Source organism: Spirosoma migulaei, assembly GCF_054776855.1.
This window is the reverse complement of the sequence record NZ_BAAHBG010000022.1, coordinates 302,110-532,795: the sequence shown is the minus strand read 5'-3', so window position 1 is coordinate 532,795 and position 230,686 is coordinate 302,110. Positions and strand designations below refer to the sequence as shown.

Below are 230,686 nucleotides of genomic sequence, written 5' to 3'. Positions count from 1 at the left end.
GAATAGAAATGTTATGACCTAATGAACAAAACCTTCTTTGCGTGCAAAATATTTAGCAGTACGTGGAATTTCCTGAACGGGCTTGGCAGGTACGCCCCCATAAAGTAACCACTCGTCTATATGTACTTTGTTTAGGAGAGATTTCGCTCCAAGTACACAACAGTTAGGTAAACTAGCGCCACCCAGTACTACTACATTTGTTCCGACAAAGGCATATTCTCCGATTGTTATTGGTTTACTATCCTGACGATTTTCTTCAACATTGATAGAGTGCGTCAAAAATTGTGAATGGTAGCCCGCAATAGTCGTAAATCGGCCAATTTTGATGCTATTGGTGCAATCAAAATGATGATATTTAGTAATAGCTGCTGACTCTCCTACTAATAGCTCTGCTCGTCGATTCGTTTGGTGTTGAAAGTGAAGGGATTTTCCTAATGTAGAAAAGCCAGTAATCCAATTGCCACGTCCAATAGAAGACCTGGCTTCCATATTTATCGTATCTAGATGTATAGCTACTGTAAAGTGATCAATTTTTGCTTTTTCTTTCATAATAAGCTTATGAGGGAATACCCAGGCTAAACCGATTCGGGCACTTGAATGAATATCATACCCAAACCAATTATGCAAAGCACGCCGTCTTAAGGGCCAGGGGAGTATAAATGTTATTAGTTTAAGAAGCATATATTAATTAAGCGGTAACATAGTATTCCTGTTCAATACCATGTAAAGACAGGTAATCATTAATCATTCGAGACAGTTTAAATCGATTACAGTTCTCAAAGCCACGTTCAACCAGATCGTTTCTTAATATTTCATTTTGTAATGAAATGAAAGCCGATGCAAAAGTTTGAGGATCATATGGATCAGCATGCAAAGCCGCACCACCACTGACCTCCGGCATAGGATCAGTAAGGCTGGCAATTACCGGGGCTCCACAAGCTTGAGCCTCAATTACTGGCCAGCCAAAACCTTCCGAAAACGACGGAAAAATAAAAGCTTGACAAGCACTGTACAGGGCTATTAAGGTAGTATGATCTGGTTTAACTACAGATACGATACGATTCTCTAAGCCAAGTGTAGATACATAATTGTAAAGAGTTTCATCAATAGCTTTACCGGCAAAACAAATTCGTCCTTTCCATTGATCCCCCATTGCATGTACCATATTGAGTAGCATCTTTCGATTCTTTCGGGGTAAACTTGAACCAACATGCAATATATATGGCTCATTTGGTTTGAGCCCAACTTTTCCTAAAAGTAAAGCCCGTTCAGATGGCGCCATCGGATAAAAGGTGCTATTAAACGCATTATGAATAACTCGCCATTCACTCCTATCTATATTATAATTTTTGGATAAGTGCTGTAATTGAAAAAGGGTTAATTCAGATACAGAGGCTATTTTTTTTGCTTGAATTAGGTTATTGAATATCCATCTTTGGAGGATCTTACCTGTACTACTAGTTGGGCAGTACGCATCATCGAAACCCAGGGCACCTCGAATGGCGAGAACATCATGACAAGTTATTCCAGTTAATTCTTTAGATAAGATGCTTAAATAGGGTGAATTGGAATGATCACAAATGTGAAAATGCGTATTAGAGGACCTATAAGACTTGATAACTAAACGACAGTATAGTATAATTGGAAAAATGATCCATTTATCAATATAGCCTACCCATTTCCCGATTCCTGAATTAGTAGATTTAGCTATACGTCCGAAAAATGGAACTGGGCGCCATAGTTCAACAGAAAGACCTGCTTGAGTAAAACCTGTCTTAAGCATTTGTGCAAATCGCTCCATACTTTCCTGGCGATCTGGAGCGTAATTGCCGATTAATATTATCCGTTTCAACTTATTACCTGCCACTTCAACTAATTATAAAAATTATTTTCTTATCAATATAGTATTACTTACTGGATCATTGCTTTGGACTGATTGCATTTGGAATAGTTTTTGTTTTGGCTTGTCTTGTTAATGAGTCGAGAATTGGCTTATACAATACGTCTGCCATAAACCTTTGTCCACTCTTATTGAAATGTATACTATCGATATAAAACGTTTTATTTAAAGGATATTCTAGCTCTAAAATAACTCTTCGGTTTCTTTCTTTAAAAAAATTTATTATTAATTGCCCATCCTTTGAATAAGAATGTTTTCTGAGTTCTGGTGTTGTTGCATGTAAATAAACCATCAAAGGTGTATGTTTATTTCTAGCAAGCGTGTCTATATCATTAAATCCTGTATCAAATGTTTTTGAATAATGTTTATCTAAAGATAAAGTATTTCTTGGGATAGGACCATGAAAGTGAGATTTAATGGCTGGCCAAATAAATTTATCGATAAGCTTTATAGTAGCAGAATTGTAATTAAAAGAGGGCATACTTGGATTAGCATCAAGTACTTTTAAAAAAGTCATATTGTCATAAGCATCCCCAGAATTATTAATCATAACTATTAAGTCTGCATTGAACAAGCCATGTTTTTTTAAATAAGCATATATATTGTCTGGCCCCCATGAAAAAGATGATACATTTAAAACTCTTATATATTTATTGAAATTTTTTTTTAATTTATTTTCCAAAAGAGTTGAAGCCAAATCTTCATTAGCAACTTGATTTGTGCCATTTAAAATTGAATCTCCAATTAGTAATACAACTAATGTATCAGTTTTGGAAAGAGGATTGCTCCTCATTGAATATTCATTTGTTTTAAAATTATTTCTATAAATTACAGTTTTTTGATTAGGTTTATGAATGTACTCAAAATCAGCATTTTCCTCAAACAAAGGGTACTGATGTAAACCATAGAAACGTGAAACCATCTCAATGGAGATAACAATTACTAAGCAAACAATAAATAACTTTAAGAAAAAAATTTTTTTAAATGATTTCATGGTTGGTTTAATTAGGAATTAGTAGCTGATGAAGGATTTTTTTTGAGTGATGCTATAATTAATCCCCCAATTAACGTACTGAATCCTAAAGTGGTGGGGCGTGCCCATTGCGATTGAATTAACATATAAAAACCAAAACTTACTAATAACCAAGCTAATACATTTCGACTTTCTATTTTCATGTAAGCTAAGTAAGCTAATCTAACTGTTAAATGGACACGAATCAGGATAACTATAATGCCTAAAACTTTACCTAATTCTCCAATTAACCTGCCCCATTCTGCTTCAGCTATTAAGAACTGACGAGCTCCTGTTAATAACTGGCTCCCAACGTTTGTTCCCATCCCTATACCGTAACCCCAAAAGGGAGTGTCAGATTCCGTAATCGCTTCTAACATTCCTCCAAGGAATCGATTAACAATCGACCCTTCCAATCCTCCTTCAGTAAGATTAGCTCTGGTAAATCTATCTAGAAAAACATTTACGGAATTTTGAAAGAAAGGCGTATTGCTAAGTGAAATAAAAACAAATAATAAAACAACTGTAGAAATAAGAAATCGCCCAATATAACGTGGTGTTTTTAAGATAACAATTGTAACAAAAAAAAGAGTTATTCCCACACTTACAAGAAGAGTTCGACTAATTGAAAAAGGGACAGCTACAATTAGGCAGAATGCTGAAACAGCTAAAAGTAGTCGATTGATTTTTTGCGTATTTAAGGCAAAATAACAAACAAAACACGCCACTAAACTATAAAACTCTACTACTCCTGATATAAACGAAAAAGTTCCTGGAGGTCGAAAGTAACCTTGAGCTCCAGCACCAAACCCTCCTCCAGACGTATCACCACCTATGCCTCTATTTATCCAAGCAGATTGCGGACTATAAAACTGTAATGCGATTATTACAGTCATTGGAATCGAAATCCATAAAATTAATTTTCCTATTTGGACGACATCATCATTAGTAAGAACTATTCCAATAATAAAAATTAATGGAAAATGTAAGAGTAAAATTCTAGCTCCATAAATGGCTACAGCTAAATTGCCATGACCTAAAATAACAGCTATGAAAATACTTAAAATACCTACCAATGACATTAATGATATATAAACACTCTGAGGTAATATTTTGTAGCGCCAGGCAATAATTAATATAAATATTGCAACAGGATCACGTACAATTAGTAACGGGCCTGATAAACCTGGTAATATCCATTTTCGTAATGCTCCTTCAAATAATAATAATAATATATATACTAGAGTAGCTCGCTTTAGCAGAGTTGTATGAGAAGCTTTTTTACTGTTACTAATGTTTGATAACATACTTGTATTTTACTTGGCAAGCAACTAACTAAGGAAGATTAATAGACTGTATATGTAAAATTACTTAATTTTTTATTAAACTTGGTCAAATTGTTTTACCAAGTTAGCCTTTTCTACAAACCAACAAAGATATTGTATTTATAGTAATACCAGGATTGTAAATACATAATTTTTGGTGTATTCCGTTGCTTAAATTGCTAATCTAATTGTTTCTGCTAATTCTTTACTGTAGACTGACCACGGTCTTAATCTCGCAGTTTCTAGTGCTGCATGTCCTGTTTCCGCAATTAAATTTTGATTAGTAAGTAATTGATCAATGGTAGATTGTATTGATTCAATAGAGCTTGCTTTTATAAGCCAGCCATTTTCCTCATGTTTAATTAGATCTGGACCCGCTGTACGATCCGTGGTTATGACGGGCGTACCTTGAGCCATTGCTTCTGTTATTACTAAGCCAAATCCTTCAAATAAGGATGGAAATATTAGCACATCATTTTCTTTCATTAATTGCAGAACTTTTTCATGAGGTAAGCTTGGAATCCAATGATGTTTTTTTAAAGCCAAGTTTAAGGGGACACAATCTTCTGTGGCTTTACGACCTACGATTGTTAAGTCAATATGATCTTTAAAGGCTTCAACTGCTTTCAGAAGGTCAGCAATTCCTTTTCTTTGAGAAAGACTACCAACAAAGAGAAGCTTTATACGACGTTTATACGTAGAAGTTGTATAAAGCCGTTCATTATATACAGGTGGGAAGCCATACGGGATAACTTCAATCGGCGCCAATTTGCCGGGAAACTCTTCTAGTGTTTTAGCCGTAAAATTACTAGCAACAAAAATTCGATCTGCTAACCTCAATTCTTCATCTTTACGAGCAAGCTTTACATCTGAATCTTTAAACGTTGGCATAGTGGCTATCCAATCTGGCCAGCGGTCATATTCTATTTGCAAAAGCCTCCTTGCTGATCGCCAATAGCCAATTGGTAAATCATATAAACAAATTATGCCTAACCGTTTAGCTTCTTTAAATGAGAAGGCTGCTCCATCTTCATAAGCATATACTGCTTTTTTTTCTATTCCTTTATTTTTGTAAAGCGAAGAGGCTACATGGCGATCACAACTCTGATAAACAGCATCAATAGAAAAAGGTCCAACTTCATGTTCTATAAGCCTACTGAATTTACCCCTTGAAGCAATCAAACGACCTACTTCTCGCCATGGGTGCATATGTGTGTATGGCTCAAGGAGTGGAGAGAATTGACGGCGTTTAATTTCTTGAAAATACCTTAGATCGCTAATGCGACCCAAAAAATTTTTCGGAAATGAAGCCAGTGTGGTATGAAATTCGGCTAAGATATCTGCTTCTAAAAGTCCTTGGCAGGCAGCCCGTGCGTTACTATTGCCAGTTGGATGAGAAATAATTATGTTCATGATGAATTATCCTATAAGCCAAGCACGATTTGCGGCTAAGAACTCGCACGGATTATAATTAAAATCTATATGTCGGGTTTTGTTAGTTAATTTAGCAGGATTACCTACTACGATACATCCTTCGGATACTGACTTACTTACAACTGCTCTTGCTCCAATAACAGCTCCTCTGGCAATATGGACACCGGGTAAAATCATAGCTCCCGTACCGATCCAAGCGTAGTCCTCAATAATCACTTCTCCTTTAATATGTTTCCATTCAGGATCTAAAACGTCATGTGATGCTGTCAATATTTCGACACCATCATTAATACATACATAATTACCTATTTTTACATTTGTGTGAAGAGATATATACGCCTTACCAAGAAAAGAGAAACCGCCTACTGACAGGAATTTTCTAGATCCATCTATACTCACCTCACCTATTTCTGCCGTATCGCAAATTGTAGCTCCTTTTCTTATTAAGGTATATCGGCGATAATTTCTTGAAAGCAAACCAACAAGTAAAAAAAAGCGTTTGCCCCAAGCTCGATAAAATGCAATGGATGTTACTGGAAATTTTGCCCGAAAATGCCATAAATACTTAACACTTGCCATACTATACCGTTGAAAATAAATCGTTTGTAAACTGCATTGCTACGTTCTTAAGCGAAGTTTGTGGGGTCGTAGAAAAGTCACCTAAAATGATATTTTTCAAATTACCAGGCTTGTATTCTATGAAAAAACTCGGAATTTTTATAGAGGTAAATCCTTTAGGATGCCATGGATATGAAACGCAAATAACCGGTAAGTGATGTTCTATCATAGCAGCAGCTGAGCTACTTTTTTCAACTAAATAATAAGGTGTAGTCGCGATACCAAATGAAGAACGCATAAAATATTCAGAAATGCTTTCTAGTGATTGCTCACCTAAATCTTCAATTTGTATATTTAAAGTAGAGCATACTGATTTCAATCGTTTCTTTTCATCACCATTACGCCCTATAAATCTAATCAGCACTGAAATGTTATTTTCTTGCTGGTAATTGTATAATTCCTCAATAAAACTATTCGATAATGCGCCAGGATGTATATTGCCGAAAATAGCAAAGGATATGTTTTTAGTACTTGAATCTTGATAGATTGAATTATTTGTTGAAATATTTGGTATACTACTAAATAATGGTAGCCGTGATACATTGACTCCAAAATTTAAAAGATGTAAAATATATAACTCAGTATGAGAGTGAATAATTTTGGGCTTTAATTTTAGTATTAAAGATTGAATTAAGTAACGTTGAATTTTTCCCCACAAAATATATTTTAAGGAAGCTTCTACGTCCATACCTAACCACAGTTCATGAAACATTATATGCCATTTATAGCCATCATTTAGTTTATTTAATTGATTAGCTAAGCCAAATGGAAGGCCTTTATCATCATAGGCAAACGGGACATATTGCAAACTTATCCAATCAGGTTTAAATTGGCTTATAAAGGCAGACGCCTTATCAATTTTATCTTTCCAAATTATTTTTTTTGAAATTCGTAAAGTTTTTATAGCATAAGTACTACTGTACTGAACGGTTTCTAATTCTCCATTAAGAATAAATTTATCATGTAAAGCTATTATAGAAATTGAATGTCCTAATCTGATTAACTCGCCTGCTAGTGCACGTGTATAATCCCCAACACCATCTTTGCCATTTTCAAGTGATCCACAAATAAAAACTATCTTCATAAATTATTTTAAATAAGTTTGGTTATATATTGTAATAATAATATAATTATTTTTTTCTTTTTCCTTCATTATTATCATTTGATATATTATAGAAGAACTTATCCAAAAAGCCTAGAGTAATTAAATTCTCTCTTAAAATTATCTTCTCTGGACCCAATTTTTCTGGCTGGTACACCTCCCATTATTGTAAGAGGAGGAACATCTTTTGTAACAACACTACCAGCAGCAATTACACTTCCTCTGCCAATCGTTACTCCACCAAGTATTAAAGCTCTAAACCCAATAAATACATTATCTTCAATTACAGCTTTTCTAAATCTAGCTTTGAAGTACGGATCGTGTACATTGTGATCACCTGTAACAATAGCTACTTCAGCAGATATAGATACATTTCGTCCGATATATATACCTCCTCTTGGATCAATATGACAATTTGGATTTATTATTGAATTGTTTTCCATTTTTAAATTTCCTGCACATGTTATCCAGGCACCCATGAATATAGATGAATTTTCACCTATCTCAAACTTCATTATTCTTTTATAAAAGAACAATCTAACTCTTCGTGATGGTAACTTAGCTATTAGCCAGTTACATAGATACAATTTAAATTCAGCTAATACCCATTTAAGAGTTTTCATACTCTTTTTAATTAATAGTTAAAGCCAACCTGAAAATTTCAAAGTTTTAGGCTTATAGAATTCAGTAATTAAAAATTATATAGTTGTCGCTGAACTTGAAACTAAGTTATTTTGAGTTGAATTGGGCTCAAAATATTTTTTTAATTTTAAAAACCTTACTTCAAAATAATAGTAAGATATTGATGCAACAACAATTGATAAAGTCAATTTAATAGGTACTTTGACAATACCTTTACTTTGAACTAAAGTAAGATCAATAATATAATACAATATGGCATGCCATAAATAAAGACCATAAGAAATTTTTCCAATATAAACTAATATTTTGTGCTCTAAAACTACTTTCAGTATTGAAAATTTACCTATTACTAAATCAGTAATAATTATTGATGAAGCTACTGCTGCTACAAAAAAGCCATACTTACCCATTAATGGGCTAGGCCAATTCAAGAATAAGATTAATAAAAGGAGAGTTAAAATTGAGCTTGGGACTAATAAATATGAAAGTATCTTACCATAAATAGATGGAACTTTCTTCATATTTTGAATTATCTTTATATGATATGATAAAAAAGATCCTAAAATTAAGCCATCCATATGTGTATCTAATGCGAAATATATTCTTGCTGCACTCACATGCCCTACTAGTGAAAATCGGTAAATAGCTATACCAAATGACAGCATTAACAATAAAATTGCTTTTTGTTTTAAACTTTTTATGTAAGTTTCAAGTACAAGTATAACTATTGGCCAAATTAAATAGAATTGCTCTTCACAAGCTAATGACCATACATGGTTAAGTCCGTGCAAATTAATACTATAAATAGCTCGAGCATAGTTTCCCGTATATGTTAGGGCAATAATAATTTCTTTTAAGGGAAAAGTATTTTGTTTTAATAAATGCCAAGCCGAGTACGCTAGACAGACTATTATTAAGCAAGGTGATAGCCTAAGAAATCTTTTTGCATAAAAATTTTTAAAATTAATGCTATTATGTAATAGCATTTCATTGCTAAGTAAGCCTGTTATCAAAAAACCGCTTAATACAAAAAAGATATCTACACCAACACCACCACTTTTGATGTAAATATTAGCATGTGCAAATAAAACTATCATGACGGCTATAGCTCGTAATCCGTCTAAACTTTCATAATATTTCTTTTTCATTTTAGATTTTTCAACAGATTAGTAGTGTATATGAACTAAACATTGTTTACTAATTAGTAAATTCGATATTTATCTATTGCTTACTTATATTTGTTATAATATACTATTTAACAAATTGTATTGATTGCAATCATTTTAATTTAAATAATACAATGTTAATTGTTTATTTGGTGTTTAGATTAATGTATATTTAAAGAATTTATGCAAGAATTTATTGCGCTAACACTTTGATTTTCCCATTTACTTATAATGTCTGATTTACATTGAATTGGATCCGGAAAGTTTAAATTCCCTTTTGCTATATCTTCAGCTGACAAAAAAGAGTTTCTACTAAATCCTAATTCTTGGAGTAATGATTCATTTTTCAACGCATATGCAATAGGAGTAAGATTAGCCCCTAATTTCAATGCAAAAATTGTTGCGTGATACCTAGTTGCAATAATTCGTTCTGCATTTGCCATTTTTTTTATCATTTTTATTGGATTTGAATGATATGCCGCATGCTCGACTTTTAAACCCTCTAGGATTATCTTACTTGCAATCTCATCTGCTGGCGTAAAAGGGATTGTTTCTACTTCATATCCATTTTCAATTGCTTTTATAACTTGAGACCTTAGTGCGCTTTTATAACATTCTTGCATTATGTTAAACGATTGATATAACTCTGGTCTTTCTGTTTTATATTGTGCTAAAGGATGAAATTTGCCATCAATTATTTTTGAATATAAAGGCACGATATTTACCATCATTTTCTTAGCTTTAATTACATTCTCACGTTGCTCAAGGCAATAGTGAGGAATAAGCGAAAAAGCTAAATCAGGGTGAACTGTAATATCCAGCCTATTAGTAATTTCTTTTAAAAACTTAGCTTGAATTTGACTTCGACAACTTAGCCAAGCAGTTTGTTTTAAAAACTCAATAATTTCTACGCTGTAATTTTTTTCGTTAAAATCAACTCCTAATAATCCTATATTTTTATATAAGCTTTTATACCTTTTAGATATTTGTAGCAATGAGTCAGAGTATCCTACTGCTCCACCGCCTACGATGGCATATGGGGATTTAGGCCATTTCCACTTTTCTAAATTATATATAGTTTGTAAACCAGTACTTATTTTTTTACTTTTTAGGATATTTGTAACAGAAGTGCCTAAAGCAATATCTCCTAAATTAACTCCATGATATCCACCAATTACTCCAACCCTTACAGGTTTAAGGACTTGGCTTAAATATCTACTGGCATGCTGTACTTGCGCTAAAGTTATAGCCATTTTATTTTTAAACTTTAAACGATTTATTTAGAATAAAATGTTTCCTTTTTGTTTCGAAACAATTCGATAAAATAAAAACCCAATCAAAAATGAAGAATTGTTTAATTTATATAAAATATTTAAATACTTATCACTCACTATAGGTGTTTTAAACCTAAATAATATTTTACGTATTTTTTTTGCTGCACTTATATTCTTTTGAGAAACTGCTTTATAAGAGAATGATAAAATTTTTTTGTAAAATGCTTCTATAAATTTAGGGTCTATATTTTGAAGTGTTTCTAAATCTTTATACATCTCATTGACTAATACTGCAGTTTGATTTGCATATACTTTTGGATCTTTATTAGATATTCTATATTTTGAATTCGTGGTTCTAATCTTTGCCACAGGAATGTCTTGATAGTAAAATGAATATCCACGGATGTAGCATTGAAAAAGTAAAAAAAACTCTTGCCCAGATTGTAAGTTTTCGTTCCATCTTATATGTGACAAAACTCTTTTACTAATCATAAAGCTAGAAGTAATTGGAAAATATTTAAAAAAAGTTTCAGGCTTCTGTTTGGATATTTCACCACCTCGTGTCTTTATAATATTATTTTCCTCTAGTGTATTTTCAAAATAATACTCTTTGCCATGTACAATGTCAATATTGTCATCTGTAATAAATTTTATTTGATTTTCTAAAATACTATTATCAAATAAAACATCGTCAGAATCGAGAAATTTTATATAATCGCCTTTTGATAGTTGAACACCATAATTTCTCGCAGAACATGCTCCTTTCTTATGGTTTACATATTTTTTTATTTTTTGTGGATATGCTTCTGAATATTCTTGTATTATACTTTGTGAATTGTCTTTAGAGTGGTCATCTATTATTATACACTCCCAGTGTGAATATGTTTGTATAACAATCGATTGTAGTGTTTCTGCTAATGTAGCAGATGAATTATAGCATGGAACGATTATTGAAATTAAAGGATTTTTTTTTGGGTTTTTATCTTTAGTAATCATATTATAATAAAAACAATTTTAGTTGTAATGCTATTATTATTATGCAAATATATATAGTTGCCATTATCAACAAAAGCAACTCCTAATAACTTTGCTCATAGAAGATAATTATTTGCTTTATATAACAGCTCTATTTAATTGTTTTATCTTTATTAAAGAGAATACAATTGTTCTAATAGCTTGTATCGTTGAAATAAAAATATTGAAGAGTAAAATTCCTTTTAAAGTTGAAATGTCAATGAAAGAAACTCCAATTAGGATTGAACCTATACTAATTAAAATGGGGATTAAAGGCATATATAACCAACCTCTAGTAGAATGTAATGAATATGTTACGCCAGCGATCATACTTATAATACTACCAATAGAGCTTAATAACAATTCTTCATTAAGAGTTATGTATCTTTTCCCTAAAACTATTAGTATTTGTGAGGAAAATAAGTAGACAATTCCTATTAATATTATAGAGAGAAAAGTTAATAAAATTAATATTAGCAAAAATCGATTTAAGAGAATTTTATAGCTGTTTGGTAGCCTTGAAAATCTAGGTACTAATGTTAAACTAATGACGCTAGTGAATAGTGTTAAGACAATTGATATTCGGCTAAGTGCTCCTACTTGAGCAATTGAGGATACATTACCAAATATGGACACTAACCATATTGTTATTTGGCTAGATAAACAATAGTATACCGCTCCAGGTAAAACACGCCTTACTACTTTTAATATTTCTTTTTTTGTGGATAAATCGATCTTGCTATTTTCAGTTATAAAATTTCCAGCAATCTTTTTTAATTGAATGTTTCCATAAATTCTCGGGATACCGTTTGCTATAATAGCTACAAAGGTCCATGGGAACAGGTATAGCGTAAAGCCTGAAACTAATCGTAATAGGCTTACTTTTAATTGGTTTTTTTGTAAGGGTATTATTTCTTGATTTAATTTAGAGGGTATACCTAGGATAGAATCAGACAAAGCTGCAAAAAATGCAGGAGTCAATGATACTATGATAGCAACAGTAGTAATCCAGTTAGCACCATTTTTAGTTAATAAATAATATAATATTGGTAGACATACTACTAAACTGCCTAATGCAAATTTTTTTCTCAAGTCAAGCCCAGTTGCTAGTACAGTTCCTAATTTATGTTTATCATTCCATACCTTTCCACCTTGTGCCATTATACTAGTAGATATACCTCCGTCAGCTAGTAAGGTCATTGTGCCTAGCATTGTGTTTGCAATTGTATAGTAAGCATATTCTTTTACAGGTAATAAACGAATGAAGAGAATACCTGAAATTAAACCACTCGCTTGGACTATAGCTTGTGCTCCCCCTGTTACTGATATTAATTTTGTCCAATATTTTATTTTAATATAAATTTGTTTACTTTTAAATTTAGTAATATTTTGAATCAACATCTTTGAAGATTTTAGTCTTTTAAGTTATTTATTACTGATCGTTAATTTATGGCTTCGCCCGGTCAGTCCCATATGGGACCTATTACCCTTTTATTAAATATATTAATAAGAATTTGAGTAAACACTTAGTCGCTTATTACGCCTTTATTTTAATTCACATGTTCTTTATTTAGTTGTTCTGTCAACTCTTTTTAGCTGAGCGAATGGTTTTTAATTAGTTAATTATTTTCTAACATTTTTGCGCTTTTTCTATTTTCAATCATTATTAAGTTGCGAAGCTTGAAAGTACTATGTTCTGGTGTATTGCTAGTGCCAATCTTTATACTGGGATTTTTTATAAAAGTATTTCGCTCATCCATCCTTGAATACTAATCGCTACATAAAATACATACAGTAAACTGTACAAACTGGCGATGCCTTTTATTTAGTCTTATTAGACGAAATTTAACAAGTAGACACTATACTTTTTATTGATTTTTTGCCCTGCTATTATAAATTTATTATAACAAGCACGGTATACAGGAAATTGAAATATATTGAAGATTGCTTCTAACTAAATTTATGCGATTTATAACGAAGTTTTACAACTTCCTGATTTTGTTTATTTTGACATCAGTTAAGGTGTAAATTTACCAATTGGGAAGTTTATTACACATAATAACCTTTACCTTTACCATATCCATAACCGTAACCATACCCATAGCCGTAACCGTATTCATTACTATTCCTGTAATTTACTCCATTAAATATAATATTTAATGATTTAAACTTTTTAGTTTCTTTTAATTCTGCTAACAAACGTAAATAGGTTTTTGGAGTGTACTCATGCCTTACTAAATAAAACGCTGCGTCAACATAAGCGCCTAGTAAGGTTGCATCAGCTACTAATCCTACTGGCGGTGTATCTAAAACAATATAATCAAATTGTTTACGCAGCTCAATTAATAGTAATTCAAGACGGCCATTTGATAATAATTCAGACGGATTGGGTGGTATAGGTCCGCTGGAAATCATGAATAAGTTGGGATTAGGTGCCGTTACTTTTATCAATTCATCGACATCAGACTGACCAATCAAATAATTTGTGATGCCTTTGTCTTTAGTTACACCAAGATAGGTAGCTATTTTAGGCTTCCTCAAATCTAATTCTAAAACAACCACTTTTTTATCTAACAAAGCAAGACTTAGGGCTAAGTTAATACTTACAAAACTTTTGCCTTCTCCGCTAATCGAAGAAGTAATGAGAATAACTTTTCCTGCATTTTGCTCGCGAGTACCAATTGTATATTGTAAGTTGGCTCTAAGTATTTTGAATTGCTCGGATATTACGCTATTACTAATTGGGTCAACTATATTATCCTTCATTTCTTTAGGCTTTTTCATGATTTCCCCAAATATTGCTAAACCAGTTTCAACTTCTATTTCTTTCCGAGATTGAATGGTATCATTTAATATGCCTTTAACAGCGACAAAGCCCACTGGAATAAGTAAGCCTGCAAGGAATGCTACCAAATAAATATTAATTTTATTTGGCTTTATAGGGAAAGTTGCACCATATGGTGCATCTACCATGCGACTATCCGTCACTGTTGATGCATAGGAAATAGCTGTTTCTTCCTTTTTTTGTAATAAGAGCAGGTATAAACTTTCTTTTATCCCCTGTTGACGTTTTATATTGATAAATTCTCTTTCTTTTCTTGGGATTGTCTTTGCAGTAGATTCTAGATTTTTAATTTGACCTCGCAGGCTTGTACGGGCAAGTAATAAATTATTTTTTTGGTTCGAGATGTTTTCTTTTATTGAGCTTTTCGTGCTTGTTATTTGGGCGTTTATCGTTTGAAGAAAAGGGCTATCTGGCTGTGTTGAGCGCTCATATTTTTCCTGTTGTGCTTCCAGGTCATTTAATTTAGTGAGTAGGTTTATCAGAATGGGATCACTTACCATCAGCGTAGCAGGTGCAACGCCGGTTTGACTACTTTTAAGGTAATTTTCAACTCCTTCCAGTACTTTCAGTTGGATATCCAGTTCGTTTAGTTTTGCGTCATTTTCACTAACCTTTCCCAGATACAGCGTTGCCTGCTGACTTAAATCACTAATGCCTTGAGCAGTTTTATAAGATTCTACGTCGCGCTCTACCGTTCCTAGTTCGTTTGTGATTAACCCCAATCGTTCATCAATGAATCGTATTGTATTAGACGCTTCCCGGTTTTTGTCCGTTAGTGTCGTATAATTATAAGCTACAAGTAAGCTATTCAAAATAGCTTTTCCTTTTTTAGGTACAGCATCTTCCAGGGTTAACTTTAGAACTGTACTTTTAGGATTCACTAATTGAATTTGTAAGCCAGATTTGTAGCGTTCAGCTATATCTTCTCTATTATAGATGAGAACTTTGACAAGAGCATTGTCTTTATGGTAAAGCGAGTCATTTAAAAATACCCGGAAGCTACCATAGCCGCTTTGAGCTAATTGCCCAAAATTAAATTTCCCCTTAGAGGCTCCTTCCTCATCTTCCAATTCAAATTGATTATGATTTAAGATTTTTATGAGGAGCCCTTTATTTGCTAGCGAATTTAGTTGAAGAGGTTGTAGACGGATGGGGGAAGAGCTGTAGATTTCCTTGTCGCTTCGTCCTTGGCTCTGTTGAAAATAGGCAACGGTTAAGTTCAAGTCATCAACTACACGCAACATCAAACTGCGAGACTTTAAAACTTCAATTTCATTTTCAACTACCTTATCTGTAGAAGAGGGTTCTAATTCTTTCAATATCTCATTCGAGATTGAATTCTGATTTTTAATCAATAGGGTTGCACTCACCTGGTAAATAGGTGTAGCGTAGCGAAGATAGACATAGGCTATACTTAAACAAATAGCTAATGAAAGAAGAAACCAATACCAATAACGCAGGTACTTTATAAATACTGCACGGAGATTAAATGGGGTTTCTTTCTCTCCAAACAATTCAGAACTCGAATCGGTCATTTGATAGTAGATCGGCTATTAAAAAATATCTTAATAAATCCTGTCAATTTATAGAAGTCTAAATTAACCGACAGTCAATTATAGATTATCTTCTGATGAAATTTAGAATGACTAGCAAAGTAGAAGTGACACCCAGAAAAATTGGTGCAAGCTGAAGGGTACGGTCAGTTGATGTAATTCTCCCTGGTCTTGGTTCTACGTAAATTATATCATCTTGTCTGATATAATAATAGGGTGAATTAAGTATGTCTCGTTTTGTTAGGTCAACTTTTACTATTTCTCGTTTTTCATTAATAGTGCGGATAATCATTACATTATCTCGACGACCATACGTTGTTAAATCCCCTACAGAACTGATTATCTGCGGGAGTGTAGTACGATCATTAAGTAGGTTGTATACACCTGGCCTTCCCACTTCGCCAAATACAGTAAACCGGCGATTCAGATTTCTTATACTAACGGTTACTTCTTTTAAATACTTATCGAGTTTATCTTTAACCAGTTGTTCAGCTTCAGTATTTGTTAGGCCAGCTAGTTTCACTTTTCCCGCAAGAGGTAGATTTGTATACCCAGACGAATCTATTAAATATCCCAATGGCTGTGAATTATTGCCTCCACCTCCTGCAGAGGGAAACCGACTCATTGTAACGGTATTGATATTGGGAAAATTGAAGAGTTCATTTGATTCTGGGCTCAAACTACTTACAACAATTGCCAGGATATCATCAGGCTGAATTCGAGAGACTGGGGGAGTGATAGTAGCTAGTGTAGCATACCGGGCCGTGTCGAGGGTTCCATCACCCTGAAAATAAGTAATAGATTTTGTCGATGCACAGGAATAAAATAAGGAAACTAACAGTAGCAAAGCACCCAGGTGAAAACTATGCTTATTCCGAATTAAGTTTATTAAAGATATCGTCATACAATAGACCCTGTGACACGTACAAATATTCCGCAGAACAAAGTTAGCATTTGTTCTTTTCTGTACAACAGGAAGTATACATGAATTAAGTAGTTGGTTTGATTGCTTAGTATAACTTAACGGATGATGGACTTTAGATAAGTATTCTGCTCTAAATATTCCATTCTGTATTCTACAGGACGGAATATTTATTTACTACTACCAAGCATTCACATCCCCTTTGAACATCAACTTTACTGTTCGGAAACAAATTTTCATATCCAGTAGGAATGTTTGGCGGGGAATATATAAATGATCGTAGCGAACTCGGTGTTCCATTTGGTGTTTTGCGCCCGTTGCTCCACGTGAACCACGGACCTGGGCTAGGCCCGTAATTCCAGGACGAACCCAGTAGCGCTCTCTATAGGCGGGAGATGACCAATGTTGTACATCATGTTGTACCGCATGGGGGCGCGGGCCAACTAGGCTCATATCACCTAATAGGACATTAATGAACTGGGGCATTTCATCGAGATTGGTTCTACGGAGAAAACGGCCCAGGGCAGTTACCCGGTTATCATTCCGGGCGGTTTGGCGAAATGCTCCCTGTTGTGCAGGAACATGTACCATTGTACGAAACTTAAAACATCGAAAGGCTTGTCCCCGACGTCCCGAGCGGGCCTGAATAAAAAAAACAGAGCCAGGCGATTCAAGGACAATCAGGAGCCCAATGAGGGGTACAAGCCAGGATAGTACAAAGACAAGAACGAAGGTGGCAACCACTACATCGAAAATCCGCTTTCCAATACGTGTATAGAGAGAACGTTGGGGTAATGAAACGACTTGCTGATCAGGCGTCCATTGAAGGAAAATATTCGATACTGGTTGTTTATCCCGATGAACCGTTTTTTCGGGTATTGTAAATTCAATAGGAGCGTAACCTACTGTGAAATCTGTTGAAACAAAGTCCGATTCATTACGCTGAAATAAGTTGGAAAGTTGATTCATAGAGGTATGGGGATAATGTTAATGATTGAACAGCTTATAGTATGGAGGTGAAAAAGAATCTGTTTTCTGTTTTTAACCAGTTGCCAATTTAGTGTTAACTCTAACCGGCAACTACTACGTTCATCTTCTGTTAATGCAATAATAGCTATGTTTACCGAAGGGTCGGACATTATACTATTTGTATTTATTAAACGGCGAAGCGGGCAATTAGGGCTATAAATTGCCCGTATTTAGTACATAATCAGGCAAAATGATGACAGCTAGCTTCCATTAGAAAGTTTATATATTCGTATTGATTTAAGATAAATTTAACTGATTATAATTTAGTATTTGTTGCTTCTACCTGCAAGTTGTTATCAATATGCTGTTTGATGGCTAATAGTAAATTCATTAAACTATTATATATGACTATAAATAGTGAACGTTTTTTGCTAATTTTAGGCTGATAAAATCGCTTTTCCTTATCGTACTACTTAAGTAGTTCTAACCAAATAGGCCATCCTGTTTTTATGCAATGTAATGATTCGCTACAGTCAGGCTCAACATGACGTTGATCCCAAGAAGGTTCTTTAGTTAATCGGTGATCGTAATTATTGTTCCAAATACCTACGTACAGGTGAGCATGTCTTGTCAAGCCGAGCCTTAAAGGGATGGAGCAAGGGCCTTACTTTATCCGTATTCATACAGGCAACTTTGTTTAGGGTTAAAACGCAAAGACGCGAGGGATAGGCGCTAAGGTCGCAAAGGCAGTTTACCTACTTTTTGCGATCCTTGCGCCTATGCTTTGCGCCTTTGCGTTTTAACTACGTTGTACCGTTTAAAAGAAAAAGTTGCCTTTCGATTTTCTATTTGTCACTTTTGGACTATTGGGCTCTTTTTTATAATCTTACTGAGATAAGGCTCTCGATTCCACATAAAACACGATACCCTATGAAACGACTCCCCGGAAAGCGCGGTGAGCATCATTACGATCCGCAACAGGTATTGTACCTGATTGGTAATATCAATTATTGTTATCTGTATATGGTGAACGGCGAGGTGATCTTATCCTGTCGCACCTTAAAATGGTTCGCCGATCAGTGGCCCTGTTTTTTACGGGTGCACAAAAAGGCGCTGATTAACCAGGCGTACATTACCTTCTGCAAACCCGCTGGCAACTCCACCGATACAAACTATGTTATCATGGCTGATCAGACCCAGTTTGAGATTGCCCGTCGGCGCGTTCCGGCTGTTCTTCCGGTACTCTCGGAGCTTCGGTTGGTGAGTTGATGAGAGTCACCGCTCTCGTTTCGTCCGGCCTACTTTCTCCACTTTGTTCTTATTCAGATCGACGGATACGTAGACTTGTAGCGATTCAAGTTTGACCACGATGGTTTTACCCTGAGTCGACATGACTTCACCTTCCTGATCCATAAAGGCACCGGAGGTAATTTTAAGTCGGTCGGCGGTTTTAAAATCGAGGAGTTCCAGGGCGTCGTGATCAAAGTCATTCAGCATGTCCTTAATCAGGTCGATCTCTTTTTGCTTCACGATGGCTGGTTTCTGTAGCCAGTACAGATAGCCCACCACCCCCGGCACTCCGTATACGGCCTGACGTTCGTTCTCTTCCAGATTCACGAAGCAATAGGAGCGGAACAACGGTTCTTCCACCATTTTGACCCGGTCAGACCATTGACGTTTTACTTTTAGAAGCGGGCAATAGACGTCAACGCCCCGCTTGCGGAGTTCATTAGCGGCCAGCTTTTCAGATCGGGATTTCGTATAAATAACAAACCACGGCATAGGTACTTGATAATTAATGGTATAGAGGAGGTTGTTCGATAACGTCAATTCTAACGAATACGTTTACCCGAATCGTGTTTTAAAGGACACAGATTTGGTATTGAATTGTGAGATGTAGGTTGATTTAAGGCGCATATCTGCCAATAAAGAGTTATCGAACGGTGGGAGTTTGAAACAGCGTATAGGGGGGAGGGGAGGAGGCCATGTCGTACCCACGGGCTTTAGCCTGTGTTTTAATTCAACCTATATACGGGCTGAAGCCCGTGGGTACAACATGACCTCCTCCCGAAACCGCTTCCGAAAATACACAAACGAACCAATCACCAGCAGTACATACAGCCCAGCCATGATATAGGCTCCATACATAAAGAACTCGCGGTAGCTGATATTGGCGTGTCCGAAATTCTTGTAGAGCAACACCGATACACTCCCAAGGTACCCGTACCAATCGGCCAGGGTGACGATGAATCCTACTGTACTGACGTAGCGGAAGGAGGCAATCAACCGCTCAAAATAGAGGCCATTGCAGGGGACATACGCCATGTACAAGCCTAAGCCCGTTAGCAGAAACCAGTTGCCCGGCGATAGGATACCGGTCGAGTAGGCATAGGTGCTTAGGCCAACGAGGGCTCCACCCGCGAGCATCAGCCCGTTGAGTAACGCAAACGCCCGGAAATTATCGGTTACCCGCTGGAGCAGCGCCATCACGATCAGGATACCGACCGCCACCATCGTTTCGGTTTTAGCGAAAATGCCGGGGTTGTCGACACCCGCGTCTTTCAGGATTTCAGGGCCGAAGTTGTCCCGGAAGTCGCGGAAGGCGGAAAGGAGTACGTAGGAGAGGATCAGTAGGATCAGGCCGGGCCGGAAGTTCCGGACAAAGGCTTGTCGTTCGGTGCTGTCCATCGGTTTGCGTTCGGTACGGAGGGCGCGGTCTTCGGCGGTAGGCGGGGGGAGTAGGGTCATCGCGTAGATCGACACCAGCATGGGCAATACAAATAAGCTTCCTGTGACGAAGGGTAACCAGAATTCGGTGACACCCCAGTCGCTTTTGATCGTGAGGGCCACCGTTTTCACAAATCCCGAGGCAAAAATGAACGAAGCGGTCAGTCCGGCTACGAGGGCATCGGTCTGCCGACGGCCTTCCAGAAAACCTAACATCGTTCCATAGACTAATCCCAATGGCAGGCCGTTCAGAAAGAGAAAGACAATATTATAGGGGGCCGGAACCAGCGCGAAGGCTAATAAGGCCAGCAAGGCAACCCCCACAAAAAAGAGAATATTGATCGCCCTTCGCCCCGGCGACATCTCGGAAACCACTTTCACGCCAATACCTTTCGATACGGCATAACCGAATACCTGCGCCGTAACGAGCCAGATTTTATAACTGATTCCCGCAAAGAACATGCCTTCGAACGTAACGGCCGTAATACCCCGGCGAAAGGCGTACATGCAGGCGTAGGTACAAAAGGCGGCTGTGGCACCGAAAATAACAAAGGTCGTTGGGTTTCGCAGGAAAGCGGGAGAGCGCATAGCGTTTAGATTACAGTTCGCCGATGGCTTCGAGCACTTCTTTCACGATTTTCAGGTGAAGGCTCTTTCCGGCGTGATAAGGCAGAACAACTCGTGTATCGTCTTTCTGATAAATTCAGTGGCTACCTTTCGTGCGTATCCACAAAAAGCCGTGCTTCAGCAAAAGTCGCTCAGCTTCTTTCGCGTCTAAAACGGGTAATTTAGGCAATGGCGATTTCGAGCGATGAGGTGATTACTTCGTGCGACAGGCGTTCGATTATTTCTTCGGGCGTTAGTGTTTCCAGATATAATTCGATTGCTTCCTGAATGTTCGTTCGAGCCTCTTCAAACGTGTCTCCCTGCGATTGACAGCCCGCCAACTGTGGGCAAAAGACGTAATAGCCCTGTTCGTCTTTCTCGTAAATAACGTTGACTGTATACTTCATTTAGGGATTTCTTTTTCTGGCAATATAACAAAATTTTACTTCTCCTGTTGTTGCCGATAATGTTCTGCGCGCTGGTCGGCCCGGTCGTCCATTTCGGGTCCTTTCTCGATTTTCCGCCAGTCGAACGACTTCTTGTAGGGCTTCATGGCTGCCTGCGGATCAAATACACGTGCGTCGGGCAATACGGCATTGTAGGGCCGGAAATCGGGTTTATCGGTGAAGAAATCCTGCAACAGCGAGGCCGTCTGATCGTACTGATTCACATACGGAACACCCAGGATATTGTACATCACCTTCAGAATAGAACCGAAATTGGCGTGCGTATGCGATACATAACCCCGCTTCACATACGGCCCGGCCATCATCAGAATGGAACGGTGCGCATCGATGTGGTCAACGCCCCCCTGCGGATCGTCTTCGGTAATGATGACGAGCATGTTTTTCCAGTATTTCGTGCGTGACAGAAAATGCAGGACCCGGCCCACGGCCAGGTCGTTATCGGCCATATAGGAATGTAAAAACGGATAGCCGAAATCGGGACGAGGTCCGGCACCGTGGTCATTCGGAATCTGCATCGTTACAAACTGCGGCAGTTTCTCCTTCCCCTTAATCCATTTGGCCGTAAACTCCCGCTCAAATTGTTCCATGCGGTATTGATCGGGCACGTTGGTGTTATAGCCTGCAAAATCACGCGATGTGTGTGGGTACACGGCTTTCGGCATTGGAAACACGACGGATTGAGCTGCCCCAAACTGCGTGGTCGTCCACTCTTCTACGTTTCCGGCAAACTCGTTAACCTGACCGAAATTATACAGCGAAATCCTGTTGCGTTCGAAGGCTTCCCAGAGCCCGCCGATTTCATTGTAATCTTCGGGATCTATAGCGCCCGACGCTTTAGGAAACCGCCGACCGGGCGCTTTCGAATCCGGATCGAACCGACCTGCCGAGGCCGCATTGGCTTCAACCCACTCATTCGGGATGGTGCCCAGCATCCAGTGGTGACCGTGAATGCTGGCGTCCGAATCGCAGTAAAAGTTATCGGAGAAGGCGAACTGCCGGGCTACCCGCACATGGTTCGGCATAATATCGGCGGCAGTAATGCGCACGGTATCCCCCGAACGGTCTGTAGTCCGACCGCTCGTTCCCCGGCTGGTCGATACGCGGCTTTTAATCGTAACGCCTACCCCAAAGCGAGCCAGTGTCGAATCGCCTTTGCCGGTGCTTACCTGACCCAACACCTCGTCGTAGGTGCGGTTTTCTTTGGTGATGTACACAACATGTTTTATGGGCGATTGCCGCGTTTTGGGCAATACCGGCAACGGATTTTTTCCATTGTCGGTGAGTGCGACGGTCTGGTAGGTGTTCGCCAGAACCTGTTTCGTATAGGTGGCCAACTGGGCCGCATCGGGAACGGCAACGGACTGAAACGTAGCTAATTGAATATCACCGATGTACGTTCCCTGAGGTGGTTTCACGAAGGAGGCTCCTCCATTTGGTCCGGCTCCATACCCTCGTGCAGACGTTATAAACAACGTTTTCTGATCGGGCGATAAGGCAACGCGCGTTGGGCCCCAGCCCGTTGGAATCAGGCCCCGAACGTTTCGCGTCGCTACGTCGACAACTGCCACGGCGTTGAAGGCCAGCAGGGCAACGTATAGCGTCTTTTCATCGGCAGTCAACGCCAGCCCAAAGGGCATCAGTCCCCGGTAGCGGTCGAGTTTAGGGTCGACTTTCAGCGATATTGTGCCTGCCAGTTTTCGGTTTCGGTAATCGATGAGCGAAATATTGTCGTTCGTCGCATTGGAGACAAAGGCATAGTTACGTCCAGCCACAACCGAGTTTGGCGATGCCCCGCCCACAACTTCCGCTTCTTCGATCATCTCGCCAATCTGAACGCCCGTTTTAAACCGCTTAAGGATTTTGTTCGTTGTCAAGTCGACTATCCAGACACTCATGGCTTCATCGGCCAGGGGGCTACCCAGACCCGGAATCCGTCGTCCTTCCACTTCCACACCTTCTGCCGATTCTTTGGTATGGGCTGCATAAGGTGGAAACTTCAGGGCCATAGTGTCTTTATTGGTTTTGGTCACGCCCGGCACTTTCGGATACGCGTATAAGCCCACATTAGCTACAAAGGCCAGCTTTTTATTGGGGCTAATCGATAAGCCAAACGGTTGCCGACCCGTTGGAATAGAGGCTGTAATGCGTTTGGTAGCGACATCAATGCGAACCATCCGGAAATTAGCCCGATCGAGAACCAACAGTTCGTTTCCATTCAGAAGCAGATCGGAGGTAAAGCTGTCGGTGTAGCCGTTGCCGTCGAGACTGATGCTATCGATGGTTTTGAGTTGGTCGGTGTCGAAAATTAACACCCGCCCTTTGTCGCCATTGCTCAGATAAGCGATCCGGTTATCGGGGGCAAAGGCAACGCCCAAAAAGGAGCCGTCTTTTAAAACAGCAGAGATTTTACCCGCATAATCGGGAACGCGGGTTGCCGTCAACTCCGCCAGATTCAATAGCGTAAGTACACCATCGTGCAACGATACCGCCCGTTGTCCATTGGGCGAGAGTGCCAGCCCGAAGGGATCGTTGGTGATTCGGATGGTTTGGCCCGCTGGCGTTACGTAACGACCACTTGGCAAGACCGATTTTCCGGTAGGATTAATGGTACAATAGTCTGTCCGGCCCGGAACCTGTAAGGTCGTGTACGTTCGCTGGGCGAGCGTTTGCTGGACAAAGAAAAGAAGAGAAAACCAGCACAGATGCTTCATAACTGGACGTAAAAGCCGAAGACAGGGTTGAACCGCAAGTTAGGAGTCGACTCCATCCAGTAGTCTGTTCGCAATTGTCAGATAATAGGCCATATCGGGCGTAGGAAAGCCGGGTATTTTAGCCTGTTCATCCCAACCGCGTACCTGCAGGATTTCACGAAAATAGGGATTCGTTTCAAACGCCAGCGCTTCGCCTGCTTTCATAGGCCCACCCTGAAATTCCAGCGTTTTTAAACTTGCTTCCGATAATCGGGCAAAATACGCCGGGTTCTTGTAGACCAGATACCGTTTGGCATTGACGTGATGCTCAATTAGTTGACCTATTTTTTCTGAAAAACCCATCTCGCGTAGATAGTCGGCCCCAAGTTTCTCGTGATCGACCGTGCCGTAGCCATCCATATAACCACCGGCTAATTCGGGCGGTAGCAAATGGCCGATGTCGTGCAGGAAAGCCGCGACAATGGTCTCGTTATCAGCCCCTGCTTTTTCGGCTAAGTAGGCACATTGGAGGGCGTGTTCAAGCTGGGTTACGGGTTCACCGTAGTAAGCGTCCTGGCCGCTTTCGGCGAAGAGATTAATAATGGTTTGCATTGTCGTTTCTTGGGATCGTCCGGAAGGACATGTTTATTCTTTTTGACAGGATTTACAGGATGAACAGGATTTTTATGTCTAAAATTAATCCTGTTCATCCTGTAAATCCTGTCAAAGAAAAACCTGTCTTACATCCGGACTACGTGTAGTGTAAATAAGTTCGTTCTACGGTTCCGTCGTCGTACAAGTCAATGAGCGCATAGCCCGCTTTGGTTTGCTGATAGACCTCACTTCTCCACCAGTTACCACTAACGGCTCCATTGCAAAAATAAGTAACCCCATTGTAGTCGACCCGGTCGAGCAGGTGCATATGGCCGCTCAGAGCCGTTTTTATGTTCGGATATTGATAAAACAATTTCAGCAATTCTGGCGTGTTCGACAAAACTAAACCCGCCGGAATCGTCCAGGTTCCATCTTTGATATTCGTCTCGCTAAAGAAACCGGTAGGGCTGAAAATGGGGATGTGCGACAGAATCAGGATTGGTGTTTTTGTGCCCGTTTTGGCCAGATCCTGTTTCAGCCAGTCCAACTGTTCAGCATCAATGTTGCCCGTATACCACTTGCCATCGGGCTTGGGTTGCACACTGTCCAGAACAATAAAATGCCAGCCATTTCGATCAAACGACCGATACCGACCACTGATTTTCATTTGATCGATTGCCCATTTTTTGCCGTAGAGCGGCTCCGATTTAGCCGCGTCGACACCCCAGATATCGTGGTTGCCGATGCAGTATTCAATAGGCAAAGAATTGTTCGCTTTCACGACTGTGTTCCAGGCATCCCATTGTTTCTGCACATCGGCCCGATCTTTGGCCAGCGCATCCATGATCACATCGCCCCCGTGCAGGATAAATGCTGGTTTATCCGCATGGTTTTGTGCATGATGAAAGCACCTGGCGATCGATTCCATCGGCATACTATCGGGTGTAATATGCGTATCGCCGAGGTAGGCAAAACGAACAGCGCGTTTGCGGGCCGTGGGTGCCGATGTGATCAGACCATCGGCAGCAGACGCCAACGGCAGCAGCGTTGCTGATTTAAGAAGGGTTCTACGGTTCATCATAGCAGATTAAGTCGGTTCGGGTACAAATCTATCACCGATTTGCGCCCGAAATCGGGTCAATGGGTTTACCAACCGGATGATCTGTTTTAAAATCAAACCCCAGCAACTGAGCCAGGGTAGCGGCTATCTGATTCTGAAAGAGGACAGGGCCGTTTTTCTGCTCACCCGTCGCCGAAATTCCTGGTCCCATAGCCGCCATCCAGATCTGATAGGAGTCGGCTGTTTTGGTGCCGTGATCTTTCCAGCGGGCTTTGGGCGTATGGCCCCGGCCATGATCAGTCGTGATGAGAATCGTCGTTTTTCCGGCATACTGCGGCATGTTCTGAATCAGTTGCCACAAATTGGCCAGGTACCCATCAATCGACTGAAGCATCCGGAGGTGATCCAGATAGCGTCCGGCATGGGCCAGATCATCCGTTTCATCGAACGACAAAAACAGTACCCGTGGCTGGTTTTGCTTAACGTATTGCCGGGCCGCAAAATACGTCAGGAAATCAGCCCGAACGCCATCGCCGTTTTCTCGTGGATATAAGGCCGTAATATCGCTCAACAACGAGTCGGTAGCGGTGCGCGGCTGACTGGGCTCGTTAGCCGAACTGGCGTAGATTCCGGTTTTGGTTTCATTGACGGCCGCTTCAATCACGTCCCAGGATGAAAATACGGCCACTTTTCCGGCGAAACCGGGTTGCTTGTTCAGAAACTCCAGCACCGTGACGTTTGGGTTGTCGATTTTATCGTTCGACTTGATCCGATCATCGGCGTACCCACTCAGGATTTCGTTATAACCGGGATAACTAAACCAGTGCGGGTTGGACACATTCATTCGACTGCCCAGTTGACGGTTGCCGTAGAGTTGCCCCTGTTGCGCAATGGTATTCCAGACAAAGGGCGTGAGCCGCTTCCGCCGTTCGACAGGGCTAGCCGCCCAGAACTGTTTATGGGCACTGGCCGTATCGCGACTGAATACTGGATCAAACAAAAGGGTTGAATCGGCCCCGTTGAAAATCTCCTGCCAGCGCACGCCATCCAGTGTTACCAGAATGATGTTCTGAGCTGGTTGAGCCCGTGCGGAGGAGCCGATCAAAAAAACAATGAGATAAGCGAAAAGGCGCATAGATAGTAGATAAGGTGTTTAAACTTTCATTTTCTAGCTAGAATTAGCGCGTTTTTTGTCATTCCGACGCAGGAGGAATCTCAAGCTTCCATATTAATCAAGCTTGAGATTCCTCCTGCGTCGGAATGACAAAAAACGGTTCAGTTTTAAAGAAATTCAGTAAGTTTAAATAGTGACAGAACAAACTAAGACAACTATTGCAAAATCCACATGGTAGCATTGATATCATCAGTACCGCCATACTGAGTAGTCAGGGCCGATTTCAGATTATCGGCATTAGTTGTCCGCTCGTTGGTCGGATACTGCCAGCGTTTCGGAATCCGGGCGCTGTTGCCCGTACCCACACCCGTCAGGAAGGCAGGGACGCCCGTCCGACGTTGGTTGTAAAACGCTTCCAATCCTGAATTCTGGAAGAAAGCAATATATTTCTGAGTTAAAATCTGGGTTAGACCCGTGGCATTGTTACCGGCATATTTTACGGAAGCCTGCGACAGGTAATCGCTCATACTCACCTTAACGGTATAGGTATCGAAGTTGGCAATACCACCATCACGCGAGAACGTAACCGTGTTATCGCCATCTTTCAAACCATAAAAACCCATCGATGCGGCAATGCCTTTCTGGTAATAATCATCGGCGCTGCCTGTTGCCCAGCCCCGGTTAATTCCTTCAGCAATGGTAAACATCAGTTCGGGATAACCGATGATGAAGACAGGTTCGCCCACATAGGATGTGTAGTAATGCTTCCGGTTCTGGAATGAGTACTGTCCTTTCAATACTTCAGTAGCCATATCCTGCTGGTCTTCGCCCGATGACGCGCCGACAAAAGCGGCATAATCAGTTGGTTTTAAACCCGCAGCAATTTTTGCCGAAGCCGGTTCGGCCACTACGAAAATGCGGGGGTCTTTACGATCTACCAGCAAATCGACGTAGGTTTTGGCCATATTTTCCCGCGTTGCATTCTGACCAAAGTTATCCTGATTGCGGGGATACTTATTCTGCGTGCTGTTATGGATAAATTGCAGATTATCGGCCATACCCGTCAGGATTGGGTACTTCGTTGGGTTGCCAATCATATCGGCAAACTTCTGCTTAATAGCCAGGTCGGCATCACTCTCTTTCTTGCTCAGGCTGATCAGCACCCGTAGCCGGTACGTATTCACGACTTTCTGCCACTGACGCAGGTTGTTATTGAAGTAAAAATCACCTCCCAGGGTATTGTCGCCTTTGGCGATGATGGCCGCCATATCCGTATTGGCGTCATCGAGCCATTTCAGAATCTGGATGTAAACGGCTTTCTGTGAGTCGTATTTAGGCGTCAGGTTGGCCTGGTCTTTCAAGGCATCTGTCAGCGGAACATCGCCTACCCGACGGGTCATGTTTTCGTAGAAATACGCCCGAAAGAATTTTCCCAGTGCTGAATAGGGGTTCACATCGGCAGCGCCCGCCCGTTTGGCTTCGGCCTCCATTTTCAACACGTCTTTCAACGTGTAGAAATTCAGGTTCGTAGTTGTCCAGCTGTATTCGTTGGTTGCGTAGTAGTTGTAATTACTGGCGAAAAACTGGTTGAAGCGTTGCTCTGATCCCCAGGGTGCGTAAGTTACTCCCGAAAAACCAGACGGACTGTTGCCCGAATCGTACATATCGTTCAGGATTCCTTTCAGTACTAACGAAGCGGGTGCATTGACCGCCCGGTTCGGATCTTTTTCGAGTTCGTCGAATGGCTTCTCACAGGCTGACAAGGTCAGGAAGAGAGCCAGTAGTGGTAGAATGTATTTGTTCAGTTTCATAAATTTATGTCATTAAGTTGCCAGTCGTAGTCATTCGCTGTCATTATTTGCTATCTGCCGCTTACACGACAAATGACAATACCTGACAATCAATGACTACGACTGACGATTAATTAGAATGTCAGATTCAAATTAAACCCGTACCGGCGTGTGGTTGGCGTTTGCAGGTCCGAACGGCCATTGCCTGTAAACTGATCGATATCAATGTCTTTCTTCTCGGCAAAGTAGAGCAGGTTACGACCCACGAAGGATACCGATGCCTGCTTGATGCCCAAGCGGCTGACAAACGATTGTGGCAGTGTGTAGCCAATGACCACTTCGCGGAGTTTGGCAAACGAACGGCTGATGATATTGCCGCCGTCGAAGCCATAGCGCTTGGCGATGTAATCCTGCAAATAGGCTTTCGTCGTGTTTGGCGCAAACTTCAGCTCGCTGTAGTTGGTCACGTAGCCATCGGCATCGTAGTTGATGCTAGCATTGTTACTCACCTGAACCCCCTCGCCTAGGTACGACTTAATACCCTTCGTATCATTCAACCGGGCAATACCCATATCACCCTCAACCGTGTTGATGATCCGACCACCCGCGTAGGTTTTCTGCTGTACATAATCGGAGATAACCCCGCCCACGCGTCCATCGAACTGGAAGCTGAACGTGAAATCTTTGTAGCTGAACCGGTTGTTCAAACCCCACACCCAGTCCGGGTTGATGTTGCCTACGTACTGAGCCACCGTCGTTTGAAGCGGACGTCCACCGGCATCATTAATGATCTGACCATCGGGGGTGCGGACAAACGTTTTGGTGTAATACTTATCCGTCCGGTCGCCGATTTTGAAGAATGTATTCAAGGCCGTTACACCCGGATAAAAGTCCTTGTACACCTCTTTGTAAGTCGACCAGTTGGCCAATACATCCCAGTTAAATCCGTTGGCGTTGCGAATTACTTTACCTGTCAGGGACAGTTCAACCCCTTTTTTCTGGGTTTTGATACCGTTCACCAGCGCGGCCGAATAACCCGTTGTTTCTGAAATCGGCAGGCTGAAAATACGCGGACCATCGTCGCTGATGTAATAAGCCGCATCGAAGGCGAGTCGGTTGTTCAGAAAACGCGCGTCTAAGCCCACTTCGGTTTGCGACGTACTGTTCGGCTTGATATTCGGGTTGTTGAGCGTGTTGGTAAAATAGGCCGTTGACGTGTTACTAACTGTATAAGGTGTTCCATAAACAGCTGAGTTCTGGTACGTTGGGCCATCATACGACGACAAATACTGCTGACCATACCCCAGCGGGAACGATGGCACACCAATGGTCGATTGGGTAAGACCGTCTTTCACATTGGCATAGGAGGCCCGTACTTTCAGGAAAGAAATTGCCTGGGGCAGGTGCAGGTAATCCGACAACACCGTGCTCAACGCCACCGATGGATAGAAGAACGTGTTGTTACCCTTTGGCAAGGTGGACAGTTTATCCATCCGGCCCGTTGTGGACAACGTCACAAAATCTTTCAGGGTGAAGTCCGCCGAATAATAGGCCGACAGTACGCGCATATCGGCGTTGAAGTTCGACGCAATGACCGGGTTGAGCGAGTTCGAGAAGTTATACACGCCCGGTACGTTCAGGTAGTTGGTGGTCGTGTAGTTCGAGTTGTAGTTGTAAATACGCATGTTACCCCCGGCAATGGCATTCACATTCAGGAGTGGATTGATTCGCTTGTTGTATTTAAGTAACAGATCGGTGTTGTTATCCAGCAAATTCCGGCGGTCTTCGCGGTAGTCACCTTTGGCTTCTTCCCGACCATAGACCGTTGCCGAGTATGGAAACTTCTCCGTCCGCAGCAGGTTCCAGGTCGATACCTGGGTGCGTAGTTGAAAGTCCAGCCCATCGGCAATGTTGTATTTGAGGGATGTTTGCCCAACGATGTCTGTTTTGTAGTGACCCCGCAACCATTCTTTGGTGATGAACCAGGGGTTGTTATAGCGCTGATATTCAGCATAAATCTGTTGTGTACCTTCTTTACCCGGCTGCCAGTAGTTTTTCATGTCGTCGATATTCCAATCGGCTCCACCCCAGATAGCGATATTGTAAATCATGGAGTTCGGGCCGTAATCAACGTCAGGAATATTCGGCGTATACTGACGGTTTACCTGAATGTCTCCCTCAAATCGTAGTCGGTTCGTGAAGTTGTAGCCCGTCGTTACTTTAAAGGTCGTGCTGTTCAGTTTGGTGTTGGGCACCAGACCCCGCTGGTAGTTGTGCGAGATCGAAAAACGCAGGTCGTATTTCTCGCCCGATGCCGATACCGCAATGTTGTTGGTCGAGAGAATACCCGCCTGCAGGAACCGCTTCAGGTTATCTTTACCCCGAGCCACCCAGGGCGTACCGGAGCGTTTGCCCGTAGCCGGATCGACCGGGCTGTCGTACTGCGGAATCAACTGGCCTTCGAAACGGGGTCCCCAGATATCGTAGTCACCATCGTTTTTACCACCACCTTTACCATCCACAAATTCATACACACCGTGATCACCGGGGCCGTATTCGTCCTGTACTTTCGGAATGGCCAGGAAGCCATTGTCCACCATCTGGCTGGTATTCACGTCCACGGCAAACCCGCGTTTATCTTTCGTACCACGTTTGGTCGTGATCAGGATGGCACCGTTCTTCCCCCGGAAACCATATAGCGCCGAAGCCGATGCCCCTTTCAGAACGGAGTAGGTTTCGATATCGTCGGCACTGATGTTCCAGGTATCGGAGTTAATGGGCACGCCATCGACCACAAACAGGACATCGGTATTACCCCGCAGAATCACGTTGGGCCGACGTAGCAGTTCGGCAGAGGCTCCGATTGTTAAACCAGCTACTTTACCCACCAATGAGTTGATCGGGTTGGGTTCACGGGCCTTGATGAGTTGGGCACCTTCAACGGTCTGGATAGCCACCCCCGTTTGCCGAATGTCCTTTTTAATACCGAGCGCCGTTACAACGACTTCGTTCAGCGTACGGTCGCCCGCCAGCATCGTTATATCTAACGTTGTCCGATTGCCGACAGCAATTTCTTGTGTGGCGTAGCCGATGAAGGAGAAGGTGAGTGTGCTTTTCGATGAAGTGTTAATGGAATAGGTACCATCGGCGCGGGACGTTGTCCCGGCATTGGTGCCTTTTACAACGATAGATACGCCCGGTAGTGGCTGATTATCGTCGCCGGACAGGATTCGACCTGTGACCGTTTGGGCCAGCGCAGATAGGCCTGGCAGTAGACAAAACAAACATGCCACAACTACCTGGCGCAGAGCAAGAATCGAGGTTCTCGATCGGGGCGATTGTTGTGGCACTGAGTTGGGTAAAATAGGTTTCATACGTTAACAGGTTAGTATTACTTAAGTAATTACCCGCAAAAGTACGTTCCTGGTATTACGCCAATATGTATTGAATATCAATCGTTTGTGAATAGCTCTCTACCGATTTTACATAAAATTAACAGACAGTTGATGGGTAGTTTGCCAGGTTCATTGTACCAGGGGACCTACCGCCAGCATTCCACGTTGCTTGTGTGAGCTATTCCGCCAACGTTATTTCCACCGCGCCCATCCTGGCTATATCGCCATATTTTTCCAGGGCTTCTGCCTGGGTTAATTTGATCAGGCTATAGCTCTTATCCGAAAGCTGTATGGTGTCATTTATATGCATGGGATTGCCATTGACAACCAAATAGCTTATTTTATTCAGGAAGGAAAATTGACCGCTTCCCGTAAATTTTTGCGTGTTAAGACTAACTTTTACGTGCTTTCCCCTGACGTAGAGTTCATTGTTTTCTGCCGACCAAAACAGCTCCGACGCATAAAACGTACCGAAAATTTTTTTAGAATTTGGTTTAGTGTCCGACTGAGTTTGGCCAATCGGCCTTACTCTTTCCGTTAACTTGTTGTCAACCACAGGCGGATTGATAAACCGGATAGGTAATTGGGAAGGAGTCAATAGAGCTGTTGAATCAAATGCCAGCGCTGAGCCCGTAAGCAGCAGCGCATTTAGGGTGTTTACCTTTTTCATCATTTCGCTATTTTCTGTTTGTTTTCTAGCTATGATGGTATTTCTGGAAAAGGTGGCAGTTGGATGCGGCATAGAAACCTGCTTAGTATCTGTATTCATTGTTGACTGCACCTTATTCCCCAACAGGTTGGCAGAAGGCGCTGCTATCATTGGCGCTTTCATGGGCTTATATGCGTTCAGCTGGAGGTATGAAACAATGGCTAGCGTAAGCATCAGGGCTAATTCTGCCAGATCTGTCTTTATTAAGATTTGTGGAATAAAGACAGACGGTTTAGTTTTTAGGCCTGAAACATCCCTACCATTGGCAGTGTGAATAGGCAATGCCTGTTGAGGCTGTAGCTCGAACGCGTTCAAGTGGCGTCTGAACAACTGATCCATACCGCCAAGCCGATTCGGAAGCAACAACAGGAGTAGTAACTGCTTTCGTTTCGGGTGCTGGTTTGCTTTCTGAGTAAGGATTCCCCGAATTTTCTTGCGAGCCCTTGCCAAATGGGACTTTGAGGTCCCTTCGCTGATGCCCAACTCGGCTCCGATCTGGGCATGGGTGAACTCATCAAATACGTACAGATTAAACACCAGTCGATGGTGGTGGGGCAGAAGGCTAATGGCCTCTAACAGTTCAGTTTCTGAAAATGAATAGGCTGGATTGGAGTTGCTTTCCTCGTCAGATTCAAGGGAGGGAATCTGAAACGCTGTCCTTATCCTGTCTTGATGGTCCTTCTGTTTTTTCTGCTCCCGAACGTGTTGCAAGGCTACATTGATGACAATACGCCTTAACCAGGCTTCAAAAGGGCCTTTGTTTTCAAAGCTTGACGCTTTATCAATCGCTAGTAAAAACGCATCATGGGCTAAGTCTTCTGCCGTTTGCCGATCATAGGTATACCGATAGCAAAGGCCAATCATTTTGGCAATGCACTGCTTATAAGTAGCTTCCCAAAAGCCTTTCGTTCCCTCATTCATAAGGGCAATGATGCTTTTTTGTCAAAAGGTGGCAGTTTACCAGCGCTAATTTAAGCCATCTCGGGTTTTAGCTCATTACGCAAGGTTAGTAATTGAATGCGGACCAAAGTGCCTTTATTCAATTTACTTTCGATAGACAAACGTCCGCCCTGACGGGCTAGCATTTCGCGACAGATCCGTAAGCCAAGCCCTATGCCGCTTTCTCCCATTGTTCCCTTGCGTACTTCTGGCCATGTCGATAAAGCAGCTATCTGCTCAACTGACATACCAATACCTGTATCTCGGATCTGTAATTCAACAACGTCTTCGTAGCCAATTGATTGAATACGAATATAGCCGCCTGGGTGGGTAAACTTAATGGCGTTCGTAAGAATATTGTGTACGACCACGCCTAACTGCTGTTTATCGACCATTGCCGAATGCGTTTTGTCAACATGATTAATGACTGTCAACTGCTTTTGCTGTAGTTGCTCGCTGGCCAGACTGAGTATTTCGTCAATGAGTGGATAGAGAAGCAGCGATTCTGAAAAGGTATGGAAGCCATTTAACTGAATCATTGACCAATCTAATAAGTTAGTCAGCAACCCCAGCATATTATCTACCTGTCTTTCCAGACGATCCACCAGGAGCCGGGCGGCCTGAAATGAATCGCCGTTTTCCTGGATTTGTCGAATAGTAACCTTCACACTGGCCAGGGGACTCCGCAAATCATGACCAATAAGGGAAAATAGTTTGTTTTTGACCGCATTCGCTTCGGTCAATTCATTGGCTGTTTGTTGGAGAAGCGCTTGCTGATGAGTTAAAGCGGAATAAGCGCGCTGGGATTTGCGCAGAAAGAAATAGACTGTGCCTATGAGTGTGAGTAATAGCCCGATTATAGCGGCTGCGGCCAGTTGTGTTTGCCTGGCTAGGGTAAGCTGTTGTTGTTGACGAAGCGTTTTTAGTAGATTAATCTGCGCGTTTTTTTGTAGTAGTTTAATCGTTTTTTCTTTTGTTTCGATGTCAAATACGGCCTGCATATAGGCTAGTTTCTGCGCATTTCTTTCAGAGTAGGTGTTTTCCTTTAGGTGCTGTTGCTCTTCATAAATCTCTAAGGCCTCCTGATACTGGCCATTCGCTTTCAATACGGCCGTTAAGGTACCCAGCGAGTTGATGATACCATCAGGTTGTTTATTTTGCCTGAATAAGTACAGGGCATACCGAGCCTCCGGCAAGGCGTCTTTGGGTCGTTGAGAGGCCAAATAAGTCATGGCTAATTCCCGTTTGGCACTTGCCATCACGGCTCTGCTCTTTAACGCACGTGCCTTGCGAAATTGCGCATCAAATAGCTGGATGGCCAACTTATAGCGCTGCTGATTGCGTAAATTGATCCCTACAACTTCAAGCGCATCAATCACCCTAAAGGGACTATTTGTCAGCCGTGCATACCGCAAGCTTTCCTGGTACGCCACCTCTGCCTTCTTGAACTGGCCTTTTTGTTCCAGGATTTCCCCCTCTAGTATCGATGCGTACATACGATCAACGGCTGGCCAGTTTCGTTTATCCAGGGCAAAATATTTTTGGGTGTAGGCTTTCTCCAGCGAGGGGTTCTTCAATTCCCGGTACAGGGCAATTATCAGGAGGTAATTTGCTGCGAGTGTCGGTATATCCTCATGGGTGGCCAGATACCTTATATTCCTCCCAATCTGATCGATCGCTCTTGATAGATCACCGGCATCTGAATAGATCACAGCTAACGTATACTGGAACTCAACGATCTTTTTAACCGCGTTGGCTGTTTGGGCATACTCGATTGCCTGTCGGGTAAACGTGATTGCCTGGCTATACAAACCACGTTGACGATAATAGCGGGCCAAAAAATAGTGTAAATCGCCACTATAATCACGGCTCTTGTTCACCAGCCGGAGTCCTTCCTTCGTGTATGTATATAGACTATCGTATTGGTCGACGTCAAAATAATACTGGGCGATTGCTATATACCCTTGTAAACGAGCGTTGTCGCTTTGCTGTACACGCAGTTGAGCTTTGAGCGTAGCAACAGGTGGTTTTGTTGACTGAGCTCCTGCGGTCGACCAGAGAAGAACCAATACCTGAACAAAATGGAGCAAACGCATAGACTGAGTCAATCACAACGTAAAGCGAAGTAAAACCTGGTTTTAACGTTATGACAGAAACAGATAGGCATGTTGTTCGAATACCTTAGCTTTATACTGAGCTAATAAATTTTTAAATTTTAAGTGCTCAAGCTCATTCGATGTAATGAGACTGCCAGGTTGATCATTGCCAGGTGAATAGAAATCAGAGACTGGTTTATCCGTGCATGTCTCAGCTAGTTCTTTATCGTCCATTTTGTGCACTTACAGGTTAATAACACAGTAAATTTATTAACAGTAAAGATACCTGCATGCGTAAACGATATGAACATCTGTTTTTTTGATATGAACGACATAGTTCATGCTTTAAGCCGTTGATTTGCCCCTGAAGTTGATTGACTGGTTTAGCTATAAGGCGCCCGGACAAGGATCGTACCTGTTCAGTAAGCTTGTGCCAGCAATTTGTAGAGTCTGCTCATGAACATCCATTGTTAAGGCTCTTCATTACTATTCGTATCAAATACCGATAATAACCCTTCCAGGCTAGGCCGAAACGAACGGCCAATGGGGATTTTTGTTTGACCTAACCAGATCGTATGCCGATCGTAGCTTGTTATTTTATTGATATTGATAACGTATGATTTATGGACCCGAATAAACAGGCGGGCCGGTAGTTGATCAATTAGTAACGCGAGTCCTTCATTCACCAGATACATCTGATTGTCTGCATACACTTTAGAATAAATTCCAAACGCTTCGATGTGATCAATCGATTGGAAGACAAAGCGTTGCGCTTTGCGGCCCATCTTTAAGAAAATCTCATTTTTTTCAATAACGGTTGGTTGATTTTGCCATTGAAGAGCCCGCGTAAGGGAAATTTGCAGCCGTTCTAACGTAAAAGGTTTCAACAAATAATCAGCTGCCTTCCCAATTTCATAGCTTTCCAGGGCATAATCCGGATAAGCGCTGGTAATAATTACAGGGGGTAAGGTCATGCCTGTTTTAAGGAGGCTTAGCCCCAATTGCCCATCAAGGCTAATATCGAGGAAGATCAGATCAATTGATTGGGAAGACAAAAACTGAACCGCCGACTCAATCGTTGGCGCAATGCCAACCAAATTAAAAAACGTGAACCGGCTTAACAAACCTTTTAAGTAAAACGCATCGGGCTCCGAATCGTCGATTATCAGATATTGTTTTACTACCATGAGTGTTTCAGTTAATTGATTCTAATCGTCAACGATAAGTTGCCAGGTATTTAGGCTTTTAGAGGTACATTCCCTCAGCGCCATACGTCAGTATCGAGTCAACTTCATGTCTACTGAACGAATGGAGTTGCTGGCTAAAGTAAAGAAAGGTAAAACTTCGTCCAAAATTAGTCAAAAAGCCCTGGGTCTTTTAGCAGGTGCTAACGCAGTTGAAAGGTATACGGAGAGGGGCATTGCCGCCACTTATCCACTCCTGGGGAGTTAACGCTGCAGGGCCGTTAAGTTCTGAACTTTCCTTACTTAATCAGCCTCTTTTATTGGCTTATTTTACCCCCACCCCCTAAAGGGGGAGAAAATCCACTTCGGAGTACTCCCCCTTTAGGGGGTGGGGGTAAAGACGATAGCACTTAACAGCCCTGATTAACGCTGGGAGTGGTTTGCCGTACGAAACGGCCGCTGCGGTTGAATCAAGGCGTTAGGGAATCACAATGGCCTGTATACAACAAACGGCATTGCCCTGAAATAGCTTGACACGAGTCGTGTCAAGCTATTTCAGGGCAATGCCGTTCACAAAACCTTAGCTTAGTAAACTCCCGCCGGGGTCATTTTAGCTGACTAGTTGGGTTAGCCGAACCACTGCTTGATGTTTTGTTCGGCATAGCCAGCGCTGGAACTCATGCCTTTGCCGCCAATACCCGTTATTAGCTGGATGGCTGGGTCTATAGCGTGCTCAAAAATTTCAGCCTTAGTTTGGCTGTAAAAACCCGCCCAGGTTTTTCGGATGGTTAACGGAAAGGTAACAATCCGGCGAGCCTCGGCCAGCATCAGGTCGTTAATAAAATCCTGCGTATGATAGCCTAGATCCTCCGCCTGGGTAGCCTGGGCATATTCGTGCGAATCGCCCACAATGATGGAGCCATCGACGGCTTGTTTAAACAGGATATGGATGCCCCACTTTTTCAGCTCGATCAGGTGTTCGGGATACTGGGCTGTCAGGCTGGCATAGGACGGGCATTCCTGAAAAGCTTCGTACCGACGAATACTCAGACCGGTTAGGATGTTACCCGGTAAGCGTAAGCCAGCAACGGGCTCAGCTAGTAACATTTGCAGCTTACTGACTACCAGACCGGCATTGGCCAGTACATCCGGGAACAGCAACCGTACCTCATGTCCTCCGCAAATGAGTACCCGTTTTGCCTGGAAATGCTCCCGATTGCTCAGCGTAACAACCGCACCCGAACTGTTCGGCTGGCAGTCGATCACAACCGAACCCGGGCGATAATCAATTCCGTATTTTCGTTGGCTGTAGGCAATCAGTCGGTGAATCATCTGCTCCGGCTCTACGCTAAGCTCATCCGGGAAGAACAGACCGCCCACAACGTAGTTGGGTTGCAGGCTGGGGTATTTGTCGAGACACTGTGCCTTCGTGAGTAACTCGCTGCCATAGCCAAGTCGTTGGTATCGGTCGTGGAGTTCGTTGGCCAGCGTCCACTCGTCGGGATCGGAGGCTATATAAATCGTACCATTGGCCCGTACCGTAATATCTGTTTCCTGTTGAATGGTGCGGTAGATATCCAGGCTCCGTCGCCCGTAGTCGAACCACCGGCCAGCCAGCCCTGACGGCACCACCTGGCCGAAATTCCGCACCGTGGCACCAATTGGATAGCGATCTTTTTCGAGCAGCAACACGCGTAGCCCGGCCTGAGCAGCCTGAAGTGCGTGGAAGGTGCCGAGTGCACCTGCGCCCACAATAAGTAAATCGTAAGAAGTCATAAGGGAGAATGAAAAATGGATAATAAATAATGAATAATAAATAATGAATAATGCAGGTAATCGATTTTAAGCCGATCATTATGCATTATCCATTGTGCATTACCCATTATGCATTACCCATTATGCATTATGCATTATCCATGAGTGGTCATTACTTCGCGAGCGTCTAGCAAGGCGGGCAATTCCCGGAGCGAATTAATCAGTAAATCGTGTGGGTAGGCTTCCAACTGATCGCGGGAGTGCGTACCGTTGGTGACACCCAGATTGAGGGCTACGCCAGCGGCCCGGCCCGATAGTAAATCGGAAGGGGTATCGCCGATGTTTATGACGGCTTTGGGATTACTAACACCCAGTAGATGCATGGCTCGCTCAATCATGTGCGGGTAGGGGCGACCCCGTTCCACTTCGTCACTGGCAATGGACACCTGAATCAGACTTTCTGCGGTACCAACCCGGCGACCATCGAGCCCTTTGAGCCAGCCGAGCTTTTCCAGAATAATATCGGTTACAACCCGATAAAATCCGGTTGTGAGCGCAATGGCGATTCCCCGTTCGTACAGGTAGGCAAAGGTATCCAGGCAGCCTTCGGTGGGTGTTGCTCCCTGAGTGAGGTAATGGTTTTCGAGAATGCGCTGGAAACTTGCGTACGATACATCAACCTGCCGCTGTATATCACTATTGTGTTCGCCCAGTTGTTCTTTCCAAAGCGTTTCAAATACATACCGTTTGGCAAGGCCCTGCATGGCCAGAATACGCTCGTCGGTAACAAATAGGCCTGTTTCAGCGGCTGCTTCGGCAAAACACCGCTCTACTTCATGGTGGTCGGTCACGGTAGTGCCCGCCATGTCAAATACCACTAATTCAATCGGTTGCATGTCTGGAGATGTCTGAGGAGTCGTAAAGCAACAGAAAAGTTTGATACAAAGTGATTAGACGAGTGTTAAGAAATCAAGAAGTTACCAGCTACTATTAAGCGAACGGCCTACTATCCTTTCGTTCCGTTACGCGGCTCTTCATTGGCCTCCCTAAGTTTAAGGATCAACTCTGTTTTCAACTCGTGCAGGCTCTTTTCCAGCCCGACCGGATAGGTGTGGGGGTTTACGAATCGCTTTACACCCGGATGAAGGCCCGCCAGTTGGGTTTGGACCCGCGCCCGTACGGCATGAATGTCGGGGAGATTGTAGACGCACTTGCCCTCCTGAAAAACAGGCACTAATAAATCTTCGTAGGACTGCGTTGCCTCAAAACGCCGACGCTTGGTAAAGTCCATCGGGTCAATCATGGTCGTTGGTCGATCCGATCCACTCATTTCTTCTGTGTTGTAGATCATATCGGCCAGAAACCCCCGTTCATCCCGAAATCGGCGCACCTGCTGAATCCCCGGTGTCGAAATTTTAATGGCCTGCTCCGATAGCTTCAACTTGTAGGCCCATTTTGCCGCTCCATTTCCCGCTGTTTCATTTTGAAGCGCTGCCAGTTTATAAACGCCACCAAGCGCGGGCTGATCGAAGGCGGTAACGAGTTTCGTACCTACACCCCAGGTATTTATTTTTGCTCCCTGCTGTTTCAAACTGCTGATAATGGTCTCATCGAGATCGTTACTGGCCACAATGGCGGTATGCTGGAAACCGGCTTCGTCCAGTAGTTTGCGGGCTTCAATACTTAAATAAGCCAAATCGCCGGAATCGAGCCGGATGCCCGCCAGTGTATGCCCCTGGGCTTCCAGCTTTCGCCCCGTTTCAATGGCGTGCCGGACGCCCTGTAAGGTATCGTACGTATCGACCAGCAAGGTTACGTTGTTGGGCAATACCTGGGCATAAGTATCAAAAGCCTGCTGTTCATCATCGAACGACATAACCCAACTGTGGGCGTGCGTGCCCCGAACGGGAATGTCGTAGAGTTTGCCTGCCAGCACATTCGAGGTGGCATCGCAGCCGCCAATGTAAGCCGCCCGGCTGGCGGTCATGCCACCATCTACGCCCTGCGCCCGGCGTAAACCAAACTCCAGCAGTTGATCGATATCGGCTACTAAGCGCAAGCGAGCTGCTTTGGTAGCAATCAACGACTCGAAGTTAATGAGGTTCAGCAGGGGCGTTTCGAGGAGCTGACACTGTAAAATTGGGCCGCGAACCCGTACCAATGGCTCGTTTGGGAACACGACCGTGCCTTCTGGAATGGCCTCGATACTACAGCTGAGCTTCAGATTGGCGAGATAATCCAGAAACGCATCGTCAAACAATGGCTTTTTGTCATTGCCTGTCAGTGTGCGGAGGTAGCGCAAATCTTTTTTTGAGAATCCGAAGTGAGTAATGTAGCCGATGATATTGGCCAGCCCGCAGGCTATGGTAAACCCCCCATTGAATGGGTTCTTTCGGAAGTACAGGTTAAAAACTGCTTCTTTCTCAGCCGTTTCTGATTTCCAGTAACCGTAGGCCATTGTTACCTGATACAGGTCGGTCAGTAGGCTCAGCGAAGTGTCGTAAAGCTTATTCGTCATAGCCACGAAGGTACTATGTCTAAACCTCACAGAAAATTTATCTCGATAAAAACAAAAAACTGATTATTTTGGTCTGATAATTGTGAGGGGCAGTTTTACATCCAACTTAACCGCTCAACATTACGGATACATTTTACCGCTCATAGTACCACCATGCAGAAGTTAAGCCTATCCCAATCTCTTCAGCAAAAGTTATCTCCGCAGCAGATTCAGTTTATTAAACTGCTACAGATTCCTACGGCTGAATTAGACACACGAATTGAAGAAGAACTGGAAATTAATCCGGCTCTTGAAGAAGGCATGGATGAAGAGTATGATCAAAAAGATGATGACTCATACGACGAAGCAGATGACTATAAAGAACGGGACGATGATCTGGATATAGACAGTTATATCAAGGACGAAGATTATGCCGGGTATAAAATGCAGGGCGATGGTAATTATGCCGAAGAAGACCGCGATATGCCATTGGCCACTAGTTCGAGCCTGACCGATTCGCTTCTTCAACAGTTTGGCTACCTGAACCTGACCGAGCAGCAGCGTATTGTGGGTCTTCAGCTCATTGGCAGCATTGAAGCGGATGGCTACATTCGGCGTTCGTTGCAGGCCATTGTCAATGATCTCGCCTTTGCCCAGAACGTGTTTACCGATACCGAAGAGATTGAAAGCATCCTGCACAAAATCCAGTCGTTCGATCCGCCAGGTATTGGGGCGCGTACCCTTCAGGAATGCCTGATTTTGCAACTGCAACGCAAAGACGCATCTGACCCCTATAACATTCTGGCGATTCGGATCATCGACGAATTCTTCGATGAATTTTCCAAGAAACACTACGACAAGATTCAGCGACGACTGAATATCAGCGACGACTCCCTCAAGAAAGTCATTGATATTATTATTAAACTGAATCCTAAACCGGGCTCTGTTGAAGGCGAATCCGGCACCGCCCAATACCTGGTTCCTGATTTTATTCTGACTAACAACGGCGGTAAGCTTGAGTTAACCCTGAACTCGAAAAATGCGCCTGAACTACGCATCAGCCGTTCCTTTGCCGACATGCTCGATACTTACGACAAGAGCAAAAAGCAGAACAAGAACCTGAAAGAAACGGTCACGTTTGTAAAACAGAAACTGGATGCGGCCAAGTGGTTCATTGATGCCATCAAGCAACGCCAGCAAACGCTGCTCCGAACCATGAACGCCATCGTACGCTTCCAGTATGATTTCTTTCTGAACGGTGACGAGTCCCGACTCAGGCCGATGATTCTGAAAGACATTGCTACCCTGATTGATATGGATGTGTCGACGGTATCGAGGGTGGCCAATAGTAAAGCGGTGCAGACCGAATTCGGGATTTACCCGCTTAAATATTTCTTCTCGGAGGGTATTTCGACCGATACGGGTGAGGATGTCAGCAGCCGCGAAGTGAAAAACATTCTGAAAGATCTGATCGATGCCGAACCCAAGCTTCACCCGCTATCGGACGATAAGCTCGAGAAGATCCTGAACGATCGGGGCTACAACATCGCCCGCCGAACCGTAGCCAAATACCGCGAGCAGCTTAATATTCCGGTAGCCCGGCTTAGAAAACAGTTATAATAATGAATAATGGATAATGTAAAATGTAAAATGCTAAAAACATAGAGCGTATTTTTACAGCGTTATTCATTCTACATTGTTCATTATCCATTATTCCTGTTCCATTGACCACTAGTCTCGCCCGTTTCCTTTCGGTCGTTCTCCATCCGTTGCTCATGCCGACATTGCTGTTCGGTGTGTTGCTGTTTCAGGTGCCCAGCGTGTTGGGCATGGATGCTTTTTCCAGCTCATTACGGCTTAGTTTACTCGTACTGATTTTTGTTGGTACGTTTGCTGTGCCTTCCCTGCTGATTTATTACCTCTTCCGTAGCGGGTATGTCCAGAGTCTGCAACTGCATACGTTGGCGGACCGTCGGTTGCCGTATTTTCTGACGGCCAGTGTCTATTTGTTTCTGGCCTACCTGTTCACCTTCCGGATGCAGCTTGTATCGACGGTTGCGCCTGAGATTGGCATCCTGATAGGAGGTATTGCGGTTTCCATTTTGTTGGTTGGTCTTATCAGTCTATCCTGGCAAATTAGCGCCCACGGCGTTGGGATTGGGGGCGTGGTTGGGATCATTGCCAGCATCATGCTTAGGTTCAGCATATCCGATTTATTCTTTTCGCTGATTTTGCTGGTACTGCTGGCGGGTCTGGTAGCCAGTGCCCGGTTAAAACTCAATGCCCATACACCCGCTCAGATGGGGGCTGGATTCGTACTGGGCCTGGTCGTTAGTGTGCTGACTGTGTACTGGCTACTCTGATTTTTTTTAAACACGCAGATAACGGAGATTTGCACAGAGGCCACCGAGATATAGGCTTCGTGTTCTCTGCGTAAACCCCCGTTCCCTCTGTGTTTAATTGTCAACCTTATGTACGAAAATCTCCTTTACGACGTCACCGATTCGGTTTGCCGGATTACCCTCAACCGACCACAGGTCTACAATGCCCTTAGTCCGGGGTTGATTGGGGACATTACGGCAGCCATCGAAGCCGCCGGTACTGATGAGCAGGTTCGGGTCGTGGTGATTACAGGTGCGGGCGATAAAGCTTTTTCGTCCGGGGCCGATCTGAAAGAAGGCGTTACCCAGGCTGCGTCTTCGGGTGGGCAACTTACCCTCGGCGATTCATTACGAGAGACATACCACCCCATGATTCGGGCCATCCGCAACCTGCCCAAGCCTGTTATTGGCCGTGTGAATGGCGTTGCCGCTGGCGCAGGTTGTTCATTGGCGCTAGCCTGCGATGTGATCATTTGTGCCGATGAGGCCTACTTCAGTCAGATATTTGTCAACATCGGTCTGATGCCCGATGCGGGCTCTACCTTTTTTCTACCCCGGCTTCTTGGCCCACAACGGGCATTTGAGCTATGCAGCACCGGCCGACGCGTATACGGCCCGGAAGCAGCTCAACTAGGTATGGTAAGTCGGTCGGTACCGATGGCGGATCTGGATACGGCTGTGGATGCTGTAGTGGGGTATTATGCCGGAGCGGCTACTCGGGCAATTGGTGCCATGAAAAAAGTACTCAACCAATCACTCTATTCCGACCTCGATCATCAACTCGATCAGGAGGCTGATAATCAGGATCTATTGGGCCGATCGGCGGATGCGATGGAAGGTATTGGTGCTTTTCTTATGAAGCGAAAAGCAAATTTTTTAGGGAAATAGGTTGACAGGGCCGTTTTTTCTACCTACTTTTGCACTCCCAATCAACGGGAACGCCATCTGGCAATGCATTCGTAGCTCAATTGGATAGAGCACCTGACTACGGATCAGGAGGTTTGGGGTTCGAATCCCTACGAGTGCACCAAGAAATACTCTTATAGTCTTAAAAGCCTGCTCCAGATAGCAGGCTTTTGCTTTTTCCCCCTATCTCTCCTGCAATTTTGTCCCTGATTGCGAAAGCACCCTGATTAACTCGAAACGACCTCATAATGAGTCCGTTTTGAGTTTCTACCCCCCATCTCTGATCTTTTTTGCTCTTTTGACCCCGCCCTTTAGCATTTTGGAACTTTCCAAAATTTTCCAGCACGAATATATGAAAGCAGGTTTGTGGAAAGTTTGAATTAGAAATAGTCCAGGTCGAAATCAATTTCTGATCTTATACGGCCTCCCTTTAGTTTCCAAAAAACATAATAGTCCACTGTATCACTTAAGTGGGTAGCTCGCTCCTGGTCTATGTTGCTGCTCTCACTTGCCTTACTCTTCGTGTAGTCGGTGTTCAATGGTAAGTTGTCTAATGAGATCACCGTGGCCTTACTGTACGTCGTCAACCAAAAGACGAAGTGATCGTTTGGAAACTTGGGTCGACTGGGCAGGTTTTTAAGAAGGTGATGTGTGTAAACTATTGATGAGTAGTACAGTATAAAAATTAAAAGCGCCATTACACCCTAGTAATGGCGCTTTTTGTGTCTTTATAAAACTCAATTGAATCTAGAAACGTACATATGACATTTTCTATTTTTCCACTCCATTCAATAATCCCTTAATGAGACGGGTATATGCTGCTCAGGTTCAGCACAGGTTTGATCCGAATAAAGTGCTTTATTTATCAGGAGACATTAACTATAGCACAGTTTACCTGATTGATGGTAAACATATTTTAACCAGTCGAACACTAAAATGGTATACTAGTCAGTGGCCTCACTTTATGCGCATCCATAAAAACAGTCTGGTAAATCCTGAGCATATCTATAGCTGCATTCTGGCTTCGTCAATCGAAGGCTATCTAATTATGAAAAATGGGGCACGACTGACGATTGGCCGTCGGCGAATTAATGAAGTAGCTATTCAATTAGGCATTGACCGCTCTAAGAATTCAGGCAAAGGTAGCTATTACGTGAATCCTTCAGAGCATGAATAACTCAAGCCAGCTCAATATCACCAAAATAGCCTGGCCATTTTGACCAGGCATCAACGTTGCCAGATCTGAAAGTGCTGGCGTTCGGCCACCATCACCAGGTACACCTTATCGAGCACGTCGTGCTTTTCAGCCACGCGCACCAGCGATTCATTCTTTTTGCGGGGATAACCTCACGTTCTCACTCGGCATAGCCAAGAGAGAACGTGAGACTTTGCAAGTACTTGGAGAAAGTTCCCTTTCAGAGTTTTATAGGCTTATGATCTGTTTGTTTGCTATAATCCTAACACCTCCTTGGGCTTAAAAACTAGCGCTTAACAGCCCTGTCCTGTCCCTTCAGGAAATTTAGATCGGGCGGCTGATACTGGTAAAAAAGCTGCCCAACGCTCCTCTATTGTAGGCAAGGTTGATAGGCACGACCCGCTAATTGCTGAAGCAAAGTCGACTCTGTTTTATAGCCCCATGCGTCAGAATCAGCCCCCGATCCGGACGAAAGAACGGCACTGCGAGTGAGCCGACCCGCTCGTTGAGGGTATAAAGATGGCTTTACATCGGCTGCTCATTTACGGCGGTTACGCACCGCCAAATCGTCCTCTTCACCTAGGAGTACGTTTAGGGTCGTTCTAACTATAAAAGGGGGAGAGTAACTGTAAAATAACCGTCGGCTTCGTCGATATGGATTTCCAATGGAGTTGCGTATTGTTGAGCCATCAGTCGGTAGCGGGCCTGAATGTTACTCAACCCAATCTGATTACTTAGTACCCGACGGATTGGCTTGCGCTGTAGGTTGTTACGGATCATCAGATGACCGCTGGGCGTCGATTTAATTTCAATGATCAGAGGTCTGCTTACGTGAATAACATTGTGCTTCACCGCGTTTTCTACCAGCATTTGCAGCGAGAGGGGAGGCAGCAGCCGGTTTTTGTCGTTCTCGTTAATGGCTACGTCTACCTGAATGCCTGGCCCGTAGCGGGTCTTGAGCAAATGAAAATACGAATGGATAAAGGTCAGTTCAGTGTCCAGAAGCGTCAATTCACCACCTGAAGCCGAAGCGTCGGACCGCGAACTATCAGGGCTGGCGTCGGCTCCCCGGTTGGTCTGGAGTAAGTAGCGATAAACGTTGGCCATTTCGTTGACAAACTCTTCTGCCCGTTCTGGCTCATCGGCAATTAGAGAGGAAAGCGAGTTTAGGGTATTGAACAGAAAGTGCGGGTTGACCTGGTTCTTGAGGCTCTCGTACTGACTTTGCAGATTCACTTTTTTTAACTGCTCTTTTTCGAGGATGTTCTCGCGCCATTTGGTCAGCGAATAAATACTCTCGTAAGCCCCCAGCGAAATCAGATTCACGATTACATTAAACAAGAGAATGCGGCTAACTACTCCTGGTTGGTACACATAACCAAACAGGTGGAACTGCGTGTATAGCCATAAGCCCCCCAGGATGACAAGCAGGGAGATGCTCATGAACGCCAGCAGCAACAGGATGAGTCGAGAGGCTGTTTGCCCCAGACCAGGATACCGGTTGGTGACCCGTCTGGTAACCTGATCGAGCAGCCATTGGCACCCCACACCCAGCGCCAGATTCAGTCCGGTAGCACCCACAAACGTAGACCAGTTACTGAAGTAACGCGGTCCCAGCAACAGGTAGGTTACCAGAGGAATGAACCATGGGAACAGCAATACGATCTGCCACCCAAGTTGTTTCGACGGCCAGTACCAGGGCCTGGTTATGCCAGGTTGCGTTGGGTTATCGGGTAAGATGGGCCTATTAATCGACATCATACAAATCACACAACTTCATACCTAAAGTAAGGAAATTGGGGGCAACTTAGTGGGTATACTCCTTAATTCCCGGTCAATGCTGTTTCAACTGTTAGTTGGATTGTCTGGGATGCCAGAATTCGTGCTGGAATTGGCGTGAGGCCTATCAGGCATTCAGGCACGACTTAGACTTCGGCGAGCAGCGGTAGCGAAACGATAAACTGTGTGGCTGTTTCTTCGGCAACGGGTTTGGGTAAACCCAACAGTCGGTAATTGTCCATCAGTGTCGATAATCCCGTTGAACTGGTCTCTACGCGGATCGTCTTCCGCTGAAGATTATTCCTGATGAGTAACCGATCTCCCTGGGCTTCTACCTGAATAACCAGCGGTCGTGCGGGCGTCATAGCATTATACTTGATGGCATTGTCGATAAGCGTCTGGAGTGTTAACGGGGGGAGTTGGCCCCGCCGACAGTCGGGCGAGATGCAAGGTTCCAGGCGCAGCGAGCTCCCGTAGCGAACACGCAGTAGGTCGGTGTAAATGGCCAGAAAATCCAGCTCCGATTCCAGGGGTACTAAACTGTGGGTATTTGCCTGGAGCATGTACCGATACACCCTGGACAACTGATCGACAAAACGTTCGGCATGGGCAGGGTCTTCGCCAATGAGCGACGAGACGGAGTTTAGGGAGTTAAATAAAAAATGAGGATTGACCCGATCTTTCAACGCATCGTATTGCTGCTGAAGGGCTTCACGCTTCAATTGCTCATTTTCGGTCTGCCGATCATGCCACTGCGAGTACACATAAAACATGCCCAGGGTCAGGCAAAAAATTGGGCTGGCCACGCTGCCGAATAGCCAGAGTGGCACCACGGCTTCCCAGGAAAACCGGACCCCTGTGCCGGGCACCAGGCTAAAGAGCCAGAGGTCGAGGACGGCGGTGGTGGCCATGATGAACCCCACTACTAAGAGCATACTCACAAACCGAACGCCCGCCTGCTGAATGAGGGGAAACTGCCGGATTACCCACCGCACGGCCAGTGTGAACAACGTTACGGTATACCCATACACAAACACGTTCACGATAGTGCCTACCGTGAACGTGATGGGGTCCCGAAAGTACCGTTCGCCCATGATGAAGTAAGCGCCAATGGGAAGCAGTATTGGCATAGATGCCAGATGAAACCACCACTCAATACGGGAAAGCAATACCGGACGATACCGATCAACAAAACGAGTCAATCTATGAAGCGGACTGGACAAAGTCATACCGGATAAAAACCGAAAATAAGCGCTAAATCCGAAAAAACCGCGTGTTTACTACATCGTTCAGAGCATAATTTTCCTGGTGATAAAGGAGCCGTGCATCGGTGTAAACCGCTTTTCTATTCCCGGACTACGACCGTTAATCGGCCACTTACCGGCATGGTTTTGTGTTCGCTGACAACGCAGGTTTCTGCATTGTAGCTATGCTTTGTCACTACCCGCCCGCTTAGCTGGAGCATTACCTTTACGGTGCCATTCGCTCGCTCAACCTTAACTACCTGAATAGCTCCTGATTCGGTTTTGGGGGCGAGACACGTTGAATAAAAAGATGAGCCGTCTATATTATCTCCTTTGCCTGCACCATCCAGAACATTGATAGAGGTTCCTTCTGTGAGATCAATATCATCTGAAAACGGATGTGCACCTATAGAAAGGCTGTTCAGAAATAAGGATATACTGCCGCTCTTTCCTGTCGAATCGAGTCCCACAGCCGTAACCGTAAGATGCCCATTCATCAAACTCCCACTAGGAGTTACGTTATCGAATGAATGGCCGTTTATAACTAAACTACTCTCGCCAACAACCTTTATTGCCGAGGGGCGATGGATTACCGGGATTAATGGCATCCGTTGGCTTTTGGCAGGCTAGTACACTGCCTAACAGCAAAACGGGTAAAAATTTACTGAGTTTCATGGTTAATGTGAGGTATGTTGAAACAGACCTGAGGTCGTTGTGGGCTATGTGGATCAGTGCCGATTGGTATACCCTACGCACATGCTGTTGTAACGTACGGCTGACTCAGTACCTAAGAAGTCCATTGTGACCGACGGCTGGTAAACAATATCACTGTCGAAGTCCCAGGCATTGCGAACCAGCAGTTGCTCACCCGTGGGTTTATACACCGCCGTGACTTTGTAGCGTCCCATTGGCACATCCTTAATCGCGTCGTTGTAACGCTTCTTTGCCTGTACTTTCAGCACCTTACCCGTTGAGCCGTCGATCAGTGGGCCGACTGGCGTTAACGTAAATTCGATGTTCTCGTTATCCCGAAGGTCATCCGCGTTCAGGTCGCGGGACATTTCCATGGTGCCCCCGTAGTAAAGATCCAGGCTCAGATCAGGAATGTGGCCCGTGAGTTTCCACTGAAAATTACGGACGGCTTTTTCGTTGCTCGTAAAGGGGCTGTCGTCTTCAGTATCAAGGTTAATCTTATAGACCCGATCATTATACTGCTTCAGTAGGTAACCTTTGGCAATCCATTCGCCCGCGAAGTCGGTCATTTGAACCTTGTAGGTGCCATCGGCGGCTGTTTTTACTTCCGGACCATCGCCTGTCAATACAGTATGATCAACAAAGACCGTAGCCTTTGGCAGTGGCTTGCCCTGTGGATCGATCACCTTACCCACCAAATAGCCCGCCTGGCCTGGTGTGCCGGGATCGGTCGGCATAGGTCCGTTGGGATCAACCGGTTTTTTGTCGCAGGCGGTCAGGGCAAATAGGCTACCCAGTAGAAGTAGGGCGGTGCCGGTTAATGAGCGGAAGGCTTGTAGATTCTTCATAGCATTTGTTTGTGTTTGTTTACGACACAAAAATGCCTCCTCAGCGTGGCGGATTTCAATGACAATTAGCGCCGATTGGCAGAAACGACGGGTCAATTGTAGAAAAGCGCGATTGGTTTGCGTACCGACTATAGAGGGGTAGCAGGCCTAGCTAACTGCCGTTCAGCCAGTGGGGGTCTTGTATACTACCTGCCATCTTACCACCAGGTACTTCCACGGCTAGTGCTGTTTGAGCAAGGGTAATAAAACGGTGAAATGCCCGTCTTCCTCCTTTATAACAATGTCGGTAGGGGTTAACATACGGTATTTGGCAATGATGTTGGTTAAGCCAACGCCATTACTGATTGCCCGTATATTTTTAGGCTGAAGGTTGTTGCGTACCCGTAACTGGCCAGATGCGGTTGTGCCGATTTCAATCAACAAGGGACGGCTGGCCAGCACAATGTTATGTTTGACGGCATTTTCGACGAGTAGTTGCAAGGTTAACGGGGGGAGCGGACTCGCCAGGTGATCTTCGGGCACCATCATCTGAATGAGAACCCCAGTGCCGTGCCGGGTTTGCAGCAGGTGCGCGTAAGACTCAATGAACGCTAATTCTGTTTCCAGTGAAACTAACTCCTGGTCATTGGCTTGGAGCAGATACCGATACATCTTCGACAACTCGTCGACAAACTGACTGGCCTGCGCTGGCGACTCTTCAATCAGGGCTGAAAGGGCGTTCAATGAGTTAAACAAAAAATGGGAGTTAACCTGACCCTTTAAGGCATTGAAGCGGGTTTGCCACTGAACTTTTATGAGTTCTTCCTTTTCCTGAAAGGTATGTTTCCACTGGCGTAATACGTATCCGCCTTCGTAAATACTGACATACACTACCTGATAAAATAATTGAATGCCTAAAGACATAACGTAGTCGACCAGGCCAAGCCAAAGCGTCTGCCTCGAACCTAGCAGGATATGCAGCCCGAAGCGTGAAAAGACAGCTGCATTTACGAGTAGGGGAGTTAGTACCAACAATAGCCGGAGTCGTTTGGGTGTGCGCTCCAGACCTGGAAACCTGCGTTGTAAATAGCGGGCAATGCCACGGTTCAACTGCCAAAACAAAAATCCCGCGCCCAGGCCGACCGCTGTAGAATGGATGAGTGCAGGCGGACTGGCTTGTAGCCAAAAGGAAAGCCGGAAGAATATATTCCCGAACAAAAACAGGCCAATTGGGCCCAGCCAACGCAGACGGGAGTCGTTGCCAGTTATCATAGCTCAACGCTAGAAAAGACATGCCGATACATCAACAGAATTAGCCCAGCCGCCAGATGTATACTGCGAGATATAAGTAGAAAAAAGACGAACATAACGGGCTCTGTATCAAAGCTTGGATATAAAGCGTAGCAGTCATTATAATCAAGCAATTTCTACTGGTATCGTTACTGATACAGATGAACGATACTAGTAGAAATTAGCAAACGACCTATTTTTACTGATCGTTTTTGGGTCTTTGCCAACAGTTGATGCCCCAGTTTCCTAAACTGTTCACTAAAACTGGGGCATCAACTGTTGGTAAGGACCTATGAAGACTTAGAACGTGATTTTTAATAGGGTTCCGTCTCCCATACTGGTTAAGTAAGCAGTGTGGCTATCAATCAGTTTTAGATCCGTTGGCATGTTCAGCTTGTCGATCAGCAAGTCGCTGCTGGTTCCCTTAGCCCGTAGCAACCGGCCTGTTTTAGGTGTAAAACCTGTTGGACCAAAGATGGCAAATTCAAGCGCCAGGTAGTTACCATTCCCATCGTTCTCAATATCGACCATACTGTTGAAGGTCTGCTGAAACACGTTGAGTTTTCCTGCCAGGTCCATCTGATAAATGATAGCCTTGCCCGCCGGAAACGGGAATCCCAGCAATGTACTGATGGCAAACTGTTTACCATCATACGTAATTCCCGTTGGTACCGACTCAATAAAAGGCGGTCCCGGTGGTGGACCAGCCGGATTTGGGTTGGCAATGCCTGGCACGGCCGTCACCACACTTAACTGGCCGGTTTTGGATCGGCGAATAATCGCGTTGGCGGCTGCATCGGACATGTAGAGCGCACCATCGGGTCCAAGGGTCATATTATACAGATGTGATTCACCCGTGTCTTCGGTAAAAGCATAGTCGATGACGAACTTCTGAATGTTTTCTGGAGTCAGACTGGCGGCCGGAATCGGGGCATCACCGGTTTTGAACGAGGCCAGATTAAGGGTGTAAAGCCCTTTGGCATTCAATACATAAAGCATACCATCGGCCGCCAGCAGGTGATCGGTGGCGTCCAGTTCATTGTCGGGGCGCTTGAAGGAATACAAGCCTGTAATAACCGGATGTACTTTCCCATCGGGTGTGATTTCTGATACGCGGCCATCGTTAATTCCCGTACCCTGTTCGGTAACAAAGACTCGACCACTGGCGTCGGCCTCTACACCGATAGGCGCTACCAGACCCGTAGCCAGGGTACTTATTGTAGGCTGAACGGGTGCGGGAACCCGGTGATCCTGACATCCTGTAAGTAGACTGCCAGCCAGAAAAAAAGAGAGTACAGATCGTTTGTAATGCATAACATGAGTTGTTTAACGGATAATAAGCCACTATTCGTGTCCCCACCAGAGTTGCGAACGGACAGTGGACAATTGCCTTTTGGGCGGATTGTTTTTTTTGAGTTTTAACTTTTTGAACAGGCGTTTCATGGGGTTGACTATGGGTTATACCAGCTCCAGTGCCGCATGCACTTTCGTCAGTCGCTCAGACGGTAATTCCTCTTTGGCCATTTGCAGGAAGGTATCGAATACGGCTACCGGCGCACCTTGTCTAACACCCATTAGCCACTCAACCACTTCTTTGTCATTGATGGAGCGCATCATCCAGCGACTCTCGGCCATCAGGGTCTGGGGCGGAATTGCTTTCAGAATCTCCCCTTCCATTTCCCTGATTTCTGCATCGGTGTAATGCTTCCAGAGCAAATAGATCAGTACATTCTCTTCTTTGTTCATATGGTAAAGATTGAACGCGATGAACTCGCTAAAGGCGAACAAGATCCATTGACCAATGGCTTCTCGCTGATTATCCGAACTAACCGTTTTCCATTCCTGAATATGATCAAAAAGCGTCTGGGTAAGGCGGTGATCGATCTCATGATCTTTTTCCAGCTCATCAATGAGTTGTGCGTCGTGCTTGCGGATGTGGGGTAGAATAAACCGATCCTCATGTTCGGCGTGGTCATCGAAAAAGAGGAGTACCTGCGCTAACTGGTCAACAGCCTCGCTTGCTCCTGATTGTGAAAAATCGGTTTGCTGTAAACGGGTGGCTGTATCATACAGCATGCCCCGCAGGCCTTTATGAATTTGATTGAATACGTTGTAACGTTGGTTTTGCATGGTCTTTTTGGCGTTTAAAAGGTGATATAGTTGGTTGATAATCTGACGTCAGTACGATTGATGATTCAGGTTGCAGAGGTCTCTCGACCTGGTTACTGGTGCACATGTGTTTGCGAAGGCACAGGTTGCAAGGCACAGGAATACGTTTGCTGGCTCGGCACATAAGATGAAGTCGTTTAGTTGGCGGCTGGAAATGGCCACCTGGCTATCGGCAATGAAGGGCTTAAACTAGGAAGCAAAAGCCTTCTGTTGTTCAGGCGCATAGCGTTGGTAACTACCGGGTGCATAGCCAATGGGCAGCTGATTCACTTCGTATGAATACAGCTCGTGTACTGTCGTATCCGTTCCGGTTGTGAATTGAACCCGGCAATAATTCAGGTCGGCCTGTGTGGTTGAAAAGAGCCAATTGCGGCCTTGTTGCGCTAGAATGAAGAGGCCATTGTCGTCCCCCAGCGCATTGAAATCCGGTTTTGGTGTCGTTTTGCTAAACTGATCTATCCGGAAACGGCGTTGAATCTCGTAGGTTGTGTAGGCTACATCCTGGGTCGTCAGGCCAATCTCGCTAACCCCCTGAAACAGATCCGAGAAGGTCAGGTTTGGGTTATCCAGATTAAGGTCCGTCCGGGCAATGAACTCCAGGAGATTCCCGCACGTATCGTAGAAATAACAGGCTTTGGCCCGCCAGTCGGGAAAATAGGCAATCGTTTGGCCAGGTGCCTGTGTCGGCAGGTAATCCAGGTCGTAGTAATACATCAGCACATCGAGCGAGTCGCGTGGTACGTTGATGGCAATATGATAGGGTGCCACCGGTTGAGCAACGAGCCGAAAGGTTAGGCGGGTATAACCAACCAGGATGGTAAGTTGGGAGGCTGTACGTGCCAGCAGAGGCAGTCCAAGCTGGCTGACATAAAAAAGACGTACAGCCTCCAGATTAGTCGTGTACAGATCAAGTTCGAGAATTTTCATAAAAAAGAGGGTAATGGAATGGACGATTGATGGATCAACTGTTGTCCTGATTACGTAGCCAAAACTAGTTGGCCCAATTACCAAAACATAGGCAACTGTGTATGAACCGACATAAGGAGTGGATGAACTGCCTATTCGTCATTTGAAGTGCCAAGCCCATTCGTTCGTGTAAGCCTATGATTCAACCTTTTAGGCCTGCGGACGAACTCTCTGAAGGTTGAGATCACTGTATTTTCAAGCAATCTGGTATTCGTTGTCTCAACGGCGTGAGACAGTGGATGAGCAGGAATTGGATCACTATCAGGAGTTGACTGTTGAGCTATCGTTCGTCGGTTTGTTTTCATCAGGCAAAGTTGACGGCAATACCTGGCTAGCTGAACTGTATTTTATCTAAAGAGCTAATTCGGTGTTTTAAACTGACGAATTAGCGCTACGAGTTAATTGCCGCTAGTTCACAGCCGTACTTCCTGTACTTGAATTGTAAGGCGCTGTTAGCGAGCAACTGTCATTCGAAATTCACCCTGAATCAGGGTATGAGGACTTTGACGAATTATTCGTTTATTAGGTCCTTAAAACGGTAATAGGCCAATCTGATTCATAGATTCGTAACCCCTAACCAGTTCCCATGTGAATCGATTACTCTATCGCGCAGCCCTACCACTCGTTCTGTTTTTGTTAGCGTCTGGCACTATCGGACATGCACTGCCGATGGGGCGAATGACTATTCGGGTAGTGGATGATAAAACCGGCAAACCAACCCCGGCTCGAATTCGAATTACACAGGCAGGAAAGCCCGTTCCGGCCATGCCAGCCGAGTCGATAGCCGTTTCCTATGGCTTGTGGGATCATGCGGATGGGTACGCGCTTCAGCCAGATAGCTCTTTTTATGTGGCGGGTAGTTTCACCATGACCTTACGGCCTGGCACCTATACGGTAACCATCTCAAAGGGGAATGAGTATCTCCGTCAGGTGCACCCAATACGGCTAACGTCTGGACAGGTGTATCGGCAAACCTACCGGATAAAACGCTGGATCAATCAGGCTGCCCGTGGCTGGTATTCAGCAGACGGACATGTTCACATTCGTCGGTCGCCACGAGACAATGAACCTCTGCTTGATTGGATGCAGGCAGAAGACGTCAACGTCGGTGTCCTGTTGAAAATGGGCGATTTCTGGGAAACCTATTATCCACAATATGCTTTCGGAGAGAAAGGCGTTTATCAGCAGGGGAACTATTTGCTGACCCCAGGTCAGGAAGATCCGCGAACACCTGAACTAGGCCATGCGCTGGGTTTTGGCGCTTCAACGTCCGTTCGCGATGGCCGGAATTATTATTACTACGATCAGGTGTTTGATGAGTTGCACAAACGGGGTGGTCTCACCGGCTATGCTCATCAAGCGGAGTCATTTCATGGGTATCGGGGGCTTACTCTGGATGGGTTGCGGGATAAAGTTGATGTACTGGAAGTTATTCAGTACTGTGTTTCAGCGCAACCGCTGCACACGGAGCATTATTATCGTCTGTTGGATCTGGGATTTCCACTTACGGCCACCGCAGGTTCTGATTTTCCCTGGTGTGGCCATGACCACGATCATGGGCCGCCTGAACGGAATGCCCAAATTGGTAATGCCCGGTTTTATACCTATATCAACGCTCCCTTTACCCAAACGGCCTGGTTGGCAAGTGTTGCAGCGGGGCACACGGTTGCGACGAGTGGCCCGATCCTGGACTTTAGCGTCAATAAAGCGATACCCGGCGACCATCTGGCAATAAAAAAAGGGGATAAGCTCACCATAACCGCTGAGGCTTATGGCCATTTACAGCAGCTTCCTCTTGAGGTTCTGGAGCTGGTTGCACACGGTCGGGTTCTGGGGCGTGTTACTAAACATGATCTGGGGCAGTCTTCCAGCCATCTGGCTATCAAACTGGATGTGAACGATGTGACGCAAGGTATGTGGATTGCCGCCCGGTGTTATGGTGATTCGACGCAGGCTGCTCACACCACGCCTGTTTACGTGACCGTTGATGGGGGAGGCTTCCACAATCCCAAATCGGTTAACACCTATTTATCGCAGTGTGAACACTACCTGCAGGAACTGGAACAAGAATTGGAAACACACCACGATACGCCTGAATTTCGGGCCTGGTATTATAAAAAGGGGCTTAAAACCCGCATTGAGGAGACCCGGCAAGTACTTGCCGGATTAAGGCGTAGGTTGGCTACCCCGTGAACTCTTCTTAGGGAGGCCGCGTCTTTTACCATAAAAAGAGGGTGCCTGGCCAAAATCAATGGGTCAATTCTGTGGACACGGACTTCTTTCGTTTTACATGGCGATAAAATTGATACATACCCCCGCACAGGATCAACCCACCCAAGACCAGAATAAGTACCTGTGGGTGATTCGGTAGCTTTTCGGCCATCTGAACAAGACTACCTCCCGCCAGCCCCACCAGTAGCGCCCAGAGTAAAGCACCCATAGCATTAAGTCCAATAAACACCAGGCGTGAGTAATCCGCTAACCCGATAGCGGCTGGAATAATACCCCGTAAGCCATAGATAACCCGGAAACCGAGTACCAGGCCGACGCCAAAACGGTTCATCAATCGCTGTACCCGGCTAAATCGCAGCTGCCAGGTTGGGCGCTTCACTAAAAACGTCGCCCCATAGCGGTGGCCAATAAAGAAACAAAGCTGAGCGGCCACAAAGGAAGAAAAAGCCGCTACGCCAATAACAGTCGGAAGGGAAAAATACCCTTGCTGGGCCAAATAAACGCCGATCAACAATACGGCTTCGCTTTCAATCAAGACGCCTACAAATAGCATCGGGTAGCCGTAGGTTAGTATCAACTCCTGGAATGACATGACTAAGCTAGTTGGTATAGACTAATAACTGATTGAGATCTCAATAGTTAGTGGATCATCAGCCTTCTTATCTGCCGGTTTTGTACCCGAGTTAATCTCCTTCAATTTGAGCAAAGAGCCTTCGTAGTAGACACGTTGATATACCACCGCTTCATTACCGCTCTCCATTCGATAGGCACACCATCCAACCGATGTTGAAGAAACAAGCTTGTTCAAGCCATCAAGACCTACTGGGCTGCATAGGGTTGATTTTAGGGTCCTGCGAGCGAATACTTCCCGTTACGCGGCTATCAATAAAATGGTAGGCTAAATAGCAGTAGGCCAGAATAACGATAGCCTGGCAAACGGCTTCCAGTGGATCGCTGTCATAGTTGCCTGTTTTCATATCCTGTACCCAATCCAGTAGCAGCCAGCCATAGGCTGCGCAGCCCACAAGGCCAGCCAGAATCAGGCTTAAGTTTAAAAGGGGGTGTTTCATACCAATTCGGGAAAAAGGCCTGAGGTGGGAAAAGCGTAGTTGGGCACTTTAGCCAACCGATTAGAGAACTGGTTGAGTTTAGCTACTACCTGTTCCAAACGCCTGCGAGAAACCTTAGCTTTATACTCATTAACCAAACAAACTGTTGTTTGCAGGGAGTCATCGAGCGCCACGGCCCGAATGAACGCCGGGTTGATTATCTCTGATTTATGAACCCGTACAAAGCCCGGTAGCTGATCCTCAAACCATTTAAGTGTTAGCGCGGCCAGGATAGGCTTAGGTTGCGTACTGAGGTGTACCCAGGTATAATTGCCGTACCCTTGCAGGCGCACAATGGATTTTAGGGCTAGGGGTAGGCTCTGGCCGGGCAGCTTGATTGAGCCAGCCGCCCGATTGACAGGATGCTTCATAAAGTTACTAGTTGCTTGACTAATTAGTTAGGTAGTGTTGATGGAACTGGAAAGCCGCTTGTACAGCCGTGACTAACCTCAAACGATTGACCAGTGCATCGTTTGAGTATAAAAATGACTATAGCCTATCTGTAAGGAAAATCGCCTGACAGAGATTGCCCTAGGCAGGAACCACCAACGCGTCGGTTGACGGATGATTTTTCCTGGTAACAGGTTATAAAAGAAGTGAAGTAATCCCTACGACGAGGTGGGGTGATCGTTCAGGCGTTTAAGCCGAAGGGGAGAATAGAGAGTCAGACTAGTAGAAGCCTGAGAAAACGAGCCGCTATGCGCGTGCTGGGGAGAGGAATGCGCCTGGGCGCGTGGCAGGTTGCCAATTGAGTTTAGTGCGGGGGTAGGCTGTCCGGAGAAAGCCAATGGCTGAGAGCTTTTCTGTCGATCCTGGATCGAGGGAGAGGTCTGTCCCAAAGCCAGGGCGGACCTTCTGAAAGCACCACTAAAACGATTCATTCGAGTTGAGTTTATTAATGATAATTATACCTAGTAGTTGTGTGGAAAGAGGTTAACGTCAGAAAAGGTCAAAATCCTTTTCTGGTTGATAAACTGTTAAACGCAACATTCCCTAAAATGTTTATTATGTACTATGTACAGAAAGAAAATGGCACACCTATACGAAATTTATAGTATCGCTGACAGCTGTTAGTACGCGCTTCAACGTGTTCAGTACTACATGCAATTCGGTCTGTTTCAGGGTATTTATCCTTAATTAGGCTTGGCAGATGGTTGTATCTTTCCCTGCTAAACTCAATCCAACGTTTTTTTGAATTAGTTCTAGTAGGAGCGGACTATCCTTACAACACGATGATCCATAGCGTGATCGAACAAATTCCTGGATTCTCGTTTCTTTAAAAAGTAAAAAGTGTTAAAAAACAGTCAGTATTTGTTAAAAAATATAAATACGCTATAATTATATTGTTGTAGAATTGTATTCTGTTTAAGTGGACTAGCCCGTATTCGCTCTAGCCTAGTTCCTGCTTATAGCAAAGGTTTTGCTACAGCTCTCATTTGTCAGACTCTTATCATTAAACGGCAATTAACAAGTATAGTGGCAGAGCCCTAATAAGACCTTAGTTCACAATCAAAAAAGTGTCTATCGGACACTTTTTGCTAAAATTAAGGTTTAGAGATGAGTACAGAACGGGTTGGGTCGGCGAGACGAGTGAGACGTTGACATGTATAGATTAACGAGTTTTTCAAAGGTCAACCTCCGTAACGTATAAGCTGCTCTAGCTTTTAAAGTTGATTCCGGGAAGTAAGATCTTGTAAACGTGGTCGTGGTCTCATCAATGTAGTGTTAAGCAACGTTTATGAACACTAAATAGAACGGTATAATTTTTCACTAAAATATAGTTAAGTGAACGCCAAGCCCTCACAAATTCCAGACCAAGCGTTGTGGCAATCCTATCGGCAGGGAGATAAACAGGCATTAGGTCAATTGGCCGAACGCTATTATCGCGTGTTGAAGCACTATGGGCTAAAATTTATGATCGATGGGGTAGTCGTTGAGGATTGTATCCAGGAACTGTTTTTACAGCTTTGGCAGAATCGCTTGCAGATTAATGAGACCGACTCAATCAAACACTACCTGTTAAAGGCGTTAAGACATCATATACTACACTATATACGAACACAACAACGAATCACTTTTCAGGAACTAGACTGGGACACCTCAGTAGCTGAGGATATAGATTCAGAAACATTGATGATTCGGCAGGAGTCATTAGCTATCTTAACAACGACAATACAGACCCAATTAGCTGTTTTACCGGCTCGCGAACGGGAAGCATTATACCTGCGCTACTACGAAAACTTGTCTGTACCCGAGATTGCCGAGGTCATGAATGTGAACCGGCAATCGGTTTCCAACTTTTTACAGAAGGCACTGCGAAAGTTGCGTGAACGATGGCTTGTACCGTTGGTTTGGGCAATGTGTATGTGTTTCTAATAGCCATACGCTTCGTTGCCAATAGCTTATCCCCTGATTTTAGGCAATTTGTATTTTTTTTCTAAAAAATTACTCTTTTAGGAGGGTATCTGTAGAGCAATACTTCATACTATCAATAAACTAGTAGAAAAGTACCAATGCGCCTTCCTGAAAATCTTATAACCGTTGAGGATTTTTTAGAAAACGACGCCTTTCGGACCTGGGTCATGGAACGGCGTCCGGAAGATCAGCTATACTGGCAGGAATGGTTGGCTCAGAATCCCCATAAAAGAGATATTTATGAACAGGCGGTCGCTACATTCTTAGTTATCCAGGGAAAAAATGTTGACCTGTCAAACCAGCAGATAGTAAATAAGGCCGAAAAAATAATTGAGACTATTTCGGATACACCACCAGTCATGAAGACGCTATTGTACTGGGGGCGTTGGGTTGCTGCGGCAGCAGTAGTTGGTCTGATTCTTTATTGGCAGTTTGATAAACCCATTGCCAGTCAATTTGCCCTATCCGATAAAAGAACAGAGCAACCAGTAGTGGGTGAAAGCTGGAAACTAGTGAAGAATGTAACGGGGCAACCTGTTGTCGTACTATTGCCAGATAACTCCTCAGTTCTGCTGACAACGGGTAGCCAACTGCGTTTTCGCAAACAGGCAAACCAGCGGGTTCGGGAGGTTTTCCTTCAGGGAGAGGGTTTTTTTGAAGTGACCAAAAATCCGGCGAAACCATTTATCGTCTACACCACCAATCTGACCACTAAAGTACTGGGAACCAGTTTTCAGGTACGTTCTTTTGACAATGAAGCCACTGCCTTTGTTAAAGTAAAGACGGGTAAAGTAACCGTTACGCCCGCTAGCTCTCCCGATAAATCGGTATTACTTACGGTAAACCAGGAGCTTAAGCTAGAGGCTGGTTCTGAACCTATAGTTAAGCATAAAAACTTTTTGCTGGATGGGAATGCATCGGCGATTATCACGGAGTCATTTGCGTTCAACTACACGCCCATTCCTGAAGTACTTGACGAGCTTGCCCAAAGCTACCATATGCCAATTCAATATGACCGGGAATTGCTTGCCAATTGCACGTTTACCGGGCAACTCAATGATCAACCATATCTGGAAAAGATCAGACTAATTTGCCTTACCATTGAGTCTACTTTTGAGGTCATTGATAATCAAATAGTTATTCATAGCCGTGGCTGTAAATAAATGTTCAGTTAACCTTTATCAAACCGAATGCCTATGCCATAAATACGCTCCTGTATTTACAAAAAACAGGCGATAGTGCTACCAACACCACCGCCTGCGAAGTACCCAGCTCATGTGCCTCAACAACACAGTACCCCTTTTAGGAGGGGAGAGGGATTTTTTTGCCATTTCCTTTTACAGGAAGAAAAACAAAACACACAAACATATGCATTACCCTTTACTTAACCGCAATGTGTGGGTCAGGATTATGAAAATTTCAAGCCTGCAAATCTTACTTGCACTTACCCTGGCTAATATAAGCTTAGCCTTCGATGGCAGAGCCCAGGAACTCTTGAATCGACGAGTCAGTATCTCCGCTCAAAATGAGGATGTCGAGGTAACGTTCAAGCGAATTGAAAAACTGGCTAATGTGCAATTCTTATTTAGCCGGGAAGTCATTCAGTCGAAACGGAAAATCAACTACCAGGCTAAAAATGAGGAGCTTTCTCAGGTGTTGAGTCATATTCTGACTCCGCTCAATTTGAGTTATGAAGTAGTTGGTCAGCAAATTATCATAAAAAGAGACCTCGCTCCCTTGGCCTCACCGCAGGACAAAACCTCCGCAGAGATCAAAGTTGACCAGGCGTTGGATAAACAACTAACTGGCCGGGTCACGGCTGAAAACGGCGAGGGGTTACCGGGCGTTAATATTCAGATAAAGGGCACGACGCGTGGTACAACTACGGATGGGAACGGTAATTTTAGGCTGGCCATTCCCGACGAAGCTGGCACCGTACTCGTTTTTTCTTTCATTGGCTATACCACGCAGGAGGTAGCCGTTGGGGCTCGCTCGGTCGTTAATACTACGCTGGTTGCCGATGACAAAACCCTTAGCGAAGTTGTGGTTGTGGGCTATGGTACCCAGCGAAAACGGGATGTTACAGGTTCAGTAGTTTCTGTGAATGAAACAACCTTGAAGGAGGTCCCCGCCCCAAACATCGTTAACCAGTTAAAAGGCCGTGCGGCTGGTGTTTCAATTATCAGTAACGGATCTACACCCGGTTCGCAGGGGCAGATCAGAATCCGGGGAAACAGAACCTTAACCACCAGTTCGAGCGGAAGTGATGGGCTGGATGGTCCGTTAGTGGTTGTCGATGGCATACCATATGGCGGGCTCAATGATATAAACCCGGATGATATCGCTAACCTCGAAATCCTGAAAGATGCCTCCGCTACAGCCATTTACGGGTCGAGAGGCTCAGGGGGCGTTATCCTGATTACTACAAAGCGGGGTAAAATCGGGAAGCCGGTATTCAGCTATGACGGTTATCATGGCGTGACCAACATTATGGGCAAATTCAATGTGATGAATGGCCCGGAATATGCTCAGTTTAAAGACGACGCGACCAAATATAACCGCACCAGTCCTGGCACGACCGCCTATCCGCTTACGCAGAAAGAAAAGGATGCTTTAGCCGCTGGTATTTCAACCGACTGGCAGGATTTACTCTATAAAACCGGCTTCAATACCAACCATCAGTTAAGTATGGTGGGCGGAGTGGAAAATACGCAGTATTCGATGGGCCTGGGGTATTTCAATGAGACCGGTATTATTCCCAGTCAGAAGTTTGAACGCTACACCATCCGGGCCACGATCGACCAACGTATTGGCAAACGGATTAAGGTGGGATTGAACACGCTGAATACCCTTACGTATACCAATACGCCGGGTGGTGGGGGTATTCCGGGCGGTTTGGTGCGTACTACACCCCTGGCAGCGCCGTATAATGCCGACGGTACGGTAAACCTGTTCCCGGCAGAAGGCTCCATTGATGCCGCCGGAGTAAGCCCCTTAACGATCATCACCAAAACCGATTCGTATCTGGGTCGTACCCGTTCATTACGGACATTCAATAGTATATATGCTGAGGTGAATATTTTGCCTGGCCTGCGGTATCGGATGAATGCGGGGCTGAACTATAGCCAGTCGAGCTACAATGGCTATAATGGGCCACTGACCTATTTTAACTCGGCCACAGTTCAGTCGTCTTCCAATGCTGAAATTAGCAATACGGAATACTGGGACATCAACCTCCAGCACCTGTTGTATTATGACAAGACGTTTGGAAAACATAGACTGGGCTTTACCGGGCTGTATGAAATCACGAAAAACCATTCATTGGGTAGCCGATTTACAATAACGGGAGTTCCGGCCGATTACATTAAGACGTCTAATTTCTCCCTGGCTTCCGGGACACCCGTTGCCAATTCGGACTTTGGTAACTCCTTTTCAGAACTCGGTCTGCTTTCCTATATGGGTCGGGTGAATTATAGCTACAATGATCGCTACCTGTTAACCCTGACGTTGCGTCGTGATGGCTCGTCTACCTTATCGCCCGGTAATCAGTACTTTAACTATCCGGCAATAGGCGCTGGCTGGAACATTATCGAGGAAGGCTTTATGAAAGCAGCCCCTGTCGTATCGAACCTGAAACTGCGGGGTAGTTGGGGATTGTCTGGGAATAGAAACGTAGGTGCTTATTCCACACTGGGGGCCTTATCGGCTGGCTATTACAATTTTGGAACGGGTACCGCCGGTCAGCAGCTCGCCTACACGGTTACCAGTCTGCCAGCTACGGGTCTGGGGTGGCAGTCGACCTCCCAGATCGATCTTGGGATTGACTTTGGTTTCCTGAACAACCGAATTACGGGTTCGGTCGATTGGTATCACCAGCAAACCAAAGATATTCTGTTGTCGGTGCCGCTGCCGCCCAGTAATGGAGCTGGTTCGACCCTGAAAAACCTGGGGCGAACGGAAGGCAAAGGGCTGGAGACCGCCCTGACAGTCGATATTTTCAGAAATCCAAAAGGCTTCAACTGGAGCGCCGATCTAACGTATTTCTTTAACCGGGAGAAAATCACCCAGCTCACAACCCCGACTGAACTGTCCAATTTAGGGGCAGGCTGGTTTGTGGGACAACCCCTTTCGGTGATTTTCGACTACAAAAAAATTGGTATCTGGCAAACCTCAGATAAAGAGAACGGGACGTTGGCCAAACAAACCTCACCGGTTCAGTTCCCAGGCCAAATTCGGGTGGAAGACGTGAATGGCGATGGAAAGATTGATCCGTCTGACCGGCAGATTCTGGGCAATTTTCAACCCAACTGGGAGGGAGGCATTACGAACCGGTTCAGCTTCAAAAACTTTGATCTGTCTATCGTAACCTTTGCCCGCATGGGAATGAAAGTAATCGTGCCCTACCTAACCGGTAACTCTACGGGTTCGGGCGGGTTTGCATTCTACAATCAGGGCCGGGTAAACCAGGTCAAAACCGATTACTGGACAGAAACAAACCCGACCAATGCCTTCCCAGCGCCCGATGCCGGTAGTGCTGTCGCCTATTTCGGCTCTACCTTAGGCTATTACGACGGTTCGTTCATTAAAGTTAGAAGTATCAATCTGGGCTACACCTTTTCCAGCGCAGCAATCCGGAAAATCGGGATGAGTTCGGCCCGGATTTACTTCAATGCAACCAATCCGCTAATTCTTTACTCGCCATTGGTTAGCCAGAAACTGGCTGTCGATCCGGAAGGAAACAGCTATGCCAGTGGCCAGTCGACCCTGAACCCGCAGGGTGCCAGCGAGCGCGGTACGCCAGAGCGTCAGATTTCTGTGAACCTGAACAACCCACCCGTACGACAATTCACGCTGGGGGTAAATCTTAAATTTTAATCATTGACAGACAATGAAGACAATAAAAGTTTGGTCCATACTTGGCCTGGTAGCCTTATTCAACCTGGGCTGCGAAAAAATATTACAGGAGAATCCGCAATCCCAAATTGTCCCTTCCTATTTCAATAGTCCGTCTGGCGTTTTAGGTGGTATTGCTGGTGTTTACAACGACATCCGGGGCCAGTGGGGTACGGAAGGATTTACGGTAGAAATGCAGGCTGGCACCGATGAGTTTCTACAGGGGGCCAGTAGTGGAGGAGTTCCACCCTATACTTATAATGGGCTGAACGGGAGTAACTTCGGTTCGGCCTGGGGTGTCGCTTTTCAGGACATCAACACGTTGAACGGCGTACTCAAATATGGCCAAACGATCGATCTGCCGGAGGCTACCCGCAAGCAGTACCTGGCACAGGCTAAGTTTTTACGGGCGTTCTGGTACTTTTATCTGGTGCAGACCTGGGGCGATGTGCCGCTCAGTACGGAATTTATAACCACCCCGTCTCAGGCAGCTTCCCGTCAACCAGTGGCTCAGGTGTATGAGTTAATTATCAAGGACCTGACCGAATCAGCCGCTGATTTACCCAACCAGCCCACAGCCCCATTTTTGGGTAAAGCCGCTACCAAACCCGTAGCGCAACTGCTGCTGGCCAAGGCCTATCTGACCCGTGGATGGCTCAACAATACGGCTGCTGATTTTACGCAGGCGGCTTCGATCTGTGCTGATATTATTGCCAATAAATCAGCGTACGGCCTCGATCTATGGCAGGATTATGGCGATGCGTTTGTGCCCGCTAACGACTATGGGAAAGAGACCATGTTTGTCAGCGATCACATGCTCGACCCGAAATATGGCTATTATAAGGTAGGCGCTGCCGAAGGTGGTGGAGCGGCCAATAATCTCACCCCCTGGTTTACGAACTGGAATTACCCCAACAATAGCGGTATCAATTCCTTCAAAAGTGCTGCGGGAGCCTATGTAAATAGTGGCACCTCGTTAATGATCCGGGATTCGCAGTATGGACGGCCTTATACCCGTATGCGCCCGAATAGCTACAAATGGCCTTCCGGTACTAATACCGGGAAGAATTACTTCCTGGATCAGGCATTTACCAGGCGGGATGTGGATTCGCGATTTATAAATTCATTCTATACGGTTTATATTTCCAATACGTCTGTTACCAATACGCCTACGGCTGCCAATAATAAACGGGGCATCGGTTATACGACTGTGGTAGGGGCGGACACGGCCGTTTGGTTGCCCGACTTTGAAGTAGAAGGCGCGCCACAGTTCATTGGTACAAGACCCTTTAAAGGGCTTGTTGTACCGCCCAGCTTATGGGACAATGGAATTTTTCCGGCTCTGAAGAAATTCATGGACCCCAGCCGGGGTGCCAATTTCAATGACCCATCGACCCGCCCTTGTGTGCTGTACCGTTTTTCGGATGTGTACCTGACAGGGGCCGAAGCCTATCTGAAAGCAGGTGATGCCACAAAAGCAGCTACGCTACTCAATGTGGTTCGCCAACGGTCTGCTTACCGCAAAACGAACACGGCGGCTCAAAATGTAGCGGCTGCAACGGCCATGACGATTACCGCCGACGACGTAACGGTAGACTTCATTCTGGATGAACGAACCCGCGAATTGTTTGGCGAATGGCAACGCTGGCACGATCTGGTTCGTACCCGTTCGCTGGTGCGTCGCGTGAAAGCCTGGAATCCGGAAGCGGCTCCGTATATTCAGGATTTTCATATGCTGAGGCCCATTCCGCAAACGCAGATAGACCGGGTTGTTGATGGACCTAAGTTCCCGCAGAATCCGGGCTATTAAGTACGTAACTGATAATCGAGACCACCGAAACGGTCTCGATTATCAGTTTATAGTAAATAGCATCCGATGCCTTCTTACTATACTGGTTAACGTGAATGATCGACCTTAGTCAATGAGATACCTTCTCTTCTTGTTATTACTAACCCTAACAACGGTTAGCTTTTCACAGAACAAATCTGGTTTGAAGCTTTGGTATTCAACGCCCGCCGGGCAAACCTGGGAAAATGCCTTACCCATTGGCAACGGCAGGTTAGGTGCTATGGTCTATGGAAACGTTGGGAAGGAAACCATCCAGCTTAATGAGCATACCCTTTGGTCTGGGGGGCCGAACCGGAACGATAATCCGGCTGCGCTGGCATCGTTGCCCGAAATCAGGCAGTTGATCTTTGCCAATAAGCAGAAGGAAGCTGAGAATCTGGCCAATAAAACGATCATTACCAAAAAGGCGCACGGACAGATGTTCCAGCCCGTGGGTAGTTTCCACCTGACCTTCGAGGGGCACGAAAACTATACCAAGTATTACCGGGAACTGGACATTGAACGCGCCATTGCCAAAACGACCTACACCGTTGCGGGAGTGACCTACACCCGGGAGATACTGGCCTCTTTCCCGGATCAGGTAATAGTGATGCGATTAACCGCCAGTAAACCAGGCCGCCTTACGTTTTCCGCTTCTTTCTCCACACCACAAATTAAAGCTGAAGTTAAGACCACGTCCGCTAATGACTTGACCATTGCCGGTACCGCTTCTGATCACGAAGGGGTCAAAGGCATGGTTAGGTTCAAAGGCATTACCCGGATCAAAACAGAGGGCGGAAGTCTGTCGTCCACTGACACAACCCTTACCGTAAAAGGAGCGAATGCCGCTACGATCTATATCTCCATTGCCACCAACTTTATCAAGTACAACGACATCAGCGGAGACGAAAATGCACGGGCGACCGCGTATCTGACAAAAGCGTACCCCAAATCATACGCAGTCATTTTAACGCCACACGTTGCGGCTTACCAAAAATACTTCAACCGGGTTAAGCTTGATCTGGGAAGCACAGAAGCCGCGAAACTTCCTACCGACGAGCGACTGAAGAATTTCCGTACAGCCAATGACCCGCAGATGGTCACGTTGTACTATCAATATGGCCGCTATCTGCTGATTTCGTCCTCACAACCGAACGGGCAACCCGCCAACTTACAGGGCATCTGGAACAACAAAATGCGGCCCCCCTGGGACAGTAAGTACACCATTAACATCAACGCCCAGATGAACTACTGGCCCGCCGAAAAAACGAACCTGGCCGAACTCCATGAGCCGTTTCTGCGGATGGTGAAAGAGCTGTCGGAGACCGGGCAGGAAACGGCGCGGGTCATGTATGGCGCACGCGGCTGGATGGCCCACCACAACACCGACATCTGGCGGGCAACCGGCGCTATCGACGGGGCTTTCTGGGGCATGTGGATTGCCGGTGGCGGCTGGACCAGTCAACACCTTTGGGACCATTATCTGTACAGTGGCGACAAGACCTATCTGGCAACCATTTACCCAATCCTGAAAGGGGCCGCTACCTTCTACGTCGATTTTTTAGTGGAGCATCCCACCTATCACTGGCTGGTGGTGAACCCCGGCAGCTCGCCCGAAAATGCACCGAAAGCCCACGGAGGCTCGTCACTGGATGCGGGGACGACCATGGACAATCAGATCGCGTTTGACGTGTTTAGCAGCACAATTCGGGCCGCGCAGATCTTGAAAAAAGATGCTGCCTTTGTGGATACATTGACGCAGATGCGCAGCAAACTCCCCCCCATGCACGTGGGGCAATACGGCCAGTTGCAGGAGTGGCTGGATGATGTCGATGACCCGAATGACCATCACCGGCACGTATCGCATCTGTATGGCTTATTCCCGGCGGTACAGATTTCGCCGTACCGGACTCCCGAATTATTCAATGCCGCCCGAACAACCCTGACCCATCGGGGCGATGTATCGACCGGCTGGAGCATGGGCTGGAAAGTAAACTGGTGGGCGCGATTACAGGATGGCAATCATGCCTACACACTCATCCAAAATCAACTCACTCCGCTGGGGGTTACCAAAGAGGGTGGAGGTACGTACAACAACCTGTTCGATGCCCACCCGCCCTTTCAGATCGACGGCAACTTCGGCTGTACGTCGGGCATTACGGAAATGCTGATGCAAAGTGCCGATGGAGCCGTTCATCTTCTGCCCGCCCTGCCCGACGTCTGGCAAGCTGGTAGCATCAGCGGTTTGCGGGCCATTGGCGGATTTGAGGTAGTGAATATGGAGTGGAAAGGCGGGAAATTGGCCAAACTTGACATTAAGTCGAACCTGGGTGGAAATCTGCGGATACGGACACCCAATGCGCTAACAGCCAGCAAAGGGATAGCCCTGAAACCGGCAGCTGGGCAGAACCCGAATCCGTTTTACGTAACCGAAAATACACTGACGCCGATAATATCCACCAAAGCCAACCTGACGGCATCGGCACTGAAAGAGACGATGCTCTATGATATCGAAACCCAGCCGGGCAAGGTGTATACGCTGGTGGGGCAATAGTTTTTTGTCATCCCGAGGTATGACAAAAAAAACGCTGATGAAAACGTGAAAATATAACTACTAATGAAAAAACAAATTGTCTCTTTTGCTCTGATTCTGTGCTGTTTAGCCTGGAGTTTCACCCTGTTCGCCCAAACCACACTCGTCAACCCCATTCTGACCGGGTTTTACCCCGACCCAAGCATTGTTAAAGTGGGGGCTGATTATTATTCAGTACATTCTACATTTTCCTATTTCCCCGGCTTGCCGATCATGCACAGCCGCGACCTGAAAAACTGGAAGCAAATCGGAAATGTAATCAATCGCCCGTCGCAAATGGAGTTCATGGGCGAGCGGATGACTCGTGGGCTGTTTGCCCCGGCCATCAGTTATTACAAGGGGACGTACTATGTGACTTGCACGGATATTGACCATGATGGAAATTTTGTTGTAACGTCCAAAAATCCTGCAGGCCCTTACAGCAATCCAGTGAAAATTCCGGAGGTAAAAGGCATCGATCCATCCATCTATTTTGATGAAAGTACCGACAAAGCCTACATCATCTACAATAGCGATGCTCCCGACCGTAAGCCGCTTTATTCGGGTCACCGCACCATCAGAATGTATGCGTTTGATTACCGGAATCTAAAGGTAGTGGGTGAAGAAAAACAGCTGGTGAATGGCGGGGTCGATTTGTCTAAAAAACCCGTTTGGATTGAAGGCCCGCATATTTTGAAACATAACGATTGGTACATCCTGTATGCTGCCGAAGGGGGAACGTCCGTGAATCACTCGCAGGTGGCACTGCGCAGCAAAGATATTTGGGGACCTTATGTACCGTTTGAGGGAAATCCAGTGCTTACGCAACGAAACTTGCCCGCCGACAGACCCAACCCGATCACGTCGGCCGGACACGCTCAGTTTATTGAAGGTCCCGATGGCAATTGGTATTCGATTTTCCTGGCAGTGCGACCCTATGAAGGCGATTTTTATAATACAGGCCGTGAAATGTTTATTGCCCCGCTAACCTGGGTAAACGATTGGCCGATGATTGAACACGGCGAACAAGCCATTGAATACAACTACAAAACCAACATCAAAGAAGTAAAACAAAAAGGTGCTTTGCCGCAAAACGGTAACTTTGCGTATACCATGACGTTCGATAAAGGGCTTGATCTGTCGATGCTTTTTTTGAGAACAGTGGATAGCAGTTCGTTTAAAACGTCGAAAGCAACTGGACTGACGCTTACACTCAAACCGGAAACGATTTCAGAAATGGGAAATCCGTCGTTTGTTGGCAAGCGTCAACAACATTTAACCAGCACCGCCGAAACGGAAGTAATTTTTACCCCAAAAGCGGACAATGAAAAAGCAGGTTTGGTGATTTTTCAGGACGAACGCCATTTCTACTTCGTGGCCAAATCAAAAAAAGAAGGGAAAGGGGTTATTCAACTCTTTAAGAGTAAAGACAAGACACTCGAATTGGTTACCGAAGTACCTTTAACGTCGACCGCTGCCAGGGTAAATTTCAAAATACAGTCAGAAGGTGCTTTGTATAGCTTCTACTATTCGACCGATGGAAAAAACTGGAATTTGTTAAAAGACCAGGTGGACGGTAAGTTTCTAAGCACCAAAGTGGCCAATAGCTTCATTGGCTGCGTGTATGGCCTGTATGCCACTTCATCAGGGGAAAAAACCGAGAATTCGGCCTCATTTACCTTCCTGAAATACAAAGGCGACGACTTGATGTATAAGAAGTAAACATCCCGAGGCTTTTGTCATCCAAGTCTCTTGTTTTGTCATCCCGAGGAACGAGGGATCTTCGGATGAGGCTGAAAAACTTCCTGCTACCGAAGATCCCTCGTTCCTCGGGATGACAAAAACTCAATAAAAACAGCGTTACCCTTTGAAAACGACTCTACTCCATATCGCCCTTCTCCTTCTGACCAGCCTTTCCTCACTGGCGCAGATGCAGCCGTTTACGTTGCAGGAGGTAAAGCTGACGGGCGGCCCCTTCAAGAATGCCCAGGATGTTGACCTGAAGTATATTCTGGCCCTGAACCTGGATAAGCTGCTGGCCCCGTACATGATCGATGCTGGACTACCAGTTAAAGCCCCGCGCTATGGCAACTGGGAAAGCTCAGGACTGGACGGGCATATCGGTGGACATTACCTGTCGGCACTGGCCATGATGTATGCCTCGACTGGGGATGCCGAACTGAAAAAACGACTCGACTACATGGTCGACCAATTGGCGCAGTGCCAGGCTAAAAATGGCAATGGGTACGTGGGCGGCATTCCGCAAGGGAAGGTGTTCTGGGAGCGGATTCACAAAGGCGATATCGACGGCAGCAGTTTCGGACTCAACAACACCTGGGTGCCACTGTACAACATTCACAAGCTGTTTGCGGGCCTGCGGGATGCCTATGAATACGCCGGAAACCAACAGGCCAGACAGGTGCTGATTGGCTTGGGCGATTGGTTTGTGGAGTTGATAAACCCCCTGTCCGACGAGCAGATTCAGCAGGTCTTGCGTACCGAACATGGTGGTATCAACGAAACCTTTGCCGATCTGTACATCCTCACGAAAGACAACAAATACCTCGAAACGGCGCAACGGATTTCGCACTGGGCCATTCTGGAACCGCTGCTGGCGAAACAGGACAAACTGACGGGATTGCACGCCAACACGCAGATTCCGAAGGTAATTGGGTTCGAGAAAATCGCCACGCTCACGGGTAAGGCCGACTGGTCGGAAGCGGCCCGGTATTTCTGGCAGAACGTGTCGCAGACGCGCAGTGTGGCGTTTGGTGGCAACAGCGTGCGGGAGCATTTCAACCCAACAACCGATTTCAGTCAGGTACTCCGCTCGAATCAGGGGCCGGAGACCTGCAACTCGTTCAATATGCTGCGTCTGAGCAAAGCCCTGTTTCTGGATAAAAACGACGTGAGCTACCTGGATTTCTACGAACGGACGCTCTATAACCATATCCTGTCGAGTCAGCATCCCGAAAAAGGCGGATTTGTGTATTTCACGCCCATTCGGCCTAACCACTACCGGGTGTATTCGCAGCCCGAAACCAGCATGTGGTGCTGCGTGGGGTCGGGGATCGAAAACCATACCAAATACGGCGAATTGATCTTTAGCCACTCGGCCAACGATCTGTTCGTCAACCTGTTCATTCCATCGACGGTGAACTGGACGGACAAAAGTGTAAAACTCACCCAGCGCACGGAATTTCCGTACCAAAACCAGTCTGAACTGGTCATAGAGACAACAAAACCACAGGAATTTTCTGTACAGATCCGTTATCCGAAATGGGCCGAAAACTTCACCGTTCTGGTGAATGGCAAGGTTCAATCGGTCGACGGAAAACCGGCGAGCTACGTGGCCGTTCGCCGGAAATGGAAGTCGGGCGATAAAGTGACGGTACGCTTCAACACCTCGACGCGGCTGGAGTATTTGCCAGACGGCTCGAACTGGGCGGCCTTTGTCAATGGGCCCATTGTGCTGGCCGCCAAAACGTCGACAAACGACCTGACCGGGCTCTTTGCCGACGATAGCCGGATGGGGCACGAAACAAAAGGCAAACTGTACCCACTCACCAACGCTTATGCGCTCGTAGGCAACCCTGCCACGTACCTGACACAGCTCAAGCCCGCAAACAGGCTCCGCTTCAAGCTGGACTCGCTGACACTACAGCCGTTTTACGAGGTACACGATGCACGGTACCAGATGTATTTTCCAATGTTCACCCAAGCGGCCTTCGACGAGCAGAAAGCCCGCTTGAAGCAGCAGGAAGCCGAGTCCCTTGCCCTTGACGCCAGCACGGTTGATAAGGTAAATTGTGGCGAACAGCAACCCGAAGTTGACCACCAGTACAAAGGTGAAAAGAGCGATTCAGGCTACGACGACGAGCAGTTCTGGCGACGTACCCGGTCCTATATCACGTACCAGCTACAGAACAAAAACCAGACGGGTAAGTACGTTGACATCCGTGCTTTAGATACTATCAAGCTGGACAATTTGAACTTCCTAATCAATGACAAACCAGCCGATATTCTTTCGTCAGAGGGGAAAACGATCCGGCTCAAAGCTGATAGTCAGGATGTGATTTCACTGAAAATCACGGCTATAAATGGAACGACTACTCCTCGCTTTAATCAAATTAGACTTATAACGCAGTAACGTATGATTCACTTTAGCCGGAACAGAAGAACAATGATTACCCATAAATGTGTCACAACAACACTATTGGTGTTTTGCTGTGTATTGAGCGCTCTGGCACAGTCTAATTTTACCAGTAAAACCATTGGCGTGGGGGTGGTAGTCGCCGACATCGAACGCTCGCTTGACTTTTACGTAAATGGCATCGGCATGGTCAAAACTGGCAGCTTTACCATCAACGAAGAGTTCGGAAAACGCTCTGGCCTGACCAATGGTGTAGCCACGAACGTAACCATCCTGAAACTCGAAAACAGCCCCGAAGCCACCGACTGGAAACTGATGAGCTTCGGCAAGAAGGCATCACACCCGAAGCCAACCTACATTCAGGATGATACGGGCATGCAGTACATCACCATTCAGGTGAAAGCGCTACAACCCATCATTGACCGGCTGACGCAGATGAAGGTGAAGTTTTTGGGTAGTACGCCCACACCCCTGAACGACAAGGCGCAGTTCGTTTTTGTGCAGGATCCTGATGGAAATTTTATTGAACTGATTGGTCCGCTGGAATAAACCGTTTTGTCTTGTCATCGGGTGTTTTTGTCATCCCGCTTTTGTCATCCCGACGAAGGAGGGATCTTCGGGAATAGCAATACATTCTAGCACCCGAAGATCCCTCCTTCGTCGGGATGACAAAAAAAGGTCACGATAATGCCTTCGTAGAATAGCGTAAAACTTTTATAATAAGGTGATTACATGAAAAACATGCTTTCCCGATATGGTTTGCTTGTGCTTCTGCTGATTCAATTCTCAGCGATAGCACAAACCGCCCATAACCCCATTCTTTTTGCCGACGTACCCGACATGGCCATGATCCGCGTAGGCAATACCTACTATATGAGCAGCACGACCATGCACCTGAGTCCGGGCCTGCCGATCATGAAATCGAACGACCTGGTGAACTGGCAGATGGTCGGCTACGCCTACGATACGCTGGCGAGTGTAGATGCGCTGAACCTGACCAATGGCAAAAGCACCTACGGTCGTGGGTCATGGGCCAGCAGTCTGCGCTACCACAATGGCACTTATTATGTGACCACCTTCGCCCAGACAACGGGGAAAACGTATATCTACACGACGAAGAATATTGAAAAAGGCCCCTGGAAAGCCACTTCGTTTTCGCCGTCGTACCACGACCATAGTCTGTTTTTTGATGACGACGGGCGGGTTTACCTCATTTATGGAGCGGGGAAGCTCAAACTGGTTGAGCTTGCAGCCGATGCGTCGGGCGTAAAACCCGGCACCACCGAGCAGGTTATTATTGAAAACGCCAGCACGCCATCGGGAACGGGCGGTGGCCTGCCTGCTGAGGGATCACAACTGTTCAAGGTGAACGGTAAGTATTATCTCTTCAATATCACCTGGCCCAAAGGCGGTATGCGGACGGTGGTCATTCACCGTGCCGACAAAATCACCGGCCCCTGGGAAGGCAAAATAGGGCTCCAGGATTTAGGGGTCGCACAGGGCGGGCTGATCGATACGCCCGATGGAAAATGGTATTCGTACCTGTTCCGCGACTTCGGCGGGGTGGGCCGGATTCCGTATCTGGTGCCGGTACGCTGGGAGGATGGCTGGCCTGTGCTGGGCGACAACGGCAAAGTGCCCCAAACGCTCAACCTGCCCGCCAGCAAAGGACTGATTCCCGGCATTGTAAACGCCGATGAGTTTGCCCGTAAAAAAGGTGAGCCCGCTCTACCACTCGTATGGCAGTGGAACCACAACCCCGACAACAGCCTCTGGTCGGTGACGGAACGGAAAGGTTACCTGCGCCTGAAAACGGGCCGCACGGACACCTCATTCGTGATGGCCCACAACACCCTTACCCAGCGCACCATCGGTCCCGAATGTTCGGGGTCGACCATGCTTGATGTCTCGAATCTGAAAGACGGTGACTTTGCCGGGCTGAGCCTCCTTCAGAAGAATTATGGGCTGGTGGGCGTGAAGGTCGATAACGGAACGAAATCGATTGTCATGGTGAGTGCCAGTTCGGGGAAACCAGTTGAGATACAGCGCGTTCCGCTGAACCAGAAAACGGTCTACCTGAAAGCGGAATGCGATTTCCGCGACCGCAAAGACACAGCCCATTTCTTCTACAGCCTCGACGGTACAGCCTGGACACCAATTGGTGAACCGCTAAAGATGCCGTACACTATCCCGCATTTTATGGGCTATCGCTTTGGGTTGTTTACCTACGCCACCAAGCAAACGGGCGGTTTCGCCGACTTCGATTACTTCCGAATCATAAATACAATCGTAGCTAAACAATGAAGGCAGTGAATAGGATAGAGAGTTGTCTTTCAGTATAAAATTTTGATTAGTAGTGGATTATTGAAGATGCGCCGTTTTTGTCATGCTGACGAAGGAAGCATCTTCGGTAATTTAAAAAGAGTCTCATCCGAAGATGCTTCCTTCGTCAGCATGACAAAAACGGCGCTTGAATGTATTATACGTTACCAAATGACTATGAATCGAATCTGTTTACTACTACTTTTTGTCTGTATCGGCTTTAGCGGATACGCTCAGGACAAAAACTTCTACATTTTCCTCTGTTTCGGGCAATCCAACATGGAGGGGAACGCCAAAATTGAACCGCAGGACACCGTCAATGTGAACCCTCGGTTTCAGGTTATGGAAGCGGTTGACTGCCCAGCTATCAACCGAACAAAAGGGAATTGGTACACCGCTGTGCCGCCTTTGTGCCGCTGCAAAACCGGGCTTACCCCCGCTGATTATTTTGGCCGGGAACTGGTTGCCAATCTTCCCGATAAAGTCCGGGTAGGCGTCATCAACGTGGCCGTAGGTGGCTGCAAAATCGAGCTGTTCGATAAAGATCAGTACGAAGCATACGTCACGACGGTGCCGGGCTGGATGAAAAACTTTATCAAGGAATACGACGGAAATCCATACGCCCGACTGGTCGAGATGGCGAAGCTGGCGCAGAAAGACGGCGTCATAAAAGGCATTTTGCTTCATCAGGGCGAGTCGAATACGAATGACACACTCTGGACGAAAAAGGTGAAGGTGGTGTACGATAACCTGATGAACGACCTGGACCTGAAACCCAGAAAAGTGCCGTTGCTGGCGGGCGAAACGGTCAACGCGGATCAGGGTGGCATTTGTGCGAGTATGAATAAGATCATTGCCACGTTGCCGCAAACAATCAAAAATGCCCACGTAATTTCATCGGCGGGCTGTACCGATTCGGCCGATAACCTGCACTTTAATGCCGCCGGTTATCGGGAGTTAGGCAAACGATACGCCACGCAAATGCTGTCGTTGCTGGGCTATAAACCAACCGCAACTAATTGATGAAGAACCCTCTGGTGAAAGTTGTCGCCACCGGTAAAACCACGCTAACTTTTTGACCTGGTAATTCTTACGTATTACTACCTATGCTTAAATCTTTTTTCATTCCACTAGCACTTTGTTTGCTAACAGGTCTTGCCGGATTTACCCAGCCAACATCTCCTCAACCCGTTGGACCGCTGCCCAGCGAAAACCAGTTGCGTTGGCAGAAAATGGAATATTATGCCTTCATCCATTTTTCGATCAACACCTATACCGATATGGCCTGGGGCCTGGGTAACGAAGACCCGAAGCTGTTTAACCCCACTAAACTGGATTGCCGGCAATGGGCGCGGATCTGTAAAGAGGCTGGTATGAAAGGCATCATTTTTACAGCCAAGCACCACAGTGGATTCTGCCTCTGGCCGTCGAAATACACCGACTACTCCGTGAAAAATATTCCTTGGCGCAATGGAAAAGCCGATATTGTGCGGGAGCTGGCCGATGCCTGCAAAGAATATGGGTTGAAGTTCGGTGTGTATCTCTCGCCCTGGGATCGGAACCATGCCGACTACGGAAAACCCGAATACATTACCTATTTCCGCAATCAGTTGACAGAACTGCTGACCAACTACGGCGACATTTTTGAAGTCTGGTTCGATGGTGCCAACGGCGGGTCAGGTTATTATGGCGGGGCTAACGAAACCCGTAAAATTGATTCGAAAACGTATTACGACTGGCCGAACACGTACAAACTCGTGCGGAAGCTCCAGCCCAAGATCGTCATCTGGAACGACGGTGGGGATCGGGCTGACCTGCGCTGGGTGGGTACCGAAGCCGGGTATGTGGGCGAAACCAACTGGAGTCTGTTGAATGCGACCGGCGATGTGCCCGAAGAACAATTGCGCCACGGCGTAGAAAACGGCAATGCCTGGGTACCAGGCGAAGTAAACACCTCCATTCGACCTGAGTGGTTTTACCACGAGCGCGAAGATAGAAAGGTAAAGACGTTGACACAACTAATGGATACGTACTACAATTCCATCGGTCGAAACGCGACGCTACTGCTCAATTTTCCGATCATGCCCAACGGCCTGATTCATGAAAAAGACGAAAAAGCCGTGCAGGCATTTGCCAAAGCGACCAAAGAAGCGTTCGCCTTGAATCTGGCTAAGAATGCTAGTGTTACGGCCTCGCAGACAAGGGGGAAAAGCTCGGCCTACGACGCCAGCAAAGCCATTGATGCCGACAAAGAAAGCTATTGGGCTACAGATGATAACGTTCGTAATGCATCGTTGACGCTGAAATTTGCCAAACCCACCGCTTTTAATCGATTTCTGGTGCAGGAGCCCATCCGCCTGGGGCAACGGGTCAAATCGTTTACTGTAGAAGCTTTGGTCGATGGTAGCTGGAAAGAAATTGCCAAAGAAACGACCATCGGCTATAAACGCATTCTTCGATTTCCGACCGTTGACGCCACGCAACTGCGCCTGACGATTCTGGACGCCAAAGGCTGCCCCTTAATTTCAAACCTCGAAGTTTATAAAGCCCCACTGATTCTAACACCCCCCGTCATCACCCGCGACCAGGCCGGGGCTATTCACCTCAAACCCGGTGATACCGAATCGGAATTGTATTATACCCTCGACGGAAGCTCGCCCACCGCAACCGCTACCAAATACACGGCTCCCGTAAAAACCGGCAACGGCAAAGTTGACCTAAAGGCGATTGCCTATAATCCGTTCACGAAACAAAGCAGCATCGTCAGCGAAGAAAAGTTTGACATAGCCCGCACGAACTGGAAAATCTTAAGTACAGACGCCAAATCGGCGTACCAGATTTTAGATGGAAATCCGGCGACCTCATGGCACCAAAGCAAGGGCCAACCGATGCCTGCCGACTTACTCATTGATCTGGGTAAAGAAGAAAATCTGACGGGTTTCCGGTATTTGCCTGCTCAAAACTGGTGGGAAGAGGCCAGCATCATCACCCACTACCAATTTGAGGTATCCGCCGATAACACCAACTGGAAACGGGTCAGTGAAGGTGAGTTTTCGAACATCAAGAACAGCCCAGTTTGGCAAATCAAAACCTTTGAACCCACCAAAGCCCGATACATCAAATTACGTGCGTTGAAAAACACGCAGGAAGGGTCTGGATCGGGCTATGCCGAAATTGATGTCATTACCCAGTGAGTATGTTTTACCCCCAACCCCCTAAAGGGGGCTTAAGTTGAGAATAGTCAAGTAAAGCCCCCTTTAGGCCAGGGCTGTTAAGTTCTGAATTTTCTTTACTTAACCAGCCTCTTTTGTTGGCTTATTTATACCCCCCAACCCCCTGAAGGGGGAGAAAATCCACTTCGGAGTACTCCCCCTTCAGGGGGTTGGGGGTAATATCCAAAATACAGAAAAACCTGCTTTACGTAGAATTTACCCTAAACCTTGATAAACGATGAACCAACAACAAATCCGTCGATTTTGGCTTATCTGGGCCATAATCTGCCTGTACAACATGGCGCTGGCCCAGCCGCCCCGTGGCCCACTGGTGGTGTCGCCCCAGGTGAACGCCGACAAAACCGTTACATTCCGCTATCAGGCTCCGCAGGCCAAATCGGTAGAACTAAGTGCGCAGTTTGAGAAAGGCCCCGTGCCCATGACCAAAGATGCGCAGGGCATCTGGAGCGTGACGGTTGGCCCCGTCAAGCCCGACATTTACCCCTACAACTTTCGGGTGGATGGCATATCGGTGATGGACCCTGCCAACGTAGCGTTCTTCCCCAACGAGCGGTTCAAGGCCAGCCTCGTCGACGTGCCCGCCGATCAGCCCCTGATCCATGCCATGCGCGATGTGCCCCACGGTTCGATCAACTACGAATATTACCCGTCGATGGAAGGGACAACGGGCTCGCTGGTCGTGTATACGCCACCGGGTTATGACCAGAAGTCAAAACAGAAATACCCGGTCTACTACCTCATCAGTGGTACCACCGATACCGAAGAAACGTTCTTCAAAGTCGGCAAAACCAACCTGATCCTGGATAATCTGCTGGCCGAAGGCAAAGTGAAACCCATGATCATTGTGATGCCCTATGGCAACATTGCCGCCCGGGTGGCCGAGCAAAAAGGCGGCTCAAAACCCGCCGACCCAACCGTTCGCGACGGAGCCGATGCGGTGAAACGCGCCAACGATTTCGCGACGGATCTGGTGAGCAACATCATTCCGTACGTCGAGGCAACCTACCGGGTGATTCCCAACCGCGAGAATCGGGCCATTGGTGGATTTTCGCGTGGGGGTGGGCAAACGCTACGGACAGCCTTTAGCAATATGGACAAGTTTGCCTGGGTGTGTGCCTACAGTTCGTACTTATCGCCCCAGGAAATGGATGGTAACTTCAGCCAGATCGTGGCCAAACCCGACCAGACCAATAAGCAACTCAAACTGCTATGGGTGAGCGTCGGTAGCGACGACTTTCTGTACAAAGGCACCGTGGAGTTTATGGACTACCTGAAGGCGAAAAAGGTAAACTACAAAAGCCTGATCACCGACGGCGGCCATACCTGGATGAATGTGAAAACGTACGTTGCTGCCACCACGCCACTACTCTTCCGCTAAACCTCCACCGACCATGAAGACCTTAAAACCGACCGGGGCTGATTCCACGCTTTGCCGAGCGCGGCCCGACCAAACGTGGCCCGCACTCTTTCACTCTTTCACTCTTTATGTTAGCCTGTTGCTTTCGTCCCTGACGATGCTGGCCCAGCAACGACCACCAGCCATCAGTTCGCCCGATGTGCATCCCGACCACAGCATTACGTTCCGGTATTTCTCCCGAAACGCGAAAAAGGTGATGGTTTCCGGCGAGTTTTTGAAAGCGCCCGTTGCCATGACCAAAGATACCTCAGGCATCTGGAGCGTGACGGTGCCGCCAGTGAAGCCGGACATTTACCCGTATAGCTTTACCGTGGATAGCGTTCAACTGGCCGATCCCAGCAACACCTACATATTCGCCAACGAGCGGTTTAAGCGTAGCATCGTGGACATACCCGGCGATCAGCCCCTGGTGCATTCCTTGCAGAACGTACCCCACGGCAAGATCAGCTACCGCTATTATAAGTCCGGTACGTTGGGCACCACCCGTCAGTTGCTGGTGTACACCCCGCCTGGTTTCAACGCAAACAGCAAAACCAATTACCCGGTGCTGTATCTGATTCACGGCGGCTCCGACACCGAAGAAACCTGGACGAAAGTAGGTCGCGCTAACCTGATTGCGGATAACCTGATTGCGCAGGGCAAAGCTAAACCCATGCTCATCGTGATGCCTTACGGCAACGTTCGTCCGGCCCCCATGCCCGACTTTACCAAAGACATGATTAACGACATTGTTCCGTTTGTAGAAGCTAACTACCCCGTCATCAAGGAGAGTACAGGCCGGGCGGTGGCGGGCTTTTCGGTGGGGGGTGGCCAGACGCTCAACATCGGCCTGACCAACCCCTCTACGTTTGCTTACGTGTGCTCGTATGCGCCCTATACAGCCACCGACGAATTCAAAGCGAATTTTTCGAACTGGTCGCCCAATGCCGAACAGATGAACAAACAGCTGAAACTGTTTACGATCAGCGTCGGTACGGAAGACTTTTTGTATGAGCCGGTGAAGCAGAATATAGCGATGTTCAACGAGAAGAAAATCAACGTCAAACCACTCATCGTACCGGGTGGACATACCTGGATGAACTGCAAGCTGTACCTCGCCAACACGTTGCCGCAGCTTTTTAGGTGATGATTTTTTTTGTCGTTCATCGGAATGACAAAAACGCGCTGACAAGAACAAGATCAAAACCAATCACAATCAACCCCCTAAACCCAATGACTTTCAAAACACTAGCTGCATTCGTGGGAGCCACGTTAATCAGCGCAAGTAGTTATTCGCAAATGGCGTCGGCCATCGCGGAAGATTTTAAACCGTCCTCGCTCAACCAGCCGGGGCAGGAATACCCGCAGGTAAATTCGCAGGGTTACGCCCGGTTCCGGATACTGGCCCCCAAAGCCGATAGTGTCCGGGTGAGCCTGGGGCTGGGCGGACGGGGCGGAACCATCCTAACCAAAGGGGCCGACGGCTTCTGGACTGGCACGACGGAAGGCCCGATGGACGAAGGCTTTCATTACTATAACGTTAAGATCGACGGCGGGAAGTTCAACGATCCGGGTGCCCTGAATTACTACGGGTCCGTGCGTTGGGAAAGCGGCATTGAAATACCGGCCCATGATCAGGATTTTTATGCCCTGAAAGACGTACCTCATGGGAATGTGCAGCAGATTCTGTTCCCTTCTAAAAGCACCGGTACATCCCGCCGGGCGTTTGTGTACACGCCACCGGGCTACGAAAAAGATAAATCGAAAAAATACCCGGTGCTGTATCTGCAACACGGTTGGGGCGAAGACGAAACGGCCTGGAGCAATCAGGGGCACGCGAACCTGATTATGGATAACCTGATCGCCGACGGTAAAATCAAGCCGTTCATAATCGTGATGACTTATGGTATGACCAATGAAGTGAAATTTGGGAAGATCAGAGAATTCAAGATTGACCCCTTCCAGACGGTTCTCGTCGATGAACTGATTCCGTACGTGGATGCTAATTTCCGCAGCCTTGCCAACCGGGATAATCGGGCTATGGCGGGTCTGTCGATGGGGGGCATGGAAACCAAAATGATTACCCTCAATAAGCCGGATGTGTTTGGGTACTACGGCCTGCTCAGCGGTGGTCTATACACGCCAGACGACATCAACGGCAAGCCAAAGGCGAAGCTGATTTTCATTAGCTGCGGGAGCAAAGAAAAACCCGATGGGGTAACCAAAGCGGTGACTGACCTGAAAGGTGCCGGGTACAATGCCGTCTCGTACGTTTCAGAGAAAACGGGGCACGAATTTCAAACCTGGCGTCGGAGTCTGCACGAGCTTGCCCCGCTGCTGTTTAAGTAGGCAATTTGTCTACCCTTAAATAGGAAGGTTTTTTGTCATCCCGAGGAACGAGGGATCTTCGGGTGAGGCTGATAACACCTCCTGCTACCGAAGATCCCTCGTTCCTCGGGATGACAAAAAACCTCAAAAATTAATTGGTATTAACGAAAAACGATAGACACGAATGAAACGATTCGTATTTGTAGTGGCCGCCATCAGCCTGTTGAGCTTCGGCAGTTACGCCCAAAAAATCGAGAAAGAAGCGCCCAAAGGCTTCGATCAGGTACGCTCGGGCATTGCCACGGGTAAACTGGATTCGGTTCAGTATGCCTCAAAAACCGTTGGTACTACCCGGAAAGCACTGGTGTACACACCGCCGGGCTTCAATAAAAAGAAAAAATACCCGGTGCTGTATCTCCTGCACGGCATTGGGGGCGATGAAAAAGAATGGCTCAAGGGCGGGAATCCGCAGGTTATTCTGGACAATCTGTATGCCGAGGGCAAGCTGGAACCCATGATCGTAGTAATGCCCAACGGCCGCGCCATGAAAGACGACCGGGCGGTAGGTAATATCTTCGACAAAGACAAGGTCGAAGCCTTTGCCACTTTTGAAAAAGACCTGTTAACGGACCTCATACCGTTCATCGAGAAAAAATACCCCACCCTGACCGACCGCGAGCACCGCGCTATTGCCGGGCTGTCGATGGGAGGAGGGCAATCGTTGAATTTCGGGTTGGGCAATCTGGACAAGTTCGCCTGGGTGGGTGGGTTCTCGTCGGCTCCCAACACCAAGCGGCCTGAGGAACTGGTACCCAACCCCGAAGCCTCTAAAAAACAGTTGAAACTGCTCTGGATTTCCTGCGGAGATCAGGATGGGCTCATCAGCTTCAGCAAACGGACCCATGACTACCTCTACCAGCACGACGTGCCGCATATTTATTACATCGAGCCGGGCGTCCACGATTTCAAGGTTTGGAAAAATGGCCTGTACATGTTCTCACAGTTTTTGTTCAAGCCGGTCGATGGGGCCTCGTTGACTAAGTACAGCATTCTGGGAACGCCCGCAGCCACCAACGCCCGCAACGCCAAATACCCGCAAATTCTGCCCAACAACCGCGTGGTTTTCCGCGTCAAAGCGCCCGACGCCCAAAAAGTACAGGTCGATTTGGGTAAGAAATACGATATGGTGAAAGACACGAGTGGTTTCTGGACGGCCACCACCGATTCCATCAGCCGGGGTTTTCATTATTACTCGCTGCTGATCGACGGGGTAACCATTGCAGATCCGGCCAGTGAAGCCTTCTATGGCATGGGACGTATGGCCAGTGGCATCGAAATCCCAGACAAAGACGGCGGCTTTTACGCCATGAAGGACGTACCCCACGGCGACATTCGCATCAAACGCTACCTCTCCAAAGCCACCAACAGCTGGCGCGAAATGTACGTGTACACGCCACCGGGCTATGACAAATCGACCGAAAAATACCCGGTATTGTATCTGCTGCACGGCGGTGGCGAAGATCAGCGTGGCTGGGCGACGCAGGGTAAAACGGATATGATTCTGGATAACCTGATTGCCGACAACAAGGCCAAACCGATGATCATTGCCATGCTCGACGGCAACGTGGGCAATGCGGGTGGTCTGGCTGGTTTCAACGAAAACGTGTTGAAAGCCTTTGAAAACGAACTGAAACTAGGTGCGATTCCCTTTGTGGAAAGCAACTTCCGGGTCGAAGCCGACGCCAAGAGCCGGGCATTGGCGGGCCTGTCGATGGGTGGATTACAGACGTTGTATGCCGGTATCAAAAACAACGACCTGTTTTCGTCATTGGGCGTGTTCAGCTCGGGCTGGTTTGCCAACAACGCAAAACTATCTGATCCGCAGTATGACTTTATGAAAGCCAATGCCGCTACCATCAACTCAAATCTAAAACCGTTGTGGATTTCGATGGGAGGGAAGGAAGATATCGCCTACCAGAATTGCCAGGTGATGATGAAGAAGTTTGATGAACTAGGTGTCAAGTACCAATATAGCGAGTACGCCGGAGGCCATACGTGGCCGGTGTGGCGACACGATTTGTTCCAGTATGCGCAGGTGCTGTTCAGGTAAAAGAAAGACTCAACTAAAAATCGTTACTGCATATGCTACTGAAAAAACAGGCCATCGCCATCAGCACGATTGCACTTTTACATACGCTCAACCTGCCCAATGCCGCGTTCGCCCAATCGATTCCTTCGCTGAAAGACACGTTCAAAAAGGACTTTGGCATTGGCACGGCGCTGAATAACGCACAGATCGATGAGCGGGACCCTCAGATGACAGCCTTCATTGTGCGTCAGTTCAATAGGGCTACGCCGGAGAACATCATGAAGTCGGCACTGATTCATCCCGGCTGGGACACCTACAATTTCGAGATGGCGGACAAACTGGTTGCCTTCGGCCAGAAGCACAACATCAAAATCAACGGGCATACATTGGTCTGGCACAGTCAGTTGCCGTCGTTCATCCGGGGTATTCATAGTGCCGACTCCATCCGAACGTTTTTTACCAATCACATCAAAACCGTCGCTGGTCGCTACGAAGGGAAAGTGCTTTCATGGGATGTTGTCAATGAAGCGCTGAACGAAGATGGGACCATGCGAAAATCGGTGTTCCTGCAATACCTCGGCGATGATTTTGTCACGGAAGCGTTCCGGCTGGCCCAGCAGGCTGCCCCTAAAACGGAGCTGTACTATAACGATTATAACAACGAACAACCGGCCAAGCGGGCGGGCTGCATCGACCTTGTGAAAAAGATCAAGGCCGCCGGGGTACGTATCGACGGCGTAGGCATTCAGGGGCACTGGCACGTTGGCAAAATACCTCTGAAAGACATTGAAGAGAGCATCCTTCAGTATTCGGCTCTGGGGGTGAAGGTCATGTTTACCGAACTGGACATCGAAGTACTGCCCCGCAATTTTCAGGGCGCCGACGTCGGCCAGCGCATGACCGCTAACGCCCAGTCGAACCCGTACCCTGATGCCTTACCCGACAGTGTTCAAACCCAGCTGGCTGCTGATTACGAAGCTCTGTTTAAGTTGTTCCTCAAGCATAAAGACAAAGTCACCCGTGTAACGTTCTGGGGTGTAAACGATGGCAATAGCTGGTTGAACAACTGGCCCATACGCGGCCGAACCAGTTACCCGCTTCTCTTCGACCGGAACAGCCAACCTAAACCTGCTTTTGAAAAGGTGATTGCCCTGAAGAAATAAGGGTTCTGGGAGATCTGTTTGTAAATGTTGACGATCTTTCCAACTGCATTAATACAAAACCAGGAAGACATAGTTAATCCTGCAATAAATATACACAGCCCTATATGGGGTGGTCAAGTGCAACGCTGGAACGGCAATTATTACAATCCGGAAGGCGCATTGAATCAAAAAGAGGAGGTCGCGTATCTGCCCCATGTTGCCCGGTTAAGTGCCGATAGGAAAAGCGTCGCTGAGCTGGTTCGGGGGCAGATACTAGATGAGAATGGGAAACCCTTTCTGGTGAATCCGTTCTAGGTTAATTTTCTCATCTACAGTAGATTAGAAAGGAAAGCACGTCAGCAGAACGCCTGACAACATGAGTAAGCCATCGAAATAAATATAATAGATATAATCTGATGGCTGAGTTGCCATACGCTGTGCCGTTAGGCCCAACAGAATCATTGGGACACTCAGGCAAATAATAGTCCAGGTATGAAGACCTTGTTCGTATAAACTGACAACCGTTAGCCCAAAGCAGACGATGATACTGTAGAAAAACCAACGAATCTGATTTTCAGGCAGCATCGACGCCATTGTTAACCATCTGGATTGCCGATCAATGGCCCGGTCTCGATAATCGAACCAGAGGGCAATGCTATAAATAAACAAAAACCGATTCAGGAGCCAGATTCCAATAAATACCCAACCTGGTAATTCAAAAGGTTTTGCTACTATCAATGGGATGGCCGCTGTAACATAGGTCCACACCAGGGCAAGATAAACAGATTTTAAGACGGCAATGCGACGCAGGATGTTAAAGATTCTCCAGTCAATTTTGGGCGCGGTGTACAAAAACGTCAGGAAGACAACAGGTAATAAATCAAGTAAAAAAGGTCGTAAATAATTTAATAGCCAAAGACCTAATCCTGAAGTACAGATAAACAGGAGCAGTAACGTTGTCTTGTGATGTTGATTCCAGCGACCCCGGTTGGAATAATCTCCTGACGAATCAGTTAAATACCAATGTAGTGAGTAACTACCCAGCGTTCCCATAAATATGAACGAAAGGAAATACACAGGTAACGTAAATCGGAACAGATAAGCCGTGGTCTGGCACATGATGACCGCACAAACCGCAATGTACATATTGCTGAAGAGTACGAATTGAAGAAGATCGTCAGAAAATTTAGCGATTCGGTTAAGCATACCTAAAACAACTCAGAAGATCGGCGATGAAAATTTTGATGATCTTTTCGCGGTGCCGCACAAAAATCCGGTCACCTCATAGCCAAGTTCGCTGAGTTGCAGGGCGATGTTAGCCGCAATAATCAGGTTGTCCTCTACGACGAGCAACTTCACGGGGGTGTCCATGGCAGTAAGTGGGCTTTCGTCAAAAAAATAGGCCAAAGTAGCGAATCCGAAACGAAGTAAACTTAATTTTTAATAGTTGTGAAGATCAATGGTCTAATCAAGTGAAGCCATTCGGGAATGGGATGGTTAGTTACAGGCAGTAAACCTTTTTAAGTAGGAAAAGGGCTGGATTAATTTTACTAACAGGTTACCCCAAGTTTCTCTGGAACTACTAGTTTGCTGCCAATGAACCGTAGAGATTTTCTTGCCCTGACCACCAGTGCTTCCGCTGGGCTCCCCTTGTTGCAGTGGGGAGAAGATACCCCAATCCCAATTATTGACACACACATTCACCTGTTCGACACGACTCGCCCACAAGGTGTGCCCTGGCCGACCCCCAAAGACCGTCTTCTATACCAGCCCGCCCTTCCAGACCGCTATCGAAAGATAGCAGCGCCCCTCGGAATTGTGGGTGCAATTGCCGTGGAAGCCAGCCCCTGGCTTGAAGACAATCAGTGGGTACTTGATGTAGCTGCCAGGGATAAGATCATCGTTGGAACCGTGGGTAATCTGGAGCCGGGTAAGCCGGATTTCCGCCAACAGCTCGGACGCTTCCAACGTAATCCTTTGTTTCGCGGCATCCGGTACGGAAATCTTTGGGATCGGGATCTGCCTGGCCAACTGTCGAATCCTAAGGTTGTAGCGGATCTTGGATTTTTAGCCCAGGCAGGCCTTGTGTTGGATACGGCGAATCCGAATCCTGCTCTACTGGCGGCCATCGTGCGGGTCACGGATCAAGTACCAGCGCTGCGGGTAGTTATTGATCATCTTCCCCAAATGGCAACGCCGGCAGAGGCTGTGGCCCGGAAGGCTTACGAAGCCCATTTACAGGAATTGGGTAAGCGGCCTCAGGTTTATGTGAAGGTCTCGGAAGTGCTGCGTCGAGTGGACGGAAAAATTCCGCAGACACTCAGCTTCTACCGGGCACGATTGGATGAGATCTTTGGCATCTTCGGTGAAGATCGGGTGCTGTACGGGAGCGACTGGCCGAACAGCGATCAGTGGTTACCTGTTGACGTAGGGCTGAGCTTAGTGCGTGAATACGTCACGGCAAAAGGTAGACCCGTGGCCGAAAAGTACTTCTGGAAGAATTCAGTTGCTGCGTATCACTGGCGGAAGCGCGTTCCGTCACAGCCTGGGTAGCGCCAGTGATCAGCTAACCAAATCAGCTTCTTAAGTACTGAGACTTATTTAAATGAATAATGAATAATGAATAATGAATAATGAATAATGGGTGGTTAGTTGATTGATAATCAATGGCATGTTAGTATTAATTATTCATTTTACATTGTTCATTATCCATTGTTCATTTACTTACTTGTTGAAATGAACGGTGGCAAACTTTATGAAATTGTTCCAATCGTAGGCCGTTAAGTTATGCTCCCCTTCCCGAATATGATAGCCTAACGACGCGTTACTAATGGGTTGGTTTATACCTGGCGGATTAGCGGGGAGATTGGCGTCAATTCCGTATAACGTATACACACGGCTGGCAGTTTTCAACGATAAATAGGTTCCTCTGGGGTCAGCCCACAGATCCTTCGATGCATTGGTCACATACAGCGGTCTTGGGGCAATTGCGGCAAGCAGCATATGCTGATCTACGGGTAATGAATCTTCGTTGTTATTGAATTTTTTGTAATTTTTGGCAAACCAGTGCGGAAAAACGGTATTGATACGGCTGATCGTTTCGCCAAATCGCCTGCGGGATAAGGCCGCCCCGGTATTCCCCGAACAATTAGAAAAACACATGGCAAACCGTTGGTCCTCGGCAGCTGCCCACAGGGATGCTTTCCCACCACGGGAATGGCCAACAATAGCCACCTTTCTGGCGTCAATAGCTGGATCTTTTTCAAAATAATCCAGTACCCGGCTAGCTCCCCAGGCCCAGGCGCCAATGGCCCGCATGCCGTTAGCAGCGGTTACTTGCTCGGGGTAAAGCTGAAGCACGCCATTTACATACCTGGCCGTATCATCAGGAGCCAGATCGCTAACATGAAAAGCTGCAATGGCATACCCACTGTCGATTGCCATTTCGGCTGGCCAGAAATCGCTTTTATGGGCTCGGGTGGGGTCCGTATTTTCTTTCCCCCGGTTGTTAATCAGCAGGAAAACCGGCGCTGGTACCTTTAACTTAGTCGGCACAAAAAGAACAAGGTTTATTTTTACCAGCTTCTGGTTATGAACCACCTCAATCAATACTTCTTTCAGCGTTGCTTTGCCAGCCATGGCGCTGGCAGTTTCACGGGTTACCGAGTAGGTAAGGCGGTCAACGGCTTTGGGCATCTGGCCGTATACATTTTCTTCAAACAGTTTAATGATTTCGGGCCGTCTTACCTGTTCCCATGTTGTCTTCGTACGAACGTCCAGATTAGCGGTTGTTTTTAAAACGTCCGGTAAGGTATAAGCCGGTACTTTTGATTCATCATAATTTGCCTCCCCCGTATGTTGGGCCTGTAGCTTGAGTAGAGCACCCAAAAAGAGGAAGAACAGGACAAAACGTCGTACGTATAGCATGAGAAGGGTTTACTGAAAAAATGACTTACGCTTAGTTATATCCTGCGAGGGAGTATTGACAGGTACTCAAATGTACGATCTCAACGCCAATTTGAATCAGGTCTGATTCAGATGAACGCCTTGATTGCAGGAGAGGTAACGATTTAATCCCTGGCCATCCCAATCAGTCGTATCGGTAATGTGACTTGACCTCAGGGCTCGTTCACATACTCCAGCAAATCACCTGGCTGGCAGTCCAATGCTTTACAAATGACCTCGAGGGTCGTAAATCGTATGGCTTTGGCTTTCCCGGTTTTGAGTACCGAAAGATTGGCCAGGGTGATGTCTACTTTTTCTGATAATTCATTCAATGACATTTTACGCTTGGCCATCATCACGTCCAGGTTTACAGTAATCGGCATGAGTTATACAGTTAATTCATTTTCTGATTGAATTTCCACACCACGTTTAAAGACTTGCGAGATAATGAACACCAGGCCAGCCATAAATAAGAAGTTGTCAGTGGCCCCGCTGTCAAAAATCTCGCCGGTTCGTTTTAGTAACCAGGAGGTGTAGGCATTGCTCAACAGGCCGACAATCCAGGTTCCGAATAAGACATAGCTGACCTTTTCGAGGATATTCGCTACTTCTATTTTGAAGGGGTTCGCCAGGGTTATCTTTGATAAGATCCTGGTTACCAGATAAAAGACGTGTGCTTTCATCATCAAAATCACAACCATGAAGGAGACAAGGCAGACATAGTAGCCGAAGTTTAATTGTCGGAGGCTGTCCAGATCTAGGCCCTTGTAAAGGTTTTTGGCGGCCTCGGGATTTACAAAGCTTACACCAAAGGAAATCAGAATGGCACCCGTTTTTATACAAAGCCCAATATAGGCTATCCAGGTAATGATTTGCATCACACTCAGGATCTGACTTGTGTTTGTTGGTTTGAGTTTCATTTTATTGATTTTGGCTAATTTTTGATCAAATATAGATAATTATTTATTGATAAACGATAAAAATAAAAAAATAATGAGTTGCCCTTACTTAGAGCAGCTGCTGCTAGGATTGAAATATATGACAGCGTGGGTTGCCTCATCTCGGATGGCAGACGCGAACGAGTAGGATGATTGGTTGCAAGGGACCTGCTGAAAAAACAGAAATAAGGCCGGTGCAAGCCTGCGATAATTCACAAAAGCTTAATGTACGTTTGGCTGTTTAGTGCGCCACCCATGCCAATTTTGTGGCTATGTCTGAGCAAGCGCTGAGTGACGACGAACTAGTAGCCCTGCTTCGTTATGACAACGAGGAGGCATTCCAAACGCTGTACAAACGCCATTGGTACGACTTTTTTGCAATGGCCAACCGCAAACTCCGCGATGAAGACCTGGCCGCCGATGTTGCCCAGGAATTGTTTCTCCGGCTCTGGCAAAAGCGCAAAACACTGCTGGTCAGTAACCTGAAGGCCTATCTCACCACGTCTCTCAAACACCTGATTATTGACCACGTTCGCACCCAATTACACGGCGAACAGTATGCCAGCCACTTCCTCTATACCGCGCCCATTGGTACCCTCGATACGGCCAATACGGTTCAGTTTACTGAACTCACCGAATCGCTCAATCAGGCGTTGTTGCAGTTACCCGACAAAACGCGCGAAGTGTTTATCCTGAATCGCTTCGAACAACTACCCATTCGCGAAATTGCCCTCCGGCTTGGTCTCTCCGAAAAAGCCATTGAATACCACCTGGCCCGCTCCCTTACCTTCCTGCGGGCTCACCTGCACGATTACGCTACGGCCGTTGTGCTGACCCTTGTGCTGGGTCGTTAACAAAAGCATAACATTGGGAGCTTAGGGAATTTTTCGACTTGATCGTCTCTCTTACTGAAGGCGGTTCAACAACAGGGCTGCTGCCAACTGATTCCATGGACCCATTACAACTCCGGGCCTTATTGACCAAATACCAAAACGGCGACGCATCCGCCAGCGAACGGGCGCAGGTTGACGCCTGGTACGACGCGCTGGATGCTGAAACTGAATTGACCCGAGCGGCTTCCGATAAGCAGACGTTTATCGAACGCCACTGGCAACAGGTAGCCGGACAAATCAGTCCGTCGAATACCATTAGGCCGATGCCCACCGTCGTTTATCGCCTGGCTGCTGCGGCTGTTGTTGTATTGGGGATTGGATTGGGGTGGTACTTTCTGATGAATCCGGCGCGCGAAGCGGATTCCGCTCGCCTGACTGCGCAGACAGGCAAGCGGGAGTTGGTGAGCAAAACAAATGAGTCCAGCCAACCACTTCGGGTAGCGCTATCCGATGGTAGTATCATTACACTAAAGCCAGGCAGTCATGTACAGTACCCTCCGAGGTTTACTGGCAATCGGCGGGAGGTTCAGTTGGTGGGGGAGGCATTTTTTGAGGTCACTAAAAATCCGGAGCGTCCGTTTATTGTCTATGCCAATGGGCTGGTTACGAAGGTGCTGGGAACGAGTTTTACCATTGTGGCCGATGCCGGTAAGCCCACCGCCGAGGTAGTGGTTCGAACGGGTCGGGTGGCCGTTTACCGACAAACGGATAAACAGGAAAACGAGTCCGATCTGGTGCTGAAACCCAATGAGAAGGCGACCTTTTTTCGGACTGACAGCCGCCTTGTGAAATCGCTGGCCGACCATCCCATCGTACTACGGCCAGCGGCTATTAAAACGCATTTTGTATTCGACGATACGCCCGTTGCCAGGGTGTTTCGGGAGTTGGACGATGTGTATGGCATACATATCTCCTTCGACGAGCAGGCACTCGTCAATTGCACGCTAACGGCCAATCTGGCTAATCAACCCCTATCGGCCCAACTGGATATGATTTGCTTATCCATTGGGGCTACCTACCAAATTAACGGTACCCGTATCCAAGTCAGCAGTCGGGGCTGTCCTTAAAAACCGAGAACTACTCAATCAATTAAGTAAATGAACAATGTAAAATGAATAATGATCAATGGGTTGTCTATTGATTACCAGCGACCTAATTATTCATTTCACATTGTTCATTATTCATTTAAATAAGTCCAATTACTTACATTGTATGAAACGTTTACTTTCGCTAGTGTTCAGCATCCTGCTGAGCGGTAGTCTAGTCCAGGCTGTGCCCATTTCGGCGCAGGACCTGATGAACCGGTCCGTTTCCATTACCATAGAAGGGGAGACGGTACGGACTGTGTTACAGCAACTCGAGAAGGCTGTCGATGTGCGATTTGTGTACAGTCCCCGCGTAATTGGGGCCGATAAACGCATCTCCATCAGCGCACGCAACGAACGCCTGGCCAGTGTGCTCCAGCGGTTATTTACCTCGCTGGATGTGGCCTGGGAGGTTGTAAACGGGCAGATTATCCTGAAAAAGGTCAATGCCCAAACGAGCCTGTTGTCTGTGCCCGTTTTCCGAATCAACGTACCCGTAGTGTTTGAACAACCCCGGCGACTGTTGTCGGGCGTGGTCAACGATTTCGCGAGTAACCAGCCGTTGCCGGGGGTGAGCATTATTGTGAAAGGCACCACAAGAGGCACCACTACCGATGCCGACGGTCGTTTTTCGCTCAACATCCCCGACACGGGCGACAATCTGACCCTTTCGTTTTCCTTCATTGGGTACGAAACGCTGGAGGTGCCGGTGAAGACGAACCAGACAGCCCTCAACGTAGCCCTAAAAGAAACCCATAACTCACTGAGTGAAGTCGTGGTGGTGGGCTACGGAACGCAAAAGAAGGTAAACCTGACCGGGGCGGTTACGCAGGTGCTGGCCAAAGAGCTGGAAAACCGACCCCTGAACAATATGTCCCAGATTCTTCAGGGCATGGTGCCCAACCTGAACATTACGTTCAGTACGGGCCAGCCAGGGCAGGGCGGAAACCTGAACGTTCGTGGCGAAACGTCCATCAACGGGGGCGGGCCGCTGGTGCTGATCGATGGGATTCCAGGCGATATCAACCGGATCAATCCCGCCGATGTGGAATCGGTATCGGTCCTGAAAGATGCGGCTGCTTCGGCCATTTATGGCGCGCGGGGTGCCTTCGGCGTTATTCTGGTAACGACCAAAACAGCCAAGAATGGTAAAACAACCATCTCGTACAGCAACAACTTCGGCTGGTCGGCTCCCACCGTCAGTACTAAATTTCTGACCAATGGGTACGAGTATGTCCGGATGAATGACGAAGCGTTTACCCGGGCTACCGGCAATAGCTACACGCGGTATTCGGAAGAAGATTACAAAGAACTGGAAGCCCGTCGGTACGATAAAGTTGAGAATCCGGCCCGCCCCTGGACCGTGGTTAAGAATGTAAATGGCAAAGACATTTACAATTATTACGGCAATTACGATTGGTGGAACACGCTCTTCAACACCACCGAGCCGTCCAAACAGCACAACATCAACTTGTCGGGTGGAACGGATAAGGTGAATTACTTCCTGTCGGGGTCGATTTTTGAGAAGGACGGGATCATGAAAATCAATACGGATAAATTCACGTCCTACACGCTGCGCAGCAAGATCAATGCGCAACTGACGCCCTGGCTCAAAGTGGGGAGTAATATCCAGTACTTCGATTCCAGATACACCTATCCGGGTCTGGAAGGCGGTGCCAACGCCAATTTCGTTGGTATCACGGTGCACGCGTTGCCCGCCTACGCCCCCACGAATCCAGATGGCACGGCCACCTATAATACGCTGAAAAACAATTACTCCATTGGCGATGGCTTATACGCGAACCTGTTGAAAGGTGTAGCCGGTGGGGAGAAAAAAGTACACGAGTTGACGGCCATTAATTCGGTTACTATTGATTTTACCAAGAACTGGAATCTGGTCGCCAATTACTCTTATTCCTTTTATATCGCTGATGACTGGTACCGTTCTGCCGTGGCGCAGTACTCCATTCAGCCGGGCATCCTGGCCACGGTGCCTAACTACAATACCGATCAGTACCGAAAAACCATGTGGTTTGATCCCACGAACGTAACCAACCTGTACTCATCGTATAACCAGACATTTGGCAAGCACTATGTTGGGGCCACGGCTGGGATCAACTACGAGTCCCGGAAGCACCAGCGCCTATTTGGCGCCCGGAAAAATCTGCTCTCCGAAAGTCTCAACGATCTGAACCTGGGTACCGGCGAACAGCTCTCTTCCGGGGATTCGTATCAGTACTCGTTGTTTGGCGCGTTCTATCGCCTGAATTATGACTACGTCGGCAAGTATCTGCTGGAGGTGAATGGCCGCTACGACGGAACGTCCCGCTTTGGTGAAGGTCGGCGTTACGGTTTCTTTCCGTCAGTTTCGGCCGGCTGGCGGCTTAGTGAAGAAAGTTTCTTCGAGCCCCTCAAACACGTTGTGGACAACCTGAAAATCAGGGCTTCGTATGGTACGCTGGGGAACCAGTTACCGTCCAATACCAACTCGGCCAGCTTTTACCCTTATATCCCCATCATGCCAACGGCTCAATCGAGCTGGATAACCAACGGGCAAAAGCTGACGTATGTCAATAACCCCAACCCGATTTCGCCCGATCTTACCTGGGAAAAAGCCACCACGTCCAACCTGGGTCTGGATGCGGGTTTGTTGAAAAATCGGCTGAATTTATCCCTGGATGCCTATATCCGGAATACAACGGGCATGCTGGTGCCGGGTCAAGTGCTGCCATCGGTGTATGGCGCAACCGTGCCCACCAAAAACGCCGGTGATTTGCAAACCAAAGGGTTCGAACTCTCCATCGGCTGGCGCGATCAGGTTAAAGTGGCAGGTAAAGCCCTGGCGTACAATGCCTCCTTTATTCTCTCCGATTCTAAATCGACCATCACTAAATACGATAACCCGAATAAAATCCTGTCGAGCCGCTATGAGGGCCAGACGATTGGCGACATCTGGGGCTATTCGATTGCGGGCTTCTTTAAAACCAACGAGGAAGCACAGGCTTATACCGTCGATCAAACCATTGTCAATAAGCAACGCCTGAGCGCTCCCGGCGACTGGAGCAAATTGCAGGCCGGTGATCTTAAGTTTATCGATGTCGATGGCAATGGTAAAATAGATCAGGGTGCCAATACGCTGGCGAATCATGGCGACCTGAAAGTGATTGGGAATGACCGTGCCCGCTATCGGTATGGCATCAATCTTGGCGCTACCTGGAATGGAATAGATGTATCGGTGCTGGCGCAGGGTATTTTACGGAAGAACTGGTACCCGGGCAACAATGCCGATAAATTCTGGGGGCCGTATTCACGGCCGTATTATTCGTTCATTCCCGAGAATTTTGAAGCCGATGTCTGGACGCCCACCAATACCGATGCGTATTTTCCGGTCCTGAGAGGCTATACTGCCCTGAATGGCGGTGGGGATTTGAACGCCCCCAATGACCGGTACATCCAGAATGTAGGGTATCTGCGTCTGAAAAATGTGGTGATCGGCTACACCTTTCCCGAAAGTCTCACCAAGAAAATCTGGATACCCAGAGCCCGTATTTACGTCAGTGGCGAAAATCTGCTGACCTACACGCCCCTTCGCTCCAAATACATTGACCCTGAGCAACTGGATGGCGATGCCACCAACGGCAGAACGTACCCCTTATCGAAAACAATTTCTGCTGGCCTGAACATCACGTTCTAAACTGATTTACTCCGTAAGTAGATGAAAAAAATACTAAGTCTCCTGGCCGTAGCCATTGGTCTGGCCGCCTGCGATCTGAACCTGGTACCTCAGGATGCCATTTCGCCGGAAACGTTTTTCAAGACTGAAAATGACCTCCTGCTCTATACAAATTCGTTTTACAACGCCCTGCCTTCTGCCGAGGATGTGTATAATGAGGACGTAGACAATGTGGTGAAGAATAGCCTTCGCGACGAATTACAGGGAACGCGCGTTGTACCCACCAGTGGGGGAGGCTGGAGCTGGACTCCGTTACGAAATATCAACTATTTTCTGGCCAACTCAGCGAAATGTCCCGATGCTAAAGCGGTCGCCAAATACAATGGATTGGCCCGTTTCTTTCGCGCCTACTTTTACTTTGGGATGGTAAAACGGTTTGGCGATGTGCCCTGGTATTCGAAAACGATTGAGGTATCGGATCAGGACATGCTGACCAAAGCGCGCGATCCCCGTACGATAGTTATGGACTCGGTTATGGCGGATATCGATTACGCTATTGCCAACCTCGATGGCTCCCGACAGGTGAACACCATTACCAAATGGACCGCCCTTGCCCTGAAGTCCAGAATGGCTTTATACGAAGGAACCTTTCGGAAGTACCATCCCGAATTCAATCTGCCGGGAGCCGATAAATTTCTGGATGAATGCATTGCCGCATCGGAGAATCTAATGACGAACAGTGGGTATACGATCTACAAAGCCACGCCAGCTACGGCCTACGGCAAACTGTTCTCGTCCGACAATGCCATTCCCGATGAAGTTATTCTGGCGCGGGATTTCAGCGATGAATTGCAGGTTTATCATAACCTGAACTACTACACCATGACGGCATCGTACGGAAAGCCCGGTCTGGAGAAGAAGTTGGTAAACAGCTACTTAATGGCCGATGGGTCGCGGTTCACGGATATCAAGGGGTACGAAACCATGCAGTTTTATGAGGAAGTACAAAACCGCGATCCCCGGTTGTCGCAAACCATCCGAACACCAGGCTATACCCGGATTGGTGAAACTGCCCAGTTGACTCCGGAGTTTGGTGCGACGGTGACGGGCTATCAACTGATCAAGTTCGTATCGGCTCCAAAGTGGGATACCTTCAGCAAGGACATTACCGACATGCCCATTTTTCGGTATGCCGAAGTGCTCCTGAATTTCGCGGAGGCCAAAGCCGAACGCGGCACCTTAACCCAGGCCGATCTGGACCGATCCACCAAACTTACCCGCGACCGGGTGGGCATGCCCAATATCAATCTGACTACTGCCAACGCAAACCCCGATCCGTATCAGGCGCAACAGTACACCCAGTTAAGCGGGAGTAATACAGGCGTAATTCTGGAAATTCGGCGGGAACGGCGCGTTGAACTGGTCATGGAAAATTTCTTCCGCTGGGATGATATCATTCGCTGGAAGGAAGGCCAACTGCTAACCAAAACCTTCAAGGGTATGTATTTTCCGGGTCCCGGAAATTACGATCTGGACAAAAATGGGAAAGTCGATCTGGTTATCTACGAGGGAACGAAGCCAGCCGTAGCGGGTGCGCAGTTTCTCAAATTGGGTAGCGAAATACTGCTGGAAAATGGCAACAGAGGGGGCAATATCGTCGTGAACGGACACATCAACAAGAAATTCAACGAAGCCCGTGATTACCTGTATCCCATTCCCACCCAGGAGCGTTTACTGAACCCCAAACTGACGCAGAATCCAAACTGGGAGTAATCAGCTCAGTAAAACCACTTTCGTATAGAATTATAAGTATCCAGTTTGTGGGTTTACCTGCAAACTGGATATAGTTAACCAGGTTCCCGTTCACGCTTATGTTCCCTGTTCTCGCTCGGCTTTGCCGAGTGAGGGGTATTTTTTTTACGGCCTCTGGCCGGCGAATTATATCCAAAACGGGCCAGAGGCCCTTGAACTAATACCCCTCACTCGGCATAGCCAAGCGAGAACGGGGAACATAAGCCTCTGATACGACAACCGATTTTTGATTTCACCCCATCCCATATCTACCTTAGTTATTAACTGCCAACTCCCTTAACCTCTTCATATACCATGCTTTCGGATAGACGATTGTTTCTTGAAAAAATGGCGCAGCTTGGCACGCTTAGCCTGATGCCTATTGCGCCAAGTTTAGCGAATGACGCAGTTGCCGCACCAGTGGAAGAGAAAAATCAGTTCGTGGCGGGGCCTTATCTTCAGAACATGGGTACGCATGAGGTGACAATCATGTGGATTACGCACAAAAACTGCTTCAGTTGGGTTGAATATGGGGTCGGAACCTATACCAGTAAGCGGGAATTTGGCTATAATAATGGGTTGATCGAAGCCAATAACCGCATTAATAAAATTACGCTGTCGGGCCTGAATCCGGGTACCGATCACAAATACAAGATCGTTTCGACCGAGATCCTGGGCTACAAAGGCTCGAAGGTTGAGTTTGGGGAGACCATTAGCAGCCCGCTGTACGGCTTTAAAACACCGGCCGAAAGTGAAGAGGAATTCAGGATGGTGGTGTTCAACGATATTCACGATCGGCCGCAGATCATCCCTCAACTGCTTTACCGACACGGCTATACGGGCAACAAACGGGACTATGATTTCGTCGTGTTCAACGGCGACTGCTTCGATTGGGTTACCGACGAAAGTCAGGTCATCGATCACCTGATTAAACCGTCGGTCGATATTTTTGCGGCCGAACTTCCCTTCATTCTGACGCAGGGGAATCATGAATGCCGGGGCAGTTTTTCCCGACATCTGCCCGCCTACTTTGCTTATCCTGACGAGAAGTACTATTATGCATTTACCCGTGGACCAGTCCGGTTCGTTATCCTGGACTCGGGCGAGGATAAAGGCGATGATAGCGTTGAATATGGTGGCTTGTCGGCCTTTGATCGGTACCGGGAAACGCAGAAAAAGTGGCTGGAAAAGGAAATTGACAGCGCCGAGTTTAAAAAAGCGCCCTTCCGAATTGTTCTGATTCATATCTCGCCCTACCATTCCGGCGACTGGCATGGACCGATGCACGGTCGTGAAGTGTTCGGGCCGTTGTTGAACAAAGCCAAAATCGATCTTCAGATTTCGGGGCATACGCATCGCTATGGCACGCACGATCCTGATGCAATGCATAATTACCCCATCGTTATTGGGGGTGGGCCGCTGGAAGGCAACCGGACGTTGATCAAGCTACACGCTACGGCCAAAGAACTGAATCTGAAAATGATTCGCGACGATGGGGAAGTGGTCGGCAAGTATGTAATTCCCAAAAAGGCGAGGGCATAAATAAAAATGCAAAACTTAGTAAACACAGAGCCACGGAGAACACAGAGAAATCCCCAAAATCAATACCTTAAATCTCTGCGTTCTCCGTGGCTCTGTGTTTAATACCCTTTGCTCAATTACTTAACGAGAAGAACGAAATCAACTTACTCACAACACGATCTGTATGAAAACCCTTATTGGTTTGCTCTTTATCCTCATTGCAAATGGTACCTACGCCAGCGAAGGGCCTTCTGCACAGAAGCTCAAAAAGCTCAGGGTGATGACCTACAACATTCATCATTGTAATCCACCATCGGCCGGAGCTAAAATTGATGTGGAGGCCGTTGCCCGCGTGATCACGAAGGAAAAACCAGATTTCGTGGCCCTACAGGAAGTTGATGTAAATACCGAGCGATCGGGGAAAGGACTCCATCAGGCAAAAGAACTCGCTCGATTAACGGGAATGCATTACTTTTTTTCGAAGGCCATCGACCACCAGGGGGGCGATTATGGCGTGGCGGTCCTGTCCAGATTCCCCATTCTCGACTCAACACGATTGATCCTGCCGATCGACCCGGCCATTGGTGGGGAAACCAGAACGATAGCCGCCATAACCGTAGAGGTATCGAACGGAAAAAAAATCATCTTTGCCAGCACCCATCTCGATTTGAAAGAACCCAACCGACTCACGCAGTCGGAGTTGATCATAAAGCTGTTTAAGGAGTCCGGTCTGCCCGTGATTCTGGGGGGTGATTTTAATGCCCAGCCTGATAGCAAAGTTATTGGCCTGCTGGATCAGAATTTTACCCGAAGTTGTCAGGAGTGCAAGCCCACCATTCCGGTTAAAGAGCCAAATCGTGTGATTGATTTTATCATGTTCAAACCCGATGGTACGTTTAAAAGCCTGTCAACTCACGTGATTGACGAGCAATACGCATCAGACCACCTGCCGGTTGTGGCAGAGTTGCAGGTAAACGAATAGTGAGGCCGTTCCAGGAAGGACCACCCACTGAGAAAAATGACCTAATCAGACCATTGAAATGGAAATTGAACAACTATCAAAAGCCAATCTAACTGACTTGGTTAGACTGGTTCTAGAGCTTTGGACTGACTGTGTGTTTGAGGAGGAATATGATAACTACGAACGAATGTTGATATCGGATACTGAAATTTGTTATCTCATTAAAGAGCAGGAAACATACATCGCCTTTATCCATCTAACCAGTCGCACAGACTATGTTGAAGGCGCAACCGACTATCCAGTTGCGTACATTGAAGCCCTATATGTAAAACCTACGTATCAACAGCTTGGCATTGGTAAAAAATTAGTAAGCGCAGGCGAAAATTGGAGTAGACAAAAAGGGTGTAAGCAACTTGCCTCGGATACTGAATTAACTAATTCAAGTGCTATCGACTTTCATAAGCGTATCGGATTTGATGAGGTAAATCGTATCGTTTGCTTTGTTAAAGAGCTATGATAAAAACGGCTTAGTCAATACTAGCCTGGTTAGAAGCACCTAATGTAGGTGAGTAAAAGGCAGATGCCTCTGTGGTAGTTATCTCTTCTGATAATCAGCAATAAATCTCTCGGTCAGGAATAGTAAAAATGCCCCATTATGTCCCTTTTACGGTAAGCTCATCAGTGAGATTTTCCTTACCTTCTAACAGATAGTCGAAGATGAAACCGTCAAGACGAAATTTTCTACAATCACTCGGAGTTGGCGTGGCCAGTTTGGGTGTAGCTCAGCCAACTACCGCTGCTGGTTTGAAACCGCCTAAAACGGCAAAGCCAGCAGGAGACGACCAGGTTTTATTAGTGGGAGACAAGATCGCCATTGCCAATACGGAATATGGGAAAGTCAGAGGGTTTATTCTTCGGGGTATTCACCAGTTCCTGGGCATACCTTACGGTGCAGATACGTCAGGGAAAAACCGGTTCATGCCTCCCCAAAAACCAACCGCCTGGACCGATATTCGCCCGGCCCTTTGGTGGGGGAACTCCGCGCCCCAGATCATGGAAAAGCGGTACGCTAATGTCTATGCCTCATTTGTTGACCACTGGAACTATGACGACGTATCGGAAGACTGCCTGAAACTGAATGTCTGGACGCCAGCCCCGGATACCCAGAAACGGCCCGTCATCGTCTGGCTGCACGGGGGCGGATTTGTAAATGGGAATGCTATTGAACAGGATGGTTATCACGGCGAGAATATCTCCCGACTGGGTAATGTCGTTTTCTGTTCGATCAACCACCGTCTCGGCTCCCTGGGCTACAGTGATCTGAAAGCGGCTGGTGGCCACGCAGCATCCGGTAATGTAGGCAATCTGGATATGGTGGCAGCCCTCGAATGGGTCAAAAACAATATTGCCAATTTCGGTGGCGATCCAAACAATGTAACGATCATTGGTCAGTCGGGGGGAGGAGCCAAAGTGACTACTCTGATGAATATGCCCTCTGCTAAAGGGCTGTTTCATAAGGCTGTTGCGTTGAGCGGTAGTTCGCTGGCTGGCACCAATAAGGAATACGCCGAAAAATTAGGGCTGAAAGTTATGGAAGAGGCTGGCCTCAAGCCCGGCGAAATCGACAAGCTTCAGCAGATTCCCTGGCGGGAGTACATCGACATCGCCAATAGAGCGGTCGAGAAAATGGCCGACGACGCCAAAAAGATGGGTATCCAGCGGGGAGGCTATTCGCCCGTGGCCGACGGAACGTACCTGAGCCAGGGCACGTTTTTCACGGACCCGAATCACTTCTCGGCCAACATTCCGCTGATGATCTGCTCCACCTTTCATGAGCAAAATCCCGACCGGACAGATGCCTCTCTGGAAAGCATTTCGCTGGAGGGCGTGAAGGAGAAAATCAAGCCGCGTTTTGGCGACAAGACCAGCGACATCGTGGATGCCTACGCAAAGAACTTCCCGAAGGCGCGTCCCATCGAGATTTGGGCCTTAATTGTGTCTAACCGAAAGAATGCCATTGCCACCGCCGATGCGAAAGCGTCGGGGCAAAAGGCACCTGTTTATGTGGCCTGGTTTGGCTGGCAACCCCCGCTGTTCGATGGTCGGATGCGGGCGTTCCACTGCGACGATATCTGCTTCTGGTTCTACAATACCGATCTGATGCTGACCCACACAGGTGGCGGCAAACGACCCCGAGCCTTATCGGAAAAGATGGCAGGTTCCTTCCTGAATTTTGTGAAAACCGGCAACCCAAACGGGGGCGGTTTACCCAACTGGAAACCCTATACCGTTCAAAACGGCGAAACCATGATTCTGGATGATACCTCCGCGCTGGTCAATGATCCCGACCGGGAAGCCCGCAAAGCGTTGACGTAGCCGCTAGAATAGTTGTGTGCTAAACGCAGCGCAGACTACTAGTTAAGAAACCAGCCAGTCTGTTGACCACCGCATTGCAAGAGCGGCAACAGACTGGCTGGCTTAGTATACCACCAAATAACCGGGGCCTGTGAAGCGGATACCTGGAGTCCCAGCCTCAAGTCGCCATTTGTTTTATAGATTCATTCGTGTTCAGCGTTTCACCCAAAATGGCATTCCTTTCTGTAGGCTCGATTCGGTTGCTACGCCATCTCCAGACACGATAAATACGTTCCCGTCTGCTGCTTCAGGCCATTGCCTGGACAAGGCCACAACGGCCTGCGCAACCTCTTCTTTGGTCTGGGCCAACGTCATGCTGGCAACAAATTCGACTTCAGAAATGCCCAGAAAGTCCGCGTATTTGGGTATTACAAGTTCCCCGGTGCCGGTTCCTTTCATTAGGCGCCAGGGGACGAGGGTCAGGAAGCGAAGACCAAGCGCAAGCCGATTTGAGGCTAGCTGGGCGTAGTTTGCCAAAAACATCTGCATTCGTTTGGCTCCCGCATAACCGCCCGAAATGGGGGAGCCCCCAATGCCTGCTCCACTGGAAATGAACAGGATCATAGTCTCTGGCTTGACCGGAGTCGTTAGTGCGTATTGCGTAATCAGAAACGACGCTTTTACATCGGTAGTCCAATTCGTGCTGAAGGTGTCCCAGTCCAGTTCATACACAGGCTGGGTCGGTGGTACTGCGCCTGCTGCCAATACCACCACATCGGGTGACTCTTGAAATACCAGCTCAATTGTAGCCTTATCCGTTGTGTCGGCGTTAAGCGTGCGCACGGTCGGAAAGGTACTCACAAGGTCGGTGAGCGATTGCGGGTTTCTTCCTACTACGAGCACATCGGCGGACTCCTGAACAAGAGCCGCAACGATGGCATGGCCCGTGCCACGGCTACCGCCAATGACCACCACTTTTTTTCCTGTTAAATTTTCCATAAACAATAGGGGGTTATAAACCAGGGGTTCCTTTTCCTTCTGTTAGTAAGCTGAACAGACTTCCTTTGACGTAGTAATCCCAACCTTTGGTGCAGCCAGTATAACATTGCACACTGGGAACCAGTCCGAAATGGGTAAACTGGAGATGGGTTTTGTTGTCGAGGGTAGACAGTTCGAAAGAAATTGTCGTGTTCGTCCATTCGTGTTGTTGTTCCACGAACGTAAGCTTGCTGTCCGTGACGAGCCATGTCACTTTCTGATCCGGAATAAGCTCCACTACTTTTTGAGTAGATACATGGATATCGTCAAAACGCACGGTGAATTCATCATTCAGTTGATGCGAATGGCCTTCCAGATCGTCCGTCCACCAGGCGGTAACGTTGTTAATGTGTTCGAATACGTCGTGTGGTGTTGCATTCAGGGTTAAGGATGCTGTGTAATCCTGTTCGTTCATGGTCGTGTTGTGTTTACAAGGTTGTTTTCGTCGTCAGGTGTCTACTCTCACTAGCTGGTCATCCGGGTTGACGGGCCAAAATTACTGTCTGGTTTTGGTATCGACAGGGTGTTAAATAGACATTCTGGCGGGTTGATTTGGTCAGAATTGCCCTGTACATTTACCCTAAAAAAACAGCCATGAAGCAGGTAGTAATAGTTGTTCCCAAAGAGAGTGTTAACCTGAGTAGCATAACCGGTTCGTTGGAAATACTGACTCAGGCAAATGCGTATTGGCAACTGATCGGCAACAAACCCATGCTTTCTATTCAGATAGCCGGTTTAGAGGAAGAGTTAAAATTGGAGGGCGGTCTCTTTTCGATTCATCCGGTGCCTATTCGGGACATCAGGAAAGCAGATCTGTTGATTATTCCTTCGCTTTCCAGCGATTATGATCGGATACTTAGCGAAAATGCCGAGCTTATTGCCTGGATTAACGAGCAGTATAAACGGGGTGCTGAACTGGCGAGTATTTGCACCGGCGCTTTTTTGGTAGCGGCTACCGGCTTGCTGGAAGGCAAAACCTGTTCTACACATTGGAATGCGGCCGCTGATTTCAGACGGCTTTTTCCCGGTATTCACCTTCAAATCAATAAACTGATTACCGTTGGACCTGGGATCTATACCAATGGAGGTGCTTACTCATTCCTGCATCTGATGCTGTTCCTGATTGAAAAATACTTTGACCGCCAGACGGCTATTTTCTGCTCAAAGGTCTTTCAGATTGATATGGACCGAACATCGCAGTCTCCCTTTTTCATTTTTCAGGCTCAGAAGACCCATGGGGATGAACTGGTGTGCAAGGCACAAAGCTATATTGAGGAAAATTTGAGCGAGCGGATTTCGTTTGAAGAACTGGCCTCGCAACTGGCCATCAGCCGACGAAATTTCGACAGACGGTTTATCAAAGCCACCGGCAATACACCAGTAGAGTATTTGCAGCGTGTAAAAGTGGAAGTAGCCAAAAGCACCCTGGAAAAAGGCCGAAAAACCATTTTCGAAGTTATGAATGACGTGGGCTATTCGGATGACAAAGCGTTCCGGGAGGTTTTTAAGCGGATAACGGGCGTATCGCCATTGGATTACAGAGCCAAGTATACTAAAGAAGCGCTTTGGGCCTAGAGAGACTGATTCATCGGTTTCCAACAGACGTACTTTGGAGATGCTTCTGGATGATAACTCCGCACGGGTTGGGAACAAATCCTTGTTTTGACTACAACAACGATAGATACGATTACATCTGGCTGGTCGTAGCTATGGACCTTTGTAGGAAAAAACAGAACTATGAAAATTGTAGTAACAGGTTCATTAGGACATATCAGCCAGCCACTGGCAATCGAGTTAGTGCAGAAGGGACATGCTGTTACGGTAGTTAGCAGCAAACCCGAAAAGCAAAAGAATATTGAAGCCCTCGGCGCTACGGCCGCTATCGGCTCATTGGATGACGTTGACTTTCTGACGTCTACCTTTACCGGAGCTGATGCCGTGTATGCCATGGTGCCACCCAACTATGCCGAGTCTGATGTGCGGGCTTATTACGGGCGAATAGGTCGCAACTATGCACAAGCCATTGAGCAGGCACGCGTACGGCGTGTGGTTTACCTAAGCAGTTACGGCGCGGATCTGGCTACTGGTACTGGACTTATCCTCGGTGCGCACGACGTAGAAGGGATACTGGGTGAGCTGTCGGAGGTGGTTATTACGTATCTGCGCCCTACGTACTTTTATTACAATCTGTACGCCTTTGTTAACATGATAAAAGGAGCCGGTCATATTGCGGCCAACTATGGTGGCAAGGATAAGCTGATCATGGTTGCCCCAACTGATATTGCGGCTGTTGCTGCGGAAGAGATCGAAACAATGGCGAGCAATCACAGCATACGCTACATAGCCAGTGATGAACGTACGGGTACCGATGTTGCCCGTATTCTGGGAACTGCCATTGGTAAGCCGGATTTGACATGGACTATTATTACGGACGAACAGATGCAAAGCGGGCTGGAAACGAATGGTGTACCCCCGCAATTGGCCGCTGATTTCGTGGATATGTTTGCCAGTGTTCGCAGCGGGGCCTTGTCAAAGGATTATTACCTGCATCCGCCAACAACGCTGGGTAGTGTAAAACTGGTAGATTTTGCCCGTGAGTTTGCGGCTGTTTATAAAAGCTGATTGCCTCTGGCCAAACGCAGGCTACGTCAGATGAATAGCCGTTATTCACACTCTTTCATTCCCAAACGAACAAACATGATTCTTGTAACCGGTGCAACCGGCCATCTCGGCCTGGCCACACTAAATTCCCTTTTGAAAAATAGACCCTCTTCCCAGGTTGCGGCTTTTGTCCGTGATGAGAGCAAAGCCACTGCCTTAATCGAAAGCGGAGTTGCTCTCCGGGTCGGTACATACGATGATACAGCTTCCCTCGATAAGGCTATGCAGGGCGTAGAAAAGGTTTTGCTGATTGCGGGGACGGATGAAAAGAAACGCCTTCAGCAACATAAAAATGTCATAGATGCGGCCCAAAAAGCGGGTGTTTCGTTTATTGCCTATACCAGTCGCACGTTGAAGGATAGACGTACAATGGCCAACCAGTTGATGGAAGGCCATTTCCAGACGGAAGACTACATTATAGCGAGTGGATTGACCTATGCTCTGTTTCGTAATGTGCTGTATATGGATGCCATTCCGCAGTTTGTAGGGCCTACCGTTTTCGATACCGGAATTTATCTGCCAGCTGGTCAGGGAAGAGTCCCCTTTGCCCTTAGAAACGAAATGGGGGAAGCTATGGCGAATGTATTAGCAGCCAACAGCAGCGACAGTAGCGTTTACAAACTCACCGGAAGTGAGGCTTATTCCTTTGCCGATGTTGCGGCTGCATTAACCGATTTATCCGGCAAAAACGTAACCTACACACCGGCTGAGCAATCAGCCTTTGAAACACAGCTGAAAGGACGCGGTGTACCTGATCAAATTATTCAGCGTGTAATCGGGTTTATTACTGATATTAAAAATGGGCAGGAAGATGAGGTGAGCCCTGACCTGGAAAATCTGCTCGGGCGAAAGCCTGCGTCGCTCAAAGAAGGGTTAAAAATGCTCTATCCTCTTTCGTGAAATTGCCAGGTAACACCCCAACAAACGGTCTTTATTCGTAAGCCAATGAAAAATTTACAGCCACTTCGTATTAAAACGATCACTGATTACCATCAACTCAGGAGTTTACCAAAACCAGAGCATCCGTTAATCAGTGTCGTGAATTTTGAAGCGATCAAGCGGCTATCCTGCGATCAGTCGACCAGTATCATTCAGGATTTCTATACCATCGCACTCAAACGAAACTTCAATGGCAAGATGAAGTATGGGCAGCAGGAATACGACTTTGACGAAGGCCTGCTGATCTTTATTGCACCTGGTCAGGTTTTTACCATTGAGGCAGATAATGACTTAACACATACGGGATGGCTGCTACTTATCCATCCCGATTTTTTATGGAATACGCCCTTAGCCAAAAGGATAAAGCAATATGAATACTTCAGCTATTCGGTCCACGAGGCACTGCATCTTTCAGAGAAAGAGGAAACGATTGTTACGGGTATTATACAGAATCTGAACCAGGAATACTGCTCGAACATCGATACATTCAGTCAGGACGTCCTGATTGCTCAGCTTGAGTTATTGCTGACGTACGCTGACCGGTTTTACCATCGTCAGTTCATCACCCGAAAAATTACCAACCACAAACTCCTCAATCGGTTGGAAGATATCCTTACGGACTATTTCAACAGCGATACAGTAGCCCAAAAAGGCTTGCCCACGGTTCAGTACATTGCCGATGCCTTAAACGTATCCCCTAATTATTTGAGCGCTTTGTTAAAGATGCTGACGGGCCAAAGTACCCAGCAGCATATACACGCCAAATTGATTGACAAAGCAAAAGAACGATTGTCCACTACCAATCTTACCGTCAATGAAATTGCCTATGCCCTGGGCTTTGAACATTCGCAGTCGTTCAGCAAATTATTCAAAACAAAAACCAACGTTTCTCCCCTGGAATTCAGGCAGTCGTTTAATTGAGAAGAACGCTGCCCACACTAAATCCCTGCCCGTCTGGACTCTGCAATATAAGCCTGTTTATCCGTTCAGATGGCTATACGAAGCAATTGGTTGATGGAATGCCGTCGGTTACGCGCCTTCATAAGCGAGGGAAGTCGATAGCTCACGGTAGGCGTTGATTTGCTGCTGAAGTACGGTAATCACCTGCTCGGCGGTTCCAATGGCATCGGCACCGGCAATGAAACGTCGTGGTGGCTTTTCCTGATCCGATATCATCAGCAGTGCTTTAGCGAGCTTGGCCGGGTCGCCAGACTGCTGACCATTCGCCCCTTTCCAGAAGTGCATTTGCTGTGTTCTACGCTCGTTGTAGTCTTCTATGGAAGGCTCGGCATAATTCGTTGACTCTTCGGTGAGAAGCTCAGTCCGAAAAAAGCCCGGATTAACAAGGATAGTATCGATACCAAAGAGTTCGACCTCCGCCTGTAATGACTCCATCCATCCCTCAAGGCCGAATTTCGACGCGGCATAGGCGGTACAGAATTCAAACCCTGCAAGACCCGCACTCGATGAGATCGAAATAATCTGCCCCGAATGTTGTTTGCGCATGATTGGCAGAACGGCGCGCGTGACATTCATGGGACCAAATAGACTCGTTGCTAATTGCCGTTCGATTTGCTCTGGCGTCAGTTCCTCGAAGTAACCGGCATAAAAGCTGGCTGCATTATTGACCAGCACATCTATTTTTCCAAACCGCCCGACCGCAGCTTTCACGGCGGCCTCAGCGTCGGCAGGGTTGGTAACGTCCAGCTTCACGATTAGTAGGTCCAACGATTCTTCTCCGATGGCCTGGGCCACTTTATCGGTATTACGGCCTGTAGCGACCACTTGATGGCCACTAGCCAGAGCCGCCTTAGCGATATCAAGACCCATACCACGACCCGCCCCGGTGATGAACCAAACTTTAGTGTTACTCATATCTCTTTTCTTCTTCGTTGTTAAATGACGCTACAAAGTTCTGATGTACGCATTTCTGGTTTTAATGAAAAACAAAGAGAAACGTAAGAATTTCAAAGGGGGATATTCCTTATCGATTTGGGATTCTGTCCTGTCTTCTTTTTGAAAAAGTTATTGAAGTAGGTAGGATAGTCAAAGCCAAGGGCATACGCGATGTCAGCAATGTTCCAATTTGTGTGCTGTAGGAGTGCTTTAGCCTCATTGATAATTCGTTCGGCAATGTGAGCAGTAGTTGGTTTGCCGGTAACTTCCTTTACCGAACTATTCAAATGATTGACGTGTACAGATAAGTGTTTTGCAAAGTCCTGTGCTGTTTTCAACTCTAGTGGCTGGTCGATATTTTCGATCGGAAACTGTCGCTCTAAAAGCTCAAGAAATACGGAGGTGATTCGCACAGCCGCATTTTTATGTTCAGGCTGATTTTCTGACGGTTGCAATTTCAGTGCTTCGTGAATAATCAGGTTGATGTAGTTGCGAATCAGCTCATCTTTAAACACATAGTCGGAATCCTGCTCGGCTACCATCTTGTTGAAAATAATAGCGATGGTATCTTTCTGCTCCTTATGTAACGTTAAAATGGGTGTACCCCCTAATTTAAATAGGGGCGATTGCAGGAGGCTTTCAGAGCGGTCGCTCAGCTTTAAAAAGTCCTCGGTAAACAGACAGGCGTAGCCATCAATGGTTGGGGTAATAATCTCACAGGAGTATGGGATGCGAGGATTGCCAAAAAACAAGATGGGCTCATTTGTCTCAAAGCTCCGGTCAGCATAATGAAATACGTACTTTCCAGACGTCAGGCTGATTTTGTAAAAGTCTTTACGGCTGTAGTTATGCCCACTCGCCTTGTTGTCTACTTCATAGACTTTAAATCCCTTTAGCTTTAGTTCAGTATTAAAATCTGGCGCTTGAATATGTCCCTGATTAATCATAACACAAAATTAAGAAAATCAAAGCTCGTTACTGCATGCTTGGCTATACGCGTTGCCAGAAGTACAATAAGTACCCATCAATAAGTCTGTGGTCGCTTTCGCAACTTTGCCCGGAAATAATAGGCGAAAGGCATGCACAACTGATACGAGAATGGATATGGCAATGAGTACCCTGCAACAAAACTGGGTTTGAAAGTGGGTGCTTTACCTGCTGCTAAACAGAAGCTAGTGCTCAATGCCATCAAGTTATATGTCAACGATCTGGACCCCGCTACAGCCGCTCCAGTTCTGACTAAATATACCGCCGAGTTAGCCGATACTTACATCGCTTACGCAGGTAGTGGCACTATGAGCCAGTCAAATGACTATGTACGAATTGATGGACCAGGTGTCTGGATTGAGTATTCAGGACAACCCAGCCGTGATTTTCCCGGTACCATCCATTAGCACTCTGTCTGGTGCGATCATCGGACGGATTACGGAAGTAAGTAGAGCTAGTTTTCCAGTAGGTGATGGAAGATAGCTGGCAAAAGCGATGGGTGATGACCAAGCATTCGTCACGGAAAAATCCACATTCGTCTACCAGATTTAAACGCTCATCGCCTTTGATTTTCAGAGCCGTATTCTTCATGGCAACTTTGTTTCATCAAAAAAGGAACAAACCACTACTTACTAAAAAAGCCATGAAAAAAGTACTTATTCTGATGTTGGGTCTGGTAGCCAGTACCGCATCGTTCGCTACCGTATCGACTCCTCAAACGGCAGCTGCTCAGACCCGCGTCGTAATGACTCCCGAGCGTAAAATCAAGCTCTACGTTCAACCGCTTCAAGCCAAAGGCCAGGTGGCTATTCTGGATGCCAGTGGCCAGGCCGTTTACACCCAGCATGTAGCCTTAGCAAAAGGACTCAGTGAGCAATTCGATGTATCAAGCCTGGGCACTGGTACCTTTCGGCTGACACTAACAACAGACAACGAAACGGTCGTTAAAACATTTGTGGTGCAGGCCAATCCCAATGAGAGTTTTGTGGTGCAGGACTAAGTTTATTGTTATTATTGGTCATTGCTTGTCATTCGTAGTCATTGGTTGTACTAGTTCATCAATGAATGACAAGCGACTAGTAAATGACAACAAACTTAATACGTATGCACGATTCCCTGCTTCAACGCATCCTCATAGGCTTCCTTCTCAAACTGATATAGATAAGGAGACCTATGGGGGCCAATTGACCGCTGTTCGTTTAGTTTTTTGATCATGCCAAGCGCTACGAGTTTTTTAGAAAAATTACGCTGATCGAGCTCTTTGCCTAAAATCGTTTCGTATAGCGAGTGGATTTCCGGTAACGTGAATTTTTCGGGTAACAGATTATACCCGATCGGCTGATGATAGATCTGAAGCCGGAGGGTTACCAGGGCTTTTTCTACGGCCTCGTTATGATCGAATAGTAGCCTGGGAATGGCGTTCACATCCCACCATTCGTAATCTTCGGTGAAAAAGTCCGTTCTGACATTCACCTTCGAATAATCCACCAGAGCAAAATAGCCAATGGATAAGGTCCGTTCAAACAGCCAGTTATCATCATCAACGTCGAGGCCGTATTTTTCTTTAAACTCCCCGACACTTCGCTCCTGAAGCCGATAGGGTGAATCGCCAAAAATGTGAAACTGCTGAAGAAATAGGTCTTCCAAACCCGTTCGCTCTTGTAAGATACGATGGGCGGCCTCGCTTAGGGGTTCTCTTCGCTTAATAAAACCACCCGGCAATCCCCAACCATTCTGCCCTTTCCACTTGAGGAGTAAAATCTTTAGCTGCTGATCGTGGTAGCCAAAAATGACCGGGTCGATGCTGAGGTGAGGCAGGTACTGCTGATGGCCGTTCTTTATAAAGTCGAGTACGTCTTCTTCTGAGTTCATAGATCAAATATAAAAAAAACTATTCCGTACGTCTTACGAATTAGATAAAAGTGCCTTATCTTTATTCCGTAAAATTTACGTTATTGATTTTAATTCAATTTTTTCGCTAAATAGTCTAGCCTATTTTGATGGTACAGTTTATCCCTAATTCCCTGCGCTGGTTGGTCGGAACGGCCTTAGTTGGCTTGGCGTCCATTGGACTTTGGTCCTACGTGGGTGCCAATGAGCCACCCCGCATACTGGTGTTTAGCAAAACAGCCGCCTTTCGGCATGCCTCTATCGGGGCTGGTCAAAAGGCCCTCTTTCAACTGGGTAGAGAGAAGGGGTTCTCCGTTGATACCACGGAGAATGCCGCTCGCTTTACCGAGGAAAACCTGAAACGTTACCGGGCGGTCGTGTTTTTGAGTACCACCGGCGACGTACTCAATGCCGCACAGCAAAATGCCTTTGAACGCTACATTCAGGCTGGCGGAGGCTATGTAGGCATTCATGCCGCTACGGATACCGAATACGACTGGCCCTGGTATAATAAACTGGCGGGTGCCTGGTTTTCCAACCATCCCATGCCCAACAATGTACAGAAAGGAACCTTTGTGGTGGCTGATAAAAACAACCCGGCAACGAGTTTTTTGCCGGAACGCTGGGAGCGTGAAGATGAATTCTATTCCTTCAAAAACATCAGCCCTGCCTTGCATGTTCTCCTGACCATCGACGAAAAAACCTATCAGGGCGGCACCAACGGCGACAATCACCCCATGGCCTGGTACCAGGAGTTTGAGGGAGGTCGTTCATTCTACACCGCAGGCGGGCACACGGATGCAACCTTCTCGGAACCGCTGTTTTTGCGGCACCTGGGAGCCGGGTTACACTACGTAATGGGGGGCGATTCACCTAAGCCACTAGATTACACAAAGGCAAAAACGAAACGACTACCCGAAGAAAACCGGTTCTCAAAAGTTGTGCTGGCCGAAAAACTCGACGAGCCCATGGAACTGGCCGTACTGCCGGATAGCCGCGTGCTGGTGGTTGAACGGAAGGGCAATGTTAAACTCTTCAACCCATCAACCGGTAAGCTGAAAGTTATTAACCACATTCCGGTGAATACCAAAGTTACCAACAAGAAAGGGGAAGTAGGAGAGGACGAAGGTGGTCTGCTGGGAATAGCCAAAGACCCGCATTTTACCCAAAATCACTGGATTTATCTGTATTACTCGCCCGAAGGTAAAGAGGCAAAGAATAGTGTGGTTCGTTACGAATTTATCGGCGATGAACTGGTAATGAGTTCCAAAAAAGCCATCCTGGATGTAGCTACCCAACGCGAAATCAGTGGCCATGCCGGGGGCTCGATGACCTTCGATAATCACGGAAATTTATACATCTCGACCGGTGATAATATAAACCCGCAGGAATCCAATGGGTTCAGCCCGTCCGATGAGCGCCCGGGCCGGGAACCCTTCGATGCCCAGATGACCTCGGCCAACACCAATGACCTGCGTGGTAAAGTCCTGCGTATTCACCCTGAAGCTGATGGTTCTTATACAATCCCAGAAGGGAATCTGTTTCCTAAAGGAACTGCCAAAACCCGTCCTGAAATTTACACGATGGGCCACCGGAATCCGTTCCGGATTTCGGTAGATCCAAAAACTGGTTATATGTACTGGGGAGACATTGGTCCCGACGCGGCCTCTGCGAAGGATGAACGCGGACCCGCCGGACAGGATGAAGTAGGACAGGCCAGGAAAGCGGGTAATTATGGCTGGCCTTATTTCGTGGGCGATAACAAAGCGTATCATCAGTATGACTTTGCCACCGGTCAGTCGGGGCCGTTATACGATCCGGCACAACCGGTCAACAAATCAGTCAATAACACAGGACTAAACCAGTTGCCGCCCGCTCAGAAAGCCTTTATCTGGTATCCATACGCCGAATCGAAGGAGTTTCCGCTGGTGGGTTCGGGTGGTCGCTCGGCTATGGCTGGGCCCGTGTATTATAAGGATCAGTTTGCGCAGGCCAAGCGCCCTTTCCCGGATTATTACGATGGTAAACTTCTCATCTATGAATGGATGCGGGGCTGGCTGATGGCTGTTACAATGGACGCGAATGGCAATTATGCCTCCATGGAGCGGGTGATGCCCAGCTATAAATTCTCGAACCCCATGGACATGGAGTTTGGCCCGGAAGGTGATTTGTATATGCTGGAATATGGCAGTGGCTGGTTCACCCAAAATGACGATGCCCGACTGGTACGTATTGAGTACAACGGTGGCAACCGCAAGCCTCAGGTTCAGGTAGCCACCTCCAAAAAAGGCGGATCAATTCCTTTTAAAGCTCAACTTTCGTCGGCTGGTACGAAGGATTTTGACAATGATGCCCTGACGTATGTTTGGACGATTAACCCTAAAGCCGGAGGTGCTACCCGAACCTTCAAAGAAGCGAACCCGACCGTTTCCTTCGATAAGCCTGGAATTTACAAAGCCACGCTGACCGTAACCGATGGTAAAGGAGGCAGCAGCAATCGGACGATCGAGATTATGGCTGGGAATGAGGAGCCCGTATTGACGTTCGAAACCAAAAACAGTAACCAGACCTTTTTCTTTCCCGGTCAGCCGTTTGCCTATGACGTGAAGGTTCAGGATAAGGAAGATGGTAGCCTGACCAATGGAAAGATTAAACCGAACGAAGTGGCTGTCAATATCGATTATCTGGCTGAAGGCTACGATCTGGCGGCTATTGCTCAGGGGCACCGTAGCGCCGATGCGACCGCTCAGGTAGGCAAAGGACTTACGCTGATTGAGGCCAATGACTGCAAAGCCTGCCATAGCATCGAGAAAAAATCGGTAGGGCCTGCTTATCAGCAGGTGGCTCTTAAATACAAAGGCGATGCCGGTGCAGCCGAACGCTTAGCGAAAAAGGTTATTTCGGGCGGAAGCGGTGCCTGGGGTGAAGTGGCCATGAGCGCCCACCCTCAGTTATCATCGACCGATGCGCAGGAAATGGTTGGCTATATTCTGAGTCTGGCCGAAAAGAAACAGGCAGCGCCATCGCTACCGGTTAAGGGCAGCTATACTATGAACCTGCCCAAGGGCGACAAAGGTGAAGGCCGATATCTGGTTCGGGCCGCGTATACCGATAAGGGTAACCAGGGTATTCCGCCAATTACAGCCGAAAAAACACTGTTACTACGGAGTGCCAAGATGCCAGCCGCAAAAGCGGAGAAGACGGATGGTGTGATGAAGTACGGTACCATTATTATTGCCTCGGTGAAAGGGGGTAATATTGGGTTCAGCAACATAGACCTGACAGGCATTGAGCAGCTTAAGTTTACCGCTTCGGCCCCAAAATCCCAGTTAAATGCAGCCGGTGGAATAATCGAAGTCCGACTGGATGAACCAACGGGCAAACTAATTGGCCAAACCGACTTTATTGGGCCTGCCGATGGTGCCAGTTTAACCAATATGCCACCGCCAGTAGTGGCTAAACTATCGGGCGCAACGGGTGTGCATGACGTGTATCTGGTCTTTAAAAATGATAAAGCTCCCGCTGGTCAGGCCTTGTTCGTCCTGATGGATCTGGAATTTCAGACGAGTCAGTCAGCGAGTGCAAGTCTTAATCCAGCCCCGGCTCAGGCTACTTCAGGAAGCCCATCGGCGCAGGATCTGAATGACTATGCGGGCAAGTATAAGATGACTGGTCTTCCGTTTGAGTACATTGACATTATGGCTAAAGACGGTAAACTATTTATAAAGGCAGGTACTAACGAAGGAGAACTCACACCCGGCACGGAAGCCGATGAGTTTAAAGGAGGCAGTAATACTGTGCTCACCTTCGGCCGGGATACCGACAAAAAGGTCACGTCAATCACGCTCAACGCGCAGGGGATGACCTTTAAAGGGAGTAAGTAATCCGCGTTACAACTAAAAATTTCACGTTTAAACCAATTCTAACAATGAAAAAAGTAAGTCTGTTTCTGTTCATTTTTCTTCTGGGTGTTTGTGTCAAAGGGTTTTCTCAGGCAACGCCACCAACTGACTTTTTTGCTGGCAAATGGGAAATCACCATTATGGGTACACCCGAAGGTGACGCCAAAATGGTGACTGAACTGATCCGGAAAGACGGTAAACTGACGGGTGAACTGAAAGATCCATCGGGGACAAGACCCGTTACGCCAATCACTAAAATTGTGGAAGAGGGCACTAAACTGACCATCTATTTCGACACGGCGCAGGCTGGAGAAATTCCGGTTGAACTGACCAAAGTGGATGATGACCATTTGAAAGGCTCGCTGATGAATATGTTTGAGTCTACCGCTCTGCGGGTCAAGTAATTTATTGACAGACGGCTGTGTAGTTTGTCAGACACGTAGGGGGCGGTTGTTTTGACCGCCCCTACGTTAGTTCCGGATTTTACTGTAGGGGTTAGTCACTCATCACGGAAAAATCCACATTCAGCGATCTAATTCGCGTACTCATCACCTTTGATTTTCAGAGAAGTAGCATTCATGGCAACTTTGTTTCATCAAAAAAGGAACAAACCACTACTTACTAAAAAAGCCATGAAAAAAGTACTTATTCTGATGTTGGGTCTGGTAGCCAGTACCGCGTCGTTCGCCAATGTATCAACTCCACAAACCTCTGCTTCCGGCACACGGGTAGTGATGACGGCCGATCATAAAATCAGGCTCTACGTACCAGCTAATCCAACCAAAGGCCAACTGGCTATTCTGGATGCCAATGGCCAGGCCGTCTATACTACAACGGTAGCGCTTCAAAAAGGGTTGAGCCAGCAATTCGATGTGTCGGGCTTAGGCACGGGCACTTACCGACTGACGCTGACAACAGACCAGGAAACGGTCATAAAGACATTTGTGGTGCAGGCTAATCCCAATGAAAGCTTTGTGGTTCAGGAATCGTAATCGTATTGCTAACGAACGGGAAGCACATTGAGAATCCGCCATCAATCACGAATCCGACGAGCCAATTCAGAATGGTTTGTCGGATTTTTAGGTATGAGTCAATTCATTAAACGAGGAATGGTACGGGGTTCAAATTCGGCTGGCATACTGATACAAAGGCCACACCAATAACGCTTAGCGTTTAGGTAATTTCTGCGGTAAAGAGAACAAGTAATAATGAGCTAGTATGGGCTTCTTTGGGAGCTAAACGAGTCAATCCTAAACACCTACGACTACTTTCATCATGAAGAAGATCACCTTTCTGGCCTGGCTGCTACCGGCGTTAGCGTTTGCGCAGCCTTCGCCCCTTCAAAAGGGCTTTCAGGTCCCCCCTAATTCGGCCAAGCCCCGCGTGTGGTGGCACTGGATGAACGGCAACATCACTAAAGAGGGTATTACCAAAGACCTTGAATGGATGAACCGCGTTGGCATTGGCGGGTTTCAAAACTTCGACGCCAGCCTGTTTACGCCAGCCGTGACGCCCAAAAAGCTGGTGTTCATGACCCCCGACTGGAAAGATGCCTTTAAACACACCACTGATCTGGCTGAAAAGCTTGGCCTTGAAATGGCCATTGCCGGTTCGCCGGGCTGGAGCGTAACGGGTGGTCCCTGGGTGCCCGCCAGCGATGCCATGAAAAAGTACGTCTGGTCTGAAACACGGATAACAGGTGGTCAGGCCTTCTCGGGTAAACTGCCCCAGCCGCCAACCACAACAGGCAAATTCCAGAATGTGGCGCTAGCTCCCGATATGCTCAGCCAATCAGCAGGTAAGTTGTCAGAATACTATGCTGATGCCGCCGTAATTGCTTATCGCTTGCCAGCCTCTGAGAAACCTGTGGCGTCACTGAATCCGAAAATTACATCGAGTGGCGGTGCGTTCAGCCTGGCCGAATTGACCGACGGTGACCTGGCTACGGCTAAATTACTTCCACCCATGGAAGTTGGGCAGGATATGTGGCTGCAATACGAATTTGAGAGCCCACAAACGATTAAGGCGTTTACTATTGTAGGCTCTGCTGCAGCCGGTGAACTGGCTGAATTCAGAGGCATGCCCGACAACCGGATGCTGAAGGTGAGCGATGATGGAGTCAACTTTCGGGATGTTGTCATTATCCGGGGCAGTACAATTCCTCAAAGCACCATGGGAATCCTGCCTACCACGGCCAAATACTTCCGGTTTACATTTAAAACCGAGAAGCCCGAAGGGAATGGGTTTGCGGCCATGATGGGCGGTAGTGCTGAACCCGGCAAACCGCAGGGCGTACCCGTAGCTGAACTAGTATTGCACAATACCGACCGCATAGATTTATTCGAGCAAAAAGCGGGCTTCAGCCCCTGGAAAGAAAGTACTCACTCACTGGTAAAACCCGGAGCGGATGCCATTCCTACGCAGGATGTAGTGGATTTGACGTCGAAAATGGGCGCTGACGGTACGTTGAACTGGACCGCCCCCGCCGGTAACTGGATTGTGATGCGACTAGGCTATTCGATTACGGGTCGGAAAAACCACCCTGCTTCGCCCGAAGCTACAGGGCTGGAAGTTGATAAGCTCGATAAAGTGGCTGTCAGAAAATACATCGACACCTATCTGGACATGTACAAAGATGCCACCGGAGGCCAAATGGGTGCCAAGGGGCTTCAATATATGGTTCTGGATAGCTACGAAGCGGGTCATATGACCTGGACCAAGGCCATGCCCGACGAGTTCCAGAAACGACGCGGTTATGACATCAAGCCCTGGCTTCCAGTGCTGACGGGCCGTGTTGTGAAGAGCGCTGAAGACAGTGAGAAATTTCTATGGGATTTTCGCAAGACCATTGGCGAACTGATCGTCGAAAATCATTATGAAGTAATCGGCGATGCACTGTACGCACGGGGTATGAAACGCTACACCGAGTCGCATGAAAACGGCCGAATTTATTTAGCCGACGGCATGGACGTGAAGCGCAAGGCCGATATTCCCATGTCGGCCATGTGGACGCCGGGTAGCCTGGCTGGTGGTGCCAACGAGGAAGTTCGCAGCGAAGCCGACATTCGGGAAGCCGCTTCGGTGGCGCACATCTATGGGCAGAACCTGGTAGCGGCTGAGTCGATGACATCCATTCAAAATGCGTTTAGCTGGCATCCCGAGAAACTAAAACGCACCGCCGATCTGGAAATGGCGTCGGGTCTGAATCGTTTTGTGGTACATACGTCGGTACACCAGCCGCTGGACGATAAGAAGCCCGGCTTTTCGCTCGGGCCCTTTGGTCAGTACTTTACCCGGCAGGAAACCTGGGCTGAACAGGCCAGCGCCTGGACGGGCTACCTGGGCCGAAGCTGCTTTTTACTACAACAGGGCAAACCCGTTGTCGATGTACTGTATTACTATGGCGAGAACAACAACATTACACAGGCGTTTGCCCAAAAATTACCTGCCATCCCGGCTGGTTATGAGTTTGACTTTGCCAATTCCACCGTTGTAAAGAGTGCCCTGCGCATAGAAGGAGGAAAGATTATAACGCCAAGTGGGCAGCAATACCGTTTGTTCGTGCTGGATTCATCGGCGAGAACAATGACCCTGCCTGTTCTGAAAAAACTGGCCGAGCTGGTTAAGTCTGGTATGAAAGTGGCTGGTGTTAAACCCGAACGCTCGCCCAGCCTGACCGACAATGCATCGGAGTTTACGTCGCTGGTGAACCAGATCTGGAGCAACCCGAACGTATCGACCAAGCCCGTGGAGACTGTATTACAGGGCATGAGTATCCCGAAAGATGTAGACATATCCGGCGCGAAAGCAAAGATACTGTACGTACACCGCCAAACCACCGACCGCGACGGCGGACCGTCGGATCTTTACTGGCTTGACAACCGCAGCGAAAACCCAAATGAAGCTACGATTAGCTTCCGGGTAACAGGTAAAGTGCCGGAGTTATGGAACCCTGAAACGGGCAAAACGGAAACGGTATCGTATCAGATCAAAGACAGACGAACGACTATACCGCTCAAGTTTGAGTCGTGGGGGGCTTACTTTATCGTCTTCCGTAACAAGGCAACGGTCGCTTCGTACACCAAACTTGTCGTTACAGAATCACCTGTAGCCAGTGTAGCTGGTGCCTGGAAGGTTAATTTTCAGGAGGGACGAGGTGCCCCTCAACAGACCACGTTGAACACACTTGGGTCATTGACCGACAATGCCGACCCAGGTATTAAATACTTCTCCGGTACAGCCGCTTACGACAACACGTTTGAGGTCCCTAAGGTGACTAAAAATGCGTCCTACATTCTTGATCTGGGCGAGGTGAAGAATATCGCTGAGGTGATCATCAATGGTAAAAAAGTGGGTACTGTCTGGAAGAAGCCCTTCCGTATCGACATCACGGAGGCTTTGAAAGCAGGCAACAACACGGTTCAGGTGAAGGTCACGAACCTGTGGGTCAATCGCCTGATTGGGGATGCCCAGCCCGGTGTAATCAATAAAATTACGTTCACCACTATGCCGTTCTATAGGGCAGACTCGTCTTTACTGCCATCGGGTCTGCTAGGACCCGTTCGCGTGCTGGAAGCGACGCCAGCTACCGTAACGGCGCAGGTAAAACGATAAGTGGATGCTTACGTAGTCAACTAAAATTAATAACCACAGAGGCACAGAGAGCACAACGTTTTAATAAGACGATAAAAACTCTGTGCTCTCTGTGCCTCTGTGGTTAAAAAATTGTTTGCATCATACCAATTGAACAGAAGGCTGTTGAGTCGAATATATTCAACAGTCTTCTGTGTTAAAGAATAAGAAGCAGGCTAACCGGAAAAAGTACAAATTGCATCATCTACTCTGAGAACGGTATGGTAACCCGTTTTTCAGGGTAGATGATGCTTGTTTATAGGCGAGTCTCAGTTTATGAATACGTTTGTAAATGGCTGAAAAGGAATAACACATGAAAAAAGTTCTCATCTTGGTTGGTCTGAGTGGAAGCGGCAAAACAACCTTTGCCCGCCAATTCTGCACCGAAAACCCGAACTGGTTACGCGTAAACAGGGATGACCTTCGCCGAAGTCTATTGTCTGTTGCACTCGACGAATACTGGCAAACCTGGCCTGAGCGCGAAAAAGACCGGATTGAAAACCTCGTTAATGAGCTACAGAAAACGGCGATCCTGGACGGTTTGGCACGGGGCTGGCATATATTGATCGACAATACAAACCTGAAACTGAGTTACATCAATCAATTCCGAAAATTGCTCGCCAGCCATTTCGATGAAGTTGAAATCCAGTACCGACTAATGGAAACGTCTATAGACGAATGCATCCAGCGCGACCAGAACCGATTTGGCGTAGTAGGAGAGGCTGTCATTCGCAAACAGGCAGAACGACTTGTAGCCCTGAAACGAAATTTCAAATTCCAGACCGAAGTTCTGACGCGAGATCCTGTTTTTCAACGGCTTCAGGACGAGTCTTTACCCCGTTGCGTATTGGTGGATATTGATGGCACAGTAGCTACCATGAGAGACCGAATCCACAGCGGTCGCTATCCCTTTGACTGGCATCGCGTAGGGGAGGATCTACCCAAATGGCCGATTATAAACTTAGTGAAAGCCTTGCGGGCATCGGGGTATACGATTGTATTCTTTTCGGGCCGGGATGCTGTTTGTCGCACTGAAACAATGGCGTGGATTAATCAATATTTTGGCTGGCAGTTTCCTGACTACGAGTTATTTATGCGCCCCCAGGGCAACAATAGCAAAGACTCCGTCGTCAAATATGAACTGTTTGAACAGCACATCTTGAGCCGTTACTACGTCGAACTTGTGGTAGATGACCGCCAGCAAGTAGTGGATATGTGGCGACGTCAGTTGGGTTTAACTTGTGTGCAGGTGAATTATGGGGATTTTTAGGAGACTAAGTAATTTGTAATCAACTAGTTATCTTGCCTAGCTCGAACTTTTGACATAACCTGCGTTGCTTTCTCGATTTTTTCTGAGAATAAGGATGGAGATCTGGATGCTCTTTCAGACTGTCATCGATCTGTAAAATGGGTCGAGCGGTATAAAGAAAGGACATTACTGTTAAAATAACTCCACTAGACCATATTCGTCGGACTCGTTCAATTTTTGAAGATCATCAACATGCTTTTGCAGGGTGTCCAGGACACTGGCTGACGACTGATTGCCCATTCGTAATAAAATAACTTTCGGAGGAAAGCCATACGTATTGGCCAGATTGTAGTAGTTGTCATCATTCGTGACGATGGTTCGGTTGTTGATCCGTGCCCATTGCCAGATTGCTATATCTTCAGCAGGGATTGGCAGACCTATTCGGGTAACGTGTAAACAATCGGGGAATATACCCGCTAATTTCTTTACTAATCGATAAGACAGGTTAGCGTCAAGCAGGATTTGTATTAGGCAGCTATCAAACGGGTACGGCGCTCGCTATCAGCGGCAAAGGCTAGTGCTGCCCGAATGTGATCGAGTGTTAATTCTGGGAAGTCGTCCAGAATCTCGTCATTCGTCATGCCCGACGCTAGCCAGCCTAGGATATCCTGCACAGTGATACGAGTACCTTTGATACAGGGTTTGCCGAAACGAATTTCGGGATTCAAACTAATATACTCCTGATAATTAAGCATACCCAAAGATAGAAAATTCTACCGTTATCAATCTGGTATTAAGCGGCTTGTTCGGTAAAGTGTAACTCCGCCCGGATTTTGCCTTTGGCTTCAAGAAGGTGGGATAAAGTCGCCAAATTAGCTTCACGCAAATCAATATATTGTTGCACATAAGACCCAGAATCGCCAATTGAGCGGTGACGATTAATAATGTCGCTGTCTCGTTCAATCAATGTCAACAGTCGTGCTATAGCTCCAGCCCTTAGTTCAGTATCCTCCAGAATTTGCTCTAATTCATTCATGAGTTTAAAAATTAAGTTGAACTATTCCTTTTTTTCGTCCTGCCAAACTAGTGCCAAAATCCTGTAGCCAACGCAGTCGATCAGATTCGTACCAATTACGCTGTCGATGATCTTCTGGATAAACCTGCACAAAATAACCATTTATAAGTTTATTGGGCAGAAAGCGCTGCTGCCGAAAAAAAGCAGCTTGTTCTTCATGACGTGTGTAACAATCAGCATCAAGAAAAATAATGAAATCAATATCGGATGGGTTTGTTTTTCGAGTTATAAACTACCGTCAACCCAGACAAAAAACTCTTCATTTGTGGTTATTCTGAGATTGGTTACATGCATTAGAAATGAGTTAAACAACAGACTTCTTCTCTCCGAATCAGGAAACGCTGTCACAAACGCTTGTTTAAACTCTACCATAGTGAGCGTAATGACGGTAAGGTTGCAGATTTCCATGAACATCAAATTCGATAGAGGGCATAAAAATAGTTTGAAACACAACAGTCAAGTATCTATTTAAAGATAGCAAAACTTATGGCCGATGTACCAATAAGCCATCTTTAGTTTCATTAACCCAGTTTCTGGCAAACTAAATCTATTTTCGCCCCATCTTTGTTATCTGAATAGAATCATAATTCATGCTAAACTGAGCGTTGAGAAAACCACTGTCATTAGGGCAATTCGCTCAGTCGCTCCGGTCCGGCGTTCCGGTTCGCTCTTTCACTCATTGTCATACATGAAACTCCTTAAAGTAGCCGCTGGTGTCCTGAATCAAATCCCACTTGCCTGGGATCATAACAAGCAAAATATTATCAATGCCATCGAGGAAGCCCAGAAACAGAACGTCAGCTTGCTGTGTCTGACCGAGTTATGTATTTCGGGTTACGGTTGCGAGGATGCGTTTTTTGCTCAGAACACCATCGATCAATCCATTGCCTCCCTGCTGGATATTGTTCAGTATACCAATGACATCGCCGTAGCCGTGGGCTTGCCGCTACGCCATAACAACCGCACCTACGACACCGCCTGCCTGATCGCCAACAAGCGAATTCTGGGCTTTGCGGTGAAGCAGAACCTGGCCAATAACGGTGTTCATTACGAAACGCGCTGGTTTCAGCCCTGGAACCCCTACGTGCGGGATGAGATCAAAATCGGCGATTTCTCCTATCCATTCGGCGATCTGGTCTTCGACCTGTCGGGTATCCGGGTTGGGTTTGAGATTTGCGAAGATGCCTGGGTGGCTAACCGGCCGGGCCGAATGTTGTATGAGCGGGGGATCGATATTATCCTGAATCCGACCGCCAGCCACTTTGCGTTCCTGAAATCGCAGGTGCGCGAACGGTTCGTGGTCGATGCCTCGCGGGCCTTTGGCGTTAGCTACGTGTACAGCAACATGCTGGGTAATGAAGCCGGTCGGATGATTTACGATGGCGATGCCATGGTAGCGTCCAATGGCGAATTACTGGTGTCAGGGCCGCGCTTGAGTTACGAGGATTTTCTGATTGTTCCGGCCGTTGTTGATGTTGAACTCACGCGCCTGAATCAGACACAAAGTCGTGGGAATATCGCCCTTGCTTACCCGAATCTACGCGTATCAGACCGGTTCGATTGGCCCGACATTTCGCCCGTTATCCAGAAAGCGGAACTCGAAGCCTGGGAGCGGGGTGGTTACCTCAAAGAAGAAGAGTTTGCCCGAGCGGTTGCCTTGGGTCTGTTCGATTACCTACGGAAGAGTCGCTCGCAGGGCTACGTACTGTCGCTGAGTGGAGGAGCTGACTCGTCGGCCATTGCTGCGCTGGTTTTCCTGATGATTCGGATGGCAGAACAGAACCTTGGGCTGGAAGGCGTTAAGAAAAAACTCAGCTACATCAAAGCCATTCAAAAGTGCGAATCGCCGGAAGCGATGGTGGGTAAACTGCTGACGGTTATGTATCAGGGCACCGAAAACTCGTCGGACGATACGTTCAACTCGGCCAAAGAACTGGCTGATGACATCGGGGCAACCTTCATGAATATCAACATCAACGGCCTGGTTGAAACCTACCGGGAGCTGATTGAGGCTCAGCTAGGGCGAAAACTGTCGTGGGATACCGATGATCTGGCGCTGCAAAATATACAGGCGCGGGTGCGGGCTCCGGGTATCTGGATGATGGCGAACCTCAACAATGCGTTGTTACTGAGTACGTCGAATCGCTCCGAAGCCGCTGTTGGCTATGCTACCATGGACGGCGACACTGCGGGGAGTATTTCGCCCATTACGGGAATCGACAAGCATTTTCTGCGGGGCTGGCTGCGCTGGCTCGAAACGGTTGGCCTGAACGTGAAAAACGAATCGACCCCCGCCGACCGCACTGGTTCGGTGATGGAGCCAACCGCATCCGATCACTTAATCAAAGTGAAGGGCCTGCACGCCGTTAATAACCTGCAACCCACCGCCGAACTCCGTCCGTTAGACAAAAAGCAAACCGACGAAGACGACCTGATGGCCTACGATGTGTTGAACTCCATCGAAGAAGCCGCCATTCGGGATAAACAGCCGCCGGTAGAGGTATTGAAACTGGTCGAAGTTCGGTACGCAGGCCGTTATGATCGGGAGAAGTTGTTGGTCTGGGTTGAGCGCTTTTTCAAACTGTGGAGCCGCAACCAGTGGAAGCGCGAACGCTACGCCCCCTCGTTCCACCTCGACGATCACAACCTCGATCCCCGTTCGTGGTGCCGTTTCCCGATTCTATCGGGCGGTTTCGAGAAAGAACTCGCCGACATGCGCGACTGGGCAAATGAGCAGAAGCCAAGTGGACGAAAGGGGAAGATTGGGTTTTAGCCGTATCTTTGCCCTGTTGTAAATCCCCGTTTTCGCTACATGGCTCAATCGCTTTTCGATCAGTTTCGACGGCATCCGACAACCTCCCAATTCGCGCCAGCCGCCAAAGTTGAAGCCCTGCGTGTGCAGCTTTGTTTCGATGCCGATGGGAGCTACATCTGGATTGTCAATGAGAAGGGAGAGGCTGTCGAACCCGATTATCAGGGGTACAGCGGGGCGTTGCGAAACTTGCTCCGCGCCATGCAGCAACTCCGCGAACGAAACGGATTTGTGATCGACTGGGAGAACCCGTCGGCCGAGTTGTACCTGCATCAGTACGACTACCTGCTCGATTATGTGCGCCACTGCCCCATAGTGGTCGATGAACGAAATCGACCCATTACGTTTGTTAACTCCTCAGATGAATCTAGTTTAGGGGAGTTGCGACTCCAGATCAAATCAAACGCAGAGGACGGAGCCACCGATAAGCCAACTGCTGAAACGCTGGAGGCCAGCGTTCGGCTGTTTGTCGATGGGCAGTATGAAGATGATTTTCTGCTGATTAACGAGCGAAATGTCCTGTCGGCGGGCCGCGTAATTGAGATTAGCGAAGTAGGCCCTGCCTTCAACCGGGTGACGCTGTTCGATACGTCGCTGGCGGTTTCTGACCTGACCAAATACCTCTCGCTGGCCCTGTCGAACCTCGATAATGTGCAGGTTGAGTACGAGGACTATCGGTTGCTCACAACGGGTACGGAGCCGATTATGGCCCAACCTTGTCTGATTTTTGAGAAAATCGACGCCGACCAGTCGCTTTATGTTCGCGTAATACAGCAACTGCCGCAGACCGATGCCGGATTCCTGGATGAGTTTGACTTGTATCGGTACGCCGATATTAACCCGTTGGAGCGAACCATTTCTGTTCGGATTGTGGAGCGCCAGCCACTCAATCGACTTATCGATACAGTTAGTCAACTGATTGAGAAGCATACGGTTAAGGAGAAGGGTCGGAGGAAATCGCAGGGGCAGTACATTGTAGAGGGTAACTTGTTTGTGTTGCCGCAGGATGTAGCCGGTGCGTTTATCTACCAGGAATTGCCCCAACTACTGGAAACCTTTCAGCTGTTTGGGGCCGAGAAACTGAAACAATATCGGATTAGTACCTATCCGCCCAGGTTGAATCTGAACCTGAGTCACGGCATCGACTTTCTGGAAGGCGACGCTACCGTTAGCTTTGGCGAACAGCAACTCGGCTTGCTCGATGTGATTCGGCAATACAACCAGCAGCGGTACGTACAACTGTCCGACGGAAGCCACGCGCTTGTCAACGAAACCTATATTCGTAAGCTCGAACGGCTATTTCAGAAAAGTAAAAAAGATAAAGTTAAACTCTCGTTTTTCGATTTGCCACTGGCCGAAGGGCTTCTGGATGAAGCCGTTGCCGACGCAACATTCAGAAAATCCCGCGCCTTTTTTGCGGGTTTCAACGAACTGGCCGACAAGAAACCCCGGCTGGCTTCGGTAAATGCTACCTTGCGACCCTACCAGAAACGGGGCGTTCAGTGGCTCGAACATCTGCATGAGTATCAGCTCAATGGCTGTCTGGCCGATGATATGGGACTGGGTAAAACCCTGCAAACCATCACCTTACTTTCGCGATTTTATCCGAAAGAATCGCTACCCACGCTGGTCATAATGCCCAAAAGTTTGCTCTTCAACTGGCAGAAGGAAGTGGAGCGGTTCAATCCTCAACTGACCACCTACACCTACTACGCCGACCACCGCGATCTGGACGTAGCCTGCGAACATCAGCTTATTTTTACGACCTACGCCCTGCTGCGGAACGACATCGAAAAGTTTCGGGAGCGGGCTTTCTTTTACGTGATTCTGGATGAGTCGCAGAATATCAAAAACCTACAGTCGCAGGCGAGCCGGGCGGTGGTGTTGCTCCAGGCCAAACACCGGCTGGCCCTCAGCGGTACGCCCATCGAAAATAACCTGTCGGAACTCTATTCGCTGTTTCGGTTTCTGAATCCGGCCATGTTCGGGTCGGCGGAACAGTTTGGACATAATTACCTGACACCCATTCAGAAACACAACGACCCCGACGTCATCGACGAACTCCGCAAGAAGATTTACCCCTTTGTTCTTCGGCGATTAAAGAAGAACGTACTGACCGAATTGCCCGACAAAATCGAACAGGTATTGTACATCGAAATGTCGGATGCGCAGCGGAGATTCTACGAGCAGCGACGGCAGTTTTACAAAGAAAATATTGAGAAGCAGATTGCCGAAAAAGGACTGGAGCAAAGTCAGTTTTTTGTGTTTCAGGCTTTTAATGAACTCCGCCAGATTGCCAGCATCCCCGAAGCCAAATCGGGCGGGAACATTGAATCGCCCAAAATAGAAATGCTGGTGGAGCAACTGACCGATGCCGCTGCCAACGGCCATAAAATGCTGGTCTTTGTGAATTACCTGGCCGCCCTCGAACGCATCGGCGAACAGTTGGATGCGCAGGGAATCGACTACGTAAGCATGAGCGGCTCCACCCGCGACCGGCAGCGACTGGTAGAGCGGTTCCAGACCGATTCGACCTGTAAAGTGTTTTTGATGACCCTCAAAACGGGCGGCACCGGTCTCAACCTCACGGCGGCCGATATGGTGTTTATTTTTGACCCGTGGTGGAATAAAGCCGCCGAAAATCAGGCGATTGACCGGAGTCACCGGATTGGGCAGAACCGAAAAGTGATGGCCTACAAGATGATTACGCAGGGCACCATCGAGGAGAAAATCATGGAATTGCAGCAGAAGAAAGCCGAACTGTTCAACGCTGTTATCAGTGCGGATGCGTCGGCATTGAAATCGTTTAGCGAATCCGACATCACATTCATGTTGGGGTAATTAAGTAAATGGGCAATGGATAATGTACAATGGATAATGGATAATGGATATGATTATTAGCGTGTTGATTATTATTCATTATCCATTAACTTACTATGGAGCAAACACAACTGATTACTAAGTTAGATGCGCTCATCAAAGGGAATACCAGTAATGAGCGTAACCGGAATAATATTGCCAGCGAGATTACAAAAGCCTATATCAAGCAAACGGGTGCTCGTATTGCTCCGGCCATCATTGCCGATCTTGATCAGAACTATAACAAAGAGGGGTTGCAGGCTCTGGCCAGCTATGCGCGTAGGGTGGTCTTGAATCACCTGGATTTTCTCGATGGCTTGTCGCTCAATCTGCCCTACACACTTCTCACAACGTCGGAGACGAGTACGCCCAACAAAGCCCGGTTGGTCTGGAGCGTCGCGTTTATCTTTAGCAATGCCGATGTGTACCGGCTGTTTCGGGATACGTTACCACCCGAACTTCAAAAAGCGGCCGAGCAACTGACCTGGCTACCCAGAGTATCTGCCGAGGTGCTGGGGCAGGCGATTGGCTCGGACATGATCGTTCGGGAAGGGAGACATCAGTTTTTTGGGGGCGACGTTAAGCTCAACAAGAAGTTTAAACTGTTACCGCACAAGGGCGAAGGCTGGAACGGTTCGATCGTGCTGGAGTGGCCGTCGACCATCCGGGCTTTTCTGCAAAACACCTATCCGCAGCCCGAAAACTACCAGCTCAGAACATCCCCGGAACCGTTGGCGGGTTTACTACGCTGGGAAGATGGCGAACTGATCATTTTTGAAGAAATTCAGAAACTGCTGGCGTATCGAATGCAGGATAGTATTGCCGTCAATAACTCAGGCAAAGTGGCTGCCAATGGGTTGAAGAAGATGCGGAAGCTGCTGGGCATACGGGAGTTCTTTCCCGATAATGACGCGTTCTCGCTGATTCGTACAACCTGCCTGGCGCAGATGCTGGTCTCCTATCAGCCCAAAAAAAGCCAGATCAACCCCGATTCGCTGGATTCGCTTCGTCAGTTCAGAAAAACGCTGGATAAAACCTTCGCGGTATTATTCCTGCTCAACGACCTGAAAAACCACGGGTACGTTAGCTTTTATTACTATAAACAGGAAGCCGAACTGGCGCTGGTGGAATGGATGAACCGGCTGCCTATAGGCGAGTGGGTGTCTACCGAAAATTTACTGGCCTACGGGCAGATCCACGACTTACAGGTGCGCCCCTGTCGGCCGGGTGAATATTCGTCGTTAACGTACGAAGCCGAGTCGCCCTGGCGGGCTGGGTTCATGAATAAGGAAAGCGTGACGAGTGCCAATGCGTACCTCTTTGTGGAGCGTCCCGCCTTGCTGGCTGGATTCTTCCTGTTTGCCGCTTTAGGCTGGCTCGATATTGCTTACGAAGCACCGACGGGGAAATTCGCCAAGGACTACTATTCCGCCTACGACGGATTGCGCTATGTAAAGCTCAATAACCTCGGTGCATCAATCTTCGGGCGGACTACCGACACCTATGTACCTAAAGTAAACACAGCCACGCAGGAGCTTCGGTTCGATGACCAGTCGCTGCTCATCTTCTGCGATCCCGAACATGTGGTGGCCGAAACCATTCTGGCCAACTATGCCGAACGAGTCAGCCCGACGCGGTTCCGGGTTACGCCCGACACGTTTTTGAAAGACTGTAAAACCAAACAGCAATTGCTCTCAAAAATCAATTTATTCTGCAAGTCGGTTGCCCCGAACCTGCCCCCCAACTGGAAGGCGTTCTTCGATGAGTTGACCAGCAAAGCCGACCCACTGACGGCCGTTACGGACATGGTGACCTATCGTATATCGCCCGATAATCAGCCGCTGATTCGGGTGCTGGCGCAGGATGCTGTTCTGAAAACAATGGTTGTAAAAGCCGAAGGGTTTCGTATACTGGTGGCCAATGATCAACTCCCCCGTTTTCGAAGCCGACTACGTGAATTGGGCTATCTGGTGGGGTAATTTAAGCTATATTTGTCAAAAATAGTAAGTTATGATAGATGTGAAATGGCAGGATTATATCACCGCTGACCCCGCTATTATGGTTGGTAAGCCTATTGTTAAAGGTACCCGAATTACGGTAGAGCTGGTTGTTGAAAAGTTGGGCTATGGAGAAAGTGTTGAAGAGATACTCGAAGATTATCCACACCTCACTCGTGAAGCTATCTATGCTTGCCTGCGGTTTGCAGCGCACACGGTCCATACGAAACGAAGTCGTAAATCAGTCGCATGATCGAGTTGCTGGCTGACGAAAATGTAGAAGGCAGAGTTATCCGCCTATTGCGTTCTGAAGGGTATACGGTAACATCGATTCAGGAAACACAAGGTGGGGTTGCTGATGAAACTGTACTTAAAACAGCTGTTTCGTCGGCAACTGTTTTATTGACCGGCGATAGTGATTTTGGTAAACTACATTTTCAAAAAGGGCATATTCATAGTGGTATTCTGTTTTATCGCTTGCCCAAAACAACATCCGAAGAAAAAGGGCAAATTATTTTGAGAACATTGCGAGACTACAGTGATAAATTAATCAACGCATTCACTGTTGTAACAGCTAAAAAAGTACGTATTCGGAAATTATAGCTGTGAAACAACTTATTCCTGCCGGCGCGCTGGCCGGCCTCCTCTTTGCTGCTTTATGGGCTTCGGCCTCGGTTGCTACCAAGTTTGGCGTGCAGTCGGTACATCCGCTTATTCTGGCTAACGTTCGATTTTTTATCGCTGGGGGCGGTATGCTTCTGTTTGCGTATGGCATTCAGCGTACGCAAAATGCCTGGCCTACGCGTGTGGAGTGGCGTCAATTAGCCATTTTCTCGCTGCTTAATACGACTATTTATCTTGGGGCATTTGTACTGGCACTGAAGCAGGTATCGGCCGGAATTGGTAGTTTATCAACGGCTACCAACCCGTTATTTATCGCCCTGTTATCGGCCCTGTGGTTGCGCCGGATGCCCCGCTGGAATGAACTGGGTGGGTTATTGCTCGGACTTCTGGGAGTAGGTATAGCCACTTATCCACTCCTTCAGAACAGTTACGCCACGGTAGAGGGATTACTGATTTTGTTAATCGGTGTGGTTTCCATATCGCTGGCCACGGTCTATTACGCCAACATCAACTGGCGGTTACCGAATCTGGTTATCAATGGGTGGCAGGTGTTGCTGGGCGGATTTCAACTGCTTCCGTTTACTATACTTGTAGCTGTACTTGATCCAACGGCCTTTAGTACATCGCACTATGATCTGCGGTTTTGGATGTCGGTATTGTGGCTGATTTTGCCGGTATCGGTGGGAGCCCTGCAACTTTGGTTCTATCTGGTCAAGCAGGATGCCATCCGGGCTTCGTTATGGCTGTTTCTTTGCCCAATCTTCGGTTTTGCGTATTCCTACCTGCTCATGGGCGAACCCATTTCGCTCTATACCGCTACTGGCACCGGATTGGTGATTGGTGGGCTGTGGTTGGGGAGGAAATAATAGTCGGTTTACGGTATTCGGTTTACGGTTGGCTGACGCACAACTAGCTGACGCGTCAGCCAACCGTAAACCAAATACCGTAACCTATAAACCTTCATTTACTCCTTCAACACCGTCATTTCAACCCGTCGGTTGAGTTTTCGGGTGGTTTCCGAGTTATTGCTCGCAATAGGGCGCGTAGGACCGTAGCCACGAGTGGTTACCCGGTTGGCCGCGATGCCATTCTTCACTAAATAGTCTTTCACCAGCTCTACCCGTTGCTTCGAGAGCTTGAGGTTCTCGTCAAAATCACCCTGATTGTCGGTATGGCCTGCCAGTTCTATTTCGGCGGTGGCATGGTCACGCATAAAGGCCAGGAGTTGTTCTAAAGCGGGTTGGGCGTCGGGTAGTAGTTCTGCTTTGCTCTGTACAAACTGAAGAGCCTGTAACTGGGTCGTTTTGCCTGCCGCTGCTGCAATAGGAGGAGGTGTATAAGTCACCTTGGCATCGAGCGTTTTTGGGGGCGTTACGCGAGATGTATGAACGGCAGACGTGTTACTAACAGCGGGTTGCTCAGATACAGGGGGTGTGGTTGCCGGGCGTGCGGCTGGGGGCGCAATTGTTGTTGATGTTACCGTATGAGTTGGAGAGGCTACAGGCGATTTAGGCGGCTTTGTGTTTATCCGATACAACAGAATGGTTTTTCCAAATAATCGATTTGTACTCCCCGATGTAAAGGCTAATTGTTCATCAACCGTACCATACCCTTCCGCTTTAGTTGAAATAATATACGGTAGCTTCGGATCAAGCTTAAGTTGAAAGCTTCCATCAGCATTTGTCAGCTGTTGTGTGTAGATCACACCTGCCTGGTTTTTTGCCATAACAATAGCTCCCGCAATGCTTTTTTGCGTTTGGCCATCCTGCACAGTCCCTTCCAGAGAGGCTGTGCCATCGGTCGGAGCTACCTGATGTTGAGGTTGTCCCCAAACTAAAACCGGGGCTAAGTTGCTTAGGCACAGGCCGCCGGAAATCACTATATATTTTGTCCACTTCATGCTCTAAGGGCAACGTAAAAGAGTGCCTCAAAAGTACGTTTAAATACCCAAAAGTTACCTATTGGTCCTGCCTGCTAGTGCTAAATTTTAAGGCATTTTTTAGAGGTAAAAATTAATGTATAATATATTGATTTACAGTAGTTTGTGTAGTGATAATTGTGCATGAAAAATGAACTCGAAAATGCCCTTTTTCGTTACTATTGTATGACACAGAAAACCAACGCAACGATGCATTCCCCGAACGCTCAGGCACCCCTTGCACAGGCTTCAGCGGGCAATTTGCCGCTCGACGATAACTGGCGGAAATCTATTCCGGCGCAGGTGTTTCTGAACCACTTCTTTGCGATGGATTACCACATCCATCATCAGAACGACTTCTTCGATCTGGCCAAGTTTCCCATCTTTCAGCAGTTCTATGGACGTGTGACAGATGGAAGTCAGAAAGCGTTGGAGAAGTTATTGCTAAATAGCTGGAGTGCCGAATATGCCCTGAGAATTACGCCGGTTGTCAACGATGAGCAATATTTACAAAGTTCGTTGCATTGGACCTTCCCTCAGGCGTATTACAGTGCCCTGTTCAGTGCACGGGCATTTCTGGCTGTGCAGGGCATTAACGTGAGTAATGAAGAGCTGATTCGGAAGCGAATCGGCAATATGGTTGTACGAGGCTATTATCCGGCTTCGATTGGCTACTATGCCCTCGGACCGATCAATAGCTACCGTATCCAGCGCCTGCCGATGGCGAAACGGTTTAGCGTAGCGGCTAAAACCGATCTGTTATTGCCTTCGCGCGAAGGTTCGGTGCAGGTTGAACTGGCTCAGTTTCTGAAAACCACGCGCGATCAACGTGTGCGGGCGTTACGCAATGCGATTCAGACAAATCCGAAAACGGCATTACGTAGCCCCAAAACGGGCGAAATTCTACAGAAGTTTAGCGTCGAACAGTACAAGCAACTGGCCAAGCAAATCGGCTATACGACCTACTTCGATATGTTGAGCCGCCTGCGGATTTCGTCGACAAACCGGGAAATAGAACGGTTTGTTGATTCTGAAATTGATGTGAAGCTGTTTCACCAGAGTTTGGTGAATATCGTATCGCACGTAAACTCCGTGCATGAAGCGTATATCGCGAAGGCGTTGGGTATGCAGGCATATCGTCAGTTGGTGGCTAAGTTGCCGTCTTACCTGCAGGAGAGCTTTGTTCGGGAGCGGATGAATACCGTTATCGCGCCCATGCTGGAAGAACCACAATCGGGGCAGGAACCGTATTTAAGCATGGCGGCCTAGCCGTCAAAACATAGTTTTACCTAAAAAGCCCGATGAGAAAATACTCATCGGGCTTTTTCATGCGTATTGGTAAAATTATAATTTGTATGTTTTCAATTAATTGCATTATTCTTTAAAGAATATAAACTGGCAATAGAGATGTTCTACTAGCATAGCTGCCTGAATATCACTATGATTCCCTAAAAGAGATAGATTTTATCTATGCGGTGATTGATAAAAATCATGTATCAAGTGCATAATGCTTCCTTACTTTGCACTTGATCAAGATAATGGTCGCACTACAATCTCAATATATTCCATGAAAAATCATATTTTATCGGTAGGATCGCAATTTCCGGATTTCAAGAAACTGGCTGTTGTATCGCTTGAAAAAGACAAAGAGTTCTACGAAATCTCGTCGGATGATCACAAGAATGCGGGTCAATGGCTGGTTATGTTCTGGTGGCCAAAAGATTTCACCTTCGTTTGTCCAACGGAAATTGCTGAGTTCAACAAGAAATTCGAGGATTTTCAGGATCGCGATACGATGATGATTGGTGCTTCGACAGATAGCGAATTTGTGCACCTGGCTTGGCGTAAAAACCACGACGATCTGCGTGGATTGAAATTCCCGATGCTGGCCGATACATCGAAGTCACTAGCCGAAGAGTTAGGCATTCTGGAAGCCAATGAGAAAGTGGCCTATCGGGTAACCTATATCATTGATCCACAAGGTATCGTACGTTGGGTAGCGGTGAACGACCTATCAGTTGGCCGGAACGTGAATGAAGTAATTCGTGTGTTAGACGCGCTGCAAACCGACGAACTTTGCCCCTGCAACTGGGTAAAAGGCGAAGCAACACTAACGGCTTAATTTAATGGCGAAAGAGCGAAAGAGCGGTGCTATCCGGCAGTTTTTCACTCATTAACTCTTTCGCTCTTTCACTCTTTAAAAAGATGACAACCACACAAAACGAAACCGTTGTATCGCTGCTGAATCTGGTGGGGATGAATGTAGAAGCTGACTATCCAGCATTGGAGGCTCTGGCGAAAGCTGATCACCGCTATTTGCGCGATCTGAAAATTAACGTTGGCAATGTGTTGAACAGCAGCCAGACGCTGACGAAGAAAGAAGCTTTACTGCTGGCTTTGTCGGTAGCGGTCAATGAAAAACTACAGCCGCTGGTTGATTCACTGACCAATGCTGCCCAGCAGGAAGGGGCAACCGATGCCGAGGTGGCGGAGACCATTGCCTGTACATCGCTGCTGAGCACCAATAACGTGTTTTATCGGTTCCGGCACTTTGTTAGCAAAGAGTATTACCAGCAAACGCAGCCCGGTATTCGCATGAGTATCATGATGAATCCGATCTTGGGGAAAGAGTTTTTTGAACTGATGAGTCTAGTCGTTTCGGCTGTGAATGGGTGCGAACTCTGCGTTCGGTCGCACGAAGAAAGCGTGTTGAAACACGGAGCCAGCGAAGCCCGTATTTTTGATGCTATCCGTTTAGGTTCAGTTATTAAAGGTCTGATTACGTTGCTATAACTCGATAGTTCTATCTGGTTACCCTGATGGATTAAAATAACTTCAGGAAAACATTAGTACATGAAGATGCGTTTAGAAAATAGAACGCATATATAGGCTGGCGCCAGCTATAAGAAATTAGCGTATGTTGCTGCTGTACTACCTGTTGCAATAGATTGCCTCTTATACTCTCAGTGCTGTATCTGCCGTAATGTAAAGCCCGCTTTCTCTAAACAAGAAGCGGGCTATTTTTATGAAAGAGTTTTAACCACAGAGGCACAGAGAACACAGAGTTTTGCTAATTAATTAAAACTCTGTGTTCTCTGTGCCTCTGTGGTTAAAATAAACAAAATAGTCTAAACATCGTCCCTATGCTGTTTTGACAAGATCGATCAGTGTTTCGATCCAGATGGGACTGTCGTTCAGACTCTCTACTAGTTGCCAGTGTCCACCGCCAGCCTGCTCAAATAATTCCTTGTATTCCACGCCTACTTCAATCGTTGTTTCCAGGCAGTCGGCCACAAAAGCAGGGGAAAAGGCGAGTACGCTTTTGATGCCTTTTCCAGGTAATTCCTTAATAATATCGTCAGTATAGGGTTTAATCCAGGGGTCGCTGCCCAGTCGTGACTGAAAGCAGGTTGTATATTTCCCTTCAGGAATGCCTAATGCCTTTACCAGCAGTCGGGTTGTTTCGAAGCATTGTGCCCGATAGCAATGCTGATTCAGGGCGTGGAAGGTACTACAGCATTCACCAAATTGACAAACCGTTTTCGTGATATCGCCTTTCCGAATCTGGCTTTGGGGTAGACCATGATAGCTGAACAGGAAATGGTCGTAATCATAAGCCGCCATGTATTTGCGGGCTATTTGAGCAAAGCCCTCAATAAATTTAGGGTGCTCCAGAAAACGATTAACGAACCGAATGGCCGGAATGACCTCCCAACTCCTGACAATGTCCATTACCTTTTCATAGACCGAACCCGTTGAGGCCGATGCATATTGCGGGAAAAATGGAACGACAACAATATCGGTTAGGCCAAGCTTCTGAAATTCGCTCAAGCCAGCGTCGATGCTGGGGCTTTGATAGCGCATCGCCAGTTTTACTACATATTCATCACCCAATTGCTTTTGAAGTTCCTGCTCCACTACATGACCATAATACTTCAATGGGGAACCCGTTTCTGTCCAGAGCTGCTTATAAATCTTTGCCGATTTAGGCGCCCGAAATGGGGCAATAATGCCATTGACAAGCAGAAAACGCGACACATATGAGATGTCAATGACCCGGCCATCCATTAAAAATTCGCGCAGGTATTTACGGACATCCGGAACAGCAGGGCTATCGGGTGTACCAAGATTAACAATTAAAACGCCCGTTTTACCCACCGATTTTGGGGTAGTAACGTGTGGCTGTAAAACAGAAACTTCCATGTAGAGGAAAACAGAGATTTAACTAGGTTGTTTTGATACTGGGTTACGGTAATTGGTATTCATTTGGCTGCGGGGTATCGGCTGAGATCAGTACGGGTGAAATCACTGAATACTTCACCGGGTAAGCCCGAAAAAATCATAATATCGGTTAGCTCATGGTCACCACGGTCTCCCGAAAGTAAAATGTTGCCGTGTTGCTGATAATCATCCCAGGGAAGTATGAAGGCGGGTTGTTGATCAACCGGTTTCTGAAAATGGGCCCACTGCGTTACCAGCCGGGATTTCTTATCGACCCAGATTTTATAGCGTGCACCGGGCATTGGGCTACCATTTTTAAATGTAACCTGTAGTACATCCGCCGGTTTGCCAATCTGGGTAGGTTCTGGGCCAAGATACTTGAGTGTTACGCCAGGATCTTTAAGCTTGAACGGCATGAATAGCCAGTAGGAGTCATTAATCCAGTTCCGTTTCCCCTGTCTGACGTATTTGACTACCGAATCAGCTGTTGTTAGTTCTTCCCCTTTTCGAAAAACACGCCCCATATCATTATTAATGTTCAGTAGGACGGTCTGATCGTCGTGCAGATTATCGACTCGAACATCGCCCGACCACTTGTCCCAGACGAGTTTCCGAACCCCGTCGAAATTCCAGGCAATGAGCTGGGTTTCATCCCAGGCCGCCCGGCCTCCCATAGCCGCCATAACCTCATCGGCAATTTGTACCGCTCGGGCGTCCGAACCCGCCAGATCGAAGCCAGGAGCGGGTGGATTCGTTGTTTTCTTTGACTGCGCTATGCTAAATGGTCCACTTACTAAGAGCAGCAATACGAAAAGTCGAACTTCTTTCATCGATGTGGGGGGTTAGATTGACAAAAATAGAACAACAACGGTTTGGTTTGGTTCTTCGGACTTTAGATTTGTTAACGAGAGAGGGTAGGATGTAATCCTTTCCCTGCATCGAATCATACACCATACATCCTATATCCTACATCTTACCTCATCCCCCTATATTTGTTGATGACCTTATCACAACTCGATTATATTGTTGCCGTAGATACGTATCGGCATTTTGCGACCGCAGCAGAAGCCTGTCATGTAACGCAGCCAACATTGAGCATGCAGATTCAAAAGCTGGAAGATGAACTGGGTATTCTGGTTTTTGACCGATCAAAGCAGCCTGTAGTACCAACCGAAACAGGGCAGGCTATTCTGGCTCAGGCACGGGATGTATTACGGGCTGCCCAGCGAATTCCTGAACTGGTCAGTGAATCGAAAGACGATTTTCGGGGTGATTTCAGAATTGGGATCATCCCAACGCTGGCTCCGTATCTGCTGCCCTATTTTATCGGCGAATTTATAGCCAAATACCCGGCCGTATCGGTACAAATTCAGGAGTTAGTGACAGAACAGGTTGTTGAACGACTTCGGAATGGATTAATTGATGTAGGCCTGGTTGTTACGCCCCTGGCAGAAAATGGCATTACTGAAATCCCGTTATTTCAGGAGCCTTTTGTCGTCTACGCTGCCGAATCAAACCCATTACTTGTCAACTCAACCATTGCTCCCGCTGATCTGGATACGGATGGACTTTGGCTGCTCACCGAAGGTCACTGCTTTCGTAACCAGGTTATGAACCTGTGCGGGGCAGATCGGCAAGCCAACGGGACAACGGCCCTGCGCTATGAAACAGGATCACTCGAAACATTGATCAAGCTAATTGACAAACAGGGAGGATTTACATTATTGCCCTATCTGGCTACACTGGATATGGATACCATCCGCCAGGCACGACTTCGCCCATTCGATCAGCCCCAACCGGTCCGGGAAGTAAGTCTTGTGATGCATCGAAGCTTCCTTAAGCGTAAACTTATTAACACATTCAGGGACGAAATTCTGGCTCATTTGCCAGATGAATTGGCTACAAAAGTAAAAAAAGGGAAACTGGTTGCCTTGACGTAACCATGATAAACAAGTAATAATAAACCCATACGCGTTTAAATTGGGTTATAAGAAAACATTTCCTTTTTCGAATAGGGTAATTGAGCGCTGAGTTACCGTTTACTATAAATCCGTCAATAGAGGTCTATATTTGCTCTGTTCATTGATTAATACCTAACCCATAGCCCGATCACTACATATGCCCTACCAGCTACCCTTTAAACACATCAGGCAACGTCTGCTGACAAGTCTATTCCTCCTTATTCAACTTGCCTGTGCCAGCCGTTTATCAGCACAAACGCTCGATACAGAGCCACTAAGCGTGACCGCAATTTGTCCAGGCGCGCAACTGGATGTCACTGGTTTTAGAACCACAGCTGCTGATGGCTACGCGATACAGCTATCTGACGGCGGAGCGACCTATACCGAAATTCCTTCAGTCTTTGTATCGGCATCGGGTCGTTATGAAATTGTATACAGGGCTACAATTCCAGTCGGCACACCCGCCGGAACAAATTACCGGATTCGGGTAGTATCAAAAAATCCAGATATCAATGGAAGCCCAAGCCCGACCATTCTGACCGTAAAGGCCGCACCAGCGGCACCAACGGCAATCAACTCCTATAGTTACTGCCAGCAAACAGCGGCTTTATCGCTTTCTGCTACGGGTACGGGGTTAAAATGGTACGATGCATCCGGAAAAACCTTCGCTACAGCGCCTACGCCGTCAACCGATATACCAGGGACGGTAAGCTATTTTGTGACTCAAACGACGGATAATTGTGAAAGCGCGCGGGCCGAAATTAAGGTAACCACCAAATCCACACCAGGTGCACCGGGCACTGTGGCACTGTCAGTCTGTCAGAACTCCCCAACTCAGTCACTTTCGGCCACTGGCCAGAACTTACGATGGTACACCACCGAAACAGGCGGTACTGGTATAACAACGTCGCCAATCTACAGTACCAGCCAGACGGGCCAGACAAGCTATTACGTTAGCCAAAGTCTGGAAGGTTGTGAAGGCCCTCGCGCCCTACTGGCGGTTGTGGTAAAGCCCATCCCATCTGCACCGGCTGTAACGCCAAAGACGATTTGTCAGTTTGCATCGGCTGAAGCCGTAACGGCCATAGGTGAGGGGCTAACCTGGTACAACACCGATGGAAACAAGTTTGGTGCCGCTCCGACAATCACCACCGACAAAGGGGGGTCGTTTTCGCTGCTGGTGACGCAAACCGTAAATGGCTGCGAAAGCCCAAAGTCTACGTTGGTTGTTACAATTTCAACAACACCTGTTCCAACTGTTAGTAAGGCAACGGTTGAACTTTGTCAGGGAACTACTGCGCAGCCGCTGGAGGCTACGGGTACAAATCTGAAATGGACCGACCCGAGTGGTAACGTGACAACAACAGCCCCAACACCACCCACGCTGACTGTTTCCTCCAATCCGAATGGGGATGTGTATTATGTGACGCAAACGGCCAATGGGTGCGAAAGTGCGAAAGTGGCCATCACCGTATTTGTTCAGGCGCTACCCGCTATGTCTATAACGGGCAGTACTACCGCCAATCTGGGATTAGAGGTGCCCCTGAAACTAACCTTTACGGGCATAGGGCCATACCGCTATAAATTGTCGACTGGGTTAACCGGAACCGCCATAAAAGACACAACCATTCTGGTTCTGCCAGAGAAAACGACTGTTTACCAAGTTACTGAAGTAAGCAATAAATGCGGAACCGGATTGCCCAACAATGGATCGTCAGCTACGGTCACTGTCCTTGTGCCTACTATTCAGACCTTAGCTCTTACCTCAACAACCCTCTGTGCGGGTGCTAGTTTGACAACGCGTTTCTCAACATCAGGGGTATTCAATTCGGGGAGCGTTTTTAAGCTTCAACTGGCTCGGATTGAAACAGATACGACAAAAGTATCTTATGTGGATGTACCGAATAGCCTGGCTACGGATGGGCAAGTGACCGGTACGATTCCCACCAATACAACGGGCGGTACCTACCGGGTGCGTGTTGTAGCAACGAATCCCAAAATCCCGGTTAATGGAAGCGTTAGTTCAACCTTACTGACCGTTCGACCGCTGGCCGCAGCCACACTTACCGGGAACCAGACCATTTACGAGGGACAACCTGCCAGTTTATCCGTCGTGTTTTCAGGCGATGCGCCCTGGAACTTCGCCTATCGTGACAGCACTGGAACTGGACTGGGTACGGTTCAGTCATTGACCGCCACCACAAACCCCTATGCCTTTGCCGTAAACCCCAGAAAAACCACGTCCTATTTTCTGACATCCGTTAGCAATGTATGTGGCGCAGGTACATTAACAGCTCGCGTGGTAACGGTGACGGTGAATCCACTATTGGGAATTGAGGACCAATTGCTGGCCGAAGCAGTGGAGGTCTATCCTGTTCCAGCCATCACAAGTCTGACGGTCCGAATCAACGGCTTATCGACGACACAAACGGCGTTTCTGGAAATTACGGATATGACTGGCTACACAACTACCCGGCAGGAAACCCGACAGGCTACATCGTCGGTTTCGCTCGATCAGCACCCAGCCGGTATGTATATTCTGACCATACGAGTTGGGGACCGGAAGACCTCCAGGCGAATTGTGAAGCAATAAAAAGAGCTAGTTGTCTCGAATTCGGGAACTCACCTTTTATCGGTAAAACTTATTAATAGTAGTTGGTTGGTTGTCAGAATTTAATCCCCAACTTACTTGTACGATGGCTCACTATTCGCGTTGGTCTAGTTTATTTGAATGCAATAGAAACGACTTACTAACAAGATTTATCACTCTTCTTGCCTGTCTATTGGCGATTCAGGCTGTAGCTCAATCTATTGACACAAATCCCTTGCCCTTCACATTCGTATGTGCGGGTTCACAAATGGATGTGACGGCTCGTCGTGTAGGTGTCACCGGCGATTTTGCTGTAGAAATATCGCCAGATGGTACTATCTATTCCCTCGTTCCATCGGTACCTTTATCGACATCGAGCAGTACCGAAGTAACGTATCGGGCTACTATTCCAGCTAATACGATCGCAGGAAGCAGTTATCGGGTTCGACTGGTATCAAATAATTCTACGGTTGTCAGTACACCCAGTTCAACCCTATTGAAAATAAAGGCTCGGCCTGATCCACCGATAGCGCCTGCTGAACTTATCGAATGCGAAAAACCGATTGGCTCACGTAATCCGTTTATGTCTGTTTCGTTAACGGCGACCTCACCCATGGCGGAGACCAAACTGTACAATCAGGATGGCAGCATACCCTACAACGATAGTTCAACTAAGAACTATTTTATAATCGTTAAAAGTGGGCCTGGCACAACATTCTATTATGCGACTCAGCAAATTGACGGTTGTGAAAGTGATAAGAGAGAAATTAAGGTAGTGGTTAAGCCAAAAGCGCCACTGGTAATTCCCATAAACATCTACAGTACCGGTGGAGACATTTGGGGAGCCATCAACTATAATCAGGGAGATAAAGCTGTTTCAATAAGAGAATATGGTCTTAGGCCGCTACCAGATAACGTAATTGTCTATTATCTCAGGGAGTCGGGCGATTTGCCTTTTACGGGACTTACGGATGCTATCGATGCTTACTCATCTAGTGGAACATCGTATCCAGTTATTCCCAAGACCGATAAACCGGGTAAAGCCATATTAACATTCCGGACGAGTTTAGATGGCTGCGCTGGGTCAATCTATAATCAGAACCATCTTGTTGTTACGGTAAATCCAGCGTTAGGCATTGAGGATCAAGTACTGGCAGATGCCATAGATGTCTATCCAATTCCTGCTACAACAAACCTAACCGTACATATCCCGGGATTGGCACCTACGCAGACAGCCTTCCTGGAGGTGGCTGATCTGAAAGGTCATATAACTACCCGGCAGGAGACCCGACAGCCTACGTCGTCGGTTTCGCTCGATCAATATCCAGCCGGTACGTATATTTTAAACATACGGGTCGGGGATAAGAAGGCATCTAAGCGAATTGTGAAGTTGTAAAAAGTAGTTCAAGTCTGGTATGGGGTGCCCGTGCGGTATACCCGCGCCAGCTTATAACTGGCTCTTTTTACCTCGCTCTAACCGGTGATATGCATCCGCGAAATCGTCGCCGTTTGCAATGGCATTGGATAAGGCTGGTACACCTGCCCGGCCCACTTTAGATAGCCAGCGGGCCACTTCATCGGCGGCTGTTTGATAGGCCAGCATGGTATGGGTAGGATTGTTTCCAAAAAAATCGTGGGTAGTTTCAAGGTCCGAGAGTTTTAACATCGGGCGTGGGCGAATGTGCATGGATCTTGTTTCAGGCCATTCTGATCTGTTGCGTGATGAACTATCTGGATGCTCCCATATCGTTGGGTTGCTGAATCGGTAATCCACCATTAAGGCAAGGCCTTCGTTGAACCATTGGGGAATCTGTCGTTTAACCCGCCACCAGCCCAGCCGGGTAAATAATTCATCGTGGCACAGTTCGTGGGCAATTACATCGGCATTGTTGCCATCTGGGCCCATCACTAAATACGAGTCTCCCCAGGGCATTCCCAAACTACAGCCAGCCCCTTCTCCACCAGCACAATATTGCTCGTAATCAGCTTGTTCAGGGCAATAAATCAGGATGGCTCGCCCACGTTGGGCTCCCCAGAAGCGTTTAATACGAAGCTGAGCTGTTCGAACATGTTGGCGGAGTTGTTTATGTTGCTGGCTTGTAGCGGCCTGATGCACATAAACCGTTGGCATACCCGTGAGTGGTCGAAAGTTTGCCGACTGGCTAACCCGAATACACTGAATCAGTTGTGGGTAAAGGAATAAAAAGCCAATTGGTAGAACAATCAGCAGGGGTAAACTATAACGGAGCAGTACGTTTCCACGCATGAAAAGGTCAACGGATCAGACCAGTTGTTTATTGGCTTCGCGATTTTTTGAGCAATATAACTGGTTTATTTAGCTGAACTAAATCGATACAGGAATGGAGCTTTATGAGCGCCCCCGCTGTATTGTTTATCCAGACGCTCCAGAATACCCAGACTTAGCATCTTGCGCTGAAAACCGGATCGATGTAGTTTCTGATCCAGAATGGTTTCGTACAGGCGTTGTAAATCAGCCATTGTAAAGATTTCGGAGAGTAGATTGAAGCCAATTAGTTTCCGATCAAGGTCGGTGCGCAACGTGTCTAATGCCTTCTGAACAATGGTTTGATGATCCTGCATAAGTGGAGGAAGATTGGCTAAATCGTACCAGCCACAACTATCCGACAGGGAGTCCGGAATGGGCACTGCTTTTGTAAAATCAACTAAGGCGTAATAGCCTACTGAAACGAACCGGCCGAGCAACCAATGATTCTCCCTGGGCGTTAATCCTTTAGCTGTCATGATAGCCCGCATCGGGCTTGGGTCGTGGCGATTGAGATCGCCAAAGACATAAAATTGCTCCAGGTAAATATCATGCAAACCTGTTCGCTCTGATAAAACCCGTCGGGCCGCATCGTTCAAATTTTCAGTTGTTAGAATAAATCCGCCCGGCAACGCCATCAACCCGGTGTTACGATACTCCAACAGAAGAATCTTCAACTGATTTTGGTGAAACCCAAAAATGACCGTGTCGATGGCCAGACCTGGTAAAAAACCTGAACCGTCTGTTTTGCTCTCTTCCGGGTGTAACTGATCATTCATGCCATTAAAATTTAGCCGCAAGTAACAAAAATTTTGGCCGTCTCACTCGAAGCGTCTATTATTGTATCAATTTGTTACAATAATAGAAATACTTCCTTATCTAATTGACTGATTAGGGAGTAAATAGATGTAAGCCAACCTTTTTTCACGATTACACAAAACTGATTGACATGAAAACCCTTTTTATGCTTTCATTGCTGACTGTGCCATTCGCCCATCTGGCCGTGGCTCAGTCGACTAATGCGCCCCAGGCTAAAACTGCCAATGGGATGGTGGAAGGCGTTACCGAAGCCAGCGGCATTCGCGCTTTCAAAGGAATTCCCTTTGCTCAACCGCCAGTTGGCGACTTGCGCTGGAAAGAGCCACAACCCACCAAAAACTGGACGGGGGTACGTAAAGCCGACCATTTTGGTCCACGTGCCATGCAGGGCAATATTTTTGGGGACATGGGTTTCCGCTCCGATGGGATGAGCGAAGATTGTCTCTATCTGAACGTGTGGACTCCTGCCAAATCATCCAATGAGAAACTCCCCGTATTAGTGTATTTCTATGGGGGGGGATTCGTAGCGGGCGATGGCTCTGAGTCACGTTATGACGGCGAAAGTATGGCCCGTAAAGGCATTGTGGCCCTCACGGTCAACTACCGGCTAGGCGTATTTGGCTTTATGGCCCATCCTGAGTTAACCAAAGAATCTCCCCACCACGCATCAAGCAACTATGGCTATCTGGACCAGGCGGCTGCTCTCAAATGGGTACAGCAAAACATTGCTGCCTTTGGTGGCGACCCCAAGCGGGTTACTATTGCTGGTGAATCGGCAGGCTCGGTTTCGGTCAGTGCGCAAATGGTCTCGCCTTTATCGAAGAACCTGATTGCAGGTGCTATTGGCGAAAGTGGTTCATTACTAGGAACACTGCCACCTGCGCCACTGGCTACTGCCGAGGCAATGGGCGTTAAGTTTGCAACCGGTGCCGGTGCTAATTCGCTGGCCGAGCTACGGGCAATGTCGGCAGAAAAGCTACTCGAAGCCACTACCAAGCCAGGTGTACCTTGGTTTACATCGGCTTTAGACGGCTATTTCTTCCCTAAATCGCCGGTTGAGCTATTCGCAGCTGGTGAACAGGCGCATGTGCCCTTGCTGGTTGGCTGGAATTCGGAGGAAATGAATTATCGGTCTGTACTGGGTAAAGAACAACCTACGGTAGATAATTATACGGCCGCCGTGAAGAAACTCTATCCTGAACGCGCTGAGGAAGTATTGAAATTATACCCAGCCAGTTCGGATGAGCAGGTGCTCCAGGCCGCTACGGATTTAGCCAGCGATCGTTTTATTGGCTACAGCACCTGGCGTTGGTCTGATCTACAGGCGAAAACGGGTGGTAAGCCTGTATACCGCTATCTATACGCACGGCCCCGCCCAGCTATGACGGCTGCTATGGGCGATGCTGCTCCTGGTTTAGCCGGTGGTGTTGTTAGAGGGGGTGATGCATCGGCTATGAAAATAGCTCCGGCACGTGGTGCCGTGCATTCTGCCGAAATCGAATACGCCATGGGTAATCTGGCCAGTAATAAAACCTATGCCTGGACGCCCGACGATTATAAGGTGTCGGAAGTGATGCAGAATTACTTCGCCAACTTTATAAAAACCGGGAATCCCAACGGAACCGGTTTGCCGAAATGGTCGGCAGTAAGCGGTGACAAAGAGGCTCCCTTCATGCTGATCGATGTAAACACCCACCCTGAAACGGAGAAAAATCGGGCGCGGTACCTGTTTCTGGATCAACTGAGTGCCAAACAGTAATTGGTTAATAGTGGGAGTCGTGTAGTGGTGCAGTAGTGTAGTAGTTCCTAAAACCTACTACACTACTGCACCACTACACGACTCCCACTATTATTTACTGATCATCTCCGCTACTTCCCGACCCGTTTGCATGGCTGCGTTGAGCGATGGATAGGCCGTTTGATCACCACACTGGTAGAGATTAGGACCTGGCTGGAGGGATTTACGAAGTGCGTCTTCGCCTGCCTGTTCTGGAGCATAGGCGGGTAACGCACGCGGAATCGAATAGGTGCGCAAATGGTGCCATGCCTGAACTCCCTGGCCGAACCAGCCAACAAGTTCCTGCTTAATCAGTTCGGCTAAGGCTGTTTCGCTGATGGGTTGTGGTCCTTGTGTACTTACTGAAATCAGGACCTTATAGGCAGGTGCATAGTCGGGGGCAACATCGCTCATAATGGCAATATTATGCACCACTGAATTCCGGTTCGTATTGAGAATCAACAACTTTTTCTGCTCAGGGCTGATCGTAAGTTGAGCGGGATCGGCTGAAAAGTAGGTGCAGGTAGTCTGGTTAAATGCCTGTTCAGTAGGAGCAGGGTTCCCTAACAACGTAGCCGCCTGAGCTGCATCGACGGCCAGCACAACGGCACGGGCTTTGATTGTCTCGCCAGTACGCAGGCGAACGGTATTGCCTGAAATTCCCTCCACCGGGCTGTTTAGCCGAATCTGTTCAGGGTTCAGGTGGCTCGCTACTTGATCGGCAATGGCTATGATGCCTTTTGCGGGTACGGCCCCATCGCCTGAGAAAAACATCCGGAAACAGAATTCGAAGAAATTGCTCGACGTCGTCAGGTTGTCTTCCAGAAACACACCGCCAAAAAACGGACGGAAAAACCGGTCAATGATTTGCTCTGAAAACCCAAATTCCTGTAAAAAAGCGAGGGTTGTTATGGGCGTTTGGCGGAATAATTCATCAAAGGTCAGGCTTTGGGTTCGGCGCATTAATTCCGCAATACGTAGTTTATCGCCTACGGTTCCCACCGAGGATGCCAGCGTTTGAAAAATTGATAGCGGCTCCTGAAGTGGATTCTGCAACGTTATCCAGTTCCCCTGATCACGAATGAGCGCACCTGATCGAAAAGGTTTCAAATCCAGCGCGCTGTAGTTGAGCAATCGCTGTGCTTCCGGATAGGCGGTTAATAAAATCTGAAATCCCCGATCAAGCTGGAACCCATCCACATAATCCGTACGAACGCGCCCACCCACACCGTCGCTGGCTTCGAGTACTAGTGCATCAATACCGGCTTGCTTCAGGTAAACGGCACAGGTAAGACCGGCTATGCCAGCGCCAATAATAACAACGGGTGAATCCACCGCAACGGCGGGCGGGCCGGGCAAATCAGCAGACATAATTAAATGAGTTGGAAACGTGAATAAAATTCAAAGTTAAATGACATGCTAACTGTAGCATAACAGAGATGGCAAAGTTGTAGTACTTTTTTTATAAAATTTGAATTATTTGAAGTTTAAAAAAGTTTAAAGCATTGACTATCAGTAGGTAATAATTGTGTATTGTTGTTTTTTTTTAGAAAATATTAATTTTGTGTCAACAAGTTGCGTTATAGCCGCATGAAACTGTTGGTTGTTGATAACTTTGACTCGTTTACGTACATGCTCGTAGATTATCTACAGCAGGCGGGTGCCGTTTGTCGGGTTGTTCGTACTAACGAATCATGGAGCCAACTGACCGACGAACCTGTCGATGCGGTTGTATTGTCGCCGGGTCCGGGCGTTCCGGGTCAGGCGGGGCGGCTTATGGATGTGATCGAGTATTATCATCAGCAGGTACCCATGTTGGGCGTTTGTTTGGGACATCAGGCTCTGGGTGAATTTTTCGGTGCAAAACTGATACCCGCCCATCGCCCAATGCATGGTAAAGTATCATTGACCCGCGTGATCGAAAAAGATGTGTTATGGCAAGGGTTACCGACTGAGTTTGATGTAACACGCTATCATTCGTTGGTGCTTACAGACATGCCTGATTCATTGGCCTGTACTGCTGTTACGCAACAGGATGAAGTAATGGCACTGCGCCATCAGACTTTGCCGATCTGGGGCATTCAGTTTCACCCTGAAGCTGCCTTAACACAATATGGATTACGAATTATTGAAAACTGGATTGAGTTTGTATTGTTTAGGAATAAAAAAACAGATTCTGCCACATCCTTAACCATTGAATACGCATGAACTATCGGATTCGGGAAGAAGCGGGCTTCCGCTATGTTGATGAAGGCCAGGGGGATGTATTACTCTTGCTGCATGGACTATTTGGAGCGCTCAGTAACTGGGATAGTGTAATCAGCACGTTTTCGGATCGCTACCGGGTTGTGATTCCACTGTTGCCCATTTATGAAATGCCACTTCGGCAGGCTAGCCTGGAAGGACTGGTGGCCTATATTGAAAAGTTTGTTGCTCAGAAAGAGCTGCACGGCATGACGTTGCTGGGCAACTCATTGGGAGGCCACTTAGCCATTCTGTATACGTTCAAAAATCCTGATCAGGTTCGGGGCTTAGTGCTCACGGGTAGTTCGGGCTTATTCGAGAATGGTATGGGTGGATCGTTTCCCAAGCGAGGAAGTTATGACTACATTGCCGAACGCGTTGCCTATACATTCTACGATCCGAAAGTAGCTTCCAAAGAGCTGATTGACGAAGTGTTTGAAATTACCAGCAGTATTCCTAAATGCATGAGCATTGTGGGTATTGCCAAGTCGGCTCAACGGAACAATGTGGCAAAAGATTTGCACAAGATTAATGTACCCACGCTGCTGGTTTGGGGTCTAAACGATACAATCACACCGGCAGAAGTAGGCCACGAGTTTAATCGACTCATTGCCAATTCGGAGCTTTACTTTATTGATAAATGCTGCCATGCACCCATGATGGAGTGCCCCGACCGGTTTAATGAATTACTGGATAGCTGGCTCGCCCGACATCTGGTTGGTGAGTTGGTGGAGTAAGTTAGTAAGTGGAGTTAGTGAAATGAGTTCGTTGTGGAGTTAGTGAAGTTGAGAATAGGTGAATTACGAGTTAAAACCCACTTCACTCACTGCACTAACTGCACTTATTTCACCTACTCCACCAACTAACCCAATAAGATTTGGAAACTATGGAGGAATTTCCGTAGTTTTCTGGTGAACAGATTTCTGTTTTATTTACTACACGTTATTACCTATGCTGGCTGCCGAACTAATAGACCCAATGCTTCCGGCTCTGAAGCCAACCGACTCGGTCGGGCAGGCACTGGACTGGATGCAGGAACACCGCGTCGGGCAACTCGTGCTGACTGATCAGGGCGATTACCGGGGTATAGTGAGCGAAGAACTGCTCCTGGATGTTGCCGACGATGAGCGCACAATCGGTAATGTGATGCGTCTGTTTGAGCAAACCTATGTTCAGGAAGACCAGCACTTATTTGAGGTACTCGGACTGGTGGTTCGGCATCAGATGGAAGTGGTTGCCGTGCTGAATGAAGGACAGGAATTTATTGGTACTATTGCTGTTAGTGAATTGCTCAAGCAATTTGCCCAGGAATTGGGTGTACAGGATGTGGGTGCCATTTTGATTCTGAATATGAACGAGCGTGATTATTCATTGACGGAGATCAGCCGACTTATCGAATCCAACAATGTTAAAGTCATCAGCAGTTATTTTTCCAGTGCTGCCTATGGCATGCCCGATCGCTCCCGGCTAACACTTAAACTCAATCGACGGGATATCTCGCCCGTTATTTCAACCCTTGAACGCTTCGGTTACCAAATTGAAGCTGCTTTTGCCAATGCTCCTGTCGAAAGTATCGATCAGGAACGGCTCGATTCGCTACTTCGTTACCTTAACACCTAGTTTTGAGGTTTACAGTTTACGGTTTACGGTTGGCTGTCGCACCGTTGTTCATGCGACAGCCAACTATAAACTGTAAACTGTAAACCGTAAACTTCTTCTTATGAAAATCGCCATTCACGGGCGCAACTTTCCCGAATCGGCCCGGCCTTACATCCAGTCCATGTTCGAGGAACTGGCCAGACGGCAAGCCGAACTGATTATCTCGCAAGGCTATCGAGAGTTCCTGGATAATGCGGGTGTTGCCCATTATAGTCAGGCTACCTATACGGTCGAGGAAGGAGTTACAGATGCTGATTTTATATTCAGTCTGGGGGGCGATGGCACACTGCTCGATGCCGTGACACATGTGGGTCCCCGGGAAATTCCAATTATTGGTATCAACATTGGCCGACTGGGTTTTCTGGCAACGGTTGCGCCTGCCTCCGTTCGGCTCATGATTGATGCGCTGTTCAATGATCAGTATAGTATTGATGAACGAACATTGGTAAGCGTTCGGTCGAGCCAGGACATTTTTGGAAGCCTGCCCTTTGGACTGAACGACTTTACGATTACCCGTACACAAACCTCGTCAATGATTACGGTGCATGCCTACCTTGACGGCGAATTCCTGAACTCATACTGGGCCGATGGGCTGATCGTGTCCACGCCATCGGGTTCTACGGGCTATTCGCTGAGTTGTGGGGGACCGGTTTTATTACCGCATACGGGTAGCCTGATTATTACACCAATTAGCCCGCATAACCTGAACGTTCGGCCAATGATAGTGATGGACACTTGCCAGTTTACGTTTGAGGTTGAAAGCCGGAGTGGTAACTTCCTTGCCGCACTGGATTCCCGCTCGTTTACCGTTGATACCTCCGTTCGGATCAGCCTTCAGAAAGAAACATTTAAGGCGCGGTTAGTTAAACTTAGCGACGATAACTTCCTGAACACGTTGCGTAGTAAACTTAATTGGGGTTGGGATATCCGTAATTAACGAACCAATACCGGAGATTGTATACAGTCTGCTTTAGTTTTCTCAAATTCTCTCCATTTCCCATTTGTGGCATAATTTTTACGGTATACTGCCAATAAAAGCGTCAATCCGGCCGTTTCGGAATTGGTTGGCTTATGAGCTCAATCAGGGTTGATTCACCTATTTAAAGAGTATGAATAACTACAAGCAGTTGGTAATAAGCGCTGCGGCAGTTTGGTTGCTGACAGGTTTACTTACAGAAAGCTGGGCACAGCGACGACCAAACACGCATTTCGTTCCGTATTCGTCGGTTACTTTTGGTGGAGGAACATCTACCTATTTTGGTGATCTGGCAGGCTATAGTCATCCGTTTAAATCATTATTTACGCTACCTCGCTGGAATCTGGGCATTGGGTATACGCGCCAGTTTACGCCCAATTTTGCGGCCCGGGCTACGTTTACCTGGGCTCGGATTACGGGTGATGACTATACATTCGGCAAAAGTGATCCGAATAAATTTGCTGCTCAGTATGCTCGAAACCTGCACTTCCGAAATGATTTAAAAGAGTTCGCGGTTACGGGGATTTATAATTTTATTGAGGATGGACGTAACTCAAGTGTTCGGGCAAAATTTACCCCCTACGTGTTTGGCGGTTTGGCCTTAGTGGCGCACAGCCCAGAAGCCCGAACACCTACCGCCAGTGATACCAGTAACCAATATGGCGCACGTACGTGGGTAAAACTCCAGCCATTGCATACAGAAGGGCAGGGGCAACCTGGCTATCAAAAGCCGTATTCGCTTGTAACCCTGGCCATTCCAGTTGGCATTGGCGCCCGATACAGACTTAATGAGAACTTTAATCTTGGTGTTGAAATAGGGTATCGGTATACATTTACCGACTACCTTGACGATGTGGGCGGACCTTATGCCTCTCCCGACGCCTTACAAGGCCTGGCAAAAACAATGTCAGATCGACGACTTGAGCCTGATGCCTCCCGTGTTAATGTTACGCGTAACCCGAGTGTGCAGGATTTCCGGCAGACGAACCCCGACCAATTTACCACGACTGCCATGCGTGGAGCCGATGGAATTTTTAATGATGGTTATTTACTGACTACTTTTTCAATTCAGTATATTATCCCCATAAAAATCAAGTGCCCACCTACCAAGTAAACTGTAGACAGAAAACATATAGGTTACTGTCATCGAATTTATGCATCGATACCGAATGAATATAGCCCGGCTGATTGTAGCTGGGCTTTTTATCAGTCTTAGCACGCAAGCGCAAAAAATTGAACTTGGAGCCACGTTAGGCGGAATGCTTTGCAAAGGCGATGTGAATCCGGCCTTGAACCCCCGGTTGATTAGTCCGGCTATTGGTGGTTTTTTTCGGTATAACGCAACCCGATCCTTTTCCATGCGGGCAGGCGGCTCTATTGGCTCTTTCCGGGGTGAAGACCGTTTCAGTAGCGATCCTCTTCAACTGGCTCGTGACTACTCTTATAAGACCAGTATTCAGGAATTATACATTGATTTTGAATACAATTTCCTGAATTACAAACCTCTGCCTAAAGCTAAAAACTGGACTCCGTACATATTTGGTGGAATAGGCTTATGTAGATTCAATAATGATGTTATTCGGGCAGGGGGCGTTGTTACGTACCCACTCGGTATAGGTGTTAAGTATGAAATAAAGCGCCCCTGGAGTGTTGGTCTGGAGTTCGGTACACGGTTTACGCGGAACGATTACCTGGACGGTCTGGGCGATTTGACATTTGGTAAGGCAGTTACCAAAACGTCGCAGGGAAATCCGGCTCTATCAGATAGTTATACCTATGCTGCTCTAACAGTGAGCTACACCTTTTACAAAATCGTTTGTCCGTAGCGAACGGATTGCTTTGTACATCGCTTAGCCTGCCTGCCCCCATAGATACATAAGTATAAGTAACCCAAGAATGAGCGCGACCCAGCTCATAATGGCTCGACTACCTGGCGTTGGGCCATCGCGTAACACCTTAACCCCAAGCGGTACCAGCGCTATGCAGAGACCAGTGGTAGCGATTACCGAGGCTACAGAACTGCCTTTGAGTACACCAAGCATTAGGGACGACATCATGCCTAAGGCCAACGAGCGTAGTAGGCCGAGCGTGCCTGAGCGGTAAGCGCCGATGGCTAATATGATCCAGCCAAAGAGAATTGCTGCTGATAGGGTCGCAATGATATGGAAGGCCCCGTATGAGTTGGCAATGGCCTTTGTTGCCTGTTGCAGGCCCTGAATGTTCACTAATTGAAAAGCTAAATGATTAATACCGTAGTGAAAGGTGCGGGCAAATAGGCCTAGTATAACCAAGGTTCCGCCCCAGATTCCCCAGGCAGGTTCTTTATCGCCAATCAGTTTGGCGAGGGTAGCAATAGCGGGCCATAGTACTATGTTACCTGCCAGAAACAGGCTATAAGATGTAGTGAGTAGCACTGGATGTTCCTGGTAAGCTTTGAGCTGTTGAGGAAAGAAAAAGTCGAACTGTAGGCGGAGGAGTGTTCCAGCCAAAAGCAAAATCGGGCCAAGTAGTAACGAGGCTCCACCAACCCAGCGGCCCGGAAACCAGAAAGCTTCAATCTCAGTTGAATCCGTTTTTGTCGATGCCATCTCTTTTTAAAAACAAGATACTTGCAATAGATAGTACTGTGTAATGCATACTATATAAGCGGGCCTATTTTTAAATAAATGGTAATCGATAGCCTGATCTGAGGAGTGAATAATGTTCTTTTACATACTTGGCTTAGACTAAAAAAGCACCGCTGTTATCGGCGATGCTTTCTTCAATTATCGAGTGTGCGACTTTATGCTATTTCAATATAGCTTTTTCGTATTACCCCCAACCCCCTGAAGGGGGCTTTGCTCGACTATTCTCAACTTAAGCCCCCTTCAGGGGGTTGGGGGTAATACGAAAAAGCTCATTGAAAGTGGTATTAAATGACTTGTACTTGTTTCTTTTCTGAAGTCGACCGGGTCCCTTTGTTAGTCGGGCGACGTACGATGATGACGGCAATAGCCAGGGCAATCACGATAATTGCCCCTAAAACTGCACCCATCAATCGTTTCATTTCATGAAAAGGCAAGGTTATGTCCTGAGAAGCAAAGACCCGGTATTTAAGCAGGTCGATCTGCAGGCCGTTCATGCCCGATACGTCAAACGCTTGCTTGTAATGAATATCCTGCCCGTGTTTATTTACATCGATTTGGATTGAAAGGGTTTGATTATCGTCAGAAATTCGCGTTTTCACTCTGGAATTGGATGACTGAGCCTGTACAGCCGTACTCAGACTGAGCATCAGGATGATTAATAGATGTTTCATGTGTATTGTTGTTTATGTTATTCACTTCGTAAACTCTTTACCGGATTCACGAGGGCGGCTTTTACCGTTTGGAAACTGACCGTTGCCAATGCAATCAGAACAGCCGCCAAGCCAACACCCGCGAAAACCCATACGCTGATTGTGATGTGTTCCAGGTAATTATCCAGCCACGTTTTCATTAAAAACCAGGCTAATGGCAAAGCAATCACCAGGGCAATGAGTACCAGTTTTACAAAGTCCTGCGATAACGTGACAATGATGTTGGCCAGACTGGCACCCATTACTTTCCGTATGCCAATCTCTTTTGTTCGTTGTTCGATGATCATCATGGCCACGGCGAACAGACCTAAGCAGGAGAGTAAAATGGCAATGCTAGAGGCCAGACTACAGATGCGCGACAATTGCTCTTCATTCTGATACCAGGCATCGACGTTCTCATCCAGAAACGTGCCGATAAATTCTGACTGCGGAGCTACTTCTTTCCACACATCTTTAAGCTTGTCCATTGTGCCCGCCAGGCTCTGCGGAGTAACGCGGACAAAAATGTACCGGATAGGCTCATCATGCGAAAGGTACATCGTAATGGGTTTGGCTTCGTCGGCCAGCGAATACAGGTGGAAATCGGGGACGACGCCAATAATCTGAGATTTTGTGTTCGACGAGTCGGCATCATCGCCCATCAATACGCCTACCGGGTTAGACTCGCCCATCATTTTGGCCATGCTCGCCGTAATAATCACACGCTTCACAGAGTCTGTTGCATAGGTACGGTCAAAATCGCGGCCAGCTATTGGCTTAATGCTCAGGGTTTTCAGGTAATCGAAGTCGATTAATAATAAATCGCTTGACACTTTTCTGCCTTTGTAGGAGAATCCCATAGTCGAACGGGAGCTGACGTGATCTTTGCCACGCCCCAAATTGACTCCGGTACCACTTATGGCCAATATCGAAGGATCGTTAGCCAGTGTATTACGCAGGCGACCGAGCACCTGCCGACCATTCACCTGATTGCCAACCGGAATGCTGATAACCTGTTCTTTTTGGAAACCAAGGGGTCTTGTACGCAGAAAATCCAATTGCTGCGACGCAATGATTGTACAACAGGCCAGCAGGCTCGACATAACAAATTGCGTAACAATCAGTGAGTTGCGTATGGCACCGGGTCGTTTGATAGACAGTTTGCCTTTCAGCACTTCTACCGCATTGAACTTTGCCATTTGCCAGGCTGGATAGCCCCCTGCCACGAACGTAACCGCCACAAATACGCCCAGAATGACGCCAATAAAACCTGGCTCAAGCATGTGCGCAAACTGGAGTTTGCCGTCAAAAGTGGCGTTGAACAGAGGTAGAAGCAGGTAGGTAAGGAGCACACCGACTGAAAACCCAACCAGGCAAATCAGGGTTGATTCACCCCAGATCTGGACAAAAAGCTGGTTTTTGAGCGCGCCCAACGCTTTTCGCACCCCCACCTCACGGGCACGGGTAAACGAACGGGCAATGCTTAAATTAATGAAGTTGATGCAGGCAATCAGCAGGATGAAAAAGGCGATACCCATTAGTGTATACACGATGGCAATTGGTGTACCACCGCCCCCCGCTATATCCCGATCAAAATGTACTCGGGAAAGATTCTGTAATCGCACCGCAAATAAATCGCCACGCTGGTCGGGTTGGGCTCCTTTCTTTTTGAGTTCATCCAGCGCAGAGCGGTAATACTTCTGTGCGAAGGGCTTCAGGCGATTTTCGAACGTAGCCTGATCGACATGGGGTGGTAATTTTATATAAACAGTGTGCGAATTAGCAGTCCAATTATCTTTGTCGTGCTGATAAGCGTATGAATTCTCGATCCGAATTAATGCGTCGTATTGAATTGTGGAATTGTACGGTGCATCGCTAATGATACCAGTTACGATGTATTGCTTTTTATTACTATCGTTGCCAATCAGCAGGGTTTTGCCTACAGGATCTTCGGTACCAAAGGCGGTTTTGGCCATGTTCTCGCTGATAACGACACTGCTTAAATTGTGAAGTGCGACTGCCCGATTTCCTTTAACGAGAGGAAACGAAAAGATTTTCAGGAAATCCTCATCGGTTTGCAGGACCAGTTTATCGAAATATTTGCCCTTTACTTCTACCAGACTTTTTCGCCCAGTTAAAATGCGGGCTGCGGCTTCCAGTTCCGGAAAATCAGCTTTTAAGGCTGGCGTGAGGGGCAAAGGCATGTTACCACTTCGGAGCGCTTTTTCTGGGTCATTTGAGAAGAAGTAGGTCTGAAAAATACGGTCGTCGTCCTGATGGAAGTTATCGAATGTCAGGTGCAAATACGATCTGAGAAACAGGAAAATACAGACAACGAAGGCCACTGAGAGGCCAACGACATTGATGGTCGCATAGCCTTTGCTTTTCCAGAGGGTACGGAGGGCTATTTTAATATAATTATGGAGCATGTCGGGTTGTAGAATAAAGGTGGTTCGCGGGTTCGGCTCGAATCGTCGGGTTGTTGATTTGTAATGATGGGTGTTTGCCGAAATAAGTTGAGCACTACCCGAAGCGCGTCGCTTCAGGAAATAAGGCCGACAGAATTTAATGACCTCCAGAGCGTAAAGCTGGCGGGCTTTCTTCTCGCCAACTTCCTCTACCTGTAATTCAAACTGTTCATGCAGATCGCCCAGCAGCTCTTCCAGCAGGTAGGGCGGACACAACCACGTGAGCAGGCGATCGGCCCAGGCCGGTGGGTGGGGATATACGTTCGGCTTATCCATGACTGATGATCGGGTAGGTGTTCGGAATCGAATCCCAGAGTTGATTGCGAACATCCCGCATCTCGCCCAAGGTTCGCTTCCCCAGGGCTGTAATACCGAACAGGCGTTTTCGCCGACCTCCCCGAGAGGCTGTGGCACCTCCCAGTTCAGAACTGACGAAGCCTTTTTCTTCTAAGCGATACAGGGCAATGTGTACCCCACTCAGGCTGATTGTTCGGTCAGTACGCTGCTTAAGTTCGGCGGCTATAGTGACGCCATAAGCCCCACCCTCCAGCACGGCTACGGTGAGTAAAACCAGCTCTTCGAATTCCCCTAAATACGATCTTCCCATTGGCATTACTGATTTGCTTATTATTTGCTAAACAAATGCCTTGCCAACTTGAGAAATGGTCTTTTATGGCCAAATAATGTCTATTTTTGACTTGAAGAGTTTTTTGAGATGTCCAGAAACGGACAGAAATTGTACAATTGCGGACATGTAGTGCCGACCGTCCCGGTCGGGCGGGAAATTCAAGCGTTGCCTCCTATTTTTTTCTTATTTCATACCACAGCTCTACCATTCCGGTTTTATAGGCGGTCACCTCCTTCAGGTGCAGCGCTTGTTCCTGGCCAAGTTGATCAAGAAACAATAGCCCATCTCCCAAAATAATAGGCAAAACGGATAGCCGGATTTCGTCTGCCAACTTCAACCGAATGAACTCGCTGGCAAGCATGGCTCCGCCTACAAGCCAGACATTGGTATAGTTTGGTGTTAGGTGTTCATTCACAAGTTTGTTGAGGTCGCCCGAATAAAGTTCAACGTTCTTTCTGTCAATTGGCAGGTTTCGGTGCGTGACGACAATTGTTGGCGTGTCCCCATACGCCCATCCATATGATTTCGACAGTTCTAAGGCGTGTTCATAGGTCCGGGCACCCATCACATAGCAATCTATTGTCTTAAGAAATTCCTCCGGGTCTTGCCCGGCAACTCCTTTCTCATAGCTGTCAGCCGTTTCAAACCAGGAAACGCTATTGTCTTTTTTAGCAATCATGCCGTCAAGACTGGAAACCATATGGATTGTGAGCGTAAAGGAGTCGGTTGGCATTGGGGAGATGGGATGTTGAACGGTTGACTTTAGTTCACTTGGCCTCCACCTAGTAAATAGATGAAGATTTGGCCTATACAGTAATCCGGCAGATTTAAACAAAAATATGTTTGTGTGACCCCGATGGGGTCACACAAAGCCTTACTAAGTTTTGCCTGATTAGATACATTACAAACATAGCGAATTGTTCCTTTTTCAATAACCATCAGCTACTGCTGTATAACCTCTATACAAAGTCCAATCTTGCCCTCGAATGCTACGGCATTCTCTTCGCCTGTGCCTCCAGAATCAATTGCAGGTTTGCGTTCTCTTTGGTGATGTGTGTGTAGCTGCCTTTGCCGGTTTGAGCTAATTTTTTGAGATTCTGACCGTTCACTTCCTTCTGGCCAAAGGTGAAAATTGTCAGATAAACATCCTGCGTACTGGCTTCGCTGACTAATTGAAACACCTCGTCACTCACTGGGAATTCGCCGTCGGTGGCCAGGATGATTCGGTTGTTGCCTGCCCGGATGTAATTCTTGTTGGCTACTTTGTAGGCTAAGCGAATACCGCCATTGCCATCCGTGTCGCCGTCGGACTGGAGCTGGTCGATTATACGGGCAATCTCGCTGGCGTTGCTACCCGAGGTGGGCTTGAGGGCCACTTTCGCCTTGCCGGAATAGACGATAACCGAAAGCTGATCTTCGGGCCGGAGGATACGCAGCAGCGATTTGATGGCTGTTTTTAATAGCGGCAGTTTATAAGGCGAATCCATGGAGCCTGATACATCCAAGAGCAACACCATGTTGTTAGCGGCAAACCCGGCCAGTGAGTTAACCACGTTTGGTTGACCGGGCCGGTCGATGTATACCGTATCGACTTTCGTTTGATTGACATACACCGTATCGTGCCGGATGGCCGTCTTTCCCATCGTGGTGGTTGGGCTACTTATGGGAGTTACATTGGTTGTATTTTGCGCAATTGGCTTCGTTTCGGCAATCGGCTCTTTTATTGGCGGGGTAACTTTTTCGGTTACCAGTAGGGGAGTTGTTGAGGAAACAGACCGTTGGAAGGCCAGAAAGTTTGGTTCATTGATGGTCTTCAGAACGCCCATAGTAGCCAACTCGCTGAACTTATTGTACGGGTAGGCGACCTCGTTGTTGAAGAAATAGTAAAAGGTTTCGTACGCCTGGCTCGCTGATTTTCCGGCAACTTTCTGGGCCATTTCGGCGAGCCGAAGTGAGTTCTCGGCAAGATCTTCATAAGGTGTGTACGGGCAAAGGCCATTGCTGCGTCCATACCGTTTTAAGCCCTTCAGATTTTGATATTCGTCCGTAATCAGGGTTCGGGCTTCGGCTTGCAGGGCATCGGTAGGTGGTACCTGAGTAGCTTCGCCTTTCAGATACGCTCGAATGCCAAATAGAATCTCTTTGTTCAGGTCGACAAGCTTCAGCATTGCTTTTCCCGATACGTTCCAGGGCGTGACTGGTTTCTTTACAGGATAACTCTCATGAATGCGCCGGACGTCCTGGTAAAGTTGTTCCTTTTTTTTGTCGAAGATGTCGAAGAGATAAGCGTATCGATCCAGAATAGCGTCGGAGCGTTTCAGGTGATCCTGTTCGTACTGTTTGGTACTGGTGTAGTTAATTAACTCAATACTTAATGCGTCCATTTCTTTCAGAATAGCCAGGAGCACATCGGCCTGCCCGTTGATAGACGCCCGATACGGTTGAGGAATCTGGGGTGTATTGATAACCAGCAACTGATGCTCAGATAAGGGGACGTTGTAGTCCTCATGCGAATACGTCAGATTGCTTCGCCGTTTGGCGGAGCCCGGTTCCCGATAGTACGCTGCCGACGATTGGTAATTACGTACCAGCAACTGCATCTGATTCATCTGTCGCAATGACTCGTTGATGAAGTCCACATACGCATTTAAAGCGGCAAAGGTTGCTGCACTGGCTGGGGCTGTGGCCGGTTTTACCGTAAAGGCAATGGGTTTACTATCCCGGAATGGCTCCGTCTGACTGGTAGTTGGAGCGGGAGCACTGGGAACATCAAACGCAAAAACAGGAGCATACTTAGGGTAATCCAGTAGTTGCCTGGTGGCTGCACTGTATTTGACGAAACTCTGATACCAGTTGAGCAGATCGTTGTTATACTGGTTGATGAATGACCGATAAAATTCGTTGTTGTGCCGGGCCGTTTGCTGAGCGGCAAAGGTATACTCATCGACACCCCGCTTCTTTACCGCCTGAATCGTTTGCAAACCGGCTTTGAACGACCCCACCATATCAGAAGCCGGATACTCAATAACGGACTTGCCTTTGCCAAACTCATTCAGCAGTTTTTCGTCGGCGACTATGCTTTGCTGGATGAACTTCACTGGCCAGTTTGACTTCCCATTCTCATTAAGGTAATAGGATAAGGTATCGAGCAATCGTTGCTGGCTGAGTAGCACCTGCTCCATTTCTTTCTCGGTGTAGAGGTAGGCATCCGACGAGCGGTATGGTTGGTATCGGCGATAGACCCGTTGGATCTGCTTATACAGCGTGTCTTTGTCGCGGCTAAACTGTGTTGTAAGGGATTGAAGGTCGGTGATGAGCGTGTTTGCTTTCTTGAAATTATCACGCTGATAATCTTTGAGTCGGTCATAGGTTTCTAAGGCTTTAGCCGTCTGGTCTATTTTGTTCACTAATTTCCAGAGTGACTGAGCGCCAGATTTTAGGCGTTGTTTCTCGGCATCCGTGAATGCATCGCCAGTGAGCGCTTTTTTATAATAGTAGTCCTCCAGCATTCCCGACGGCGACAATCGTAAGGGCAATTGCGAATGCCCTCGGGATTGATAGGCGCTCATATCAGTATAGTAAGCCTGTACGCGCTGGAATCGGTCACTCACTTCATCCACCGATTGATTCAGGAAGGCGACGTACTGGTTGAGTGCCTGCTGAGGTGTTTCGCGCAGTGCCTGACCAGATGCGAAATAGGCAAAGCAAATAAGAAATAAGCACAGGTAGGGATGCATAACTAGGGTGATTTTGCGCGATTACTTAATGGAAATTCTCGGTAGCCGGGACGAGTCGAAGTCGATACCGAAGCGTAAGTTTCTGTTGCACATCCGCAGGGATGACATACTCCTGATATTGCACTGGTGAAATCCAGCTCGACCAGTCTGTGGATTGAGTTGGCAACCGGGGTAAATCTAGTGGAAAGAGCAATGGTTTGTTGTGTAAAAACACCCGCATCTGCCACTTGTCGACATACATAGGTGCCGTAGCCCAGGGCAAAATAAGGAATTCACCTTCTTTCCGAACGGCTTCGGAGCGGGGGAAATTGCCGCTATTTTGGCCTCCGATATAGTCCATTGAAATCGCCGATGCAATGTCTGAGCCTGCCAATAGCGGTTTGGCCGCTTTTACTTCGATCTCCAGAGCCGCCCATTTGCCTTCATAACTCAGTCGCTGAGGTTGCTGAGCTGTGTTTATGGCCCAATAAACAAGCCACCCTACAATGAGTATAGCGTCGGCAATCTGAAGATAACGTAAAGAGTGCTGCACTAAAAAACGACTGCTAAGATACCAAAGAATAGCTATACCAATACCGGCTAGCGCAAGACCACCCAGCACGCCAAAGTAGCCATAGGCAATACGATCTTCTCCACCGCCACCTGCATCTTTAGTAAACCACCATACCATACCAAACCCCAGCCAAAAGAAGAGCGGTGCCAGACATAAACAGGCGATGCCTAACGTAAGTGTCCGTTCCATGGGTGTTATTCGGCACTTAGGTTCAGGATTTCGTTGATCAGCCAGTGGTTGTTCTGGCGTACCAAACGAAATTCATAGTCTTCAAATAGGAAAAATTTTACAGAGGCTCGATTTTGGTGAACCTTCACCGAATTGATTTTCAGTGCTTTCAGGGAGTTCAATTGCATATCTACATCCTGACTGAGCATAACCAGATCGTATTCAAATCCAGTAGGCGGGCCTTCATGTTGGGGGCTCAGTTGAAAACCCGCCTGCCGCTCTTTAAAATACGTTCGCCATTCATTCAGATAGGTGTCAGTTAGCTTATGACTGCTTTTCAGATACGCCAGGTACTGCTCTGTATTTTTCGTATTTACCGAATAGTTTTTACCCGCTTGCTGATTCACCAGAATGATCTTACTGGTTGAACTAATATGGGCTTTATACCAGCGCAGAAAATCCAATACAGTGCGAGTTGCTTCTTCAGGGTCGGTATGGTTGTTAACCGTATAGGATGGGTTCCTATTAGTTGCATTAAGTGGGCCAGCGGTTATAAGGACTAGCGCTGTCAAGATAATTGTCGATTTGATCATGGGTTTCGAAGACACGTGTCTGCCCTCTGCCGATAGAGCTAAGGAGTTTTAATACTCGAAGTTGCGGTTGAACCAACTGAGAATCTATTGGCAATGAATAACGGGTGGATTTAAGGCCATAACCTGTGGAGATGAAATGATAATCTGATACACCTGCCACGTAGATTATGTGGTTTACGCGTGAGCTAATCAGCCTGAATTGGTTGAGGTTGCATGCCTTTGCTTAGAAGAATTTCCGCTTAGTGCAGAGGCTAAAACACGTGAACTAATATACGAACAGAGAAATGGTATTTAATCTTTATATATTATAATTATTTAGGATAATATATCTATATATATGGTATTTGTAAAATATAAAATTGAAATTTAACTTAATATCAAAATTTAATTTGTTTGAATGCTGGGGTGGCTATACTTTTAAGTGTAACATTTAAGCACTCATCAAAGATGGTTCGAAAACTACTATTTAACCTTTTATTAATGCTATTGGGCGTAATGAGTTTCTCATATGCTCAGGATCGCGTTATTACAGGACGCGTCACCTCCAGCGATGACGGAGGTGCATTACCCGGAGCCAGTATATCGGTTAAGGGTACTACAAAAGGTACTACTGCTGATGCCAGTGGTAATTTTAGCCTGGCTATATCAGGTAAGCCAACACTAGTTGTTTCGTCGATTGGCTTTGCGCGTCTGGAAGTTGAAGTGGGTAACCGAAGCACGATTGCCATTCAATTGCAGAGCACGAATAGTGATCTGCAGGAAGTCATTGTTACGGGTTACGGTGGCGTTCTCAGCAAACGGGAAGTAACCGGAGCCGTTTCTAAAATTAAAGGCACCGATATTCAGAACGTTCCCGCTCAAAGTATTGACCGCGCTATGCAGGGACGTATTTCGGGCGTACAAATTTCCTCTGCCAATGGTGCTCCCGGCGGTGCCATGCAGGTACGTATCCGGGGCGTAGGTTCCATTACGGCTGGTAACGAACCACTTTACATTGTTGATGGTGTGCAGCTTAACACGCAGAATACCAACACATACGCCAGCTCAAATCCAATCAACTTCCTGAACCCAAATGACGTTGAGTCGATTGAGGTATTGAAGGATGCCGCGGCTGCGTCTATTTACGGGTCACAGGCGGCTAACGGGGTTGTCATCATCACCACGAAAAAAGGGAAAGCAGGCCGGACTCAGGTAAAACTCAACTACTACCAGGGTGTTATTGAGCCAATCAAATTTTTTGATGTCCTTAACTCGCAGCAATGGGTAAATGTGCGTACCGAGGCTTTTGCGAATGCTAACCCAACTCAGTCAAGAACCTGGGCACTTCAGCAGGTTTTGGGTATTCTTCGTTATCCGGCGGCAACTATAGCGAGCCTGGGCGAAAACCAGTTACAAGGTATTGTTGATACGCTGAAAACCTACGACTGGCAACGGGCGGCTATGCGCAGCGGGCGAGTACAGAATTACGAGGTCTCGCTCTCGGGTGGCAGTGAGCGGAATACCTTCCATTTTTCAACATCTTATAATACACAGGATGGTAACGTGGTTGGAATCAACTTCAAACGGTTTACAACGAGCTTACGGCTGGGCCAGAAACTGTCGGATAAACTACAATTTGAGCAGTCTATCAACCTGAGTACAACAACACAGGGCGGTCAGTATGCGTCGCCCAATGGGGGTGGGTTTCTGGGGTCAGCTGCGTTCGGAGGACCGGTAATGGTACCGACTAATGCGATTTATAACGCAGATGGAACGTACGCCAACACCCCTCTTACGGGCGGTGCTGTTGGGGTCGTTAGCCACAACTTTATTCTGTCGGCCGATTACGCTAAAATCATAGCAACCACAAATCAACTGGTGGGTAGTGCAGCGCTTGTGTATAAAATAACGCCCCAGTTAACGTTCCGGCCAACCGTCAACCTGGATTACCGGCTTATTAAAGGGAATTATTATGCCGATCCGCGTATTCAGGATGCGTTTAGTGTGCAGGGCCGCGACTCGTTCCAGAACGAAGAAAGCATCAACTTCCTCACAAACGGGGCCCTTTCCTATACCCACCAGTTTGGTGCACATTCAATCAATGCACTGGCTGGACTTGAGTATCGGAGCGACACCCGGAATGGAACCAGCGGTTCGGCTTATGGATTTCCAACATCGGCCTTTCAGTACATCTCGGCTGCTGCTAATTACCAGAGCATGTCAAGTTTCTGGACGGGCTACCACCGGGCTTCTGCCTTTGGTAAGATCGACTATAACTACAATAGCCGCTACTTCCTGTCGCTTATCGGGCGCTATGATGGTTCGTCTCGTTTCGGCGCTAACAACCTGTTCGGTTTTTTCCCTTCTATTTCGGGTAGCTGGTTAGTGTCGGATGAGAGTTTCCTGAAAGGCAACCCCGTATTGACCGAATTGAAAGTCCGGGCCAGCTTCGGATCAACGGGTAACGACCAGATCGGAAACTTTGATTCAAGAGGTTTGTATAATGGCGGTGCTAACTATAATGGTGGTAGCGGTATTAATGTCACTACGCTGTCGAACCCCGATTTGAAATGGGAGCGGAATACAGAAATTGCCGCAGGGCTGGAATATGGCATCTTTAATAACCGGATTCGTGGCCAATTTGATGTATATGATCGGACTAGTAACGACCTGTTGCTGCAACGGCAGGTGCCTAACACTAGTGGTTATACAACGATTACATTCAACGCGGGGCAGGTGAAAAACCGGGGTTTTGAAGCCGAGATTACGGTCGATGTCCTGAAAACCTCGTCGCTACGCTGGGAAAGTAGCTTTAACTTCTCGGTGATCGACAACAAGGTTACCAAGTTATATGATGGTATTTCGCCACAAGCCAACGTCGATAGCCTTGTGCTGTTAACGGCACCGGTGCAGGCGGGTAATACGACCGTTACGCGTAACTTCATTGTTGGTAAGCCTGTGTATGCCAACTATGCCCCTGTTTATGCTGGGGTGAATCCTGCTACGGGTCGGGCCATGTGGTACGACCAGAATGGCAACATCGTGTATACCTACCAAACGCCACGTGATTCTAAATACCTGGGATCAGACTTTGCCAATATTTACGGCGGCTGGCGTAACCAGATTTCGTACAGAGGCTTTGACCTGACGGCGTTTTTTCAGTACGAATTCGGTCGTCGCGTCAACAACTCGCAAGGGCTTACACTGATCGATGACGGATCTCGTAACGTGAATACGCTGCTAGATACCTATAACAATCGATGGACAACACCGGGCCAAATCACTGACGTTCCACGTCCCTATAATGGAGGTGCCGAAGTACTTGGGTCGTCATACGTATCCAGTACAAGTCGGTCCATTGAAGATGCTTCGTATATCCGCTTAAAGCAAGTACAGTTGGCTTATACCTTCCCGAAAGCACTGCTTACCCGTACCAAGTTGCTTCAGAACGTTCGCGTGTATGCGGTAGCAACGAACCTGCTTACCTGGACGAAATGGACAGGTTACGATCCAGAATTCCTGAACTTCGGGTCGGGTAACACGGGTGCTATTCCCCAATCGAAGACCTATACGTTCGGTGTCGAGATCGGTTTATAATTCACTTCATCCTCTGTTATTTAGTTTATGAAAACATATATGTTTAAGCGAGCGCTTGCCACGTCGGTCCTGACGTGTGGGCTCTTTGCCTGTAGTAGTTTGGTTGACGTAAAGCCAAAAACAGCCGTTGATTCATCGACGGCCCTTACCACACAGGAGGCCGTTAATGCCGCCGTCAATGCCGTTTATGATGCCTTGCAACATACGGATTTATATGGTCGGGATTTGATTGCCATCCCCGAAGTGCTTTCTGATAATGGGCGGGCAACCAACAACTCAAGCCGTCTGGTAGCAGAATATCAGAATCAGCCGGGTAATCACATGATCAACTGGACGCAGGATTATTATGGCATCAACCAGGCAAACCTCATACTGGCTGCGTTGCCTAAGGTGACGATGACAGATGCACAACGCAATTCGTACCTGGGTCAGTGTTCGTTTCTCAGAGCGTTGATGTACTTCGATTTGGTGAAGTCCTATGCGTATATGCCAACAGCCATTATTCCAGAATATAACCGGGGGGGCGTTCCGCTGTCGCTGACGGGTGTGTTGACGTTGCAACAGGTAGATTATCCAAGTCGACCAAGCATTGATGAGGTGTATACCCAGATCCTGGCCGATTTGACGGTAGCTATCGATAAACTGACAGGAACTGCTAATTCAAGAGGACCAGTTTATGCAACGAAGGGTGCGGCTCAGGCATTGTATTCCCGCGTAGCACTGTATGCCGGAAAATACCAGGAATCGGCCGACTTCGCAACTAGTGCGCTGGCGTCTGGTGTAGGCTCATTTCAGTCGAAAACCACCTATGTTGCTGGCTGGCGCACCGCTGTAAATCCAGAGTCGATGTTCGAAATTAATTTTCAGACAAATGAGAACATTGGCGTAAACCTCTCGTTGCAAACAACCTTTACAACGTTGGTAACGCTTGGAAATACGGCACAAACCGGCGGTTTCGGTGATGTTGTTCCAACGGCAGCCCTACTGGCCGATCTGGAGTCGGAGAAAGATGCGTCTGGCGCGGTGCTGGATATTCGTCGTCAATTGTATGAATTAGGAACGAAAGGGCGTGGTGCGCAGAACATCGAGACTACCAAATTTCTGGGTAAAAATGGGACTATCAACCTCGATAACGTTCCGGTTATCCGGATTTCGGAGATGTACCTGAACCGCGCCGAATCCTACTATCGCTTAGGAAGAGAAGCCGATGCAATCAAGGATTTGAATACCATCCGGACTCGATCGGGTCTGCCCGAAAAAACGGGTTTGACAGGAGCCGCATTGCTGGATGAAATTATCAAGCAGCGTCGTCTGGAGTTTGCGTTCGAAGGGCACCGTTTCTGGGATCTCAAACGCCTGGGCCGCGATATTGTCAAGACCACCAATCTGCCGTTTACAGATTACCGCGTTCTGGCCCGTATTCCGATCAGCGAGATCAATAATAACCGCAAACTGCAACAAAACTATAACTACTAAGCCAGTTACTATGAAAAGACTATTGCGTTTCGTGCTGATAGGCGTTGTCTTACTCGCACAAACTTCCTGTTTCAAGGAAAACGACTTTATCTATAAAAAAACGGTTGTTGAATTTCAGGCGACGGTGGTTACGTCCCTCGCCGTTGGAAAAACGTACCCGCTCCTGGCAATCAAGAACGGGGCCGGTACGCAAACTACCCAGGTGAATCTGGTAGGTGCCCAGCGGAACAATGATGAAGTCATCAAGTTCTCCGTCGATAAAGACAATACGACAGCCATAGAAGGGGTGCACTATAGCCTGAACGGAAATACGTTCACGATTCCGGCCAAATCCAGTTTCGGGAACTGCGCTGTCAATATATTAACGGGGGCTGCGCCAACGGGTACAATTAAAACGGTTGATCTGGTTTTGACACTGGAAGGAAACGGTTCGGACATCACCCCGAATGAAAATTACAAAAAGGTAGGTTATCGAATTTCGTTTTAAGACTCAAATGCCGCAGCCAGAACAGGTTGCGGCATTTTTTTATAAGCTATGTCATTTGTTTTCGATTTATCTTTATTACCCAATAACCTGAAACACTCGCTTACTTTATGCTTCACAACCTAACGACTCAAAAAAGCCGGTGGCTTTTGCTCATTTCCTGGTTTACGGTATCGCTTGGCGTACAGGCCCAGGATGCACCGGCCTATCAAACGCCCCCCAAAGCGTTAGCCGATTTAGTAACGATGCCGCCCACCCCGAACGTGAGCATGTCGGACAAGGGCGATATGATGCTCTTTCTCGAACAGGCAGGGGCTCCCGGCATTGACGAACTGGCTCAGCCTGAATTTAAACTGGCTGGATTGCGTCTGAATCCGGCAAATAATGGTCCTAGTCGGGCGCGCTACATCACGGGTCTGAAACTCAAAAAACTGACTGACAAAGACGAAAAAGCGATAACGGGCCTTCCGGCTACACCGCTACTTAGCTTCGTTCAATGGTCGCCCGATGGAACGAAGATCGCCTTTGCGAATTCGACCGACAGCCGGATCGATTTATACATTGCTGACGTAGCTACCGCAGCTGCTCAAAAAGTTGGTTCGATTGCCATCAATGCCACCCTCGGTGTACCCTATCACTGGGTATCCGACAGCAAGAGCCTGATTGTGAAAACCATTCCGGCCGGTCGCGGGTCAGCTCCTGAATTAAGCCGGGTTCCGGCTGGCCCGACTACGCAGGAGAACGTAAAAGGGTCGCGTGGACAAGCCCCAACGTATCAGGATTTGCTCAAAAATCCATCCGACGAAAAGCAGTTTGCCTATTACACCACGGCACAGGTTGCCCGGGTGGGTTTGGATGGAACGGTGACCAGCATTGGTCAGCCCGGGATTATTCTCTCCTCAGACCCGTCGCCAGATGGCAAGTACGTCATGATCGAGACCGTTCATACACCATTCTCGTATCTGGTGCCCGTAAATCGCTTCCCCCTCAAAACCGAAATTTATGCGATTGCTGGTTCGCTGGTTAAAACCCTGAACGATGGACCCTTGCAGGAAGCTGTTCCCTACAGTCGGGATGGCGCTCCTACCGGTCCGCGTGATTTTAACTGGCGGGCCGATGCGCCTGCTACGGCTTATTACACCGTAGCTCAGGACAGTGGCGATCCGAAAGTGAAAGCTGACATTCGGGATAAGGTTTTCCAGATTGACGCTCCTTTCTCGGCGCAACCCAAAGAAATTTATGCGGCTCAGTTCCGCTTCGAAAACTTCGATTGGGGCAATGAAACAACGGCACTGGCGAATGAACGCTGGTGGCAGAATCGAAAAACGATCACCAAAATCGTTAACCCAACCACCTGGCAAACGTCGGTTCTGTTTGATCGCTCGTACGAAGATCGGTACACCAATCCGGGCCAGCCCGATATGAAGCATAATCAGTATGGTCGCGAAGTGTTGAACATTTTACCAACCGGCGACATTCTGATGCTCAACGCGATCGGTTCGTCGCCCGAGGGTGATCGGCCATTTGTGAGCCTGTTGAACCTGAAAACAAAGCAGACAAAGGAGCTTTGGCGGTCGGCTGCTCCGTATTTCGAGCGACCAATTGCTATTCTGGACGCAACAAAACAGGCAATTCTGACCACCCGCGAAACGCCTGACGAAAATCCCAACTATTTCGTTCGGAACCTGAAAGCCAAAATTGCACCCATTCAGGCAACGTTCTTCCCGCATCCTTATCCGCAATTGAAAGGCGTGCAGAAGCAACAGCTTCGCTACAAGCGGACGGATGGTGTTGAACTGACGGCTACGCTTTATTTACCCGTGGGTTATAAGAAAGAACAGGGACCACTGCCAACCTTTTTGTGGGCGTATCCGGCCGAGTTCAAAAGTAAAGAAGCGGCCAGCCAAGTATCGGGATCGCCTTATCAGTTCAACCGGATTAGCTATTGGGGCGGTGCTGCCTTTGTAACCATGGGCTATGCCATTCTGGACAATGCCAGCATCCCCATCGTGGGCGAAGGCGATAAAGAACCGAACGATACGTATATAGAACAACTCGTATCGAGTGCGAAAGCGGCCATCGACGAAGGGGTTCGATTGGGTGTGGTCGATTCGAGCCGGGTGGGCGTGGGCGGTCACTCGTATGGTGCCTTCATGACTGCGAATTTACTCTCGCACAGTAAGTTGTTTAAGGGTGGTATTGCCCGGAGCGGTGCATACAACCGGACGCTGACTCCTTTTGGATTCCAGAACGAACAACGCAGCTACTGGCAGGCACCTGAGGTGTACAACAACATGTCGCCGTTCATGAATGCCGACAAAATGAAAACACCCCTGCTGTTAGTACACGGCGAAGCCGACAACAACACCGGTACGTTCCCAATCCAGTCGGAGCGTTATTACAACGCCCTGAAAGGCTTTGGTGCCACAACCCGGTTAGTATTCCTGCCCTACGAAAGCCACGGCTACACAGCCAAGGAGTCACTACTGCACATGCTGTGGGAAATGAACGGCTGGTTAGATAAGTACGTGAAAAACCCAGCCACTGCCGGACAGGCTAACAAAGCCGGAAAACTGGGTAGCGGAAATAATAAATAGCTTTCTGAACAATAGGACTAATTAATAGGCCATCAGCTATTCCAATAGCTTGATGGCCTTTTTTTGTTATGCTAGGCTTAGTGGGTAGAATTAGATAGATACATGACCATTCACGATCGCCGAAATGAAATTGGTTATCGCCTGCTCCTTTGCGACAAAATCCATATGGATAAATAACGAAGCCAACCGGGTTCCTTCTTCTTCAGTAAACTCAAAATCATGCTTTTCGATGTAGTCGACACCACTATCCTCGAACCAGCTCTCAAACTTTTTTCTACGGGCATGCTGGAGCCTATCCGAATCTTCATAGACGGCAATGATGATGTTGCTCATTTGCTCAAACCAGGTGGCGAATAGATATTGAACGGTAGCGGCAATACGAAGATCTTCTGGAGTGCCTTTGGGAGGCTTATACATGCCAACAGGAAAAAGATCGAAGGAGTAAAACTGGCATCCTATCTGGTCGGCTCCGAATAGGTACCCATAACTAGAAAAGTGCGCCACATAGGGCACTTTCCAATCGGTAGTAAAGAAAAAATCTGTCCCCGTAGGAGTATCTTCTCGTGTGCAACTATACGGATTGTAGGTGATCTGGCTTCTTTTCACTGGCACTCGTCCCGTTTTTTACGTTCGCCCAATGCTCCCTTAACGCCCGCTTATCGGCAAGAATTTTCTTGACAACCGGACTGTCCTTCGCAGAAGAAGGGATAGTATGTTTGATCGTTTTCATAGCTCAGCCCCTTTGAGTATGATAAGTTGTAGGTTCACTTTGATAACGGTGCAATTTAGAATAAAGTTTGACTACTAAAACACGTGTAGTAAAAGCATAGTGGTTTGGTTAATCCACCACATTAACCCGGTACAGCTGAGTGCGCTCACTACTTAGCGTACTGCCTTTGCGAAACGGGCCGATTACATCTACGGTTTTGGTTGATGTCAGCATCAGACTCAACGCATTGAACGTACGCTGTGGGCCATCGAAATACGTATCCGGAATCGTTGAAGACCCGCTGCCTGTACTGACGTTAAGGGTAATGTAATCTGCCTGATCGCCACTGCCCTCTTCCTGGATGATATGCCCCCATTTATCCCTGGTTTCGTTGATCTTGCTCACCAGCAGTTCACTTTGTGAGATTTCGCCCTGGTAGCGTTTCCAGAGGGCTGAAAAATAATTGCTCTCTCCAATAGTCTTCCAGCGGAGCAACAGAGGCTGATTACGGGGGTGACTCATGGGGAGCGCTAACTGGTCGGGGGTAAGATCAGGTTGGGTGCCAATGCTGCCAATGGTGTATTCGGTGCCATCACGTAAGGCCATTGTAAACGTGTAGGTTGTGCCGCCCTGTATGTCGGCTTCCGAACCTGTTGCTCGTTCGTAGTATGGGAAGGCGCCATAATAATTCGTCGACCCCCCGTTCAGACGCAAGGGTTGCCCATTTACGGTAATCTGAATGGCCGGATCTGCAACCGATTTGCCCGATTCATCTTTTACATAAGCCCGAATGAAATGACTAACATGACCATCCTCAAATAATCGTCTATGGATAACCGTATTTATCTGAAGATGGGCTGGGTCAGTTGCCGAACTGGCCTTTAAATCAGCTTTGTTACAACGCATCAGGAGCATGACGGAAACGGATAAAATCCAGTAACGTGCCAAGAATGGGCCTAGCAGAAACATAACGGAATGTAATTGTAAAGAGGGTCATATTTTTTCCAGTAAGCTGAGGAACTCCTGTTTTTTATTTCTGGAAACAGGTAGCGTTTTGTTATTCGCCATAACAACTTCTCCGCCATCGCCCCGTATGTAGCGCTGTACATACCGCAGGTTGATCAGGTAGCTATGGTGAACCCGGCAAAATCCCTTGCTTTCAAGTACTTCCTCTACCTCTTTTAACGTCTTGGAAATCAAGATGATCTGGCCGTTCTTTAGCGCAAAACGTGTATAGCCCCCGTCCGATTCGCAGTAATAGATTTCTTCGCTGTGGATGATTTGTAGCCCTTCCATGGTAGGCAGGGCAATCCGGTCACCGGCCCGTTGGGTTTGCAGATAAGTCAATAGCTGGTCAACGCGGGGCGGTGCCTGGCTGGCTAATTCCTGTTCAGCTTTTGACACCGCCCGGATCAGTTCATCTTTATCAACAGGTTTCAGGATATAGTCCAGCGCGTTGTGCTTGATCGCTTTAATGGCATACTCATTGAAGGCCGTTGTGAAAATGACCCGGAATTTACTGTACCGGCAGGCTTCCAGCATATCGAAACCGCTCATGCCGGGCATTTCAATATCCAGGAAAACCAGGTCTGGGTGCAGCGTTTCAATAGCCGCCTGACCTTCGGCTCCACTGGCGCAATTCGCCAGTATCTGAACATGGGGGCAATACCGCTTCAGGAGCAGGGTCAGCACATCGCGGCAGTGCTTTTCGTCATCAATTAGTAGTGCAGTCATTGAGGTTTGAGGTCCATGGTGAAGGTAATGCAGGTTCCGGCGGGCTGACCATCCAGCCCAATTAAATCAAGGCTATCAATTCGGGCGTCAACGGCATATAAGTCATTGACTAAGACCACCCGCTCTTCCGCAATTCGACTGCCGTGAAACTGGTGGGCCGTCAGGCTTTGAGGGCGACTGCTAATGGCCGCATCCCGCCCGATACCATTATCGGTGATAGAAATGGCTAAGCGGTTTCCAATTCGCTTACAGTCAATATGGAGAATTGCCCGATGATTGTGTAGCGGGAGCAGACCGTGCCGAATGGCGTTTTCTACATAGGGCTGAACCAGCAACGGTGGTACCTGAACCGAATCGGCATTCAGCTTCGGATCGACCCGGACCGTTACATCAAAATGGCCGTCAGAGCGCAGTTGCTCCAGCTCAATATAACTCTGTAAGGCCGTTAATTCGTCGCGCAGGGATACCCAATCGGTTTGGGTATTGGCCAGCACTTGTCGCACTAAGCGGGCGAATTTGGTCAGATAGAGTGACGCCTGTTCGCTGTCGTTTTGCAGAACAAATTTATTGATTGCGTTCAGGCTGTTGAAGACGAAATGCGGATTCATCTGCATACGAAGGGCCAGCAATTTGGCCTCGGCAATCCGTCGGTTATTGTCCGACAATTGTTGCTGAGCCTGCTGGTAAGCTAGCTCCGTTTCGACCCGGCGGATTTTCTGAGCGCAGAGGGCCGCTATTTTCGTCAGTACCGTTAGGTGATGAGGGCGGAAAAAGTTTCGCTTCGGATGCTCGGCATCTATAACCCCCCAAACGCACCCGTTAAGCCAGATAGGCACTGTAATTTCCGAGTAGCGTATGGCATCATCGGCAATGTAGCGTTTATCTTGGGTCGTGTTGCCAATCCGTTCGGGCTGGCCGGTTCGGGCTACTTCGCCAACAATGCCGTGGCCTACCGGTATTTCAATCGGATCATGAATAACCCCCATGGAAGGACTTTTGGGGCCGTGGGCGGCTTTCTGCACCAGTACGCTCCGTGCTTCGTCGAGCCTGTATACCACGCAGTCCACAAAATTCAACCGGGCAATGCAATTCTTCGCAACGTCCCACAGTACTTCCTCAACGGTGGTCTGATCTAAAAGCGACATGGCAAAAAAATTAATGACCCGTTCTACTTCCAGCTCATCTTTCAATGATTGCTGATAGGTAGGTCGAGATACGATTCGTTTGTCACTTGCCACTTGCCCGATTGCATTTAGGGGATAATTACCTTACAAAAGAATGCATAGTTTTGATCAGACAATAGCGTTAATGAATAATGGGTGGATTTAGCCCGATAACTGGTTGACTGTTTCTGCTTTCTGGCGATGCGTTTCCAGCCAACTTTTGGGCTGGGTAACCAATACGAACGTTCATCTGGCCCTAACGTACGTAAACTGGCTGTAAATCATCTATATTCGCTCCGGGGACTAACTAGAACAGTTAGGGGAGCCTGAAAGGGTATGATATGTAGCCAGATTAGCGATAATCGGATAAAAACGGGGGGTTATAGGCAAGCAAACTGGTTTTGTGGGTGGCGCGGGCCGCTTTTGCTAATTATGCTGCTTTTTTGCTGGGGCAAGGGAAAAGGGCAGGCTCCGGCTTTAGCGTTTCAACGACTTTCATTGCAACAGGGACTGGCTGCCAACTATACAGTAGCCATGGCCCAGGATAAACCTGGTTTTGTCTGGATTGCAACCGTCAGAGGCCTGACCCGGTTCGATGGGTTACGTTGCCAGACGTTCACCAATCAGCCGGGTAATCCTCGGTCCTTGTCGCACCGTATTGTTCGGTATGTGTTTACCGACAGAAACGGAACCCTTTGGGCGGGGGCGCAGGAGGGATTGAATCGGTTTGATCCAGCAACGCAGTCATTTCGGCGCTACTCGTTTACTCAGGTAGGGCCGGGCTGTAATTTTATTCGTTTGATAGCCGACGGCCAGAATGGTCGATTGTGGTTAGGCACTAAGGGGGGCGTAATTGACTTCGATCCAGCTACTGGCCACGCGGTCCTGCTTGCACTCACGGATGAGTCGACCCCGGCCGTTAAGTCGATCCGCCGACTGCTGCCCGATGGGCGTACACTTTGGATTGGTACCGAGGGCGGGCTTTTTGCCTATGATTTGCCAACGAAAAAGGTTCGCCAGTTCCAGCATGATCCAGCCAGTTCTACCTCATTACCCGATGAGCACATAACGGCCCTGGCCCGACACCCCCGAACGGGCGAGATTCTGGTAGGCACAAGGCAAGGGAAACTAACCAGGTTGAATCCAGCAACAGGCGTATTTAGTCCCATTGCGCAACTGGCAACCGATCAGCCCGTTGCGTCCCTGTTGTTTACCCGAACAGGCGATTTATGGGTGGGTATAACGGGGGGAGGGCTTTATCATTATGACCCTGCAACCAGCCGATTTTTCAGTTACCTCAGCAGTGAGCAGAATAAGCGAAGTCTGATCTCTAACTCGATCAGTGCGCTCGCCGAAGACCGGGCAGGTGTCATATGGGTGTTAACCGATGATGCCGGGGTATGTTGGTTCAATCCAACTGTAGAAAAATTTCATTCGCTTTACGATGAAGTAGGGTATCAGCCCGTTAAAACGGAGGGGCTGGATGCCGCAGGTTTATCTGTCGATAAAACGAACTCGGTGTGGGTTGCCACCCGGGATGGTGTGGCTTATATTGATCCAAAAACTAAATCGTATAAGCTTTACCGTCATCAACGGAACAACCCCGCTAGTTTAGCCAGTAACCTTACCTATTCTGTACTAAGCGATCGACTGGGGAAGGTGTGGGTAGGCACAATTGACGGTTTAGATTGGTTGAACCCTACCACTGGCCAGATAGAGCATGTGCCGAGCCTAGTTCCGCCCGAAGAATCGGTAAACAAGCCCGTCATCAATGCCGATAAGGGAGTTGCTGGTGAACGAGTGTTTGGCATTATCGACGCAGGAGATGGACGTTTGTTTATCGGGACAAACGAAAAACTGACGATCTATGACCCGAAAACGAACCGATTCATGCACCAGTTCAATGACGCACGGATTGCGAAATTGCCGGGTAAAAACTATAATACTCTTTACCTCGATAGCCACCAGAATCTGTGGGTTGGCGGGTTGGGGCCAGTGTATAAAATCAGCCCAGATTTACAACTGCTGGCTACATATATCCATAACGACGATCCAGCAAGCGTGCCTGATGAAGGGGTAACAGCCTTTGCCGAAGATCGGTTTGGACGGATGTGGCTTGGAACCGATAATGGTCTGGCTTGTCTTAATCAGAAAACGGGTAAATGTCAGGTATTTACCACCCGGCATGGATTGCCCCACGACGATATTGCGGGGATTTTCATGATGGGGGATACACTCTGGGTTAGCACCAGTAGCGGGCTGGCCAGCGTGGATGTGCGTCGACTTCGGTTTACGAGCTTCAATGAAGCGGATGGTACGTCCCCATCCGAGTTTGAGTCGGGTACCATTATTCGGGACTCAAACGGGCGGATCTATTTCGGAGCAATGACCAGCCTGGTGTACACACAACCTAACCAAATTCGGCTAAATCGGTTCGTGCCTCCTGTTTATCTGACGTCGTTTCGGGCGAATGGCCAGGAGATGATACAAGACCCATCGGCAGATCCGCCGAGTTTAGAACTCAAGCCTTCGCAGAACATGTTTAATTTCGAGATGGCCGCCCTGAGTTTCGACAATCCGGCTGATAATCGCTACTCCTATAAACTCGAAAATTTCGATACGGATTGGAATCAGGAAGGAAACCGACCGTTTGCCAGCTACACCAACGTGCCCCCCGGCGATTATGTCCTGCACGTTATAGCCGCCAATAACGATGGGGTCTGGAACCGGGAGGGCTATCGACTACCCATCACGATTCTGGCTCCTTTCTGGCAAACCTGGTGGTTTCGGTTGACTGCATTGATGACATTGTTAGCCGTGACGGCGTTAGGTGTTCGCTGGCGGGAAAAACAACGGGCCAGTCAGCAGCGCGAAAAAAGTGAACTTCGCGAACGGATTGCGGCTTCGGAAATGAAGGCACTACGCTCACAGATGAATCCGCATTTTCTGTACAATTCGCTGAACGCCATTCGGTTATTTATCCTGCAAAATGATAGTGATAATGCCGATAAATACCTCGTTAAATTTGCCCGACTGATGCGCCTGATTCTGGACAATTCGCGCCAGGAGTGGGTAACACTTGCCAGCGAACTAGAGCAACTAACGCTCTACCTGGAACTGGAACAGCTTCGCTTCGACTACCAGTTCGATTTTGTGGTCACTACCGACCCGTCGCTATCGCTGGAGAAAACGGCCATTCCGCCCATGATTATCCAGCCGTACATCGAGAATGCCATTCTGCACGGATTGGCGCATAAACAGAATAAAGGCTGTATTAAGCTCACTATAGAGCCCCAGGCCGACCATTTAGACTGTATGGTCGATGATGATGGTGTAGGCCGGGAGCGGGCGAAATCGCTCAAAAAGCAGACATCCTCACACCAGAGCGTCGGCCTACGCGTAACCGAAGACCGGCTCCAACTAATCGGGCAGCGCAGCGGTCAGGCAGCTGGCGTGACCATCATCGACAAATACGACGATCAACAGCAAGCTACTGGGACAAGGGCGGTGATTCAACTGCCGTTTATTAAGCAGTGAGTGTGGGTCTACTAGTCTGAATTGGCTTGTTATTGGAATAAGAATTACGGCGAGCGTTAAGGGGATAGAGTTACGTGCGGCAATTAAAGACTAGCTGGAAATTAGTAGTGATGAATGCGGATGAGGTAAATTAATGTCGCATGGATAAACTTTTAAAAGAAGGAATACGTATTATTGAGGGCAGTACTAAGTGTAACACTTAACTACTGCGGATACATACAAATTTCTGTTAGCAATTTTCTGCCTTAATCAAACCTCTATCAGAAGGAGTGATGAGCAAACCAAAAATGAGTACTGGAAGCCGGAGAGCATCTTGCACTCGCCGTTCATTTAGTCAGGGAACAAAGATTAATAATGCACCTATGGTTGCCGAAAAGCCAGATAGCCCCGTGACTATTGAGGTAGCCTCTTTGCCTTCTACTACCATAAACTTTCTTCAAATGGCTGAAGATGCGGCCAAAATGCAAGAGTATATAGCAAACGGGGGTAAACAAAGTGAAGCGAGTGGAGTCAAATTCATCAAGCCATCAGGGTTATTCAATAACTGGGTCGGAAGACGATAGTGAGTTCTCTTTTGTCACGAATCAGGGAATAAGATATTTAGTTTATTTTGCAGAAGCGGATGGTTACGTACCATCCGCTTCTTTTGCTCAAGACATTAAGATGTTTGGTTTTGGCCCAGTAAAAGAGACTCGGCCAGCAGGCAAATTACCTAAAGACCCGCAAGTAGGAATCGCGATAGTTGAGATTCTCTACTACTACATAGCCAAATACCCTGATAGGATTTTGGTATTTGTTTGCAGCGATGAAAGTGTTTGGCAGCCTGGGCCAGATAGCAGGAACCCTCGTTATGCCAAATGGCGAAGTGATACATTCTCAGAATGGTTTGAAGGCTGGCAGCAAACAGGGATAATGCCTGCCGAGAAAATAGACTATAATCTCTATGGCAAACTTTACTGCTCATGCATGTTTAGATCAGGTAATCCATATGAAGCAGAGGTTAGGCAGATCATCGACCAGACTGTTCTAGAAAAACTAATCTAAAAAATAACTTGCCAGAACGTTCATGCTCCATTGACCGTAGCCAACACTACACCAGCGCCGTCAAATCCTGAACGCCCAGCATTCGTTTGCTGATGAAGCCTTCGCCAAATTCGGCGCCAATCATGTGGCCATGCTCGCGGGTGCGGGATTCCAGAAACTTCATGAACGGTTCACCAGAAATATAGCTTTGTGGCTCAGGGCTTTCGGGGTTGAAAAACTGGCTTTTATAGGCTTTGATGGCAGCTAGTTTCTGTTCCCAGTAGGGTGTTATATCTACGATAAAGTCGGGCGTGAGCGACCGATCCTGGATGAAGTTATAGACATAAATAGGCCGATGGGCTTCCTGCGGCTGCCCATCTTTACCAACCGTTTTAATTTGACGTAGACCGGAATAGAAACACGCTTCGGCAACCAGTTCGGCAGCACGACCATGGTCGGGATGGCGGTCGTCGGGAGTATTGGTGAGTATGATTGTGGGTCTATAGTGCCGGATAATGGGAATCAGCGCCATCTGATGCTCTTCGTCATTTCGAAAGAACCCATCCCGGAAGCCCATATTTTCACGGGCCACTAATTTCATGATACGTGAACCTTCGGCAGCCTCCTGCGCCCGAATTTCGGGCGTGCCCCGCGTACCTAACTCGCCACGGGTCAGATCGACACCCGCTACGGTTTTTCCTCGGGCAACCAGCGAAAGAACGGTGCCGGCACAGGTCATTTCAATATCATCAGGATGGGCCGCAATGGCCAGAACATCGACAGGCATGTGGTTTTGATTGTATAGTGATTGTTGTTTAAGGTAGTGGTGTTTTGAGAATCCGACACCACGAATTGAATAATCAACCAGCTTGATAATTCGTTCCTCAAATTTCCCAAAATGGCCTCTTGGCGATTATTTCGCGGAAACGCCTTATTTTGGCGTCCCAACAACTAAATCACTTGACACTACTTAACCTATGTCTTACAAAGCCCTGGCCCTTCAAGTAACCTGTCAAACCGTTAATTCCTGCAAAACCCGCGATGAGGCTGAAGCCGTAATGCTCAAAACTATTGAGCGGATTGAACGACAACTAGCCGCATCAGTTGGCTTACTTGGGCGTGAGACACTGCTTGTGGTAGCACCGGAATCCTTTCTGACAGGGTCACCTATTGATGAAACGGTTGAGCAATGGAGAGAAAAGGCTGCACTGGAGATTGATGGGCACATCTATGAGGCCATCAGTGCTATGGTGCAACGGCAACAAGTTTACTTTTCGGGGAATGTGTACGAACAGGACCCATTCTTTCCGGAGCTATACTTCCAGACCAGTTTTATCATGGGGCCAAACGGTGACGTACTACTCCGTTATCGACGCCTGAATGCCCTATTTATCCCGACTCCGCATGACGTTTGGGACTTGTACTTAGACGCCTATGGATACGATTCCCTGTTTCCGGTGGTCAAAACCAACATTGGTCATCTGGCCTGCGTGGCCTCGGAGGATATCCTGTATCCTGAGGTAGCTCGTTGTTTATCCATGCGAGGGGCTGAAGTACTGATCCACTCGACTTCGGAGGCTAGTAGCCCGCTCATGACGCAGAAGAATATAGCAAAACTAGCCCGAGCCATTGAGAATATGGCCTATGTGGTGTCGGCTAATTCAGGTGGATTAGTGGGAAGCCCCATTCCGGGCGGTACGACCGATGGCGGCTCTAAAATTATTGATCCCAAAGGGATTGTACTGGCCGAAGCCGCTTATGGTGAAAGCATTGTGGCCAATGCCGATATTGACCTGGCAGCCCTGCGTGAATTCCGGCAACGACCAGCCATGGGAAATCTGCTGGCCCGCCAACGGTTTGAACTATACGCCGAAAGCTACGCAAATCACAGGAGCTATCCCCCCGATACACTCCTGGGCCAACCCGCCGAACGCCAACACTTTATGCGTACTCAACAGGAAGTGATTAAGAAACTATATAGTTGATATAGTCTGAAGTTCGATGTTTGAAGTTTGAAGTTGGCTGACGCACAGTTGCTTTCGCGTCAGCCAACTTCGAACTACGAACTACGAACCTATTCTTCAACCACCTTCGGCTTTCGTCGGCGCTTGGGTAGTCGAAACAGATTGCTACCCGTGTCTTCAGGTGTTTGATCGCCCAATAGAACACCCCAGGGACGTAGACTGTCGACCCGGTCAAATACGACTTTCATGATGGCAATGGCCGGGATCGATAGAAACATGCCCGAAACACCCGCCAGTGCTCCGCCAATGAGCACGCCCACAATAGAAACTAGGGCGTTGACCCGTACTTTAGAGGCTACAATAAGCGGTACGAACACGTTGTTGTCGATGAACTGTACGAGCAGAAAAATGCCGATAACGCCCAAAATGACCGATAGCTCTGGATTGTTGCTGAAGGTGATCAGCACAGTCAATAGCGTTGCGATTAAGCCACCGATGTAGGGGATTAAATTGAGGATAGCCGCCATAATGCCCAGTAAGACAGCATATTGTACATTCAGGATAAGCAGGCCAATGGAGTTAAGTGCGGCTACACAGGATGTTTCAATAAGTAGCCCAACCATATAACTCTGGATGACCGATTTCACTTCGCCCAGCACTTCGCGTACGCGCTCCGTATGTTTCTCCGAGAAAAGGACGATTACAAAATGCAGGAGCATGGTTCGGTAATAAAGCAGTAGAAAGACGTAAATCGGGATCAGGGTTAAGGTACCCAGTGGCCCGGTAATGAAGCCAAGTGTATCTGAACTTTGTAAGCTATCGAGGGTTTGTGCCTGCGCTTTCTGAAGGTACTTATCCTGTTGCCGGTAACTGACATTGTATTCGCGACGAACCCACCGCTTCACATCAAGGAAAAAATCATTTAGATTCTGGCGAATTTTAGGCAAGTCATCGGCAAAGTCGGATAGCTGCATAGACATCAGGATCGTTATACCCGATACTACAACAATAGCTAGTAATAGCGCCAGACTAATTGCAATGACTTTGTGAATACCCCACCGAACAAGTCGGTTTTCAATAGGCCGAAGAAGAACCGCAATCAGACCGGCCATCGCAAGCGGCACCAGAATATCCTGCCCTAAATAAATTCCGGCTGTCAGAATAGCCAGAGCAAGCAACGAGTGAGAAAATTGGTGGTAATGCGGGCGCGATTCTGCGGACATAGAGTGCGAAATGAACTGAGTGAATTTACTTAGTGAAGTCGATTAATCAGACACTCAACATTCCATTTCCCATTTTGTTTCTTAGGTTACGTTTGGCTCATCTTTCCCAGACCTGCCGTCTTTCGCTAAACTTGCCGTATTTTTGCGGTTTGTTTAGTGTATGACTCTTAGTATTCGCGATATCGCTTTTCAACTGCGGCAGGGGCAACTGATCGCCATTGCCGATGAAACCGGCTGGTCTATTGCTGCCGACCCCGTTAATGATGCGGCCATTGGTCAGCTTATGACCCTCCTGAGCACAATGCCCAATGGGTTGCAACCAACGGTGCTGATCCATAACGCCGACCAACTGGGCCTCTATGTGGGCAAGCTGCCCGATGTGGCCTACGATCTGGTTGAGTTTGCCGAAAATCCATTAACCGTTGTTTTCGATCAGGGTAAAAACCTGTCGCCGGTGTTTTGGAAAGCGTTAGCAGAATCGACTAGCACAAGTGGAAGCACAAACGAGGAAATAGCGGTTCGGCGGTGTTTAAACGCTGATGTGCAACGCCTGATCGGTAGCTTTGGACGAGGGTTGCTCACGATTCCATTAGAGTCGTTAGTACTACCGCCAGCTGCCGAAGTATTGGTTACAATCCGGTTCGGAACCCTCCCCGGTATGCCTAAACGGCCACGCATTATGCGGTTGAAAGTGAATGGAGAGGTTAGTTTTATACGGAAATGAATTTCAGCGAAACCTTACATAAGAATCCGGTTTTTGACACCATTGCCCGCCAGGCCGATGCCCTCGGTTTGCGGGCCTATGTCATAGGCGGCTTTGTGCGCGATCTGGTTTTGGAGCGCCCATCGAAAGACATTGACGTGGTGTGCATCGGAAGTGGTATTACATTGGCTGAAGCTGTTGGAAAAGCTCTTCAGACAAATGTTTCGGTGTTCCCGAATTTTGGTACCGCTATGCTTCGAGCCGGTCAGGGAGCGGATGAATGGGAGGTTGAGTTTGTGGGTGCCCGGAAAGAATCCTACCGGAGCGAATCGCGTAAGCCAATTGTAGAAGACGGCACGCTGGAAGACGATCAGAATCGCCGGGATTTTACCATTAATGCCATGGGCATTAGCCTGGCTGGTACTGATTTTGGCGAACTCCTCGACCCATTCGATGGCCTGAAAGATATCAAGCGTAAACTCATCCGTACACCCCTCGAACCGGGTATTACCTTCTCCGACGACCCGTTGCGCATGATGCGGGCTATTCGGTTTGCTGCGCAGTTGGGTTTCGATATCGAGCCAGATACGTTCGAGGCAATTGTGCAGATGAATGAGCGGATCACCATTGTGTCGCGGGAGCGGGTAACCGATGAGTTGAACAAAATCATTCTGTCGCCTACGCCTTCCTATGGGTTCAAGTTACTATATCATGCGGGTTTACTGGAGCGGATTTTCCCGGAACTGATCGCTCTGAAAGGGGTTGAAACCATTGAAGGGAAGGGGCACAAGGATAATTTTTACCATACCCTGCAAGTGCTCGATAACGTTGCTAATCGGGCCAAGTCAACGCATGAAGTAGTTGCGCCGGAAAATGAACTCTGGCTACGTTGGGCTGCTTTATTGCATGATATTGCCAAACCGGCTACCAAACGCTTCGACCCTAAGGTGGGCTGGACCTTTCATGGACATGAAGATATGGGCGCCCGTTGGGTCCCCGGTATTTTCCGTACCATGAAACTGCCACTAAACGAACACATGCGTTTTGTGCAGAAACTCGTGCGGTTGCATTTACGACCCATTGCACTCACCAAAGAGCAAATCACCGACTCTGCCCTACGCCGACTTCTGTTTGAAGCGGGCGATGATTTAGAGGGGCTGATGGCACTTTGTCGTGCCGACATTACCTCGAAGAATTACGAAAAAGTACAGAAGCACCTGCGCAATTTCGACCGGGTTGAGCGAAAGCTACATGATCTTGAAGAACGAGACAAACTGCGTAGTTTTCAGCCGGTTATTACAGGCGAACTGATCATGGAAACATTTGCTCTTCCCCCCTCGAAAGAAGTGGGTGAACTGAAAACTGTACTGCGTGAAGCGATTCTGGATGGGCTTATTCCCAACTCGTTCGATACCGCCTATCCATTTTTATTAGAAGAAGGCCGCAAACGCGGATTAACCCCAATAACCGTTAAAAATGGATAATGTATAATGAACAATGCATAATGAAAATGAGCACGATAACACTCCATTATACATTGTTCATTACACATTATCCATTAACAATTCATCTCATGGAGAATAACAATACCAATTTTCGGCGCTTCTTTGGCGCATCCCTCACCATTCTGGGTGTCGTTGTCGTTCTGTTTGCCTTGATCGCGTTTCTATCCGATGGCAAGCCGGTACTCGGCATGAGTATCTCAAAGGCCGAAGCCGCAGCGCCCTTCATTGTCGGTATGATTTTCCTGATTACGGGAGTCAATCTGGTTCGTGAATCGTAAAAGAGCACAACAACTGCCGAAGCTTCACCAGCGAAGTTGCTGAAACGATTTGTTCATGCAACGTATCGCTCATTTTCCAATCCTTCATTTGATCACTCTTATTGCTGAAGATTATGGAAATGGGTAGCTCTCGAGCGGTTTGGCTTGATTATTTGCGTTCGTTTGTTACCCTGTTAGTCCTGGCTCATCATGCAGCGCTGGCTTACCCTACTTTTGCCTATTTTGATCCCACCCATTACATCTACTCGACCGCGCCTATTGTAGATGATAGCCGCTGGTTGGGCATGGATAGGTTTATTGGGTTCAACGATCTGTTTTTTATGCCCCTGATGTTTTTAATCAGTGGGCTGTTTGTGTATCGGGGGCTTCGCAAAAAAGGAATAAAAGCATATTTGACTGATCGGTTCATCCGGCTGGGCGTCCCGTTTCTGATAGCCGAACTGCTGCTCATTCCACTGGCCTATGTCCCTTCGTTTTATGTGGCTACCCATTCAACAGACCTCTTTACGTTTGTTGAGGATTACATTGGGAAGCAACAATGGCCGGTAGGGCCGCCCTGGTTTATTTGGCTCCTGTTGGCATTTGACGGGGTTGCCGTGCTTATTTTCAACATAAGCCCGTCCTTTTTTTCAACACTGGGCAATAAGCTGGAAAGCTTGAGCAAACAACCTGTTCAATTTGGTGTGATCATCTACGGCCTAACGGCTATTTCGCTGATTCCACTTAGCTTGTGGGTAGGACAGTACACCTGGGTAGGTAATTGGGGACCTTTTGATTTTCAACTCAACCGGCTTTTCTTTTACCTGCTATTTTTCCTGCTGGGTGCCTGTTTGGGAAGCACAGACTGGCAAGGCTACCTGTTCCGAAGCGGAAAGTTATTTGGTAAAGGCTGGGCGTTCTGGCTGCTGGCCAGCCTGATTTGCTACCTTTTGGTCGTGTTTGTTTCAGGTCTTGGCGCAGATTGGGTTAAGCAGGGTAGACTTAGTTCTACCGCGGGCTATTGCCTGTATGATGTCTTCTTTGTGGTTAGTTGCCTGGCCAGTATGGGAGCCTGCTTAGCTGTCTTCAAACAGAACATTACTCAACCGAACGAGGGCTGGGCGAGTTTATCGGCTAATGCCTATGGGATTTATATCCTGCATTACCCATTTATCACCTGGGCGCAGTTTGCCTTGCTGGGAGCTGGCTTACCCGTTATTGGTAAATTCCTGATCGTGTTTTTGGTCTCAATCAGTTTGAGCTGGCTCAGTAGCAGTTGGGTCAGAAGAAATCAGCTGGCGACTCAAGTTTTGTGAGACGTTATCGGCAAGCCCCGACCAGCTCCGTTCTCACTCGGCGTAGCCAAGCGAGAACGGAGTTGCCTTAAGCTGGCTAAGTAGTAGCCTGGTCAGACGAAGTTCACTTACGGCACAGGTGTTATAGGTCAATGACTTTACGACTTTTGCTCTGACTTTTTAGTAAGTTGTTTTTGCAGTCAACAGCCAGGGATAGGTATTCACGGGCTGCGGCAGACCGTTGGGCTGAATTTGCAGATACATCAGGTGTAAATGCGTTGGTGAGCGGTTTTTGTAGGCATTGAAGCCCGATCGGCCCATTTCGGCTAGTTTCTGACCCGCGTGCACCCATTGGCCCGGCGATACGTCTACTTCGCTATTGTGCGCGTAATAGAACAAGCCATGAAGGGTGGGGTCGTATACCCAGATCCAGTTGCCGCCCCGATAATCAGAACCGGGTTTCCAATCGGTTTCGATAGCCAGCACTAATCCCCGGCTCATGGCCAGGATATCAACAGGTTTGCCCGTTTTATCGTCGATGTTATCCTGATTCTTATCGCTGATAAAAATGTCCTGAGCAGGGTGACTTCCCCGAACGTTATAATCGAACAGATCGAATCCTGTTCCCCGGTAGCCTTCGCCATGCGAACCTCCGATGGCACTGGTTGAATAACCCCGAATAGGAAATGAAAAATACAGACCCGTTCGGCGGAGGCTATCCCGTTGGAGCGAATCCTGCTGGTAACTCTCCATACTGCGAAACCGCGCCTGCAAACGTTGCATAATACCGCTGAATTGCAGCCGGGCCGAATCGGGGGTGATCGACTGCTCCCGGATTTGGGTGTATAAAGTCTGGAATTGCTGACAATAGGTGTACAGGGTGGGGTCGTCGGAATTGCTGATAACGACCTGCGACGAAGCCGCGTTCAGCCCGCCAATTAATAATGCCCCCACAATTCCTACTACTCGCATGAACGAAGTTACGTCAATCTTCACTACGCTGTTTTTTCGATTAAGTGGCCAAAAATACACAAAGTAGCGTGATAGGCCTATCAAATGATGACTTGTGGTAAGGCCAACGCAATGAACGCAAACAGCTTCTAAATTTGGTTCCTGAAAGACGCACTTAGTGCCTTGAAGTCACTGAGTGAGCACTTTTGCGAAGTTATTTGGGTTTTTGAAAAAAAAGTTTAGCGCGTACAAGAAAAATTGCAAATACATTTGGATATAAGTTTTTTCGTGTCGTTATTCGCCCAAATTTAAAACAATACAATGCAAACAGGAACTGTAAAATTCTTTAATGAAACCAAAGGGTTTGGCTTCATTAAACCTGATGAAGGTGGCGAAGACATTTTTGTACACGCTTCCGGTCTCATCGACCAAATCCGTGAAAACGACAAAGTTAAGTTCAATGTCGAACGCGGTAAGAAAGGCTTAAATGCCGTAAACGTCGAAATAGCTTAATTGTAAGATATAAAGACAAACCGTTGTAAAAAACATGCCATATGGCATGTTTTTTTTTGCTCTGTCGGTTCGTAGAGCCATTTTTGCGGTCATAAACAAACAGGCATAAGTAGTCATCGATTGTCATTTGTGGGCATTGGTTGTCCTTCAAGCTGGCAACTATCAATGGCCATTGATGACTACTAATGACCACTACTGACAATCAATGACCCAATTACCTGAACAACGTGTAGCAGCCCGGCTTGGCCTGAATGCCCGGTCGGTAGCCGCCACCATCGAATTACTCAACGGCGGAGCAACGGTTCCCTTTATTGCCCGCTATCGAAAAGAAGCGACTGCTTCCGCAACTGGTGTTCCGCTCGACGAAGTACAGATCGGCCAGATCAAGGAAGCCTACCAGAAATTGCTGGAGCTGGATAAACGCCGGGAGGCTATTCTTAAATCCATTGATGAGCAGGGTAAGCTCACGCCCGAACTGCGCCGGAAACTCGAAGCTACCGATTCGCTCATCGACCTCGAAGATCTGTATCTGCCCTATAAGCAAAAGCGAAAAACCCGCGCTATCATTGCCATTGAGCGCGGTCTGGAGCCACTTGCCAACGTGATAATTTCCCAGCGAGAACCTAACATCGAACGAACAGCTCAGCGCTATTTGTCGGATGCGGTTCCAACGATAGCGGATGCCTTACAGGGTGCGCGTGATATTCTGGCCGAGCGCGTTAGTGAAGATGCCGATGCCCGTCAGCGCATTCGTAACCTGTTCGAGCGGGAGGCTATTGTTCGATCGGTCGTTAAAAAAGGGAAAGATACCGAAGGGGTAAAGTTTAAAGACTATTTCGATTTTGCTGAGCCCCTCCGGCGTGTACCCTCGCACCGCCTGCTGGCGCTGCGTCGGGGTGAGGCAGAAGGATTTTTAAACGTGAGTATTGGTCCCGATGAAGAAGCGGCTATCGAACGGCTCGAACGGCAGTTTGTTGCCGACCGATCGGGCACGCCAGTTTGCAAAGAGCAGGTCTCGCTGGCCATTCGGGATGGCTACAAACGCCTGCTCAAGCCTTCCCTCGAAACGGAATTTGCTAACCTGTCTAAAGAAAAAGCGGACATGGAAGCAATCCGAATCTTTGCCGATAACCTACGCCAACTGCTGTTAAGCCCACCACTTGGCCAGCAACGCGTTCTGGCTATCGACCCTGGCTATCGAACGGGTTGTAAAACCGTTTGTCTCGATGCCCAGGGAAATCTGTTAACGGATACCGTATTGTATTTGTCTCAGTCGGAAAATCAGCGGCAGCAGGCAGCGCAAACGGTTCAGAAACTGGTTAGCCAGCATAAGATTGGTGCCATTGCCATCGGGAACGGGACTGCTGGTCGTGAGACGGAGGAATTTGTGCAGAGCTTGAATCTGACGAATGCATCGGGCGAAGCTTTACCAATTTTCATGGTGAGTGAACAGGGGGCGTCTATTTATTCGGCCTCGGAAGTAGCCCGTGAGGAATTTCCGGACCGTGACGTAACCGTACGGGGAGCCGTGAGCATTGGTCGTCGACTCATGGACCCACTGGCTGAGCTGGTGAAAATCGATCCGAAATCCATTGGCGTTGGGCAATACCAGCACGATGTGGACCAGACCGATTTGAAAACCAGTTTGGATACCGTGGTGGAAAGTTGCGTGAATCAGGTAGGCGTATCGTTGAATACCGCCAGCGCGTATCTGCTCCGGTACGTGTCGGGACTGGGACCACAACTGGCGGGGAATATCGTGGCGTATCGGGCCGAGAACGGCGCTTTTACGTCGCGGGATCAACTTAAGAAAGTACCTCGGCTTGGACCGAAAGCCTTTGAGCAATGTGCGGGCTTTCTACGCATCGAAGGCGCTAAAAATCCGTTGGATAATAGCGCCGTCCACCCCGAACGCTACGCCCTGGTTGAGCGGATGGCTACCGATGCGGGCAGTACCGTTACCGACCTCGTTCACCGGCCCGAGTTACGCCAGCAGATCAAACCCGAACGCTATGTAACAACCGACGTTGGCTTGCCCACTCTGCGCGATATTCTGACTGAACTTGCCAAGCCGGGCCGTGACCCACGTGAGCAATTGTCGGTGTTTGAGTACGATGCCCGTGTTCGTTCTGTGGATGATTTGCACGAGGGCATGGTACTACATGGTGTTGTTACGAACATCACAGCCTTTGGGGCTTTTGTCGACATTGGCGTTAAGCAGGATGGACTGGTTCACGTTTCGCAACTGGCCAATCACTTTGTTTCGGACCCGAAAACGGTTGTTAAGGTGTACCAGAAAGTAAAAGTTAAGGTCATGGAAGTAGATAAGGCACGGAAACGCATTGCTTTATCCATGAAATTTTAATAGGTTGCATTGTTGTTATGTGCTTTTGCGTTACATAAGGGCACTTATTACCCTAATCCCATTCCGTATGCAACAACGCTGGCTCCGGGAGATGATCCATCCCGTACTGCTGAGTGCCTGCCTACTTTCGACGCTTACTGCCTGTGAGGCTCTACGTTCCTCCGGACCATCTGTTAGTCGTCGCCCGTCATCATCCCGGCCCGTTGCCCGCCGAACACCCACTGGTAAAACACCGGCGCGTCCGCCTGCTGTTCCGGCCAAACCCGCCGGTAAAACAGTTGATGGTCGTACCTACGAAGACCGGTATGTGCCGGAAGTGGTCAAGATTGCCCGTACCTATACGGGTACGCCTTATCGCTCAGGAGGCAACACGACGGATGGTATCGACTGCTCGGGTTTAGTCTATGCTGTTTTCAACACAGTGGGCCTGAAAATGCCCCGGATCTCGTGGCAACAATCGGAAGTAGGGCACGAGGTGGAAGTAACTGAAATCCTGCCCGGCGATTTAATCTTTTTCGTTCCCGACAAGGGCCAGGCGGGTTACGTATCGCATACAGGTATCGTAACGGAAGTGAATGGCCAACAGAACATCCGGTTCATCCATGCGTCCTCGTCACGCGGTGTTCGGGAGGATAATCTGTACGCCGATTATTTCAAAGGTCGTTTTGTGAAAGCCTTGCGGCCATTTTGACATGTAGTGCCGACCGTCCCGGTCGGGTGAGAATGCTTAACTACACGCCCGACCGGGACGGTTGGCACTACAGAAAAACAAAAAACCGCCGTTCAGGCGGTTTTTTTATGGGGTATCAGGACGTTAGGCGGCTGGTTGAGCGCTGTTGATGAGTTCTTCCCAGTGGGCGCGGTCCTTTTTCTTCAGTTTCATTTCCAGACTCAGGGCTTCATTTCGAGTGGCAAATTGCTGGGTGAATTTTACTTCCCAGGGTTTGCCCTCCGCCGTGGCTGGGTTCGTTTTTGCATTGTGTTGCCACAAGGTAATTCGGATATCTTTGGTTTGACCAATGAAATACTGGTCGATGGTGGGACTGTAGATAATATAAACGGTATGCATGCGATTACGGGACTATTGTCAAATCTACACAAATGATAATACAAAACAAACTTAACCTGTGTATACGGGAAAGTATGTGGGATAGCTTAAAAAAATTGGGTTTCGGTTTGGGGAGCATCAAATTTTTCCTCATATTTGCACCCACAAAACGGGGGATTAGCTCAGCTGGCTAGAGCGCTTCCATGGCATGGAAGAGGTCATCGGTTCGACTCCGATATTCTCCACAACATTGCACTTTTCAACGATAGAAGGCCGATACGGAAACGTGTCGGCCTTTTTGTTTGGGTTATTTTGAGGCTGATGTCGGAATTCAACTAGCGGTTATATTCTTAATTTATCCTTACAGCCCTGTAAGGGCGACCTGTTAATAGTTATTGTGTCTCAGTTAAGATCCCCAAGCGCCGTAGGTGCGACCTAATTCTTAGCGTATAGGTCGCACCTACGGCGCTTGGGATAGACACTCATTCTTTATTTCCTATTAACAGGACAACCCAAAAGGGTTTAAATGAGCCCAAAAGATATTCATATTTTGTAGACGCCTAACGGCGAGATGAGATTTTCAACTAATAACTTTTCTATAAACATTTTGTCGCTAACGCGATTGTCTTTTAAATTGAGTCATGGAATAATACTTTTCAAAAAGTAGGGTACTACAACCCATTACTTACTATACAAAACAAAAAATCCCCAGCCAATTTCACAATTAGCTGGGGATTCTCATTGAATTAGTTGCTTCAACTACTGAGGAATCATTTCGGCGTCGGCCAGAATGTAATTCAGTTCGTAGATATTATCTGCATTGAGTTTGAGCGTTCCCCGGAAGGTACGGCGCTCGTCGGTTTTGAATTTCTTGTCGGACTTTTTGAATTTCAGCGACACCACTGATTCAGGTCCCGCACCACCGCAGAAGAAGCAGGCACTGTATGGGAAAGCCGATAGTACGTAGATGTTCGATTCGAGGTCGACGGGGAGCACGTAGCCCGTCAGGTCAACCGTTTTGCCGTTCAGTTTCTGAATGGCCTGCCCAAAGGTTGGGTAGAGCATGTACACCGATTCTTCGGCATACCATTTTTTCTTGAAGGTCACATCGCGCAGGACTTCCCACGACAGTTTTACCGGTTCGGCAGCCACAGGAGCTACTGCTTTAGGCCTTGTTCGTTCGATGGGCAAGATGGCGGGACGAAAAGCCGAGGCTACAAGCGACACGCAGAGGAAAGCAATGACTAAACGGTTCATGGCGTTGAAAGACTTTAACGATAGATAATAAAGGTAAAACTACAAAAAAGATTACTTTTATAACTCATTTTAGCTTCGACCACGCTGCCGTGTCCGACTCACTCAACGATAACGCAAAAGACGGTTCGGTAATTCCCGTCCGGTTCACTCGTTTATACATGACAATGCTCATTATCCTGGCTGTTTTGCTGACAGTAGGGCAGGGGCTAACCCAATGGCGCTTCGGGGCCATTGAACAGGAAATGGGTGTCATTCGGCATACAGCGCTACAACGGCACCAGAGTCAACAGATTGTGAAGCAGGTACTCCAGGTAACCGACGCCAGCGAGCAGACCAGCTTTGAAGAAAATGTTGCCGAATTAAGACGTTTGTTCCCCGTATTTGAACGCTTCCACCTAGAGACTCGCGAAGGCCGTACCGATAATCCAGCGATAAAAATTACCTATTCAGATACCGTTAACCGCCTGTATGCCAATATCCGTCCGGAATTTGAAGCCTTCCAGCAAAGTGCCAATCGGATGATGCGCCTGCAACGATTTGAGGAAGTTAAACAGCCCGATGTACAGGCGAACCTTAAATTAATGCTGGCCAATGAGAAACCATTCCTGGAGAAAATTGACCGGATTGTGGTGGTCTGTAATGGGGAGTTGCGAGCCAGGCTAACATTATTGCGGTCCATTGAGTTGTATTTGTACATTTTTACGGTGATTGCCCTGGTAGCCATTGGTTTACTCATTTTCAGGCCCGCTGCACGCAAATTAAAACAAACCTTCGCCCAGTTGATAGAAGCCGAAAGTCAGACAACAGCCGCTAATAAAAAACTGGTGAGCGCCAATAAGTCGCTGAAAGAAACCCGACAGAAACTCTTTGAAGCCACAAAGCAGCAATATGAACAACAGATTGATGATCAGAAACTACGAACATCGTACCTGATTGCCGGACAGGAGGAAGAACGTAAACGAATGTCGCGCGAGCTTCATGATGGTCTTGGGCAGATGCTAACAGCCATTAAACTGCAAATTGAAGGGCTCGAAGCCGGAATGGCCCGAGCCGCTGCAACTGAACAAACGGGTACCGCAGCCTTTTCTAAAAACATAAAGACGCTGAAGAGCCTGGTAACGCAGACGATTCAGGAAACCCGAACGATTTCCAATAATTTAATGCCAAGCGTTTTAAGTGATTTCGGCGTTGTGCCCGCTATTAAAATGTTAGCTGAACACGACCGTAGCGAATCGCTCGATGTTACGTTTAAAACAAACTTTACGGCCGATATGCCCCGTTTGGACAAAAATATCGAGATCATGCTGTATCGGGTAACGCAGGAAGCAGTTAGCAATGCGGTCCGGCATGCTAAGCCGGCCCACATCCGAATCGAACTAAAAGAGCGTGGAAATAGCTTAGAGTTAGTAGTGAGTGACGATGGACAGGGGTTTCGGGTACCCCGGAAAAACCAGAGTAATGAATTGCTGAAACCAATTCAGGAAGTGAATACGGATAATCCCCAATCAACGAAATTACGTCCACCTTCACAGGGATTGCATAACATACAGGAACGAACGAAACTGGTCAACGGTAAATTTAAACTTAATTCTTCTCCGGGGAAAGGTACTAAACTACAGATTAGCATACCCTATCAACCGACTCTTGCTCATCATGACACATACTAAATTAATGCTGGTGGACGACCATTCGATCGTTCGGGATGGTATTCGGCTCTTGCTGGAACAAGCCGATGGACTGGAAATTATTGACGAAGCTAATGATGGTGAAGAAACGCTCGATAAGCTAAAAGCCCATCAGGCTGCGCCAGAACAACTGCCCGACCTGATTCTTATGGACATCTCGTTGCCGGGCATGTCGGGAATTCAAACGACACAGGTAATCACCCGATTATATAAGAACATACGGGTACTGATGCTCTCCATGCACAACAATGAAGATTACATTCTTCGGTCGGTAGAGGCTGGTGCCTATGGCTATATCTTGAAAGATTCGTCATCGGATGAGATGATCAAGGCGATTCGCACGATTGCAGCCGGTGAAAAATACTATAGCTCACCTGTGGCGTCAATTATCCTGAGCGGCTACATGCAGCAGCTTAAAAAAGGGAGTCGGCATAGTCGCAGCGAACGGCAATCGAAGTTATCGAACAAGGAGAAAGAGATTCTGCAATTTCTGGTAGCAGGTATGAGCAGCCGGGAAATAGCCGAAAAACTTCAGCTCAGTGTCCGGACGGTTGATAATCATCGGGCTAATATGATGCGTCGGTTACAGGTTCGTAACGCTGCCGAACTGGTTAGAATGGCGGTTGAAGACAAGCTGATTTGATTTTTGATCGAGAAATTGCGAACTCACAACTTATTTTTTAGGTTTGCCCATGAAACCGGCTCGCTGCCGGTTTTCCATTTCTAGTTTACTAGATTTAATAGATAGAGTTTATAAACTAAACCACAACTACTATGTCACTTCGCTTAGGAGATATTGCCCCCGATTTTGAGGCCGACACAACCCAGGGCCACATTCACTTTCATGAATGGTTGGGTAATTCATGGGGTATGTTATTCTCGCACCCCGCCGATTTTACGCCGGTTTGTACTACTGAACTAGGCCGTACGGCCCTGCTTAAAGATGAATTTGGCAAACGGAATGTAAAAGTCATTGCCGTATCGGTCGATGACCTGGAATCGCACAACCGGTGGACACCCGATATTAAGGATGTTACAGGCTCAGAGGTTAACTTCCCAATTATTGCCGATTCTGATCGCACGGTGGCTACACTTTACGATATGATCCACCCTAATGCTAGTGAAAAAGCAACGGTGCGGTCGGTGTTCGTAATTGGGCCCGATAAAAAGATCAAGCTAACCCTGACGTATCCTGCTTCGACCGGCCGTAATTTCAATGAGTTACTGCGCGTAATCGACTCGCTGCAACTAACCGCCGATTACCAGGTGGCTACACCTGCCGACTGGCAGCAGGGTGATGATGTGATTGTAACGCCCGCCGTAACGAACGATCAACTGGAAGCTAAATTTCCGAAAGGCGTAACTTTCGTGAAGCCTTATTTACGTACTACGCCCCAGCCGAATAAGTAAGGGAACGGGGTTGCCTGCTGGGGTTGTAAACTTTATAATTGATCAGGGAGTTACATGCTTCATTATAAATCAAACAACTCCAACGTTATGGCAAAGGAAAAGAATAGTAATCCAGAACACTCAGAAGGACCGGTTGCTACAGCTATTGAAGAGCAAACTGCTAAGTTACCATCCGACATTTTTTTGTGGGCTTCGTTAGGTTCTATGGCGGTTTCGCTGTATTTGCAGGCTAGGGGCTCCCGGCATCGAAGTTTATTCGTTGGCCAATGGGCAGCTCCTTTTCTGTTGCTGGGCATCTACAACAAACTGGTTAAACTTGAGGGTCACGACTAACCGATAATCAGTATATTGCCTATCAGAAAAGCCCTCTATACCTATAGCGGGCTTTTCTGTTTTCCGCAGGTCCGGAGATAAAGCCGTAATTTTGGCTCACAACGTCAATTGCTACATGAAATTTCGCGTACTGGTTAAGCTTATCTTTCGGCGATACGGCCTATGGATTGCAGCATTCTTACTCGTATTGGCAGCCGTATGGATCTTTCGGTCACGACAGCCGGATGAGATGAACTGGCGATTTGTGCAGGCATTTGGCATTCGGTTACCAATGCGTTATACTATTCATGGCATTGATGTCTCGCGTCATAATGATCGCATCAATTGGGAGCGCGTTCAACAAATGGAAGCCGATGGGGTTCGCTTGCAATTTGTCTTTATTAAAGCAACGGAAGGAGCTACCCTGGCCGATAAGCATTTCGACAAAAACTGGCGGGAAGCGAAAAAAATAGCGATGCATCGGGGAGCTTACCATTTTTACCATCCTACTCGCGACCCTCTCAAACAAGCCAACAATTTTATTCGTCATGTTACCCTAAGCCCCGGCGACTTTGCGCCTGTGGTTGACTTTGAAGTAATAAACGGTCAGTCGGATGAAACAATCGTGAACGGATTACGGCTGTGGCTCGAAACCATTGAAGAGCACTACCAGATTCGCCCAATTATTTATACAAACGGCAATCTTTATCGACGGTATATCAAAGGTAATCTTGACGAGTACCCACTATGGATAGCCGATTATTCAACCAGGCATCTGGGAAATTATAATGCCGACAAACTATATCTCTGGCAGCATAACCAAAATGGATGGGTCAAAGGGATCCGGGGACAGGTTGATTTCAACGTGTTCGTCATGGAGGATGCCCGGATGCAGGAAATCTGTTTATAGAAACATCGGTGCCCGAACGTGTACCTTATATAGTGACTTTTGTTAGTTCAGCTGGTTTGGCGAGCCAGTCTTTTGCTTTCTTCCCGAATGCGGCCATGTGTGGCATCTGGCTATGTGCGGCAAGACCGGCTTCGTTGTCCCACAGTTCATGCATGATAAACCGTTCGGGGTGTTCTGTGCTTTCGTACAATTCATAAAGCTGGCAGGCTGCTTCAGTCCGAACCTGGGTAACCAGTTCACGTAAGGCATTTTTCAAGTTGGCTTCCGCTCCGGGTTTGGCCGTAATGGTAGCAAAAACTAAAAGAGGCATCGGATCTTGGAGTTAAAAAGAATGAGAATAGTACTCTAATTACTCGGTTATGATTGCCAAATCTCCCAGGCTTTCTCTGCCTGTAGTTCAAGCATTCGTAACCCGTTATGAACGGCTGCTCCCCGTTCGCGACCAAGTTTCATAAATTGAGTTTCGGCCGGATTATACACCAGGTCATACAGCAAATGGCGATGGGTAAGTTGCTGATAGGGGATACGTGGCGCTTCGTCGATACGTGGATAAGTGCCAATCGGGGAGCCATTGATAATCAACGAATAATCAGCTAAAACGTCCGGTAATTCATTGTAGGTCAACGTATCTTCTCGTTTTGTTCGCGACACAAATTTGAATCGGATGCCCATATCGGCCAACGCAACTGTAACTGCTTTTGATGCGCCACCCGTGCCAAGTACTAACGCTTGTAAGTCAGATGGACTATGCTCAAGCGTAAGCAGCCAATCGGTGAGTGACTGCCGGAAGCCATAGTAATCGGAATTATAGCCGGTTCGGGAGCCATCGGCATCTAGCTTAATTACATTCACCGCCCCAATTTTTTCAGCGGATATATCCACACGATTTAGAAAGGGAAGGACCGCCTGTTTATGTGGAATAGTTACATTCAACCCACGCAGATCGGGCAACTCCAGAAGTTCTGGTAAAGCCGAAATGTCGGGTAGTTCAAATAAATCATACTGACTATCTGCAATACCCTCGCGCGCAAATTTTTCACTAAAATACCGTTGCGAGAACGAATGGGTGAGTGGAAAACCGATAAGACCGTAACGATTCATAATATTGGGCTTAAAAACAGTATGCCACAGCTAGTGGCAGTGGCATACTTCAGAAGTAAGATAAGATTAGGCCGCAGTTAAATACCTTGTTCCGAGAAATACTACTATGACTTAATCAATCACTATCTACCAACTAAGCAGAGCGTTTCTTGAAAAACTCAAGGATAATGGGTACTACTGATAGGCCAACAATACCAAATACGACTAACTCAAAGTTTTTCTGGACGATCGGGAAATTTCCAAAAAAGTAGCCTAACAGCGAAATGCTCGTTACCCAAAGTATCGCTCCCATAATACAGAACTTGATATACGTCCCATAGGTCATACTACCGGCTCCGGCTACGAAGGGCGCAATGGTGCGAACAATAGGGATAAAGCGGGCAATGATAACCGTCCGTCCGCCGTATTTAGCATAAAATTTTTCGGTTTCGGCAATGTATTCCCGCTTGAAAAACAAAATCCGCTCCCTGGATTTGATCTGTGTTCCTAAAAATCGCCCGACAAAATAGTTGACGTTGTCACCTAAGAGTGCAGCCCCGATCAGTAGCGGAATAATTACCCAAACACTCAATTCGTTGGTTGGCCGGGCAGCTAAAGCACCAGCAGCAAACAGCAACGAATCGCCGGGTAGCAATGGCATGACTATAAGCCCCGTTTCCGTGAAAACAATTAAGAATAGGATGGCATACAGCAGTACCCCATATTCATTCGCCCACAGATCGAGGTAACGATCAAGGTGAAGTAAAAAATCAATCAGCGATTTGATGAAATCCATTTTAGGAGTGAATGATAGGTAGTAGGAGTTTCTACTACCTATTACTTAGTTAAAAAGTGCGTAAATGTATCACCCCGCAAACCTAATCGAATGGTTTCCAGAGGAATAACCTCGTGGGGGGCAATATTGCCAAGGTTAACGTTGGCGCCCAGAAGTTTAACAAACCAGACTTGTTGTTCTTTTTGGGGAGCTTCCCACAGAATGCTTTCGAATGGAACCTGTGTCAGGATTTCTTCAACCAGTCCCTGACGTACTTCACCACTTGAGCGAAATAGGCCAACGGTGCCACCTTCGCGGGCTTCACCAATGACTTTCCAGGAGCCAGCCTGCAACTCAGCCTTCATCAACTGAATCCACTTATAGGGTGGTATGATTTTCGCTTCGTCTTTTGAACCAACTTCCGACAAAACAGTCACCTGAGTGGCCAGGGTACGGATGTATTCGCATTTGTCATCCTGATTCATCTCAATCGAACCATCCGACACTTCTGCATATTCCATACCGTATTTATCCAGCAACTTGCGGTACTCATCGAACTGATTGCGTACCACAAAGGCCTCAAATAGTGTCCCTCCGAAATAAACGGGAATACCTGATTCTTTATAGATAGCTAATTTTTCTTTCAGCTTTGGCGTAACGAAGGACGTGGCCCAGCCTAATTTAACGATGTCTGTGTATTGGGCAGAGGTAGACAGGAAATCCTCTACTTCCCGCAGGCTTAGCCCTTTATCCATTACCATCGTTATTCCACTCTGGCGCGGTTTCGTGGTGCGGTCGGGCAGCTGCGTAAGCGTATAATTCATACGAAGTAATCGAGTAGGCGTATTGATAATCGCTCAAAAGTAACATAAGTCTTGAAAACCTCCCAAGAAAATCCACAAATAATAGCGGCTGATGGGCTTGCGACTTAGTTTAGTGCTATTTTTGCCGGATATGGACAATTTAATAAATCCTCGTCTTGACTTCTTCCGCTCACAGATAGGCCATGATATGAGAGACAGCATATCGCCTTTTGGACGTTGGCTCAACGGGACGATACGGCAAGCAGATTATGGGCGCATGGTAGCTGAGTATACGGTCCGTGAAGAGATGACCAACCCCGCAAGTGTACTTCATGGTGGGGCTGCATCGGCTATACTGGATGATTTGGTGGGCGCAACCGTATTTGCCCTGGGGCGCGAGTATGCCTATACATCTGTGAATTTAACCATTGATTTTCTTCATGCAGCCCGGCTAGGCGACGTTATTACGGTAACCGCTGAAGTCATACGAGCTGGCAGGAATATTGTTCACTGTGAGGGTCGAATTGTACATGCTGATGGTAAAATCATTGCAAAATGCGCTACAAACCTGATTCAGACATCATTCAGATTGCCTGTATAACTTCTCTACAATTAAAATAATTTCAACCTTTAGGTTACTTTCTGTTATAATATACGTTTACCTTTGTCAAAGGGTATAAAGCCATCAATAAGTGACCGACTAACTAAGAATCGTGTGCTTATGGCTTCATTGTTTATAGCCTAACCTTAGTAGATGTGACCAAGATCTATCTTAAGGTAGAAAAGAACAGATAAGACGGGCTGTGATTATAGAAAGAATGCTGGAACAATTTAGATAATGGGAGGAAAAAGCTATTTGTTCAGCGCTAAGGCTGGGAATTGTTTTTTTATCACTTGATTATTGCTATTATTGACCATCAATAAAACTAAATAAGTTTTGAACACAATTCAGGCAAATTAGTAGTATTGGTAGTAAGAGCACTTCATCAGTTTGGTTTCAGTTCTGTAACCAGAAATTAACAGTATCTAGACTAATAATTATGTATTATTTGATGCTAGCTGGCAAAAAACTTTAGAAAGGATGAGTTGACTTTTGTAATTCAGCCTTAACATTGCAGAAAAATAAGGATTTAAGGCAATTGATGAGGTAAGTCATCTGAGAAGTTGATAATTGAGATGACTGGTCGGATTTAATCGTGCCTACTTTTGGGGTAATGACTTTTCAGGTAAATGAAACTTATAATTTTTTTATGAAATCTGAGAAACATTTAGTCGAGAAGTTAGTCATATAGTGTATACGTTGGGGCTGCATCGTAAGCCTTACTGTAGAAACGCTGGTTGAAGTAGTGATGAAACCACAACATTGTGGGCTACCCATTGCCTAAGTTTCTTCAGTCGCGTTTGGAAGAGTAAAAGTTTAATTGGAAACATTGCGTCAAATTAACTCAATAAATATGCGAACATTTATCCAACAACACCCCATGAGGATGCTGGCTGGACTCGTGTTGCTAAGTTTTGCAATACCATCTATTAGCCTTGCTCAACAGGCTGATACAGTCCGGGTTCAACCCGCTACGACTACTTCGAGCGGGAATTACACGCGTGAGAACATCTATCGTTTAGGGAAAGGGATTTATACCGATACCCTACGCAGAAGCGATTTCAAAGCGCAGGCCAGTGATGTGGCTGAACTCGATGACTGTGACACCACCTTTCAAACGTTCATTTTAGTTCGGCGATTATCACCCTGGCGAATAGGGTTATATGCCGGTCCTAACTTCGCTTATTGCGGCACGTGGGAAAACACATTTGGCCCCAACAAGCGGGATAATACGCTGTATAATGGTGCTGGTTTCAATATCACCGCAAATGCTGATTATTATTTAACCCCTGCAACCCGTCGGCTTCGGTTTGGCTTGGGAGCAGCTTTGGGATATGGAAACTACGTTACACGTAGTATATACCGCGATTATCTGTACTCATTAGCAGCCGCAAGAGGTTTTAATAGCTCCCAGGTTACCATTCGCCAGCGCCCATCTGAAGACATGTTCCTGACTGTTGGACCTGTTCTTCAGTTTACGATTGCGCGTAGCCGCAAAAATCCTGATGCAGTAACCTTTATTGAAGCTGCCGCACGGGGTGGTCTGTTCCGCACGGAGGCCGCTACGATTTCAGCCTATACGCCATCGACGTTAACACTACCCGCTGTTCCATCGTTTGTAGATGGTGGAGGACTTATTCGGTCGGTTAACCCAAGCTCCAATCTATACCACTTAGGTGCACTTGGTTCGTTAGCGATTTTCTTCCCATTGAAGAATAACTGGAACATTGGCCTTCAGGGTCAGGGCTTTATTACGCAGTTAAACTACCAGATTATCAATGGTGTTGATGATCAATTGTATGAGTTTAAGCGTAAACATGGTGGTTTCACGGTTGGGCTGGCTGTTCGGAAAGGGTTTATTCAGAAGAAACTTATCCCCAAAGCTCCAGTGTCCTGCCCAACTTGCGAACAGATTCCCGAGTTGAACGTTCGCTTCAACGGTGCTTCGCTTAAAGGTGCATCCTTGGCTTATGCTGACGGCACAAACGCTCCTGTTAATACAGCCGCAACCGCTCCAGTTATTAGCTGGCGCAGTACGACCCCCAATCCGAAAAACGAGACCTTTACAGCTCGTCTGTACTATCGTGCGGATTCAGTCATAGCAGGTAACACCGACCAGGTAATTGCTCAATTAGAAAACACGACTGATACGACGCTGACATTCCCAGCAGCCTATTTTTCAAATGGCCAGCTGAATCCAGGGTTCTATTATGTAACAGTTCATAACAAGCAGGTTGCTAAGTGTGGCACCTGTATGAGTGAGGTTGCAACGACAAGCTTTGCCAGTGTGAAACCAACTCCACCGCCAACGCCAGAATGTGAATACCGTCACCGTCTGGAGCGCCTGGAAGTTTACTATCGCACCCCATACACTCGCGAAGTAGCTAATGTTTGTTACTGTAATGGTACTGTTACCTCCGTTGGTGACACTGTTACCCGCCTACGCTACCGCGGCTTGAACCGTCGTCTGGCTGAGAATGTGGTTGAGTTCGATACAAACACCGTTATCCTCAATCTGAACGAACTACCAGGTGGTCTAGCACAACAGTTACAAGCTGAGAAAGCGAAAATTGAAAGCGGCAACGCCATCCGTTTCAAAGGTCGCCGTGTACGTCCGCAGGTTCAGTACTTCCGCGCTGTGTTCACCGTTACGAAACTGCCATGCAACGGTCAGCCTGAGCAAGTTGTGGGCAGCTTCAACACAACGATTAGTGATAACAGCTACACGATCACTGACCTGAAGCCTCTGACAAACGAGCAGAAAGCTAAATTGCTTGCTCCTCCAGCACCTGCTAAGAAGAAAGCAACACGTCGCGCTGGTAACAGCGGTCGTCGGTCGGATGTAATGTTCGGTGTTGAATAATCAAGTAATACACTAACAAAAAAACCGGGAGCCAACGCTTCCGGTTTTTTTGTTATAGCCTATAACAGCTTCGTGTTTTAACCTATATCTAGTGGTAAGCCCTCATTTCAAGAGGGAACAATTCAATAAAGCACAACCGCAAATGCGCATTTTCTTTACACTTACGATCATTCACAGTTTTATAGCTATGCTAAGTGCACAACCACAACCGACTAACACCCCTGTTGTTTCGACTATCATGCAGACCTACTCGTTCAGACTACGTCCGGGGCAGGATTTGAAGAAGGAGCTGGATGCGATTGTCCGTCAGGAACGTATTGAAGCAGGCGCTTTACTAACATGTGTAGGAAGTTTAACCGATGTAACCTTACGGCTAGCTAACCAGGAGAATGCGAGTGTATGGCAAGGGCACTATGAGGTTGTTTCGCTGGTTGGTACTCTCTCCACTAACGGAAGCCACGTACACCTGTCTGTATCTGATTCAACTGGTCGTACGATTGGAGGGCATCTCCTGGAGGGGTGTAAAATCTATACAACAGCAGAAGTGGTAATAGGGGTGATGACTGACATCGTGTATTCGCGGGAAACAGATCCGGTATTCGGTTATAAAGAGTTGGTTGTTCGGAAGAAAAGAAGAAAATAAATAAAGTGAATCCCTAAATAGAGAAAAGCCACCTACTAGGATGGCTTTTCTCTATTTACATAAGATGAGGAGATTAATTACGTTTACTCATTTCATCGCGAATTTTAGCCGCTCGTTCGTACTCTTCATTACCTAGGGCTTCTTCCAGCATTCGTTGTAATTCTTCGGAAGATGCGTTCTTCAACTGATCGCCAAATGAACGGGTGGAGGGGCGGTTTGACGATCGAACGAGTTCTTCCTGTTCTTCTTCGTCATTTCCGCTAGCCGTTATACCCGCTTCCGACAAAATAGACTCGTTCGTATAGATGGGTACGTCAAATCGAATGCCAATGGCAATGGCGTCTGATGGACGAGCATCAATGACCGACTCCCGAACACCGTCGAAACAAACAATTTTCGCAAAGAAAATGCCTTCTCGTAAGTCAGAAATCATGATTTCACGAACCGTAAACTTAAATTGTTCAGCAAATTGCTTAAACAAATCATGGGTCATCGGGCGATTCGGAACAATCTTTTCTATTTCAATAGCAATGGCCTGTGCTTCGAACATGCCAATGATGATAGGCAACCGACGATTACCATATTCTTCACCTAAGACCAGCGCAAACGAACCCGATTGCGACTGGCTGGGCGATAGTCCTAATATTTCCAGCTTAATCTTATCCACGGTGCGAAATTAGCAATTTTTAGCCTTCAGTCATTAGTCAGAAGCCATCAGTGATCGTAAGTTTTCAATAAAAATAATGACTTTCGACTTACAGGGACTAACTAGAGGGCCTTCACTGCCTGCGTTAGCTTCGGCAGTATATCAAACACGTCCCCAACGATACCGTAATCGGCTGATTTGAAAAACGGAGCGTCAGGGTCCTTATTAATAACAACAATTACCTTCGAGGAGTTTACACCAGCCAAATGTTGTATGGCCCCCGATATACCACAGGCAATATAAAGATTGGGGCTAATTTTAAGTCCAGTCTGGCCTACGTGTTCGGAGTGAGGGCGCCAATCCAAGTCAGATACGGGTTTGGAGCAGGCGGTTGCTGCATGAAGCGCTTTGGCCAGGTCTTCAACTATTCCCCAATTTTCCGGCCCTTTCAACCCACGGCCAGCGGATACGACTAAGTCCGCTTCAGGAAGCAGGATATCACCTGACGATTTCTCCGCACTTTTTACCGAAATGGCGAAATCTGCGTCGTTTAATGCCGGTGTAAACGCGTTTACTGAGGCTGTCGCGTCTGTTTCTTCAGGGGTAATGGTATTTTTCTTGATTGCCAGAATTTTTATATCAGCTTTCAGGTCATTATAGGCAAACGCTTTCCCGGTATAGATGCTGCTTTTCACTTGAAAACCATTCGACACGTCGGGTAGGGCGATCACATTGGCAGCTAAGCCCGCTTTAAGTTTACCCGCCAGCCGCGCTGTCATGGCATCGGCTAAGGATGATTTCGCCAGCACAATGACCTTACTGCCTTCTTGCTGAGCTGCTGCAGCCACCACAGTGGCATAAGCCATTCCATTTGGCTCAGTCAATTTAGCATCTGTAGCATGCAATACACTGGTCGCTCCAAAACGACCAGCCGAAGCCAGCTCAACATCATCGGCTGGTCCAATAATAATTGCGGTGGCTGACGTGCCCGTCATCTGGGCAACCTTTGCACCGTAAAAAATGGCCTCCTGGGAGGATTTTTTAATTTTACCTTCGTCTAATTCGGCAAATATGAGAACTGACATAGAAAAATTTTCGGTTTATGGTTTTCAGTTTTCGGCTCTAAAGCTTGCGCCATAAACCGTGCACGGAAAACCGAATACAATCAAATTACTTTAGCTTCGGTATGCAGGAGTTGTATGAGCTTTTCAGCTTCGTCGGCGGGAATCATTTTTACTGCGCCACGAGGTGCCGGAAGTTCATAACTGGCAACGGTAGTAAGCTTGTCCGTACCTGTTGGCTCAACTACTTTAAGCGGTTTAGTTCGGGCTGTCATAATGCCGCGCATATTTGGAATTTTCCATTCGGCAATAGGTTCCTGACAACCGAGTACTAAGGGGAGTTTAGCTTCCAGGCTTTCCTTGCCGCCTTCAATTTCGCGGGTAATCTTAGCCGTATCCCCATCCAGGTCGAGGAGCATAACGGGTGAAATGGAAGGTATCCCCAGCATCTCGCCCACAATACCATGGACCTGGCCTCCATTGTAGTCGATGGATTCTCGACCCATCAAGATCAGATCGTAGTTGTTTTCTTTGGCAATGGCTGCAATTTGCTCGGCTACGAAATAAGCATCGGTTGGTTCCGCATTGATTCGGATAGCGTCGTCGGCACCAATGGCCAGGCATTTGCGGATAACTGGTTCAGAGTCAGCTTGGCCAACATTCAGGACAGTTATAGTCGCTCCTGTTTTTTCTTTAAGTTCAACGGCTCGTGCAAGCGCGTAATCGTCATAAGGGCCAGTGATGAAGGTTACACCGGCCTTATTCAACTTGGTATTATTGTCTGTAAAGGCAATTTTGGTGGTGGTGTCAGGCACACTTGTCACACACACTAATATTTTCATGCTTATTAGGGTTTTGTAGTTATCGTAGTGCTTAGTTGTTAGTCGACAGCCTGTAGGCGATTGTTGTTTGATGTATGACTATCGCCTGACATCTGTTGACTACTTTTACGGGTCAAAAATACAAACAATCTTAAAAAAATAGTATGCTTGCATACTATTTTTCTCGAAGGTATGAATAATGATCGTATTCAGCAATTAATGGAGTTTGTAGAGGAAGAACCTGGGAATCCGTTCAATGTTTATGCATTGGCCATGGAGTATGTGAACCGGCAACCCGAGCAGGCCCGAATTTATTTTGACCAATTATTGAATGGTCACCCCGATTATTTGCCTACCTATTATCATGCAGCCGCACTTTACGCTGAATTGGATGAGCGAGATAAGGCCGCTGCGTTGTATGATAAAGGGATTGCGCTGGCAAAAATGCAGAATAACCTAAAAACGCTACAGGAATTACAGCGGGCGCAACAGACGTTTGAAGAAGATGATGATGAATGGTAATTTTTGTTAGCAGATCACCATTACCGCCGTTTCCGGGTATTGTTTTGTTGAACTAAATCCTGCTTGAACAGAAGTGGTACGCTGGTCTGCTCAGGTATTGTGTAATTAATAGCCAGATACTTCGCTAGCTGAACTTTGGGCAAATACACAAATCCACGTACCGATTCACCAGAAGCCAGCGTGTTGGCTTTTAACGCTAATTCCCGCCAGCGGTATTCTTCATAGTCATACCGTTGCATCCGATTGGCAAAGGTCCTATAATCAACAGCCCGTTTCACAGCAAGGCCCTGATAAGCAAGACCATGAACTACTCGATTGCTCGCGTATTCCCGGTATGAACGGCTATTGCTCGATGAGGAAACATCCGATGCAATAGTTGCTACCATGAGAATTGTATTAAAGACTTTTGCCCGTTTTAGTCGCTTTTCTTCCTCTTTCCGCTTAAAAGCCATACGGCTGACTTCATAGGATGGGTCAGCGGCTGAGCGGGTAAGTACCGTTGATGGGTTCATCGAATCCTGGAGTGTATCCTGTGCAGCACCTAGAGCCACAAAATGAAAATCTGCCGGATTTACCTCGATTGGGTGATCTGTCCTATTTTTTATTTCAACGTCTAGCGTAACAAACTCTAGATCTTCGCGCTCGAACGAAGCAACTACACCCACACCATTTTGCTCCGCTTTCGTAACCGGGCGCCCGTCAATGGTAGCGATATCACCCGAAACGGGTTCAAGCTGATAGGTAGCCGTAAGAGTTGGGGCGCAACTACTCAATGCACCAGCCAAAAGACAGGCGCAAAGGGCATAGGTAGGAATGGGAAAAAGCCGCATACTCTATAAGGTTTGGAGCAGATAATTCGATTTAATTGCGGTAAAGTTACATAATCAAGTGATGCTGTTTTACTATTGAAATTAGTTTTTCTCAAAGTTCGCTGGAACAGCTACCATTTAATAAAATGCTGATAGGCTATTGGCTATCAATGAATTAAAAGTAACAAACTGGACTGCTTAATTAAGGGCCTATGAGTAGCTACTTACAGAATGAACTGCCTGTTCTATTACCTGATTATCGTGCTGTTTCTGTATAGCAATCGGCTGGTTGGTCAAGGTATTGGTAGGAAAGCTGATAGCGCCAGCTAACTCATGCGTTTCCTTACAGTGTGTTGTCACCTGGTGAGCATCCAGTTAGCGTGCAAGTGGAGAACTACGGGTGGGCACAGGCGGTTAAGAAGATCAGTATAAATATTGAGAATGGTAAACTGCTAATTATTGATTTGAAATCAAAAAAGAAGATGTTGTACTATAAATTGAATTGATGAAAACAGTTAGTTAATTTGTCATTGATTACTCGCGATAATAAATCTAGTTCCCTGAGTCTGGATGGGTTTGAAAGAGAAAAAGAAGACCAACAGCCATAGAAGTTAGCGCTTGGTACTGATTAGAGTATAAATCTTCGCAAATGGAGTTAGGGGTTATTGGCGTTAGTATCTTGCCGATACATTACAAATGAATTGCAGTTGCTATTTTCGTCTGTTTTTCAGTTAATTATAAATATGTTGGGCGAAATAAATCGGAACGAAATTTGCTGTATTTAGTCATTATTTCCATAGCCAGTTTTACTTATGAAACACGTTACATTTACCTTACTCTTACTGACCACTAGTTTAGGAGCGGAGACATTTGCTCAAAGTCAGATCATTACACCAGATAATCAGGTCGTGAGTTTTCAATCGCCTAATGGTACCAGTAACCTGTTCATTGGCCAGAGTACAAGTGCTGTGATTGGTGGAACGTATAATACGTTTATGGGTAGCCAGGCTGGGCAGGGAAATACAACGGGCTCCTATAATACGTATTTTGGCTATAAAGCTGGTTTCCCGAACACAATCGGTAGCCATAATACGTTTATCGGGTATGAAGCCGGTAAACTGAATACCGATGGTGACGACAATGTATTTATTGGCTATAATGCCGGCCAACGCAATAAAGGTGGAAACCGTAATCTCATTATTGGCCCTAATGCTGGTTTCGATGGTATGGATGGGCAGGATAATACCCTGTTAGGGGCTAATGCAGTAGGTATTGGCGTAGGATTATCGAATGCAACGGCTATAGGCGCTAATGCCCGCGTCCTGAGCAGTAATGCGTTGGTGTTAGGTAATAATGTCAATGTTGGCATCGGTACGTCGGCTCCTCAAAATCGACTTGAGCTCACTGCTGGTACGGATGGGAGCAGCGGTCTGCGTTTGACAAATATGACGGCTAATTCCCTTGCAAATGATGCAACTGCCAGTAAGTTCTTGACAGTCAATGAAAAAGGCGACGTTACATTAGGGGGGCGGTTATCGGCTCTAGCCATGCAGGTACAACCCAAGTCGGAACGCCAATGGGCCGATTATGTATTTGCTCCCACGTATAAACTGCAACCGTTAGCTGAAGTAGAGCAATATGTTCAACAAAATAAGCATTTGCCCGATATGCCTAGTGCAACCGAAATGGTAAAACAAGGCGTTGACCTGACAACACTCCTGGCTACATTAGTGAAGAAAAACGAAGAATTGACCCTGCATCTAATTGACCAGCAAAAGCGAATTGAGCGCCTGGAACAGCAAAATCGTAAACTGAGCAAAAAGAACTAATCGAGTAATCACCTGTCAATTTAGAGTAATGGGCTCGCAATGTGGTAAACTCCAGGTTGCGAGCCCATTGCTTATTGAAACGCTAGCCAAACGTTCCACAGCCCCAATATCGCTGTAACAAGGACTATAGACCCCATTGCCACATTTTGGGCTAACGAGTTACGGTATGCACCCAACAACGTTCGATTATTAACAGCGGCAAATAGAAAAATGGTAACAAAAGGAAGAAGGATGCCATTGATTGCCTGTACCGCAACAATGACTGGGATAGGGGTTACGTTCAGCAACCCAAAGGTGAGCCCGGTTAGCATGACTACAAGCCAGATAGCACGATAGGTAGTGGAATTTTTTGGCACCCCTAGCAAACTTTGTGCCGTTACAGCTGCAGCCAGTGGAGCTGTTAAAGAAGAGGCAAAGCCAGCGGCAAATAATCCAAAGGCAAATAAAGAGCCAGCCCATGTTCCAAGGCTATCCGTTAATACCTGCGCCATGTGGGGATAGGAGAAATCGCCGGGAATGAGTAGACCAGCCAGTAGTAATACCACTGAAATAATACCTCCGATGACTACTGCTACCCAAATTCCCAGCTTCATTTCGCTAAGCGATTGTCCTGATACAATACTTGATCCGAAAAATAGATTGTAGGGTACAATAGTTGTGCCTATCAGACTATTGATGAGTAATAATGATCCATCTGGAAAACTTGGCGTTAGGAGAGACTTCGTTAGTGCAATTGGCGTAACGGGTGTGCCAAATGCTACATAAACAAAAGCGCCACCCATGGCAAACACAATCAGGCCCAGAAAATTAGCTAAGTTCTGAGTCGACCCAATCCACAAAAGAGCAATACAGACAAAACCAATCCCAATCGTCAGGGCTGGAACAGGGAGGCCAGTAAGTAAGGCAAGACCAGCTACCGCTCCCAGTATGTTACCTGCCTGATAAGCTGCACACCCCAGGAAAATAGCTAGAAATAAGGTCCAGCCAACCCAACGTCCTCGTGTGCCTGTGTACGTTTGTGTAATAACCTGGCCTAAATCTTTGCCCGTAGCAATCGTAATGCGAGCTGCTGCTTCCTGCAACCATACCGTACCCAGCGTAGCGAACGTGAGTACCCAGAGCAGTTGTATCCCGTATTTCGAGCCAGCTATAGCACATGCGGTGACTGAGCCGGGACCAATAAAGGCGGCTGAAATAACTGACCAAAACAAGACACTGCCGAGGCCAGAGCGGATAGAAAGAGATTTAGGCACGATAAAAAAGAAGAGTGAAGAATGTAGAATGATGAATATAGGGAAAATTCCTAACTCTCATTATTCTAGACTCTTCACTCTTCTTTTTTCACTATTATTCCTAAGATAGATACTTTCTCAGCATCCAGGCCATTGCTTCATGAGCCTCCATAAGTCCCGTCAGAAAATCGGCGGTACCGGCGTCCTTCAGTTCTTCGTCACACTTTTCAACATCTTCACGGAGTTCGCGAACGATTTGCTCATGATCTGATAAGAGATTCCTGAACATATCAGCCGTGTCTTTGGGCTTTCCTGAATCTTCTTTCAGGCTGGTATTATGAATAAACTCAGCCATTGTAGCCAGAGGGGTACCCCCTAACTGTCGGATGCGTTCGGCCACTTCGTCAATTTCGGCCTCTATAGCCTTGTACTGACTTTCAAAGAATTTATGGTACTCCATGAAATTCGGTCCGGCGACATTCCAATGGTATTTTCGGGTTTTAATATAAAGTACGTGAAGATCTGACAGGAAGTCGTTTAGGAGGGTGTTGTCCTGTTTTAAGACATCTTTTTCAAGGCCTATATTGGGTTGCATAACGATAACGTGAGTTTAATTGACTTGGTAATTCATTGCAACCTGCGTTGTGCAGGCTACTGATGAATAACCGTCAATTGAGCTGTTTGTTTCATTATCCTACTAAGTCGGCAAAAACGTTTTTAGCATAGACTATATCCTGTTTAGTAGCTTCTACAGGACCCATTGTATTGGGAGAGCCTTTTTCCAAACACTGTTCCAGAACTAGTAAAGGCCGAACGCCCAGCGTTTTTAACTCGGCGGCAAGACGTCGGTAATCAATGTCCCCATCGCCGAAGGTTTCCTGCCAAATGCCTTCCCGCGATTGACGGATATGGATCTCAACAATCCGCTTGCCGTAGAGTTTCACGACGTCGAACAAGGCTACTTGTGAGTTTCCGGACCCACGATAAACCCAGTGTGCATCTAAACAAAGCGATACATGTTTGGGATCAGTTGCCAGCAGCATATGGTGAAACTCCCGGGCGGCTTGCCGGTGTTCAGGAGCATGGGTATGGTAAGCCAGAGTGATGCCGCGTTTACGTAATTCAGCGCCCAGCCGATCAAGATTTCGAGCTTGCTCCGTCAACTCAGCGTCGGTTTTATCATCATTGCTGCCCCACTTAATCGGACTGGGATTCGTAACAAAAAGGGTTGTACCGGCAGGTCGGGCAGCATTGGCAATAGCCAGAACGGTATCGATGGATTTTTGGGCCTCAGCGGCTTGATGAAGTGTGCTGTTAACGTACAATGAAGGCATCGCCAGCTTATAGTTCGTTAATAGCGGTAGGAGTTTAGTGACTTCTTCGGCCGAGTTCACGGCTGGTTCATAGGCCGTCAGGCCTGACTGTACCAGTTCGCGAAACGATACATCTGGGTCAGCCATCCAGGTCTTACCCTGTCTTCCGTAGAAAGTTAGCCAGGTATAGGAATTGCAGGCAATTGGAAATGATTTGACAAGTGAAGCTGCCTGAGCTTGCTGGTGTATAGTGAATAATGAGCTACCGGCCAGCGCGGTGAGTGAGCCCAGGAAATGACGACGGTCTAGATTCATAGAGGGTACTAGTGCAAGATTGGAGCCAATGGACTCTACTGCATGGATAATCAGTACCCTACACTCAATAGAATCTAACGATCTAAAGAGTTAAAATCTGCCTACTTACTTATTCTTTCAACTAGAATTATCCGCCTAGTTCCACTACTTGCCCATCCTGACAACGGAGCACACGGGCGGGGTATTTATTTAACAAATCGTAGTTATGCGTAGCCATAAGCACAGCTGTTCCGGCATTGTTAATGGCCTGAAAGACTTTCATGATCTGATCGGCTACAGACGGGTCGAGGTTACCCGTTGGTTCATCGGCGATAAGAATGAGTGGCTCATTGAGCATGGCACGGGCAATCACCACACGTTGCTGTTCACCGCCTGAGAGTTGGTGAGGCATTTTTTTTTGGGCCGTACCCAGACCAACCTGCATGAGCACATCGGCAATGCGGTTGTTCATGTCGGTCTTACTCGACCAGCCAGTTGCTTTAAGTACAAACTTTAGATTGTCTTCAACAGAACGGTCGGAAAACAACTGAAAGTCCTGGAAAACGATGCCAATTTTTCGGCGAAGTTGAGGGACATCGCGGGGTTTGAGTGCTTCAAGAGAATAACCTGCAACAAGACCTTTCCCATTCTGGAGCCACAAATCGGCATATAGGGTCTTAAGTAATGATGTCTTTCCACTCCCGGTTCGACCAATAAGATAGGCAAAATCGCCCTTATTAATCTGAAACGATACATCGCCTAAGACCAACTTCTTGTCCTGATAGATATCGGCGTGGTCGAGTGTAAGGACGGATTCTGTGGAAAACATAAATTGGGTTATCGTATAAAGTTTACGGTTTATGGTTTATGGTAGGCTGGCGCAAGAAATTATGACGCGCCAGCCTACCGTAAACCATAAACCGAATACCGTATCTTACTTTTTCTCAACTTTCGCGTGATCAGCCAGGAATTTGGCGAGGCCACTGTCTGTTAATGGGTGATTGAGCAACATTTTAATAACGCCCAAAGGAGCCGTCATAACATCAGCACCGATTTCGGCGCATTGAATAACGTGCATTGGGTGACGCACCGATGCGGCCAATACTTCGGTTGTATAGCCGTAGTTGGTATAGATATTCACAATTTGTTCGATCAGGGCCATACCGTCGGTCGAGATATCGTCTAACCGACCTACGAATGGCGATACGTAGGTAGCACCCGCTTTGGCAGCCAACAGCGCTTGACCAGCTGAGAATACCAGTGTGCAGTTTGTACGGATGCCTTTTTCGGAGAAATATTTAATGGCTTTGATGCTATCGCCACTCATTGGCACTTTTACCACGATGTTCTCGTCGATATCAGCCAGTTCTTCGCCTTCCTTAATCATCTCATCGTAGGTAGTCGAGATGACTTCTGCGCTGACATCGCCCTGTACGATTTCGCAAATCTGCTTGTAATGCCGCATTACGTTATCTTTTCCCGTAATACCTTCTTTGGCCATCAGGGAAGGATTGGTTGTAACGCCGTCTAGGATTCCCATTTCCTGGGCCTCCCGAATGTCAGCCAGATTGGCTGTGTCAATGAAAAATTTCATGGTAAAATAGAGTTAATTAATTGTTTGTGGTCAGTAGGTCTATAAGCTGCTTTTCACGTCATTTACTTATTTACACCTGCTGCCTTACTAACTATACTCGTTCCGTTCTGGATTTTGCAGACGTGAAGGTACGTATCTTTCCCCGTTTGGGCTTTGTATTGTTTTATAATCAGGTCAGTAAATGCGTTGAGGGCTTCTTCGCGCACCAGATTGATGGTACAGCCACCAAATCCTCCGCCCATCATCCGAGCTCCCAGTACACCTTCTTGCTTGCGAGCAATGTCGACCAATATATCTAACTCCGGGCAACTAACTTCATACCATTTACTTAATCCCTCGTGGGAGCCGTACATCAATTGGCCAAACGTTGCCACATCGTTTGCTTCCAGGGCTGCAACGCCATCCAGTAAGCGCTGGTTTTCCTGCACTACATACGCACAACGCCGGTACAGTAAGGGGTCTGCATCGCGAAGGTGTTTGTCCAGCATCGGCATGGTTACGTCGCGCAAACTCTTGATTTCTGGATAAAATTTCTGGAGAAACCGGACGCCAGCCTCGCATTCAGACCGGCGTGTGTTGTATTCAGAGGCCACCAGGGAATGTTTCACCCGTGAGTCGCAGAGGACAATACTAATGCCGTCCATTTGCAAGGGAGCATAGGTGTATTCGAGCGATCGGCAGTCGAGTTTGATCACATGGTCGGCTTTGCCCATCATGCTGGCAAACATATCCATAATGCCCACTTTGGCACCAACAAATTCGTTTTCGGCTCGTTGTGAAAGTTTGACCAGTGCAATCCGATCAAGTCCTAAGCCGAATAGTTCATTGATTGCAAAACCAACTCCATTTTCGAGGGCTGCCGACGATGAAAGGCCGGACCCCATGGGAATTGTACCCCCGAAAACGCAGTTAAATCCACTAAATTCATGACCGGCCAGCCGGAACTGGGAGGCCACTCCAAGCAGATAGTCTGCCCAGGAGTTTGTTGGAATTAGGTTGCTGAGTGAGCCCTGATATGTCTTGTTCAGGTCATGTGCTACAAAATGGAGCTCATTGTCGGAGCGGGGGCCAACGGCTAAATAAATTGCCTTGTCTATAGCAGCCGGAAGTACAAACCCTTCGTTGTAGTCAGTATGTTCGCCAATGAGGTTTACACGACCGGGAGAGCAAATGAGCAGCGGGTCGGTATGAAATGAATTCTGAAACGAGGTAGTGAGTTGGCTAAGCAGATTCATCTTGGGTTTAGGGAATTTAGCGGTTTGATACAGCTAAACGCAGAACCCGCTAAACAGCGTAACCGCACTGGGCGGAAATAAAAAATGGCAAACCAATGTCTCACCGCTACGACCACCTACCCTTGCTTCGGTCAAGACCTGGGGGATTCAGCAGGAGCTGGTAGCACCGATTTGCCGATGCAAAGTTAAGCAATTGTTAGCCAAACGACCAAATTTCGCACGTACCTTTGTCTAAATTAAAATTAATTGTGAATGAGTGAATAAGTGAATGAGTGAATAAAAGCACATGACAGCTAGTCACTCATTCTCCCATTCACTCATTCGCTCAGTCAATCAATGAAGCGATTAACACTCTACATTATTCACTCTACATTATTCATTTTAACCGCCTGTAATTCATCTGATAAGCATGTTGAGCAGGGACGGGTTTATTTGAAAGAAGGCAAGTTTCGGGAAGCGGTACAGGTGTTAAATCAGGCAATAGAAGCCAATGACGCCAATTCGGAAGCGTTCAATTCACGGGGAGTGGCTTATTTTGAATTGAAAGAATATGCCAATGCCGCCCTCGATTATGACCAGGCTATCAAACTGGAACCTGGTTTCTATCGCCCTTATTATAACCGGGGATTGCTTAAAGTGGCCCAAAACGATTTAACGGGTGCTTTAAAAGATTATTCGGATGCCATTCGATTAGCTCCCGACACCAGCCGAAGCATCAGCGCCGAATTATACCTGAACCGGGGACAATTATTTGCATCACAGGGACAAATTCAGCCCGCATTAACCGATTTTTCGCAGGCAATTACATTAGATTCTACAAACGCACTGGCTTTATACAATCGAGGGAATCTGCGATTTCAGCAGAAAGAACTTGCGGGCGCCATTGCCGATTTTCAGCAGGCAGTTAAAGCGGATTCTAAGTTTGGGAAAGCATTTTATGGCTTAGGCATTGCTCAATTACTGCAAAATGCTCGTGAGAGTGGGTGTCTGAACCTGAAACAAGCACAAACCCTGGGCTATGCCGACGCTTCTAATGCTGTAGCCGAGTATTGTAACTAAAGTATTTTGTGAAATAAGTGGCATACGTGAAATAGGAGGGAGGCTTCTGCTCCAATACTTACTTCACTTATTTCACGTACACCACCGATTAACTAAGAAATAGAATGCGTAAAACCCTTTGTATCATTTTTGGCCTGCTTTTCATTCTGTTCGCGGTCGTTCAGTACAATGATCCTGACCCTGAGGTATGGATTCCAATTTATGGACTGGCCGCTGCCGCTTGTTTTATGGCTTATGCAAGGGTGGGGCAGTGGTGGTTTTTTGTGGTATTAGCGGCTGTTTATGTTATAGCCGCTATTTACCAATGGCCCCCAAAGTTTGAAGGATTTTTATTCAGCGAAGTGGGCATGCGCAGTATGAATATCGAAATGGCTCGAGAAGCTGGAGGACTGGCTTTGGTTGCCGCTGTCATGGTCGTGCTGGCAATATGGGCTCGTCAACCAATTCGTCGATGAAACTCATTGAGTGTCCCCGTGACGCGATGCAGGGTCTGGATCATTTTGTGCCAACCGACCTCAAGATCCAGTATTTGAATACCTTGCTTCAGGTTGGGTTCGATACGCTGGATTTTGGGAGTTTTGTATCGCCTAAAGCCATTCCGCAGTTGCGAGATACCGCTGAGGTATTGGCTGGTCTTACTCTATCAAAGACTAAAACGAAACTTCTGGCCATTGTTGCTAATCTGCGCGGTGCTGAACAGGCTGTTTTGTATCCGCAGATTCAGTATGTAGGATTCCCCTTGTCTATTTCAGAAACGTTTCAGCAACGGAACACGAATAAGTCAATTGCGCAGGCTTTGGTTGAAGTTGCCAGCATTCAGAAATTGTGCCTGAGTACAGGAAAACAATTGGTTGTGTATCTGTCGATGGGCTTTGGTAACCCTTATGGCGATCCATATAGCCCCGAATTGGTGGTTGAATTTACAGAGCAGTTAGTACAACAGGGTATTACAATCATTGCTCCGTCTGATACCGTTGGATCATCAACACCCGAAGCTATTGAAGTGCTTTTTCGAGAGTTGATCCAGGCCTTTCCGAAGGTTGAATTTGGAGCGCACCTACATGCTCGCCCAGGTGAAGCCGATGCTAAAGTGCGGGCCGTTGTACGGGCAGGCATTCAGCGGATAGATGGTGCCTTACGAGGCTTTGGAGGATGCCCTATGGCCGCTGACGATCTGACGGGTAACCTGCCAACCGAAGAAATTATTCAGACGTTAGCCAGCGAAGGAATTACATTGTCTATTAACCAGGCAGCCTTACAGAAGTCCCTAATGCTAGCGGCAGGAGTGTTTTGAAACAGGGAGCCCGGTGCAGGGAGTGCAAGTGTAGTAAACCCGGCTCCGTGCACCCTGTCCCGTGCTTACATAAACATCGCCTGAATTTCGGCCTTCAAGGCATGCAGGGCATCGGATGTTGGCTGTTTATCTCCCTGAATAATTCGTTCGAAAATACGCTTTGATAAATCGAGAGCGGGCGCGTCGGGACGGGTATCTCCCGATGCCTGATTAATAAGTACCATTACGTCGTTCATGGCAGCCTGAATCTGATCCCAGACAGCTTGGCTCATGTAAACCTGCTGCGACACATTATGATTGTATTCATCCCGAATTTCCTGAAGGAGACGCTGCTGAAACTCCAGTACCGTTGTGGAACTACCACCCAGCCGCAACAATAAATTGTTGGGACTAATACGTTCCAGAAAGAGAACCATTCGTTCGTAAGCCTGTAGTCGAATTGGAACAACCGTTTCGGTATAACGAGCCTGAATGTTGTACCGATGATGATCGGCCTCACGCTCCAGTAATAGCTTTACTGCCAGATACATACCGTATAAAACTAACCCTGCCGGTACAATTAATTTTAGAAAGTCACTCAATAGGTCCATAGAAAGAAGGAACGTTGTTCCGCAAAAATGGGTAAATTTGAAAAAAGGGTTTATAGTAATTTATGCTGATAATCGATAATCCCGTTCGTGTTAGACCCGAAGCGCGTCAACAGATTCTGGACACATTACAAGCCAATAAAATTCCCGGTGAATATGGATTACGCGTCGGTGTTCGAGGGGGCGGTTGTGGGTCATCCTGGTTATTGGGGTTTGACCTCCCTGGTCCCACCGACGAAGTGTATAACGTTGAAGGGGTGCAGGTCATTATTGACCGGAAACATTTACTTTATGTGCTAGGGGCTGAAATTGGCTATGAAACAGGTGGTTATACTGTCGAAAAATCGCCCGCTGATAGCCATTAGGTAAGAGCCATTTGATAAACTTATTACTGCTATTTGTCAATGCCTGTCGACTGGAGCCTATTATCTGAAAACTTGGCATGATTTTAGGGAATGCTTTTGACTAAGACCATACTGCCCATTTAGTGAAGCGCATTGAAAAACATATCTTCCTGCTATTAGCAGCATTAGCCGCAGGCTTGTCGGTCTTGTGCTTTCTCTTGCTGGAACAGAACGCGCCAGGGGCTACTGATGAGCAATATGTGAGTGCTGTTCAGCAACGGGTAAAAGAAGAAATGCAGGTCAGTAATGCTGATTTAGACAGTGTAGCTGGCTTATTACAGCGGAACCCCAAGCCAACGTTCACCAATCTATTTAAGCTTCCAACTCAATATCCTTATTTTGTATTTCAAAATAAACAATTAGTCTATTGGTCCGACTACCGGTTTATTCCAGAATTTGCACAGTTAACTTCTGCAACGACAACACCTAAACTGATTGATTTTGAGCAGGGACGTTATTTAGTTAGCCATAAACGTGTGGCCGTAGGAGCGGAGTTGCTGGATGTTTTTTCATTAGTTAACATCTATCGGTATTATCACAGTAATAATGCCTATTTACAGTCGGGCTATAATCCAAATTTGTTTGCGCTTGATCCTCAGTCTATTACTGATAAACGACAACGCGCCTACCAGGCAATTTACGATAATACATCCGCTTTTCTGTTCTCGGTGGAACCTCCCAAGGTAGATGCCTATCGGAACCATTCTACCCCAGTTAATACAGTTATTCTGGCTTCGCTAGCTATGATTTTTCTGGGGATGTACGTCATGCAATTGATGTTTCGTCTAAAGAAGCAGCATCAGTATGAATTGGGGTTTATTGGGCTGGCCGTTTACTTATTGCTATTGCGGGCCGTGATGCTCTATTTGGGTGTACCGTTTTTATTCATCGAAACGGACCTGTTTAATCCCAAGTATTATGCCTCGTCTGTTCTGGTACCATCTCTGGGGGACTTACTGCTCAATGCATTAGTGATTGCGATACTGGCATTCTACTGGGTCAGGTATTATTACCGTTCGAAAACCTATATGTTTTTGCTGCACCGACCTCAGTGGCTCAAACTGGTGCTATCGGTAAGCTGTGTTGTGATCAGCTATATGGTATTTTCGCTCTGTTACATTGAGCTCAACAATATTTACGAAAAGTCTCAGTTTACACTCGACATCACGCTTAACATCCACTTTTCGTTTTTGAAAGTTGTATGCCTAGTGGTTTTTATTACCATATCGTGCATCTATTTCCTGGTGATCCATTTATTGGCTAGCCTTTTTTTGCGATACAACCGGATTAATCATGTTGGCATTGGTCTCTTGCTTATTGTGGCAGGAACAGCGCTAGGTGGGGGAATTTGGCTTGTTCTGGGGGGGGCATTAGATCCTGTATTTCTCCTGAATGGCGTCTACTTCCTGCTCATTTACATTAGCCAATTGCCGAAAACCCTTTATACATTTCGGTACAAAACCTCAATATACCTATTCCTGGCAGCATTCATTTGTGCTGTAATGACATCTTATGTAGTTTATAATCAGGAAATTAGGAAGCAGCTAAATCATGAACAGGAGTTTGCCACACAACTCCTGGCCGAAAATGATGTATTTGGGGAATTCTTAATGAGTAAAGCGCAGGAGTCCATTCAAAAAGACGCTGAAATTGGGCGTGCTTTACAAACAGATACCTTATTGGTGCGGGAGCGTATTCAGCAACGGGTAAAAAGCCTTCACTTAGATAAGTACTTTGATAAATATGATATTGAAGTGTTTTCATTCCGGGCAAATGGGCGCCCACTCGACATAAGCCCGAATCCCATTTCATTTACAACCTTAACAAATCGGTACCGGAAGACCAACTATAAAACAGAATATCCGGGCGTATATTTTATAAATGAGGTTGATAATCAATTTGTTAAGCAATACGTTTGCTTTGTAGCTATTCGCCAGCCTAGCACTGTGTCAACAGTAAGCCGGCCCTTGAGTACCTCCTCGTCTGATACATTGGGGTATGTTGTCCTGGATCTCCGGCTGCGTAATGAACGGCCCAAAAGTGTTTATCCTGAATTATTGGTTGATACTAAGTTTACGCAGAACCCGGACACGCAAGAATACAGTTATGCGTTCTTTTCCGGTCCGGCATTAGGCCGTTCATCATTTGGGACGGCACAACATCGGCTGCTCTATAGTGGCCCTGGCAGTTATAATTATGATCGGAAACTGGAGCTATCCATGCTCGATAATCCGGCGCTGTTTTCGACTGGAGTTGCCAGTAATCAATTTCAGCACGTTGCCCAGCGCGGGCAGGATGGGCGGATTGTGGTGGTATCATCACCGGAATATCCGTTCAGAAACATCTTTTCCAATTTCTCCTTTCTGTATTTATTGTTGGTTATGACGGTTATCCTGGTCATTTTAGGGTATGCCATCAATTACCGCTTCTCCAAGTTTAATATTAACTACTCGACCCGGATTCAAATTCTGCTGAACCTGGCCTTTTTTCTGCCGTTGATATTTGTCATTCTTATCATCTTGGGGGTCATAAGTTCCAATTATGTTGATAATCAGAAAAATACATACATCAGCAACACGCGAAATATTGCTACGAACTTCCTGGCGTATTTAGATGAGCACCTCGACACAAAAAAGCGTAGTAAAGCATCCATGGAGGAGGAGTTGAGTAAAATTGCCCGCGACGCCGACATTGACATCAATCTGTTCGATACAAAAGGTCAGCTCTATACGTCCACGCGTCCACTCATCTATGAAAGCGGGTATCTTTCCAAACGAATTAACCCAGAGGCCTACATTCATATAATTGAGGACAAAGAGAATCAGATTTTGCTCGACGAGTCATTGGGAAGTAAGCAGTATAGAACAGCCTATGCCGGAATTAAATCGTATGATGGTCGATTGCTAGGTGTATTGAGCATTCCGTATTTCTATGCGCAACCTGAACTCGATCGGAAAATTATTGAGGTTATTGCTACCTCGCTCAGCATATTTACGGCGCTGTTTTTATTCTTCCTGATCCTGTCCTATTTCGCATCACACATGCTAACGAAACCCCTTCGGTTACTGACGCAGAAAATCAGGAAAACCAATTTAGAACTTCCCAATGATCCCTTACCCTGGCAATCTGACGACGAAATTGGTCTGCTGATTCGGGAATACAACCGAATGTTACTCAAACTGGAAGAGAGCAAGCTGGCACTGGCCCAAACCGAGAAGCAGTCGGCCTGGCGCGAAATGGCTAAACAAGTAGCTCACGAAATCAAGAACCCGCTTACACCCATGAAACTTACGTTGCAGCATTTGCAGCGGACGTTTCCAAATTCCAAAGATTCGTCGGCAGGAGCCAATGATCCGGCCCGTCGGATCATTTTGAGAACGTTTGATTCGTTGCTGGACCAGATTGATAACCTGAGCGATATTGCAACCTCGTTCTCCGAATTTGCGAAAATGCCTTTGCCCAAGAAGGAAGTTTTTGAAATGACGGGGGTGTTCAATAAAACAGCTGACTTGTATGCTGATGACAAGCGGATTATACTCCGGCGACAGGTAACGGATGGGCCAGTAATGGCGATGGGTGATCGGCAGCTAACGGGAAGCATGCTAACCAACCTGATTATCAATGCCATTCAGTCGGTTCCCCCCGATCGGAAGCCTGTTATTGATCTGAAGCTCTATACCAACAGCGATGCTGTTCAGATTGAAATTCACGACAATGGCGCTGGCATTCCGGAGGCCATTCAAAGCAAGGTCTTCCTGCCAAATTTTAGTACAAAACGGGGTGGGTCGGGTCTAGGGCTGGCTCTTGCTAAACGGGGGGTTGAGCATGCAGGAGGTACTATCTGGTTCGAAACCGTTGAAGGCGTTGGTACTTCATTCTTTGTATCACTCCCACTAGCGGGCGTTCCTGGACCATTAGTTGGCGAATCGGTTAATTATTGAAGTCAGTAAGTGGCTAATCAGCGAAAGCAGCAATTCAGCCTCTGCAACTTACTGACTCTACTTCAGGTATCAACTTATTCAATGGTAACGTGCTTCCAGTTTTCGCCCGATCGGATACGATTCAGTTGCGTATGCGTAATGCCAAACTGCTTTGCAATCATTTTTAGCCGGTTTTTATCATTAAGCAACAGCTTTTTAATGATTTTGACTTTGCTTTCAGTTAGCTTGTAATTGCGGGTTTGACGAGGTAGTTGGCGGTTTTTCAGGCTGGGGTTATTCCGATTGTGCTCAATCATTTCGTCTTTCGTTACCCAGCGCAGATTTGGATAGTAATTATTCTGCTTATCGTGATCGAGGTGAATAACGAAGGTCTGCTCAGGCTGATCGCGTTTAACGAAGTGTTCGGCTACTAATTTGTGGACGTACCGATTAAACGTTTTCCCTCCTGAACGAATGTTAAGGGACCGATAGCCCTGAATGACAGACCCTTTAATTGGTTTTCCGGCGGCATTGCCAGCTACACTACCAGCAGGCGTAGTAGGAGCAGATTGAAAACTGCGTAGCCTTCCATAATTTGAGACCTCATAGCGGGGAGGATTCTCAATTCCTTCAAACACAATTGGTGTCCACTTTTCATTCCAGAAGCTTTGGTTCCCTTTGGCATCCATGACCGAAGTAATTTTTAATGTTTTTGTTTAGCTGTGAAGTACAATTGAACAGGCCAAACTCAGTTAATGAGTGCTTAACAACCGTATGGCAAAATAGTTGTCAGTTTATTGATATATTGATTGTACTGCCCAGGTGAACCGGTAAAGTAGAATATTACCAGCATAAGCTATTGATAATGACCGGATTTTGCGCAGAAGTAACGTTAATCTTTGATAAATTTTTATCCAGAATACGTTACATCCCGAAACCGCTTGTATAGTAGATTGGTTAAGAATGTATGGGACTGTACGCCTAATGTGCATGCCTATAAGACGATGGACGCACACACAAAGAAAACCTTGGTTGTTGGAGCCACCGAAAAGGCGGGTCGCTATGCAAATTTGGCCGCCTATAGTTTGCTTCGTCACGGCCACGAAATTGAACTGGTTGGCTTACGGGAAGGCCAGATTGAGGGAAATCCGATTCGAACAGGGCAGCCAGTGCTCGAAGATATCGATACCGTCACGATGTATGTTGGGCCACAAAACCAACCCAACTTATACGACTATATCAAAAGCCTGAAGCCCCGCCGGGTAATTTTCAATCCAGGTGCCGAAAATCCAGAATTTGAGAAACAGCTTCAGGCTGAAGGTATCCAACCCATTGAAGCCTGTACACTCGTCATGCTGTCGGTAGGAACGTATTAGTTAAATGGTGGAGTAGTTGTATTGGTGAAGTATGTGTGGTTGTGATTTTACTTTTAGCACTTACTCCACATACTTCACCAATACAACTACTTTACCATTTAATTAATGCAGATGCCCAGGTAAAACCGCTTCCGAAGGCCGCCAGGCAAACTAAATCACCGGGATTAATGCGCCCCTGTTCAAAGGCTTCGGTCAGGGCAATAGGAATAGAGGCCGCTGTAGTATTACCGTACTGATGAATATTATTAAATACTTTCTCTTCCGGTAAATTCATCTGCTGACGAACATAGTCCGAAATGCGGATATTTGCCTGATGCGGGACTAATAGGGCAAGATCATCGGATTTATAGCCGTTTGCCTCAAGACTCTCGTTTATTACCTCCATGAACCGCACTACAGCGTGTTTAAAAACGGTATTACCATTCATCGTCACGTTATAGTTGCCATCGGTTAGCGTACTTTCGGTGAGCCAACGCCCTTCCCGACTGCTGCCCGGATCGCGAACATATAGTTCTTCGGCATAGCGCCCATCAGCGTGAAGGTGGGTAGATAAAACCCGGTGCTCAGGGTCTGTCGTGGCCTGTACAACGGCCGCTCCGGCACCATCACCGAAAATGACAGCAACTCCCCGGCCCGCATTACTTTTATCTAAAAACGTTGACTGGATTTCCGAGCCGACCACCAGAATGGTTTTATACATTCCCGTTTTAATGAACTGGTCGGCTATTGATAGCGCATATACAAAGCCCGAGCACTGGTTCCGAATGTCGATTACTCCAATGCCTTCTAACCCTAATTCGCGCTGCATCAGAAAGGCCGACCCAGGGAAATAGTAATCCGGTGTTATAGTTGCATAAACAATCAGGTCAACATCTTTGGCCACCAGATTCGCCCGATCGAGCGCCATACGGGAGGCTGCCGTTGCCATACTGGCATTCGTATCTTTTCCGTGGGTAAAGTACCGACGTTGTTTAATACCCGTCCGTTCCTGTATCCAGGCGTCGGAGGTGTCCATATACTGGGTGAGGTCATCGTTCGTAACAATGGTATCTGGAACGTAGAAACCTAACCCTTTAATACTTGAATAAATTGTATTCATTCGCAGTTAGCAAAATAGTGGGCAAAAATAGTACTTTTTATGGTGAAAATTCTCTCGAATAAACCAAGGGTACTACTTATGCCGGAAAAAGACAACGGTTGTCTTTAGGCTGTGTGCAAATCGAATGAGTACTCTTCCATAATCAAATTCGCAAGCAATTGACGGCAGGCTGCATCGACAGTTGTCCGGGCCTGATCTTCGGTTTCCGCATCCACTTCGAGCCGGATATGCTTTCCAATACGAACATTGTCGATGGTGTCCATCTGAAGATTATGAAGTCCCAGTTTAACGGCTTTGCCCTGTGGATCCAGAATTTCCGAACGGGTCATAATGTTAATTTCAGCGATGTATTTCATTGTAAATAGTGAACCGGAACGCCGGAGCGGAGTGAAAGAGTGGAAGAGCGAATTGGGGAGTGTATAGATTTCACTTTTTCGCTTCTTTGCTCTTTCGCTCTTTGGTAAAAAGTGAAAGAATAATGTAAAGTAGAATAATCAGCGGGATGGCTGCAAACTGCAAAAATAACAGGAGTAGTATAGATGCGATCAGAAAACTGTATTTAATCTGATTATCAGCCCAGCCAAACGACTTGAATTTGAGCGCAAAGAGAGGTATTTCTGTCACCATCATAAACGAGAAGGCAATCATCATACCCAGGCCAATATCGTTTTTCCAGATGGCATCGAACTGAGGTTGATAGCGTTCCATAAGCGGAAACGCAGCAATCAGCATTGTATTAGCGGGCACGGGTAAGCCAAGGAAAGATTCTGACTGGCGGGTATCGATGTTAAAATTCGCCAGGCGTAAAGCAGCCAGAATAGCAATCAGAAAAGCACCGTACGAAATTGAGCCCAGTCCCTGAAACCACCCAAGCTGAAAGACGATTGCAGCCGGTAAAACACCAAAGGTTACGACATCGGCCAATGAATCCAGTTCTTTCCCAAATGGCCCCGATACTTTCACTAACCGGGCTACGAAACCATCCCCAAAATCGAGAACAGCTGCAAGCATTATCAACCAGGAAGCTGTTTCCAGATGCCCACGTAAGGTCATGACCAATCCGATACAACCACACAGCAAATTGCCACAGGTCATAGCGTTAGGTAAGTGTTTGAAGAGAGATTTCAATTATAAATGATGAATTAATTATGAATTATAAATGATGAATTGCTTGGTAGAGATTTACAATTCATCATTTATAATTGTTTAACAAACGGATTTGTTCGCTTTTCGTGGCCAATGGTGGTTGGTTCCATATGACCGGTATATACTACATAGTCGTCAGGCAGTGTAAAAAACTGGGTTCGAATACTGTTTATGAGGTCGGCATGGTTACAATGCGGAAAGTCCGTTCGGCCAACACTTCCCCTAAATAACACATCACCTCCAATCACGTACCGTTCTGCATGGTTTACAAAGGCTACATGCCCCGGCGCATGTCCTGGTACAAAGATGACATCTAAAACGGTATTGCCGAATCGAAACTGGTCACCTTCCTTGAGAAAGGCATCGATTTCGGAAGGTTCGTAGCCACGTAGGCCAAAGAGGGCGCAACGCGTTGGGACATCGTTATAGATGACCATATCCAGCTCGTTGAGGTAGGCTTTAACCCCGAATTTGCGCTTTATATAAGCAACACCAAAGACGTGATCGAGATGAGAGTGCGTGAGGAGTAGGTACTTAAGATTGAGTTTATGATCCGTTATGAATCGTGCCAGCGCTTCTTTTTCAACCTGTTCGTAGCAGCCGGGGTCAATGACAACAGCCTCGCCAGTCGCATCGTCGGAAATGACGTATGTATTTTCGTGAAACGGAGAAAACTCGAAAGCTTGAATCATGAACTAGTTGGTAAGTTTGGTAAGTCGATAAGTCAGTAAGTGGCTGACGCATATAGATTACTTAGGCGTCAGCCACTTACTGACTTATCGACTTACCAACTAATTTCCTACAAAAGTAGAAACACTGTTGGTTTTTTACGTAAATCGGGGACCTGCGATTTCCATTCCCGGATAGTTAGTGTACGAATGAAGGCATCAGGTGCAGTGAGGTTACTGGCTACGCACAAGCGTGTGTTTGGCTGACAATTGGCCAGTACATCCGCAAATAGTGCATCATTTCGGTAAGGGGTTTCCATGAAAATCTGGGTCTGTTGCCGCAGTTGCGCTTCTTTTTCAAGGTGCCGTACCGTACGAGCGCGGTCTTGCCGGTCAATGGGGAGGTATCCATGAAACACAAACGACTGACCGCTCATGCCTGATCCCATTAGGGCAAGTAAAATAGACGATGGACCCACAAGTGGATCTACTCGCCAACCCAACGCGTGTGCCATACCAACAACTACAGCCCCGGGATCGGCTACACCTGGGCAACCCGCTTCCGACAATACACCTGCATTCCGTCTGCGTTCCGTTAACTCCTGAATCTGTCGGCGAGTGTCGGCAGGGGGGGTGTCTTTATCGAGGTCAAAAAACGTGGTTTCGTCAATAATACGTTCCGTTTTCAACCCGCTAATGAATCGTCGGGCCGTGCGGACGTTTTCGACAAAATACACGTCGGTTTTTTCAATGATCCCTTGTATATGAGCAGGCAACACCTGACCAGCGGTATCGTCGGCAAGTAAAGTAGGGATTAGGTAGAGGGTTGGCATAATATGTTTTAAACGCAAAGGGCGCTAAGGTAAGCGCAAGGTACGCAAGGAAAAGCTTAGCGCTCTTTGCGCTTACTTAGCGCCCTTTGCGTTTAAAAAAGCCATTAATGTCTCCACAAACTCAACTGGTTTTTCGGCTTGTACCCAGTGGCCTGCACCCTGAATGGTTTCGATTTGGGAATTTGGGAAAATACGTTTGATGGCCGGAATATCTTCATCTACAATATAAGGCGACTCGCTCCCCCTAATAAATAAGGTTGGATCAGTCACAACACTTGGGTTGGTCAGTTCCTCACCAATTCCATGCAGTTCGCGTTCGATGACGGGTATGTTAATACGCCAGTCAAATCCCCCCTGCTCGTTACGGTACAGGTTTTTAAGCAAAAACTGCCGTACTGGTACTATTGGCTCATATTGCTGTAAAATGGCATCTGCATCAGTGCGCCCTTTGATACCAGCTAAATCAATTGCTTTTAAACCGCGTAAAATTTCGGCATGATGAATTGGGTAAAACTTAGGGGCAATATCGACCACAACGAGTTTTGCAAATGTGCCAGGATAGAGCATGGCATATTGCATTACCGTTTTTCCCCCCATCGAATGGCCAACCAGGTTAGGCGTATCCAGGTTTTGATCAATGAGAAACTCACGCAGATCAGCTGCCATAGCCTGGTAATCCTGATCATTAGCACGGGGCGACTGACCATGATTACGCTGATCGAGGAGAAACACCCGGTAGCCTTGTGCGGCAATAGTTTTGCTGATGGTTAACCAGTTGTCGGAAGAACCAAACAGGCCGTGCAGAATAACGATGGCCGGACCGGTCTCGCCGGTTTGACGGAAGAATAATTTCATAGAATGGAGGAGGGGGAGAAAAGGGAGGGGGGCGAAAGGATAGGTGCTGGTTCCTTTTAGTCCCTTTCCTTTCTCTCCTCCCTTTTCTCCGATTAATTTACATACACCACTTTTTCCCGCTGTTCGACTAATGCACCGAACGATTGTAGGGTAAACCCGTTTTCGAAGGCTACTCGTTCAAATTCTTCGGCACTATTGGGCTCAACGGCAATGAGCAGACCACCAGATGTTTGTGGATCAGCCAGAATATACCGTTGCGTTTCGGTTAATTCGCTGATTTTATGCCCATAACTGTCCCAGTTGCGGACGGTACCGCCCGGAAAGCTTTTCTGGGCCAAATACTCCTCAACCATAGGCAGTTTAGGTACCGCATCGAACTCAACAACTGCGCTTAACCCTGATCCTTCGGCCATTTCTGTCAGGTGCCCTAGCAGACCAAAGCCTGTTACGTCGGTTAATGCCTTCACGTAAGGCAGTTTGCCTAAAACGGCTCCAAAACGATTCAGTTGCGCCATTTGACTAGGCGCTGTGTTGGCATGTTCGGGTTTTAAAATCCCTTTCTTCTGAGCCGTTGTCAGAATTCCGACGCCAAGTGGTTTGGTCAGGTATAACTGGCAACCTTCAGTAGCCGTATTGTTTTGTTTGAGGTGGTCGATTCGAACCTTACCCGTTACGGCCAGCCCGAAAATTGGCTCGGGGGAGTCTATGCTATGGCCACCCGCCAGGGGTATCCCCGCTTCGAGACAAATGGCCCGAGAGCCCTCGAGGACAAGACCCGCAACTTCGGGAGGGAGTTTATCCAGTGGCCAGCCCAAAATAGCAATCGCCATTATTGGTTCGCCCCCCATCGCGTAGATATCACTGATGGCATTTGCCGATGCAATCCGACCAAAGTCGAATGCATCATCGACAATAGGCATAAAAAAGTCGGTCGTACTAATAATCGCTTCGCCATTGCCCAGATCAAGTACGGCGGCATCGTCGCGGGAATCGTTGCCGACCAGTAGGTTTTTATAGAATGGCTGAACAGACGTTTGATTGGAATGCAGAATCTGATCCAGGATTTTGGGCGAAATCTTACAGCCGCAGCCCGCGCCATGGCTGTATTGGGTGAGCTTGAAAGCTTGTGTATCGGTTGATTGCATAAGAGGACAAAACTAAGATGGAAATGGCGTTGAAGGACTAAATCAGACAGATATACTTACACATTTATTTATTGAATGACGATGTATACAGGCGGAGCTATCTGAATGATTATCTGTGCTTAACAATATGGTAACGCCTAATATAGAACGTAAACATTTTAAAATGATATTATTTGTAGAATTTTGTCAATTGTTTTCGATATGGTGGTACTTTTTGAAGATGCCTTGCTTTTTTGACTTAAAAAAAATAGCATATTTGTGATTAATTGAGAAAACATCCGATGGA

The 230,686-nt window shown here is 47.1% G+C and carries 198 protein-coding genes and 2 tRNA genes; 96 read left to right on the top strand and 104 right to left on the bottom strand.

From position 1 onward, the window contains the following. Positions 1-18: 18 nt before the first annotated feature. From ACYVGO_RS23490 to ACYVGO_RS23420, 15 genes are all read right to left on the bottom strand, one after another. Entirely contained in the window at positions 19-549 is a 531-nt protein-coding gene (locus ACYVGO_RS23490) for an acyltransferase (RefSeq protein WP_460971357.1), read from the bottom strand. A gap of 139 nt (positions 550-688) precedes the next feature. After that, entirely contained in the window at positions 689-1,801 is a 1,113-nt protein-coding gene (locus ACYVGO_RS23485) for a glycosyltransferase family 4 protein (protein ID WP_460971356.1), read from the bottom strand. Positions 1,802-1,919: 118 nt separating this feature from the next. Further along, positions 1,920-2,894 carry a hypothetical protein gene (locus ACYVGO_RS23480; protein ID WP_460971355.1) on the bottom strand — a complete coding sequence of 325 codons (975 nt, stop codon included), beginning with the start codon at positions 2,892-2,894 and terminating at the stop codon, positions 1,920-1,922. Between the two features lie 11 nt (positions 2,895-2,905). Beyond that, the gene (locus ACYVGO_RS23475; protein WP_460971354.1) at positions 2,906-4,219 is read right to left on the bottom strand and encodes a hypothetical protein; all 1,314 of its coding nucleotides are present in this window, start codon (positions 4,217-4,219) and stop codon (positions 2,906-2,908) included. 189 nt (positions 4,220-4,408) lie between these two features. Further along, positions 4,409-5,650, bottom strand: coding sequence for a glycosyltransferase family 4 protein (locus ACYVGO_RS23470; RefSeq protein WP_460971353.1), 1,242 nt, complete (start codon positions 5,648-5,650; stop codon positions 4,409-4,411). Positions 5,651-5,656: 6 nt separating this feature from the next. Next, positions 5,657-6,250 carry an acyltransferase gene (locus ACYVGO_RS23465; RefSeq protein WP_460971352.1) on the bottom strand — a complete coding sequence of 198 codons (594 nt, stop codon included), beginning with the start codon at positions 6,248-6,250 and terminating at the stop codon, positions 5,657-5,659. A gap of 1 nt (position 6,251) precedes the next feature. Continuing rightward, the gene (locus tag ACYVGO_RS23460; RefSeq protein WP_460971351.1) at positions 6,252-7,373 is read right to left on the bottom strand and encodes an NADPH-dependent FMN reductase family protein; all 1,122 of its coding nucleotides are present in this window, start codon (positions 7,371-7,373) and stop codon (positions 6,252-6,254) included. A gap of 98 nt (positions 7,374-7,471) precedes the next feature. Continuing rightward, positions 7,472-8,014 (bottom strand): acyltransferase, encoded by a 543-nt coding sequence (locus ACYVGO_RS23455; RefSeq protein ID WP_460971350.1) that lies wholly within the window; start codon positions 8,012-8,014, stop codon positions 7,472-7,474. 75 nt (positions 8,015-8,089) lie between these two features. After that, a complete protein-coding gene (locus ACYVGO_RS23450; protein ID WP_460971349.1) occupies positions 8,090-9,181 on the bottom strand; it encodes an acyltransferase family protein in 1,092 nt (363 codons plus the stop codon). 179 nt (positions 9,182-9,360) lie between these two features. Beyond that, positions 9,361-10,452 (bottom strand): polysaccharide pyruvyl transferase family protein, encoded by a 1,092-nt coding sequence (locus tag ACYVGO_RS23445; protein ID WP_460971348.1) that lies wholly within the window; start codon positions 10,450-10,452, stop codon positions 9,361-9,363. 27 nt (positions 10,453-10,479) lie between these two features. Beyond that, entirely contained in the window at positions 10,480-11,469 is a 990-nt protein-coding gene (locus tag ACYVGO_RS23440; protein ID WP_460971347.1) for a glycosyltransferase family 2 protein, read from the bottom strand. 117 nt (positions 11,470-11,586) lie between these two features. Then, positions 11,587-12,888: an MATE family efflux transporter gene (locus ACYVGO_RS23435; protein WP_460971346.1), complete on the bottom strand. Its 1,302-nt coding sequence runs from the start codon at positions 12,886-12,888 to the stop codon at positions 11,587-11,589. 648 nt (positions 12,889-13,536) lie between these two features. Beyond that, the gene (locus tag ACYVGO_RS23430) at positions 13,537-15,867 is read right to left on the bottom strand and encodes a GumC family protein (protein ID WP_460971345.1); all 2,331 of its coding nucleotides are present in this window, start codon (positions 15,865-15,867) and stop codon (positions 13,537-13,539) included. A gap of 85 nt (positions 15,868-15,952) precedes the next feature. Beyond that, positions 15,953-16,789, bottom strand: a complete 837-nt coding sequence (locus ACYVGO_RS23425; protein ID WP_460971344.1) for a polysaccharide biosynthesis/export family protein — start codon at positions 16,787-16,789, stop codon at positions 15,953-15,955. A gap of 198 nt (positions 16,790-16,987) precedes the next feature. Continuing rightward, positions 16,988-17,776 (bottom strand): sugar transferase, encoded by a 789-nt coding sequence (locus ACYVGO_RS23420; RefSeq protein WP_460971343.1) that lies wholly within the window; start codon positions 17,774-17,776, stop codon positions 16,988-16,990. Positions 17,777-18,706: 930 nt separating this feature from the next. On the opposite strand from ACYVGO_RS23420, the gene ACYVGO_RS23415 reads away from it, so the two are divergent. Further along, a complete protein-coding gene (locus tag ACYVGO_RS23415; RefSeq protein ID WP_460971342.1) occupies positions 18,707-19,045 on the top strand; it encodes a LytTR family transcriptional regulator DNA-binding domain-containing protein in 339 nt (112 codons plus the stop codon). Between the two features lie 6 nt (positions 19,046-19,051). Here the strand turns inward: ACYVGO_RS23415 and ACYVGO_RS23410 are convergent, their stop codons facing one another. From ACYVGO_RS23410 to ACYVGO_RS23355, 12 genes are all read right to left on the bottom strand, one after another. Beyond that, a complete protein-coding gene (locus tag ACYVGO_RS23410) occupies positions 19,052-19,558 on the bottom strand; it encodes a UpxY family transcription antiterminator (protein ID WP_460971341.1) in 507 nt (168 codons plus the stop codon). A gap of 243 nt (positions 19,559-19,801) precedes the next feature. After that, a complete protein-coding gene (locus ACYVGO_RS23405) occupies positions 19,802-21,091 on the bottom strand; it encodes a DUF5690 family protein (protein WP_460971340.1) in 1,290 nt (429 codons plus the stop codon). 200 nt (positions 21,092-21,291) lie between these two features. After that, complete coding sequence (locus ACYVGO_RS23400) at positions 21,292-21,516, bottom strand: type II toxin-antitoxin system HicB family antitoxin (protein ID WP_142771711.1); 225 nt, start codon at positions 21,514-21,516, stop codon at positions 21,292-21,294. 35 nt (positions 21,517-21,551) lie between these two features. Next, positions 21,552-24,287, bottom strand: coding sequence for a phosphoesterase (locus ACYVGO_RS23395; RefSeq protein ID WP_460971339.1), 2,736 nt, complete (start codon positions 24,285-24,287; stop codon positions 21,552-21,554). A 39-nt stretch (positions 24,288-24,326) separates the two neighbouring features. Continuing rightward, complete coding sequence (locus ACYVGO_RS23390; RefSeq protein ID WP_460971338.1) at positions 24,327-24,878, bottom strand: phosphonate degradation HD-domain oxygenase; 552 nt, start codon at positions 24,876-24,878, stop codon at positions 24,327-24,329. Positions 24,879-25,017: 139 nt separating this feature from the next. Beyond that, entirely contained in the window at positions 25,018-25,941 is a 924-nt protein-coding gene (locus tag ACYVGO_RS23385; protein WP_460971337.1) for a metallophosphoesterase family protein, read from the bottom strand. A 31-nt stretch (positions 25,942-25,972) separates the two neighbouring features. After that, positions 25,973-27,055 (bottom strand): alkaline phosphatase family protein, encoded by a 1,083-nt coding sequence (locus ACYVGO_RS23380; RefSeq protein WP_460971336.1) that lies wholly within the window; start codon positions 27,053-27,055, stop codon positions 25,973-25,975. A 194-nt stretch (positions 27,056-27,249) separates the two neighbouring features. After that, complete coding sequence (locus tag ACYVGO_RS23375; RefSeq protein WP_460971335.1) at positions 27,250-28,845, bottom strand: SusD/RagB family nutrient-binding outer membrane lipoprotein; 1,596 nt, start codon at positions 28,843-28,845, stop codon at positions 27,250-27,252. A 113-nt stretch (positions 28,846-28,958) separates the two neighbouring features. Continuing rightward, positions 28,959-32,198 carry a SusC/RagA family TonB-linked outer membrane protein gene (locus ACYVGO_RS23370; RefSeq protein WP_460971333.1) on the bottom strand — a complete coding sequence of 1,080 codons (3,240 nt, stop codon included), beginning with the start codon at positions 32,196-32,198 and terminating at the stop codon, positions 28,959-28,961. A 199-nt stretch (positions 32,199-32,397) separates the two neighbouring features. After that, complete coding sequence (locus ACYVGO_RS23365) at positions 32,398-33,849, bottom strand: RNA polymerase sigma factor (RefSeq protein WP_460971332.1); 1,452 nt, start codon at positions 33,847-33,849, stop codon at positions 32,398-32,400. 50 nt (positions 33,850-33,899) lie between these two features. Beyond that, positions 33,900-35,963 carry an ATP-binding protein gene (locus ACYVGO_RS23360; RefSeq protein WP_460971331.1) on the bottom strand — a complete coding sequence of 688 codons (2,064 nt, stop codon included), beginning with the start codon at positions 35,961-35,963 and terminating at the stop codon, positions 33,900-33,902. Positions 35,964-36,433: 470 nt separating this feature from the next. Further along, positions 36,434-37,150, bottom strand: a complete 717-nt coding sequence (locus tag ACYVGO_RS23355; RefSeq protein WP_460971330.1) for a LytR/AlgR family response regulator transcription factor — start codon at positions 37,148-37,150, stop codon at positions 36,434-36,436. A 106-nt stretch (positions 37,151-37,256) separates the two neighbouring features. Between ACYVGO_RS23355 and ACYVGO_RS23350 the strand changes: the two genes are divergently transcribed. After that, positions 37,257-37,415 (top strand): hypothetical protein, encoded by a 159-nt coding sequence (locus ACYVGO_RS23350; protein WP_460971329.1) that lies wholly within the window; start codon positions 37,257-37,259, stop codon positions 37,413-37,415. A 359-nt stretch (positions 37,416-37,774) separates the two neighbouring features. Here the strand turns inward: ACYVGO_RS23350 and ACYVGO_RS23345 are convergent, their stop codons facing one another. The 3 genes from ACYVGO_RS23345 to ACYVGO_RS23335 form a co-directional block, all read right to left on the bottom strand. Next, a complete protein-coding gene (locus tag ACYVGO_RS23345; RefSeq protein ID WP_460971328.1) occupies positions 37,775-38,923 on the bottom strand; it encodes a TIGR03364 family FAD-dependent oxidoreductase in 1,149 nt (382 codons plus the stop codon). Positions 38,924-39,057: 134 nt separating this feature from the next. Beyond that, positions 39,058-39,798 carry an HAD family hydrolase gene (locus ACYVGO_RS23340; protein WP_460971327.1) on the bottom strand — a complete coding sequence of 247 codons (741 nt, stop codon included), beginning with the start codon at positions 39,796-39,798 and terminating at the stop codon, positions 39,058-39,060. A 110-nt stretch (positions 39,799-39,908) separates the two neighbouring features. After that, positions 39,909-41,420 (bottom strand): nicotinate phosphoribosyltransferase, encoded by a 1,512-nt coding sequence (locus ACYVGO_RS23335; RefSeq protein ID WP_460971326.1) that lies wholly within the window; start codon positions 41,418-41,420, stop codon positions 39,909-39,911. A gap of 153 nt (positions 41,421-41,573) precedes the next feature. Here ACYVGO_RS23335 and rpoN point away from each other — a divergent pair, with 153 nt between their 5' ends. The 5 genes from rpoN (at position 41,574) to ACYVGO_RS23310 (ending at position 45,863) form a co-directional block, all read left to right on the top strand. Next, positions 41,574-43,019: an RNA polymerase factor sigma-54 gene (gene rpoN, locus ACYVGO_RS23330; protein ID WP_460971325.1), complete on the top strand. Its 1,446-nt coding sequence runs from the start codon at positions 41,574-41,576 to the stop codon at positions 43,017-43,019. Between the two features lie 155 nt (positions 43,020-43,174). Continuing rightward, positions 43,175-43,762: a hypothetical protein gene (locus tag ACYVGO_RS23325; protein ID WP_142776645.1), complete on the top strand. Its 588-nt coding sequence runs from the start codon at positions 43,175-43,177 to the stop codon at positions 43,760-43,762. 108 nt (positions 43,763-43,870) lie between these two features. Next, positions 43,871-44,668: an enoyl-CoA hydratase/isomerase family protein gene (locus tag ACYVGO_RS23320; RefSeq protein WP_460971324.1), complete on the top strand. Its 798-nt coding sequence runs from the start codon at positions 43,871-43,873 to the stop codon at positions 44,666-44,668. Between the two features lie 65 nt (positions 44,669-44,733). Beyond that, positions 44,734-44,810: transfer RNA gene (locus ACYVGO_RS23315), tRNA-Arg, on the top strand. Positions 44,811-45,488: 678 nt separating this feature from the next. Continuing rightward, the gene (locus ACYVGO_RS23310; RefSeq protein ID WP_142771725.1) at positions 45,489-45,863 is read left to right on the top strand and encodes a LytR/AlgR family response regulator transcription factor; all 375 of its coding nucleotides are present in this window, start codon (positions 45,489-45,491) and stop codon (positions 45,861-45,863) included. 624 nt (positions 45,864-46,487) lie between these two features. On the opposite strand, the gene ACYVGO_RS23305 is transcribed toward ACYVGO_RS23310, so the two are convergent. The 9 genes from ACYVGO_RS23305 to ACYVGO_RS23265 form a co-directional block, all read right to left on the bottom strand. Beyond that, on the bottom strand, positions 46,488-47,642 hold the full coding sequence (locus tag ACYVGO_RS23305; RefSeq protein ID WP_460971323.1) for a sensor histidine kinase: 1,155 nt from the start codon (positions 47,640-47,642) through the stop codon (positions 46,488-46,490). 164 nt (positions 47,643-47,806) lie between these two features. After that, positions 47,807-48,889: a sensor histidine kinase gene (locus ACYVGO_RS23300; RefSeq protein ID WP_460971322.1), complete on the bottom strand. Its 1,083-nt coding sequence runs from the start codon at positions 48,887-48,889 to the stop codon at positions 47,807-47,809. 116 nt (positions 48,890-49,005) lie between these two features. Continuing rightward, positions 49,006-49,401, bottom strand: a complete 396-nt coding sequence (locus ACYVGO_RS23295; RefSeq protein WP_460971321.1) for a hypothetical protein — start codon at positions 49,399-49,401, stop codon at positions 49,006-49,008. Positions 49,402-49,453: 52 nt separating this feature from the next. Beyond that, on the bottom strand, positions 49,454-49,579 hold the full coding sequence (locus tag ACYVGO_RS23290; protein WP_256366034.1) for a hypothetical protein: 126 nt from the start codon (positions 49,577-49,579) through the stop codon (positions 49,454-49,456). 53 nt (positions 49,580-49,632) lie between these two features. Next, complete coding sequence (locus ACYVGO_RS23285) at positions 49,633-50,445, bottom strand: carboxypeptidase-like regulatory domain-containing protein (protein WP_460971320.1); 813 nt, start codon at positions 50,443-50,445, stop codon at positions 49,633-49,635. Positions 50,446-50,664: 219 nt separating this feature from the next. Continuing rightward, on the bottom strand, positions 50,665-51,696 hold the full coding sequence (locus tag ACYVGO_RS23280) for a sensor histidine kinase (RefSeq protein ID WP_142771729.1): 1,032 nt from the start codon (positions 51,694-51,696) through the stop codon (positions 50,665-50,667). A gap of 318 nt (positions 51,697-52,014) precedes the next feature. After that, positions 52,015-53,028, bottom strand: a complete 1,014-nt coding sequence (locus tag ACYVGO_RS23275) for a ScyD/ScyE family protein (protein WP_460971319.1) — start codon at positions 53,026-53,028, stop codon at positions 52,015-52,017. A 144-nt stretch (positions 53,029-53,172) separates the two neighbouring features. Further along, entirely contained in the window at positions 53,173-53,844 is a 672-nt protein-coding gene (locus tag ACYVGO_RS23270) for a hemerythrin domain-containing protein (protein ID WP_460971318.1), read from the bottom strand. A gap of 228 nt (positions 53,845-54,072) precedes the next feature. Next, positions 54,073-54,810 (bottom strand): VOC family protein, encoded by a 738-nt coding sequence (locus ACYVGO_RS23265; protein ID WP_460971317.1) that lies wholly within the window; start codon positions 54,808-54,810, stop codon positions 54,073-54,075. Positions 54,811-55,063: 253 nt separating this feature from the next. On the opposite strand from ACYVGO_RS23265, the gene ACYVGO_RS23260 reads away from it, so the two are divergent. Both ACYVGO_RS23260 and ACYVGO_RS23255 read left to right on the top strand, forming a co-directional pair. Beyond that, entirely contained in the window at positions 55,064-55,204 is a 141-nt protein-coding gene (locus ACYVGO_RS23260; protein WP_460971316.1) for a hypothetical protein, read from the top strand. A gap of 233 nt (positions 55,205-55,437) precedes the next feature. Then, on the top strand, positions 55,438-57,042 hold the full coding sequence (locus ACYVGO_RS23255; RefSeq protein WP_460971315.1) for a CehA/McbA family metallohydrolase: 1,605 nt from the start codon (positions 55,438-55,440) through the stop codon (positions 57,040-57,042). Between the two features lie 55 nt (positions 57,043-57,097). Here ACYVGO_RS23255 and ACYVGO_RS23250 read toward each other — a convergent pair whose 3' ends face one another. From ACYVGO_RS23250 to ACYVGO_RS23235, 4 genes are all read right to left on the bottom strand, one after another. Then, complete coding sequence (locus ACYVGO_RS23250; RefSeq protein ID WP_460971314.1) at positions 57,098-57,673, bottom strand: DedA family protein; 576 nt, start codon at positions 57,671-57,673, stop codon at positions 57,098-57,100. Positions 57,674-57,893: 220 nt separating this feature from the next. Continuing rightward, complete coding sequence (locus ACYVGO_RS23245) at positions 57,894-58,151, bottom strand: hypothetical protein (RefSeq protein ID WP_460971312.1); 258 nt, start codon at positions 58,149-58,151, stop codon at positions 57,894-57,896. Next, on the bottom strand, positions 58,148-58,561 hold the full coding sequence (locus ACYVGO_RS23240) for a LytTR family DNA-binding domain-containing protein (protein ID WP_460971310.1): 414 nt from the start codon (positions 58,559-58,561) through the stop codon (positions 58,148-58,150). The genes ACYVGO_RS23245 and ACYVGO_RS23240 overlap by 4 nt, the downstream gene beginning before the upstream one ends. 237 nt (positions 58,562-58,798) lie before the next feature. Further along, on the bottom strand, positions 58,799-59,071 hold the full coding sequence (locus ACYVGO_RS23235) for a hypothetical protein (protein WP_460971309.1): 273 nt from the start codon (positions 59,069-59,071) through the stop codon (positions 58,799-58,801). A 904-nt stretch (positions 59,072-59,975) separates the two neighbouring features. On the opposite strand from ACYVGO_RS23235, the gene ACYVGO_RS23230 reads away from it, so the two are divergent. The 17 genes from ACYVGO_RS23230 (at position 59,976) to ACYVGO_RS23150 (ending at position 86,876) form a co-directional block, all read left to right on the top strand. Then, positions 59,976-60,566, top strand: a complete 591-nt coding sequence (locus tag ACYVGO_RS23230; protein WP_246859475.1) for an RNA polymerase sigma factor — start codon at positions 59,976-59,978, stop codon at positions 60,564-60,566. A gap of 137 nt (positions 60,567-60,703) precedes the next feature. Further along, a complete protein-coding gene (locus tag ACYVGO_RS23225; RefSeq protein ID WP_460971308.1) occupies positions 60,704-61,768 on the top strand; it encodes a FecR family protein in 1,065 nt (354 codons plus the stop codon). 205 nt (positions 61,769-61,973) lie between these two features. Further along, entirely contained in the window at positions 61,974-65,480 is a 3,507-nt protein-coding gene (locus ACYVGO_RS23220; protein WP_460971307.1) for a TonB-dependent receptor, read from the top strand. A 13-nt stretch (positions 65,481-65,493) separates the two neighbouring features. Beyond that, a complete protein-coding gene (locus ACYVGO_RS23215) occupies positions 65,494-67,308 on the top strand; it encodes a RagB/SusD family nutrient uptake outer membrane protein (RefSeq protein ID WP_460971306.1) in 1,815 nt (604 codons plus the stop codon). A gap of 112 nt (positions 67,309-67,420) precedes the next feature. Beyond that, positions 67,421-69,880, top strand: coding sequence for a glycoside hydrolase family 95 protein (locus ACYVGO_RS23210; RefSeq protein WP_460971305.1), 2,460 nt, complete (start codon positions 67,421-67,423; stop codon positions 69,878-69,880). A gap of 63 nt (positions 69,881-69,943) precedes the next feature. Continuing rightward, the gene (locus ACYVGO_RS23205; protein WP_460971304.1) at positions 69,944-71,620 is read left to right on the top strand and encodes a glycoside hydrolase family 43 protein; all 1,677 of its coding nucleotides are present in this window, start codon (positions 69,944-69,946) and stop codon (positions 71,618-71,620) included. Between the two features lie 145 nt (positions 71,621-71,765). Beyond that, positions 71,766-74,048, top strand: coding sequence for a glycoside hydrolase family 127 protein (locus ACYVGO_RS23200; protein WP_460971303.1), 2,283 nt, complete (start codon positions 71,766-71,768; stop codon positions 74,046-74,048). A 33-nt stretch (positions 74,049-74,081) separates the two neighbouring features. Next, positions 74,082-74,600 carry a VOC family protein gene (locus ACYVGO_RS23195; protein WP_460971302.1) on the top strand — a complete coding sequence of 173 codons (519 nt, stop codon included), beginning with the start codon at positions 74,082-74,084 and terminating at the stop codon, positions 74,598-74,600. Between the two features lie 183 nt (positions 74,601-74,783). Continuing rightward, positions 74,784-76,355, top strand: coding sequence for a glycoside hydrolase family 43 protein (locus tag ACYVGO_RS23190; protein ID WP_460971301.1), 1,572 nt, complete (start codon positions 74,784-74,786; stop codon positions 76,353-76,355). A 189-nt stretch (positions 76,356-76,544) separates the two neighbouring features. Continuing rightward, entirely contained in the window at positions 76,545-77,396 is an 852-nt protein-coding gene (locus tag ACYVGO_RS23185) for a sialate O-acetylesterase (RefSeq protein WP_460971300.1), read from the top strand. A gap of 83 nt (positions 77,397-77,479) precedes the next feature. Beyond that, on the top strand, positions 77,480-79,567 hold the full coding sequence (locus ACYVGO_RS23180; RefSeq protein ID WP_460971299.1) for an alpha-L-fucosidase: 2,088 nt from the start codon (positions 77,480-77,482) through the stop codon (positions 79,565-79,567). 256 nt (positions 79,568-79,823) lie between these two features. Continuing rightward, positions 79,824-80,984, top strand: a complete 1,161-nt coding sequence (locus ACYVGO_RS23175) for an alpha/beta hydrolase-fold protein (RefSeq protein WP_460971298.1) — start codon at positions 79,824-79,826, stop codon at positions 80,982-80,984. 136 nt (positions 80,985-81,120) lie between these two features. Further along, complete coding sequence (locus tag ACYVGO_RS23170) at positions 81,121-82,149, top strand: alpha/beta hydrolase (RefSeq protein WP_460971444.1); 1,029 nt, start codon at positions 81,121-81,123, stop codon at positions 82,147-82,149. 86 nt (positions 82,150-82,235) lie between these two features. Further along, the gene (locus ACYVGO_RS23165) at positions 82,236-83,351 is read left to right on the top strand and encodes an alpha/beta hydrolase-fold protein (protein ID WP_460971297.1); all 1,116 of its coding nucleotides are present in this window, start codon (positions 82,236-82,238) and stop codon (positions 83,349-83,351) included. Positions 83,352-83,514: 163 nt separating this feature from the next. After that, positions 83,515-85,440, top strand: a complete 1,926-nt coding sequence (locus tag ACYVGO_RS23160; protein ID WP_460971296.1) for an alpha/beta hydrolase-fold protein — start codon at positions 83,515-83,517, stop codon at positions 85,438-85,440. A gap of 32 nt (positions 85,441-85,472) precedes the next feature. After that, complete coding sequence (locus ACYVGO_RS23155) at positions 85,473-86,582, top strand: endo-1,4-beta-xylanase (RefSeq protein WP_460971295.1); 1,110 nt, start codon at positions 85,473-85,475, stop codon at positions 86,580-86,582. A gap of 117 nt (positions 86,583-86,699) precedes the next feature. Then, positions 86,700-86,876 (top strand): hypothetical protein, encoded by a 177-nt coding sequence (locus ACYVGO_RS23150; protein WP_460971293.1) that lies wholly within the window; start codon positions 86,700-86,702, stop codon positions 86,874-86,876. A gap of 24 nt (positions 86,877-86,900) precedes the next feature. Here the strand turns inward: ACYVGO_RS23150 and ACYVGO_RS23145 are convergent, their stop codons facing one another. Both ACYVGO_RS23145 and ACYVGO_RS23140 read right to left on the bottom strand, forming a co-directional pair. After that, the gene (locus ACYVGO_RS23145; RefSeq protein ID WP_460971292.1) at positions 86,901-87,767 is read right to left on the bottom strand and encodes a UbiA prenyltransferase family protein; all 867 of its coding nucleotides are present in this window, start codon (positions 87,765-87,767) and stop codon (positions 86,901-86,903) included. Positions 87,768-87,779: 12 nt separating this feature from the next. Beyond that, positions 87,780-87,932, bottom strand: coding sequence for a hypothetical protein (locus tag ACYVGO_RS23140; RefSeq protein ID WP_460971291.1), 153 nt, complete (start codon positions 87,930-87,932; stop codon positions 87,780-87,782). 225 nt (positions 87,933-88,157) lie between these two features. Between ACYVGO_RS23140 and ACYVGO_RS23135 the strand changes: the two genes are divergently transcribed. Continuing rightward, positions 88,158-89,114 (top strand): amidohydrolase family protein, encoded by a 957-nt coding sequence (locus tag ACYVGO_RS23135; RefSeq protein ID WP_460971290.1) that lies wholly within the window; start codon positions 88,158-88,160, stop codon positions 89,112-89,114. A 171-nt stretch (positions 89,115-89,285) separates the two neighbouring features. On the opposite strand, the gene ACYVGO_RS23130 is transcribed toward ACYVGO_RS23135, so the two are convergent. The 3 genes from ACYVGO_RS23130 to ACYVGO_RS23120 form a co-directional block, all read right to left on the bottom strand. Then, a complete protein-coding gene (locus tag ACYVGO_RS23130) occupies positions 89,286-90,488 on the bottom strand; it encodes a glucuronyl esterase domain-containing protein (protein WP_460971289.1) in 1,203 nt (400 codons plus the stop codon). 191 nt (positions 90,489-90,679) lie between these two features. Next, positions 90,680-90,889 carry a helix-turn-helix domain-containing protein gene (locus tag ACYVGO_RS23125; RefSeq protein WP_142771755.1) on the bottom strand — a complete coding sequence of 70 codons (210 nt, stop codon included), beginning with the start codon at positions 90,887-90,889 and terminating at the stop codon, positions 90,680-90,682. Positions 90,890-90,892: 3 nt separating this feature from the next. After that, positions 90,893-91,426: a DUF2975 domain-containing protein gene (locus ACYVGO_RS23120; RefSeq protein ID WP_460971287.1), complete on the bottom strand. Its 534-nt coding sequence runs from the start codon at positions 91,424-91,426 to the stop codon at positions 90,893-90,895. 290 nt (positions 91,427-91,716) lie between these two features. Between ACYVGO_RS23120 and ACYVGO_RS23115 the strand changes: the two genes are divergently transcribed. The 8 genes from ACYVGO_RS23115 to ACYVGO_RS23080 all read left to right on the top strand — a co-directional run bounded on the left by ACYVGO_RS23115 (position 91,717) and on the right by ACYVGO_RS23080 (position 103,744). Next, the gene (locus ACYVGO_RS23115) at positions 91,717-92,298 is read left to right on the top strand and encodes an RNA polymerase sigma factor (RefSeq protein WP_460971286.1); all 582 of its coding nucleotides are present in this window, start codon (positions 91,717-91,719) and stop codon (positions 92,296-92,298) included. A 95-nt stretch (positions 92,299-92,393) separates the two neighbouring features. Beyond that, entirely contained in the window at positions 92,394-93,404 is a 1,011-nt protein-coding gene (locus ACYVGO_RS23110) for a FecR family protein (RefSeq protein WP_460971285.1), read from the top strand. A 145-nt stretch (positions 93,405-93,549) separates the two neighbouring features. Next, positions 93,550-97,116 carry a TonB-dependent receptor gene (locus ACYVGO_RS23105; protein WP_460971284.1) on the top strand — a complete coding sequence of 1,189 codons (3,567 nt, stop codon included), beginning with the start codon at positions 93,550-93,552 and terminating at the stop codon, positions 97,114-97,116. 21 nt (positions 97,117-97,137) lie between these two features. Further along, a complete protein-coding gene (locus ACYVGO_RS23100) occupies positions 97,138-98,868 on the top strand; it encodes a RagB/SusD family nutrient uptake outer membrane protein (RefSeq protein ID WP_460971283.1) in 1,731 nt (576 codons plus the stop codon). A 333-nt stretch (positions 98,869-99,201) separates the two neighbouring features. Beyond that, on the top strand, positions 99,202-100,428 hold the full coding sequence (locus tag ACYVGO_RS23095; RefSeq protein WP_460971282.1) for a purple acid phosphatase family protein: 1,227 nt from the start codon (positions 99,202-99,204) through the stop codon (positions 100,426-100,428). A gap of 163 nt (positions 100,429-100,591) precedes the next feature. Then, on the top strand, positions 100,592-101,389 hold the full coding sequence (locus tag ACYVGO_RS23090; protein ID WP_460971281.1) for an endonuclease/exonuclease/phosphatase family protein: 798 nt from the start codon (positions 100,592-100,594) through the stop codon (positions 101,387-101,389). Between the two features lie 58 nt (positions 101,390-101,447). Continuing rightward, on the top strand, positions 101,448-101,885 hold the full coding sequence (gene aac(6') / locus ACYVGO_RS23085) for an aminoglycoside 6'-N-acetyltransferase (protein ID WP_460971280.1): 438 nt from the start codon (positions 101,448-101,450) through the stop codon (positions 101,883-101,885). A 200-nt stretch (positions 101,886-102,085) separates the two neighbouring features. Further along, entirely contained in the window at positions 102,086-103,744 is a 1,659-nt protein-coding gene (locus ACYVGO_RS23080; protein ID WP_460971279.1) for a carboxylesterase/lipase family protein, read from the top strand. Positions 103,745-103,936: 192 nt separating this feature from the next. Here the strand turns inward: ACYVGO_RS23080 and ACYVGO_RS23075 are convergent, their stop codons facing one another. Continuing rightward, positions 103,937-104,722, bottom strand: coding sequence for an SDR family NAD(P)-dependent oxidoreductase (locus ACYVGO_RS23075; RefSeq protein ID WP_460971278.1), 786 nt, complete (start codon positions 104,720-104,722; stop codon positions 103,937-103,939). A 13-nt stretch (positions 104,723-104,735) separates the two neighbouring features. Next, positions 104,736-105,176, bottom strand: a complete 441-nt coding sequence (locus tag ACYVGO_RS23070; RefSeq protein ID WP_460971277.1) for an SRPBCC family protein — start codon at positions 105,174-105,176, stop codon at positions 104,736-104,738. Positions 105,177-105,355: 179 nt separating this feature from the next. Between ACYVGO_RS23070 and ACYVGO_RS23065 the strand changes: the two genes are divergently transcribed. The 4 genes from ACYVGO_RS23065 (at position 105,356) to ACYVGO_RS23050 (ending at position 109,282) form a co-directional block, all read left to right on the top strand. Then, positions 105,356-106,336: a GlxA family transcriptional regulator gene (locus tag ACYVGO_RS23065; RefSeq protein ID WP_460971276.1), complete on the top strand. Its 981-nt coding sequence runs from the start codon at positions 105,356-105,358 to the stop codon at positions 106,334-106,336. A 162-nt stretch (positions 106,337-106,498) separates the two neighbouring features. Next, positions 106,499-107,383, top strand: a complete 885-nt coding sequence (locus tag ACYVGO_RS23060; RefSeq protein ID WP_460971275.1) for an NmrA family NAD(P)-binding protein — start codon at positions 106,499-106,501, stop codon at positions 107,381-107,383. Between the two features lie 75 nt (positions 107,384-107,458). After that, on the top strand, positions 107,459-108,322 hold the full coding sequence (locus tag ACYVGO_RS23055) for an SDR family oxidoreductase (protein WP_460971274.1): 864 nt from the start codon (positions 107,459-107,461) through the stop codon (positions 108,320-108,322). A gap of 45 nt (positions 108,323-108,367) precedes the next feature. Continuing rightward, positions 108,368-109,282 (top strand): helix-turn-helix domain-containing protein, encoded by a 915-nt coding sequence (locus ACYVGO_RS23050; protein ID WP_460971273.1) that lies wholly within the window; start codon positions 108,368-108,370, stop codon positions 109,280-109,282. A gap of 108 nt (positions 109,283-109,390) precedes the next feature. Here the strand turns inward: ACYVGO_RS23050 and ACYVGO_RS23045 are convergent, their stop codons facing one another. Continuing rightward, positions 109,391-110,236 carry an SDR family oxidoreductase gene (locus ACYVGO_RS23045; protein WP_460971272.1) on the bottom strand — a complete coding sequence of 282 codons (846 nt, stop codon included), beginning with the start codon at positions 110,234-110,236 and terminating at the stop codon, positions 109,391-109,393. A 92-nt stretch (positions 110,237-110,328) separates the two neighbouring features. Next, positions 110,329-111,204 (bottom strand): helix-turn-helix domain-containing protein, encoded by an 876-nt coding sequence (locus ACYVGO_RS23040; RefSeq protein ID WP_460971271.1) that lies wholly within the window; start codon positions 111,202-111,204, stop codon positions 110,329-110,331. A 183-nt stretch (positions 111,205-111,387) separates the two neighbouring features. On the opposite strand from ACYVGO_RS23040, the gene ACYVGO_RS23035 reads away from it, so the two are divergent. Further along, positions 111,388-111,651: a DUF3500 domain-containing protein gene (locus ACYVGO_RS23035; RefSeq protein WP_460971443.1), complete on the top strand. Its 264-nt coding sequence runs from the start codon at positions 111,388-111,390 to the stop codon at positions 111,649-111,651. A 236-nt stretch (positions 111,652-111,887) separates the two neighbouring features. After that, positions 111,888-112,244, top strand: a complete 357-nt coding sequence (locus tag ACYVGO_RS23030; protein WP_460971270.1) for a T9SS type A sorting domain-containing protein — start codon at positions 111,888-111,890, stop codon at positions 112,242-112,244. Positions 112,245-112,339: 95 nt separating this feature from the next. Here ACYVGO_RS23030 and ACYVGO_RS23025 read toward each other — a convergent pair whose 3' ends face one another. Continuing rightward, complete coding sequence (locus ACYVGO_RS23025) at positions 112,340-113,116, bottom strand: NUDIX hydrolase (RefSeq protein ID WP_460971269.1); 777 nt, start codon at positions 113,114-113,116, stop codon at positions 112,340-112,342. 128 nt (positions 113,117-113,244) lie between these two features. Between ACYVGO_RS23025 and ACYVGO_RS23020 the strand changes: the two genes are divergently transcribed. From ACYVGO_RS23020 to ACYVGO_RS23000, 5 genes are all read left to right on the top strand, one after another. Beyond that, entirely contained in the window at positions 113,245-117,018 is a 3,774-nt protein-coding gene (locus tag ACYVGO_RS23020; RefSeq protein ID WP_460971268.1) for a ThuA domain-containing protein, read from the top strand. A gap of 44 nt (positions 117,019-117,062) precedes the next feature. Next, positions 117,063-117,440: a hypothetical protein gene (locus ACYVGO_RS23015; RefSeq protein ID WP_142771773.1), complete on the top strand. Its 378-nt coding sequence runs from the start codon at positions 117,063-117,065 to the stop codon at positions 117,438-117,440. Positions 117,441-117,668: 228 nt separating this feature from the next. After that, complete coding sequence (locus ACYVGO_RS23010) at positions 117,669-118,028, top strand: T9SS type A sorting domain-containing protein (RefSeq protein WP_460971267.1); 360 nt, start codon at positions 117,669-117,671, stop codon at positions 118,026-118,028. A 283-nt stretch (positions 118,029-118,311) separates the two neighbouring features. Continuing rightward, the gene (locus ACYVGO_RS23005; RefSeq protein WP_460971266.1) at positions 118,312-121,650 is read left to right on the top strand and encodes a glycosyl hydrolase; all 3,339 of its coding nucleotides are present in this window, start codon (positions 118,312-118,314) and stop codon (positions 121,648-121,650) included. 331 nt (positions 121,651-121,981) lie between these two features. Continuing rightward, positions 121,982-122,938: a phosphatase domain-containing protein gene (locus tag ACYVGO_RS23000; protein ID WP_460971265.1), complete on the top strand. Its 957-nt coding sequence runs from the start codon at positions 121,982-121,984 to the stop codon at positions 122,936-122,938. Between the two features lie 171 nt (positions 122,939-123,109). Here ACYVGO_RS23000 and ACYVGO_RS22995 read toward each other — a convergent pair whose 3' ends face one another. The 4 genes from ACYVGO_RS22995 to ACYVGO_RS22980 are packed head-to-tail and all read right to left on the bottom strand — an operon-like array spanning position 123,110 to position 124,221. Then, positions 123,110-123,436 carry a DUF5615 family PIN-like protein gene (locus ACYVGO_RS22995; protein ID WP_460971441.1) on the bottom strand — a complete coding sequence of 109 codons (327 nt, stop codon included), beginning with the start codon at positions 123,434-123,436 and terminating at the stop codon, positions 123,110-123,112. Positions 123,437-123,444: 8 nt separating this feature from the next. Then, positions 123,445-123,672: a DUF433 domain-containing protein gene (locus ACYVGO_RS22990; protein ID WP_460971264.1), complete on the bottom strand. Its 228-nt coding sequence runs from the start codon at positions 123,670-123,672 to the stop codon at positions 123,445-123,447. A 38-nt stretch (positions 123,673-123,710) separates the two neighbouring features. After that, entirely contained in the window at positions 123,711-123,953 is a 243-nt protein-coding gene (locus ACYVGO_RS22985; protein ID WP_142771778.1) for a hypothetical protein, read from the bottom strand. A gap of 4 nt (positions 123,954-123,957) precedes the next feature. After that, on the bottom strand, positions 123,958-124,221 hold the full coding sequence (locus ACYVGO_RS22980; RefSeq protein WP_460971440.1) for a DUF6932 family protein: 264 nt from the start codon (positions 124,219-124,221) through the stop codon (positions 123,958-123,960). 459 nt (positions 124,222-124,680) lie between these two features. Between ACYVGO_RS22980 and nadE the strand changes: the two genes are divergently transcribed. The 6 genes from nadE to ACYVGO_RS22950 all read left to right on the top strand — a co-directional run bounded on the left by nadE (position 124,681) and on the right by ACYVGO_RS22950 (position 133,150). Further along, positions 124,681-126,765, top strand: coding sequence for an NAD(+) synthase (nadE, locus tag ACYVGO_RS22975; RefSeq protein WP_460971263.1), 2,085 nt, complete (start codon positions 124,681-124,683; stop codon positions 126,763-126,765). Positions 126,766-126,804: 39 nt separating this feature from the next. Beyond that, a complete protein-coding gene (locus ACYVGO_RS22970; protein WP_460971261.1) occupies positions 126,805-129,645 on the top strand; it encodes a DEAD/DEAH box helicase in 2,841 nt (946 codons plus the stop codon). A 95-nt stretch (positions 129,646-129,740) separates the two neighbouring features. Next, entirely contained in the window at positions 129,741-131,642 is a 1,902-nt protein-coding gene (locus tag ACYVGO_RS22965) for a hypothetical protein (RefSeq protein ID WP_460971260.1), read from the top strand. A 31-nt stretch (positions 131,643-131,673) separates the two neighbouring features. Beyond that, positions 131,674-131,913, top strand: a complete 240-nt coding sequence (locus ACYVGO_RS22960; protein ID WP_142771785.1) for a DUF433 domain-containing protein — start codon at positions 131,674-131,676, stop codon at positions 131,911-131,913. Continuing rightward, complete coding sequence (locus tag ACYVGO_RS22955; protein ID WP_460971258.1) at positions 131,910-132,263, top strand: DUF5615 family PIN-like protein; 354 nt, start codon at positions 131,910-131,912, stop codon at positions 132,261-132,263. The genes ACYVGO_RS22960 and ACYVGO_RS22955 overlap by 4 nt, the downstream gene beginning before the upstream one ends. 2 nt (positions 132,264-132,265) lie before the next feature. Beyond that, the gene (locus tag ACYVGO_RS22950) at positions 132,266-133,150 is read left to right on the top strand and encodes a DMT family transporter (RefSeq protein ID WP_460971257.1); all 885 of its coding nucleotides are present in this window, start codon (positions 132,266-132,268) and stop codon (positions 133,148-133,150) included. A gap of 98 nt (positions 133,151-133,248) precedes the next feature. Here ACYVGO_RS22950 and ACYVGO_RS22945 read toward each other — a convergent pair whose 3' ends face one another. Continuing rightward, positions 133,249-134,184, bottom strand: a complete 936-nt coding sequence (locus tag ACYVGO_RS22945) for an OmpA family protein (RefSeq protein WP_460971256.1) — start codon at positions 134,182-134,184, stop codon at positions 133,249-133,251. A 204-nt stretch (positions 134,185-134,388) separates the two neighbouring features. Here ACYVGO_RS22945 and ACYVGO_RS22940 point away from each other — a divergent pair, with 204 nt between their 5' ends. The 3 genes from ACYVGO_RS22940 to ACYVGO_RS22930 all read left to right on the top strand — a co-directional run bounded on the left by ACYVGO_RS22940 (position 134,389) and on the right by ACYVGO_RS22930 (position 136,995). Next, positions 134,389-135,471 carry a hypothetical protein gene (locus ACYVGO_RS22940; protein ID WP_460971255.1) on the top strand — a complete coding sequence of 361 codons (1,083 nt, stop codon included), beginning with the start codon at positions 134,389-134,391 and terminating at the stop codon, positions 135,469-135,471. A 298-nt stretch (positions 135,472-135,769) separates the two neighbouring features. Further along, on the top strand, positions 135,770-136,324 hold the full coding sequence (locus tag ACYVGO_RS22935) for a peroxiredoxin (protein WP_142771789.1): 555 nt from the start codon (positions 135,770-135,772) through the stop codon (positions 136,322-136,324). Between the two features lie 83 nt (positions 136,325-136,407). Continuing rightward, positions 136,408-136,995 carry a carboxymuconolactone decarboxylase family protein gene (locus ACYVGO_RS22930; RefSeq protein WP_460971253.1) on the top strand — a complete coding sequence of 196 codons (588 nt, stop codon included), beginning with the start codon at positions 136,408-136,410 and terminating at the stop codon, positions 136,993-136,995. Positions 136,996-137,343: 348 nt separating this feature from the next. On the opposite strand, the gene hemH is transcribed toward ACYVGO_RS22930, so the two are convergent. Next, positions 137,344-138,405, bottom strand: a complete 1,062-nt coding sequence (hemH, locus tag ACYVGO_RS22925) for a ferrochelatase (protein WP_460971252.1) — start codon at positions 138,403-138,405, stop codon at positions 137,344-137,346. Positions 138,406-138,464: 59 nt separating this feature from the next. After that, positions 138,465-139,253 carry a hypothetical protein gene (locus ACYVGO_RS22920; RefSeq protein WP_460971251.1) on the bottom strand — a complete coding sequence of 263 codons (789 nt, stop codon included), beginning with the start codon at positions 139,251-139,253 and terminating at the stop codon, positions 138,465-138,467. 168 nt (positions 139,254-139,421) lie between these two features. Between ACYVGO_RS22920 and ACYVGO_RS22915 the strand changes: the two genes are divergently transcribed. The 3 genes from ACYVGO_RS22915 (at position 139,422) to ACYVGO_RS22905 (ending at position 144,370) form a co-directional block, all read left to right on the top strand. After that, positions 139,422-140,363, top strand: coding sequence for a LysR substrate-binding domain-containing protein (locus ACYVGO_RS22915; protein ID WP_460971250.1), 942 nt, complete (start codon positions 139,422-139,424; stop codon positions 140,361-140,363). Positions 140,364-140,541: 178 nt separating this feature from the next. Beyond that, positions 140,542-142,977, top strand: a complete 2,436-nt coding sequence (locus ACYVGO_RS22910) for a T9SS type A sorting domain-containing protein (RefSeq protein ID WP_460971249.1) — start codon at positions 140,542-140,544, stop codon at positions 142,975-142,977. A gap of 232 nt (positions 142,978-143,209) precedes the next feature. Further along, positions 143,210-144,370, top strand: coding sequence for a T9SS type A sorting domain-containing protein (locus ACYVGO_RS22905; RefSeq protein WP_460971248.1), 1,161 nt, complete (start codon positions 143,210-143,212; stop codon positions 144,368-144,370). A gap of 51 nt (positions 144,371-144,421) precedes the next feature. On the opposite strand, the gene ACYVGO_RS22900 is transcribed toward ACYVGO_RS22905, so the two are convergent. Together ACYVGO_RS22900 and ACYVGO_RS22895 are read right to left on the bottom strand one after the other, a co-directional pair. Continuing rightward, complete coding sequence (locus ACYVGO_RS22900) at positions 144,422-145,240, bottom strand: hypothetical protein (protein WP_460971246.1); 819 nt, start codon at positions 145,238-145,240, stop codon at positions 144,422-144,424. Positions 145,241-145,305: 65 nt separating this feature from the next. Further along, the gene (locus ACYVGO_RS22895; protein WP_460971245.1) at positions 145,306-146,037 is read right to left on the bottom strand and encodes an NUDIX hydrolase; all 732 of its coding nucleotides are present in this window, start codon (positions 146,035-146,037) and stop codon (positions 145,306-145,308) included. Positions 146,038-146,207: 170 nt separating this feature from the next. Here ACYVGO_RS22895 and ACYVGO_RS22890 point away from each other — a divergent pair, with 170 nt between their 5' ends. After that, positions 146,208-147,836, top strand: a complete 1,629-nt coding sequence (locus ACYVGO_RS22890) for a carboxylesterase/lipase family protein (RefSeq protein WP_142771797.1) — start codon at positions 146,208-146,210, stop codon at positions 147,834-147,836. Between the two features lie 90 nt (positions 147,837-147,926). Here ACYVGO_RS22890 and ACYVGO_RS22885 read toward each other — a convergent pair whose 3' ends face one another. After that, positions 147,927-149,225 carry a protoporphyrinogen/coproporphyrinogen oxidase gene (locus ACYVGO_RS22885; RefSeq protein ID WP_460971244.1) on the bottom strand — a complete coding sequence of 433 codons (1,299 nt, stop codon included), beginning with the start codon at positions 149,223-149,225 and terminating at the stop codon, positions 147,927-147,929. A gap of 219 nt (positions 149,226-149,444) precedes the next feature. Here ACYVGO_RS22885 and ACYVGO_RS22880 point away from each other — a divergent pair, with 219 nt between their 5' ends. The 6 genes from ACYVGO_RS22880 (at position 149,445) to porG (ending at position 154,559) form a co-directional block, all read left to right on the top strand. Then, positions 149,445-150,062 (top strand): anthranilate synthase component II, encoded by a 618-nt coding sequence (locus ACYVGO_RS22880; protein ID WP_142771799.1) that lies wholly within the window; start codon positions 149,445-149,447, stop codon positions 150,060-150,062. Continuing rightward, a complete protein-coding gene (locus ACYVGO_RS22875) occupies positions 150,059-150,835 on the top strand; it encodes an alpha/beta fold hydrolase (RefSeq protein ID WP_142771800.1) in 777 nt (258 codons plus the stop codon). Before ACYVGO_RS22880 ends, ACYVGO_RS22875 begins: the two co-directional genes overlap by 4 nt. Positions 150,836-151,049: 214 nt before the next feature. Further along, positions 151,050-151,718: a CBS domain-containing protein gene (locus ACYVGO_RS22870; protein WP_142771801.1), complete on the top strand. Its 669-nt coding sequence runs from the start codon at positions 151,050-151,052 to the stop codon at positions 151,716-151,718. A 100-nt stretch (positions 151,719-151,818) separates the two neighbouring features. Continuing rightward, on the top strand, positions 151,819-152,694 hold the full coding sequence (locus ACYVGO_RS22865) for an NAD kinase (protein WP_142771802.1): 876 nt from the start codon (positions 151,819-151,821) through the stop codon (positions 152,692-152,694). Between the two features lie 172 nt (positions 152,695-152,866). Continuing rightward, positions 152,867-153,847 carry a DUF6089 family protein gene (locus ACYVGO_RS22860; RefSeq protein ID WP_142771803.1) on the top strand — a complete coding sequence of 327 codons (981 nt, stop codon included), beginning with the start codon at positions 152,867-152,869 and terminating at the stop codon, positions 153,845-153,847. Between the two features lie 40 nt (positions 153,848-153,887). After that, positions 153,888-154,559, top strand: a complete 672-nt coding sequence (gene porG / locus ACYVGO_RS22855; RefSeq protein WP_460971243.1) for a type IX secretion system protein PorG — start codon at positions 153,888-153,890, stop codon at positions 154,557-154,559. 24 nt (positions 154,560-154,583) lie between these two features. On the opposite strand, the gene ACYVGO_RS22850 is transcribed toward porG, so the two are convergent. From ACYVGO_RS22850 to ACYVGO_RS22815, 8 genes are all read right to left on the bottom strand, one after another. Beyond that, on the bottom strand, positions 154,584-155,321 hold the full coding sequence (locus ACYVGO_RS22850; protein ID WP_460971242.1) for a hypothetical protein: 738 nt from the start codon (positions 155,319-155,321) through the stop codon (positions 154,584-154,586). Positions 155,322-155,644: 323 nt separating this feature from the next. Next, on the bottom strand, positions 155,645-156,031 hold the full coding sequence (locus tag ACYVGO_RS22845) for a hypothetical protein (RefSeq protein ID WP_460971241.1): 387 nt from the start codon (positions 156,029-156,031) through the stop codon (positions 155,645-155,647). A gap of 17 nt (positions 156,032-156,048) precedes the next feature. Next, the gene (locus ACYVGO_RS22840) at positions 156,049-158,793 is read right to left on the bottom strand and encodes an FtsX-like permease family protein (RefSeq protein ID WP_460971240.1); all 2,745 of its coding nucleotides are present in this window, start codon (positions 158,791-158,793) and stop codon (positions 156,049-156,051) included. Beyond that, a complete protein-coding gene (locus ACYVGO_RS22835; protein ID WP_142771806.1) occupies positions 158,786-159,124 on the bottom strand; it encodes a PadR family transcriptional regulator in 339 nt (112 codons plus the stop codon). Before ACYVGO_RS22835 ends, ACYVGO_RS22840 begins: the two co-directional genes overlap by 8 nt. Positions 159,125-159,317: 193 nt before the next feature. After that, positions 159,318-159,878 (bottom strand): dihydrofolate reductase family protein, encoded by a 561-nt coding sequence (locus ACYVGO_RS22830; RefSeq protein WP_460971239.1) that lies wholly within the window; start codon positions 159,876-159,878, stop codon positions 159,318-159,320. 256 nt (positions 159,879-160,134) lie between these two features. Beyond that, entirely contained in the window at positions 160,135-162,882 is a 2,748-nt protein-coding gene (locus tag ACYVGO_RS22825) for a vWA domain-containing protein (protein WP_460971238.1), read from the bottom strand. Positions 162,883-162,907: 25 nt separating this feature from the next. Beyond that, positions 162,908-163,624, bottom strand: coding sequence for a hypothetical protein (locus ACYVGO_RS22820; RefSeq protein WP_460971237.1), 717 nt, complete (start codon positions 163,622-163,624; stop codon positions 162,908-162,910). A gap of 5 nt (positions 163,625-163,629) precedes the next feature. Continuing rightward, entirely contained in the window at positions 163,630-164,196 is a 567-nt protein-coding gene (locus tag ACYVGO_RS22815; protein ID WP_460971236.1) for a hypothetical protein, read from the bottom strand. A gap of 495 nt (positions 164,197-164,691) precedes the next feature. Here ACYVGO_RS22815 and ACYVGO_RS22810 point away from each other — a divergent pair, with 495 nt between their 5' ends. The 4 genes from ACYVGO_RS22810 to ACYVGO_RS22795 all read left to right on the top strand — a co-directional run bounded on the left by ACYVGO_RS22810 (position 164,692) and on the right by ACYVGO_RS22795 (position 172,329). Continuing rightward, entirely contained in the window at positions 164,692-167,772 is a 3,081-nt protein-coding gene (locus tag ACYVGO_RS22810; RefSeq protein WP_460971234.1) for a SusC/RagA family TonB-linked outer membrane protein, read from the top strand. Positions 167,773-167,799: 27 nt separating this feature from the next. Next, positions 167,800-169,248 carry a RagB/SusD family nutrient uptake outer membrane protein gene (locus tag ACYVGO_RS22805; RefSeq protein ID WP_460971233.1) on the top strand — a complete coding sequence of 483 codons (1,449 nt, stop codon included), beginning with the start codon at positions 167,800-167,802 and terminating at the stop codon, positions 169,246-169,248. A gap of 10 nt (positions 169,249-169,258) precedes the next feature. After that, positions 169,259-169,735 (top strand): DUF4843 domain-containing protein, encoded by a 477-nt coding sequence (locus tag ACYVGO_RS22800; protein ID WP_142771813.1) that lies wholly within the window; start codon positions 169,259-169,261, stop codon positions 169,733-169,735. 107 nt (positions 169,736-169,842) lie between these two features. Next, a complete protein-coding gene (locus tag ACYVGO_RS22795; RefSeq protein ID WP_460971232.1) occupies positions 169,843-172,329 on the top strand; it encodes a S9 family peptidase in 2,487 nt (828 codons plus the stop codon). Positions 172,330-172,419: 90 nt separating this feature from the next. On the opposite strand, the gene ACYVGO_RS22790 is transcribed toward ACYVGO_RS22795, so the two are convergent. The 5 genes from ACYVGO_RS22790 to ACYVGO_RS22770 all read right to left on the bottom strand — a co-directional run bounded on the left by ACYVGO_RS22790 (position 172,420) and on the right by ACYVGO_RS22770 (position 176,010). Continuing rightward, complete coding sequence (locus ACYVGO_RS22790) at positions 172,420-172,935, bottom strand: DUF6169 family protein (RefSeq protein WP_460971231.1); 516 nt, start codon at positions 172,933-172,935, stop codon at positions 172,420-172,422. Further along, positions 172,901-173,059 carry a hypothetical protein gene (locus ACYVGO_RS22785; RefSeq protein WP_168207764.1) on the bottom strand — a complete coding sequence of 53 codons (159 nt, stop codon included), beginning with the start codon at positions 173,057-173,059 and terminating at the stop codon, positions 172,901-172,903. The genes ACYVGO_RS22790 and ACYVGO_RS22785 overlap by 35 nt, the downstream gene beginning before the upstream one ends. A gap of 108 nt (positions 173,060-173,167) precedes the next feature. Then, the gene (locus tag ACYVGO_RS22780; protein ID WP_460971230.1) at positions 173,168-174,007 is read right to left on the bottom strand and encodes a hypothetical protein; all 840 of its coding nucleotides are present in this window, start codon (positions 174,005-174,007) and stop codon (positions 173,168-173,170) included. A 24-nt stretch (positions 174,008-174,031) separates the two neighbouring features. Then, complete coding sequence (locus tag ACYVGO_RS22775) at positions 174,032-174,772, bottom strand: LytR/AlgR family response regulator transcription factor (RefSeq protein ID WP_142771817.1); 741 nt, start codon at positions 174,770-174,772, stop codon at positions 174,032-174,034. After that, positions 174,769-176,010 (bottom strand): histidine kinase, encoded by a 1,242-nt coding sequence (locus ACYVGO_RS22770; RefSeq protein WP_460971229.1) that lies wholly within the window; start codon positions 176,008-176,010, stop codon positions 174,769-174,771. Before ACYVGO_RS22770 ends, ACYVGO_RS22775 begins: the two co-directional genes overlap by 4 nt. A gap of 357 nt (positions 176,011-176,367) precedes the next feature. Here ACYVGO_RS22770 and ACYVGO_RS22765 point away from each other — a divergent pair, with 357 nt between their 5' ends. Together ACYVGO_RS22765 and ACYVGO_RS22760 are read left to right on the top strand one after the other, a co-directional pair. Next, positions 176,368-179,472, top strand: a complete 3,105-nt coding sequence (locus ACYVGO_RS22765; protein WP_460971228.1) for a two-component regulator propeller domain-containing protein — start codon at positions 176,368-176,370, stop codon at positions 179,470-179,472. 504 nt (positions 179,473-179,976) lie between these two features. Further along, positions 179,977-180,516, top strand: coding sequence for a hypothetical protein (locus ACYVGO_RS22760; RefSeq protein ID WP_460971227.1), 540 nt, complete (start codon positions 179,977-179,979; stop codon positions 180,514-180,516). 46 nt (positions 180,517-180,562) lie between these two features. On the opposite strand, the gene bshB1 is transcribed toward ACYVGO_RS22760, so the two are convergent. Then, a complete protein-coding gene (bshB1, locus tag ACYVGO_RS22755; RefSeq protein WP_460971226.1) occupies positions 180,563-181,282 on the bottom strand; it encodes a bacillithiol biosynthesis deacetylase BshB1 in 720 nt (239 codons plus the stop codon). 190 nt (positions 181,283-181,472) lie between these two features. On the opposite strand from bshB1, the gene ACYVGO_RS22750 reads away from it, so the two are divergent. Then, positions 181,473-182,480, top strand: coding sequence for a nitrilase-related carbon-nitrogen hydrolase (locus ACYVGO_RS22750; protein WP_460971225.1), 1,008 nt, complete (start codon positions 181,473-181,475; stop codon positions 182,478-182,480). Between the two features lie 89 nt (positions 182,481-182,569). On the opposite strand, the gene ACYVGO_RS22745 is transcribed toward ACYVGO_RS22750, so the two are convergent. After that, positions 182,570-183,682, bottom strand: coding sequence for an AI-2E family transporter (locus ACYVGO_RS22745; RefSeq protein WP_142771822.1), 1,113 nt, complete (start codon positions 183,680-183,682; stop codon positions 182,570-182,572). Positions 183,683-183,842: 160 nt separating this feature from the next. Between ACYVGO_RS22745 and ACYVGO_RS22740 the strand changes: the two genes are divergently transcribed. The 4 genes from ACYVGO_RS22740 to ACYVGO_RS22725 all read left to right on the top strand — a co-directional run bounded on the left by ACYVGO_RS22740 (position 183,843) and on the right by ACYVGO_RS22725 (position 187,463). Continuing rightward, positions 183,843-184,406 carry an L-threonylcarbamoyladenylate synthase gene (locus ACYVGO_RS22740; protein ID WP_142771823.1) on the top strand — a complete coding sequence of 188 codons (564 nt, stop codon included), beginning with the start codon at positions 183,843-183,845 and terminating at the stop codon, positions 184,404-184,406. Further along, positions 184,403-185,869, top strand: a complete 1,467-nt coding sequence (locus ACYVGO_RS22735; RefSeq protein ID WP_460971224.1) for a CCA tRNA nucleotidyltransferase — start codon at positions 184,403-184,405, stop codon at positions 185,867-185,869. Before ACYVGO_RS22740 ends, ACYVGO_RS22735 begins: the two co-directional genes overlap by 4 nt. A gap of 89 nt (positions 185,870-185,958) precedes the next feature. Further along, a complete protein-coding gene (locus tag ACYVGO_RS22730) occupies positions 185,959-186,168 on the top strand; it encodes a hypothetical protein (protein WP_142771825.1) in 210 nt (69 codons plus the stop codon). A gap of 119 nt (positions 186,169-186,287) precedes the next feature. Further along, positions 186,288-187,463, top strand: coding sequence for an acyltransferase family protein (locus ACYVGO_RS22725; RefSeq protein WP_168207765.1), 1,176 nt, complete (start codon positions 186,288-186,290; stop codon positions 187,461-187,463). A 159-nt stretch (positions 187,464-187,622) separates the two neighbouring features. Here ACYVGO_RS22725 and ACYVGO_RS22720 read toward each other — a convergent pair whose 3' ends face one another. Continuing rightward, entirely contained in the window at positions 187,623-188,414 is a 792-nt protein-coding gene (locus ACYVGO_RS22720) for a M23 family metallopeptidase (RefSeq protein WP_210422455.1), read from the bottom strand. Positions 188,415-188,714: 300 nt separating this feature from the next. On the opposite strand from ACYVGO_RS22720, the gene ACYVGO_RS22715 reads away from it, so the two are divergent. From ACYVGO_RS22715 to ACYVGO_RS22705, 3 genes are all read left to right on the top strand, one after another. Further along, positions 188,715-188,906 carry a cold-shock protein gene (locus ACYVGO_RS22715; RefSeq protein WP_018620078.1) on the top strand — a complete coding sequence of 64 codons (192 nt, stop codon included), beginning with the start codon at positions 188,715-188,717 and terminating at the stop codon, positions 188,904-188,906. A 205-nt stretch (positions 188,907-189,111) separates the two neighbouring features. Continuing rightward, the gene (locus tag ACYVGO_RS22710) at positions 189,112-191,271 is read left to right on the top strand and encodes a Tex family protein (protein WP_460971223.1); all 2,160 of its coding nucleotides are present in this window, start codon (positions 189,112-189,114) and stop codon (positions 191,269-191,271) included. Positions 191,272-191,338: 67 nt separating this feature from the next. Then, positions 191,339-191,962, top strand: coding sequence for a C40 family peptidase (locus ACYVGO_RS22705; protein ID WP_460971222.1), 624 nt, complete (start codon positions 191,339-191,341; stop codon positions 191,960-191,962). Positions 191,963-192,085: 123 nt separating this feature from the next. Here the strand turns inward: ACYVGO_RS22705 and ACYVGO_RS22700 are convergent, their stop codons facing one another. Beyond that, positions 192,086-192,340, bottom strand: coding sequence for a GIY-YIG nuclease family protein (locus tag ACYVGO_RS22700; RefSeq protein ID WP_142771830.1), 255 nt, complete (start codon positions 192,338-192,340; stop codon positions 192,086-192,088). Positions 192,341-192,490: 150 nt separating this feature from the next. Between ACYVGO_RS22700 and ACYVGO_RS22695 the strand changes: the two genes are divergently transcribed. Then, positions 192,491-192,564 (top strand) — tRNA-Ala (locus ACYVGO_RS22695). 514 nt (positions 192,565-193,078) lie between these two features. Here the strand turns inward: ACYVGO_RS22695 and ACYVGO_RS22690 are convergent. After that, positions 193,079-193,576 (bottom strand): DUF3299 domain-containing protein, encoded by a 498-nt coding sequence (locus ACYVGO_RS22690; RefSeq protein ID WP_142771833.1) that lies wholly within the window; start codon positions 193,574-193,576, stop codon positions 193,079-193,081. A gap of 89 nt (positions 193,577-193,665) precedes the next feature. Between ACYVGO_RS22690 and ACYVGO_RS22685 the strand changes: the two genes are divergently transcribed. The 5 genes from ACYVGO_RS22685 (at position 193,666) to ACYVGO_RS22665 (ending at position 197,893) form a co-directional block, all read left to right on the top strand. Further along, positions 193,666-195,243, top strand: a complete 1,578-nt coding sequence (locus ACYVGO_RS22685) for a sensor histidine kinase (RefSeq protein WP_142771834.1) — start codon at positions 193,666-193,668, stop codon at positions 195,241-195,243. Between the two features lie 4 nt (positions 195,244-195,247). After that, the gene (locus ACYVGO_RS22680; RefSeq protein ID WP_142776655.1) at positions 195,248-195,904 is read left to right on the top strand and encodes a response regulator transcription factor; all 657 of its coding nucleotides are present in this window, start codon (positions 195,248-195,250) and stop codon (positions 195,902-195,904) included. 131 nt (positions 195,905-196,035) lie between these two features. Then, the gene (locus ACYVGO_RS22675) at positions 196,036-196,671 is read left to right on the top strand and encodes a peroxiredoxin (RefSeq protein ID WP_460971221.1); all 636 of its coding nucleotides are present in this window, start codon (positions 196,036-196,038) and stop codon (positions 196,669-196,671) included. An 87-nt stretch (positions 196,672-196,758) separates the two neighbouring features. Then, positions 196,759-197,004, top strand: coding sequence for a hypothetical protein (locus ACYVGO_RS22670; protein ID WP_142771836.1), 246 nt, complete (start codon positions 196,759-196,761; stop codon positions 197,002-197,004). A gap of 115 nt (positions 197,005-197,119) precedes the next feature. Further along, positions 197,120-197,893, top strand: coding sequence for a glycoside hydrolase family 25 protein (locus tag ACYVGO_RS22665; RefSeq protein ID WP_460971219.1), 774 nt, complete (start codon positions 197,120-197,122; stop codon positions 197,891-197,893). Between the two features lie 25 nt (positions 197,894-197,918). Here ACYVGO_RS22665 and ACYVGO_RS22660 read toward each other — a convergent pair whose 3' ends face one another. The 4 genes from ACYVGO_RS22660 to ACYVGO_RS22645 all read right to left on the bottom strand — a co-directional run bounded on the left by ACYVGO_RS22660 (position 197,919) and on the right by ACYVGO_RS22645 (position 200,572). After that, positions 197,919-198,203, bottom strand: a complete 285-nt coding sequence (locus ACYVGO_RS22660) for a putative quinol monooxygenase (RefSeq protein ID WP_142771837.1) — start codon at positions 198,201-198,203, stop codon at positions 197,919-197,921. A 47-nt stretch (positions 198,204-198,250) separates the two neighbouring features. Continuing rightward, on the bottom strand, positions 198,251-198,994 hold the full coding sequence (locus ACYVGO_RS22655; protein WP_460971218.1) for a shikimate dehydrogenase family protein: 744 nt from the start codon (positions 198,992-198,994) through the stop codon (positions 198,251-198,253). Between the two features lie 133 nt (positions 198,995-199,127). Further along, the gene (locus ACYVGO_RS22650; protein WP_142771839.1) at positions 199,128-199,769 is read right to left on the bottom strand and encodes a DedA family protein; all 642 of its coding nucleotides are present in this window, start codon (positions 199,767-199,769) and stop codon (positions 199,128-199,130) included. Positions 199,770-199,810: 41 nt separating this feature from the next. Then, positions 199,811-200,572 (bottom strand): phosphosulfolactate synthase, encoded by a 762-nt coding sequence (locus tag ACYVGO_RS22645; RefSeq protein ID WP_142771840.1) that lies wholly within the window; start codon positions 200,570-200,572, stop codon positions 199,811-199,813. A gap of 187 nt (positions 200,573-200,759) precedes the next feature. Here ACYVGO_RS22645 and ACYVGO_RS22640 point away from each other — a divergent pair, with 187 nt between their 5' ends. The 3 genes from ACYVGO_RS22640 (at position 200,760) to ACYVGO_RS22630 (ending at position 204,658) form a co-directional block, all read left to right on the top strand. Further along, positions 200,760-201,152, top strand: coding sequence for a PaaI family thioesterase (locus tag ACYVGO_RS22640; protein WP_371731994.1), 393 nt, complete (start codon positions 200,760-200,762; stop codon positions 201,150-201,152). Between the two features lie 886 nt (positions 201,153-202,038). Beyond that, entirely contained in the window at positions 202,039-204,015 is a 1,977-nt protein-coding gene (locus ACYVGO_RS22635; RefSeq protein ID WP_142776657.1) for a hypothetical protein, read from the top strand. A gap of 142 nt (positions 204,016-204,157) precedes the next feature. Then, positions 204,158-204,658: a PPC domain-containing DNA-binding protein gene (locus ACYVGO_RS22630; RefSeq protein WP_371731995.1), complete on the top strand. Its 501-nt coding sequence runs from the start codon at positions 204,158-204,160 to the stop codon at positions 204,656-204,658. A 73-nt stretch (positions 204,659-204,731) separates the two neighbouring features. Here the strand turns inward: ACYVGO_RS22630 and ACYVGO_RS22625 are convergent, their stop codons facing one another. The 3 genes from ACYVGO_RS22625 to ACYVGO_RS22615 form a co-directional block, all read right to left on the bottom strand. Continuing rightward, the gene (locus tag ACYVGO_RS22625; protein WP_142771842.1) at positions 204,732-205,325 is read right to left on the bottom strand and encodes a bifunctional nuclease family protein; all 594 of its coding nucleotides are present in this window, start codon (positions 205,323-205,325) and stop codon (positions 204,732-204,734) included. A 101-nt stretch (positions 205,326-205,426) separates the two neighbouring features. Then, positions 205,427-206,389 carry an electron transfer flavoprotein subunit alpha/FixB family protein gene (locus tag ACYVGO_RS22620; RefSeq protein WP_142771843.1) on the bottom strand — a complete coding sequence of 321 codons (963 nt, stop codon included), beginning with the start codon at positions 206,387-206,389 and terminating at the stop codon, positions 205,427-205,429. Positions 206,390-206,469: 80 nt separating this feature from the next. Beyond that, a complete protein-coding gene (locus ACYVGO_RS22615) occupies positions 206,470-207,207 on the bottom strand; it encodes an electron transfer flavoprotein subunit beta/FixA family protein (protein WP_142771844.1) in 738 nt (245 codons plus the stop codon). A gap of 171 nt (positions 207,208-207,378) precedes the next feature. On the opposite strand from ACYVGO_RS22615, the gene ACYVGO_RS22610 reads away from it, so the two are divergent. Continuing rightward, entirely contained in the window at positions 207,379-207,708 is a 330-nt protein-coding gene (locus ACYVGO_RS22610) for a tetratricopeptide repeat protein (protein WP_460971216.1), read from the top strand. Between the two features lie 20 nt (positions 207,709-207,728). On the opposite strand, the gene ACYVGO_RS22605 is transcribed toward ACYVGO_RS22610, so the two are convergent. After that, a complete protein-coding gene (locus ACYVGO_RS22605) occupies positions 207,729-208,538 on the bottom strand; it encodes a hypothetical protein (RefSeq protein ID WP_460971215.1) in 810 nt (269 codons plus the stop codon). 791 nt (positions 208,539-209,329) lie between these two features. Here ACYVGO_RS22605 and ACYVGO_RS22600 point away from each other — a divergent pair. Further along, complete coding sequence (locus tag ACYVGO_RS22600) at positions 209,330-210,346, top strand: hypothetical protein (RefSeq protein ID WP_460971214.1); 1,017 nt, start codon at positions 209,330-209,332, stop codon at positions 210,344-210,346. 71 nt (positions 210,347-210,417) lie between these two features. Here ACYVGO_RS22600 and ACYVGO_RS22595 read toward each other — a convergent pair whose 3' ends face one another. From ACYVGO_RS22595 to galK, 6 genes are all read right to left on the bottom strand, one after another. After that, the gene (locus tag ACYVGO_RS22595) at positions 210,418-211,599 is read right to left on the bottom strand and encodes an Nramp family divalent metal transporter (protein WP_460971213.1); all 1,182 of its coding nucleotides are present in this window, start codon (positions 211,597-211,599) and stop codon (positions 210,418-210,420) included. Positions 211,600-211,699: 100 nt separating this feature from the next. Continuing rightward, positions 211,700-212,173 carry a Dps family protein gene (locus ACYVGO_RS22590; protein ID WP_142771849.1) on the bottom strand — a complete coding sequence of 158 codons (474 nt, stop codon included), beginning with the start codon at positions 212,171-212,173 and terminating at the stop codon, positions 211,700-211,702. Between the two features lie 94 nt (positions 212,174-212,267). After that, entirely contained in the window at positions 212,268-213,206 is a 939-nt protein-coding gene (locus tag ACYVGO_RS22585; protein ID WP_460971212.1) for a sugar phosphate isomerase/epimerase family protein, read from the bottom strand. Positions 213,207-213,333: 127 nt separating this feature from the next. Then, positions 213,334-214,014: a cell division ATP-binding protein FtsE gene (locus ACYVGO_RS22580; protein ID WP_142771851.1), complete on the bottom strand. Its 681-nt coding sequence runs from the start codon at positions 214,012-214,014 to the stop codon at positions 213,334-213,336. Between the two features lie 105 nt (positions 214,015-214,119). Continuing rightward, entirely contained in the window at positions 214,120-214,779 is a 660-nt protein-coding gene (gene fsa / locus ACYVGO_RS22575) for a fructose-6-phosphate aldolase (protein WP_142771852.1), read from the bottom strand. 62 nt (positions 214,780-214,841) lie between these two features. Next, on the bottom strand, positions 214,842-216,014 hold the full coding sequence (gene galK, locus ACYVGO_RS22570; protein ID WP_460971211.1) for a galactokinase: 1,173 nt from the start codon (positions 216,012-216,014) through the stop codon (positions 214,842-214,844). 336 nt (positions 216,015-216,350) lie between these two features. Here galK and ACYVGO_RS22565 point away from each other — a divergent pair, with 336 nt between their 5' ends. The 3 genes from ACYVGO_RS22565 (at position 216,351) to ACYVGO_RS22555 (ending at position 218,367) form a co-directional block, all read left to right on the top strand. Then, positions 216,351-217,073, top strand: a complete 723-nt coding sequence (locus ACYVGO_RS22565; protein WP_142771854.1) for a tetratricopeptide repeat protein — start codon at positions 216,351-216,353, stop codon at positions 217,071-217,073. A 104-nt stretch (positions 217,074-217,177) separates the two neighbouring features. Then, entirely contained in the window at positions 217,178-217,528 is a 351-nt protein-coding gene (locus ACYVGO_RS22560) for a transmembrane 220 family protein (protein WP_142771855.1), read from the top strand. After that, positions 217,525-218,367 (top strand): hydroxymethylglutaryl-CoA lyase, encoded by an 843-nt coding sequence (locus ACYVGO_RS22555; protein ID WP_460971210.1) that lies wholly within the window; start codon positions 217,525-217,527, stop codon positions 218,365-218,367. Before ACYVGO_RS22560 ends, ACYVGO_RS22555 begins: the two co-directional genes overlap by 4 nt. A gap of 65 nt (positions 218,368-218,432) precedes the next feature. On the opposite strand, the gene ACYVGO_RS22550 is transcribed toward ACYVGO_RS22555, so the two are convergent. Beyond that, positions 218,433-218,957, bottom strand: a complete 525-nt coding sequence (locus ACYVGO_RS22550) for a DUF7935 family protein (RefSeq protein WP_142771857.1) — start codon at positions 218,955-218,957, stop codon at positions 218,433-218,435. Between the two features lie 62 nt (positions 218,958-219,019). On the opposite strand from ACYVGO_RS22550, the gene ACYVGO_RS22545 reads away from it, so the two are divergent. Both ACYVGO_RS22545 and ACYVGO_RS22540 read left to right on the top strand, forming a co-directional pair. After that, positions 219,020-219,319: an iron-sulfur cluster assembly accessory protein gene (locus ACYVGO_RS22545; RefSeq protein WP_142771858.1), complete on the top strand. Its 300-nt coding sequence runs from the start codon at positions 219,020-219,022 to the stop codon at positions 219,317-219,319. Between the two features lie 122 nt (positions 219,320-219,441). Further along, a complete protein-coding gene (locus tag ACYVGO_RS22540; protein WP_142771859.1) occupies positions 219,442-223,299 on the top strand; it encodes a sensor histidine kinase in 3,858 nt (1,285 codons plus the stop codon). A 74-nt stretch (positions 223,300-223,373) separates the two neighbouring features. Here the strand turns inward: ACYVGO_RS22540 and ACYVGO_RS22535 are convergent, their stop codons facing one another. After that, positions 223,374-223,967, bottom strand: a complete 594-nt coding sequence (locus ACYVGO_RS22535; protein ID WP_142771860.1) for an HNH endonuclease — start codon at positions 223,965-223,967, stop codon at positions 223,374-223,376. A gap of 315 nt (positions 223,968-224,282) precedes the next feature. Here ACYVGO_RS22535 and ACYVGO_RS22530 point away from each other — a divergent pair, with 315 nt between their 5' ends. Next, a complete protein-coding gene (locus ACYVGO_RS22530; RefSeq protein ID WP_460971209.1) occupies positions 224,283-224,654 on the top strand; it encodes a CoA-binding protein in 372 nt (123 codons plus the stop codon). 91 nt (positions 224,655-224,745) lie between these two features. Here the strand turns inward: ACYVGO_RS22530 and ACYVGO_RS22525 are convergent, their stop codons facing one another. The 7 genes from ACYVGO_RS22525 to selD form a co-directional block, all read right to left on the bottom strand. Continuing rightward, positions 224,746-225,753 carry a 3-oxoacyl-ACP synthase III family protein gene (locus ACYVGO_RS22525; RefSeq protein WP_142771862.1) on the bottom strand — a complete coding sequence of 336 codons (1,008 nt, stop codon included), beginning with the start codon at positions 225,751-225,753 and terminating at the stop codon, positions 224,746-224,748. A 104-nt stretch (positions 225,754-225,857) separates the two neighbouring features. Then, a complete protein-coding gene (gene purS / locus ACYVGO_RS22520) occupies positions 225,858-226,109 on the bottom strand; it encodes a phosphoribosylformylglycinamidine synthase subunit PurS (protein ID WP_142771863.1) in 252 nt (83 codons plus the stop codon). 70 nt (positions 226,110-226,179) lie between these two features. Beyond that, positions 226,180-226,848 (bottom strand): CDP-diacylglycerol--serine O-phosphatidyltransferase, encoded by a 669-nt coding sequence (gene pssA / locus ACYVGO_RS22515; protein ID WP_460971208.1) that lies wholly within the window; start codon positions 226,846-226,848, stop codon positions 226,180-226,182. 101 nt (positions 226,849-226,949) lie between these two features. Next, the gene (locus ACYVGO_RS22510; protein ID WP_460971207.1) at positions 226,950-227,591 is read right to left on the bottom strand and encodes an MBL fold metallo-hydrolase; all 642 of its coding nucleotides are present in this window, start codon (positions 227,589-227,591) and stop codon (positions 226,950-226,952) included. Positions 227,592-227,698: 107 nt separating this feature from the next. Further along, positions 227,699-228,400: an SAM-dependent methyltransferase gene (locus tag ACYVGO_RS22505; protein WP_460971206.1), complete on the bottom strand. Its 702-nt coding sequence runs from the start codon at positions 228,398-228,400 to the stop codon at positions 227,699-227,701. Positions 228,401-228,472: 72 nt separating this feature from the next. Then, positions 228,473-229,255 carry an alpha/beta fold hydrolase gene (locus tag ACYVGO_RS22500; RefSeq protein ID WP_460971205.1) on the bottom strand — a complete coding sequence of 261 codons (783 nt, stop codon included), beginning with the start codon at positions 229,253-229,255 and terminating at the stop codon, positions 228,473-228,475. Between the two features lie 92 nt (positions 229,256-229,347). Further along, complete coding sequence (selD, locus tag ACYVGO_RS22495; protein WP_460971204.1) at positions 229,348-230,400, bottom strand: selenide, water dikinase SelD; 1,053 nt, start codon at positions 230,398-230,400, stop codon at positions 229,348-229,350. Positions 230,401-230,686 lie beyond the last annotated feature (286 nt).

What these genes read in the sequence shown, in the direction of transcription:
- selD (WP_460971204.1), bottom strand. Translation starts at nt 230,400, where the DNA reads ATGCAATCAACCGATACACAAGCTTTCAAGCTCACCCAATACAGCCAT.
- ACYVGO_RS23165 (WP_460971297.1), top strand. Translation starts at nt 82,236, where the DNA reads ATGACTTTCAAAACACTAGCTGCATTCGTGGGAGCCACGTTAATCAGC.
- ACYVGO_RS22985 (WP_142771778.1), bottom strand. Translation starts at nt 123,953, where the DNA reads ATGAATGAATTAGAGCAAATTCTGGAGGATACTGAACTAAGGGCTGGA.
- ACYVGO_RS22850 (WP_460971242.1), bottom strand. Translation starts at nt 155,321, where the DNA reads ATGGCATCGACAAAAACGGATTCAACTGAGATTGAAGCTTTCTGGTTT.
- ACYVGO_RS22645 (WP_142771840.1), bottom strand. Translation starts at nt 200,572, where the DNA reads ATGAATTATACGCTTACGCAGCTGCCCGACCGCACCACGAAACCGCGC.
- ACYVGO_RS23345 (WP_460971328.1), bottom strand. Translation starts at nt 38,923, where the DNA reads ATGACTTCTTACGATTTACTTATTGTGGGCGCAGGTGCACTCGGCACC.
- ACYVGO_RS22795 (WP_460971232.1), top strand. Translation starts at nt 169,843, where the DNA reads ATGCTTCACAACCTAACGACTCAAAAAAGCCGGTGGCTTTTGCTCATT.
- ACYVGO_RS22940 (WP_460971255.1), top strand. Translation starts at nt 134,389, where the DNA reads ATGACACAGAAAACCAACGCAACGATGCATTCCCCGAACGCTCAGGCA.
- ACYVGO_RS22615 (WP_142771844.1), bottom strand. Translation starts at nt 207,207, where the DNA reads ATGAAAATATTAGTGTGTGTGACAAGTGTGCCTGACACCACCACCAAA.
- ACYVGO_RS23145 (WP_460971292.1), bottom strand. Translation starts at nt 87,767, where the DNA reads ATGCTTAACCGAATCGCTAAATTTTCTGACGATCTTCTTCAATTCGTA.
- ACYVGO_RS22630 (WP_371731995.1), top strand. Translation starts at nt 204,158, where the DNA reads ATGCGCATTTTCTTTACACTTACGATCATTCACAGTTTTATAGCTATG.
- ACYVGO_RS23400 (WP_142771711.1), bottom strand. Translation starts at nt 21,516, where the DNA reads ATGAAGTATACAGTCAACGTTATTTACGAGAAAGACGAACAGGGCTAT.
- ACYVGO_RS22785 (WP_168207764.1), bottom strand. Translation starts at nt 173,059, where the DNA reads ATGAAAACGATCAAACATACTATCCCTTCTTCTGCGAAGGACAGTCCG.
- ACYVGO_RS23335 (WP_460971326.1), bottom strand. Translation starts at nt 41,420, where the DNA reads ATGACGAATAAGCTTTACGACACTTCGCTGAGCCTACTGACCGACCTG.
- bshB1 (WP_460971226.1), bottom strand. Translation starts at nt 181,282, where the DNA reads ATGCCTGTCGATGTTCTGGCCATTGCGGCCCATCCTGATGATATTGAA.
- ACYVGO_RS22555 (WP_460971210.1), top strand. Translation starts at nt 217,525, where the DNA reads ATGAAACTCATTGAGTGTCCCCGTGACGCGATGCAGGGTCTGGATCAT.
- ACYVGO_RS23445 (WP_460971348.1), bottom strand. Translation starts at nt 10,452, where the DNA reads ATGGCTATAACTTTAGCGCAAGTACAGCATGCCAGTAGATATTTAAGC.
- ACYVGO_RS22960 (WP_142771785.1), top strand. Translation starts at nt 131,674, where the DNA reads ATGATAGATGTGAAATGGCAGGATTATATCACCGCTGACCCCGCTATT.
- ACYVGO_RS22635 (WP_142776657.1), top strand. Translation starts at nt 202,039, where the DNA reads ATGCTGGCTGGACTCGTGTTGCTAAGTTTTGCAATACCATCTATTAGC.
- ACYVGO_RS22715 (WP_018620078.1), top strand. Translation starts at nt 188,715, where the DNA reads ATGCAAACAGGAACTGTAAAATTCTTTAATGAAACCAAAGGGTTTGGC.
- ACYVGO_RS23205 (WP_460971304.1), top strand. Translation starts at nt 69,944, where the DNA reads ATGAAAAAACAAATTGTCTCTTTTGCTCTGATTCTGTGCTGTTTAGCC.
- ACYVGO_RS23180 (WP_460971299.1), top strand. Translation starts at nt 77,480, where the DNA reads ATGCTTAAATCTTTTTTCATTCCACTAGCACTTTGTTTGCTAACAGGT.
- ACYVGO_RS23355 (WP_460971330.1), bottom strand. Translation starts at nt 37,150, where the DNA reads ATGGTAGTAAAACAATATCTGATAATCGACGATTCGGAGCCCGATGCG.
- ACYVGO_RS23270 (WP_460971318.1), bottom strand. Translation starts at nt 53,844, where the DNA reads ATGCAAAACCAACGTTACAACGTATTCAATCAAATTCATAAAGGCCTG.
- ACYVGO_RS23380 (WP_460971336.1), bottom strand. Translation starts at nt 27,055, where the DNA reads ATGCGCCTTTTCGCTTATCTCATTGTTTTTTTGATCGGCTCCTCCGCA.
- ACYVGO_RS22545 (WP_142771858.1), top strand. Translation starts at nt 219,020, where the DNA reads ATGCTGATAATCGATAATCCCGTTCGTGTTAGACCCGAAGCGCGTCAA.
- ACYVGO_RS23225 (WP_460971308.1), top strand. Translation starts at nt 60,704, where the DNA reads ATGCGCCTTCCTGAAAATCTTATAACCGTTGAGGATTTTTTAGAAAAC.
- ACYVGO_RS22915 (WP_460971250.1), top strand. Translation starts at nt 139,422, where the DNA reads ATGACCTTATCACAACTCGATTATATTGTTGCCGTAGATACGTATCGG.
- ACYVGO_RS23405 (WP_460971340.1), bottom strand. Translation starts at nt 21,091, where the DNA reads ATGCGCTCTCCCGCTTTCCTGCGAAACCCAACGACCTTTGTTATTTTC.
- ACYVGO_RS23075 (WP_460971278.1), bottom strand. Translation starts at nt 104,722, where the DNA reads ATGGAAAATTTAACAGGAAAAAAAGTGGTGGTCATTGGCGGTAGCCGT.
- ACYVGO_RS23320 (WP_460971324.1), top strand. Translation starts at nt 43,871, where the DNA reads ATGTACGAAAATCTCCTTTACGACGTCACCGATTCGGTTTGCCGGATT.
- ACYVGO_RS23090 (WP_460971281.1), top strand. Translation starts at nt 100,592, where the DNA reads ATGAAAACCCTTATTGGTTTGCTCTTTATCCTCATTGCAAATGGTACC.
- galK (WP_460971211.1), bottom strand. Translation starts at nt 216,014, where the DNA reads ATGAATCTGCTTAGCCAACTCACTACCTCGTTTCAGAATTCATTTCAT.
- pssA (WP_460971208.1), bottom strand. Translation starts at nt 226,848, where the DNA reads ATGACCTGTGGCAATTTGCTGTGTGGTTGTATCGGATTGGTCATGACC.
- ACYVGO_RS23440 (WP_460971347.1), bottom strand. Translation starts at nt 11,469, where the DNA reads ATGATTACTAAAGATAAAAACCCAAAAAAAAATCCTTTAATTTCAATA.
- ACYVGO_RS22510 (WP_460971207.1), bottom strand. Translation starts at nt 227,591, where the DNA reads ATGATTCAAGCTTTCGAGTTTTCTCCGTTTCACGAAAATACATACGTC.
- ACYVGO_RS22705 (WP_460971222.1), top strand. Translation starts at nt 191,339, where the DNA reads ATGCAACAACGCTGGCTCCGGGAGATGATCCATCCCGTACTGCTGAGT.
- ACYVGO_RS23275 (WP_460971319.1), bottom strand. Translation starts at nt 53,028, where the DNA reads ATGCATTACAAACGATCTGTACTCTCTTTTTTTCTGGCTGGCAGTCTA.
- ACYVGO_RS22560 (WP_142771855.1), top strand. Translation starts at nt 217,178, where the DNA reads ATGCGTAAAACCCTTTGTATCATTTTTGGCCTGCTTTTCATTCTGTTC.
- ACYVGO_RS22930 (WP_460971253.1), top strand. Translation starts at nt 136,408, where the DNA reads ATGACAACCACACAAAACGAAACCGTTGTATCGCTGCTGAATCTGGTG.
- ACYVGO_RS22880 (WP_142771799.1), top strand. Translation starts at nt 149,445, where the DNA reads ATGAAACTGTTGGTTGTTGATAACTTTGACTCGTTTACGTACATGCTC.
- ACYVGO_RS22885 (WP_460971244.1), bottom strand. Translation starts at nt 149,225, where the DNA reads ATGTCTGCTGATTTGCCCGGCCCGCCCGCCGTTGCGGTGGATTCACCC.
- ACYVGO_RS23430 (WP_460971345.1), bottom strand. Translation starts at nt 15,867, where the DNA reads ATGACCGATTCGAGTTCTGAATTGTTTGGAGAGAAAGAAACCCCATTT.
- purS (WP_142771863.1), bottom strand. Translation starts at nt 226,109, where the DNA reads ATGAAATACATCGCTGAAATTAACATTATGACCCGTTCGGAAATTCTG.
- ACYVGO_RS23370 (WP_460971333.1), bottom strand. Translation starts at nt 32,198, where the DNA reads ATGAAACCTATTTTACCCAACTCAGTGCCACAACAATCGCCCCGATCG.
- ACYVGO_RS23070 (WP_460971277.1), bottom strand. Translation starts at nt 105,176, where the DNA reads ATGAACGAACAGGATTACACAGCATCCTTAACCCTGAATGCAACACCA.
- ACYVGO_RS22965 (WP_460971260.1), top strand. Translation starts at nt 129,741, where the DNA reads ATGGAGCAAACACAACTGATTACTAAGTTAGATGCGCTCATCAAAGGG.
- ACYVGO_RS23160 (WP_460971296.1), top strand. Translation starts at nt 83,515, where the DNA reads ATGAAACGATTCGTATTTGTAGTGGCCGCCATCAGCCTGTTGAGCTTC.
- ACYVGO_RS22805 (WP_460971233.1), top strand. Translation starts at nt 167,800, where the DNA reads ATGAAAACATATATGTTTAAGCGAGCGCTTGCCACGTCGGTCCTGACG.
- ACYVGO_RS23025 (WP_460971269.1), bottom strand. Translation starts at nt 113,116, where the DNA reads ATGAACTCAGAAGAAGACGTACTCGACTTTATAAAGAACGGCCATCAG.
- ACYVGO_RS23415 (WP_460971342.1), top strand. Translation starts at nt 18,707, where the DNA reads ATGAAACGACTCCCCGGAAAGCGCGGTGAGCATCATTACGATCCGCAA.
- ACYVGO_RS22590 (WP_142771849.1), bottom strand. Translation starts at nt 212,173, where the DNA reads ATGCAACCCAATATAGGCCTTGAAAAAGATGTCTTAAAACAGGACAAC.
- ACYVGO_RS23455 (WP_460971350.1), bottom strand. Translation starts at nt 8,014, where the DNA reads ATGAAAACTCTTAAATGGGTATTAGCTGAATTTAAATTGTATCTATGT.
- ACYVGO_RS23410 (WP_460971341.1), bottom strand. Translation starts at nt 19,558, where the DNA reads ATGCCGTGGTTTGTTATTTATACGAAATCCCGATCTGAAAAGCTGGCC.
- ACYVGO_RS23185 (WP_460971300.1), top strand. Translation starts at nt 76,545, where the DNA reads ATGACTATGAATCGAATCTGTTTACTACTACTTTTTGTCTGTATCGGC.
- ACYVGO_RS23340 (WP_460971327.1), bottom strand. Translation starts at nt 39,798, where the DNA reads ATGCAACCGATTGAATTAGTGGTATTTGACATGGCGGGCACTACCGTG.
- ACYVGO_RS23170 (WP_460971444.1), top strand. Translation starts at nt 81,121, where the DNA reads ATGCTGGCCCAGCAACGACCACCAGCCATCAGTTCGCCCGATGTGCAT.
- ACYVGO_RS23350 (WP_460971329.1), top strand. Translation starts at nt 37,257, where the DNA reads ATGTCTACTGAACGAATGGAGTTGCTGGCTAAAGTAAAGAAAGGTAAA.
- ACYVGO_RS23285 (WP_460971320.1), bottom strand. Translation starts at nt 50,445, where the DNA reads ATGAAGAATCTACAAGCCTTCCGCTCATTAACCGGCACCGCCCTACTT.
- ACYVGO_RS22675 (WP_460971221.1), top strand. Translation starts at nt 196,036, where the DNA reads ATGTCACTTCGCTTAGGAGATATTGCCCCCGATTTTGAGGCCGACACA.
- ACYVGO_RS22580 (WP_142771851.1), bottom strand. Translation starts at nt 214,014, where the DNA reads ATGTTTTCCACAGAATCCGTCCTTACACTCGACCACGCCGATATCTAT.
- ACYVGO_RS22825 (WP_460971238.1), bottom strand. Translation starts at nt 162,882, where the DNA reads ATGCATCCCTACCTGTGCTTATTTCTTATTTGCTTTGCCTATTTCGCA.
- ACYVGO_RS23280 (WP_142771729.1), bottom strand. Translation starts at nt 51,696, where the DNA reads ATGATAACTGGCAACGACTCCCGTCTGCGTTGGCTGGGCCCAATTGGC.
- ACYVGO_RS23220 (WP_460971307.1), top strand. Translation starts at nt 61,974, where the DNA reads ATGCATTACCCTTTACTTAACCGCAATGTGTGGGTCAGGATTATGAAA.
- ACYVGO_RS23240 (WP_460971310.1), bottom strand. Translation starts at nt 58,561, where the DNA reads ATGAAGCATCCTGTCAATCGGGCGGCTGGCTCAATCAAGCTGCCCGGC.
- ACYVGO_RS22710 (WP_460971223.1), top strand. Translation starts at nt 189,112, where the DNA reads ATGACCCAATTACCTGAACAACGTGTAGCAGCCCGGCTTGGCCTGAAT.
- ACYVGO_RS22840 (WP_460971240.1), bottom strand. Translation starts at nt 158,793, where the DNA reads ATGGATAAGCCGAACGTATATCCCCACCCACCGGCCTGGGCCGATCGC.
- ACYVGO_RS23130 (WP_460971289.1), bottom strand. Translation starts at nt 90,488, where the DNA reads ATGCTATACGTACGACGTTTTGTCCTGTTCTTCCTCTTTTTGGGTGCT.
- ACYVGO_RS22830 (WP_460971239.1), bottom strand. Translation starts at nt 159,878, where the DNA reads ATGCCAACCGACTCCTTTACGCTCACAATCCATATGGTTTCCAGTCTT.
- ACYVGO_RS23010 (WP_460971267.1), top strand. Translation starts at nt 117,669, where the DNA reads ATGAAAAAAGTACTTATTCTGATGTTGGGTCTGGTAGCCAGTACCGCG.
- ACYVGO_RS23105 (WP_460971284.1), top strand. Translation starts at nt 93,550, where the DNA reads ATGAAACGTTTACTTTCGCTAGTGTTCAGCATCCTGCTGAGCGGTAGT.
- ACYVGO_RS23375 (WP_460971335.1), bottom strand. Translation starts at nt 28,845, where the DNA reads ATGAAACTGAACAAATACATTCTACCACTACTGGCTCTCTTCCTGACC.
- ACYVGO_RS22505 (WP_460971206.1), bottom strand. Translation starts at nt 228,400, where the DNA reads ATGCCAACCCTCTACCTAATCCCTACTTTACTTGCCGACGATACCGCT.
- ACYVGO_RS23390 (WP_460971338.1), bottom strand. Translation starts at nt 24,878, where the DNA reads ATGCAAACCATTATTAATCTCTTCGCCGAAAGCGGCCAGGACGCTTAC.
- ACYVGO_RS22500 (WP_460971205.1), bottom strand. Translation starts at nt 229,255, where the DNA reads ATGAAATTATTCTTCCGTCAAACCGGCGAGACCGGTCCGGCCATCGTT.
- ACYVGO_RS23325 (WP_142776645.1), top strand. Translation starts at nt 43,175, where the DNA reads ATGCCGACATTGCTGTTCGGTGTGTTGCTGTTTCAGGTGCCCAGCGTG.
- ACYVGO_RS22800 (WP_142771813.1), top strand. Translation starts at nt 169,259, where the DNA reads ATGAAAAGACTATTGCGTTTCGTGCTGATAGGCGTTGTCTTACTCGCA.
- ACYVGO_RS22815 (WP_460971236.1), bottom strand. Translation starts at nt 164,196, where the DNA reads ATGATCAAATCGACAATTATCTTGACAGCGCTAGTCCTTATAACCGCT.
- ACYVGO_RS22890 (WP_142771797.1), top strand. Translation starts at nt 146,208, where the DNA reads ATGAAAACCCTTTTTATGCTTTCATTGCTGACTGTGCCATTCGCCCAT.
- ACYVGO_RS23450 (WP_460971349.1), bottom strand. Translation starts at nt 9,181, where the DNA reads ATGAAAAAGAAATATTATGAAAGTTTAGACGGATTACGAGCTATAGCC.
- ACYVGO_RS23055 (WP_460971274.1), top strand. Translation starts at nt 107,459, where the DNA reads ATGATTCTTGTAACCGGTGCAACCGGCCATCTCGGCCTGGCCACACTA.
- ACYVGO_RS22990 (WP_460971264.1), bottom strand. Translation starts at nt 123,672, where the DNA reads ATGCTTAATTATCAGGAGTATATTAGTTTGAATCCCGAAATTCGTTTC.
- ACYVGO_RS22865 (WP_142771802.1), top strand. Translation starts at nt 151,819, where the DNA reads ATGAAAATCGCCATTCACGGGCGCAACTTTCCCGAATCGGCCCGGCCT.
- ACYVGO_RS23045 (WP_460971272.1), bottom strand. Translation starts at nt 110,236, where the DNA reads ATGAGTAACACTAAAGTTTGGTTCATCACCGGGGCGGGTCGTGGTATG.
- ACYVGO_RS22955 (WP_460971258.1), top strand. Translation starts at nt 131,910, where the DNA reads ATGATCGAGTTGCTGGCTGACGAAAATGTAGAAGGCAGAGTTATCCGC.
- ACYVGO_RS23470 (WP_460971353.1), bottom strand. Translation starts at nt 5,650, where the DNA reads ATGAACATAATTATTTCTCATCCAACTGGCAATAGTAACGCACGGGCT.
- ACYVGO_RS23385 (WP_460971337.1), bottom strand. Translation starts at nt 25,941, where the DNA reads ATGATGAACCGTAGAACCCTTCTTAAATCAGCAACGCTGCTGCCGTTG.
- ACYVGO_RS22735 (WP_460971224.1), top strand. Translation starts at nt 184,403, where the DNA reads ATGAATTTCAGCGAAACCTTACATAAGAATCCGGTTTTTGACACCATT.
- ACYVGO_RS22920 (WP_460971251.1), bottom strand. Translation starts at nt 139,253, where the DNA reads ATGAAAGAAGTTCGACTTTTCGTATTGCTGCTCTTAGTAAGTGGACCA.
- ACYVGO_RS23080 (WP_460971279.1), top strand. Translation starts at nt 102,086, where the DNA reads ATGAAACCGTCAAGACGAAATTTTCTACAATCACTCGGAGTTGGCGTG.
- ACYVGO_RS22535 (WP_142771860.1), bottom strand. Translation starts at nt 223,967, where the DNA reads ATGGATGCCAAAGGGAACCAAAGCTTCTGGAATGAAAAGTGGACACCA.
- ACYVGO_RS23360 (WP_460971331.1), bottom strand. Translation starts at nt 35,963, where the DNA reads ATGCGTTTGCTCCATTTTGTTCAGGTATTGGTTCTTCTCTGGTCGACC.
- ACYVGO_RS23490 (WP_460971357.1), bottom strand. Translation starts at nt 549, where the DNA reads ATGAAAGAAAAAGCAAAAATTGATCACTTTACAGTAGCTATACATCTA.
- ACYVGO_RS22820 (WP_460971237.1), bottom strand. Translation starts at nt 163,624, where the DNA reads ATGGAACGGACACTTACGTTAGGCATCGCCTGTTTATGTCTGGCACCG.
- ACYVGO_RS23420 (WP_460971343.1), bottom strand. Translation starts at nt 17,776, where the DNA reads ATGAATCAACTTTCCAACTTATTTCAGCGTAATGAATCGGACTTTGTT.
- rpoN (WP_460971325.1), top strand. Translation starts at nt 41,574, where the DNA reads ATGCAGAAGTTAAGCCTATCCCAATCTCTTCAGCAAAAGTTATCTCCG.
- ACYVGO_RS23195 (WP_460971302.1), top strand. Translation starts at nt 74,082, where the DNA reads ATGATTACCCATAAATGTGTCACAACAACACTATTGGTGTTTTGCTGT.
- ACYVGO_RS23425 (WP_460971344.1), bottom strand. Translation starts at nt 16,789, where the DNA reads ATGACGATATCTTTAATAAACTTAATTCGGAATAAGCATAGTTTTCAC.
- ACYVGO_RS22775 (WP_142771817.1), bottom strand. Translation starts at nt 174,772, where the DNA reads ATGACTGCACTACTAATTGATGACGAAAAGCACTGCCGCGATGTGCTG.
- ACYVGO_RS23210 (WP_460971305.1), top strand. Translation starts at nt 67,421, where the DNA reads ATGAGATACCTTCTCTTCTTGTTATTACTAACCCTAACAACGGTTAGC.
- ACYVGO_RS22745 (WP_142771822.1), bottom strand. Translation starts at nt 183,682, where the DNA reads ATGTCCGCAGAATCGCGCCCGCATTACCACCAATTTTCTCACTCGTTG.
- ACYVGO_RS23065 (WP_460971276.1), top strand. Translation starts at nt 105,356, where the DNA reads ATGAAGCAGGTAGTAATAGTTGTTCCCAAAGAGAGTGTTAACCTGAGT.
- ACYVGO_RS23480 (WP_460971355.1), bottom strand. Translation starts at nt 2,894, where the DNA reads ATGAAATCATTTAAAAAAATTTTTTTCTTAAAGTTATTTATTGTTTGC.
- ACYVGO_RS22765 (WP_460971228.1), top strand. Translation starts at nt 176,368, where the DNA reads ATGCTGCTTTTTTGCTGGGGCAAGGGAAAAGGGCAGGCTCCGGCTTTA.
- ACYVGO_RS23020 (WP_460971268.1), top strand. Translation starts at nt 113,245, where the DNA reads ATGGTACAGTTTATCCCTAATTCCCTGCGCTGGTTGGTCGGAACGGCC.
- ACYVGO_RS23000 (WP_460971265.1), top strand. Translation starts at nt 121,982, where the DNA reads ATGAAAAAAGTTCTCATCTTGGTTGGTCTGAGTGGAAGCGGCAAAACA.
- ACYVGO_RS22525 (WP_142771862.1), bottom strand. Translation starts at nt 225,753, where the DNA reads ATGAATACAATTTATTCAAGTATTAAAGGGTTAGGTTTCTACGTTCCA.
- ACYVGO_RS22740 (WP_142771823.1), top strand. Translation starts at nt 183,843, where the DNA reads ATGACTCTTAGTATTCGCGATATCGCTTTTCAACTGCGGCAGGGGCAA.
- ACYVGO_RS23050 (WP_460971273.1), top strand. Translation starts at nt 108,368, where the DNA reads ATGAAAAATTTACAGCCACTTCGTATTAAAACGATCACTGATTACCAT.
- ACYVGO_RS22655 (WP_460971218.1), bottom strand. Translation starts at nt 198,994, where the DNA reads ATGAATCGTTACGGTCTTATCGGTTTTCCACTCACCCATTCGTTCTCG.
- ACYVGO_RS22665 (WP_460971219.1), top strand. Translation starts at nt 197,120, where the DNA reads ATGAAATTTCGCGTACTGGTTAAGCTTATCTTTCGGCGATACGGCCTA.
- ACYVGO_RS22900 (WP_460971246.1), bottom strand. Translation starts at nt 145,240, where the DNA reads ATGCGTGGAAACGTACTGCTCCGTTATAGTTTACCCCTGCTGATTGTT.
- ACYVGO_RS23110 (WP_460971285.1), top strand. Translation starts at nt 92,394, where the DNA reads ATGGACCCATTACAACTCCGGGCCTTATTGACCAAATACCAAAACGGC.
- ACYVGO_RS23100 (WP_460971283.1), top strand. Translation starts at nt 97,138, where the DNA reads ATGAAAAAAATACTAAGTCTCCTGGCCGTAGCCATTGGTCTGGCCGCC.
- ACYVGO_RS22640 (WP_371731994.1), top strand. Translation starts at nt 200,760, where the DNA reads ATGAGAGACAGCATATCGCCTTTTGGACGTTGGCTCAACGGGACGATA.
- porG (WP_460971243.1), top strand. Translation starts at nt 153,888, where the DNA reads ATGCATCGATACCGAATGAATATAGCCCGGCTGATTGTAGCTGGGCTT.
- ACYVGO_RS23235 (WP_460971309.1), bottom strand. Translation starts at nt 59,071, where the DNA reads ATGAATCGTTTTAGTGGTGCTTTCAGAAGGTCCGCCCTGGCTTTGGGA.
- nadE (WP_460971263.1), top strand. Translation starts at nt 124,681, where the DNA reads ATGAAACTCCTTAAAGTAGCCGCTGGTGTCCTGAATCAAATCCCACTT.
- ACYVGO_RS22610 (WP_460971216.1), top strand. Translation starts at nt 207,379, where the DNA reads ATGAATAATGATCGTATTCAGCAATTAATGGAGTTTGTAGAGGAAGAA.
- ACYVGO_RS23155 (WP_460971295.1), top strand. Translation starts at nt 85,473, where the DNA reads ATGCTACTGAAAAAACAGGCCATCGCCATCAGCACGATTGCACTTTTA.
- ACYVGO_RS23015 (WP_142771773.1), top strand. Translation starts at nt 117,063, where the DNA reads ATGAAAAAAGTAAGTCTGTTTCTGTTCATTTTTCTTCTGGGTGTTTGT.
- ACYVGO_RS22970 (WP_460971261.1), top strand. Translation starts at nt 126,805, where the DNA reads ATGGCTCAATCGCTTTTCGATCAGTTTCGACGGCATCCGACAACCTCC.
- ACYVGO_RS22810 (WP_460971234.1), top strand. Translation starts at nt 164,692, where the DNA reads ATGAGTTTCTCATATGCTCAGGATCGCGTTATTACAGGACGCGTCACC.
- ACYVGO_RS22700 (WP_142771830.1), bottom strand. Translation starts at nt 192,340, where the DNA reads ATGCATACCGTTTATATTATCTACAGTCCCACCATCGACCAGTATTTC.
- ACYVGO_RS23005 (WP_460971266.1), top strand. Translation starts at nt 118,312, where the DNA reads ATGAAGAAGATCACCTTTCTGGCCTGGCTGCTACCGGCGTTAGCGTTT.
- ACYVGO_RS23250 (WP_460971314.1), bottom strand. Translation starts at nt 57,673, where the DNA reads ATGTCATTCCAGGAGTTGATACTAACCTACGGCTACCCGATGCTATTT.
- ACYVGO_RS22945 (WP_460971256.1), bottom strand. Translation starts at nt 134,184, where the DNA reads ATGAAGTGGACAAAATATATAGTGATTTCCGGCGGCCTGTGCCTAAGC.
- ACYVGO_RS22530 (WP_460971209.1), top strand. Translation starts at nt 224,283, where the DNA reads ATGGACGCACACACAAAGAAAACCTTGGTTGTTGGAGCCACCGAAAAG.
- ACYVGO_RS23465 (WP_460971352.1), bottom strand. Translation starts at nt 6,250, where the DNA reads ATGGCAAGTGTTAAGTATTTATGGCATTTTCGGGCAAAATTTCCAGTA.
- ACYVGO_RS22670 (WP_142771836.1), top strand. Translation starts at nt 196,759, where the DNA reads ATGGCAAAGGAAAAGAATAGTAATCCAGAACACTCAGAAGGACCGGTT.
- ACYVGO_RS23435 (WP_460971346.1), bottom strand. Translation starts at nt 12,888, where the DNA reads ATGTTGATTCAAAATATTACTAAATTTAAAAGTAAACAAATTTATATT.
- ACYVGO_RS22780 (WP_460971230.1), bottom strand. Translation starts at nt 174,007, where the DNA reads ATGTTTCTGCTAGGCCCATTCTTGGCACGTTACTGGATTTTATCCGTT.
- ACYVGO_RS22550 (WP_142771857.1), bottom strand. Translation starts at nt 218,957, where the DNA reads ATGGACCTATTGAGTGACTTTCTAAAATTAATTGTACCGGCAGGGTTA.
- ACYVGO_RS22660 (WP_142771837.1), bottom strand. Translation starts at nt 198,203, where the DNA reads ATGCCTCTTTTAGTTTTTGCTACCATTACGGCCAAACCCGGAGCGGAA.
- ACYVGO_RS23290 (WP_256366034.1), bottom strand. Translation starts at nt 49,579, where the DNA reads ATGAAACTCAGTAAATTTTTACCCGTTTTGCTGTTAGGCAGTGTACTA.
- ACYVGO_RS23190 (WP_460971301.1), top strand. Translation starts at nt 74,784, where the DNA reads ATGAAAAACATGCTTTCCCGATATGGTTTGCTTGTGCTTCTGCTGATT.
- ACYVGO_RS23120 (WP_460971287.1), bottom strand. Translation starts at nt 91,426, where the DNA reads ATGAAACTCAAACCAACAAACACAAGTCAGATCCTGAGTGTGATGCAA.
- ACYVGO_RS22620 (WP_142771843.1), bottom strand. Translation starts at nt 206,389, where the DNA reads ATGTCAGTTCTCATATTTGCCGAATTAGACGAAGGTAAAATTAAAAAA.
- ACYVGO_RS23040 (WP_460971271.1), bottom strand. Translation starts at nt 111,204, where the DNA reads ATGATTAATCAGGGACATATTCAAGCGCCAGATTTTAATACTGAACTA.
- ACYVGO_RS23135 (WP_460971290.1), top strand. Translation starts at nt 88,158, where the DNA reads ATGAACCGTAGAGATTTTCTTGCCCTGACCACCAGTGCTTCCGCTGGG.
- ACYVGO_RS23140 (WP_460971291.1), bottom strand. Translation starts at nt 87,932, where the DNA reads ATGGACACCCCCGTGAAGTTGCTCGTCGTAGAGGACAACCTGATTATT.
- ACYVGO_RS23030 (WP_460971270.1), top strand. Translation starts at nt 111,888, where the DNA reads ATGAAAAAAGTACTTATTCTGATGTTGGGTCTGGTAGCCAGTACCGCA.
- ACYVGO_RS23125 (WP_142771755.1), bottom strand. Translation starts at nt 90,889, where the DNA reads ATGCCGATTACTGTAAACCTGGACGTGATGATGGCCAAGCGTAAAATG.
- ACYVGO_RS23215 (WP_460971306.1), top strand. Translation starts at nt 65,494, where the DNA reads ATGAAGACAATAAAAGTTTGGTCCATACTTGGCCTGGTAGCCTTATTC.
- ACYVGO_RS22720 (WP_210422455.1), bottom strand. Translation starts at nt 188,414, where the DNA reads ATGCGAGTAGTAGGAATTGTGGGGGCATTATTAATTGGCGGGCTGAAC.
- ACYVGO_RS23265 (WP_460971317.1), bottom strand. Translation starts at nt 54,810, where the DNA reads ATGAAAATTCTCGAACTTGATCTGTACACGACTAATCTGGAGGCTGTA.
- ACYVGO_RS22650 (WP_142771839.1), bottom strand. Translation starts at nt 199,769, where the DNA reads ATGGATTTCATCAAATCGCTGATTGATTTTTTACTTCACCTTGATCGT.
- ACYVGO_RS23175 (WP_460971298.1), top strand. Translation starts at nt 79,824, where the DNA reads ATGAACCAACAACAAATCCGTCGATTTTGGCTTATCTGGGCCATAATC.
- ACYVGO_RS22870 (WP_142771801.1), top strand. Translation starts at nt 151,050, where the DNA reads ATGCTGGCTGCCGAACTAATAGACCCAATGCTTCCGGCTCTGAAGCCA.
- ACYVGO_RS22875 (WP_142771800.1), top strand. Translation starts at nt 150,059, where the DNA reads ATGAACTATCGGATTCGGGAAGAAGCGGGCTTCCGCTATGTTGATGAA.
- ACYVGO_RS23395 (WP_460971339.1), bottom strand. Translation starts at nt 24,287, where the DNA reads ATGAAGCATCTGTGCTGGTTTTCTCTTCTTTTCTTTGTCCAGCAAACG.
- ACYVGO_RS22600 (WP_460971214.1), top strand. Translation starts at nt 209,330, where the DNA reads ATGAAACACGTTACATTTACCTTACTCTTACTGACCACTAGTTTAGGA.
- ACYVGO_RS22845 (WP_460971241.1), bottom strand. Translation starts at nt 156,031, where the DNA reads ATGAAACATCTATTAATCATCCTGATGCTCAGTCTGAGTACGGCTGTA.
- fsa (WP_142771852.1), bottom strand. Translation starts at nt 214,779, where the DNA reads ATGAAATTTTTCATTGACACAGCCAATCTGGCTGACATTCGGGAGGCC.
- ACYVGO_RS22910 (WP_460971249.1), top strand. Translation starts at nt 140,542, where the DNA reads ATGCCCTACCAGCTACCCTTTAAACACATCAGGCAACGTCTGCTGACA.
- ACYVGO_RS22690 (WP_142771833.1), bottom strand. Translation starts at nt 193,576, where the DNA reads ATGAACCGTTTAGTCATTGCTTTCCTCTGCGTGTCGCTTGTAGCCTCG.
- ACYVGO_RS23295 (WP_460971321.1), bottom strand. Translation starts at nt 49,401, where the DNA reads ATGAATGGGCATCTTACGGTTACGGCTGTGGGACTCGATTCGACAGGA.
- ACYVGO_RS23460 (WP_460971351.1), bottom strand. Translation starts at nt 7,373, where the DNA reads ATGAAGATAGTTTTTATTTGTGGATCACTTGAAAATGGCAAAGATGGT.
- ACYVGO_RS22680 (WP_142776655.1), top strand. Translation starts at nt 195,248, where the DNA reads ATGCTGGTGGACGACCATTCGATCGTTCGGGATGGTATTCGGCTCTTG.
- ACYVGO_RS23310 (WP_142771725.1), top strand. Translation starts at nt 45,489, where the DNA reads ATGAGACGGGTATATGCTGCTCAGGTTCAGCACAGGTTTGATCCGAAT.
- ACYVGO_RS23300 (WP_460971322.1), bottom strand. Translation starts at nt 48,889, where the DNA reads ATGACTTTGTCCAGTCCGCTTCATAGATTGACTCGTTTTGTTGATCGG.
- ACYVGO_RS22835 (WP_142771806.1), bottom strand. Translation starts at nt 159,124, where the DNA reads ATGGGAAGATCGTATTTAGGGGAATTCGAAGAGCTGGTTTTACTCACC.
- ACYVGO_RS23060 (WP_460971275.1), top strand. Translation starts at nt 106,499, where the DNA reads ATGAAAATTGTAGTAACAGGTTCATTAGGACATATCAGCCAGCCACTG.
- ACYVGO_RS22725 (WP_168207765.1), top strand. Translation starts at nt 186,288, where the DNA reads ATGGGTAGCTCTCGAGCGGTTTGGCTTGATTATTTGCGTTCGTTTGTT.
- ACYVGO_RS23485 (WP_460971356.1), bottom strand. Translation starts at nt 1,801, where the DNA reads ATGGAGCGATTTGCACAAATGCTTAAGACAGGTTTTACTCAAGCAGGT.
- ACYVGO_RS22750 (WP_460971225.1), top strand. Translation starts at nt 181,473, where the DNA reads ATGTCTTACAAAGCCCTGGCCCTTCAAGTAACCTGTCAAACCGTTAAT.
- ACYVGO_RS23365 (WP_460971332.1), bottom strand. Translation starts at nt 33,849, where the DNA reads ATGAATGAGGGAACGAAAGGCTTTTGGGAAGCTACTTATAAGCAGTGC.
- ACYVGO_RS23095 (WP_460971282.1), top strand. Translation starts at nt 99,202, where the DNA reads ATGCTTTCGGATAGACGATTGTTTCTTGAAAAAATGGCGCAGCTTGGC.
- ACYVGO_RS22935 (WP_142771789.1), top strand. Translation starts at nt 135,770, where the DNA reads ATGAAAAATCATATTTTATCGGTAGGATCGCAATTTCCGGATTTCAAG.
- ACYVGO_RS22730 (WP_142771825.1), top strand. Translation starts at nt 185,959, where the DNA reads ATGGAGAATAACAATACCAATTTTCGGCGCTTCTTTGGCGCATCCCTC.
- ACYVGO_RS23245 (WP_460971312.1), bottom strand. Translation starts at nt 58,151, where the DNA reads ATGAAACACCCCCTTTTAAACTTAAGCCTGATTCTGGCTGGCCTTGTG.
- ACYVGO_RS22860 (WP_142771803.1), top strand. Translation starts at nt 152,867, where the DNA reads ATGAATAACTACAAGCAGTTGGTAATAAGCGCTGCGGCAGTTTGGTTG.
- ACYVGO_RS23115 (WP_460971286.1), top strand. Translation starts at nt 91,717, where the DNA reads ATGTCTGAGCAAGCGCTGAGTGACGACGAACTAGTAGCCCTGCTTCGT.
- hemH (WP_460971252.1), bottom strand. Translation starts at nt 138,405, where the DNA reads ATGGAAGTTTCTGTTTTACAGCCACACGTTACTACCCCAAAATCGGTG.
- ACYVGO_RS22565 (WP_142771854.1), top strand. Translation starts at nt 216,351, where the DNA reads ATGAAGCGATTAACACTCTACATTATTCACTCTACATTATTCATTTTA.
- ACYVGO_RS22895 (WP_460971245.1), bottom strand. Translation starts at nt 146,037, where the DNA reads ATGAATGATCAGTTACACCCGGAAGAGAGCAAAACAGACGGTTCAGGT.
- ACYVGO_RS22605 (WP_460971215.1), bottom strand. Translation starts at nt 208,538, where the DNA reads ATGCGGCTTTTTCCCATTCCTACCTATGCCCTTTGCGCCTGTCTTTTG.
- ACYVGO_RS23475 (WP_460971354.1), bottom strand. Translation starts at nt 4,219, where the DNA reads ATGTTATCAAACATTAGTAACAGTAAAAAAGCTTCTCATACAACTCTG.
- ACYVGO_RS23305 (WP_460971323.1), bottom strand. Translation starts at nt 47,642, where the DNA reads ATGATGTCGATTAATAGGCCCATCTTACCCGATAACCCAACGCAACCT.
- ACYVGO_RS22585 (WP_460971212.1), bottom strand. Translation starts at nt 213,206, where the DNA reads ATGAATCTAGACCGTCGTCATTTCCTGGGCTCACTCACCGCGCTGGCC.